The 230,686-nt window shown below is 35.8% G+C and carries 247 protein-coding genes, 6 pseudogenes, 1 riboswitch and 1 other annotated feature (2 of these 255 only partly in view); of the genes and pseudogenes, 49 read left to right on the forward strand and 204 right to left on the reverse strand.

All coding sequences use genetic code 11. The features are described from left to right. The 13 genes from ffh to PSR14_RS19850 form a co-directional block, all read right to left on the reverse strand. Positions 1 to 888, reverse strand: partial view of a signal recognition particle protein gene (gene ffh, locus PSR14_RS19790; protein WP_000863461.1) — the 5' portion only. The gene continues 462 nt to the left of window position 1, outside the view; 888 of the gene's 1,350 nt are visible here — the first part of the coding sequence; its start codon is at positions 886 to 888; the stop codon falls past the left edge of the window. Between the two features lie 12 nt (positions 889 to 900). Further along, positions 901 to 1,233 carry a putative DNA-binding protein gene (locus tag PSR14_RS19795; RefSeq protein WP_000891062.1) on the reverse strand — a complete coding sequence of 111 codons (333 nt, stop codon included), beginning with the start codon at positions 1,231 to 1,233 and terminating at the stop codon, positions 901 to 903. A gap of 133 nt (positions 1,234 to 1,366) precedes the next feature. Continuing rightward, positions 1,367 to 2,356, reverse strand: a complete 990-nt coding sequence (gene ftsY / locus PSR14_RS19800) for a signal recognition particle-docking protein FtsY (RefSeq protein WP_000007646.1) — start codon at positions 2,354 to 2,356, stop codon at positions 1,367 to 1,369. A 15-nt stretch (positions 2,357 to 2,371) separates the two neighbouring features. Beyond that, on the reverse strand, positions 2,372 to 5,941 hold the full coding sequence (gene smc / locus PSR14_RS19805) for a chromosome segregation protein SMC (protein WP_000479000.1): 3,570 nt from the start codon (positions 5,939 to 5,941) through the stop codon (positions 2,372 to 2,374). A gap of 147 nt (positions 5,942 to 6,088) precedes the next feature. Continuing rightward, positions 6,089 to 6,826 (reverse strand): ribonuclease III, encoded by a 738-nt coding sequence (gene rncS / locus PSR14_RS19810; protein WP_001146876.1) that lies wholly within the window; start codon positions 6,824 to 6,826, stop codon positions 6,089 to 6,091. A gap of 58 nt (positions 6,827 to 6,884) precedes the next feature. Beyond that, positions 6,885 to 7,118, reverse strand: coding sequence for an acyl carrier protein (gene acpP / locus PSR14_RS19815; protein WP_000786062.1), 234 nt, complete (start codon positions 7,116 to 7,118; stop codon positions 6,885 to 6,887). A 69-nt stretch (positions 7,119 to 7,187) separates the two neighbouring features. Beyond that, positions 7,188 to 7,928, reverse strand: a complete 741-nt coding sequence (gene fabG, locus PSR14_RS19820) for a 3-oxoacyl-[acyl-carrier-protein] reductase (protein ID WP_000911784.1) — start codon at positions 7,926 to 7,928, stop codon at positions 7,188 to 7,190. Further along, entirely contained in the window at positions 7,928 to 8,872 is a 945-nt protein-coding gene (gene fabD / locus PSR14_RS19825) for an ACP S-malonyltransferase (RefSeq protein ID WP_000516951.1), read from the reverse strand. Before fabD ends, fabG begins: the two co-directional genes overlap by 1 nt. A gap of 14 nt (positions 8,873 to 8,886) precedes the next feature. Continuing rightward, positions 8,887 to 9,879 carry a phosphate acyltransferase PlsX gene (gene plsX, locus PSR14_RS19830; protein WP_098486973.1) on the reverse strand — a complete coding sequence of 331 codons (993 nt, stop codon included), beginning with the start codon at positions 9,877 to 9,879 and terminating at the stop codon, positions 8,887 to 8,889. Next, a complete protein-coding gene (gene fapR / locus PSR14_RS19835; protein ID WP_000747352.1) occupies positions 9,876 to 10,469 on the reverse strand; it encodes a transcription factor FapR in 594 nt (197 codons plus the stop codon). Before fapR ends, plsX begins: the two co-directional genes overlap by 4 nt. 88 nt (positions 10,470 to 10,557) lie before the next feature. Continuing rightward, complete coding sequence (recG, locus tag PSR14_RS19840; RefSeq protein ID WP_001006882.1) at positions 10,558 to 12,606, reverse strand: ATP-dependent DNA helicase RecG; 2,049 nt, start codon at positions 12,604 to 12,606, stop codon at positions 10,558 to 10,560. A 288-nt stretch (positions 12,607 to 12,894) separates the two neighbouring features. Then, positions 12,895 to 14,571 (reverse strand): DAK2 domain-containing protein, encoded by a 1,677-nt coding sequence (locus PSR14_RS19845; RefSeq protein WP_000027110.1) that lies wholly within the window; start codon positions 14,569 to 14,571, stop codon positions 12,895 to 12,897. A 22-nt stretch (positions 14,572 to 14,593) separates the two neighbouring features. Beyond that, on the reverse strand, positions 14,594 to 14,956 hold the full coding sequence (locus PSR14_RS19850; protein ID WP_000021109.1) for an Asp23/Gls24 family envelope stress response protein: 363 nt from the start codon (positions 14,954 to 14,956) through the stop codon (positions 14,594 to 14,596). Positions 14,957 to 15,334: 378 nt separating this feature from the next. Between PSR14_RS19850 and rpmB the strand changes: the two genes are divergently transcribed. Continuing rightward, complete coding sequence (gene rpmB / locus PSR14_RS19855) at positions 15,335 to 15,523, forward strand: 50S ribosomal protein L28 (protein ID WP_000124776.1); 189 nt, start codon at positions 15,335 to 15,337, stop codon at positions 15,521 to 15,523. 73 nt (positions 15,524 to 15,596) lie between these two features. On the opposite strand, the gene spoVM is transcribed toward rpmB, so the two are convergent. The 17 genes from spoVM to PSR14_RS19940 all read right to left on the reverse strand — a co-directional run bounded on the left by spoVM (position 15,597) and on the right by PSR14_RS19940 (position 33,590). Continuing rightward, positions 15,597 to 15,677 carry a stage V sporulation protein SpoVM gene (gene spoVM, locus PSR14_RS19860; protein WP_001213599.1) on the reverse strand — a complete coding sequence of 27 codons (81 nt, stop codon included), beginning with the start codon at positions 15,675 to 15,677 and terminating at the stop codon, positions 15,597 to 15,599. 66 nt (positions 15,678 to 15,743) lie between these two features. Continuing rightward, entirely contained in the window at positions 15,744 to 16,424 is a 681-nt protein-coding gene (locus PSR14_RS19865) for a thiamine diphosphokinase (RefSeq protein WP_001998094.1), read from the reverse strand. Between the two features lie 99 nt (positions 16,425 to 16,523). After that, positions 16,524 to 17,168 (reverse strand): ribulose-phosphate 3-epimerase, encoded by a 645-nt coding sequence (gene rpe, locus PSR14_RS19870; RefSeq protein ID WP_000589966.1) that lies wholly within the window; start codon positions 17,166 to 17,168, stop codon positions 16,524 to 16,526. Positions 17,169 to 17,170: 2 nt separating this feature from the next. Beyond that, on the reverse strand, positions 17,171 to 18,052 hold the full coding sequence (gene rsgA, locus PSR14_RS19875) for a ribosome small subunit-dependent GTPase A (protein WP_001113936.1): 882 nt from the start codon (positions 18,050 to 18,052) through the stop codon (positions 17,171 to 17,173). 268 nt (positions 18,053 to 18,320) lie between these two features. Then, on the reverse strand, positions 18,321 to 20,294 hold the full coding sequence (prkC, locus tag PSR14_RS19880) for a serine/threonine protein kinase PrkC (protein ID WP_098486972.1): 1,974 nt from the start codon (positions 20,292 to 20,294) through the stop codon (positions 18,321 to 18,323). Between the two features lie 8 nt (positions 20,295 to 20,302). Beyond that, positions 20,303 to 21,055 carry a Stp1/IreP family PP2C-type Ser/Thr phosphatase gene (locus PSR14_RS19885; RefSeq protein WP_000648697.1) on the reverse strand — a complete coding sequence of 251 codons (753 nt, stop codon included), beginning with the start codon at positions 21,053 to 21,055 and terminating at the stop codon, positions 20,303 to 20,305. A gap of 4 nt (positions 21,056 to 21,059) precedes the next feature. Next, the gene (rlmN, locus tag PSR14_RS19890) at positions 21,060 to 22,148 is read right to left on the reverse strand and encodes a 23S rRNA (adenine(2503)-C(2))-methyltransferase RlmN (protein ID WP_000450543.1); all 1,089 of its coding nucleotides are present in this window, start codon (positions 22,146 to 22,148) and stop codon (positions 21,060 to 21,062) included. Positions 22,149 to 22,152: 4 nt separating this feature from the next. Then, positions 22,153 to 23,487 (reverse strand): 16S rRNA (cytosine(967)-C(5))-methyltransferase RsmB, encoded by a 1,335-nt coding sequence (rsmB, locus tag PSR14_RS19895; RefSeq protein WP_001249672.1) that lies wholly within the window; start codon positions 23,485 to 23,487, stop codon positions 22,153 to 22,155. After that, positions 23,484 to 24,428, reverse strand: a complete 945-nt coding sequence (fmt, locus tag PSR14_RS19900) for a methionyl-tRNA formyltransferase (protein WP_098486971.1) — start codon at positions 24,426 to 24,428, stop codon at positions 23,484 to 23,486. Before fmt ends, rsmB begins: the two co-directional genes overlap by 4 nt. A 23-nt stretch (positions 24,429 to 24,451) precedes the next feature. Beyond that, positions 24,452 to 24,922 (reverse strand): peptide deformylase, encoded by a 471-nt coding sequence (gene def, locus PSR14_RS19905; protein WP_000279468.1) that lies wholly within the window; start codon positions 24,920 to 24,922, stop codon positions 24,452 to 24,454. Positions 24,923 to 24,933: 11 nt separating this feature from the next. Then, positions 24,934 to 27,339 (reverse strand): primosomal protein N', encoded by a 2,406-nt coding sequence (gene priA, locus PSR14_RS19910; protein ID WP_098486970.1) that lies wholly within the window; start codon positions 27,337 to 27,339, stop codon positions 24,934 to 24,936. Continuing rightward, a complete protein-coding gene (coaBC, locus tag PSR14_RS19915; RefSeq protein WP_000911757.1) occupies positions 27,336 to 28,541 on the reverse strand; it encodes a bifunctional phosphopantothenoylcysteine decarboxylase/phosphopantothenate--cysteine ligase CoaBC in 1,206 nt (401 codons plus the stop codon). Before coaBC ends, priA begins: the two co-directional genes overlap by 4 nt. A 172-nt stretch (positions 28,542 to 28,713) precedes the next feature. Beyond that, positions 28,714 to 28,926, reverse strand: coding sequence for a DNA-directed RNA polymerase subunit omega (gene rpoZ / locus PSR14_RS19920; protein ID WP_000933970.1), 213 nt, complete (start codon positions 28,924 to 28,926; stop codon positions 28,714 to 28,716). Between the two features lie 2 nt (positions 28,927 to 28,928). Next, positions 28,929 to 29,546, reverse strand: a complete 618-nt coding sequence (gene gmk, locus PSR14_RS19925) for a guanylate kinase (protein ID WP_001257738.1) — start codon at positions 29,544 to 29,546, stop codon at positions 28,929 to 28,931. 13 nt (positions 29,547 to 29,559) lie between these two features. Next, positions 29,560 to 29,823, reverse strand: coding sequence for an extracellular matrix/biofilm regulator RemA (gene remA, locus PSR14_RS19930; RefSeq protein WP_001251458.1), 264 nt, complete (start codon positions 29,821 to 29,823; stop codon positions 29,560 to 29,562). Between the two features lie 67 nt (positions 29,824 to 29,890). Then, positions 29,891 to 30,766, reverse strand: a complete 876-nt coding sequence (locus PSR14_RS19935; RefSeq protein ID WP_000564125.1) for a YicC/YloC family endoribonuclease — start codon at positions 30,764 to 30,766, stop codon at positions 29,891 to 29,893. 100 nt (positions 30,767 to 30,866) lie between these two features. Beyond that, positions 30,867 to 33,590 (reverse strand): calcium-translocating P-type ATPase, SERCA-type, encoded by a 2,724-nt coding sequence (locus tag PSR14_RS19940; RefSeq protein WP_001104748.1) that lies wholly within the window; start codon positions 33,588 to 33,590, stop codon positions 30,867 to 30,869. A 105-nt stretch (positions 33,591 to 33,695) separates the two neighbouring features. Between PSR14_RS19940 and PSR14_RS19945 the strand changes: the two genes are divergently transcribed. After that, on the forward strand, positions 33,696 to 35,405 hold the full coding sequence (locus PSR14_RS19945; protein ID WP_000863254.1) for an NFACT family protein: 1,710 nt from the start codon (positions 33,696 to 33,698) through the stop codon (positions 35,403 to 35,405). A gap of 49 nt (positions 35,406 to 35,454) precedes the next feature. On the opposite strand, the gene PSR14_RS19950 is transcribed toward PSR14_RS19945, so the two are convergent. Further along, on the reverse strand, positions 35,455 to 36,636 hold the full coding sequence (locus PSR14_RS19950) for a lysozyme inhibitor LprI family protein (protein WP_098486969.1): 1,182 nt from the start codon (positions 36,634 to 36,636) through the stop codon (positions 35,455 to 35,457). Between the two features lie 282 nt (positions 36,637 to 36,918). Between PSR14_RS19950 and PSR14_RS19955 the strand changes: the two genes are divergently transcribed. Both PSR14_RS19955 and PSR14_RS19960 read left to right on the forward strand, forming a co-directional pair. Then, positions 36,919 to 37,989, forward strand: coding sequence for a Xaa-Pro peptidase family protein (locus tag PSR14_RS19955; protein ID WP_098486968.1), 1,071 nt, complete (start codon positions 36,919 to 36,921; stop codon positions 37,987 to 37,989). An 83-nt stretch (positions 37,990 to 38,072) separates the two neighbouring features. Continuing rightward, positions 38,073 to 38,597 (forward strand): DinB family protein, encoded by a 525-nt coding sequence (locus PSR14_RS19960; RefSeq protein WP_098486967.1) that lies wholly within the window; start codon positions 38,073 to 38,075, stop codon positions 38,595 to 38,597. Between the two features lie 32 nt (positions 38,598 to 38,629). Here PSR14_RS19960 and PSR14_RS19965 read toward each other — a convergent pair whose 3' ends face one another. Both PSR14_RS19965 and PSR14_RS19970 read right to left on the reverse strand, forming a co-directional pair. Beyond that, positions 38,630 to 38,998: a YoqO family protein gene (locus tag PSR14_RS19965; protein ID WP_001208253.1), complete on the reverse strand. Its 369-nt coding sequence runs from the start codon at positions 38,996 to 38,998 to the stop codon at positions 38,630 to 38,632. 15 nt (positions 38,999 to 39,013) lie between these two features. Further along, on the reverse strand, positions 39,014 to 39,379 hold the full coding sequence (locus tag PSR14_RS19970) for a YoqO family protein (RefSeq protein WP_001226107.1): 366 nt from the start codon (positions 39,377 to 39,379) through the stop codon (positions 39,014 to 39,016). Positions 39,380 to 39,544: 165 nt separating this feature from the next. On the opposite strand from PSR14_RS19970, the gene PSR14_RS19975 reads away from it, so the two are divergent. Both PSR14_RS19975 and PSR14_RS19980 read left to right on the forward strand, forming a co-directional pair. Next, positions 39,545 to 40,930 carry a membrane protein gene (locus PSR14_RS19975; RefSeq protein WP_000537898.1) on the forward strand — a complete coding sequence of 462 codons (1,386 nt, stop codon included), beginning with the start codon at positions 39,545 to 39,547 and terminating at the stop codon, positions 40,928 to 40,930. 167 nt (positions 40,931 to 41,097) lie between these two features. Next, positions 41,098 to 41,352 carry a YbeF family protein gene (locus tag PSR14_RS19980; RefSeq protein ID WP_001003915.1) on the forward strand — a complete coding sequence of 85 codons (255 nt, stop codon included), beginning with the start codon at positions 41,098 to 41,100 and terminating at the stop codon, positions 41,350 to 41,352. Positions 41,353 to 41,468: 116 nt separating this feature from the next. Here the strand turns inward: PSR14_RS19980 and pyrE are convergent, their stop codons facing one another. The 39 genes from pyrE to panE form a co-directional block, all read right to left on the reverse strand. Continuing rightward, complete coding sequence (gene pyrE, locus PSR14_RS19985; RefSeq protein ID WP_000711449.1) at positions 41,469 to 42,101, reverse strand: orotate phosphoribosyltransferase; 633 nt, start codon at positions 42,099 to 42,101, stop codon at positions 41,469 to 41,471. Further along, a complete protein-coding gene (gene pyrF / locus PSR14_RS19990) occupies positions 42,098 to 42,814 on the reverse strand; it encodes an orotidine-5'-phosphate decarboxylase (protein ID WP_000083496.1) in 717 nt (238 codons plus the stop codon). Before pyrF ends, pyrE begins: the two co-directional genes overlap by 4 nt. After that, complete coding sequence (gene pyrD / locus PSR14_RS19995; protein WP_001081057.1) at positions 42,799 to 43,728, reverse strand: dihydroorotate oxidase B catalytic subunit; 930 nt, start codon at positions 43,726 to 43,728, stop codon at positions 42,799 to 42,801. The genes pyrF and pyrD overlap by 16 nt, the downstream gene beginning before the upstream one ends. Then, entirely contained in the window at positions 43,725 to 44,504 is a 780-nt protein-coding gene (pyrK, locus tag PSR14_RS20000) for a dihydroorotate oxidase B electron transfer subunit (protein WP_000983352.1), read from the reverse strand. The genes pyrD and pyrK overlap by 4 nt, the downstream gene beginning before the upstream one ends. Continuing rightward, positions 44,501 to 47,719, reverse strand: coding sequence for a carbamoyl-phosphate synthase large subunit (gene carB / locus PSR14_RS20005; protein WP_001126106.1), 3,219 nt, complete (start codon positions 47,717 to 47,719; stop codon positions 44,501 to 44,503). Before carB ends, pyrK begins: the two co-directional genes overlap by 4 nt. After that, complete coding sequence (locus PSR14_RS20010; RefSeq protein ID WP_000828682.1) at positions 47,704 to 48,801, reverse strand: carbamoyl phosphate synthase small subunit; 1,098 nt, start codon at positions 48,799 to 48,801, stop codon at positions 47,704 to 47,706. Before PSR14_RS20010 ends, carB begins: the two co-directional genes overlap by 16 nt. Next, the gene (gene pyrC, locus PSR14_RS20015) at positions 48,798 to 50,084 is read right to left on the reverse strand and encodes a dihydroorotase (RefSeq protein WP_001108374.1); all 1,287 of its coding nucleotides are present in this window, start codon (positions 50,082 to 50,084) and stop codon (positions 48,798 to 48,800) included. Before pyrC ends, PSR14_RS20010 begins: the two co-directional genes overlap by 4 nt. Continuing rightward, positions 50,068 to 50,982 (reverse strand): aspartate carbamoyltransferase, encoded by a 915-nt coding sequence (pyrB, locus tag PSR14_RS20020; protein ID WP_000018849.1) that lies wholly within the window; start codon positions 50,980 to 50,982, stop codon positions 50,068 to 50,070. The genes pyrC and pyrB overlap by 17 nt, the downstream gene beginning before the upstream one ends. Before the next feature lie 148 nt (positions 50,983 to 51,130). Continuing rightward, entirely contained in the window at positions 51,131 to 52,414 is a 1,284-nt protein-coding gene (gene uraA, locus PSR14_RS20025; protein ID WP_000435929.1) for a uracil permease, read from the reverse strand. A gap of 146 nt (positions 52,415 to 52,560) precedes the next feature. Then, the gene (gene pyrR / locus PSR14_RS20030) at positions 52,561 to 53,103 is read right to left on the reverse strand and encodes a bifunctional pyrimidine operon transcriptional regulator/uracil phosphoribosyltransferase (RefSeq protein WP_001156487.1); all 543 of its coding nucleotides are present in this window, start codon (positions 53,101 to 53,103) and stop codon (positions 52,561 to 52,563) included. 202 nt (positions 53,104 to 53,305) lie between these two features. Beyond that, complete coding sequence (locus tag PSR14_RS20035) at positions 53,306 to 54,214, reverse strand: RluA family pseudouridine synthase (RefSeq protein ID WP_098486966.1); 909 nt, start codon at positions 54,212 to 54,214, stop codon at positions 53,306 to 53,308. 4 nt (positions 54,215 to 54,218) lie between these two features. Further along, complete coding sequence (gene lspA / locus PSR14_RS20040; RefSeq protein WP_000642177.1) at positions 54,219 to 54,677, reverse strand: lipoprotein signal peptidase LspA; 459 nt, start codon at positions 54,675 to 54,677, stop codon at positions 54,219 to 54,221. 124 nt (positions 54,678 to 54,801) lie between these two features. Further along, entirely contained in the window at positions 54,802 to 55,131 is a 330-nt protein-coding gene (locus PSR14_RS20045; RefSeq protein WP_001004664.1) for a molecular chaperone DnaK, read from the reverse strand. Positions 55,132 to 55,287: 156 nt separating this feature from the next. Continuing rightward, a complete protein-coding gene (gene ileS2 / locus PSR14_RS20050; protein WP_098486965.1) occupies positions 55,288 to 58,053 on the reverse strand; it encodes an isoleucine--tRNA ligase in 2,766 nt (921 codons plus the stop codon). A 71-nt stretch (positions 58,054 to 58,124) separates the two neighbouring features. Beyond that, positions 58,125 to 58,349 (reverse strand) — a binding site (T-box leader). Positions 58,350 to 58,400: 51 nt separating this feature from the next. Then, complete coding sequence (gene divIVA, locus PSR14_RS20055) at positions 58,401 to 58,907, reverse strand: septum site-determining protein DivIVA (RefSeq protein WP_001131612.1); 507 nt, start codon at positions 58,905 to 58,907, stop codon at positions 58,401 to 58,403. A gap of 89 nt (positions 58,908 to 58,996) precedes the next feature. After that, positions 58,997 to 59,764 (reverse strand): RNA-binding protein, encoded by a 768-nt coding sequence (locus tag PSR14_RS20060; RefSeq protein WP_000029725.1) that lies wholly within the window; start codon positions 59,762 to 59,764, stop codon positions 58,997 to 58,999. 15 nt (positions 59,765 to 59,779) lie between these two features. After that, the gene (locus tag PSR14_RS20065; protein WP_000450920.1) at positions 59,780 to 60,043 is read right to left on the reverse strand and encodes a YggT family protein; all 264 of its coding nucleotides are present in this window, start codon (positions 60,041 to 60,043) and stop codon (positions 59,780 to 59,782) included. A gap of 6 nt (positions 60,044 to 60,049) precedes the next feature. Then, a complete protein-coding gene (locus tag PSR14_RS20070) occupies positions 60,050 to 60,520 on the reverse strand; it encodes a cell division protein SepF (RefSeq protein ID WP_000119138.1) in 471 nt (156 codons plus the stop codon). A gap of 19 nt (positions 60,521 to 60,539) precedes the next feature. Next, entirely contained in the window at positions 60,540 to 61,214 is a 675-nt protein-coding gene (locus tag PSR14_RS20075) for a YggS family pyridoxal phosphate-dependent enzyme (RefSeq protein WP_000218169.1), read from the reverse strand. Then, positions 61,211 to 62,029 (reverse strand): peptidoglycan editing factor PgeF, encoded by an 819-nt coding sequence (gene pgeF, locus PSR14_RS20080; protein WP_001208999.1) that lies wholly within the window; start codon positions 62,027 to 62,029, stop codon positions 61,211 to 61,213. Before pgeF ends, PSR14_RS20075 begins: the two co-directional genes overlap by 4 nt. 118 nt (positions 62,030 to 62,147) lie before the next feature. Then, on the reverse strand, positions 62,148 to 62,432 hold the full coding sequence (locus PSR14_RS20085) for a YlmC/YmxH family sporulation protein (protein ID WP_001998116.1): 285 nt from the start codon (positions 62,430 to 62,432) through the stop codon (positions 62,148 to 62,150). A gap of 167 nt (positions 62,433 to 62,599) precedes the next feature. Then, positions 62,600 to 63,379: an RNA polymerase sporulation sigma factor SigG gene (sigG, locus tag PSR14_RS20090; protein WP_000197753.1), complete on the reverse strand. Its 780-nt coding sequence runs from the start codon at positions 63,377 to 63,379 to the stop codon at positions 62,600 to 62,602. A gap of 157 nt (positions 63,380 to 63,536) precedes the next feature. Next, on the reverse strand, positions 63,537 to 64,256 hold the full coding sequence (gene sigE, locus PSR14_RS20095; protein ID WP_000976948.1) for an RNA polymerase sporulation sigma factor SigE: 720 nt from the start codon (positions 64,254 to 64,256) through the stop codon (positions 63,537 to 63,539). A gap of 19 nt (positions 64,257 to 64,275) precedes the next feature. Next, positions 64,276 to 65,193, reverse strand: a complete 918-nt coding sequence (gene spoIIGA / locus PSR14_RS20100) for a sigma-E processing peptidase SpoIIGA (RefSeq protein ID WP_406644050.1) — start codon at positions 65,191 to 65,193, stop codon at positions 64,276 to 64,278. Between the two features lie 315 nt (positions 65,194 to 65,508). After that, entirely contained in the window at positions 65,509 to 66,663 is a 1,155-nt protein-coding gene (gene ftsZ, locus PSR14_RS20105) for a cell division protein FtsZ (protein WP_000888991.1), read from the reverse strand. Positions 66,664 to 66,702: 39 nt separating this feature from the next. Beyond that, positions 66,703 to 68,010: a cell division protein FtsA gene (gene ftsA, locus PSR14_RS20110; protein WP_001087555.1), complete on the reverse strand. Its 1,308-nt coding sequence runs from the start codon at positions 68,008 to 68,010 to the stop codon at positions 66,703 to 66,705. A 400-nt stretch (positions 68,011 to 68,410) separates the two neighbouring features. Continuing rightward, complete coding sequence (divIB, locus tag PSR14_RS20115) at positions 68,411 to 69,181, reverse strand: cell division protein DivIB (protein ID WP_000798230.1); 771 nt, start codon at positions 69,179 to 69,181, stop codon at positions 68,411 to 68,413. Between the two features lie 98 nt (positions 69,182 to 69,279). Further along, complete coding sequence (gene murB / locus PSR14_RS20120; RefSeq protein ID WP_000437040.1) at positions 69,280 to 70,185, reverse strand: UDP-N-acetylmuramate dehydrogenase; 906 nt, start codon at positions 70,183 to 70,185, stop codon at positions 69,280 to 69,282. Between the two features lie 61 nt (positions 70,186 to 70,246). Continuing rightward, entirely contained in the window at positions 70,247 to 71,341 is a 1,095-nt protein-coding gene (gene murG / locus PSR14_RS20125; RefSeq protein WP_406644052.1) for an undecaprenyldiphospho-muramoylpentapeptide beta-N-acetylglucosaminyltransferase, read from the reverse strand. A 105-nt stretch (positions 71,342 to 71,446) separates the two neighbouring features. Further along, complete coding sequence (gene spoVE / locus PSR14_RS20130) at positions 71,447 to 72,538, reverse strand: stage V sporulation protein E (RefSeq protein ID WP_000753510.1); 1,092 nt, start codon at positions 72,536 to 72,538, stop codon at positions 71,447 to 71,449. A gap of 90 nt (positions 72,539 to 72,628) precedes the next feature. Further along, positions 72,629 to 73,981 carry a UDP-N-acetylmuramoyl-L-alanine--D-glutamate ligase gene (murD, locus tag PSR14_RS20135; RefSeq protein WP_000860124.1) on the reverse strand — a complete coding sequence of 451 codons (1,353 nt, stop codon included), beginning with the start codon at positions 73,979 to 73,981 and terminating at the stop codon, positions 72,629 to 72,631. Further along, positions 73,982 to 74,956, reverse strand: a complete 975-nt coding sequence (gene mraY / locus PSR14_RS20140) for a phospho-N-acetylmuramoyl-pentapeptide-transferase (RefSeq protein ID WP_000893058.1) — start codon at positions 74,954 to 74,956, stop codon at positions 73,982 to 73,984. It abuts the gene before it with no gap. A 22-nt stretch (positions 74,957 to 74,978) separates the two neighbouring features. After that, positions 74,979 to 76,454, reverse strand: coding sequence for a UDP-N-acetylmuramoyl-L-alanyl-D-glutamate--2,6-diaminopimelate ligase (murE, locus tag PSR14_RS20145; protein WP_000766300.1), 1,476 nt, complete (start codon positions 76,452 to 76,454; stop codon positions 74,979 to 74,981). A 208-nt stretch (positions 76,455 to 76,662) separates the two neighbouring features. Beyond that, positions 76,663 to 78,579: a stage V sporulation protein D gene (locus PSR14_RS20150; RefSeq protein WP_001266227.1), complete on the reverse strand. Its 1,917-nt coding sequence runs from the start codon at positions 78,577 to 78,579 to the stop codon at positions 76,663 to 76,665. 81 nt (positions 78,580 to 78,660) lie between these two features. Beyond that, positions 78,661 to 80,760, reverse strand: coding sequence for a penicillin-binding protein (locus PSR14_RS20155; RefSeq protein ID WP_000600106.1), 2,100 nt, complete (start codon positions 80,758 to 80,760; stop codon positions 78,661 to 78,663). Between the two features lie 72 nt (positions 80,761 to 80,832). Further along, positions 80,833 to 81,195 (reverse strand): cell division protein FtsL, encoded by a 363-nt coding sequence (gene ftsL / locus PSR14_RS20160; protein WP_000067081.1) that lies wholly within the window; start codon positions 81,193 to 81,195, stop codon positions 80,833 to 80,835. Between the two features lie 15 nt (positions 81,196 to 81,210). Then, positions 81,211 to 82,143 (reverse strand): 16S rRNA (cytosine(1402)-N(4))-methyltransferase RsmH, encoded by a 933-nt coding sequence (rsmH, locus tag PSR14_RS20165; protein WP_000481790.1) that lies wholly within the window; start codon positions 82,141 to 82,143, stop codon positions 81,211 to 81,213. 368 nt (positions 82,144 to 82,511) lie between these two features. Beyond that, a complete protein-coding gene (gene bshC / locus PSR14_RS20170) occupies positions 82,512 to 84,128 on the reverse strand; it encodes a bacillithiol biosynthesis cysteine-adding enzyme BshC (RefSeq protein WP_073535856.1) in 1,617 nt (538 codons plus the stop codon). Between the two features lie 79 nt (positions 84,129 to 84,207). Beyond that, positions 84,208 to 85,098: a 2-dehydropantoate 2-reductase gene (gene panE, locus PSR14_RS20175; RefSeq protein ID WP_000782392.1), complete on the reverse strand. Its 891-nt coding sequence runs from the start codon at positions 85,096 to 85,098 to the stop codon at positions 84,208 to 84,210. Positions 85,099 to 85,391: 293 nt separating this feature from the next. Between panE and PSR14_RS20180 the strand changes: the two genes are divergently transcribed. Beyond that, complete coding sequence (locus tag PSR14_RS20180) at positions 85,392 to 85,865, forward strand: N-acetyltransferase (protein ID WP_000506707.1); 474 nt, start codon at positions 85,392 to 85,394, stop codon at positions 85,863 to 85,865. A gap of 34 nt (positions 85,866 to 85,899) precedes the next feature. Here the strand turns inward: PSR14_RS20180 and PSR14_RS20185 are convergent, their stop codons facing one another. The 3 genes from PSR14_RS20185 to PSR14_RS20195 form a co-directional block, all read right to left on the reverse strand. Next, positions 85,900 to 86,406: an RsfA family transcriptional regulator gene (locus PSR14_RS20185; RefSeq protein ID WP_000246478.1), complete on the reverse strand. Its 507-nt coding sequence runs from the start codon at positions 86,404 to 86,406 to the stop codon at positions 85,900 to 85,902. A gap of 130 nt (positions 86,407 to 86,536) precedes the next feature. Then, positions 86,537 to 86,710 carry a 50S ribosomal protein L32 gene (gene rpmF / locus PSR14_RS20190; RefSeq protein WP_001984764.1) on the reverse strand — a complete coding sequence of 58 codons (174 nt, stop codon included), beginning with the start codon at positions 86,708 to 86,710 and terminating at the stop codon, positions 86,537 to 86,539. Between the two features lie 61 nt (positions 86,711 to 86,771). Next, on the reverse strand, positions 86,772 to 87,272 hold the full coding sequence (locus PSR14_RS20195) for a DUF177 domain-containing protein (protein WP_000872145.1): 501 nt from the start codon (positions 87,270 to 87,272) through the stop codon (positions 86,772 to 86,774). A 416-nt stretch (positions 87,273 to 87,688) separates the two neighbouring features. On the opposite strand from PSR14_RS20195, the gene PSR14_RS20200 reads away from it, so the two are divergent. Then, positions 87,689 to 88,285 (forward strand): hypothetical protein, encoded by a 597-nt coding sequence (locus tag PSR14_RS20200; protein ID WP_098486962.1) that lies wholly within the window; start codon positions 87,689 to 87,691, stop codon positions 88,283 to 88,285. Between the two features lie 32 nt (positions 88,286 to 88,317). On the opposite strand, the gene PSR14_RS20205 is transcribed toward PSR14_RS20200, so the two are convergent. From PSR14_RS20205 to PSR14_RS20220, 4 genes are all read right to left on the reverse strand, one after another. Further along, positions 88,318 to 88,941: a replication-relaxation family protein gene (locus PSR14_RS20205; RefSeq protein WP_001025814.1), complete on the reverse strand. Its 624-nt coding sequence runs from the start codon at positions 88,939 to 88,941 to the stop codon at positions 88,318 to 88,320. After that, complete coding sequence (locus tag PSR14_RS20210; RefSeq protein WP_098486961.1) at positions 88,883 to 90,064, reverse strand: FtsK/SpoIIIE domain-containing protein; 1,182 nt, start codon at positions 90,062 to 90,064, stop codon at positions 88,883 to 88,885. The genes PSR14_RS20205 and PSR14_RS20210 overlap by 59 nt, the downstream gene beginning before the upstream one ends. 115 nt (positions 90,065 to 90,179) lie before the next feature. Beyond that, the gene (locus PSR14_RS20215; RefSeq protein WP_000170771.1) at positions 90,180 to 90,362 is read right to left on the reverse strand and encodes a hypothetical protein; all 183 of its coding nucleotides are present in this window, start codon (positions 90,360 to 90,362) and stop codon (positions 90,180 to 90,182) included. 2 nt (positions 90,363 to 90,364) lie between these two features. Further along, complete coding sequence (locus PSR14_RS20220) at positions 90,365 to 90,667, reverse strand: hypothetical protein (protein WP_001267635.1); 303 nt, start codon at positions 90,665 to 90,667, stop codon at positions 90,365 to 90,367. 183 nt (positions 90,668 to 90,850) lie between these two features. On the opposite strand from PSR14_RS20220, the gene PSR14_RS20225 reads away from it, so the two are divergent. Genes PSR14_RS20225 through PSR14_RS20235 form a run of 3 tightly spaced genes read left to right on the forward strand, consistent with a single transcriptional unit; the run spans position 90,851 to position 91,830 of the window. Then, on the forward strand, positions 90,851 to 91,057 hold the full coding sequence (locus tag PSR14_RS20225; RefSeq protein ID WP_000394503.1) for a helix-turn-helix transcriptional regulator: 207 nt from the start codon (positions 90,851 to 90,853) through the stop codon (positions 91,055 to 91,057). A 3-nt stretch (positions 91,058 to 91,060) separates the two neighbouring features. Then, on the forward strand, positions 91,061 to 91,243 hold the full coding sequence (locus tag PSR14_RS20230) for a hypothetical protein (RefSeq protein WP_000044279.1): 183 nt from the start codon (positions 91,061 to 91,063) through the stop codon (positions 91,241 to 91,243). A gap of 5 nt (positions 91,244 to 91,248) precedes the next feature. Next, a complete protein-coding gene (locus tag PSR14_RS20235; protein ID WP_000043395.1) occupies positions 91,249 to 91,830 on the forward strand; it encodes a type IV secretory system conjugative DNA transfer family protein in 582 nt (193 codons plus the stop codon). Between the two features lie 67 nt (positions 91,831 to 91,897). On the opposite strand, the gene PSR14_RS20240 is transcribed toward PSR14_RS20235, so the two are convergent. The 17 genes from PSR14_RS20240 to PSR14_RS20320 all read right to left on the reverse strand — a co-directional run bounded on the left by PSR14_RS20240 (position 91,898) and on the right by PSR14_RS20320 (position 109,032). Continuing rightward, positions 91,898 to 92,962, reverse strand: a complete 1,065-nt coding sequence (locus tag PSR14_RS20240) for an N-acetylmuramoyl-L-alanine amidase (protein ID WP_098486960.1) — start codon at positions 92,960 to 92,962, stop codon at positions 91,898 to 91,900. After that, positions 92,959 to 93,198: a holin gene (locus PSR14_RS20245; RefSeq protein WP_098486959.1), complete on the reverse strand. Its 240-nt coding sequence runs from the start codon at positions 93,196 to 93,198 to the stop codon at positions 92,959 to 92,961. The genes PSR14_RS20240 and PSR14_RS20245 overlap by 4 nt, the downstream gene beginning before the upstream one ends. Beyond that, complete coding sequence (locus PSR14_RS20250; protein WP_029440514.1) at positions 93,198 to 93,434, reverse strand: hemolysin XhlA family protein; 237 nt, start codon at positions 93,432 to 93,434, stop codon at positions 93,198 to 93,200. The genes PSR14_RS20245 and PSR14_RS20250 overlap by 1 nt, the downstream gene beginning before the upstream one ends. 64 nt (positions 93,435 to 93,498) lie before the next feature. Then, on the reverse strand, positions 93,499 to 93,723 hold the full coding sequence (locus PSR14_RS20255) for a hemolysin XhlA family protein (protein WP_042512257.1): 225 nt from the start codon (positions 93,721 to 93,723) through the stop codon (positions 93,499 to 93,501). A 124-nt stretch (positions 93,724 to 93,847) separates the two neighbouring features. Further along, positions 93,848 to 97,918: a phage tail spike protein gene (locus tag PSR14_RS20260; RefSeq protein WP_098486958.1), complete on the reverse strand. Its 4,071-nt coding sequence runs from the start codon at positions 97,916 to 97,918 to the stop codon at positions 93,848 to 93,850. Further along, positions 97,915 to 99,405, reverse strand: coding sequence for a distal tail protein Dit (locus PSR14_RS20265; protein WP_262726879.1), 1,491 nt, complete (start codon positions 99,403 to 99,405; stop codon positions 97,915 to 97,917). Before PSR14_RS20265 ends, PSR14_RS20260 begins: the two co-directional genes overlap by 4 nt. 14 nt (positions 99,406 to 99,419) lie before the next feature. Next, entirely contained in the window at positions 99,420 to 103,271 is a 3,852-nt protein-coding gene (locus tag PSR14_RS20270) for a phage tail tape measure protein (protein ID WP_262726880.1), read from the reverse strand. 14 nt (positions 103,272 to 103,285) lie between these two features. Further along, positions 103,286 to 103,462: a hypothetical protein gene (locus PSR14_RS20275; protein ID WP_000344052.1), complete on the reverse strand. Its 177-nt coding sequence runs from the start codon at positions 103,460 to 103,462 to the stop codon at positions 103,286 to 103,288. 29 nt (positions 103,463 to 103,491) lie between these two features. After that, positions 103,492 to 103,809, reverse strand: a complete 318-nt coding sequence (gene gpG / locus PSR14_RS20280) for a phage tail assembly chaperone G (protein WP_000779158.1) — start codon at positions 103,807 to 103,809, stop codon at positions 103,492 to 103,494. Positions 103,810 to 103,857: 48 nt separating this feature from the next. Beyond that, positions 103,858 to 104,466, reverse strand: a complete 609-nt coding sequence (locus tag PSR14_RS20285; protein WP_098486955.1) for a major tail protein — start codon at positions 104,464 to 104,466, stop codon at positions 103,858 to 103,860. After that, positions 104,467 to 104,826: a DUF3168 domain-containing protein gene (locus PSR14_RS20290; RefSeq protein WP_098486954.1), complete on the reverse strand. Its 360-nt coding sequence runs from the start codon at positions 104,824 to 104,826 to the stop codon at positions 104,467 to 104,469. It lies immediately after the preceding gene. Continuing rightward, entirely contained in the window at positions 104,823 to 105,260 is a 438-nt protein-coding gene (locus PSR14_RS20295; RefSeq protein ID WP_098486953.1) for an HK97-gp10 family putative phage morphogenesis protein, read from the reverse strand. The genes PSR14_RS20290 and PSR14_RS20295 overlap by 4 nt, the downstream gene beginning before the upstream one ends. Then, entirely contained in the window at positions 105,253 to 105,576 is a 324-nt protein-coding gene (locus PSR14_RS20300; protein ID WP_001068017.1) for a phage head closure protein, read from the reverse strand. The genes PSR14_RS20295 and PSR14_RS20300 overlap by 8 nt, the downstream gene beginning before the upstream one ends. After that, positions 105,573 to 105,851 carry a head-tail connector protein gene (locus PSR14_RS20305; RefSeq protein WP_000244595.1) on the reverse strand — a complete coding sequence of 93 codons (279 nt, stop codon included), beginning with the start codon at positions 105,849 to 105,851 and terminating at the stop codon, positions 105,573 to 105,575. The genes PSR14_RS20300 and PSR14_RS20305 overlap by 4 nt, the downstream gene beginning before the upstream one ends. Before the next feature lie 20 nt (positions 105,852 to 105,871). After that, on the reverse strand, positions 105,872 to 107,044 hold the full coding sequence (locus tag PSR14_RS20310) for a phage major capsid protein (RefSeq protein ID WP_098486952.1): 1,173 nt from the start codon (positions 107,042 to 107,044) through the stop codon (positions 105,872 to 105,874). Between the two features lie 37 nt (positions 107,045 to 107,081). Further along, the gene (locus tag PSR14_RS20315) at positions 107,082 to 107,792 is read right to left on the reverse strand and encodes a head maturation protease, ClpP-related (RefSeq protein WP_001259166.1); all 711 of its coding nucleotides are present in this window, start codon (positions 107,790 to 107,792) and stop codon (positions 107,082 to 107,084) included. Further along, positions 107,779 to 109,032: a phage portal protein gene (locus PSR14_RS20320; RefSeq protein ID WP_098486951.1), complete on the reverse strand. Its 1,254-nt coding sequence runs from the start codon at positions 109,030 to 109,032 to the stop codon at positions 107,779 to 107,781. Before PSR14_RS20320 ends, PSR14_RS20315 begins: the two co-directional genes overlap by 14 nt. A gap of 371 nt (positions 109,033 to 109,403) precedes the next feature. Between PSR14_RS20320 and PSR14_RS20325 the strand changes: the two genes are divergently transcribed. After that, positions 109,404 to 110,633, forward strand: coding sequence for an IS110 family transposase (locus PSR14_RS20325; protein ID WP_098487274.1), 1,230 nt, complete (start codon positions 109,404 to 109,406; stop codon positions 110,631 to 110,633). Positions 110,634 to 110,953: 320 nt separating this feature from the next. Here the strand turns inward: PSR14_RS20325 and PSR14_RS20330 are convergent, their stop codons facing one another. From PSR14_RS20330 to PSR14_RS20365, 8 genes are all read right to left on the reverse strand, one after another. Continuing rightward, positions 110,954 to 112,648: a terminase large subunit gene (locus tag PSR14_RS20330; RefSeq protein ID WP_098486950.1), complete on the reverse strand. Its 1,695-nt coding sequence runs from the start codon at positions 112,646 to 112,648 to the stop codon at positions 110,954 to 110,956. Then, positions 112,645 to 113,154: a phage terminase small subunit P27 family gene (locus PSR14_RS20335; protein ID WP_169509249.1), complete on the reverse strand. Its 510-nt coding sequence runs from the start codon at positions 113,152 to 113,154 to the stop codon at positions 112,645 to 112,647. The genes PSR14_RS20330 and PSR14_RS20335 overlap by 4 nt, the downstream gene beginning before the upstream one ends. A gap of 296 nt (positions 113,155 to 113,450) precedes the next feature. Beyond that, a complete protein-coding gene (locus PSR14_RS20340) occupies positions 113,451 to 113,828 on the reverse strand; it encodes an HNH endonuclease (protein WP_098486948.1) in 378 nt (125 codons plus the stop codon). Beyond that, on the reverse strand, positions 113,818 to 114,072 hold the full coding sequence (locus PSR14_RS20345) for a hypothetical protein (protein WP_098486947.1): 255 nt from the start codon (positions 114,070 to 114,072) through the stop codon (positions 113,818 to 113,820). The genes PSR14_RS20340 and PSR14_RS20345 overlap by 11 nt, the downstream gene beginning before the upstream one ends. A 131-nt stretch (positions 114,073 to 114,203) precedes the next feature. Further along, positions 114,204 to 114,416 carry a hypothetical protein gene (locus tag PSR14_RS20350; RefSeq protein WP_098486946.1) on the reverse strand — a complete coding sequence of 71 codons (213 nt, stop codon included), beginning with the start codon at positions 114,414 to 114,416 and terminating at the stop codon, positions 114,204 to 114,206. Further along, complete coding sequence (locus PSR14_RS20355) at positions 114,413 to 114,565, reverse strand: hypothetical protein (protein WP_169509247.1); 153 nt, start codon at positions 114,563 to 114,565, stop codon at positions 114,413 to 114,415. The genes PSR14_RS20350 and PSR14_RS20355 overlap by 4 nt, the downstream gene beginning before the upstream one ends. Before the next feature lie 181 nt (positions 114,566 to 114,746). Then, the gene (locus PSR14_RS20360; protein WP_098486945.1) at positions 114,747 to 114,962 is read right to left on the reverse strand and encodes a hypothetical protein; all 216 of its coding nucleotides are present in this window, start codon (positions 114,960 to 114,962) and stop codon (positions 114,747 to 114,749) included. 476 nt (positions 114,963 to 115,438) lie between these two features. Beyond that, entirely contained in the window at positions 115,439 to 115,795 is a 357-nt protein-coding gene (locus tag PSR14_RS20365; RefSeq protein WP_098486944.1) for a hypothetical protein, read from the reverse strand. Positions 115,796 to 116,302: 507 nt separating this feature from the next. Here PSR14_RS20365 and PSR14_RS20370 point away from each other — a divergent pair. Continuing rightward, positions 116,303 to 116,692 (forward strand): hypothetical protein, encoded by a 390-nt coding sequence (locus PSR14_RS20370; protein ID WP_098486943.1) that lies wholly within the window; start codon positions 116,303 to 116,305, stop codon positions 116,690 to 116,692. A gap of 271 nt (positions 116,693 to 116,963) precedes the next feature. Here the strand turns inward: PSR14_RS20370 and PSR14_RS20375 are convergent, their stop codons facing one another. From PSR14_RS20375 to PSR14_RS20410, 8 genes are all read right to left on the reverse strand, one after another. Further along, positions 116,964 to 117,188: a hypothetical protein gene (locus PSR14_RS20375; protein ID WP_098486942.1), complete on the reverse strand. Its 225-nt coding sequence runs from the start codon at positions 117,186 to 117,188 to the stop codon at positions 116,964 to 116,966. A gap of 260 nt (positions 117,189 to 117,448) precedes the next feature. After that, positions 117,449 to 117,673, reverse strand: coding sequence for a hypothetical protein (locus PSR14_RS20380; protein ID WP_098486941.1), 225 nt, complete (start codon positions 117,671 to 117,673; stop codon positions 117,449 to 117,451). A 205-nt stretch (positions 117,674 to 117,878) separates the two neighbouring features. Then, positions 117,879 to 118,421, reverse strand: a complete 543-nt coding sequence (locus PSR14_RS20385) for a site-specific integrase (RefSeq protein WP_001012162.1) — start codon at positions 118,419 to 118,421, stop codon at positions 117,879 to 117,881. Beyond that, positions 118,421 to 118,903: an ArpU family phage packaging/lysis transcriptional regulator gene (locus PSR14_RS20390; RefSeq protein ID WP_000166202.1), complete on the reverse strand. Its 483-nt coding sequence runs from the start codon at positions 118,901 to 118,903 to the stop codon at positions 118,421 to 118,423. Before PSR14_RS20390 ends, PSR14_RS20385 begins: the two co-directional genes overlap by 1 nt. Before the next feature lie 27 nt (positions 118,904 to 118,930). Continuing rightward, on the reverse strand, positions 118,931 to 119,092 hold the full coding sequence (locus PSR14_RS20395) for a hypothetical protein (RefSeq protein ID WP_098486940.1): 162 nt from the start codon (positions 119,090 to 119,092) through the stop codon (positions 118,931 to 118,933). A 102-nt stretch (positions 119,093 to 119,194) separates the two neighbouring features. Beyond that, complete coding sequence (locus tag PSR14_RS20400; protein ID WP_160310373.1) at positions 119,195 to 119,353, reverse strand: hypothetical protein; 159 nt, start codon at positions 119,351 to 119,353, stop codon at positions 119,195 to 119,197. Positions 119,354 to 119,380: 27 nt separating this feature from the next. Beyond that, a complete protein-coding gene (locus PSR14_RS20405; RefSeq protein ID WP_098486939.1) occupies positions 119,381 to 119,503 on the reverse strand; it encodes a DUF3983 domain-containing protein in 123 nt (40 codons plus the stop codon). A 10-nt stretch (positions 119,504 to 119,513) separates the two neighbouring features. Next, positions 119,514 to 119,864 (reverse strand): hypothetical protein, encoded by a 351-nt coding sequence (locus PSR14_RS20410; protein WP_098486938.1) that lies wholly within the window; start codon positions 119,862 to 119,864, stop codon positions 119,514 to 119,516. A gap of 788 nt (positions 119,865 to 120,652) precedes the next feature. Here PSR14_RS20410 and PSR14_RS20415 point away from each other — a divergent pair. Further along, positions 120,653 to 121,051, forward strand: coding sequence for a helix-turn-helix domain-containing protein (locus tag PSR14_RS20415; protein WP_098486937.1), 399 nt, complete (start codon positions 120,653 to 120,655; stop codon positions 121,049 to 121,051). Between the two features lie 839 nt (positions 121,052 to 121,890). Here PSR14_RS20415 and PSR14_RS20420 read toward each other — a convergent pair. From PSR14_RS20420 to PSR14_RS20485, 14 genes and pseudogenes are all read right to left on the reverse strand, one after another. Beyond that, positions 121,891 to 122,262 carry a hypothetical protein gene (locus PSR14_RS20420; protein ID WP_169509245.1) on the reverse strand — a complete coding sequence of 124 codons (372 nt, stop codon included), beginning with the start codon at positions 122,260 to 122,262 and terminating at the stop codon, positions 121,891 to 121,893. 328 nt (positions 122,263 to 122,590) lie between these two features. Further along, a complete protein-coding gene (locus tag PSR14_RS20425) occupies positions 122,591 to 122,839 on the reverse strand; it encodes a hypothetical protein (protein ID WP_098487765.1) in 249 nt (82 codons plus the stop codon). A gap of 37 nt (positions 122,840 to 122,876) precedes the next feature. Then, positions 122,877 to 123,359, reverse strand: coding sequence for a nucleoside triphosphate pyrophosphohydrolase family protein (locus PSR14_RS20430; protein ID WP_073516225.1), 483 nt, complete (start codon positions 123,357 to 123,359; stop codon positions 122,877 to 122,879). A 15-nt stretch (positions 123,360 to 123,374) separates the two neighbouring features. After that, positions 123,375 to 123,794: a hypothetical protein gene (locus tag PSR14_RS20435; RefSeq protein ID WP_000885278.1), complete on the reverse strand. Its 420-nt coding sequence runs from the start codon at positions 123,792 to 123,794 to the stop codon at positions 123,375 to 123,377. Between the two features lie 12 nt (positions 123,795 to 123,806). Continuing rightward, positions 123,807 to 124,061: a hypothetical protein gene (locus PSR14_RS20440; RefSeq protein WP_098487764.1), complete on the reverse strand. Its 255-nt coding sequence runs from the start codon at positions 124,059 to 124,061 to the stop codon at positions 123,807 to 123,809. Between the two features lie 14 nt (positions 124,062 to 124,075). Continuing rightward, positions 124,076 to 124,249, reverse strand: a complete 174-nt coding sequence (locus PSR14_RS20445) for a DUF3954 domain-containing protein (protein ID WP_000805161.1) — start codon at positions 124,247 to 124,249, stop codon at positions 124,076 to 124,078. Between the two features lie 25 nt (positions 124,250 to 124,274). After that, on the reverse strand, positions 124,275 to 124,469 hold the full coding sequence (locus tag PSR14_RS20450) for a hypothetical protein (RefSeq protein WP_098487763.1): 195 nt from the start codon (positions 124,467 to 124,469) through the stop codon (positions 124,275 to 124,277). A 15-nt stretch (positions 124,470 to 124,484) separates the two neighbouring features. Next, on the reverse strand, positions 124,485 to 125,288 hold the full coding sequence (locus PSR14_RS20455; protein WP_098487762.1) for an ATP-binding protein: 804 nt from the start codon (positions 125,286 to 125,288) through the stop codon (positions 124,485 to 124,487). Beyond that, positions 125,257 to 125,901, reverse strand: a pseudogene (locus PSR14_RS20460) (DnaD domain-containing protein); the annotation flags it as partial. The gene PSR14_RS20455 and the pseudogene PSR14_RS20460, both read right to left, overlap by 32 nt. Further along, positions 125,902 to 126,233, reverse strand: a pseudogene (locus tag PSR14_RS20465) (DNA replication protein DnaD); the annotation flags it as partial. After that, the gene (locus tag PSR14_RS20470) at positions 126,230 to 126,415 is read right to left on the reverse strand and encodes a hypothetical protein (protein WP_098487760.1); all 186 of its coding nucleotides are present in this window, start codon (positions 126,413 to 126,415) and stop codon (positions 126,230 to 126,232) included. The pseudogene PSR14_RS20465 and the gene PSR14_RS20470, both read right to left, overlap by 4 nt. Positions 126,416 to 126,444: 29 nt before the next feature. Continuing rightward, positions 126,445 to 126,609 carry a hypothetical protein gene (locus PSR14_RS20475; protein ID WP_044821776.1) on the reverse strand — a complete coding sequence of 55 codons (165 nt, stop codon included), beginning with the start codon at positions 126,607 to 126,609 and terminating at the stop codon, positions 126,445 to 126,447. Between the two features lie 57 nt (positions 126,610 to 126,666). Continuing rightward, positions 126,667 to 126,867, reverse strand: coding sequence for a helix-turn-helix domain-containing protein (locus PSR14_RS20480; protein WP_000284331.1), 201 nt, complete (start codon positions 126,865 to 126,867; stop codon positions 126,667 to 126,669). Between the two features lie 107 nt (positions 126,868 to 126,974). After that, the gene (locus PSR14_RS20485) at positions 126,975 to 127,169 is read right to left on the reverse strand and encodes a helix-turn-helix domain-containing protein (RefSeq protein WP_000935436.1); all 195 of its coding nucleotides are present in this window, start codon (positions 127,167 to 127,169) and stop codon (positions 126,975 to 126,977) included. 168 nt (positions 127,170 to 127,337) lie between these two features. Between PSR14_RS20485 and PSR14_RS20490 the strand changes: the two genes are divergently transcribed. Further along, positions 127,338 to 127,694 (forward strand): helix-turn-helix domain-containing protein, encoded by a 357-nt coding sequence (locus tag PSR14_RS20490; protein ID WP_001021268.1) that lies wholly within the window; start codon positions 127,338 to 127,340, stop codon positions 127,692 to 127,694. Here PSR14_RS20490 and PSR14_RS20495 read toward each other — a convergent pair. The 3 genes from PSR14_RS20495 to PSR14_RS20505 form a co-directional block, all read right to left on the reverse strand. Beyond that, on the reverse strand, positions 127,691 to 127,873 hold the full coding sequence (locus tag PSR14_RS20495; RefSeq protein WP_098487759.1) for a hypothetical protein: 183 nt from the start codon (positions 127,871 to 127,873) through the stop codon (positions 127,691 to 127,693). The two genes, PSR14_RS20490 and PSR14_RS20495, sit on opposite strands and share 4 nt — an antisense overlap. 142 nt (positions 127,874 to 128,015) lie before the next feature. Beyond that, entirely contained in the window at positions 128,016 to 128,150 is a 135-nt protein-coding gene (locus PSR14_RS20500) for a hypothetical protein (RefSeq protein WP_016718377.1), read from the reverse strand. Between the two features lies 1 nt (position 128,151). Next, positions 128,152 to 129,297 (reverse strand): AimR family lysis-lysogeny pheromone receptor, encoded by a 1,146-nt coding sequence (locus tag PSR14_RS20505; RefSeq protein WP_098487758.1) that lies wholly within the window; start codon positions 129,295 to 129,297, stop codon positions 128,152 to 128,154. Between the two features lie 437 nt (positions 129,298 to 129,734). Here PSR14_RS20505 and PSR14_RS20510 point away from each other — a divergent pair, with 437 nt between their 5' ends. Further along, on the forward strand, positions 129,735 to 130,079 hold the full coding sequence (locus PSR14_RS20510) for a helix-turn-helix domain-containing protein (RefSeq protein WP_098487757.1): 345 nt from the start codon (positions 129,735 to 129,737) through the stop codon (positions 130,077 to 130,079). 89 nt (positions 130,080 to 130,168) lie between these two features. Here PSR14_RS20510 and PSR14_RS20515 read toward each other — a convergent pair whose 3' ends face one another. The 3 genes from PSR14_RS20515 to PSR14_RS20525 all read right to left on the reverse strand — a co-directional run bounded on the left by PSR14_RS20515 (position 130,169) and on the right by PSR14_RS20525 (position 131,618). Further along, positions 130,169 to 130,306: a hypothetical protein gene (locus PSR14_RS20515; protein ID WP_169509528.1), complete on the reverse strand. Its 138-nt coding sequence runs from the start codon at positions 130,304 to 130,306 to the stop codon at positions 130,169 to 130,171. 113 nt (positions 130,307 to 130,419) lie between these two features. Beyond that, positions 130,420 to 130,725 (reverse strand): STAS-like domain-containing protein, encoded by a 306-nt coding sequence (locus PSR14_RS20520; protein WP_098487756.1) that lies wholly within the window; start codon positions 130,723 to 130,725, stop codon positions 130,420 to 130,422. Continuing rightward, positions 130,716 to 131,618 (reverse strand): ATP-binding protein, encoded by a 903-nt coding sequence (locus PSR14_RS20525; protein ID WP_098487755.1) that lies wholly within the window; start codon positions 131,616 to 131,618, stop codon positions 130,716 to 130,718. The genes PSR14_RS20520 and PSR14_RS20525 overlap by 10 nt, the downstream gene beginning before the upstream one ends. Before the next feature lie 228 nt (positions 131,619 to 131,846). On the opposite strand from PSR14_RS20525, the gene PSR14_RS20530 reads away from it, so the two are divergent. Together PSR14_RS20530 and PSR14_RS20535 are read left to right on the forward strand one after the other, a co-directional pair. Continuing rightward, positions 131,847 to 132,977: a site-specific integrase gene (locus tag PSR14_RS20530; RefSeq protein ID WP_098487754.1), complete on the forward strand. Its 1,131-nt coding sequence runs from the start codon at positions 131,847 to 131,849 to the stop codon at positions 132,975 to 132,977. Between the two features lie 134 nt (positions 132,978 to 133,111). Beyond that, positions 133,112 to 134,353 carry a nucleotidyltransferase gene (locus tag PSR14_RS20535; RefSeq protein ID WP_162837242.1) on the forward strand — a complete coding sequence of 414 codons (1,242 nt, stop codon included), beginning with the start codon at positions 133,112 to 133,114 and terminating at the stop codon, positions 134,351 to 134,353. A gap of 29 nt (positions 134,354 to 134,382) precedes the next feature. Here PSR14_RS20535 and PSR14_RS20540 read toward each other — a convergent pair whose 3' ends face one another. Together PSR14_RS20540 and PSR14_RS20545 are read right to left on the reverse strand one after the other, a co-directional pair. Then, entirely contained in the window at positions 134,383 to 135,405 is a 1,023-nt protein-coding gene (locus tag PSR14_RS20540; RefSeq protein WP_000476307.1) for a SepM family pheromone-processing serine protease, read from the reverse strand. Then, complete coding sequence (locus PSR14_RS20545) at positions 135,398 to 136,189, reverse strand: patatin-like phospholipase family protein (RefSeq protein ID WP_000662598.1); 792 nt, start codon at positions 136,187 to 136,189, stop codon at positions 135,398 to 135,400. The genes PSR14_RS20540 and PSR14_RS20545 overlap by 8 nt, the downstream gene beginning before the upstream one ends. Before the next feature lie 113 nt (positions 136,190 to 136,302). On the opposite strand from PSR14_RS20545, the gene ylbJ reads away from it, so the two are divergent. Further along, the gene (gene ylbJ, locus PSR14_RS20550) at positions 136,303 to 137,532 is read left to right on the forward strand and encodes a sporulation integral membrane protein YlbJ (RefSeq protein WP_000273104.1); all 1,230 of its coding nucleotides are present in this window, start codon (positions 136,303 to 136,305) and stop codon (positions 137,530 to 137,532) included. Here ylbJ and coaD read toward each other — a convergent pair. Continuing rightward, entirely contained in the window at positions 137,524 to 138,015 is a 492-nt protein-coding gene (gene coaD / locus PSR14_RS20555; RefSeq protein WP_000200598.1) for a pantetheine-phosphate adenylyltransferase, read from the reverse strand. The genes ylbJ and coaD overlap by 9 nt on opposite strands. Next, a complete protein-coding gene (gene rsmD / locus PSR14_RS20560; RefSeq protein WP_001266990.1) occupies positions 138,012 to 138,578 on the reverse strand; it encodes a 16S rRNA (guanine(966)-N(2))-methyltransferase RsmD in 567 nt (188 codons plus the stop codon). The genes coaD and rsmD overlap by 4 nt, the downstream gene beginning before the upstream one ends. Before the next feature lie 503 nt (positions 138,579 to 139,081). Between rsmD and PSR14_RS20565 the strand changes: the two genes are divergently transcribed. After that, positions 139,082 to 139,471, forward strand: a complete 390-nt coding sequence (locus tag PSR14_RS20565) for a hypothetical protein (RefSeq protein ID WP_000616011.1) — start codon at positions 139,082 to 139,084, stop codon at positions 139,469 to 139,471. 54 nt (positions 139,472 to 139,525) lie between these two features. On the opposite strand, the gene PSR14_RS20570 is transcribed toward PSR14_RS20565, so the two are convergent. From PSR14_RS20570 to PSR14_RS20595, 6 genes are all read right to left on the reverse strand, one after another. Further along, complete coding sequence (locus PSR14_RS20570; RefSeq protein WP_002080814.1) at positions 139,526 to 139,792, reverse strand: YlbG family protein; 267 nt, start codon at positions 139,790 to 139,792, stop codon at positions 139,526 to 139,528. A 126-nt stretch (positions 139,793 to 139,918) separates the two neighbouring features. Then, positions 139,919 to 140,371, reverse strand: a complete 453-nt coding sequence (locus tag PSR14_RS20575) for a YlbF family regulator (protein WP_000634351.1) — start codon at positions 140,369 to 140,371, stop codon at positions 139,919 to 139,921. A 115-nt stretch (positions 140,372 to 140,486) separates the two neighbouring features. After that, positions 140,487 to 141,059: a histidine phosphatase family protein gene (locus PSR14_RS20580; RefSeq protein WP_113732836.1), complete on the reverse strand. Its 573-nt coding sequence runs from the start codon at positions 141,057 to 141,059 to the stop codon at positions 140,487 to 140,489. An 82-nt stretch (positions 141,060 to 141,141) separates the two neighbouring features. After that, complete coding sequence (locus tag PSR14_RS20585; RefSeq protein WP_001200990.1) at positions 141,142 to 141,387, reverse strand: YlbE-like family protein; 246 nt, start codon at positions 141,385 to 141,387, stop codon at positions 141,142 to 141,144. An 11-nt stretch (positions 141,388 to 141,398) separates the two neighbouring features. Further along, complete coding sequence (locus PSR14_RS20590; RefSeq protein WP_001143335.1) at positions 141,399 to 141,848, reverse strand: YlbD family protein; 450 nt, start codon at positions 141,846 to 141,848, stop codon at positions 141,399 to 141,401. 141 nt (positions 141,849 to 141,989) lie between these two features. Then, a complete protein-coding gene (locus PSR14_RS20595; RefSeq protein WP_000735391.1) occupies positions 141,990 to 143,024 on the reverse strand; it encodes a CAP domain-containing protein in 1,035 nt (344 codons plus the stop codon). Positions 143,025 to 143,231: 207 nt separating this feature from the next. On the opposite strand from PSR14_RS20595, the gene PSR14_RS20600 reads away from it, so the two are divergent. Then, entirely contained in the window at positions 143,232 to 143,597 is a 366-nt protein-coding gene (locus tag PSR14_RS20600) for a YugN family protein (RefSeq protein ID WP_001160940.1), read from the forward strand. A gap of 46 nt (positions 143,598 to 143,643) precedes the next feature. Here the strand turns inward: PSR14_RS20600 and PSR14_RS20605 are convergent. The 9 genes and pseudogenes from PSR14_RS20605 to ctaB form a co-directional block, all read right to left on the reverse strand. Next, a pseudogene (locus tag PSR14_RS20605) lies at positions 143,644 to 144,267 on the reverse strand (formamidase); the annotation flags it as partial. 116 nt (positions 144,268 to 144,383) lie between these two features. Then, positions 144,384 to 146,216 (reverse strand): group II intron reverse transcriptase/maturase, encoded by a 1,833-nt coding sequence (gene ltrA, locus PSR14_RS20610; protein WP_098487752.1) that lies wholly within the window; start codon positions 146,214 to 146,216, stop codon positions 144,384 to 144,386. Between the two features lie 733 nt (positions 146,217 to 146,949). Beyond that, a pseudogene (locus PSR14_RS20615) lies at positions 146,950 to 147,321 on the reverse strand (nitrilase-related carbon-nitrogen hydrolase); the annotation flags it as partial. Positions 147,322 to 147,548: 227 nt separating this feature from the next. Beyond that, complete coding sequence (gene ctaG / locus PSR14_RS20620) at positions 147,549 to 148,454, reverse strand: cytochrome c oxidase assembly factor CtaG (RefSeq protein WP_000069012.1); 906 nt, start codon at positions 148,452 to 148,454, stop codon at positions 147,549 to 147,551. 85 nt (positions 148,455 to 148,539) lie between these two features. Then, the gene (gene ctaF, locus PSR14_RS20625) at positions 148,540 to 148,872 is read right to left on the reverse strand and encodes a cytochrome c oxidase subunit IVB (protein WP_000985699.1); all 333 of its coding nucleotides are present in this window, start codon (positions 148,870 to 148,872) and stop codon (positions 148,540 to 148,542) included. 3 nt (positions 148,873 to 148,875) lie between these two features. Beyond that, positions 148,876 to 149,499, reverse strand: coding sequence for a cytochrome c oxidase subunit III (ctaE, locus tag PSR14_RS20630; RefSeq protein WP_098487751.1), 624 nt, complete (start codon positions 149,497 to 149,499; stop codon positions 148,876 to 148,878). Continuing rightward, positions 149,499 to 151,334 carry a cytochrome c oxidase subunit I gene (gene ctaD, locus PSR14_RS20635; protein ID WP_169509326.1) on the reverse strand — a complete coding sequence of 612 codons (1,836 nt, stop codon included), beginning with the start codon at positions 151,332 to 151,334 and terminating at the stop codon, positions 149,499 to 149,501. The genes ctaE and ctaD overlap by 1 nt, the downstream gene beginning before the upstream one ends. Positions 151,335 to 151,394: 60 nt before the next feature. After that, complete coding sequence (gene coxB, locus PSR14_RS20640) at positions 151,395 to 152,444, reverse strand: cytochrome c oxidase subunit II (RefSeq protein WP_000745271.1); 1,050 nt, start codon at positions 152,442 to 152,444, stop codon at positions 151,395 to 151,397. 93 nt (positions 152,445 to 152,537) lie between these two features. Next, on the reverse strand, positions 152,538 to 153,461 hold the full coding sequence (gene ctaB / locus PSR14_RS20645; protein ID WP_001015058.1) for a protoheme IX farnesyltransferase: 924 nt from the start codon (positions 153,459 to 153,461) through the stop codon (positions 152,538 to 152,540). A 498-nt stretch (positions 153,462 to 153,959) separates the two neighbouring features. Between ctaB and ctaA the strand changes: the two genes are divergently transcribed. Next, the gene (gene ctaA / locus PSR14_RS20650) at positions 153,960 to 154,895 is read left to right on the forward strand and encodes a heme A synthase (RefSeq protein ID WP_098487750.1); all 936 of its coding nucleotides are present in this window, start codon (positions 153,960 to 153,962) and stop codon (positions 154,893 to 154,895) included. 78 nt (positions 154,896 to 154,973) lie between these two features. On the opposite strand, the gene pyc is transcribed toward ctaA, so the two are convergent. The 3 genes from pyc to PSR14_RS20665 form a co-directional block, all read right to left on the reverse strand. Next, positions 154,974 to 158,420: a pyruvate carboxylase gene (pyc, locus tag PSR14_RS20655; protein WP_098487749.1), complete on the reverse strand. Its 3,447-nt coding sequence runs from the start codon at positions 158,418 to 158,420 to the stop codon at positions 154,974 to 154,976. A gap of 322 nt (positions 158,421 to 158,742) precedes the next feature. Beyond that, on the reverse strand, positions 158,743 to 159,924 hold the full coding sequence (ftsW, locus tag PSR14_RS20660; protein WP_000832781.1) for a putative lipid II flippase FtsW: 1,182 nt from the start codon (positions 159,922 to 159,924) through the stop codon (positions 158,743 to 158,745). 125 nt (positions 159,925 to 160,049) lie between these two features. Further along, positions 160,050 to 160,337, reverse strand: coding sequence for a YlaN family protein (locus PSR14_RS20665; protein WP_000135695.1), 288 nt, complete (start codon positions 160,335 to 160,337; stop codon positions 160,050 to 160,052). A 150-nt stretch (positions 160,338 to 160,487) separates the two neighbouring features. Between PSR14_RS20665 and PSR14_RS20670 the strand changes: the two genes are divergently transcribed. Then, positions 160,488 to 160,985, forward strand: coding sequence for a hypothetical protein (locus PSR14_RS20670; protein ID WP_098487748.1), 498 nt, complete (start codon positions 160,488 to 160,490; stop codon positions 160,983 to 160,985). A 31-nt stretch (positions 160,986 to 161,016) separates the two neighbouring features. Here PSR14_RS20670 and PSR14_RS20675 read toward each other — a convergent pair whose 3' ends face one another. Together PSR14_RS20675 and PSR14_RS20680 are read right to left on the reverse strand one after the other, a co-directional pair. After that, positions 161,017 to 162,345 (reverse strand): PhoH family protein, encoded by a 1,329-nt coding sequence (locus PSR14_RS20675; RefSeq protein WP_000358084.1) that lies wholly within the window; start codon positions 162,343 to 162,345, stop codon positions 161,017 to 161,019. A 246-nt stretch (positions 162,346 to 162,591) separates the two neighbouring features. After that, positions 162,592 to 163,047 (reverse strand): pyridoxamine 5'-phosphate oxidase family protein, encoded by a 456-nt coding sequence (locus PSR14_RS20680; protein ID WP_000024588.1) that lies wholly within the window; start codon positions 163,045 to 163,047, stop codon positions 162,592 to 162,594. A gap of 145 nt (positions 163,048 to 163,192) precedes the next feature. Here PSR14_RS20680 and PSR14_RS20685 point away from each other — a divergent pair, with 145 nt between their 5' ends. Further along, complete coding sequence (locus tag PSR14_RS20685) at positions 163,193 to 163,393, forward strand: YlaI family protein (protein ID WP_001995040.1); 201 nt, start codon at positions 163,193 to 163,195, stop codon at positions 163,391 to 163,393. A gap of 36 nt (positions 163,394 to 163,429) precedes the next feature. On the opposite strand, the gene PSR14_RS20690 is transcribed toward PSR14_RS20685, so the two are convergent. The 3 genes from PSR14_RS20690 to typA all read right to left on the reverse strand — a co-directional run bounded on the left by PSR14_RS20690 (position 163,430) and on the right by typA (position 166,021). Then, positions 163,430 to 163,705 carry a hypothetical protein gene (locus PSR14_RS20690; protein WP_098487747.1) on the reverse strand — a complete coding sequence of 92 codons (276 nt, stop codon included), beginning with the start codon at positions 163,703 to 163,705 and terminating at the stop codon, positions 163,430 to 163,432. 11 nt (positions 163,706 to 163,716) lie between these two features. After that, entirely contained in the window at positions 163,717 to 164,019 is a 303-nt protein-coding gene (locus tag PSR14_RS20695; RefSeq protein WP_000893666.1) for a YlaH-like family protein, read from the reverse strand. A 157-nt stretch (positions 164,020 to 164,176) separates the two neighbouring features. Continuing rightward, complete coding sequence (gene typA, locus PSR14_RS20700) at positions 164,177 to 166,021, reverse strand: translational GTPase TypA (RefSeq protein WP_000914763.1); 1,845 nt, start codon at positions 166,019 to 166,021, stop codon at positions 164,177 to 164,179. 140 nt (positions 166,022 to 166,161) lie between these two features. Between typA and PSR14_RS20705 the strand changes: the two genes are divergently transcribed. After that, positions 166,162 to 166,341 (forward strand): DUF5325 family protein, encoded by a 180-nt coding sequence (locus tag PSR14_RS20705; RefSeq protein WP_000400127.1) that lies wholly within the window; start codon positions 166,162 to 166,164, stop codon positions 166,339 to 166,341. 104 nt (positions 166,342 to 166,445) lie between these two features. Here the strand turns inward: PSR14_RS20705 and PSR14_RS20710 are convergent, their stop codons facing one another. Together PSR14_RS20710 and PSR14_RS20715 are read right to left on the reverse strand one after the other, a co-directional pair. Further along, a complete protein-coding gene (locus tag PSR14_RS20710; RefSeq protein ID WP_001158692.1) occupies positions 166,446 to 167,246 on the reverse strand; it encodes an inositol monophosphatase family protein in 801 nt (266 codons plus the stop codon). Between the two features lie 88 nt (positions 167,247 to 167,334). Then, the gene (locus tag PSR14_RS20715; protein ID WP_001250164.1) at positions 167,335 to 167,523 is read right to left on the reverse strand and encodes a hypothetical protein; all 189 of its coding nucleotides are present in this window, start codon (positions 167,521 to 167,523) and stop codon (positions 167,335 to 167,337) included. Between the two features lie 206 nt (positions 167,524 to 167,729). On the opposite strand from PSR14_RS20715, the gene PSR14_RS20720 reads away from it, so the two are divergent. Then, positions 167,730 to 168,356 carry a YktB family protein gene (locus PSR14_RS20720; protein WP_000175082.1) on the forward strand — a complete coding sequence of 209 codons (627 nt, stop codon included), beginning with the start codon at positions 167,730 to 167,732 and terminating at the stop codon, positions 168,354 to 168,356. Positions 168,357 to 168,437: 81 nt separating this feature from the next. Here PSR14_RS20720 and PSR14_RS20725 read toward each other — a convergent pair whose 3' ends face one another. Next, on the reverse strand, positions 168,438 to 168,707 hold the full coding sequence (locus tag PSR14_RS20725; protein WP_000456556.1) for a UPF0223 family protein: 270 nt from the start codon (positions 168,705 to 168,707) through the stop codon (positions 168,438 to 168,440). 366 nt (positions 168,708 to 169,073) lie between these two features. Here PSR14_RS20725 and speA point away from each other — a divergent pair, with 366 nt between their 5' ends. Together speA and PSR14_RS20735 are read left to right on the forward strand one after the other, a co-directional pair. After that, positions 169,074 to 170,546 (forward strand): arginine decarboxylase, encoded by a 1,473-nt coding sequence (gene speA, locus PSR14_RS20730; protein WP_000084881.1) that lies wholly within the window; start codon positions 169,074 to 169,076, stop codon positions 170,544 to 170,546. Positions 170,547 to 170,621: 75 nt separating this feature from the next. Then, complete coding sequence (locus tag PSR14_RS20735; RefSeq protein WP_000635351.1) at positions 170,622 to 171,452, forward strand: protein-glutamine gamma-glutamyltransferase; 831 nt, start codon at positions 170,622 to 170,624, stop codon at positions 171,450 to 171,452. Between the two features lie 34 nt (positions 171,453 to 171,486). Here the strand turns inward: PSR14_RS20735 and PSR14_RS20740 are convergent, their stop codons facing one another. The 4 genes from PSR14_RS20740 to PSR14_RS20755 form a co-directional block, all read right to left on the reverse strand. Continuing rightward, entirely contained in the window at positions 171,487 to 171,615 is a 129-nt protein-coding gene (locus PSR14_RS20740; protein WP_000536793.1) for a GapA-binding peptide SR1P, read from the reverse strand. Positions 171,616 to 171,664: 49 nt separating this feature from the next. Further along, positions 171,665 to 171,793, reverse strand: coding sequence for a GapA-binding peptide SR1P (locus tag PSR14_RS20745; protein ID WP_000536805.1), 129 nt, complete (start codon positions 171,791 to 171,793; stop codon positions 171,665 to 171,667). Between the two features lie 59 nt (positions 171,794 to 171,852). Further along, positions 171,853 to 171,981 carry a GapA-binding peptide SR1P gene (locus tag PSR14_RS20750; RefSeq protein WP_000536778.1) on the reverse strand — a complete coding sequence of 43 codons (129 nt, stop codon included), beginning with the start codon at positions 171,979 to 171,981 and terminating at the stop codon, positions 171,853 to 171,855. 193 nt (positions 171,982 to 172,174) lie between these two features. Next, positions 172,175 to 172,471 carry a DUF3055 domain-containing protein gene (locus PSR14_RS20755; RefSeq protein ID WP_001993838.1) on the reverse strand — a complete coding sequence of 99 codons (297 nt, stop codon included), beginning with the start codon at positions 172,469 to 172,471 and terminating at the stop codon, positions 172,175 to 172,177. Between the two features lie 127 nt (positions 172,472 to 172,598). On the opposite strand from PSR14_RS20755, the gene PSR14_RS20760 reads away from it, so the two are divergent. Continuing rightward, positions 172,599 to 172,991, forward strand: a complete 393-nt coding sequence (locus PSR14_RS20760) for a DUF1885 family protein (protein WP_001163309.1) — start codon at positions 172,599 to 172,601, stop codon at positions 172,989 to 172,991. 1 nt (position 172,992) lies between these two features. Here the strand turns inward: PSR14_RS20760 and PSR14_RS20765 are convergent, their stop codons facing one another. The 5 genes from PSR14_RS20765 to pdhA form a co-directional block, all read right to left on the reverse strand. Further along, a complete protein-coding gene (locus PSR14_RS20765; protein WP_001221351.1) occupies positions 172,993 to 173,220 on the reverse strand; it encodes a hypothetical protein in 228 nt (75 codons plus the stop codon). A gap of 239 nt (positions 173,221 to 173,459) precedes the next feature. Continuing rightward, positions 173,460 to 174,872 (reverse strand): dihydrolipoyl dehydrogenase, encoded by a 1,413-nt coding sequence (gene lpdA, locus PSR14_RS20770; protein WP_000260111.1) that lies wholly within the window; start codon positions 174,870 to 174,872, stop codon positions 173,460 to 173,462. A gap of 5 nt (positions 174,873 to 174,877) precedes the next feature. Continuing rightward, positions 174,878 to 176,167, reverse strand: coding sequence for a pyruvate dehydrogenase complex dihydrolipoyllysine-residue acetyltransferase (gene pdhC / locus PSR14_RS20775; RefSeq protein ID WP_406644053.1), 1,290 nt, complete (start codon positions 176,165 to 176,167; stop codon positions 174,878 to 174,880). 92 nt (positions 176,168 to 176,259) lie between these two features. Then, positions 176,260 to 177,237: a pyruvate dehydrogenase complex E1 component subunit beta gene (gene pdhB, locus PSR14_RS20780; RefSeq protein ID WP_000068166.1), complete on the reverse strand. Its 978-nt coding sequence runs from the start codon at positions 177,235 to 177,237 to the stop codon at positions 176,260 to 176,262. A 3-nt stretch (positions 177,238 to 177,240) separates the two neighbouring features. Beyond that, complete coding sequence (gene pdhA, locus PSR14_RS20785) at positions 177,241 to 178,356, reverse strand: pyruvate dehydrogenase E1 component subunit alpha (RefSeq protein WP_000536893.1); 1,116 nt, start codon at positions 178,354 to 178,356, stop codon at positions 177,241 to 177,243. Between the two features lie 513 nt (positions 178,357 to 178,869). On the opposite strand from pdhA, the gene PSR14_RS20790 reads away from it, so the two are divergent. Next, complete coding sequence (locus PSR14_RS20790; protein WP_000274562.1) at positions 178,870 to 179,016, forward strand: YjcZ family sporulation protein; 147 nt, start codon at positions 178,870 to 178,872, stop codon at positions 179,014 to 179,016. 146 nt (positions 179,017 to 179,162) lie between these two features. Next, positions 179,163 to 179,717, forward strand: a complete 555-nt coding sequence (def, locus tag PSR14_RS20795; protein ID WP_000957059.1) for a peptide deformylase — start codon at positions 179,163 to 179,165, stop codon at positions 179,715 to 179,717. A 60-nt stretch (positions 179,718 to 179,777) separates the two neighbouring features. Here the strand turns inward: def (PSR14_RS20795) and PSR14_RS20800 are convergent, their stop codons facing one another. Further along, the gene (locus PSR14_RS20800) at positions 179,778 to 180,551 is read right to left on the reverse strand and encodes a Cof-type HAD-IIB family hydrolase (RefSeq protein ID WP_000998288.1); all 774 of its coding nucleotides are present in this window, start codon (positions 180,549 to 180,551) and stop codon (positions 179,778 to 179,780) included. A 547-nt stretch (positions 180,552 to 181,098) separates the two neighbouring features. On the opposite strand from PSR14_RS20800, the gene PSR14_RS20805 reads away from it, so the two are divergent. Both PSR14_RS20805 and rnjA read left to right on the forward strand, forming a co-directional pair. Next, positions 181,099 to 181,311 (forward strand): DNA-dependent RNA polymerase subunit epsilon, encoded by a 213-nt coding sequence (locus tag PSR14_RS20805; RefSeq protein ID WP_000576444.1) that lies wholly within the window; start codon positions 181,099 to 181,101, stop codon positions 181,309 to 181,311. A 4-nt stretch (positions 181,312 to 181,315) separates the two neighbouring features. Then, on the forward strand, positions 181,316 to 182,983 hold the full coding sequence (rnjA, locus tag PSR14_RS20810) for a ribonuclease J1 (RefSeq protein ID WP_000670368.1): 1,668 nt from the start codon (positions 181,316 to 181,318) through the stop codon (positions 182,981 to 182,983). A gap of 38 nt (positions 182,984 to 183,021) precedes the next feature. Here rnjA and PSR14_RS20815 read toward each other — a convergent pair whose 3' ends face one another. The 10 genes from PSR14_RS20815 to PSR14_RS20860 all read right to left on the reverse strand — a co-directional run bounded on the left by PSR14_RS20815 (position 183,022) and on the right by PSR14_RS20860 (position 189,996). Further along, the gene (locus tag PSR14_RS20815) at positions 183,022 to 183,687 is read right to left on the reverse strand and encodes a TrkA family potassium uptake protein (protein ID WP_000504032.1); all 666 of its coding nucleotides are present in this window, start codon (positions 183,685 to 183,687) and stop codon (positions 183,022 to 183,024) included. An 84-nt stretch (positions 183,688 to 183,771) separates the two neighbouring features. Then, positions 183,772 to 184,638 (reverse strand): hypothetical protein, encoded by an 867-nt coding sequence (locus PSR14_RS20820; RefSeq protein ID WP_001167329.1) that lies wholly within the window; start codon positions 184,636 to 184,638, stop codon positions 183,772 to 183,774. A 241-nt stretch (positions 184,639 to 184,879) separates the two neighbouring features. Further along, a complete protein-coding gene (locus PSR14_RS20825; RefSeq protein WP_000301165.1) occupies positions 184,880 to 186,010 on the reverse strand; it encodes an N-acetyldiaminopimelate deacetylase in 1,131 nt (376 codons plus the stop codon). 61 nt (positions 186,011 to 186,071) lie between these two features. Continuing rightward, positions 186,072 to 186,794, reverse strand: a complete 723-nt coding sequence (gene dapD, locus PSR14_RS20830) for a 2,3,4,5-tetrahydropyridine-2,6-dicarboxylate N-acetyltransferase (protein ID WP_000783248.1) — start codon at positions 186,792 to 186,794, stop codon at positions 186,072 to 186,074. A 71-nt stretch (positions 186,795 to 186,865) separates the two neighbouring features. Next, positions 186,866 to 187,750, reverse strand: a complete 885-nt coding sequence (locus PSR14_RS20835; protein ID WP_001984809.1) for a LysR family transcriptional regulator — start codon at positions 187,748 to 187,750, stop codon at positions 186,866 to 186,868. Between the two features lie 142 nt (positions 187,751 to 187,892). After that, a complete protein-coding gene (cbpB, locus tag PSR14_RS20840; protein WP_000623568.1) occupies positions 187,893 to 188,336 on the reverse strand; it encodes a cyclic-di-AMP-binding protein CbpB in 444 nt (147 codons plus the stop codon). A 170-nt stretch (positions 188,337 to 188,506) separates the two neighbouring features. Continuing rightward, complete coding sequence (abbA, locus tag PSR14_RS20845) at positions 188,507 to 188,698, reverse strand: antirepressor AbbA (RefSeq protein ID WP_000817794.1); 192 nt, start codon at positions 188,696 to 188,698, stop codon at positions 188,507 to 188,509. Positions 188,699 to 188,805: 107 nt separating this feature from the next. Next, a complete protein-coding gene (locus tag PSR14_RS20850) occupies positions 188,806 to 189,324 on the reverse strand; it encodes a ribonuclease H-like YkuK family protein (RefSeq protein ID WP_000896651.1) in 519 nt (172 codons plus the stop codon). A gap of 74 nt (positions 189,325 to 189,398) precedes the next feature. Beyond that, the gene (locus tag PSR14_RS20855; RefSeq protein WP_000440537.1) at positions 189,399 to 189,548 is read right to left on the reverse strand and encodes a hypothetical protein; all 150 of its coding nucleotides are present in this window, start codon (positions 189,546 to 189,548) and stop codon (positions 189,399 to 189,401) included. A gap of 211 nt (positions 189,549 to 189,759) precedes the next feature. After that, positions 189,760 to 189,996 carry a YkuJ family protein gene (locus PSR14_RS20860; RefSeq protein WP_000055151.1) on the reverse strand — a complete coding sequence of 79 codons (237 nt, stop codon included), beginning with the start codon at positions 189,994 to 189,996 and terminating at the stop codon, positions 189,760 to 189,762. Positions 189,997 to 190,229: 233 nt separating this feature from the next. On the opposite strand from PSR14_RS20860, the gene PSR14_RS20865 reads away from it, so the two are divergent. Next, a complete protein-coding gene (locus tag PSR14_RS20865; protein WP_000717880.1) occupies positions 190,230 to 190,466 on the forward strand; it encodes a glutaredoxin family protein in 237 nt (78 codons plus the stop codon). Between the two features lie 109 nt (positions 190,467 to 190,575). On the opposite strand, the gene PSR14_RS20870 is transcribed toward PSR14_RS20865, so the two are convergent. The 4 genes from PSR14_RS20870 to PSR14_RS20885 form a co-directional block, all read right to left on the reverse strand. Next, positions 190,576 to 191,064, reverse strand: a complete 489-nt coding sequence (locus tag PSR14_RS20870) for a DUF3993 domain-containing protein (RefSeq protein WP_001233820.1) — start codon at positions 191,062 to 191,064, stop codon at positions 190,576 to 190,578. Positions 191,065 to 191,246: 182 nt separating this feature from the next. Further along, positions 191,247 to 192,464 (reverse strand): EAL-associated domain-containing protein, encoded by a 1,218-nt coding sequence (locus PSR14_RS20875; protein ID WP_000564304.1) that lies wholly within the window; start codon positions 192,462 to 192,464, stop codon positions 191,247 to 191,249. Between the two features lie 225 nt (positions 192,465 to 192,689). After that, positions 192,690 to 193,454, reverse strand: coding sequence for a 2,4-dienoyl-CoA reductase (gene fadH, locus PSR14_RS20880; protein WP_000660909.1), 765 nt, complete (start codon positions 193,452 to 193,454; stop codon positions 192,690 to 192,692). Positions 193,455 to 193,774: 320 nt separating this feature from the next. Continuing rightward, positions 193,775 to 195,004, reverse strand: coding sequence for an IS110 family transposase (locus PSR14_RS20885; RefSeq protein WP_098487274.1), 1,230 nt, complete (start codon positions 195,002 to 195,004; stop codon positions 193,775 to 193,777). 427 nt (positions 195,005 to 195,431) lie between these two features. On the opposite strand from PSR14_RS20885, the gene PSR14_RS20890 reads away from it, so the two are divergent. Beyond that, positions 195,432 to 196,289, forward strand: coding sequence for a metallophosphoesterase (locus PSR14_RS20890; RefSeq protein WP_000724508.1), 858 nt, complete (start codon positions 195,432 to 195,434; stop codon positions 196,287 to 196,289). 97 nt (positions 196,290 to 196,386) lie between these two features. Further along, complete coding sequence (locus tag PSR14_RS20895) at positions 196,387 to 196,623, forward strand: hypothetical protein (RefSeq protein WP_000283743.1); 237 nt, start codon at positions 196,387 to 196,389, stop codon at positions 196,621 to 196,623. A gap of 173 nt (positions 196,624 to 196,796) precedes the next feature. Here PSR14_RS20895 and PSR14_RS20900 read toward each other — a convergent pair. Both PSR14_RS20900 and ppx read right to left on the reverse strand, forming a co-directional pair. Next, positions 196,797 to 198,904: pseudogene (locus tag PSR14_RS20900) on the reverse strand (polyphosphate kinase). A gap of 108 nt (positions 198,905 to 199,012) precedes the next feature. Beyond that, on the reverse strand, positions 199,013 to 200,551 hold the full coding sequence (ppx, locus tag PSR14_RS20905; protein WP_000658870.1) for an exopolyphosphatase: 1,539 nt from the start codon (positions 200,549 to 200,551) through the stop codon (positions 199,013 to 199,015). Between the two features lie 178 nt (positions 200,552 to 200,729). Here ppx and PSR14_RS20910 point away from each other — a divergent pair, with 178 nt between their 5' ends. Then, a complete protein-coding gene (locus PSR14_RS20910) occupies positions 200,730 to 201,188 on the forward strand; it encodes a YkyB family protein (RefSeq protein ID WP_000804868.1) in 459 nt (152 codons plus the stop codon). Positions 201,189 to 201,219: 31 nt separating this feature from the next. On the opposite strand, the gene PSR14_RS20915 is transcribed toward PSR14_RS20910, so the two are convergent. Beyond that, positions 201,220 to 201,882 carry a YkyA family protein gene (locus PSR14_RS20915; protein ID WP_098487746.1) on the reverse strand — a complete coding sequence of 221 codons (663 nt, stop codon included), beginning with the start codon at positions 201,880 to 201,882 and terminating at the stop codon, positions 201,220 to 201,222. Between the two features lie 649 nt (positions 201,883 to 202,531). Beyond that, the gene (locus PSR14_RS20920; RefSeq protein WP_000680835.1) at positions 202,532 to 203,173 is read right to left on the reverse strand and encodes a diguanylate cyclase domain-containing protein; all 642 of its coding nucleotides are present in this window, start codon (positions 203,171 to 203,173) and stop codon (positions 202,532 to 202,534) included. Between the two features lie 369 nt (positions 203,174 to 203,542). On the opposite strand from PSR14_RS20920, the gene PSR14_RS20925 reads away from it, so the two are divergent. Both PSR14_RS20925 and PSR14_RS20930 read left to right on the forward strand, forming a co-directional pair. Beyond that, positions 203,543 to 204,772 carry an IS110 family transposase gene (locus PSR14_RS20925; protein ID WP_098487274.1) on the forward strand — a complete coding sequence of 410 codons (1,230 nt, stop codon included), beginning with the start codon at positions 203,543 to 203,545 and terminating at the stop codon, positions 204,770 to 204,772. Positions 204,773 to 205,070: 298 nt separating this feature from the next. After that, a pseudogene (locus PSR14_RS20930) lies at positions 205,071 to 205,316 on the forward strand (hypothetical protein). Here the strand turns inward: PSR14_RS20930 and PSR14_RS20935 are convergent. Then, positions 205,256 to 205,756, reverse strand: coding sequence for a hypothetical protein (locus PSR14_RS20935; protein ID WP_000708168.1), 501 nt, complete (start codon positions 205,754 to 205,756; stop codon positions 205,256 to 205,258). The pseudogene PSR14_RS20930 and the gene PSR14_RS20935 overlap by 61 nt on opposite strands. A 425-nt stretch (positions 205,757 to 206,181) precedes the next feature. On the opposite strand from PSR14_RS20935, the gene PSR14_RS20940 reads away from it, so the two are divergent. The 4 genes from PSR14_RS20940 (at position 206,182) to metE (ending at position 212,384) form a co-directional block, all read left to right on the forward strand. Then, on the forward strand, positions 206,182 to 207,723 hold the full coding sequence (locus tag PSR14_RS20940; RefSeq protein ID WP_000445753.1) for an MDR family MFS transporter: 1,542 nt from the start codon (positions 206,182 to 206,184) through the stop codon (positions 207,721 to 207,723). A 199-nt stretch (positions 207,724 to 207,922) separates the two neighbouring features. Then, positions 207,923 to 208,711, forward strand: coding sequence for an RNA-guided endonuclease TnpB family protein (locus PSR14_RS20945; RefSeq protein WP_073536030.1), 789 nt, complete (start codon positions 207,923 to 207,925; stop codon positions 208,709 to 208,711). A 159-nt stretch (positions 208,712 to 208,870) separates the two neighbouring features. Continuing rightward, entirely contained in the window at positions 208,871 to 209,428 is a 558-nt protein-coding gene (locus PSR14_RS20950) for a PadR family transcriptional regulator (protein ID WP_000062073.1), read from the forward strand. Between the two features lie 351 nt (positions 209,429 to 209,779). Beyond that, a riboswitch (cobalamin riboswitch) is annotated at positions 209,780 to 209,968 on the forward strand. A gap of 127 nt (positions 209,969 to 210,095) precedes the next feature. Then, positions 210,096 to 212,384, forward strand: coding sequence for a 5-methyltetrahydropteroyltriglutamate--homocysteine S-methyltransferase (metE, locus tag PSR14_RS20955; RefSeq protein ID WP_001007595.1), 2,289 nt, complete (start codon positions 210,096 to 210,098; stop codon positions 212,382 to 212,384). A 37-nt stretch (positions 212,385 to 212,421) separates the two neighbouring features. On the opposite strand, the gene comJ is transcribed toward metE, so the two are convergent. Next, positions 212,422 to 212,811 (reverse strand): competence protein ComJ, encoded by a 390-nt coding sequence (gene comJ / locus PSR14_RS20960; RefSeq protein ID WP_000424017.1) that lies wholly within the window; start codon positions 212,809 to 212,811, stop codon positions 212,422 to 212,424. Positions 212,812 to 212,847: 36 nt separating this feature from the next. Continuing rightward, positions 212,848 to 213,282, reverse strand: coding sequence for a DNA-entry nuclease (gene nucA, locus PSR14_RS20965; RefSeq protein WP_000811499.1), 435 nt, complete (start codon positions 213,280 to 213,282; stop codon positions 212,848 to 212,850). A 236-nt stretch (positions 213,283 to 213,518) separates the two neighbouring features. Here nucA and PSR14_RS20970 point away from each other — a divergent pair, with 236 nt between their 5' ends. After that, positions 213,519 to 214,268, forward strand: coding sequence for a DUF3967 domain-containing protein (locus PSR14_RS20970; RefSeq protein WP_098487380.1), 750 nt, complete (start codon positions 213,519 to 213,521; stop codon positions 214,266 to 214,268). 53 nt (positions 214,269 to 214,321) lie between these two features. On the opposite strand, the gene kinB is transcribed toward PSR14_RS20970, so the two are convergent. After that, the gene (gene kinB / locus PSR14_RS20975; RefSeq protein ID WP_000420384.1) at positions 214,322 to 215,596 is read right to left on the reverse strand and encodes a sporulation sensor histidine kinase KinB; all 1,275 of its coding nucleotides are present in this window, start codon (positions 215,594 to 215,596) and stop codon (positions 214,322 to 214,324) included. 309 nt (positions 215,597 to 215,905) lie between these two features. Between kinB and PSR14_RS20980 the strand changes: the two genes are divergently transcribed. Then, positions 215,906 to 216,106: a hypothetical protein gene (locus tag PSR14_RS20980; RefSeq protein ID WP_000929285.1), complete on the forward strand. Its 201-nt coding sequence runs from the start codon at positions 215,906 to 215,908 to the stop codon at positions 216,104 to 216,106. 123 nt (positions 216,107 to 216,229) lie between these two features. Continuing rightward, positions 216,230 to 217,393: an aminotransferase A gene (locus tag PSR14_RS20985; protein WP_000434564.1), complete on the forward strand. Its 1,164-nt coding sequence runs from the start codon at positions 216,230 to 216,232 to the stop codon at positions 217,391 to 217,393. A gap of 14 nt (positions 217,394 to 217,407) precedes the next feature. On the opposite strand, the gene malR is transcribed toward PSR14_RS20985, so the two are convergent. The 4 genes from malR to PSR14_RS21005 form a co-directional block, all read right to left on the reverse strand. Beyond that, entirely contained in the window at positions 217,408 to 218,430 is a 1,023-nt protein-coding gene (gene malR, locus PSR14_RS20990; protein ID WP_000219043.1) for a maltose operon transcriptional repressor MalR, read from the reverse strand. A gap of 280 nt (positions 218,431 to 218,710) precedes the next feature. Further along, positions 218,711 to 219,553, reverse strand: a complete 843-nt coding sequence (malD, locus tag PSR14_RS20995; protein WP_001022608.1) for a maltosaccharide ABC transporter permease MalD — start codon at positions 219,551 to 219,553, stop codon at positions 218,711 to 218,713. Next, complete coding sequence (gene malC, locus PSR14_RS21000; RefSeq protein WP_001194989.1) at positions 219,554 to 220,855, reverse strand: maltosaccharide ABC transporter permease MalC; 1,302 nt, start codon at positions 220,853 to 220,855, stop codon at positions 219,554 to 219,556. It abuts the gene before it with no gap. Positions 220,856 to 220,920: 65 nt separating this feature from the next. Continuing rightward, positions 220,921 to 222,180 carry an extracellular solute-binding protein gene (locus PSR14_RS21005; protein ID WP_000709918.1) on the reverse strand — a complete coding sequence of 420 codons (1,260 nt, stop codon included), beginning with the start codon at positions 222,178 to 222,180 and terminating at the stop codon, positions 220,921 to 220,923. 324 nt (positions 222,181 to 222,504) lie between these two features. Between PSR14_RS21005 and PSR14_RS21010 the strand changes: the two genes are divergently transcribed. Continuing rightward, positions 222,505 to 224,265: an alpha-glycosidase gene (locus PSR14_RS21010; RefSeq protein WP_000910090.1), complete on the forward strand. Its 1,761-nt coding sequence runs from the start codon at positions 222,505 to 222,507 to the stop codon at positions 224,263 to 224,265. Positions 224,266 to 224,305: 40 nt separating this feature from the next. On the opposite strand, the gene malL is transcribed toward PSR14_RS21010, so the two are convergent. Continuing rightward, on the reverse strand, positions 224,306 to 225,982 hold the full coding sequence (gene malL, locus PSR14_RS21015; protein ID WP_080450174.1) for an oligo-1,6-glucosidase: 1,677 nt from the start codon (positions 225,980 to 225,982) through the stop codon (positions 224,306 to 224,308). Between the two features lie 262 nt (positions 225,983 to 226,244). On the opposite strand from malL, the gene PSR14_RS21020 reads away from it, so the two are divergent. Beyond that, positions 226,245 to 227,345, forward strand: coding sequence for an ABC transporter ATP-binding protein (locus PSR14_RS21020; protein WP_000818923.1), 1,101 nt, complete (start codon positions 226,245 to 226,247; stop codon positions 227,343 to 227,345). Positions 227,346 to 227,400: 55 nt separating this feature from the next. Here PSR14_RS21020 and PSR14_RS21025 read toward each other — a convergent pair whose 3' ends face one another. From PSR14_RS21025 to PSR14_RS21035, 3 genes are all read right to left on the reverse strand, one after another. Then, the gene (locus tag PSR14_RS21025; protein WP_000218426.1) at positions 227,401 to 227,910 is read right to left on the reverse strand and encodes an SDR family NAD(P)-dependent oxidoreductase; all 510 of its coding nucleotides are present in this window, start codon (positions 227,908 to 227,910) and stop codon (positions 227,401 to 227,403) included. A gap of 64 nt (positions 227,911 to 227,974) precedes the next feature. Further along, positions 227,975 to 228,073, reverse strand: coding sequence for a hypothetical protein (locus tag PSR14_RS21030; RefSeq protein ID WP_000145656.1), 99 nt, complete (start codon positions 228,071 to 228,073; stop codon positions 227,975 to 227,977). Between the two features lie 174 nt (positions 228,074 to 228,247). Further along, complete coding sequence (locus PSR14_RS21035) at positions 228,248 to 228,703, reverse strand: RDD family protein (protein WP_000769088.1); 456 nt, start codon at positions 228,701 to 228,703, stop codon at positions 228,248 to 228,250. A gap of 132 nt (positions 228,704 to 228,835) precedes the next feature. Here PSR14_RS21035 and PSR14_RS21040 point away from each other — a divergent pair, with 132 nt between their 5' ends. Continuing rightward, positions 228,836 to 229,267, forward strand: coding sequence for a DUF3997 domain-containing protein (locus PSR14_RS21040; protein WP_000758783.1), 432 nt, complete (start codon positions 228,836 to 228,838; stop codon positions 229,265 to 229,267). Positions 229,268 to 229,313: 46 nt separating this feature from the next. Here PSR14_RS21040 and PSR14_RS21045 read toward each other — a convergent pair whose 3' ends face one another. Together PSR14_RS21045 and PSR14_RS21050 are read right to left on the reverse strand one after the other, a co-directional pair. Continuing rightward, positions 229,314 to 230,078, reverse strand: coding sequence for a hypothetical protein (locus PSR14_RS21045; RefSeq protein ID WP_000973892.1), 765 nt, complete (start codon positions 230,076 to 230,078; stop codon positions 229,314 to 229,316). A 36-nt stretch (positions 230,079 to 230,114) separates the two neighbouring features. Then, positions 230,115 to 230,686 carry the 3' portion of a DUF4184 family protein gene (locus tag PSR14_RS21050; protein ID WP_061535559.1) on the reverse strand. It continues 157 nt past the right edge of the window, so 572 of the gene's 729 nt are visible here — the last part of the coding sequence; the start codon falls outside the window, past its right edge — the gene reads right to left on this strand; it ends in the stop codon at positions 230,115 to 230,117.

Genomic DNA, 230,686 nt, shown 5'->3' on the forward strand with positions numbered 1-230,686 from the left:
TAAAATACGGGATGCCATACGTTCTGGATGGAACGCTTCAAGTGCATCTAGTTTTTCACCCATACCAGCAAATTTAATTGGCGTATTTGTAACAGCTTTAATAGACAATGCCGCACCACCGCGCGTATCACCATCCAGCTTCGTTAATACAACCCCTGTTAAACCTAGCTGTTCATGGAAACTTTGTGCAACATTAACCGCGTCTTGTCCTGTCATCGCATCGACAACAAGGAAAATTTCATCCGGTTTCGCAACTTCTTTCACTTTCGCTAATTCATCCATTAGTTCTTCATCAATATGCAGGCGACCTGCTGTATCAATTAAAACATAATCATGATGATCTTCTTTCGCTTTTGCAATCGCTTGTTTCGCAATTTCAACAGGACTTACTTGATCTCCTAAAGAGAATACAGGCATGTCCAATTGCTTCCCTAATGTTTCAAGCTGTTTAATCGCTGCAGGACGGTAAATATCCGCCGCAACAAGCATTGGTTTACGATTATGCTTTTTACGAAGCAAATTCGCAAGCTTACCTGTCGTCGTTGTTTTACCTGCACCTTGCAGACCAACCATCATAATAACAGTCGGTGGCTTATTAGCAACAGCAATTTTGCTTTGCTCTCCGCCCATAAGTTCTGTAAGTTCTTCCTGTACAACCTTAATTACTTGTTGTCCAGGTGTCAAACTTTTCATTACATCTTGTCCGACAGCACGTTCAGATACACGCTTTACAAAATCTTTTACTACTTTAAAGTTAACGTCCGCTTCTAAAAGAGCTAGACGAACTTCTCTCATCATTTCTTTCACATCGGCTTCAGAAACTTTTCCTTTGCCGCGGATTTTTTGCATCGTCTGTTGAAGTCGGTCGGCTAATCCTTCAAATGCCATATTGCCGCCCTCCTAATCTAATTTTTCGATAGCTTCAACAACTTGTTTCATTTCTTCATTCACATGCTCTTCTTCGCTGATTAGCTGTTTTAGCTTTGCAACAAGTCGCTGTCGCTCTTGAAACTTTTGAAGTAATACTAATTTTTCTTCATATTCTTCAAGCATCGCTTCAGTCCGTTTAATGTTATCATACACGGCTTGGCGACTTACATCAAATTCTTCCGCAATTTCACCAAGAGATAAATCATCTAGATAATAAAGCGACATATAACTTCTTTGTTTTTGCGTTAACAACGATTGATAAAAATCAAATAAATAGTTCATTCTCGTTGTTTTTTCGAGCATGTTGGATCATCCTTTGTTAAGTGATTTCCCTTTACATGAATTAGTTTACATGGAGTACAAAAGAGTGTCAAGTTTTTTTCTTAACATCTCATATTTTTATAGAAAAAGAAGCGGAAAATACCGCTTCTTTCACTTATACTTCTTCTGTTTCTACTAAGTTCGCAAATAAACCATATACATATTGTTCTGGATCGAACTGTTGCAGATCATCCATTTGCTCTCCTAATCCAACGAATTTCACCGGTACATCCATTTCGTTACGAATTGCTAATACAATACCACCTTTAGCAGTTCCATCTAACTTCGTTAAAACAATACCAGTCACATTCGTTGCTTCACGGAATGTTTTCGCTTGACTTAAACCGTTTTGTCCTGTTGTTGCATCAATAACAAGTAATACTTCATGAGGAGCTCCTGGTACTTCACGCTCAATTACACGCTTTACCTTCTCTAACTCTTTCATTAAGTTTACTTTATTTTGTAAACGTCCTGCTGTATCACATAGTAATACATCTACTTTACGTGCTTTTGCAGCTTGTACAGCGTCATACATAACCGCTGCTGGATCAGACCCTGATCCTTGTTTAATCACTTCTACCCCAACGCGATCGCCCCATACTTCTAATTGTTCAATCGCTCCAGCACGGAATGTATCTCCTGCTGCTAATAAAACAGACTTACCTTCTGATTTAAACTTATGAGCCATCTTACCAATTGTTGTCGTTTTACCTACACCATTCACACCAACAAATAAAACAACTGTCAAGCCATCCTTTTGCTCATTAATTTCATTAGTAAAATCACTGTCACCTTTATAAATCTCTATTAATTTTTCCGAAATAACAGCTTGTACTTCTTTTGGATCTTGAATATTACGACGTTGCACTTCTTCTTTCAGCTGGTCGATTAATTCCATCACTGTCGAAACGCCTACATCTGCACCGATTAAAATTTCTTCTAATTCTTCGAAGAAATCTTCATCTACTTTACGGTAACGAAAGACTAAATCATTTACTTTATCTGCAAACGAATTTCTCGTTTTTTCTAATCCTTGTTTAAACTTCTCTGTTACCGTATCTGTTTGTTTTGAAATTTTTTCTTTTAGTTTTTTAAAAAAGCTCATACTGTCCCATCCTTTCTATTTGCTTGCAACTAGTTCTTCTCCATCATCTAAACGAACCGAAACAAGTTTAGATACCCCTGACTCTTGCATTGTTACACCGTACAATACGTCAGACTCTTCCATTGTACCTTTTCTATGTGTAATTACAATAAACTGTGTCTCATCACTAAATTTCTTTAAATACTGAGCAAAACGGGCAACGTTTGCCTCATCAAGAGCAGCCTCTACCTCATCTAATACACAGAATGGGACTGGGCGTACTTTTAAAATACCAAATAGCAGCGCAATTGCCGTTAAAGCACGCTCTCCACCTGAAAGTAAACCTAAGTTTTGCAGTTTCTTCCCTGGCGGTTGCGCTACGATATCAATACCCGTATTTAATAAGTCCTCTGGATTCGTCATAACTAAATCCGCTCTACCGCCTCCAAATAATTCAGAGAACACCGATTGAAACTCCATTCGAATTCCTTCAAACGTAGTAGAAAAGCGTTTTTTCATTTCTTCATCCATTTCAGTAATAAGTTGGTGCAATGTCGTTTTTGCTTCTTCTAGATCATCTTTTTGCTCTAGTAAGAATGTATGACGCTCTGCCACACGCTCATACTCATCAATTGCTCCTAAGTTTACTGTACCTAGTTCTTCGATGGAGAGTTTAATTAGTTTCACCTTTTTACGTGCATCCTCAGCAGGCATCACCATTGTATACTTCAGTTTTGCCGCTTCAAATGAAATCGTATATGTTTCACGTAAATGTTGTAATCTATTTTCTAACTCTACATCAAGTCGGTTTATTTTTACCTCTTGATCTTTCAACATCTCAAGAATGTATTTATGTTTACCTGTTGTTTCTTTCAGGTTACGCTCTAACTGTTCTACTCTCTCTTGTAACGATACACGTTGTTCACGACGAGAGCGAATTAACTCTGAAGTTTGATTACGATCATATGCTTTCTTCTCAATCATATTCGTAATTTGTTCTTCACCACTTGAATTCGATGTCATTTCTTGTTTTAAGAATGCTAAATCCTCTTTCGTTTTGACAAGCGTTGCATCGGTTTCTTCTTTTTCCTTCGTCAATCGTTCTACTTTTTCTTTTTGATTAGATAAGCGTTGTTGCTTTTCAGCTGCTAACACTTTTAACTCAGTCATTTCTTTTTGAACTTTTTCTTTCGAAGAATGTTGCTCACTTTTTTGTTTTGTTAAAGCTGTGATTTTGCTATCTAATTCCGTAATCTCTGCCTGAAGAGTCGCTAAAATCTTTTCTAACTCTTCTTTACGGCCTTGCATTTTCACTTGGTCTTGCAAGAACCCTTCAATCTCTAAATCGTAAATAGATAACCGATCATTAATACGATGTTCTTCTAATTCTAAGCGACTAATTTCTTCTCTTAATTTCTGTTCATCTACACGCTCTGCTTCTACACTTTGCCTTAGTTCGCGTATTTGCACTTCTTTTTCTTGAATCTCTTGTTTTACTGCTTTAACAAAGTTTTCTAACTTCGTTGTTTTTTCTTCCATATCAGTTAACTTACTCGTCCACTCTTCTAGTTCACGTTGACGTCCTAATAAAGATGATTTCGCCTGTTTTACCGCTCCACCCGTCATAGAACCGCCAGGGTTTACTACATCACCTTCGATTGTTACAATGCGATAACGGTATTGCAATTGTTTCGCCAACTCATTCGCTCCGCGTAAATCTTTTGCAACAATAACAGTACCTAATAAATTTGAAACTACATTTTCATATTTATTGTTATATTGCACGAGTTCTGCTGCCACACCTACAAACGATGGGTGCTGATTTACAATACGTAATTGCTCAAATGATAACGATCTACCTTTAATAACAGCTTGCGGTAAAAACGTTGCTCGTCCATGTTTATTTTGTTTTAAAAACGCAATTGCATTACGAGCATGTTCTTCTTTTTGTACAACTATATGCTGCATCGCTGCACCTAGAGCAATTTCCATTGCAATTTCATATTCTTTCGGTACCGTTAGCAGTTCTGCAACAGCACCCTCAATACCTTGCAACCTATTTTCTCTAGCTTTCAATACTTCACGTACCCCTTGATAGAAACCAGAGTAGTCCTCTTGCATCTCTTCTAGCATTTCTTTTCGAGAACGTGCCTGTTGTACAAATTGATATGCTTGATACAGTTTTGTTTCGTTTTCACTATACTGCGCCTTGCATTTCCCAAGTGCCGCTTCTGTCTTTTGTATATTCGAAAGGATTCCAGCTACTTTTTCTTTTACTTGTTCATAACTTTCCACAAGTTTTGTCTTTTTCGCTGTAATTTCCATACGCATTTCTACATATTTCGCATTTTCTTCATCAAGGCGTTCATTTTTTGAGTTTTGTTGTTTAGATTGTTCTTCAATCATAGATAACTCATTACGATGACTAGCTTGTTGATTTAAAAGTTCAATATAGTCACCTTTTAAATTCTCAATTTGCTCTTCTAAATTGTCAGCAAACGTTGCAAGTAATTGCTCATTATCATGCAATTTCGTCTCCAACTCTTTTACATGATTTACAAATTGCATCAATACTTCTGTACTCGATTCAATTTCACCATCATAACTTGTAGCTTTCTCTGTTAATTCAACAATTAACTGTTCGAGTTGTGCACAATGCGTCGTTGCATTTTGCTTTCTCTCTTTTAATAGCTCACGCTGTCCTTCTAACTTTTCTAGTTCTTTACTAGAAAGCAAAAGTACTTCTTGCAGGGAATCTACAGACTCATCTACTGCTTGTAATTGGCCTCGTAATTCCTCTAGCTCTTCTTCACCTTTTTGTAAATGCGTTGACATTTTCGCTTCTTCGTTTTTATTATGCCCAAACTGATTTCGAAGCGCTTCCCATTTCTCATGTAATTCTTCAATTTCATGTACAATAAGCGCCGCTTCTACTTTCTCTAATTCTTCTTTTTTCTCGAGATAATCCTTTGCAATAGAAGCTTGTCTTTCTAAAGGTTCTACTTGACTACTTAATTCGTGAATTATATCTTGTACACGATTTAAGTTTTCTTGTGTGTCTGCTAATTTACCTTCAGCTTTCTTTTTACGAAGTTTGTATTTCAGCACTCCCGCCGCTTCTTCAAATACACCACGACGTTCTTCTGATTTACTACTTAAAATTTCTTCAACTTTCCCCTGGCTAATAATCGAAAAAGCTTCTCTTCCCATACCAGAGTCCATAAATAAATCGATAATATCTTTCAACCTGCATGATTGTTTATTAATATAAAAATCACTATCACCAGAACGAGATACACGACGCGTTACACACACCTCATTATATTCAATCGGTAAACGTTGATCTTCATTATTTAAAGTTAATGTTACTTCAGCAACATTAACCGCTCTTCTCGTATCACTACCTGCAAAAATAATATCTTCCATCTTTGCACCACGTAATGATTTTGCCGATTGTTCACCAAGTACCCAACGAATGGCATCAGTAATATTACTTTTCCCGCTTCCATTAGGTCCTACTACAGACGTTACACCTGGGACAAAATCGACAGATACACGCTCAGCAAAAGACTTAAATCCTGCTATTTCTAATCTTTTTAAAAACACGAAAGGCCTTCCTCCTATTCTCCATTGCTATAAATGTTGTTTATACAAAAACAAACGATTATACGGATTTCATTTCCTTACATTTATAAACGAAAGGAAAGTTTCATTCTATGCACAAGGAATCCCCCTCATTCAAAGGGGGATTCCTTATAGTTGTTCTTTTAACTTTTTCAACGCTTCTGCAGCAGCTTGTTGCTCTGCTTCTTTTTTCGACTTGCCACTACCAAGACCTAAGGCCACGTTATTTAACGTAACACGTGACACAAATTCCCGATTGTGAGCCGGTCCTTTTTCTTGCAAAATTTGATACTCAATATTGCCACTACCATCACGCTGAATCAACTCTTGTAATTGACTCTTATAATCCATCACATGAGAAAAAGCACCTTCATTAATTTTAGGGTATACAATTTCTTTTAAGAAGCCCCATACTGTTTCTAACCCTTGATCAAGATAAAGGGCACCAATAAACGCTTCAAAGACATCCGCTAATAAAGCTGGTCGTTCACGTCCGCCTGTCATTTCCTCACCTTTTCCTAATAAAACTAGGCTACCAAATGACAACTCGTTTGCAAAACGAACAAGAGATGGTTCACATACAATAGCTGCACGTAGTTTTGTTAACTCTCCTTCGCTCATTGTCGGATATTTTTGAAACAGATACTGCGATACAGTAAGTTCCAATACTGCATCTCCAAGAAATTCGAGACGCTCATTGTCTTCATGCGGTTTTTTTCGATGCTCATTCACATACGATGAATGCGTAAATGCTTGAATCAATAATTTTTCATCTGTAAACGTAATACCTATTTTTTCTTGAAATACTTTAAACGCTTCACGATATTTTGTTTCGTATTTTTTTTCTCTATATTTACGGTACGGCATAGGTCCCTCCAGATATAAGCCGAGAAGCCCCGCTAAAAAACGGGACTTCATTCAAGCATTATAGATGACTCTCTATGTAAGTCACAGCATCGCCAACAGTAGCAATCTTTTCAGCATCTTCATCAGAAATTTCCATTTCGAATTCGTCTTCTAATTGCATTACAAGTTCTACTACATCTAGGGAGTCTGCTCCTAAATCTTCCTTGAAGCTTGCAGCTGGTACTACTTCTGTTTCTTCTACTCCTAAACGATCAACGATAATTTTTGTTACACGCTCTAAAACATCTGCCATTCCATTCACCTCCCCTCAAATATTATATTAAATATTGTCCAAAAAAACTAGCTGAAATCGATTCTTTTATTACATTACCATACCGCCATCAACATTTAACGTTTGACCTGTAATATATTTGCTTTGATCAGAAGCAAAAAACGTTACAGCATTTGCGATATCTTGCGCTTCACCAAACTGAGCTGCAGGAATTAATTTTAACATTTCAGCTTTTATATTTTCATCTAATACGTCTGTCATATCTGTCGCAATAAATCCAGGAGCAATTGCATTTACAGTAATATTGCGGCTTGCTAACTCTTTTGCTGATGTTTTTGTTAATCCGATTACACCTGCTTTAGCAGCAACATAGTTTGCTTGTCCTGGGTTTCCCGTTACTCCGACAACAGAAGCGATATTTACAATACGTCCATGACGTTGACGCATCATATATCGAGATACTGCCTTTGTACATAAGAATACACCTTTTAGGTTTGTATTAATAACTGTATCCCATTCTTCTTCTTTCATACGCATTAATAAATTATCTTTTGTTACACCTGCATTATTTACAAGAATATCAACTTGTCCAAATACATCTACAGTTTGTTTCACCATATTTGTAACGTCTTCAGCATTTGCAACATCTGCTCTTACTGCAATTGCATCCGAACCTAATTTCTTTATTTCATCAACTACTTCATTTGCCTTTTGCTCGTTACCAGCATAATTTACTACAACATTTGCCCCTTGTTTTGCTAAATCAATCGCAATTGCGCGACCAATTCCACGTGAAGCACCCGTTACTAATGCTACTTTCCCTTTTAACATCAGTTTTCTCCTCTCAAATTCGAAATGGTATCTTGTAATGTCTCTTCATCGTATATCGCGTATGCTTTCACTGATGAATCAATTGACTTCATAAGTCCAGCAAGTACTTTCCCAGGTCCAATCTCAATAAATGTATCTACCCCTTGACTCACCATATATTCAATGGATGGATACCATAAGACAGGCGAATAGAGCTGCTCGATTAGCTTTTCTTGAATATGTGCACCACTTGTAATAACGTCTGCTGTTACATTTGCGATTACCGGAATATTCGTATCTTGAATTGTAATTTCATTTAAGACACTTTGGAATTTCTCCGCCGCTGGCTTCATAAGCGCAGAGTGGAACGGTCCACTTACTTTAAGCGGAATTGCTCTCTTTGCACCATGTTCTTTCGCTCTTTGAGAAGCAATCTCGACTCCTTGCTTTGTTCCAGAAATCACAATTTGCTTCGTACTATTCATATTAGCAATTTGTACTGCATACCCTTCACTTGTTACTTCTTCTGTAACTTGTTTCAGCATATGTGGATCAGCACCTAAAATAGCCGCCATTGCACCTTCTCCGCCAGGAACAGCTTCTTCCATATATTCCCCACGTTTCCTTACAGCATATACTGCATCCTCAAAAGTTAATGCACCTGCTGCTACAAGAGCGCTATACTCACCTAAACTATGCCCTGCGACAAAGTCTGGTGTAATATCATACTCTTTTAAAGCTGTCAAAATAGCAAAACTCGTTGTTAATAAAGCAGGTTGCGCATTTGTTGTTAACGTAAGCTTTTCCTGCGGCCCTTCAAAAATCACTTCTGAAAGTGAGTCTTGCAACACCTCATCTGCTTTTGCAAATACATTTGCAACCTCTTTATTATTCTCTGCTAACTGTTTACCCATTCCAACTGCCTGTGAACCTTGGCCCGGAAAAAGAAATGCTAGTTTTCCCATTTCAAATCCTCCTCTTATTGGAGTGGCTCTTTCTCCATTACGCTTGAAATAGTAGGAATAACTTCTTTCGCTACCATTTCTCTCGTTTGACGAATCGCACTAAATATTGATTGGTCATTGGAAGAACCGTGAGCCTTAATGACAGGAGCTTTCAATCCAAATAACGCGGCTCCTCCATACTCCGAATAATCCATTTTATCTTTTAATACCATAAGTTTTGGTTTTAATACCGCCGCTGCTAATTTGCTCGTAAACGAACTCATTAACTGCTCTTTTAACATAGAGAATAATGCAAGTGCTGTTCCTTCTAATGATTTCAGTGCTACATTCCCTGTAAAACCGTCACATACAACAACATCTGCTACACCTTGCAATAAATCTCTTGATTCAACGTTCCCAACAAAATTAATTGGCGCATCTTTAAGCATTGCAAAGACTTGTTTTGAAAGCTCGTTACCTTTACCATCTTCTATTCCAACGTTTAAAAGTCCAACGCGAGGATTTTTAATTCCTCTTACTTTCTCAGCGTATACAGATCCCATTACTGCATATTGATATAAATGAATTGGTTTTGCATCAACGTTCGCTCCAACATCTAACATAACAAAACCTTCTCCATCAACAGTTGGCATTGTAGGGGATAAAGCTGGTCGCTCAATTCCTTCCATACGACCTACAACAAACAATCCAGCCGCCATTAAAGCTCCTGTACTACCAGCTGATATACAAGCATCCGCTACACCGTCTTTCACTTGCTGCGCCGCAAGTACCATTGAAGCTTGTTTTTTTCGACGAACCGCTCTTACTGGTTCATCTGTCGATTCGATTTTTTCGTCTGTATGAAGTATAGTAATTCGTTCTTCACTCGTTAAGTATTGACGAATTTCCTCTTCTTTCCCCACTAACGTAATATGTAAATCAGAATATTCCTTAATAGCTTTCATTGCTCCTAGTACGACAGCCTTTGGAGCATGATCGCCGCCCATTGCATCTATTGCGATTTTCATAAGTTGTTACCTTCCTCACTATAATTACTAGATCGATACATTTCAAAAGTGCCTGTAAAAACAAGTTCTTCTCCAACGAAGCTACGCACTTTGACAACCGTCCGCCCTTTATCATTCTCTACATCTTCCACGCGCGCTTTTGCAACAACACGCTCTCCTAATTTTACAGGACGAATGTATCGAATGGTAGACTTTGCAGTTAAAGCTAATTCTTCATCAATAACCGCAACAGCTAGTGAGTTTGCTTGTGCAAACAAATGATGCCCACGGGCAATTTGATTTCTTTTAAATACGTGTTCTACCTTCACTTCAAAAATAGAAATCGCATGTCTATCTAATTCTATATCAATAATTTCTCCGACAACCTCTTCTAACGGTAAAGATTTCACATCTTCTTCATGTTGCTTTGTAGCTACATGTTTAATTCTTTCTCTTAATTCAGGAATAGATAATTCCATACGATCAAGACGTACAGTTTGTATACTCACTTGAAATTTTTCTGCTAAATCTTCATCCGTAATAAAAGGATTCGTTTCTATCGTTTGTTGTAATAATTCTTGTCTTTCTTTTTTACTTCTTCTTTTTTTCATACCGCACCATCCATTTTTATGACTAGGTACTAACAGTAGTATATAATCATTAAAAGTAGAATGCAACAAAAACTTTTGTTGCCTCCCTTTAATCGAGCTTCTCTCCCTGGAACACACCTGTCCCGTCAAGATACGTACGCAACGACGCATATTGATCATTATGCCAAAACGCTTCTGAATCTACTAGTAACGCCGCATCTTGTCTAGCTGTTTCTAGCGCCCGATAATCATGTACCATATCAGCAACCTTGAATTCTGGTAAACCACTTTGCTTACTCCCAAAGAAATCTCCAGGACCTCGTAATTCTAAATCTTTTTCTGACAATACAAATCCATCATTCGTTTCGGTCATAATACGCATTCGTTCTTTTCCCGTTTCCGATTTTGGATCCGCGATTAATAAACAATACGATTGTTCACTACCACGCCCAACACGGCCTCTTAGCTGATGAAGCTGTGATAAACCGAAACGCTCTGCATCATAAATAACCATTACAGTCGCATTCGGTACGTTCACACCCACCTCAACAACTGTTGTCGACACAAGAATTTGCACTTTATTTTCACTAAATTGCCCCATTATCTCTTCTTTTTCTTGAGATGATAATCTTCCATGCATTAATCCGACTTGACATTTCCCCTGATAATGATGAGTCAGCATACTATGTAAGTCGATTGCATTTTGTACATCAAGTTTCTCAGATTCTTCAATTAGAGGACAAATAACATATGCTTGTCTTCCTTTTTTTATCTCTTTCTCTACAAAACCGAGAACACGATCTAACATGTCATGTTTTGCCCAGTATGTTTCAATTACCTTTCTACCAGCCGGCATCTCATCGATTATAGAAACATCCATCTCTCCAAATGCAGTAATTGCTAACGTACGTGGAATTGGTGTTGCTGTCATAAATAATACATCTGGACTTTCACCTTTCTCACGTAAAACTCGTCGCTGCGCTACACCAAATCGATGTTGTTCATCAGTAATCACGAGACCTAACCTATGAAAAATAACTTCATCTTGAATTAAAGCATGCGTTCCAACAAGGATATCTATTTCTCCTTGTTCTAATTTTGCCAAAATCTCTCGGCGTTTCACACCTTTAACTGAACTTGTTAACAATTCAACCTTCATACCAAAGTGCGAGAACGTCTCTGCGAGCGATTGATAATGTTGTTCTGCTAAAATTTCTGTTGGAACCATTAAAGCACCTTGATAATGCGCTAATTTCGCTGCATAAAGACCAATTGCAGCGACCACCGTTTTACCAGAACCTACATCACCTTGCAACAGACGATTCATTCGATAAGGAGATGTCATATCTTTCATAATTTCATCTACAACTCGGCGTTGCGCACCAGTTAATGGAAACGGAAGTGCATCGATAAACTCTTGCAATTCTTCTGAAGGAATTTCTTTTTTCGTCCCTTTCGAATTTTCCCTCTCCATTTTTCGTAACGTTTGCATTTTTAACTGAAATAAGAAAAACTCCTCATATACAAAACGGCGACGCGCTTGCTTCAAATCTTCCTGACCTGTTGGAAAATGCAACGCCCGAAGCGCTTCATAACGCGGCAATAATTTATATCGACTTAGCAATCCATCAGGTAACACTTCAACTATAGAATCTCCATACTCTTTTAACGCTTGTGCAATAAAACGGCGCATCTGTTTTACTGTAAGTTTCCCTTTCACTGAGTACACAGGCTCTACTTCTTGTTGACGTACAACCGGTCCAAAATGAAGTTCTGATACCGCAATCGTTTGACGATGCTGATCCCATTTACCAGTAATCGTTACCGTTTCATCTAAATTTAACTTCTGCTTATAGTACGGCCTATTAAAACATACAGCTGTAATTAAATAACGACCTACGAGGACACGAACCGTAAGACGCGACTTCTTCTTCCCATAATATTGCAGTAAAGGAGCACTATGAACTTTTCCCTCTACTGTTACACGTTCATCATGCTTTACTTCAGCAAGATCTTTCATCGCATAGTCTTCATAACGGTACGGAAAATGTTCTAATAGATGAGAAACTGTATAAATTCCCATCTCGTGTAGTAATTCAGATGTTTCTCCTCCGATTCCCTTTACATCCGTAACAGGAACTTGTACAACTTCATTCAAGGTTCTCACGCTCCGTCACATTATTTTTTGATTCATTATCCATTAACATGATTGACATCTGTAATCGCTCTCTTTCACCCTATATATTCTATCATAGGCATTCTAAGAGAAACTACTCAAATCCCTCATAAACAACACGAAAGAAAAGAGCCTCACTATTAGCAGCAAGGCTCTTTTTTATCTTCAATATGCTAGCCTTTTGAATAAAAACTAGTAATAAACTTCATATTACTACTTATTATCCATTAGCAAGTAAGTAATCCATTTATTTTCAAAACGAATTTTTTCTTATTCTACAGAGAAGATGAAAGAATACACCGGTTGGTTTCCAGCATGTACTTCTACTTCTGCATCTTCAAAATTCTCTTCTACAAATTCAACTAATTCAGCTACCTCTTCATCAGTTGCATCTTCACCTTGTAGAATCGTTACGATTTCAGAATCTTCATCAATTAGTGCTTCTAGTAATTGCTTCGCAGCCCCTACTTTTTCAGCATTTGTTGATACGATTTTTCCATCTGCGATACACATGAAATCATCTTTTTGAATTGCCACACCATCAATTTCCGTATCACGTACAGCATACGTAATTTGACCTGTTTTCACATGAGATAAAGCTTCTTTCATGTTTTCTTCATTTTCCTCTAGCGTTCCAACTGGATTAAATGCTAACATTGCAGCCATACCTTGAGGAACTGTTTTTGAACGAACTACAATCACTTCTTGATCCACAACTGACGCTGCTTGTTCTGCTGCCATTACGATATTCCCGTTGTTCGGTAAAATAATGATTTTTTCAGCGTTTGCTTCTTCAATCGCCTTCACGATATCCTCAGTACTTGGATTCATCGTTTGGCCACCTTCGATAACTTTCGTCGCGCCAATGCTTTCAAATAAAGTTTTAATACCAGATCCCATAGCTACAGTTACGATACCGTACGGTTGTTTCTCTTTAGGCTGGCTAGTTGGCTCAGGCATCATAGCAGGCTCATCTAATAAAGCGGTATGCTGTTCACGCATATTCTCTACTTTAATCTTGATTAAACTACCGTAACGTTGTCCGTAGTTCATAGCGTCTCCAGGATGTTCTGCATGAATATGAACTTTTACAATTTCATCATCAGATACAACTAGTAGTGAATCACCATACACACTAATATCTTCACGGAATTTTTGTTCAGAGAAATTATGTTCTTTCACTTTATCAGCTTCTAATTTCACCATGAACTCCGTACAATATCCATACTTAATATCTTCTGTACTCAATTGGCTTTGTACACTACGGTGATGTTCTGCGCGCACCATTTCATTCATAGATGGTTGGGCAGGTGCATCAGAAGAAATCGTTTCTCCTTTTAAGTCAGCTAAAAACCCTTCGTAAACTACTACAAGACCTTTACCACCGCTATCTACAACGCCAACTTGTTTTAATACAGGTAATAAATCTGGCGTACGATTTAACGATGCATTTGCTTCTTTCACAACGTCTTCCATAAACAAAACAAAGTCGCGCTGTTTTTTCGCAACTGTTACTGCATATTTACCCGTTTCTCTTGCAACCGTTAAAATCGTTCCTTCAATCGGTTTCATAACCGCTTTGTAAGCCGCCTCTACTCCAGCTTCTAAAGCTGCAGCAAAATCAACTGTTGTTAATTCTTCTTTTTGTTCAATGGATTTCGAGAAACCACGGAACAACTGAGATAAAATAACTCCAGAGTTACCACGAGCTCCCATTAATAATCCTTTGGCTAAACTTACGCCGACTTTACCAGCATGTTGTGAAGGATTTGCTTTCACTTCACGTGCGCCTGAAGTCATAGATAAGTTCATGTTTGTACCGGTATCGCCATCTGGAACTGGAAATACGTTTAATGCATCAACAAGCTGAACATTATTCGTTAAATTATTCGCTCCTTGAATGATCATTTGTGATAAACGTTTTCCATCAATTTTTTGAATTGACACAGATTTTCCTCCTTAATGCACATTACAAGTTTATTACTTTAACTCCTTGTACGTAGATGTTTACAGAATCTACTGCTAGTCCTACAGTTTGATCTAATGTATATTTCACTTTCGTCTGCACGTTATGTGCTACTTCTGAAATTTTCGTACCATAGCTCACAATAATATACATATCAATATGTACTTCATCTTCATCTTTACGAACAATAACACCTCTAGTGAAATTTTCTTTTCGTAAAATGTCTGTTAATCCATCTTTTAACTGATTTTTTGATGCCATACCTACGATACCGTAGCAATCTACCGCGGCACCTCCAGCAATTGTTGCAATTACATCTGTACTAATATCAATTTGACCGTACTTCGTTTTAATTTCAATTGACATCTCGTTTTCCCCCTTCATAAATGGTGAAAGTGAGTTAGACTACTTTAGTTACTATCATATAATCTTTTTAAAGAAAATTCCATCGTTCTTTCTTTTTCACTCTCATATTTTATGTTGAAAACTACACTTTTTTATGATGAGCAAAATAGTCCATTGTTATTATACAACATGTATCACTATAATATGTCAAGCAATTTTTCTTGATTTCAACTTTTCTTCATTGACATATAGTGTCAAGTAATTTTTCTTGATTTCTTTTTTCTACAGTGTTGCATTCTCTTTTTAGTTGTGTTAAATTATAGTAGTGTTTTTAGCATCGCATAAAAGACTAACATTGAAAAATTACGTATGGTAAGGTATCAAGGGAGGGAAATATAAATGGCTCGTGTTTGTGCTATTACTGGAAGAAAAGCTCGTTCTGGTAACTCTCGTTCTCACGCAATGAACGCTACAAAACGTAAGTGGGGCGCTAACCTTCAAAAAGTTCGCGTACGCATCGACGGAAAAGTTCAACGTGTTTACGTTTCTGCTAGAGCATTAAAATCTGGCAAAATCGAACGTGTTTAATAATAAAAAAAAGAGCCGCTAGGCTCTTTTTTTACTATACCAATGGAAAAAGCACCGGTAATAGGTGCTTTTTTTAATCTTTTTTGAAGGTATTTAACATGGCACGAACAATTCCACCAAGAAATTTAGGTAACTTAATTGTATAAAATCTCATGGTTTCCCTCCTAATCCCCATTACTCCACTTGGTCACTATATGATGTAAGGAGCAAAATTGTTTCTTTAATCAGTGCTTCTTATCACCATTAATATGCCAGAAGTAAATGAAAAAGTACCTTTTTCCTCAACGAGTTCATTACTAATACAAAGTGTGGATCCCCACTCTATTTTTTTATTCGTTAGAGGATATTTAAAACCAAGTAATGTAATCCCTTCCACTATTTCAGTAACAGGCACAAAAGATACATAAGGGAAATTTTTATTTTCTTCAATTATATGTGTACCTACTCTTTTTACACTTATTTCATTTTGATTGTCTACAATACACATCTCTATTCCTACTTCTAATCCTTTTAAAAGCATTTGTATATTCGCTAAACCGTGATCAAGTCTTCCGCCAGTAGCACCAAAAATACGAATGAGTGCCGGCTTTTGTTCTAACGCCCAGTTAATCGCAATTTCTAAATCAGTTTGATCTTTTTCACGAGGAACAATATGTAAATCATTTGTTTGTTGCCCCATCCATGCTAATTCTTCTTCCGTAACCGAGTCATAATCTCCAAACGCAACAGCAGGAGTAATACCTCTTTTTAATAAACGATATACTCCTCTATCAACTGCCGCCCACACTACTTTCTCATTTTCATATGAAGAAAAATCTGCACAATATTCCGCGGGTCCTCCCGCTAAAATATGAATAATCATGTTTCCTTCCCCTTCTATTGTAAAAAGGCAATCTGCCATTCGGTAGATTGCCTTTTTATATATTTTTTCTCTACCCTTTATAAATAGTGAAAACTTACTACACTAGAAGATTCACTGGGATAAAGACCCGTTCATTCATTATCCACGAATGACACGAATTGCTTCACCGCGGTCTTTTTGATTGTATACTGCTGACCCAGCTACAAGTACATTTGCTCCTGCTTCTACACAAAGTCTTGCTGTTTCAGCGTTTACACCACCATCAACTTCAATTTCTACTTCTAGATTGCGCTCTTTAACCATTTCTGCAACTTGTTTAATTTTCGGTAATACAGAATGGATAAATTTCTGCCCACCAAATCCAGGGTTTACTGTCATAAGTAATACCATATCAATATCTTCTAATACATGCTCAATCACTGAAACTGGCGTATGCGGATTTAATACAACTCCTGCTTTAATGCCATGAGATTTAATTAACTGAATTGTACGATGCAAATGAGGGCACGCCTCTACATGAACAGTAATAATATCCGCTCCCGCTTTTGCGAAAGTCGGGATATAGTTATCAGGATTTTCAATCATTAAATGTACATCTAACGGTAACGATGTGATCGGACGAATTGCTTCTACAATTAATGGTCCAATCGTAATATTTGGTACGAAATGTCCATCCATTACATCGACGTGAATGTAATCCGCCCCGCCTTTTTCTACATCTTTAATCTCTTCCCCTAATTTTGAAAAATCTGCTGATAAGATCGATGGTGCAATTTTAATCATAACTAATACCTCGGCTTTCTCTCTCTAATTTCTTCTACAAATTGTTTGTAATTCTTATAACGATATTCTGTAATCTTCCCCTCTTCAACCGCAGCCTTCACAGCGCATTTCGGTTCAGAAAGATGTGTACACCCTCTAAATTTACAGTATTGGCTCGCTTCTTTCAACTCTGGAAAACAATATGTAAGATCTTCTACCTCTATATCTATGAAATCGAGTGAACTAAAACCAGGTGTATCTGCAACTAGTCCGCTTCCAATCGCAATTAATTCTACGTGTCTTGTCGTATGTTTCCCGCGTCCTAAATGTGAGGAAATATCATTCGTTTTCAGTTCTAATTCTGGACGTAAGACGTTAAGCATAGAAGATTTTCCAACACCAGATTGCCCCGCAACGACGGAAACACAACCTTCTAAGAATGGTTTTAAAATGTCAATACTTTCCGATGTATTTATAGAAGTAAATAATACATCATATCCCATCTCACGATAGTCATTTGCATAAGATTCAACAGTCTCTCTCATTTTTTCATCCACTAAATCCATCTTACTAATGCAAATAATCGGCTTAATGTTATGATATTCAATCAGCACTAAAAATCGATCTAACAGTCCCGGATTAAAATCTGGTTCTACTGCAGAAAATACGAGTATCGCTTGATCAACATTAGCAATAGGAGGCCTAACAAGTTCATTTTTTCGATCAAATACTTCAAGCACGTATCCTTCACTTGGATTATCAGCCTGAAAAACAACTTGGTCTCCTACCAATGGTGTAATTTTATTTTTTCTAAACACACCACGCCCGCGACATTGTGTAATCCCTTCTTCATGCTGCACATAATAAAATCCACTTAGAGCTTTTACAATTTTTCCTTCTGGCATATAATTCTCCTTTATTCTGTATAAAGTGAAGCTGTAATTCCTATTGAATGGATTATCATTCTTTAAATAAAGATTTCAAAACCCGTCATATATACAAGTTAATACGTTTAATCTACCATTAAATTTAAAATATTATTTATAACAGTATCACTTTTATAGCTTTTTGAACCATATATTTTTGCCTGTTATACGGTCCACTATATGTAGACAGCATAACAGGCAGGAGTAATACATTCCATTCCCTCTAAAAAGAAAATGGAATTCATTATTATTGAGTTGGATATGGTACTTCTTTGTCAATAATCGTTACACCATCTCGTACAATTTTATAGTGTCCTTTTGTACCTTCTTGAATTACAAATTCTAATGAAATAGTTGCCGACTCTGAAATTGTTCTAGTTTCAATTGGTCTATCCATTTTTTGTTGCATATCTTCTTTATAAATTTCTATCTTTTGCGGTTTTTTCTCACCTATTATAGAAGACTCATACGGAATAGAAATATTATCCACTTTCACTGTTTTCGTTACTTTCGGCTTAGGACCATCTGAAATAACAATCGTCACTTTATCTCCTTCTTTTAACGGCGTTCCTGGTTTTGGAGATTGCGAAATTACAAGTCCTTTATCAACAGTATCGGAATACTCTCGTTTTATATCTGGAGTTAGTTTCCTCTCATTCAAATAACCATTGACACTATTTTCAGTCCATCCTGAAAAGTCACCTGGTCTAATTTGATAAGGACCTTTACTTACCCAAATTTTCAGGTCTTGTTCCGCCTCTACTACCATTTGATCTGGCGTCGGAATTTGCTCAACGATTTCACCTTTTGGTCTATCATTTTCAATATAATTTATTGTAACTTGTTTATATTTTTCTTCTAATTCAGACCTTATGCTCTCAAAATCTTTCCCTGTAAGATCACTCATCTTACTTTTCTTTTTTCCACCTGATTGATAGATAGTAATTTTAGAGTTTTCTTTCACGACTCTTCCTGCCACAGGGTCTGTTTTTATGACATCACCAGTTTCAACATCATCTGTATATACAATATTAGGTTCCGTAACCTCAAAACCTTTTTCAACTAATGTATTTACTGCTGTCGTATATTTCATACCAGACACATCAGGGACTTTTACATCTTTTGGAATAAAGAATCCTGGAATAACAGTAAGCGCTAACGTTATTCCGATTGCTAAAAGTAAAAATATTGTAATTAAAATTTTGAGCCATTTATTACTTCGTTTTTTCTTCTTATTTAAATCCGTTTCTTCTTTTCTTGTCTGTTCATCCACTTTACTTCCTTTTAAAACAATTGTTTCATCAGTAACGTTTTCAAATAATTGTTCTTGTTGAATAATCGGAATCGCTTTTGTCGCTTCCATATCTTCCGGTATGTAAAATGGCTGCTCATTTATCCTCTCTGGATATAGCGCCGTTTCAATATCTCGTTTCATCGCATTGGCAGATTGATATCGATGAAACGGATCTTTCGCAGTTGCCTTTAATATAATATTTTCGACACTTTGCGGAATATTTTCATTCCATCTTTTTGGAGACGGAATTTCACTTTGTAAATGTTTTAAAGCTATAGCAACAGCAGATTCACCAGAAAACGGTTGTCTTCCTGTTAACAACTCAAACATAACAATCCCTAGGGAATAAATATCTGATTGTTTATTTGCTATCCCGCCACGTGCTTGTTCTGGTGATAAGTAATGCACCGAACCGAGTACTGAATTTGTATGTGTAATTGTTGTTGCACTTGTAGCTGTCGCAATTCCAAAATCTGTTACTTTTATTACTCCATCAGCTCGAATTAAAATATTGTGCGGTTTAATATCACGATGCACAATTTCAAAATGATGGGCGTGTGCCATGGCGGATGTTAACTGCTCCATAATATCAAGAGCTTCTCCTATCGATAACATCCCTCGCTCAATTATGTATTGCTTCAATGTTTGTCCTGGTACATACTCCATTACAAGATAATATATACCATCTTCTTCTCCGACATCATACATATTCACAATATTTGGATGCGACAACGTTGTAACAGACTGCGCTTCTCGATGGAAACGTTTAATAAACTCTTCGTTATTTGAATAGTCGAGTCGTAATATTTTTACCGCTACATCCCGGCCCAGTATATCATCATGAGCTAAATATACATTGGCCATTCCACCGCCACCAATCATTTTCAGCAGCTTATAACGGTCATTTAAGCGTTTTCCAATCAGCACGTTGCACTTCACCTACTTTCGTTTGTCGAACCCGCATAATCAATCAGAACAAGGGTAATATTATCTTCCCCACCACGATCATTCGCCAATTGAATGAGACGTTGCCCCTTAGTTTCTAGCTGTTCATTTAACTGTAAAATTTGTTGCATATCAGCAATAGAAACTTTGTTAGATAATCCATCAGAGCAAAGAAGTAACTGATCATCTTCCTCTAGCACCAACGTTTTAACATCTAATCCGACTTTCTCTTCTGTTCCTAATGCCCTTAATAAAACATTCTTTTTCGGGTGATATTCTGCGTCTTCTTTTGAAATTTCACCATGTCTCACAAGTTCATTTACAAGTGAGTGATCTTCCGTTACAAGCGAGATTTCTCCCTCTGATACCATATAACAACGACTATCCCCTATATGACCTATTGTCACAAAGCTCGGCGTACAAATTGCTATTATAAGTGTTGTTCCCATGCCATTACATTCTACATGTTGCTTAGAGTACTCATATATACGCTCATTAATAATCCCAACACTAGTATGTAACCACTCTTCTACTTTTTTTGGCTCATTCATATTATGCGTTTGCTTCCAATAATCATGGAATAATTGAATGGTCATCGAGCTAGCTACATCACCAGCTCGATGACCTCCCATTCCATCTGCTACTACCGCTAAAATATTTCCATCTAAATTATGAAAAACTCCTGCACTATCTTCATTATGTTGACGAACTTTTCCTTTATCTGATAGAAACACGGCTTTCATCTCGTCACCTCGTCTCTTCTTTGCGCTCCTTCGCACGCAACTGACCGCAGGCTGCATCAATATCATGACCTTGTTCACGGCGAATCGTTACATTTACTCCACGATCTTTTAACGTTTTTTCAAACAAGAAAATTTGTTCACGTGGCGTACGTACATAATCACGTTCAGGTACGTAGTTTACCGGAATTAAGTTCACATGACATTTTACACCTTTTAAGAGCGCAGCAAGTTCTTCAGCGTGCTCAACTTGGTCATTTTCTCCTCCAAATAGTCCATATTCAAAAGTAATACGACGCCCTGTTCTATTTACATAGTATTTAATAGCTTCCATCAAATCTGGTAGCTTATAAGCACGGTTAATCGGCATTAATTTTGAACGTAATTCTGAGTTTGGAGCATGCAGTGAAATCGCAAAATTAATTTGTAAGTCTTCTTCAGCGAACTTATAAATTTTCGGGATAATTCCACTTGTCGAAACTGTCATATGTCTCGCACCAATATGAAGTCCTTTTTCATGGTTAATGATGCGTAAGAATCCCATTAAATTATCGTAGTTATCAAATGGTTCTCCAATTCCCATAACGACAAGAGAACTTACACGTTCTTCTGATTCATCAAGTGCACGTTGCACTTCTACTACTTGCGCTACAATTTCTCCAGCTTCTAAGTTTCGCTTTAAACCGCCAAGCGTTGAAGCACAGAACGTACATCCAATACGACAACCTACTTGCGTTGTTACACAAATGGAATTTCCATATTCATGTCGCATTAATACCGTTTCAATAGAATATCCATCGTATAATTGGAATAAGAATTTAATTGTTCCATCCGAAGACGTTTGTTTTACTAACGTATTTAAAGTAGTAATATCAAAGGAATTCGACAATTTTTCACGCAATCCTTTAGAAAGGTTTGACATATCCTCATAATTTTTTACACGTTTTTTATATAACCAATCAAAAATTTGTCCAGCACGGAACTTTGGTTCTCCTTGCTCCTTTAACCAATCTTGCATTTCATGAAGTTGTAAAGAGTAAATTGATGGTTTTTTCGTTTCTAAATTTTTCTTTTGTTTTCTCACAGTCGTTTCCACGATGCTACACCTTCTTCCTTAAACAAGCAATATAAAAGCCATCTGTTGCAAAATAATGCGGTAAAATTTGTACTTGACCTTCATCAATATACGGACTTAACTTTTCTGGCATACGCTCTTTTATCGTAGTATCCCACTCAAACTCAGGATGCTCTTGTAAAAATCGTTCTATTACTTGTTCATTTTCTATTTTTTCAATTGTGCACGTACTATAAACAAGGCGACCACCTTGTTTTAATAACGGTGCGATTTTTTCTAGTATTGCAAGTTGGATCGTCGATAATCTTTCACTATCGCCTTTATCTTTACCTAACTTAATATCAGGCTTACGTCTAATTACACCAAATCCAGAACATGGGGCATCTACTAATATTTTATCAAACGTTTCATTTGCAAAATGTTCTTGCACTTTTCTAGCATCTAATGCCTTTGTTTCGACATTTCCTAGACCAAGTCGCTCTGCTTGTTGTTTAATTAAACGTACTTTGTGTGCATGTAAATCAAGGGACATGACTTGACCAGTTCCTTTTAATCGCTCTGCGATATGTGTTGTTTTTCCACCTGGAGCAGCACAACTATCAAGAACTACATCTCCCTCATCTGGTTCTAAGGCACGTGCTACCAGCATAGAACTTTCATCTTGAATAGAAAGAAAACCTTTTTTAAACGCATCTGTGTGCGCTACATTCCCTTTTTCAATTTGAATTGCATCATCTGATAAATCGCCACGCTTCGCTTCTATACCTTCACTAGCTAATAATGCAATTGCTTCTTCTACTGTTATTTTATCAACATTTACACGCGCTGTTGGTACAGGCGGTAACATGTTCACTTCACACATTTTCTCAGCAGTTTCTAAACCATATTCTGAAGTCCACTCTTGGACAAGCCAAATTGGATGACTTGTTGCAATTGCCAAACGTTCTACTGGATCTTTGATTTCATCTACAGAAGGTACACCTTCTCTTTGAATCGAACGTAATACACCGTTCACCATACCAGCAATTCCTTTATGCCCGCGACGCTTTGCAATCTCAACGGCTTCATGAATAGCCGCTCTTTCAGGCACTCGGTCTAAATAAATCATTTGATATAAAGATAAGCGAAGTAATACTCTTACCCACGCTTCAACTTTCTTTTTTAAAAAAGGCTGTAAATAATAATCTAATGTATCACGACGTTGGATTGTTCCATATACAATCTCAGTTAATAAACCAATATCTTTTCTATCAATTGTACTTTTTTCAATTAGATTATTTAAAAGTAAGTTACTGTATGCACCACTTTTTTCTACTTGAATTAAACCATCAAGAGCTAATTCACGAACATTTTGTCTCATGCATTTCCTCCTAACTTTGTTCCAATTTCAGGTTTTGTTCCACGTAAAAATTGTGAACAGCTCATACGCTTTTTACCAGAAGGTTGCAATTCTGTAATTTTAACACCCGTTTCATTACCAGTTGCTACAACGAAACCATCTTCTTCGATCGCAACAATCGTACCTGCTTCAGCTGATTTCGTTACAGGGACTTTTTCTCCCCACCATACTTTAACAACTTGTCCTGCTAAAGTTGTATAAGCAACTGGCCATGGATTCAATCCGCGAATGTGATTGTATACTTCTTCACCTGTTTTTGTCCAATCAATTTTCTCTTGCTCACGTTTTATATTATATGCAAACGTTACTTCTTCCTCGTTTTGTTTAATTGGTTCTAACTTACCTTGAATTAGTAAAGGTACTGTTTTAGATAGAAGATGTGCCCCTGCTTCACTTAACTTATCAAATAACGAACCTGTCGTTTCACGCTCTTCAATTTCCACTTCTACTTGCGTTAAAATATCACCAGCATCCAATTTTTCTACCATATACATAATTGTAATACCTGTTTTTTCTTTCCCTTCCATAATTGCATAATGGATTGGTGCACCGCCACGAAGTTCAGGAAGTAAAGAAGCGTGGACGTTAATACATCCATACTTCGGTGCTTCTAAAATTTCATTTGGTACAATTTGACCGAACGCAGCTGTTACAATTAAATCTGGCTCTAATGCCAATACTTTTTCATATTCGTCTTTTTCACGAATTCTTAACGGCTGTAACACCGGAATACCATGCTTTTCTGCTTCCACTTTAACAGGTGTAGGTGTTAATACTTTTTTTCTGCCTACCGGACGATCTGGTTGCGTAACAACACCTATTACATCATAGCCATCTTCAATAAGACGACGAAGCACCGGCACTGAAAAGTCCGGTGTTCCCATAAATACTACTTTTATCATTTAAAAACCGCTCCTTTTAATACCTATTCTAATTCATTTTCCTCATAATATCTTGTCACTTTCGATGTAAATAACACACCGTGTAAATGATCGATTTCATGTTGAATTGCACGCGCTAAAAACCCTTCTGCTTCTAGTAAAAATACTTTGCCTCGACGATTTTGCGCACGCACTTTAATATAATCCGCACGTTCCACTTCACCATAAAGTCCCGGGAAGCTTAAACAGCCTTCGGGACCTACTTGTTCACCACGTTTTTCTAATATCGATGGATTGATTAACTCAATTTTCCCAGTATCATCACCGATATCAACTACCGCCACTTGCAAGCTTACCCCTACTTGAGGCGCAGCTAAACCGACTCCGTCCGCAATTAACATTGTTTCATGCATATCTTTCAACAATTTCACTAACTTTTTATCAAAGTTAATTACTCTTTCACACGGTGTTTCTAACACTTCATTTGGATGCTTTACTATTTCTAAAACTGCCATATTTCCCTCCGCTACATTAACATTGTTGGATTAAAATCAATTGAGATTTGTAGCTCTTTTTGCATTTCTGCTTGATAATGTTCATTTACCATTTTGAGCACGTTCTTTAAGTTTGGTTCCCGTTTGTATTTTATCATGCATTGATAACGATATCTATCTTTTATCCTTGGAATTGCTGAAGCAACCGGTCCTAACACCATCGTTTGCTGCGAACAGTGCGTCCGTAAATGACCGACAATTTTTTCCGTCACTTGTACTGCTTTTAATAATTCCGGATGAGATACCGTCACAAGTACAACATAGTAATAAGGTGGGTATTGTCTCGTTCGCCTCATTTGCATTTCTTGATCAAAAAACACATCATATTGTTGGTTCTTTGCTAACTCTATACTATAATGTTCTGGCGTATACGTTTGAATTATAACTTCCCCTGGCAATTCATGTCGGCCTGCTCTTCCACTTACTTGCGTCAATAACTGATAAGTCTTTTCACTCGCCCGGAAATCAGGTAAATGAAGCATCGTATCAGCAGTTAAAACACCAACAAGCGTTACTTTCGGAAAATCTAACCCTTTCGCAATCATTTGTGTTCCAAGTAATATATCTGCTTTTTCTTCCCCGAACGCCTTTAATAATTTCTCATGCATCCCTTTACGACTCGTCGTATCTACATCCATTCGAATGACTCGTGCCTCTGGAAATAGTTTTGTAATTTCTTCTTCTACCTTTTGCGTACCTGTACCAAAGAAACGAATGTATGTACTTTGACAAGCAGGACACGCAGTCGGCATATTTTCTTCGTAACTGCAATAATGGCATTTTAAACGATGATTCATTTTATGATATGTCAGCGAGATATCACAATGCGGACATTGTACAACGTACCCGCAATCACGGCACATAACAAATGTAGAATGACCTCTTCTATTTAAAAAGAGCACCATTTGTTCTTTCTTTTCTAACCGCTCTGCTATTTTTTCATGCAGTGCCTTTGAAAACATGGAGCGATTCCCGTCACGAAGTTCTTCACGCATATCAACAATCTCTACTGTCGGTAAAGCTTGTTCGTTCATACGTTTTTCCATCGTCAGTAATTCATACACACCTTTTTTCGCTCTTGCAAACGATTCAAGCGTCGGTGTTGCACTACCAAGAACGATAGGGCATTTATGATATTGTCCTCTCCACACAGCTACATCCCTTGCATGATACCTCGGATTATCTTCTTGCTTGTAGCTCGATTCATGTTCCTCATCAATGATAATAATCCCTAAATTTTCAAAAGGAGCAAATACAGCTGAACGTGCACCAACTACGACTTTCACTTCTTTTCTTAAAATCTTACGCCATTCATCATATTTTTCTCCAACAGACAGCGCACTATGAAGAACTGCAACTTGTGAGCCAAATCTACCTTTAAAACGATCTACCATCTGAGGCGTTAGTGCAATTTCAGGAACAAGTACAATAGCTTCTTTTCCTTTCTCGAGCACCGCTGCTATAGATTGTAAATATACTTCTGTTTTTCCGCTTCCTGTAACACCATATAGTAAAAATGGATTGTAAGTTTCATTTGTAATTGATGATAAAATCGGTGTAATAACTTGCTTTTGTTCCTCAGTAAGTGGGAATGGTTTCGTTTGTTCAAAATCGTCATCGTCATACGGATTTCGGTACACTTCCACATACTTTTCTGAGAGTAGTCCCTTTTTAACAAGTGCTTTAATTGGAGCATCTGTTATTTGTAACTCTTCTGTTATTACTTTCAACGGTACACTTTTATAATTTTCCACAAAATAATAGAGGACATCTTGTTGTTTTTTACTTTTCAGTTCAAATGCTGCTAATTCTAATTTATCTTCTGGCAACTCCGGTTGAACGACTCTTTGTTTCTTCTTTTGTACCTTATCTTTTACTTGATAAACGACTTCAATCGTGCCATGTTTAATTTCTTGTTGAATCGTGCGGTATAGCTGTGGCTGCGTCTCAATCGCTTCCCAATCTATCGCTTCTTTGTCCTGAAATAAAAACAGTAGTTCAGGTGCTACTTCTTCTTGTTTACGAAGTTGTAGACGTTTTTTATATGTTGCTTTTATCGCCGTTGGAAGCATAACTTGAAAAGCTGAAATCATATAACATAACGTTTCACTTGTAAGCCAATACCCTAGCTTTAACAACTCTTCATTTAAAACGGGTGTTACATCTAAAATTTCATGAATTGTCTTTAACTTCTTACTTTCTACTTCAACCGAATCTTTAATCCCAATAATAAAACCTTGCAATTTCCTTGGGCCAAACGGAACTACTACACGCATGCCTGTCTGGACAATATCTTCCCATTTTTTAGGGATAATATAATCAAATGGTCGATCTGTCTGACGTGCAGGTACATCAACTATTACACTTGCAAATTTCATAGACGATCATCTTCTAACATTATTTCAATTTGCTTTAATATTTCACGAGCAACCTCTTTCTTCGTTAAAAGTGGCAACTCTATAACTTCTCCATCTTTTCTATACATTGTTACAATGTTCGTATCTGTACCAAATCCAGCTCCTTGCGCCTTTACGTCGTTTGCAACAATCATATTCGCATTTTTCTCACGTAATTTTTTCGTTGCATATTCCTCTACGTTTGTCGTTTCAGCCGCAAAACCGATAAGTAACTGTTTGTCTTTCATCTCACCTAACGTTTTTAAAATATCTACTGTTCTCTCAAGTTCAATTACAGCATCGCCATTTTTCTTTTTCATTTTATTATCATGAACATATTTCGGACGATAATCTGCAACCGCTGCTGTTTTAATGACAACATCTACGTCTTCATAATGTTGAATAACCGCCTCTAACATATCTTGTGCAGATTCCACTTGCACCGTAGTTACATGTAATGGTGGATGTAATGCTGTCGGTCCCGAAACGAGTATAACATCAGCGCCTAAGTTCGCTGCCACTTCCGCAATCGCGTATCCCATTTTTCCAGAAGAAAAATTAGTCATAAAACGGACTGGATCAATCTTTTCACGAGTTGGGCCAGCAGTTATTAATATTCTTTTTCCTTGTAGTGGTTTTTGCTCTGAAAAAGCCTCTTCTAACCGTGCAATAATCGCTTCAGGTTCTTCTAATCTTCCCTTCGCTACATAACCACACGCTAAAAAACCTTCTCCAGGCTCAATAAATGTATATCCTAACGTTTTTAACGTCATCATATTTTTTTGAACAATTTTATTTTCATACATATGCACATTCATAGCAGGTGCAATCCACACTGGGGCTGTAGTAGCTAACAAAGTAGTTGTAATCATATCATCTGCAATACCGTTAGCTAACTTTCCAATACAATTGGCTGTAGCAGGTGCAACAAGTACAACATCTGCCCAATCTGCTAAATCGATATGAGCAATAACAGCTGAGTCTTTCTCATCGAATGTATCCGTATATACATCATGGCGAGAAAGCGCCTGGAATGTAAGAGGTGTAACAAACTTCATTGCCGACTCACTCATCATTACTTTTACAATAGCACCAGATTGTGTCAATTTACTCGTTAACGCAGCCGCTTTAAAGACCGCAATGCCTCCTGTTACACATAAAAGTATCTTTTTCCCTTTTAGCATATGGCTCGTCCTCTTTCTTTTTCAAACTTATAATACTGAAACAAGATTATCAGCTCATCAGTATCAATATTTCTTCCCTACCGTAAAAAAATAACAACCTACTTGTAAATAGGTTGTTACCGTTACATAGAAAATTATAAAGTCTATGTTTTAAATTGTCGAAGACAAAGTCTTATTCAGTTACTTTATCTTCACTTGGTACGTAGCTTAACGCTTCCATATCGATTTCTTCTAATGCTTTACCTACACATTTATGAGAAACTGGTTTTTCTACAACACAGTTATTAGCAAGTTGCATTTCGCGCGCACGTTTTGCAGCCACTGTTACAAGTGTATATTTAGAATCGATTTTTGTTAATAATGAATCAATTGATGGATTTAACATAATTATAGACCCTCCGTCATTTCTTTATAATATTTTGCTACTCTTTCGCGGCGGCAATGTTCGCCAACCACAATTGCTTTAATTCTTTCACAAGCTAGTTCAACTTGGTCGTTTTCTACAACGTAGTCGTAAGCGTCCATCATATCAATTTCTTCTTTCGCTACCGTTAAACGATTTTCAATAACATCTTCAGTTTCTGTACCACGACCGACAATTCGGTTCTTTAGTTCAGATAAACTTGGAGGTGCTAAGAAAATAAATACACCTTCTGGGAAAGCTTTCTTAACTTGAATTGCTCCTTGCACTTCAATTTCTAAGAATACATCTTTTCCTTCTTGTAATGTTTTTTCAACATAGTCAATTGGTGTTCCGTAATAATTACCTACGAACTCAGCCCACTCAAGTAATTTTTCATTACGAATCATTTCCTCAAATTCTTCTCTCTCTTTAAAGAAATAATCCACACCATCCACTTCACCTTCACGTGGCTTACGTGTCGTTACTGAAATGGAGTACTGAAAACGTGTATCCTCATGACTAAACAGCTCTTTTCGAACCGTTCCTTTACCAACCCCAGAAGGTCCTGAAAGAACGATGAGCAATCCTCTTCTACTTCTCATAAATATGTAAAACCTACCCTTCCTCACTTAACTCTTCTTTATTATTCAAACGATGTGCAATCGTCTCTGGCTGAATTGGACTTAATACAACATGCCCATCATCCATAACAATAACCGCCCTTGTTTTTCTCCCATACGTAGCATCAAGCAAAGCATTATGTTCGCGTGCTTCCTGTACTGTTCGTTTAATAGGAGCTGACTCCGGACTTACAATAGCAATAATTCGATGAGCAGATACAATATTTCCGTATCCAATATTTAAAAACCGCATGGCCATAGTTTGCGCCTCCTAGTAAGTCTATCCGATTTCTCCACCACGTATAACTTTATATATTTTTTGAAAGCTACTCAATATTTTGTACTTGTTCACGAATTTTTTCAAGGTTATTTTTCATTTCTACAACATATTTTGAAATTGTTAAGTCATTTGCCTTAGAACCAATCGTATTAATTTCTCTATGCATCTCTTGCACGATGAAATCCATTTTCCTTCCAACAGGCTCTTCAATCTGCAGTGTTTCACGGAATTGTTCTAAATGACTTTGCAAACGAACTAACTCTTCGTGAATATCACAACGCTCAGCAAAAATTGCAACTTCTGTTAGCAATCTTTGTTCATCTAGATCTTGATTATGTAATTCCTTTAAGCGATTTTCTAATCGTTCACGATATTTTTGTGTAACAATTGGTGCATGCGGAATAATAGCATTTACACAATTATGAATCTCTTGTAAGCGATACGCTATATCTTTATGTAATCGTTCTCCTTCGCCATCTCTCATCGTTTTTAACATATGAGCAGCTTGGCGAACAGCCTCATATAAACTGTTCTCAAATTGTTCATTTACGTTTTCTACCTCTTCAATCGCTGTTACTTCTGGCATTGCCATTAATTGCTCGAGTGTAATAGAATCTTGTAATTGAAATTTTCCTTTTATATCTTCCATAATCGATTGGTACTGCTCAAGAAGCGACCAATTCACACTTAATTTTCTTTCAACAAGCCCTTCACCCGCTATACTAATAGACACTTCAATACGTCCACGGCGAACTTGCTGTGCAATTATTTTACGAATTTTGTCTTCAAATACCGTCATTTGCTTCGGTAGTCGAATACTCATCTCTAGAAAACGGTGGTTCACCGATTTCATTTCTACTGTAATTTGAAAAGTATCACTCTCTACTTTCGATCTTCCAAATCCTGTCATACTACAAATCATTTTTTATCACATCCAAGCCATGAAATAACTCAATGAAAAAGGTAATAGAGACAAGGCTCTACTACCTTCTGTAAATTATATCACATTTTCATATCATTGACTATTTCAAGTTTAATCCCTTCTTATATAATATTGGCTTTTCCTTCTTCCCCTTTTTCCCTGTTAATAAAGAGCCTACTAATAAGAAGGTCGGAATTGACGATAAACCTCCAATTAACAACCAATCTCTCGCTTGTATTGGCATCGTGCTAAAAATCGGTTGTAACGGTGGATAATATATAACGACTAGCATGAGTAGTAATGAAATGATAACCGCTCCTACTAAATACACATTTCCAAACGGATTGCGGTGGAAAACAGAATGCTCACTTCGGCAATCAAATACATGAATCAGCTGAGCAAGTACCAATGTTGCAAACGCTACAGTTTGTGCATATTTCAGTTCATTTGGATGTTGATTATACGCAATAATAAATGCTACTAGCGTCACTGCCCCAATTAGAAAGCCACGACTTATAATTTTCCAGGCAAGCCCTCTAGCAAATACCCCTTCTTTCGGATGACGCGGCGTTCTCTTCATCACGTCTCCCTCTGCCTTATCCAAACCTAACGCCATCGCCGGTAAACCGTCAGTAACTAAATTCACCCATAAAATTTGAATTGGAACCATCGGCAGCGGTAGTGCAAGTAACATGGCAAATAACATGACCAAAATTTCTCCAACGTTCGATGCTAATAAATAACGAATAAACTTACGTATGTTCTCGTATATATTTCTACCTTCTTTAATTGCTGATTTTATCGTAGCGAAATTATCGTCCAGCAATACGAGAGATGAAGCTTCTTTTGCAACATCTGTCCCTGTAATTCCCATCGCTATCCCAATATCCGCAGTTTTTATAGCTGGAGCATCGTTTACTCCATCACCTGTCATCGCCACTATATGTCCTTTATTTTGCAACGCCTTAACAATTTTTAATTTATGTTCTGGTGATACACGAGCAAATACATACGTATCTTCTACAACATTTTCTAATTCTTCTACATCCATAGTTGCGAGTTCTACCCCTTCAACAACGCGTCCACCTGGTGGTAAAATGCTTAATTGTTCTGCAATCGCCATTGCAGTCACTTTATGATCCCCTGTAATCATCACTGTTCGAATACCAGCTTCTCTGCACTCTTTTACTGCCTGCTCTACTTCTGGTCTTGGCGGATCAATCATACCTTGTATCCCAACTAACATAAAATCCTTTTCAACGTCTCTTTCATGTTCGGTAGAATCAGTTACTTTTAATGGCTTAAATGCAACTGCAATTGTTCGCAGCGCTTGACTACCTAAACTATGAATAGCCGCCTGTACTTCTTTTCTATACAACTCACTTAATGGTTGCTGCTTATCTCCCCATAAAATCGTTTGACTCATTTGCAGAAGGACATCTGGTGCTCCCTTCGTAACGACAAACTTTTTCCCCTCTCGATCTCGTACAATAACACTCATCATTTTTCGAGTTGAATCAAACGGAAATTCACGAATAATTTCAAATTTCCCTTTCAGCGCCTCACGCGTTATCCCCGCTTTCATTGCTGCAGCTACAAGCGCCCCCTCAGTTGGATCTCCATCTAATACATACGCCTTTTTCTTTTGAATAATATTTGCGTTATTACATAGCGAACCAAATGTAAGTAGTTGATAAAGTGATTTCGTCTTAGCTGGATTAATTTCTTTTTCACCTTTCATAAAAGAGCCATTAGGTTCATACCCTTGGCCTGTCACTTTCCACAATTCTCCACCTGACCACATATGTGTTACCATCATTTTGTTTTGCGTCATCGTTCCTGTTTTATCAGAGCATATGACAGAAGCACAGCCTAACGTTTCTACTGCTGGTAACTTCCTTACAATTGCTCTCTTTTTTATCATACGCTGTACACCAAGCGATAAAGCTACTGTAACGATTGCTGGTAACCCTTCTGGAATAGCAGCAACAGCTAGCGACACGCCAGCTAAAAACATATGATATACTTCATTCCCTTGATACACACCAGCTAACACGACAAGCGCTGTCAAAATAAGAGCCACAATAATTAATATTTTTCCAAGTTGCTCTAATCTTCTTTGCAATGGTGTTTCCATTTGCTCTGCATTTTGCAACATATTTGCAATTTGGCCCATCGCTGTATTCATACCCGTTGCTACAACGACTCCTGTTCCAGACCCTCGTGTAATCATCGTACCCATAAAAGCCATATTTTTTTGATCACCAATTGAAACATCTTGCCCTTGCAACGCTTCTACTTTCTTCTGCACTGGAACTGACTCTCCTGTTAAAGCTGATTCTTCAATATATAAACTCGACGCCTCAACAAGACGTACATCAGCTCCAATACGATCGCCACTAGAAAATTTAATAACATCACCTAAAACGAGTGCTTTAGACGGTGCCTTTACCCACTTTCCATTTCGCAGTACAGTTACTTGCGGGGCGGCTAGCTCTTTTAAAGCTTCCAATGACTTTTCAGCCTTTCTTTCTTGAAAAAATCCGAGAATACCATTGATAATAACAATTGCCACAATCGCAATAGAATCAATGTATTCCCCTAAAAAAGCCGAAACGATTGTTGCACCAAACAAAACAAGCACCATAAAATCTTTAAATTGCGCCAAAAATACCATTAGTGCAGAAGGCCTCTTTGCTTCATCTAGTTCATTTGTACCAAATTTTTTAATTCGCCCTTCTGCTTCTTTCTCTGTAAGTCCAACCTTCACATTCGTATTCGTTCTTTCTTCCACTTCATGTGCACGCATTCCATACCAGTTCATCCTGCTATCGACCTCCTGATTCCAGACATACTCTATTGAAAGCTTATTCAGCCTCGTCCAAAAAAATGCTATAATTAACTTTTAGTTAGAAAGGAGTGTTCATTTATGGCATTCGATGGATTATTTACAAGAGCGATTACACATGAAATTGCAAATTCTCTTTACACGGGAAGAATTTCAAAAATATATCAACCTTCAAAATACGAGATTTTATTACATATTCGAGCAAACGGAAAAAATCAAAAACTGATTCTTTCCGCTCATCCGACATATGCACGTTTACACTTAACAAATCAAAATTATGATTCACCTGCACTTCCGCCAATGTTCTGTATGCTTCTTCGTAAGCATTTAGAAGGTGGATTCATTGAAAAAATTGAACAAATTGATTTAGAGCGTATTATTCAAATTACCGTTCGTAGCAGAAATGAAATTGGTGATGAATCGCTAAAAACATTAGTAATTGAAATTATGGGACGACATAGTAACATCATTTTAGTAGACACAAAAACAAACAATATTTTAGATAGCTTAAAACACGTTTCCTTAGCAGTAAACCGACATCGAACTGTATACGCTGGAGCTGAATATATTGCACCACCAGCACAACATAAAATTAACCCACTTCAGATCGAAACAAATGATGAATTTATTAGACCGCTGGACTTTCTATCTGGAAACATGGATAAACAGCTAGTCGGAACCTTTACCGGAATATCACCGTTATTCGCAAAAGAAGTAGTGAAAAAAGCAGGTATGGTAAATGAAAAAGCATTAGCTGACGCATTTTTCTCCATACAAAAACCATTATTAACTCATACATATTCACCAACAATGACTACTTCAAATGGGAAAGAATTCTTTTATCTTTTCCCTCTTGCGCACTTAGCTGGAGAAGACAAGACATTCTCATCTGTTAGTGAATTGCTAGACCGTTTCTTTTTTGGAAAAGCAGAGCGTGACCGTGTAAAACAACAAGCTCATGATTTAGAGCGCTTTATGCAAAACGAAAAAAATAAAAATGAGAAAAAACTCATTAAACTAGAAAAAACATTACAAGATGCTGGAAAAGCAGATAAATATCAACTATTTGGAGAACTACTTACAGCCAATATGTACGCTTTGAAAAAAGGCGATAAAGATATTGAAGTCGTTAACTATTATGATGAAAATGGCGGAACTGTAAAGATCGCATTAGATCCTTTAAAAACGCCATCTGAAAATGCACAACGCTATTTCCAAAAGTACCAAAAAGCGAAAAATTCCGTTGTTGTTGTAGAAGAACAAATCGAAAAAACAAAGGAAGAAATTCTTTATTTTGATAGCTTACTTCAACAAATGGAAGCTGCTTCTTCAAAAGATATTGAAGAAATTCGTGAGGAATTAGCTGAAGAAGGTTATATGCGCAATCGTAAAACGAAAAACGGAAAGAAAAAGCCTACTAAACCAGTATTAGATAAATATGTAGCAAGTGATGGCACAGAGATTTTCGTCGGTAAAAACAATAAACAAAATGATTATTTAACAACGAAATTTGCCCGTCGTGATGAAATTTGGTTACATACGAAAGATATACCTGGTTCTCACGTTGTCATTCGTTCTTTAGAACCTGCTGAAGAAACTTTACTAGAAGCTGCCAAAATTGCTGCTTATTACAGTAAAGCAAAAGAGTCTAGTTCTGTACCTGTTGATTTCACCAAAATACGCCATGTGAAAAAACCGAGTGGTGCAAAACTTGGTTTTGTTACGTACGACAATCAGCAAACTGTTTATGTAACACCCGATGCTGATACTGTAATGAAATTAAAAGCTTAAATAAAAAAATGCGTTGCTTATAAGCAGCGCATTTTTTTATTCGTTCCAACTAGTTCATATACCCATTCACTAATTCATAACATCTTTCTTTTGTCATCTTGTATTTCTCTTCTGAAGCATCTATACGTCTCATCGTCCCGTTATTTGTATCAGTACCAATTGCTTTAACCTTACTTTCCTTTTCTTTAACCCACGCAATTTGTTTCGTTTTTAATGACTGAAATGCATCAGGGGACATCGTATTTTTTAATGTACTGTAAATTTCATTTAGTTTATTATCCCACAGTTCATAATTTCCTTCTATTTCATTTACTATGTCATTTGTTGACATGACATTTGTATGTTTTTCTTGGTTTTCTAGAGCCGCTAACTCATTTAAAACTTTAGTTTTACCTACTGCTGACGAAGTTTCTTTTTTAGTCTGCTTCTCTTCTTTAGAAATAGCATGCGTACTCATGCTATTTTCCTTAATGTTTTCGTGTTCTTGACTATTATTTTCTTTCGTTTCTTTTTCCTGCTTTTGCTCATCTAAATCATATGTAATAACCGATGTTTTTGCATCTACAGCAATTAATCTAGCATTTTCTTTAAAAATATATTTTTTGTCACCACTGTTCTCCTCTTTAACAAAATCGACATTCTTAAAGCCTCGAATTTTCAGAAACTCACTAACTTCTTCCTTCGTAAGTTTTAAATCTCTCGGTGTATGCGATGACCATTTATCCATTAACCATTTTCCATCTTTATAAACGAAAATAAATTCCCATATCTCTGCTTCATTTCCCATATCATTTGAAGGTATAATCGTTTCAATCGTTAAATTTTTATCTTTCTGTGTATACGTTAATCTCATTTCTGGTTCAATATTAATAGGGAATGGCAACATATCTGTCTCTCTAGATCTATTAAATGTTTCAAGCGAATTAGGAAGCTGGTTCTCTACAAATTTTTCTGTAACCAATCCCTTAACTCCTTTTTTCGCTGTCGCCAAATCTCCTGGATTATTTCGACTCCATCCATTTTCTTTTTCCATCTCACTAAATGCATTTGCTATTGCATCTACACTCTTTCTTACAATCTTTTTCGCTTCTTTTTCTGTCACTTCTGGGGCTTCATCAAGCTGTTCAATCGTTTCATTTGCTTGAACTTTGATTTCACTTTTTTCACACCCTGTTACAACTAGCATACTAGCAGCGAAGCAAAATGACATGACTTTACTTAATTTCTTCATATACTCACATTCCTTATTCCTATTTATTCGTTACGCACCTTTATCTACAAGAAAACATAACGACCTCTTATTATACCAATTATCACCATTTATTTATACAAAAAATATAATATTAGAATTGAAAGATTATAATATGCAAGTTTACATTACTGTATAAATTTTTGACATCCTCATTTTATATTTGTCTAGTTTTTTTGACACAAAACTCCCGCTTCTCTTTTATTGTCAATAAGTATATTGGCACAAGTTTTGCTTTATTAAATATAAAAAGGAGGCATTAAAATGAATATAAGAATAACTAATATCCAAAAACAACTACATAAGTACGGAATTGACGGGTTACTTATTACAAAAAAAGAAAACCGCCAATATGCAACAGGCTTTACAGGTAGTGCTGGCGCCGTCTTAATCTCTGCCGATCAAGCTGTTTTTATAACAGATTTCCGCTATGTAGATCAAGCAAAATCACAAATAAAAGATGCTGAAATTATTATGCATAAAGGAAATTTAGAGGAAGAAGTTGCAAATCAAGTATCAAAATTAAACATTCAAAAACTCGGAATTGAAGAAAACAACATGACATTGCAACAATATAAAAACTTGCAAAAGTACGTACAGGCGGAAATGATTCAAGTGTGCGAAATTATCGAAAATATTCGTATCATTAAAGACACGCCTGAAATAGAAATAATGAAAATTGCAGCTAATATTGCGGACGAAGCATTTCACCACATTCTTACGTTTCTAAAACCAGGAATAAGTGAAAATACTGTACGAGATGAATTAGAGTTTTTCATGCGAAAAAAAGGTGCTGCATCTTCATCATTTCAAATTATTGTAGCTTCTGGTGTTCGTTCTTCCCTTCCACATGGAGTTGCATCAAATAAAATAATTGAACGAGGCGACATCGTTACATTAGATTTCGGTGCACTTTACGACGGATATTGTTCCGATATAACACGTACTGTAGTAATCGGGGAACCATCAGAAGAATTCAAAAAGATATACAATATTGTACTTGAAGCATTAAAACGCGGGACTGAAGCGATTAAACCTGGAGAAACTGCAAAACGTATCGATGATATAACGAGAAACTACATTACTGAACATGGATACGGTCAATATTTTGGACATTCTACTGGTCATGGTCTTGGATTAGAAATTCACGAACCTCTCCGCCTATCCCAAGAAAGTAAGGCTACTTTAGAAGAGGGTATGGTCGTTACAGTTGAACCAGGTATTTACATACCGAACTGGGGCGGTTGTAGAATTGAAGATGATATTGTCATTACAAAAGACGGATATGAAGTTATTACAAAATCAAATAGAGAACTAATTATAATCCCTTGTTAATATTTTGAAATTTTCAACTTGATTTTTTCTCTACACATAGAATTCCCTCTCTGGAGTATTCATTTAAAAAGGGGGAATTGTAATTGAACTTTGTAATCGATAAAATAGACGGTTTACATCCTGAATTTTCCAAATTAGTTTCCATGATGAATTACGCTCGCTATACAACAATGCAAGTAGTGGAAGATTTAACAATGGAAGAACTTGATTATTTATATGATGAGGAAGCAAATTCAATCGGCATGCTATTATATCACATGGCTGCTGTTGAATTTTACTACCAGATTCATACTTTTGAAGACCGCGAACCAACGGAGGCCGAACTAGAAAGATGGTTACCTGGCCTCGAGTTAGAAGCTCTTGGACGTGAGGAAATAAAAGGAAAATCTATAGAATTTTATATTGATACATTACAAGAAGTACGTTCCAAAACAATTGAAACATTCCAATCGTTACCTGATGAATGGCTGTTTAAAACGACAGACTTTTGGTATGACAAACAAGCAAATAACTATTTTAAGTGGTTTCACGTATTTGAAGATGAAATCAATCATCGCGGACAAATTCGTTTAATTAAGAAGATGCAAAAAGCTCATTCAATAAAGTAAGGAAGTGCCACCAGATAAGGTGGCACTTTCTTCTATTCATTAACGAATAGCTTTTCATTTACTGTTTTAGTGACTACCGCTACCAACATTAAAATGCAAATTAAATATAGCAATTTCGCAATAAATAACCACCCTTGAAACATTACAATTCCATCTATTATCTCATTTCCCTTCAGTAACAAAAACGGAATCGTACTAATTATCATGACAAACTCAATACTGAATACAATTTTCTTTTTTCGGCTATATGCTTTCCACTCATCCCAGCGATACATAGGAGCAAAAATCAATACTCCTATACATAATATAACTGGTACCCATTCACTTTTAAAAAATTGCCCTGAAATAACTGATAATAGTAAACAAACGAGCACACCATAATAACCTATTTTCTCTCTCATTCGTACTCCCCCATTCTACTTCTCCTTTAATATGTAACTTGCTATGCTTATAACAATTCTTAGAAAAATAACTACTACAATTACAATATAAAGACTTTTTGCAGACGACATCCATTCTTGAAAAATAGACATTTTCTCCATTTGTTTCTGACCCTCTATTAAAATAACTCCTACGAATAATGAACAAACAACGATGATACCTATCATAATTCCAATACTTTTCTTGCTATATTGTTTCATATCATCCCAGTTATATAAAAGTATAAGTACAAACCCAAAAACAGGTATAATACTGATCCATTCATTGCTTGTAAACAAATTTAAAATGATTAATAGACTACAAGAGAGAATAAAGCCCCAAAACCCAATTATTTTGCGCATAAGCCCTCCTTTAATTCCATTTTTAGGATTAATTGTATTTTAACATCCATTTTTCAACCTTACCACTACGGTACATGAAATTTTGGTTTTTCGGTTTCCTATACTCACATACTTTCCCTACTTTCATACAATAAACTACACGAATGCCTAAAGGATGTGAATGTTATGGGAGTTGAATTAACGCTATTACACGCTCTCTATGTTATTTGTTTACTCACCATTATTACCTTTTTTATTTTCCGAAAGGATACGACGATTATTTGTATCGTTTTCATCTTTTTATTAGCATTAACTGCTACAAGTTCTATCCCTCTTGCCGTTAGCGGCATTTTTCAAAGTTTTATTTACGCTATTACTGAGCTATTACCAACTATATTAATCATTTCCATTATCGTATCCATGAGCAATTTACTCGTTCATACTGGCATAAATGATACAATGATTTCACCATTTACAAAGATGATTCGTACCCCTACCCTCGCCTACTGGATTATCGGTCTTTTGATGATGACAATTTCTTTCTTCTTTTGGCCTTCTCCAGCTGTTGCCTTAATGGGAGCTATTTTATTACCAGTTGCTGTACGCGTCGGTCTTCCTCCAATTGGAGTCGCGATTGCTATGAATTTGTTCGGTCATGGGATTGCTTTATCCGGCGACTTCGTTATACAAGGCGCACCAAAATTAACCGCAGACGCTGCTGGTCTTCCTGTTTCTAGCGTTGTTTCTGCAAGTGTTCCACTCGTTATCGTTATGGGCATTGTGACAACTTCCGTCGCTTTTTTCTTCTTACGAAAAGAATTTCATACAGGCTTATCTATACAAGAGTCTATTTCATCAACTGCGTCTTCTAAAACGCTCACTTCATTATCTACTCGGACAAAAAAATGGCTCGCTATTTGTATTCCGATCGTATATGCCATTGATATCCTTTGCATGATTCAATTTAAACTACAAGGAAGCGACGCAACTGCACTTATCGGCGGAACAACTGTTATTATGATTATCATCATTTCTCTCATCGCCTACAAAGGTAATGGACTGAATAAAACGACCGATTACTTTATAGAAGGGCTCCAATTTGGCTTTAAAATTTTCGGACCAGTTATTCCTATCGCTGCACTCTTTTATTTAGGAGATAGTGGCTTTGTGAAAATTATCGGGGACTATTTACCGAAAGGTTCACACGGAATCATTAACGACTTAGGCATCGCTTTATCTCAAACTGTTCCTTTAAATCAATATGTATCGGCAGGGACATTAACTATCGTTGGTGTCATTACCGGCTTAGATGGATCAGGTTTTTCAGGTATATCACTTGCTGGTTCCATTGCCAATCTTTTCGGAACAGCACTTGGCCATGGAACAGCTACATTAACAGCACTCGGGCAAATTGCAGCTATATGGACCGGGGGCGGGACGTTGATTCCTTGGGCACTTATTCCTGCCGCTGCGATTTGTAAAGTCGATCCATTTGAACTTGCACGTCGAAACTTTTTACCAGTTATGATTGGCTTAATTGTCACCACGATCGTTGCGATGTTTATTCTATAGCGTAAGCAAGTGTTCTCTTGCTTACGTTTTTTGCTTGTAAAATTCATCATGAATTATCAGTTTTTAAAAGGGATTCGTTATTACTTAGCGAAATTATATTAGGAGAGTAATTATTTCAAAACGTTTATAAGAAACAGATTACTGCAATTAGAAAAGGGGACATACCTATGAATGAATTGATTTTCGTCTTATTAATTTGTCCGTTATTTATCTTTATCGTATCTGTTATTGGAACACGCAAAACGAAAACGTATTACGTAATGCCGATTGTAACGTTTGCTAGTTTTTTAATAATAGGTGTTATCGCCTTTACTCCAAAATTTTTCTTTTGGGTTGGCATGTACAGCATCTTCTCATTTATTGTTTCTTATATGACGCTATTGTTTGTGAAAGGATATGAGGTTGCTGAAAACGCTAAATAGTTGTTAGCAAGGAGACAGGAATATGATTTTCTTTGATATTGATGGAACTTCACATGAAGTTTTAACAATAATATAAAAAAAACGACCGCGTTCCCCCGCAGTCGTCTTTTTTCGTGTTACGCTGTGATCCAAGCTTCGTTAGCTGGATTTTTACGCCACTCTTGTAATTTTTTCGTTTCAGCTTGTCCGATCATACCTTTTTCTGCTGCAACTTCAGTTAATGCACTGTAATCACTTAAAGAATATGATGCTACGTTCGCTGCTTCTAACTTTTCTTTTCCTGCTTCTAGCTCGTATGTGAAGATTGATACGATTCCTAATACTTCACAGCCAGCTTCGCGAAGTGCTTCTACACATGTAATTGCACTGCCGCCAGTTGAAATTAAGTCTTCTACTACTACAACTTTTTGACCTTTTTCAGCTTTTCCTTCGATTTGATTCCCTTTACCGTGACCTTTTGCTTTACTACGTACGTAGCACATTGGTAAATCCATACGATCACTTACCCATGCCGCGTGCGCAATACCAGCAGTTGCTGTTCCTGCAATAACTTCTACAGTTGGGAAGTGCTCTTTAATTAACTCTTCTAATCCAGCTGCAATCGCTTGACGTACTTTCGGATAAGATAAAGTTAAACGGTTATCACAATAAATTGGTGATTTCATACCTGAAGACCATGTGAATGGATCATTCGGTTGTAAAAATACTGCTCCAATTTCTAATAAATGCGATGCGATTTCTTTTTTCATACTGTTACACCTTCCCACTGTTGTTTTACTGTTTTATACGCTTCAAGCGGATTTTCTGCTTTTGTAATACTACGTCCAACTACGATATAGCTTGAGCCAAGTTCCCTCGCACGTTTCGGTGTTGCTACGCGCACCTGGTCATTTACATCATCGCTTGCAAGACGAATCCCCGGTGTTACTGTTACAAATTCATTTCCGCATACTTCACGTAATTTTGGAACTTCAAGCGTTGAACAAACAACGCCATCCAGTCCACTTTCTTTCGTTAATTTTGCATAATGAGCAACCGCTTCTTCTAACGTTTTCTCAATGCCGATCTCTTTTTTCATCATAGCTTCCGAAGTGCTTGTTAGTTGTGTAACTGCAATACAAATCGGTCTCTCTTTTCCTTCTTGCTTACCTTCCTCTAATCCCTCAATTGCAGCTTTCATCATGCTGCTTCCCCCAGCAGCATGAACATTTACCATATCAACATCTAGACTAGCTAGGCTACGCATAGCGCTTTTTACCGTATTTGGAATATCATGAAGTTTTAAATCTAGAAAGATCTTATGCCCTTTTTCTTTTAAGTACGTAATAATCGCAGGGCCTTCTTTGTAAAATAACTCCATACCAACTTTGACAAATAACTCTTCCCCTTCAAAGTGGCGCAAGAATTGTTCTACATCTTGTTTCCCCGGAAAATCTAGTGCAACGATTAACGACTGTGACATGTTTGCTTCCAGCTCCTTCCTTGACATTCCGAAATGTGATCAAATCCTAATTCATCTAGTAATGCTGGTAACTCTTCAATAATTGTCGGACATACGAACGGATCGATAAAGTTCGCTGTACCTACTGCAACTGCGCTTGCGCCAGCGTAGAAGAATTCAATTACATCTTCCGCTGTTTCAATACCACCCATTCCGATAATTGGAATGTTAACCGCTTGGCTTACTTCATGTACCATACGAATTGCTACTGGCTTAATCGCAGGACCTGATAATCCGCCTGTACGGTTTGCTAAAATTGGTTTAGCTGTTTTTAAATCTAGACGCATACCAAGCAATGTATTAATCATCGTTAAACCATCTGCACCTGCATTTTCAATCGCTTTTGCAATTTCCACAATGTTTGCCACGTTCGGTGACAACTTCACATATACAGGTACTTCAGAAACCTCTTTTACTCGCTTCGTTAAATCAGCAGCAATTTCAGGATTTGTACCAAAGGCGATACCACCTGTTTTTACGTTTGGACAAGAAATGTTTAATTCTAGCGCATGGACATTAGGCGCTTTAGAAATTTCCTTTGCAACCGCCACGTAATCCTCAGCTTGTGAACCTGCAACGTTTGCAATGATTGGAAGGTCAAATTGTTCTAACCATGGTAATTCAGAATTCATTACTTTTTCTAATCCTGGGTTTTGAAGTCCAATTGCATTTAACATGCCACCCGGTGTTTCAGCAACACGAGGCGTAGGATTTCCATAGCGTGGTTGTTCTGTCGTCGCTTTAATCATGATTGATCCTAGTACACTTAAATCGTAAAACTGTGCATATTCACGACCAAATCCAAAGCATCCAGATGCCGGTATAATTGGATTTTTTAATGATAATCCTGGTAATTCAACTTGCAATCTGTTCATAGTACAACCTCCCCGATTGGAAATACTGGTCCGTCGCTACACACCTTCTTGTAAGAATGTCCACTTGGATCTTCTTGTAAGTGGCATACACATGCGAAACAAGCTCCAATACCACAGCCCATACGTTCTTCTAATGAAATATAGGCTTTTTTCTCTTTGTAACGTCCTTCTAATGCACGAAGCATCGCTAACGGACCACATGAATAAAGAATATCAAAGTCAATTCCGTAATGATCAATTACATCTGTGACAAATCCTTTTGTACCGTGTGTACCGTCTACTGTCGCAACATACGTATCACCAAGTTCTGCAAATTTTTCTTCATAGAAAACAACATCTTTCGTTTGAAAACCTAAGATGTGAATTACGCGTACACCTTTTGCAACGAGGCGCTGTGATAATTCATAAAGTGGTGGTACACCAATCCCCCCACCTACTAGTAAAGCTGTTTGACCAGCTTCTGCTTCTTCTACAGGAAAACCGTGCCCTAATGGTCCTAGTACGTCTACCATTTCACCTTGTTTTTTAGTTGCTAATGTTTTTGTCCCTTGTCCTTCCGCACGATATAGCATTGTAAATTCGTTCTTCTCTTGATCTACATTACAAATACTAATTGGGCGGCGCAGAAGGGGCGCAATGCCCTCTGCTACCTTAATGTGTACAAACTGCCCTGGTTCGTTCATTTGCTGTACTAAAGTTCCTTGAAGCACTAATTCGTAAATGTTCTTTGCGATTTCTTTTTGATTAACGACGATCATATTTTGCTTTTGCATCATGCATGTACCACCTCGTGACGCTTTGTTTGCGTAATTTCTTTCATTGAATGAGCTGAGAATGTCATAGATTCTAATACTCGTAAGATTGCTCTCGTTGTATCAAGTGATGTTAAGCAAGCTACACCATTTTCTACTGATTCACGGCGAATGCGGAAACCATCACGCGCTGGTTGTTTGCCTTTTGTTAATGTATTGATTACAAACTGTGCTTTTCCTTGGCGGATAATATCTAGTAAGTTGTAGTCTTCAGAATCAATTTTGTTTACAACTTGTACTGGGATATTTTGCTCTGTTAACGATTTTGCTGTTCCAGCTGTTGCTAATAAGTTATAGCCGATTTCGTGGAAACGTTTTGCAATTTCCATCGCCTCTTCTTTATCTTTATCCGCTACAGTAATGATTACTGATCCGTGCGTTGGGATGTTAATTCCAGAAGCAACTAAACCTTTGTATAATGCTTTTTCAAGCGTTAAATCTTTACCCATTACTTCCCCTGTTGATTTCATTTCAGGTCCTAATGTTGTATCCACTGAGCGTAATTTCGCGAATGAGAATACCGGAGCTTTTACATACACTTCTTTCTCTTCTGGGTGATAGCCCGTTCCGTATCCTTGCTCTACTAGGTCTTGCCCTAGAATAACTTTCGTTGCAACGTTTGCCATTGGTACACCTGTAATTTTACTTAAGAATGGTACTGTACGGCTCGCACGTGGATTTACTTCAATTACGTACACTTGATCTTCGAATACGACAAACTGGATATTTAGTAATCCAACAATGTTTAATCCTTTTCCAAGTGCAATTGTATGTTCAATAATTTGTTCTTTTAATTTTTCAGATAAGCTTTGTGGTGGATATACTCCAATTGAGTCACCAGAGTGAACTCCAGCGCGTTCAATATGTTCCATAATACCTGGAATGAATACATTCTCACCGTCTGAAATTGCATCTACTTCAATTTCTTTACCGACCATGTAACGGTCGATTAATACTGGGTGATCTGCGTGAACTTTAACTGCATTTTTCATGTAGTGCAGTAGTTCTTCTTGACGATATACGATTTCCATCGCACGTCCACCTAGTACGTAAGATGGTCTTACTAATACTGGGTAACCAATTTCTTCTGCGATTGCTACCGCTTGCTCTACAGTCGTTGCTGTTTTACCAACTGGTTGTGGGATACCAAGTTTTGTTAAAGCAGCTTCGAATTTATCACGATCTTCTGCACGGTCTAAGTCTTCAAGTGATGTTCCTAAAATCTTCACACCATGTTCTTCTAATTTTGCCGCTAAGTTAATTGCTGTTTGTCCACCGAACTGAACGATAACACCTTCTGGTTTTTCTAAATCGATGATGTGCATTACATCTTCAATCGTTAATGGTTCAAAGTATAATTTGTCAGAAATACTGAAGTCTGTTGAAACAGTTTCTGGGTTATTGTTAATGATAATTGCTTCATATCCAGCTTCTTTAATTGCCCATACTGAGTGAACTGTTGCATAGTCAAACTCAACACCTTGACCAATGCGGATTGGACCAGATCCTAGAACTACTACACTCTTACGATCTGTTACAATTGATTCGTTCTCATCAGCGTATGTGCTGTAGTAATACGGTGTTGCAGATTCAAACTCTGCCGCACAAGTATCTACCATTTTGAATACCGGCGTCATATTATTTTCTTTACGCATATCGTAAATTTCGCGCTCCGTTTTGTTCCAAGCTGCTGCAATGTAGTGATCGCTGAAGCCCATTTCTTTTGCAGTTTGTAGTACTTCCATATTTCCTACATTCGCTTTTACTTCGCGTTCCATATTTACGATATTTTCAACTTTTTGTAAGAAGAAGAAGTCCATTTCACACCATTCGTTAATCTCTTCTTTCGTTACACCTTGACGAATTGCTTCTGCTACGATAAACAGTCGCTCATCATCTGCTTTAATAATGCGTTTTTTCATTGTTTCTTTATCAAGTTCTTTTAAGTGGTCTAATTCTAAGTGATAAATACCAAGTTCTAAAGAACGAACCGCTTTTAATAATGATTCTTCTAAGTTACGTCCGATTGACATAACCTCACCAGTTGCTTTCATTTGCGTTCCAAGTGTTCTGTTCGCTGATTCAAACTTATCAAATGGCCAGCGTGGAATTTTTGAAACAACATAGTCTAATGCTGGCTCGAAGCAAGCGTAAGTTTTTTGTGTTACCGGGTTTACGATTTCATCTAACGTTAAGCCGACTGCAATTTTCGCTGCTAATTTCGCAATTGGATATCCAGTTGCTTTAGACGCTAGTGCAGATGAACGACTTACACGTGGATTTACTTCGATTACATAGTATTGGAAGCTATATGGATCTAGTGCAAGCTGAACGTTACATCCACCTTCAATTCCTAGTGCACGAATAATTCGTAATGACGTGTTACGTAACATTTGGTATTCACGGTCGCTTAGCGTTTGGCTCGGTGCTACAACGATAGAATCACCTGTATGAACACCAACTGGATCGATGTTTTCCATGTTACATACTACAATCGCGTTATCATTTGAATCACGCATTACTTCATATTCAATTTCTTTACAGCCAGCAATACTTTTCTCTAATAAACATTGTGTTACTGGGCTATGTTTTAAACCACTTGTTACGATTTCAATTAACTCTTCTTCGTTATGACAAATTCCGCCGCCCGTTCCGCCTAATGTGAATGCTGGACGAACGATTACTGGATAACCAATTTCGTTTACAAAGCCATATGCTTCATCAAGGTTATGAATAATTTCACTTGGTGGTGTTGGTTCATTTAAATCTTGCATTAATGTACGGAATAAATCACGATCTTCCGCTTGCTCGATTGCTGATAATTTTGTTCCTAAAATTTCAACTCCGCACTCTTCAAGTACGCCTGATTTTGCAAGTTCAACAGCCATGTTTAAACCTGTTTGACCGCCTAATGTTGGTAAGATTGCATCTGGACGTTCTTTACGAATGATTCGGCTTACGAATTCTAATGTTAAAGGCTCAATGTATACTTTATCTGCAGTTGCAGTATCTGTCATAATTGTCGCTGGGTTAGAGTTAACAAGGATTACTTTGTAACCTTCCTCTTTAAGAGATTGACAAGCTTGTGTTCCAGAGTAGTCAAACTCCGCTGCTTGCCCAATTACAATTGGTCCTGATCCGATTACTAAAATTGTGTTAATGTCTAGGCGTTTTGGCATAACTCTTCCCCTTCTTTCTTGAAGTTTTCAATCATTGTTAAGAAATCTTCGAATAAATCATTTGCATCTTCTGGTCCTGCTGAAGCTTCTGGATGGTATTGAACTGTAAATGCTGGGAACTTCTTATGACGAAGACCTTCTACTGTTCCATCATTTAAAGCAACATGTGTAATTTCAAGTTCTGTATTTTCAACTGATTCTTCTTCTACTGCGTAACCATGGTTTTGAGATGTAATTGCTACTTTTCCAGTTGCAAGATTTTTTACTGGATGGTTTAAACCACGGTGACCGAATTTTAACTTACTTGTATTCGCACCAGATGCTAAAGCAAATAGTTGGTGTCCTAGGCAAATTCCGAATAAAGGAACTTTACCGATAATGTCTTTTAACATTTCAATTGCTTCTGGTACATCTTTTGGATCCCCAGGTCCGTTACTTAACATAATTCCATCTGGGCTAAGGCGTAAAATTTCTTCAGCTGTCGTGTTGTAAGGAACTACAATTACATCACAATCACGTTTATTTAATTCTCTTAAAATACCATGTTTCATACCGAAGTCTACTAATACAACACGATGTCCGCGGCCTGGGCTTGGGTATGGATCTTTCGTTGATACGCGTTTTACATGGTCTGTAAATACTGTCGCTTTTAATTGGCTTACGATGTATTCTACATCTGCATCCATGTTACAAAGGCGTCCGCGTAATGTACCGTATTGACGAATTTTTCTCGTTAATTTTCTCGTATCAATTCCTGCTAATCCTGGAATGTTTCTTTCTTTTAAGTAGTCATTTAACGAAATTTCATTACGGAAGTTTGATGGGTGATCACAAATTTCGTTTACGATTAAACCATTTACAGATGGGTGAATCGATTCAAAATCGTCACGGTTGATGCCGTAGTTTCCGATTAATGGGTACGTGAATGTTACAATTTGACCGCAATATGATGGATCAGATAATGTTTCTTGATATCCAGTCATTCCTGTTGTAAATACAACCTCACCTGACTTTTCGATTTCTCCTCCGAAACCTGTTCCAATTAATACTGTTCCATCTTCTAAGATAAGTTGTCTTTTCATACTAATGCACTCTCCTTTTGCCATGCGATCTTACCACCAACGATTGTCATTACCGGCCATCCTTGGCATTTCCAACCTGCGAATGGTGTGTTTTTTCCTTTTGATAAGAATGTTGTTGGATCAATCTCTTCTTCTTGTTCTAAATCAATGATTGTAATATCAGCTGTTCTACCTTCTTTCAGGCGACCTGCTTCTAAGCCGAATGTATCAGCTGGCTTTTCTGTTAAGAATTGAATTAACTGTTCTAGTGTAATAATTCCTTTTTTCACAAGGTTTGTGTATAGAAGTGGGAATGCTGTTTCAAAACCAGTAATTCCGAACGGTGCTCTTTCAATTCCTTGCGCTTTCTCTTCCGCTGTATGCGGTGCATGATCAGTTGCAATCATATCGATTGTTCCATCTAATAAACCTTCAATTAATGCTGCATGATCCTCTTTTCCACGAAGCGGTGGGTTCATTTTAAAGTTAGGGTCAGCTGATGGGATATCATCTTCACATAACACTAAGTGATGGGGTGTTACTTCTGCTGTTACTTTAATTCCAGCGCGTTTCGCATCACGTATTACACGTACAGATCCTTTCGTACTTACATGACATACGTGATAGTGACAATCTGCCGCTTCAGCAAGCAGTATATCCCTTGCAATATGTACAGATTCACATACTGATGGGATACCGTTTAATCCGTGTTTCTCAGAAAACTTCCCTTCATGTACACAACCTTTATTAATAAGAGTATTCTCTTCACAGTGCGCAACTACTGCCATATTTAATTTCGCTGCACGTTTCATAGCAGCTAACATCATGCTAGCATCTTGTACGCCTACACCGTCATCAGTGAAAGCAAATGCTCCAAGTTCTTTTAACGTTTCGAAATCTGTCATTTCAGAACCCGCTTGACGTACTGTAATTGCTCCATATGGTAGTACGTTAACATGTGCTTTTTCTTTAATACGATTTTGTAAGTCTTCCATATGTTCTCTGCAATCTGGTACTGGGCGTGTATTTGGCATTGCGCAAATTGTTGTGAATCCACCTTTTGCCGCTGCTAGCGTACCTGTTTCAATTGTTTCTTTATGTTCACCACCTGGTTCACGAAGGTGTACGTGTACATCTACTAATCCAGGTGCGATTAACTTTCCGTTCACATCGATTACTTCAGCATTATCTGCCGTAATATTTTCTGCTACCTTAGCGATTTTACCGTCTTGTACGAGAAGATCCGTTGCTACGATTTTTCCTTCTTCATTCATATAACGACCATTTTTAAACAAATAATTCATGTTTCATTCCTCCTAATACATTTGGTAAGGCGCGTTTTAGTACAGCCATTCTTACGTAAACTCCATTTTCCATTTGTTTAAATATGCGTGAACGCTCACACTCAACAAGTTCACTTGCAATTTCAACATCTCGGTTTACAGGAGCTGGATGCATAATAATGCTTCCTTCTTTCATACGCTTTTCTCTTTCTACTGTTAATCCGTGTTTCTCATGATACTCTTTCATAATGTCTGTTTCATAATGATCATGACGCTCATGTTGTACACGAAGTAGCATCATTACATCCACTTCCGGAACAAGTTCATCTAATGGTTTGTATGTTCCAAATGTGTTGTCTTCATCTTTCCACTCTTCTGGACTTGCAAAGTAAATTGTTGCACCTAGCTTCGTTAATGCTTCTGCATTAGAACGTGCTACTCGGCTATGACGAACATCTCCTACTATCGCAATCTTCAAACCTTCAAATCTTCCAAACTCTTGTTTAATTGTAAGAAGGTCGAGTAGGCACTGCGTTGGGTGGTTTCCACATCCATCTCCAGCGTTTAAGATCGGGATATTCACCTGATCTTTTAGTTCATCGAAGTAGCGATCTTGCTCATGGCGGATGACCACTGCTTTTGTTCCGATTGATTCTAGTGTTCTTATCGTATCGTATAAAGTTTCTCCTTTTTGTACGCTAGATGCATCCGCTGAAAAGTTTAAAACATCAAGTCCTAATCTCTTCTCAGCAACTTCAAAGCTAAATCTCGTTCTCGTACTATTCTCAAAGAACAAGTTTGCAACAAAAGTTTGCTCTGTCGTTTTGCTCTCTTTTCCATTCGCAAAATCTTCTGCGTCTTTTAGGATTTCTGAAATTTCTACTTCCGATAATTCACTCATCGTTAACAAATGGCTCATCGTCATCCCTCATCTTTCTGATTTTTATGTTACCACTTTTGTATTTTTATAACAACCTTTGCATAAAAATACCCTAGTCATGTGAGACTAGGGTGCAAGAAAGAAGCCACCCTTTCCGGTCTCACAGGACTGAATTAAAAGGTTATTATTATGAAGCAATCTGCTTAGATTGTTTTATTTGTTTCGTTTCCGGTAGTAGTAGATTTAACAGTACACCTACAATTGCTGCTAGTGCCATTCCTTCTACTTGGAATGATTCTCCTACGTGAAGTACCGCTCCACCAATACCGATTACTAGTATTACTGATGCAATCATTAAGTTTCGTTTGTCACTTAAATCTGTTTTATCGTCTACCATCATGCGTAATCCGCTTGATGCGATTACACCGAATAGTAAGATTGATACACCACCCATAACTGGTGTGGGGATCGAATGAATCAGTGCAGAAATCTTACCGATAAATCCGAACATGATTGCGAATACCGCTGAACCGATGAATAAGTATACACTGTACGCTCTTGTAATTGCTAGCACACCGATGTTTTCACCATACGTTGTATTCGGTGGTCCACCGATTAGTGATGCGATTAATGTGGCTACTCCATCACCGAAGATTGAACGGTGTAAACCTGGTTTTTTAATTAAATCTCTTTTAATAACATTTCCTAATACAATTTGATGTCCGATATGTTCTGAAATTGTTACTAGTGCAACTGGTACCATCAAGAGTACAATCTTCCATGAAAACTCTGGTGTGTATGTTACAAATGGTACTGTGAAATCTGGTACAACAAACCATTTTGCCTCAGCTACCGGCTTTAAGTCTACTAACCCTTGGAAGTAAGCGAAGATATATCCGCCGATAATGCCAAGTAACACTGGTATGATACTGAAAAATCCTCTTCCGAATATTGAGCATATAATTGTAATTGCTAATGTTACTAATGCTACTGAAAAGTGTGTAAAGCTATATTTGCCATCCGCACCATTCATCGCCATGTTAACTGCTGTATGTGCTAAAGCTAGCCCGATTACCATTACTACTGGACCAACTACGATTGGTGGTAGTAATTTCATAATCCACTCTGATCCTGATTTCTTAATTCCGAGTGAGATTAAGATGTATACAAGTCCTGCTAGCAAACCACCAAGCATTGCTGCTCCAGGCCCCCCTGCCGTTTTTGCTGTTATAATCGGTGCGATAAAGGCGAATGATGATCCTAGATAGGCAGGTACTTGACCTTTCGTTATAAGAAGAAACGCTAACGTTCCTAATCCACTTGATATTAATGCTACTGACGGATTCAATCCTGTTAAAAACGGAACAAGCACTGTTGATCCAAACATCGCGAACAAATGTTGTATACTTAAAAATAACCATTTTCCCGGTTTCGGTACTTCATTAACGTCTAACACTGGCTTTTGTTCCATTGTTACATCCTCCTTCAGTTTAAATCTTTGCAATAAAAAAACTCTTTGTGCCTGTGCACAAAGAGTCCTACACTTTCGTATGCCAAATTTGACATATGAAAGCCAAGACCCTTTGGCAGCCTCACAGGACTACATTTAAAAGGGCTTTACTTATCGTATATGCTTACTCGATCTTGTTGATCTGTCTCTTGCAAATCAACTTCGATACGCTCTTCACTTGATGTTGGAATGTTCTTTCCTACATAATCAGCGCGAATTGGTAGTTCACGATGACCTCTATCAACAAGAACCGCCAGTTGGATTTGTGATGGTCTACCTAAATCCATAAGAGCATCCATTGCTGCTCGAACTGTTCTGCCTGTATATAATACATCATCTACAAGGATAACTTTTTTCTTCGTAATATCTACAGGGATATCAGAACCTTTTACAAGTGGTTCTTTATTTTTCGATTGTAGCGTTAAATCATCACGATATAACGTAATGTCTAGCTCTCCAACCTCTATTTCTTTTCCTTCAATTTGACCAATTCGTTCTGCCAAACGTTGTGCAATAAAAATTCCACGAGTTTTAATTCCGACAAGAACACAATTATCGACACCTTTATTTCGTTCCACGATTTCATGACTAATTCGTGTTAAAGCGCGGCGAATCATTTGGTCATCTAAAACGACAGCTTTCTCTTGCATGCTCTACACCTCCAAGCTTTTTTCTTGCGTGAGAGTAATGGTATAAAAAAAGTCCTCTCAGCGTGTGCGAGAGGACTTTTGAAAAAGGGTATAGCACACCCTATGCATTTCAAACCGTTACCTTCTCAACCTCACGGGGCTGTGTTAAAGGATCATTATTTAACTGTTGTCAGTATCTCAGTTTTCTTATGATTTGTCAATACTATTTTCGCAAAATATTTAATGCGTCTTCAAACACTTTTGAAATCGGTGCCTCAAACTGAATATATTCACCAGTACGAGGATGATCAAAGCCTAAAATACCTGCATGAAGTGCTTGTCCGTTCATATCTAATGTTTTCTTTGGTCCATACTTTGGATCTCCTGCAAGTGGATAGCCAATATATTTCATATGAACACGAATTTGATGTGTACGCCCTGTTTCTAAGCGACATTCTACAAGTGTGAAATCTTTGAATCGCTCTAACACTTGGAAATGCGTAACAGCATGCTTACCATTTTCATCAACCGTCATACTTTGGCGTTCTTTCTTATCACGAGCAATCGGAGCATCAATCGTTCCCTTATCGTGCGGAATAACACCGTGTACAATCGCTTTGTAACGTCTCGTTACTGTTTTTGCTACAAGTTGATTTACAAGTGATTCGTGTGCCATATCATTTTTAGCAACCATTAATAGACCAGACGTATCTTTATCAATACGATGTACGATACCCGGACGCATCACACCATTAATGCCTGATAAGTCTGTACAATGGTGCATAAGACCGTTCACAAGTGTACCACTTGTATGACCTGGTGCTGGATGCACAACCATACCACGCGGCTTATTAACAACAAGTACATCTGCATCTTCATAATAAATTTCTAAATTCATATCTTCTGGCTGAATATCTAACTCTTCTGGCTCAGGAATCGTCACTGTAATTTCATCATTTTCTCTAACTTTATAATTCCCTTTTACAGCTTTTCCATTAACTGTAACAACGTCATCTTTAATCCATTGTTGTACTTGTGTACGTGACCATTCATTATTTATTCCTGCAACGAATTTATCAATTCGCTCATTTTTTTGTTCTTCTGCAACTGTTACTTGTACTACTTCACTCATTCAATTACTCCTTCGTTTTCTTGCCTTCTAATAATGTTTGAATAATAATTAATACAACACCAATACATAATGCTGAATCAGCGATATTGAATACTGGATAGTTGTACGAGAAAATATACACGTGAATGAAATCCACTACTTCTTGTCTAAATACACGATCAATAAAATTACCAATTGCTCCGCCTAAAATTAGACCTAATGAAATTCCTAGAAGCTTGTCTGTTTTTGCATATTTTTTCATATAAAATACGATAAATGCTACAAAAACGACTGTAATAATGTAGAAAAACCACATTTTATTTTCTAAAATGCCCCAAGCAGCTCCTCTATTTCGATGTGATGTTATGTATAATACATTATCGATAATCGGAATACTCGTACCTAATTCCATGTTCTTTACAATTAGCCATTTCGATATTTGATCGATGGCAATGACAAATAACGCTATTACATAATATATCATTTTCATTTCCCCCACAAAGACAGTGTACCTCAAAATTTTAGCATAGCTGCAACCTTTTCACAATGAACCTTTATAGAAGAATAAAATAAATTAAAAAAAGGTAATATAATATCGTTGTGCACATTCATACATTTACTTTTTCATAGAAAAATTCATGAATGGTACGTGCAGTCGGCATCGTTTTCATTTGTTTTACCGACATTACTCTCCCTGTGTCTTCACAAATACCATACATATCTATTTCCATTTTAAATAATGCACGTTCTACATCTTTTAAATCCTCTTTTATATCATGTAATAAAAGTTTTTTCTTTATCTCTTCCTTAATTTCATACCCAAGCTCTTCGCTAAACTCTGTATTATATTTGTACATAACCTCTTTAGCTAGCCTCTCTTGTAACTCTTTTCGCATCAATTGCAATTCTTCTTTGATTTCCATATACATTTCATTCACGTGTACATTCCTCCCAGTTGCAATGTACGATTAGTGTGTCCGAAATTTATATGCTTACCTCTCACACATTTTTCCTTCATAGGAAAGAGAGTGAAAGTTATTTCAATATACTGTTAACCAAAAAAATGACTGCACTTTACGTGCAGTCACCCCTTATTATTTTACATAATTTTCTTTAACAACCGTTGCACAACGCTCACATAATGTTTCATGTTCAGCATCTTTACCAATTGTTTCTGAAACTACCCAACAACGTTCACATGTTTCACCCGTTGCTTGAACAACAACAACCGCTGTATGTTCATACTTCGGTGCATCTGCTGGCGCTTCTTCCATCATACCACCAAGTTTGTACTCAGAAACGATGAATAATTGCTTTAAGTCTTCGTTAATAGACTCTAACATAGCTTTCATTTCTGCAGTTGGATATAGCGTAATGCTTGCATTTAATGACTTACCGATTACCTTTTCATTACGAGCTACTTCTAACGCTTTTAATACGTCATCACGCAATGTCATAAATGCATCCCATTTTGTTTTTAATGCTTCTGCACCATCTAATTGTACAGCTTCTGGCATATCAGTTAATTGTACACTTTCTTCTGTTACACCTGGAATGTATGGCCATACTTCATCAGCTGTATGCGGTAAGATTGGTGTTACAAGTTTCGTCAATGCAACAAGAACATCATATAATACAGTTTGAATTGCACGACGATCTTCATGATTCGCACCTTCAATGTATAAAATGTCTTTTGCAAAGTCTAAGTAGAATGAACTTAAATCAATTGTACAGAAGTTATGAATTGCATGATATACAGCAGCGAAGTCGTATGTCTCATATGCTTCTTTTACTTTTGTAATTAAGTCATTTAATTTCACTAACATGTAACGATCTACTTCACGAAGTTCAGCTACAGCTACTGTATTTTCACTTGGCTTAAAGTCGTCTAAGTTTCCTAATAAGAAACGGAATGTGTTACGGATTTTACGATACACTTCTGCTACTTGTTTTAAAATATCATCCGAAATACGTACATCAGATTGATAGTCAACAGAAGATACCCATAATCGTAAAATATCTCCGCCTAATTGATCCATAATTTTCTTCGGTACGACGATGTTTCCAATCGACTTACTCATTTTACGTCCTTCACCATCTAATACGAAACCGTGGCTTAGTACGCCTTTATATGGCGCTTTTCCTGTTACAGCAACTGCTGTCGATAATGAAGAGTTAAACCAACCACGATATTGGTCAGATCCTTCTAAATATAAATCTGCTGGACGTTGTAAGTCATCGCGCTCTTCTAATACTGCTTGGTGAGAAGAACCTGAGTCGAACCATACATCCATGATGTCTGTTTCTTTACGGAATTCACCATTTGGGCTACCTGGATGTGTAAATCCTTCTGGTAATAGATCTTTCGCTTCACGCTCAAACCATACGTTAGAACCGTGTTCACGGAATAAATCAGCTACATGGTTAATTGTTTCATCCGTAATGATTGGATCACCATTCTCAGCATAGAATACAGGTATTGGCACACCCCATGCACGTTGACGAGAAATACACCAGTCACCACGGTCACGAACCATGTTATGAAGACGAGTTTCGCCCCATGCTGGTACCCATTTTGTTTCCGCAACAGCTTCTAATAACTCTTTACGGAATGCTTCAATAGATGCAAACCACTGTGCTGTCGCACGGAAAATAATAGGTTTTTTCGTTCTCCAATCATGTGGATATGAATGCGTAATGAATGTTAGCTTCAGTAATGCGCCTACTTCTTCTAATTTTTCTGTAATTGGCTTGTTAGCTTTATCATAGAATAAGCCTTCAAATCCAGGTGCTTCCTCTGTTAATACACCTTTATCATCAACTGGACAAAGTACTTCTAAGCCATACTTTTTACCAACAATAAAGTCATCTTCCCCGTGTCCTGGTGCTGTATGAACACAACCTGTACCTGCATCTGTTGTTACGTGATCTCCTAGCATAACTAATGAATCACGATCGTAGAATGGATGCTTTGCAACTGTATACTCAAGCTCGCTACCTTTTACTGTTTTCACAACTTCAGCGTTTTCCCACTCTAACGTTTTTGCAACTGTCTCAAATAGTTCAGAAGCAATAATATATTTTTCACCATTTACTTTTACAATAGCGTATTCAAGTTCTGGGTGAACAGAAATACCTAAGTTTGCAGGCAACGTCCAAGGCGTTGTTGTCCAGATAATGTATTTCTCATCACCTTCTAATACGTTCTTTCCATCTTTTACAGGAAATGCTACGTAAATAGATGCTGATTTCTTATCTTGGTATTCAATTTCAGCTTCTGCTAAAGCTGATTCACTCGTTGGTGACCAGTAAACTGGTTTTTGCCCTTTATAGATATAACCTTTTTTCGCCATATCACCAAACACTTTAATTTGTTGTGCTTCATATGCTGGCTCTAAGGTAATGTATGGGTTATCCCAATCAGCACGTACACCTAAACGCTTAAATTGCTCACGCTGACGTTCTACTTGTTCATATGCATACTCTGCACATAACTTACGGAACTCAGCAACTGTCATTTCTTTACGCTTCACACCTTTATTTGTTAAAGCTTGTTCAATTGGTAAACCGTGTGTATCCCAACCTGGGACATATGGTGCACAGAAACCAGTCATTGATTTATAACGAACGATAAAGTCTTTTAATACTTTATTTAATGCATGTCCCATATGAATGTCACCATTCGCATATGGAGGTCCATCATGCAGTACAAATAAAGGACGACCTTTCGTATGTTCTTGTACCTTTTCATAAATATTCATTTCCGCCCACTTTTCTTGCATTGCAGGCTCACGTTTTGGTAAATTCCCACGCATCGGGAACTCTGTTTTTGGCATTAGTAATGTATTTTTGTACTCCATGCTCAATTCCTCCTTACATGTATAAAAGAAAGACCTAAAAAACGGAATAAAAAAGAGACTTTCTCATCCCAAAAAGGGACGAGAAAGTCTCCCGCGGTACCACCCTAGTAGATTCTATACGTATGTATACAATCCTCTTTATATTCTTAACGCGAATATACGCCTACGCTTACTCTATTTGTTCAGCGCGGAACTCCAGGGTGATATTCCCATTATCTCCTTATCCTGAGCTTACACCATCCTCAGTTCGCTATATAAGGTATGAAAAAGGTACTTATCCCTATCTTCGTTTTTCTTAATAAATATGTTGTATAAAATTATATGTAATAATGAGAAAAACGTCAAGCTTACACTGTTTCTTCTTTTTTCAACAGCTCGTCTACTTCGTCTTCTAACTCAATTAGTTTATCCCAATCATCGTTGTTTAACATTTCAAGCTGTGTTTCTAATAACATACGGAAACGAGTGCGGAATACTTTCGCTTGTTTCTTTAGCTCTTCAATATCAAAAGCAACTTTTCTTGATTTTACTAAAGCTTCGTTAATAATACGGTCTGCATTCTTTTCAGCTTCACGTACAATTAATTTCGCTTCTTTTTGGGCATTACGTTTTACTTCTTCCGCTGCTTCTTGTGCAACAACGATAGATTTGTTTAACGTATCTTCAATATTAGAGAAATGATCTAACTTCCCTTCTAATTGCGCAACTTGTTCTTCTAAAGCTTTTTTCTCACGAATGACTAATTCATAATCTTTGATAATTTGATCAAGAAACTCATTTACTTGATCCTCATCATAGCCACGGAATCCGCGACCAAATTCTTTGTTATGAATATCTAATGGTGTTAACGGCACAACGCCACCTCCAAGTAGTTATCTAAATTTCCTCTTTCAATTATATCTTTTCTTCGACAAAATAGGAGGATTTCCTTCTAAAAAACCAATCATTTTAGTATACCATACAAAATTCTCCATTTGTCGCGCTTTGTTCTACCTTCTACAGAAAACAATTTACTGCGTCCATATCCTCTCACTGAAAAAACATCTCCTGGATAACATTCATAAGAGGTTTGCTCCACTGTTTTCCAATTCACTTTTACTAAACCATTTTTTATGAAAGGTTGTACTTTTTGCCTAGATATATGTAACATTTCAGCTAACATAACATCTAAACGAAGTGAAGAAACCGTTCCGGATTTCTCCCCCCACGTTTCTTGTATCTGTAGAATTTTTTCCCCTTGCACTGGTGATAAGGAGACTTTCACTTTTCCTATAGATTGTAAGTTCATCTCAATATAAGATACAACTTCTTTCGCGACTACAATTTGGGCACGATCTTCTTGAAGCAAAATATCACCACATTTTTCTCTCGTTAAACCGAGAGACATAAATGTACCTAATATTTGCCTATGCTCTAGCGTATAAAACTTGGAAGGATAGTCAATTTCCAATACTTCTACTTGAAATTCCTCTTCATTTATTACTAGATAGTCCGGATAAATGAGTGCTCTTTTGCGCTCTGCTTGAGACGTTGCACCATCAAATTGTACAGCAACATCCCCTTGGCCTATTACCATCGTGACAATTTGTTGTTGCCTTGGATCAAGGAAATCTGTTAATTTCACTTGATGGTACTCCGCTGCTCGCTTCCACTCTAACACTTTATCCACAAAGACCACTTCATCAGGTCTAAAATGCTCGTAGATGCTCATACATATAACCTCTTACTATAAGAAATAGCCGAATAAACTTATTAAACCATTTGTCGCAAGTCTTAAAGCAAAGATCGCAACGAGTGGCGAAATATCAATCATACCAAGCGGCGGAATAAATCTGCGAAATGGTTCTAAATATGGTTCACAAATACGCGCAAGAAACTCTCCGAAAGTTGATTCCTTTGCACCTGGGAACCATGATAGGAGAATGTAAATAATAAGTGCCCACGAGTAAATCTCGATAGCATAAACTAAAAGTCTTAAAACGGTTTCCATGGCGTATTACCACCTCTTTATATTTGTGTCTTCTTCTTCACCGAATAACTCTGAAATTGCACCAACTATATCTACATTTTCAGGCGTACACATAAATGTTTTCGGTCCTATTTTTTGAATGTCCCCGCCTATAGCGTATACAGTACCACTTAAAAAGTCAACGATACGTACAGCTTGATCCGTAGACATTCGTTGTAAATTAATTACAACAGCTCGTCTACCTTTTAAATGGTCCGCAATTCCTTGCGCTTCCGAATATGTGCGTGGTTCTAATAAAACAACTTTTGAGGATTGCTTCGCTGTTTCAATGCTCACAACATTTTGTTTCGTTTGCGCTTTTGGAAACGTAACATCTTGTTGTTCTGGCGGATCTTGCTGCTTCTTCATGTCCGTTTGCTCCTTTTCATAACTATATTGAGCTGCTTCTTTTTCTTCAGGTGTATCAAAAAAGAAGTATTTTACTTTTGACCAACTCATAATAAGATTCTCCTTCCTTTTACGCTTTTCCTACTAAAATCGTCCCCAAACGAATGTATGTAGCACCTTCTTCAATTGCAATCGTGTAATCATTAGACATTCCCATTGATAATTCTTTACATGGCGCATGTAATAATTCTAACTCCTGCACCTCTGTTTGTAGCATACGTAATGTCTTAAAACAGCGTCTGATTTCTTCCTCTTCTTCTGTAAACGGAGCCATTGTCATTAGTCCAACCACTTCAATCTTATCCAATTCTTGCAAACTTTGAATAAAAGAAACGGTTTCTTCTATTGCCAATCCTTGCTTTGATTCTTCAGATGATGTTTTCACTTGAATAAAACATTTCACTTTCTTATCCGCACGTTTTTGAATTTCTTTTGCAAGTGAAAGACGATCTAATGAATGTAAATAATCGATTTCATTAATGATTTCTTTTACTTTTCTCGTTTGTAATGATCCAATAAAATGCCAATTCACTTTTGAACCGAAATGTTCATACTTCTGTAAGAAACCTTCATTTCTATTTTCACCTAAATCGATAATTCCTGCTTCAATTACTTCGTTTGTTTTTTCAATTCCTACCGTTTTTGTAACTGCAACGAGTTTAATATCTTGCAAAGAACGTCCCGCTCGCGCGCAAGATTGTTTAATTGCTTCGTTTACAGTTGTTAAATTTGTTTGTACTGTCACTTGCTTTCATCCTCCTTAAAACCTATGAAACTCAACATTCTCCCTGTCTTACCTTGATCACGACGGTGAGAGAAAAACAGTTGTTCTTCACAGCTTGTACAAAGAGATGACATTACAATATTCTCTTCTTTTATGCCTGCTTGTACACATAATATACGATTAATTTCTTTTAAATCAATTGCGTACTGTCCGTCAGAAACTTTTTTATAAGGAACAGAACCGTTTACTACTTGCTCTGCTGCTGTTAACACTCGATCATCAACAACATAACAACAAGATCCAATTGCTGGTCCAATCGCAACATGAATTTCATCACTCGAAATCCCTTCTGCATTCCATTTTTGAATCATTTCTTTTGCAATCTCTTTTACAGTCCCTTTCCATCCAGCATGCGCAAGTCCTATCATACCATGTGATGGTGCATAAAAATAGAGTGGAACACAATCAGCATAACAAGATGTTAAAAGAACATCATTATTAGTCGTATAAATGCCATCTGTTTTTGAAATGCCGTCTTCATATGAATAAACGCCACTTCCTTTTTCCTGTTGTCCTACTTTTTCAACATGATGATCATGAACTTGTTCAGAGCAAATCCAGTTTTCTAATGGTTTTTGTAACTTATTTGCTAAAATGCGTCTATTTTCATGAACGTTCTCGGCAATATCATTCACATGTAATCCTAAATTCATTGCATGAAAGGAGCCCGTACTTATCCCACCATCTTTTGTCGTAAATCCAGCAGTAATGTTTCCAAGTTCTTTCCACGCTTCTAAATACAGTATACCGTCCACATATTTAAATGGTTCTCTCATAACAGCGGCTCCTTTTAATTAAAATAACATAAAAAAGCATGGTACTTCCTGTCTATTTTACCATACTTTTATTTTTTCATAATCCTAACAGAAAAAAAAGAGGAATTTGTAATATTCTTTATGAAATTGTCGGTGTTTGTATTGATTCAGTTACAGAATTAACAGGATTTACTCTAACAAGTATGACATCTTCCCCAATTTTCACAATTTCTTTCCAAGGAATTACAATTTCTACGTCTTTCCCAAAAATCCCAAACATACGTGCCTGTTTAGAAATAATAATAGAATCGATCTTCCCTGTGTTCATATCAATTTCAATATCACCAATATTACCCAGCCTTTTTCCGTCTGAAACATTTATTATATCTTTCATCTGCAATTCCGAAATTTGTATCACTTTCATCCTCTCCCTTATATATGACGAATCGAAAAAACATTGTTTCTCAAATGAACAGGAAGCAACCTCTTACCCACTTCATATTATTTTCATTATATGAACACAGCTACCCTACTATGAGCGCAAACAAACTATATGACATATAAAAAGGTTTCACCATAAATGGTGAAACCTTATCCTTGAATTGTCTTATTCATTTGTTTAATAGCTGATTTCTCTAAACGTGACACTTGTGCTTGAGAAATCCCAATTTCTTCTGCAACTTCCATTTGTGTTTTCCCTTGGAAGAAACGTTTGCGAATAATCATTTTCTCACGATCATTTAAACGCTTCATTCCTTCTTTTAGTGCTAGCTCTTCAACCCACTGCTCGTCCTTTTGTTTTTCATCACTTAACTGATCCATAACAAAGATAGGATCTCCCCCATCGTTATAAATCGGCTCAAATAATGAAACTGGATCTTGAATTGCATCTAAAGCAAAAACGATTTCTTCATGAGTCACTTCAAGCACTTTTGCAATATCCATTGCTGTTGGTTCTTTTGAATTTTCTGCAATCAACTTTTCTCTTACTTGTAACGCTTTATACGCAATATCTCGTAATGAACGAGATACGCGAATCGGATTGTTATCACGCAAATATCTGCGTATTTCCCCAATAATCATCGGCACAGCATACGTTGAAAATTTTACATTTTGGCCTAAATCAAAATTATCAATGGATTTCATAAGTCCGATACAACCAACTTGAAATAAATCGTCAACATATTCTCCTCTGTTATTAAATCTTTGGATGACGCTCAGTACAAGACGTAAGTTTCCATTCACTAATTTCTCTCTTGCGCTTATCTCTCCACTTTGCATTTCACGAAATAATTTACGCATTTCATCATTTTTTAGTACGGGAAGTTTAGCTGTATCAACACCGCAAATTTCTACTTTGTTTCTCGTCAAAGTGTTCCCTCCTATCGGGAGTTGCTGTACAGTGTAAAGTATTTCCTTTGAAGGAGATTTTATGCATGCGGTTTTCTCTTCATTTTTCATTTTCGTTGTCCTTCCTCATACAACGAAAGAGAATAAGACCAGCCTACATAACGGCTGGTCTTATTCTTTACACCATTTTATTAAATTCTTTTCGTAATCTTTTTATGATTCTTTTTTCTAAACGCGAAATGTATGACTGTGAAATCCCAAGCATATCCGCTACATCTTTTTGCGTCTTTTCCTCTCCTCCTGCAAGCCCAAACCGAAGTTCCATAATTTGTTTTTCACGATCATTTAATTGATGTAATGCTTTCATTAGAAGATGACGATCAACAGTAGCTTCTAAATCTTTTGTAATAATATCATCGTCTGTCCCTAATACATCTGATAATAAAAGTTCATTCCCGTCCCAATCGATGTTAAGCGGTTCATCAAAAGAAACTTCTGAACGATTTTTATTATTCCGGCGCAAATGCATTAAAATTTCATTTTCTATACAACGTGATGCATATGTTGCTAATTTTATTTTCTTTTCTGGATTAAATGTATTTACCGCTTTAATAAGCCCAATTGTTCCAATGCTAATTAAATCTTCAATATTTATCCCTGTATTTTCAAACTTTCTTGCTATATATACAACTAGCCGTAAATTGCGTTCAATCAGTAACGACCTTGCTGCCTGATCTCCTTTTGGCAATTTATTCAAAAGAACTTCCTCTTCTTCTTTCGTTAACGGTGGTGGTAACGCTTCACTTCCACCAATGTAATAAATTTCATCGGTCTTAATTCCTAATTTCAACAATACTTTATACCAAAGGTATACTAAATAAAATTTTAATTTCATCATATTATCCCGCCTCCCATTATTAAGCAATTACCATTTTTTGCGAAATTAACATTTTCGGATGCACAATACATTGATACTCTCCATTGGTTGACAACTGTTGTGTATTTAATCCAATCAATACTTTATTGACGACAATAGAACTACCTTCATGATAAATTTGTACACTTTCTGGCTTAATTGCCCATAAAAATTGATTCTCTACTCCTACTGCTCGGAAAGGAATTAAGCGTAATTTTGTCGCCCACCCAGAATCATTTTCTGGTATTTGAGGAATCTCTGTTTTGGAATAAATTTGTTCTGTTAACCAAGCTGGTAAACAATGTTCTAACGATGAAATATGCATAATCATAACAGGTGTTTTCGTTAACGGGTCGTAAAGTTGATTCCCACTATCAATTAAACCTGCGAGTTCTAGTTCCTCTTCAGCTAATTGAATTTTCAATTTCACAATTTGATCATAGTGTATTTTTGTAACCTCTACGCTTTCAATACGCTTTTTAGAAAAATAATAAATGACTGGAAAACCAAAAATAACGAACAACCAACTAATTGGGTCACCATAAGAAATTGATTGAGATTGAACCAACCCATTTACCATTTCATTCGTTTGCAAAAAGAAATGAGTGCCCATTAATCCTCCGCCAACCATAAAGGTTACAAAGTAAAAAGTAAAAACAGTTTGTGCATAATTTCTAAATGTTGTAAACCCAAATGCTGTATACACAATAAATAACGAGTACAGTAGTTTCATAATCGGATGTGTCATCATAGAAGCAAAAGGAGTAAAGGCAAAAATAACAATGGTTGAACCTATCAATGCCCCTAACACAAGCCTCCATCTTTTGATCTTCTTTTTTAACACGGTAGCCGTTAATAAAAGTAAAAGAAAATCAATGCAGGCGTTTAACAACCAAACAACGTCGGCGTAAACAACCAAACAATTCACCTCTTTTTTTAAGTTGAGACTAGTATAATGCATATCCAATAGGAAAGTGTGTCAATTTGCGGAGGTGTTTTTTTGTTATTTTGTGCTTTCTAGACATAATCTGTCGGTAAAAAATAAAAGTATATGTTTCATAGAATGCTATATACTTTTTACTTACATATAAAGTGAAACTTTAATCACCACGCACCAATCATGTTATCCGGCAAATAGCGAAATAGATTAAAATATATAAAATAAAAAAAGACCTGCTTAGGCAGATCTTTTCCCCGTATAAAACAAAAAAGGAGCATAAATGCTCCTTTTCTTTTATCGTCTACGACGATTACGTAAGAATGCTGGAATATCGATATCATCTGAATCTGAATGACGCTCATGTACAACTGGCTCTTCACGCTTCATTTCACGTTTTACTTCACGTTGTTTTGGTGGTTGAGCTACTGGCTGTTGCTGTTGTTGCGTGTGATTCACATTCGGACGGATAATTGGTTTTGGTGGTTGAGTTGCAATTGTATCATCAAAACCAGTTGCAATTACAGTTACAACGATATCATCTTTTAATCCTTCATTAATAACCGAACCGAAGATCATATTTACTTCTGGATCTGAAGCTGAAGCTACAATATCTGCCGCTTCTTGTACTTCATATAAGCTTAAGTTAGCTCCACCAGTAATATTCATGATAACACCTTGAGCTCCATCAATAGATGTTTCTAATAATGGACTAGAAATCGCTTTTTTCGCAGCTTCAGCAGCACGATTTTCTCCATTACCAGAACCAATACCCATTAAAGCAGAACCTCTATTAGACATAATTGTTTTTACGTCTGCGAAGTCTAAGTTAATTAAACCTGGTGTTGCAATTAAATCAGAAATACCTTGAACACCTTGACGTAATACGTTATCCGCTTCACGGAATGCCTCTAACATTGGCGTGTTTTTATCAACAATCTCTAATAAGCGATCGTTTGGAATTACAATAAGTGTATCTACATTTTCTTTAAATGCTGCAATACCAGATGCCGCTTGTGTTGCACGCTTACGTCCTTCAAATGTAAATGGACGTGTTACAACACCAACTGTTAATGCACCTAATTCTTTTGCCACTTGAGCAACAACTGGCGCTGCACCAGTTCCAGTTCCGCCGCCCATACCAGCAGTTACGAATACCATATCAGCACCACGAAGTGCTTCTTGGATCTGTTCTTTACTTTCTTCTGCAGCTTTTTTCCCTACTTCAGGGTTTGCACCTGCACCAAGTCCACGTGTTAATTTTCCACCAATTTGCATTTTTGTTTCAGCTTTTGATAGATTTAATGCTTGTGCATCAGTATTCACAGCGATAAAGTCTACACCTTGTACACCGTGTTCAATCATACGGTTTACAGCATTGTTTCCGCCACCGCCGACACCGATAACTTTTATATTCGCTAATTGATCTTGAGTAGTATCAAACTCTAACATGTCGAAATCCCCCTAGAACCTCATTTTTCGTGTCCAATTTTAATCCCATAAATAACGGAATACACGTTTTACTTTTGACATCATACGGTCATCATTTTGATTATTATTGTTTTGATTACGAGTTTTTTGTTTCGCAGGTTGCTGTTGTACCGGCGCTGGAGCTTGTGCTGGTACTGGTTCAAAATGCTCTTGCTTTTCCTGTACATTTTTCCCACGTAATTTAGCTTTTTGATAAGAATGTTTAATTAATCCTACTCCACTTGTATATTGTGGCTCACGCACACCAATATAATCAGGAGTTGCTATACGAACATTTTCATGTAAAATATCATATGCAAGATCAAGGACACCTGGCATAGAAGCAATTCCACCAGTTAGTACATAACCAGAAGCTACTTGCTTTACTCCTAACTTACGCACTTCATCTTGAACAAACATTAAAATTTCCTCTACACGAGCCTCTATTATATCCGATAATTCCAACTGAGAATATTGTTCTGTTTGATCGCTTCCCATAATAGGAACCGTAAACATCTCTTCTTCAGATGCTGTATCATAAAAAGCATGTCCATATTTCAACTTAATTTGATCTGCATTTTCTGTTGAAGTTTTCAACCCAATTGCAATATCCTTCGTTATATGGTCTCCACCTAATGGTAATACGCTCGTCGCTTGTAACTCTCCATCTTTAAAAATAGATAAAGTTGTAGATCCTCCGCCCATATCAACAAGGGCTACTCCTCTATTTTTTTCATCCGAAGATATAGCAACTGTTGCAGCCGCTAAAGGTTGAAGACAAATATCAACAATTTCAAGACCTGCTTTTTCTACACAACGAAGTAGGTTATGTAGTAAAGTTCTCGAGCCTGTAATAAGTGTACCTTCCATTTCTAATCTTACACCGATCATCCCGCGTGGATCGTTAATCTCGTCAAGACCGTCTACAATGAACTGTCGAGGTACCACATCAATAAACTCACGTTCTGGAGCAATTGACACAACTTGTGCTGCATCTAGAACGCGTAAGACATCTTCATTCCCGATTTCACGATCTTCATTTGAAACAGCGACTACTCCGTGACAAGGAAGTAGTTGTACCTGGTTTGCATTGACACCTACTACAACTTGCTCAATGTGGATTCCCACCATGCGCTCAGCTTGTTCAATTGCTTTTTTAATTGATCGAACAGTCTCGTCTATATCAACTATCGATCCCTTCTTTAAACCATTTGATTTTACATTTCCAACACCAATAATGTTTAAGCTGTCATTAACCATTTCACCAATGATGACTTTAACATTGGATGTACCGATGTCAAGACTAACATATATTTCATTGCTGTTCATTCTTTGGCACCTCCTTCTTTATTTATACCATACAACTCAATATATGGAACAACAATCGCAACTTTACTATTTATAAGAAAAATATTCAACGTCTTTATACGTTTCCCTTTTTTAACCCTATATTTTTCTTATTTTTATTTAACATTCATTTAAGAATATCGCAGTAAACTGTGAATAACTGCTTATCTTGAAATAATTCCATTTCAAGTGTAAAGATTACCGCCAAGTATAAGTCTACACTAAGATGTACTCATAGAAAAGTGAAACTTGTACCAATCCTAGTATGAATCTAAGAATTTTTACATCTTTTTCATCAAATGAACCATTCTTGTAAATTCAGGCACATCCAATAGAACGTTCGTTTCGTTTTTTCTACAATAACGTAGCGAACACTATCTTTCTATTCTTTTTTTTCTTCCGCCCCTAATTCTTTCGTATATGCCCCTACTTCTAAGTCAATTAATACCTTTTTACCCGGCTCAATTGTTTTTAAGATAAGTGGATAAGCTTCCATACGTTTTGCGAAATTTTGAATCGTAGTGCTCACTTCATACCCTTCATTCATATATAAAGTAAGGTGGTCTTCATTCGCATTCGTCGGTGAATAACGAATTTCAGAAATAGACCTTAAAATAGTTGGGGTTAATTTTTCAAGCTCAGCAATTAACTCCTTCATTTTTTCCTCTTTAAAAGGTTCAAAAATTGGTGCTGCAACAGGAAGTTTTCCGTTCGGGAGTACATCAAGTGTTTTCCCATTCTCTAATAACGGTTGTAATTTCCCTTCTTTGTTTATATAACCAATCGTTAAATATTCTTCAATATGAACGTCAATTTTATTTGGAAAACGTTTCTTTACATTTACTGCTTTAATTTCTTTTCGTTTCGTTAAATTTTCTTCAGCTTTATGTGCTGTCACCCGGAAATAACTTGTATCATACGTCACACCTGATTCCTTCATCACTTGTTCATCTGTCATATAATGATTTCCAAACACACTTATCTTTTTTATATTGCTAAGCGGAGACCGAAAATAAATTAAAAAGAGAACTAATAGAAATAAAATTGATATGTATAAAATCAACCGATGATTAACATTTTTCTTCTTTTTTTTCTGTTGATTTTTTAACTTTGGTACACGATCCTGTAGTTTAATTACTTTACTATTTTTCATGTACGATCCCCCTACGTAACATAAAGAACGGCATGTTCCTCATGCCGTTCTTATCTTCTTATTATAACATAAATGATAATGAGCGGAACGAATAACCGTTATCTTCCAATGATTTCTACTTCTGTATGCATTTCTACGCCAAATCCATCCTTAATTGTTTGTTTTATTAATGCAATTAAAGATAAGACATCTTGCGCGCTGGCTCCCCCAGTATTAATAATAAAATTCCCATGCATTTCAGAAATTTGAGCTCCACCTATTTGATAACCACGAAGCCCCGCCTTTTCTATTAAATCTCCTGCAAAGTATGGAGTTGGATTCCGAAACACACTTCCTGCACAAGGGTGATTCCATGGCTGTGTTTCACGACGGTAATCTTTATTCTTTTGCATAACACTTACAATTCCTTCACGCTCTCCTATCTGCAATTGAAACTCAGCCTCCAAAACAATACCAGGACGTTTCGTTTGCAATACAGATGTACGATAGGAAAACTCCATTTCTCCATGCGTTAACCAGTCAATTGTTCCGTCTTCAAACAAAATAAGAGCTTTTGATAATATGTTTGATATATCCGAATTATGTGCTCCTGCATTCATATACACTGCACCGCCAACACTTCCTGGAATACCACTTGCGAACTCCAGACCGGCTAACCCTTGCCGACTAAGTAAAGTTGATAATTTAATTAGGGGATACCCACCACCAACTCTTACTCTATGTTTTTCGACTTCTAAGTGGTCTAATCCTTCTCCTAAACGAATAACGACACCTTCTATACCTAGATCAGATACAAGAAGGTTCGAACCGCGACCAATTACAGTCCACTTTGTTTTATATTTCTTTACTAACTGCAACGTTTTTTCAATACCGGCAACATGCTTTGGCACAATTAAAATATCAGCTGGTCCACCTATTTTCATAGTTGTATAACGTGCTAACGGTTCATCCACTAACACGCGACCAACATTTGCTTCTATAAGCTCATTTACTAATTGCTCCATAAACAATCTCCCCCATACTAAGCATCCTTATTACAGTAGTATGCAGGGCGTTCACCTAACGTTATTTTTTTACAAGCTTATTCATTACTTCATACAACTTATTTGCTGCATCTGGAATACCTAATTGCCCAGCAGCAAGCTTCATATTTTGTAATGTTTGTGCATCTAATAAAATCTCGTCAATATCACGAATAAGTGTTTCAGCTGTTAAATCTTTTTCAAGCAACATTTTTGCTGCTCCTTTATCGACAACAGAACGTGCATTTTTTTCCTGATGGTTATTTGTTACATAAGGACTCGGAATTAACACACTTGGCTTACCTAACGCTGTTAATTCTGCAAGTGTTGTTGCTCCAGCTCTTGAGACAACAAGGTCTACACCTGTAAGTACTTCTGGCATATTATGAATGAAAGGTTTAATAATAACATTATTCGGGTTCCCTTTTTGCTTCACTGCATCCATCACTTTGTCGTAATGAACTTCACCTGTTACATACAATATTTCGTAACTTTTATTTCCAAACTGTTCAATTGCCTCTACGAAAGCATCGTTAATTGGTCTAGCCCCACGGCTGCCACCAAAAATAAGCACGGATTTTTTAGGAAGAGATAAACCTACTGAACGTTTTCCTTTCATTCCATTTTGATCCATTACTTCTGACGCTCGTGGGTTTCCTGTCATGACCACTTTTGACTGCGGAAAATGTTCTGCAGCCGCTTCAAAACAAACTGCAACTTTATCAACATAGCGGCTTAAAAATTTATTCGTTACACCAGGTACACTATTTTGTTCATGTACAATAGTTGGAATACCTAATTTTGCCGCAGCATATACAACAGGTCCACATACATATCCACCTGTTCCAATTACAATATCTGGATTGAAACGACGAATATATCGTTTACTATCTTGTACACCTTTTAGAAAACACATCACCGTTTTCACGTTATCTAACGATATTTTACGCTTAAATCCACTTATAACAATAGATTGAAACGGTATACCTGCTTTGGGCACGATTGTGCTCTCTAATCCATTCTCCGTACCAATATATAAAAACCTTGCTTCCGGATTTAATTTTTTTATTTCTCTTATTAAAGCAAGAGCCGGATAAATATGACCTCCAGTGCCCCCACCACTTACTAATACACGCACTACTAACTCCTCCGCTTCTCTTTTTCTTATTACAGTCGTATTTATTTCTATATACATATTGTTTCTTCGTACACATACGAAAAACCCTGTCTTATAAAACAGGGTTTAGTAGCGAGAATGGCGACTTATATTTAATAATACACCTACTGCCATTAACATTAATGTCAAACTTGATCCACCATAACTTAAAAACGGCAAAGTAATACCCGTAACAGGCATCAATCCTGTTACAACACCAACATTAATCATTACTTGAATCGCAATCATCGCCACAATACCTACTGCTAAAAACGTACCATATAAATCTGGCGCTCCTAAAGCTATACGAATCCCACGCCATAATAATAGACTAAATAATAATAACACAAATGAACCACCAATAAAACCTAATTCCTCGGATAAGATTGCAAATATAAAGTCTGTTTGCGGTTCAGGTAAATAAAGAAACTTTTGTCTACTTTGTCCAAGTCCAAGCCCGAATAATCCACCTGGTCCAATTGCGAGTAACGATTGAATAATTTGAAATCCACTTCCAAGCGGATCTGACCACGGGTCTAAATATGATGTAATACGTTTCATCCGATACGGTGCTGATGCAATTAGCCCTACAAATCCTGCTACACCAAGCAAACCAAACATTGCAAAGTGAAAGACTCTTGCTCCTGAGATAAATATCATAATGATACATGTCCCAACCATTACCGTCCCTGTACCAAGGTCGGGCTGTAACATAATCATTCCGAAAGCAAGAAATACAAAACCTAAAGCTGGTAGTAAACCACGTTTAAAAGAGGTAATTAATTTTTGTCGTTCCGCTAAAAATTTCGCTAAGAAAATAATCATCGCAAACTTCATAAATTCGGACGGTTGAATGGAAAATGCCCCGATTCCAATCCAACTTCGCGCTCCTCCTCGAACAAGACCTACTCCAGGAATAAGAACGAGAATAAGAAGAATGAAGCAAACTAGCAAAATTACTTTTGAATACGTACGCCACACCCAATAATCAATTTTCATAATAAAAAACATAGCCACTACACCAAGACCTGCGAATAGCAATTGCCTTTTTGCAAAAAAGAATGAGTCCCCCATTTTATAAGAGGCCCAAACCGCACTCGCACTATAAACCATAATCATTCCGATTGTTAACAACGCAAGTGTAACGATGATGAGAATAAAATCAGGCGTTTTCTTCATTACCCATAAACACCACCTCTTTAGGCAGAAACTTTTGCCCTATGTAACAAAACATCAGTAGGTGTTAGCCTACTGATGTTTTGATTTACTTTATATAAGTTTATGCACAGCTTGTATAAAAATGTCTCCTCTTTCTTCAAATGTTTTAAATTGATCCCAGCTTGCACATGCTGGAGAAAGAAGAATTACATCGCCATCTGTAGAATGAGCATAAGCTTTCACTACAGCTTCATCTAAAGTATCGACACTTTCAATTGTATCTAATCCCGCTTTTTCTGCAGCTCTTACTAATTTTGGAGCTGTTTGTCCAAATGTTACAATCGCTTTAACATTTTTGAAATACGGAATTAAATCATCGAATTCATTTCCACGATCTAGCCCACCTGCTAATAACACAGTCGGTTGTGTAAACGCAGATAAAGCTTTCTCTGTCGCTAACATATTCGTTGCTTTTGAGTCATTATAAAACTTACGGTTGTTTATAGTTGTTACGTATTCTAAACGATGTTTTACACCTGTAAAACGTTTTAAAACTGCCGTAATCGCTTCATTAGAAACACCCAATAATTTTGAGATACTCATCGCTGCTAAAATATTTTCTAAATTATGTTGACCAGGTAAAACGATATCGCCTACTTCAACAACTTTTTCACCTTTAAAATAAAGAGCATTATCTTTTATACACGCACCATCTTCAATTTCTTTCGTTGTTGAGAACAGTACTTTTTGACCTTTACTATAAGCAGATAAAGCCATCACATCTGCATCATCTGCATTTATTACACTATAATCATTTTCTGTTTGGTTTTTAAAAATATTCGCTTTTGCTAAACCATATTCTTTCTTCGTCCCATGATAATCTAAGTGGGCCTCAAATAAATTTAAAAACGCAGCAATTTTAGGTTGGAACAATTCTACTCCCATCAATTGGAACGATGAAAGTTCTGTAACTACAACTTCATTTTCTTTCGCATCCTGTGCAACTTCACACGCTACAGTTCCAATATTCCCTGCAATTACGGGATGCTTTTGTCCTTCTTTTAGCATTTCAAATGTAAGCATTGTCGTCGTCGTTTTACCGTTAGACCCCGTAATCCCAACAAATGGTGCTTCTGAAATACGATATGCTAATTCAACTTCCGTAACAATTGGAATTTGCTTTTCTTTCGCAGCAACTAATATTGGATTAGAATACGGGATTCCTGGATTTTTTACTACAAGAGAAATATTTCTCTCTAATAATTCTAAAGGATGACCACCACATACAACATCCATTCCTTTTGCTTGTAATTCTGCAGCAAGTACATTCTCTGCTAAAGGCTTTCCGTCATTTACAATAACATTTGCCCCTAACTTTTGTAACAATGTAGCTGCTGCATAACCACTTTTTGCAATGCCTAATACAAGAATATTTTTATTTTGAAATTCAGTTACAGTTTTCAATTACATCCACACCCCGATATAAATTCCTAACACAGCTAATAAAAATCCTACAGACCAAAACGTCACAACGACACGCCACTCTGACCAACCACATAATTCATAATGATGGTGTAGTGGACTCATTTTAAAGACACGTTTTCCTGTTGTTTTAAATGAAATGACCTGAATAATAACCGATAAAGTTTCCATTACGAATACTCCGCCAATGATTACAAGTAGCAATTCTTGTTTTAATAAAATCGCTACAGCTGCAATGGCTCCACCTAAAGCTAATGAACCTGTATCTCCCATAAACACTTTTGCTGGATTCGCATTGAATACTAAAAATCCAAGTACAGCTCCTACAACTGCCATACAGAATATCGCTACTCCAAATTGCTCTTGTGCCACAGCAATAATACTAAATGCTCCAAATGCAATAGCAGCAGTTCCTGATAATAAACCATCTAAACCGTCAGTTAAGTTAACTGCATTTGATCCACCAATAAGCATAAATAGTACAAGTACAAAATACGCCCAACCTAATTCAAACTTAACATCCGTTCCCGGAATCATGATGTATGTGTGGAACGCTTGCCCTTTTCCAATTAAAAAGAACGCAATAGCAATAACAAGCTGACCTACTAATTTTTGTTTTGATGTTAAACCAAGATTTCTCTTCTTAACTACCTTTATGTAGTCATCTAAAAATCCAATCAATCCGTAACCAAATGTCACTAATAGTAATAACGATACCTCTGCACCTAAATGATTAAACTTAATCGCCATAATAAGTGAAGTTACCATCATAGATACGTATATGACGATACCACCCATTGTCGGTGTCCCTGATTTTTTTTGATGTGATTTTGGTCCCTCATCACGAATACTCTGTCCGAACTTTAATTTTCTTAAAAATGGAATAAACAATGGCGAAAGGGCAACAGAAATTAAGAATGCTACCCCAGCCGTTACTAATAAACCTTGCTCAAGCACATGTAGTCCTCCTCTCACGTTGTTACTCTTCGTTGTTTAAACGCTCTGTAATTGCTTCTTTAGCGATTTCACGATCATCAAAATGATGAACATCTTTACCAATAATTTGATATGTTTCATGACCCTTACCAGCAATAATGATAATATCTTCAGCTTTTGCGTTAGCAATTGCATGGTATATCGCTTCTTTTCTATCAATAATTACTTCATAATTATTTCCATTTGCACCATGTACCATATCATCTAAAATAGCTCCTGGCTCTTCACTTCTTGGATTATCTGAAGTGTAAATGGCGTGAGTTGCATATCGTGTTGCAACACTTGCCATGATTGGTCTCTTCGTTCTATCTCTATCACCGCCACAACCGACGATGCAATATACGTCACCTTTTGCAAACTGTTTTGCTGTTTTTAATACATTTTCTAAGCTATCTGGTGTATGTGCATAATCAACAATAACTGTATAATTTTGTCCACCATCAACTACTTCAAAACGTCCTGGAACTCCAGCTAGTTCCTTTATTACATCAATGATTGTTTCTAAACTTACACCAGAAACAAGTCCTGCCGCTGTCGCAGCTAGTACGTTATATACATTAAATTTCCCAATTAATTTCATCGTAACATTTACACTCTCATACGGTGTTACAAGCGTAAATGTAGTTCCACCACTTGTCATAACGATATCTTTTGCCATAACATCACTTGTTGTATCAATTCCATACGTTACAACAGTTGCTGCAGTACTTCTCATATATTCCGCTGTTACAGCATCATCGTTATTCAATACCGCGTATTTTTCACGATTATGATTATAACTATTGCCAAGTTGCGCAAATAGCAACCCTTTTGCATGTTTATATTCTTCCATCGTTTTATGATAGTCTAAATGATCTTGTGTTAAATTTGTAAACACTGCGACATCGTAATCACATCCGTGTACACGGCCAAGATCTAAAGCATGTGATGAAACTTCCATTACTGTGCTATCCACACCGTGTTCAACCATTTTTGCAAACGTCTGTTGAAGTGTTAGTGCATCTGGTGTTGTATTTTTCACCTCAAATGTTTCATCACCGATTTTCATATTAATCGTTCCAATTAGCCCGGTTTTATGACCATGTGCGCGCATAATCTCATCCATAATATGCGATGTTGTTGTCTTTCCATTTGTACCTGTAATACCGATTAAATGTAACTTGTGTGTTGGTTGACCATAAAAATAATCAGCTAAAACCGCTAACGAACGAAAAGTATTTTTCACAAGTACAACTGGAACGTCAACATCAATTGGTCTTTCCGCAACAATAGCAGCCGCTCCTTGTGCCGCTGCTTGCTTAGCAAAATCATGGCTATCAACCGTATATCCTTTCATACATACAAATAAGCTTCCTTCTTTCACTTTACGTGAATCAGCTTCTATAGATGTGATTTCTGGATTTTCTTTTGGAACAACTGGAAAATCATGCAAACATGATACAAGTGTATGCAACTTCATTTCACTAAACCCTCTCTACATTGTGTATTTATCTCTTTTATTAATAAGCAACACGTTACCTCCTAATTATGTAAAATAGGAGGTAAGTGCTACTGTGTCTAATAAATAGACCTATTTATAACCGAGACTCTTGCGGTCTCAAATTAAGTAACTCTTCTATAAAGAACTCACTTCCACCAATTGTACCATAAAACGTACTAGGTTACCTTTAATTCCCGAAGTAAATTCTAATTTTTGAGCCTTCTTTCACTTTAGCTCCTGCTTCTGGGGACTGTTTAATGACTTTCTCTCCATCTCCGCTTATATCAAGCTTCAAATCAACGAGTTGCGTCTGTAAGTCTTTCTTTTTCATACCAATTAAATTTGGAACTTCCACAGTTGGTGTATCGCCCCATTTATATTCTCTCTCAACTTGTTCTTTTCTCGGTTTCACTCCCATAACAGGAAGTGCATCCCGCAGAATATTTCCAACAATTGGAGCTGCTACTACTCCACCAAATTGCGTTACACCTTTCGGATTATCAACAGCAACATATACAACAATTTCCGGATCATCTGCTGGAGCAAAACCGATAAAAGATACGATATAATTATTCTCTAAATATTTACCATCTTTCACTTTTTGGGCTGTACCTGTTTTTCCGCCTACACGATACCCATCAATAAAAGCACCTTTACCAGATCCCTTTGCTACAACATTCTCTAATGCATACCGAACTTTTTCTGAAGTTTCCTTGGAAATAACTTTTCTTTTTTCCACAGGTGTCTTTTTACTTACAACTTGATTGTTTTTCGGATCAATAAATTCTTTAGCTATATACGGTTGATACAATGTTCCACCATTTACAGCTGCTGCTACCGCCGCCACTTGTTGAATTGGCGTAACAGAAACACCTTGACCGAATGAAGTTGTTGCTTGCTCGACTGGACCGACTTTGTCTAAATTAAATAAAATCCCACTACCTTCACCTTGCAGGTCAATTCCGGTTTTTTGTCCAAAGCCAAAATTACGAATGTATTTAAACAATCGATCTTTACCAAGACGATCACCCAGCTCGATAAATCCTGGGTTACAAGAGTTTTGAACTACTTCTAAAAACGTTTGGCTACCATGACCTCCTGCTTTCCAGCATTTCAATCTTGCTCCACCAACTTCAGCTGCTCCATCATCATAAAACGTATCTTTCTCTAAGTCTACTAAATTTTCATTCAAAGCTGCGGCTAACGTAATGATTTTAAATGTTGAACCAGGTTCATACGTACTCCATACTGGTAAATTTCTATTGTACACTTCTGGAGAAACACTTTGAAAATCTGCCGGATCAAAACTCGGCCGACTCGACATACCTAAAATTTCACCATTTTTCGGATTCATCGCAATCGCAATCATACCATCTGGATTATATGTCGACTCTGCGATATTCATTTCTCTTTCCATAATTCTATTAATACGTGCATCAATTGTTAAGCCTAAATTCAAACCAGCTTCTGGTTTTTTGAAATCATCGCCAACATTAGGCATCCTTTGCCCTTTTGCATCTGCAAAAAAGCGCACATGACCTTCATCACCATTCAGTTCTTTATCATAATATTTTTCTAGTCCCATAAGACCTTGGTTATCACTACCTGCAAACCCTAATACATGTGATAAAAAGTTGCCAAATGGATAGTACCGGATAGAGTCCTCTGCGATATAAACACCTTTCAAACTTAATCCTCTTACCTCTTTCGCCTTATCATGTGATATTTTCCTTCCGCCTTTATCTAACCTTACAATTGATTCTTTTTTTGTAATCCTCTTATAAATCTCATCTTTTTCCACACCTAATACTGCAGCTAACTTCTCTGCAGTCTCTGCTGGTTTTTCAATTTGCCTCGGTACAACAAAGACAGTTGGAGCACTTTTATTCGTGGCAAGTTCCACACCATTTCGGTCTAAAATTTTTCCACGTTCAGGTTCAAAAGTAATATTACGACTCCATGAATCTTTCGCACGATCCGTTAACATATTCCCAAGAAAAAATTGCACATATCCAAGACGAATATCGATGATAGTGAAAATAAGTATACCTGATATGAGTATAAAAATAAGTCGTTTTCTAACTGTTACATTTGATACACGCATATTGGAACAAGCCTCCCTTACGCCTAGCTTGTTCCAATATATGCTTGTACTTATTTAATTAGAACTTCTTCTCTTTTACCATTACGGCTTTTCTGCTTCTTGTTGTGGTTCAAGTGGCGGTACAAGTGTTACACCTAACTCTGTACCAGGTTGCAACAATGTTCCTTCTGGTACACTTTGTTCGGTTACGTATCCTGTACCAGTAGGTTTTAGATTAAGCTTTAATGTTTTTGCTAAATTCATAACATCACGAAGTGCCCAGCCTTGTATATTTGGCATTGTAGGTTTATCTCCCACTAAGAAGACTCGGTCACCCTTTAATGTTTGTTCAGTTGCTTTCGGTACTTGATGCTGTACTTTCCCTTCACCTAATACGATTGGGCGAAGTTTTGCTTTATCAATGGCTTTTTTCGCTTCTTCCATCGTTTTTCCCGTTACATCTGGAACAGCAGTTTGCTGCTCTTTCACATATTTCTTCGGATCTTTCACTTCATTAGGCTTAATCTTTAAATACTCTAAACTATTCTTCGTTACATATTTAAAAATATCAGCTAAAGGTTGTGCGCCGCTCTCATCATCTTTCAATTTCGGCTTTTTAACAGCTACATACACAACAAGTTGCGGATTGTCCATAGGTGCCATACCTAAGAATGAGAATATATAATTCTCTCTTCCCGTCATATAGCCTCCTTTTCCATCCGGAATTTGCGCTGTTCCTGTTTTACCACCAACTGAATAGCCATCGACTTTATAAGCAGTTCCTGTTCCTTTCGGCGATGTAACAACGCGTTCTAATAACTGTCTTACTTGCGCTGCTGTCTCTTTTGTAACAGGTTTTCCCACTTCTTCTGGTTTATGTTCTAATTTTACTTCCTCTGTTATCGGATCTACAATTTTATCAATTGTATAAGGTTTCATCATTTTCCCATCGTTCGCAATAGCAGTTGCAGCCTGTACAAGCTGAATTGGTGTTACAGTAGAACCTTGTCCAAAAGCTGTTGTTACTTGCTGTATTTGCTGATCGAATACAATGGTATTTGAACCTTCACCAGGTAAATCAATATTCGTTTTTTCATCTAATCCGAAAGCATGGATATATTTCCGGAAACGGTCTGGACCAAGTTTTTGATCCCCTAAAATAGCAAACGCTACGTTGGAAGAGCGCTCTACACCTTCATCAAATGTGATAGATCCCCATCCAGCACCGCCATTATGATCTTTTATTTTGCGGTTCCCGACTTGATATGTACCAGACTGATAATAATCTTGTCCCTTATACACACCTTCATTAATAGCTGCTGCTAGCGTAAAAATTTTCATTGTTGATCCAGGTTCAAATGCATTTGCAATTGCGTCATTATAAAAATAATTATTATTCTCTTGGTTCGGATCATAACTAGGCTTACTAGACATCGCTAATATTTTCCCTGTTTTTGGATCCGCAACAATTCCTATTAAGCTTTCTGGCTCATAATGTTTACTCGCTTCTTTCATTGCATCTTCTAAATAACTTTGAATACGCTGGTCGAGTGTTAAATATACATTATCTCCATTTTTAGGTGCCTTCACATTCACTTTTCCACCGTCAAGAGATACGCCTCTACGATCGCCTGTATAAGCTACCTCTCCATTGGAAGCACCTAAATACTTATTCAAACTCTTTTCTAAACCAAATTGACCTACAGCGATTCCCTTTTCATCAGGTCTCGCATGACCTACAACATAAGATGCAAAATCACCGTTCGGATACACTCTTGCATTTTCAGTAATAAAAGATATACCTGGTAATTTCAATGCTTCTATTTGTTCTTTCTGTTCTTTCGTCAAGCCTTTACCTAATTTCCCAAACTCTACTTGACTTCTACCCTCTTTATTTAAAGTAGCTAAAATCTTCTCTTCATCTTTTCCGAGTACGCCCGCAATTTTCTTAGCAGTATCCTCTTTATTCTCAACAGGCTTCGCACCTTTTAATTCCGCTACAAGTTTATAAGAGTTTGCATCTTGTGCTAACACATGGGAATTTTGATCATAAATCGTCCCACGATTCGCTTCCAGAACTCCTGTTTTACTATGTTTTTGCTGAGCGAGTTTATCCAAATCCTGATTATGCACTGTTCCTGTCGCTTGTATGTAAAAAAATCGGGCTAATAACAGCAAAAAGAGCAGGAGGAATAAAATCATAAAATACCCTGCTCCCTTATTGGTATGAAATTTAGTCATATTTCTCTTCATTTTCCCTTCACACCTATTGCCTTATTTGAGGCCTTTCACATTATTCGCATTAATTTCTAGCCCGTGTTTTTTTGCAACTTCAGCGATTCGTTCATAACGACTTAACTTCTCTACTTCAGCCTGTAACTCTTGATTTTCTTTTTGCTGCTGTACAATTTTTTGTTCTATTGTCGCAGCTTCTACATTAACTTGATAAAGGCCTGCTTTATTTCCAATAAACGCTACACAGGCATACAATAAAAAGCCAATAAACGCTACATACAACAGTTTTTCGATTCTTGTAATCTTCGCTTTAGCTTTTGGTTGAACCATCTGCTGTGGGGGCGTTTGAATCTGAACCTCTTCTTGCGCTTGTTGCTTGTACTTTACAGCTAAGTTACTCATACCTCTCTCCCCTTTTTATCGTTTTTCAGCGATTCTCAATTTCGCAGAACGCGCTCGATTATTTTCTTCTAACTCTATATCAGAAGGTAAAATCGGTTTTCTTGTAATAAGCTTTAATTTCGGCTTAAATTCATCAGGAATAATTGGTAATCCTGGTGGCAATTGTGGCGTTGTACTATTTCGCTTAAACGTCGTTTTACAAATACGGTCTTCTAAAGAATGGAATGTTATAACGCTAACTCTTCCGCCTGGCTTAACCATCTCAATTGCAGATTCCAACGCTTCTTCAAATACTTTCAATTCATCATTTACCGCAATACGGATCGCTTGGAACACTCGCTTCGCAGGATGTCCACCCGTTCTACGAGCAGGAGCTGGAATACCCTCTTTAATTAGTTCTACTAATTCCCCTGTCGTTTCAATAGCTTTATTCTCACGATACGCTTCAATTTTTCTTGCTATTTGTTTTGAAAATTTCTCTTCGCCATACTGGAAGAAAATTCTTACAAGTTGTTCATATGACCAACTATTTACAACATCATAGGCTGTTAATGGGGCATCTTGATCCATTCGCATATCTAACGGTGCATCATGATGGTAACTAAAGCCACGCTCTGGTGTATCTAATTGCGGGGATGAAACACCTAAATCAAATAAAATACCGTCTACTTCTGTTATACCTAATTCCTGTAGTTTTTCAGATAGGTAACGGAAATTACTCCTTACTGTTATGAACTGCTCACCGTATGAAGAGAATTTTTCTTTCGCATTTTGAATTGCTATCTCATCTTGATCAAACGCGATTAATCTTCCGCCTTCAGTTAATTGGGATAATAAATAAGAACTATGTCCTCCTCCCCCCAGTGTACAATCTACATATGTACCACCTGGCTTTATATCTAAGCCATCTACTGTTTCCTTCAAAAGCACTGTTACGTGATTAAACATTGTTGCACCTACTCTTTTTCCAATTAATTATGTTGAATGTATCTCCTCCTCTAAACGCATATTTCACGACTAGAGAACGAAATACTATGAAAGAACGACTCATTTAACTTGCCTACAAAGGCAGCATACTATACAAATCGCCATTTTCTTTTATTATATACTAAATTTTATCATCTTTTGCGGGAATTTAAATAAAAAACTGTCGAAAAAGATAATAATACGTTTACATTTTGTGCTATTTTGTCATATATTTAAGTATCCTGCATAATTACGATATTAGCTTTTTTAAAATTAATAATTCAGAAAAATTTCACTTCACAGTAAATTCAACGGAATAAAAATAAAATCCTGCTCCTAAGAGCAAGATTCTATAGTTTTATAACGTGATGTTTTCCATTCCAAGAGAACGGTTTTTCCATTACATGATCAACGAAATCTAAACCGAACTGATTTAAATAGTAACATACATTCCACACACGCTCTTGTGGCGCTCCCAATGGGCGTAGTGCAAATTGTATACGACGGAATTTATTTAGTTCCACTTCATGTTTTTTCTCAACATTTCTTTTCAACATTCTTTCCAACAGTTCAATTTGTTCATTAATTTTGAATTCGTTTTTCCCTGCAAACGAACTTAATCCAGGATCTATTTTCTTCACAAACTGTTGTAATGACTTATGAATATCAATTATTTCTTTTTTCGCCTCTACAAATCGTTCATCTATCGGTTCCTCTATTTGATTAGATAGCCAGTTTTCACGCAACTTATCTACGTTATTCAAAAACGGGTCACTCTCTTGCAATTGTAAATCGTGTAAATCTGTCGCTATATCCCTCTCAATATAAGTAATTGTAATACGAGGAACGACAGGAGGCATTCGGAAGCCGATAGTATGGAAGACTTGTTGTAATTCACTCCAGTAAGCTAATTCCCCTGGACCTCCAATAAACGCCAACGTAGGAAATACATACTCTTGCATAAGAGGGCGCGTTACAACATTATTACTAAAGCGCTCTGGGCTTCTTTCCATCTCTTCAATCAATTCCTCATATGAAAAGGAATACGTCCCATCTTTCCCAACAAACTTCCCTTGATTGTCTTCAAGCAACACTCGCTCATTATCAATTTCCATAAATATATGTACTGCATTAGACTTTGTTTCAATAATTGGCTTATATCCTAATTCTTTAATTACTTCCTGTTGGTTATGAAGCCCCTCTTGCACTTCTTTATACTTACTTACAATTTGTTTAAAAAACGGCACTTCTAATTTTCTTAATTCAGGATGATGCGAATCGACAAGAATTAAACCAGAATTCATGAACATTTTCATAATAAGGTGACCAAAGAAATCTACATACGTATTCGATTTCCGTAAAGAATCATCAATAAATCGCAGTACATCCTTTGTAAAATTCGTTTCAGGGTATGTTTTAAAAATTTCTTCAATCCACTTTCTACAGTCTTCCAAAGAAAGCTCAGACTCTGAAGCACTCGCCTTTTTCGGATTACGATCATGAAAAATGGTCTTTTTTATTTTTTTATTCTTCGTTACAAAAGTATGATTAATTTCATCCATATCATGGTCTTCACCAGCAATCCAGAAAACAGGAACAACTTTAACGCCTAAACTTTCTTCCTTTTCCTTCGCAAGCTGTAAAACTGAAATAATTTTATGAATCGTATAAAGTGGCCCAGTTAATAACCCAGCTTGTTGTCCAGCTATAACAACATATGTATCTTCATCTTCAAGCGCTTTTACATTTTGAATTGTAGCTTCTCCCGCTTGTAATTTTGTATTATATTCTAATAAATGCGCTACTAAATCTTGGCGGAAAAACTCCCTCTCACGCAAATCTTGTACACGCTGTTTAAAAGCATCTTCTGTTAACATATAATCAAAACACGACTGTATCTCTTTTTTACCGTTCATATAGTCCGCTACAACACCTTGTTGCGGAACAGAGATTTCTTTTATCTCCATATAATTCTTCCTTTCGTATCCTGTTCTCTCACCAATCCACATTGTAGTCAATGTTTCACGTAAAAGCAAAGAATTACACTTATACTTTTACTTCTAACCCTTTTATTGCATCGAACAAAAATTGAAGTGTCGGAACGGATCGTTGCTGTTTCTTAGCTTCTTCTAATACATATCCAACAATCGCACCAATCTCTGTTTGTCTATTCGCCCTTACATCTGCCAGCATAGATGATGTATTATGAGATGTTCTTTCACATACATGACGTACCATTTCCCATACCATTTCTTTTTCTTCTTTAACGAGAAAAACGACTTCCTTGAATACTTGCTCCATCATCTGATAAAAAAACGGGTTCGTGATCAATTCTCCGTTCTTGACCTGTAATAATGCCGTCAATGGATTGATACATACATTCACTACTAATTTTTTGTGCATAACATCCTTCCAATTATCTTCTATTCGAATTGGAAAATGCGGAAAAGGAAAGCAATTAAATATTTTTTCAAAATGTATAGACCGACCGCGCACGATTCCAAACTTCGTTACACCTATCCCTGTATGATAAACGGTATGTCTTTCTTCTTTTTTCGCACCATGCTCTACAATTCCAACTGCAATATTTTCATTCTCTATTTTCTGCATAGCATGAAGGTGTGACATTCCGTTTTGCAAAAAGACTACTGAGGATTTCCCTCGCACAAAAGGTAGTATGTCAGTTATATGATATTGCTTAACAGCAATAAATATATAATCTAGCTGCTGGTCTAGCATGCTTTCTATTGGTAATACTGGCGGGAATACCGTTTCACGTTTCCCCTCCCTAATACAAGTTACACCCGTTATATTTAATTCGTCAGCCTGCTTAGCTGTCCTTGTAAACAACGTAACATCTTGATTACTTTTTTGTAAATAAAATGTATACAATAGACCAATAGCTCCTGGTCCCACAACTCCAATTTTCATTTTCACACAAGGAACTCATTTGAACACGATACATAAGTCCCTTTTTCCCCTCCTCTTTTATTCCGCGAACCCCCGATTCATACGGAATCATAATTAACTAAAGATGATCAAATGCCACCTCTTCTTTCAATATGTATATACTACTTATTACTATACTTCTACTCTTAGTTTAGCAAATCCTCAAAAAAATAATAAAAGAAATACACTATCATCTTCATAAAAATAAAAAAATGAGTTATAATATTATTATAAATATTTTCACTTTTCTGCATTCAATGAGACAAAAAGGATGTGATGTTATGGGATTCCCAAAAGTTGAGCGCTTGCTCATCAATTATAAAACATTAGACGAGTTTAAAAAATTTAAAGGCTGCGGAGCTCAAGAACTATCCATGTTAGAAGAATTACAAGCAAACATTATTGAAAACAATAGTGAATCTCCATTTTACGGTATTTATTACGGTGGATCACTCATTGCACGTATGAGTCTATACATGAAAAGGAACGGCGGGGAACCATTCGAAATTACAGGTACTTACCTAGAACTTTATAAACTTGAAGTATTACCAACTTTCCAAAAACAAGGATTCGGAGAAATGCTTGTAAATTATGCGAAGGGACTGCAGTTCCCAATTAAAACGATCGCACGTATCCATTCAGCTGGTTTTTGGGATAAATTAAATTTCCAACCTGTGTCAGTACCTGATGGTGATTTTTACGTTTGGCACCCAGAAACAAATTTGAATGCGGTTACAAATGAAGAGTCTGCATAAGAAATAAAAAAACAGCTACATAGCAGCTGTTTTTTTATTTCTTTAACTTCTCTAATTTCCCATTCGAACGAGCGCTATTTCTTTCCGCTACCATTACACTTCTTTTTTGATCGATATAATCAAGCAATGTTCTATATTCTTCCTCATATACTGATAATCGCTCCAACAGGCTCTCTTTCTCTGTTTGTAACGATTCAATTTGCTGTTGCAACACCACTAAAGAGTTTTCATCTTTATAATTTTGCAAGAAATCAATAACATCATTCAATGTAATTGACGTAGGTTCTAATACCTTCGTCTCTTTCACTTCATAATTTTCCACTTTACGCAGTTGCTTCGCTTCTTCAATACGTTCTTTGTATTGCTTTCTAACGTAAGAATTCCATCTAAAGCCACATGCTGCTGGTGTACGAGATAAATGTCTTCCCACTTCTTTAAAGGCAGATAATTGCGTTCCACCTTCTCGAATATGCCGGAGTACTACTTCTGCCAGAAGCAAATCTTCATCATCAGTCCAAGCATCTTGTCTTGTTGTCGCCATCTCTCTAGTCCTCCCTATGCATTTTTTATTAAACATATGCAGTTACTAGAAAAGATAGAATACAACAAATGAAGAATAAGACAAAAAAAAATAAACGTAGAAGATATCTTCTACGTTTATTTTCCCGCAATTACTTGCTGATTACTTCTTTACCTTTGTAAGTACCGCATGCTTTACATACACGGTGAGCTAATTTCGCTTCACCACAGCTTGGGCACTCTACCATACCAGGTACTGATAATTTGAAATGCGTACGACGCTTTCTTTTTACTGTTTTAGAAGTTCTTCTAAAAGGTACAGCCATTCTTCCCACCTCCTTAAAAGAAATAGTTATTTTCATATGAAGGCCTGAACCAGTCTTCCGATTATTTGTCAAAAAACTTTGCAAGTCCTGCCAATCTTGGATCAACAGGCTTTTCTTTGTCTTCTTCCGAAATCACTTGCCAGTCTTGACCTTGCGTCGGTGCTCCACCAGAAACATCATCACTGAAAATTTGCATTGGAATCTCCAAAAGTATATTTTCCTTGATTACGGGCAGTAAGTCAAGTACTTCTCCTTCTAAACAATGAATTTCAGCTTCAGTTTCAAATTCTTCTTGTGAAGTTTGGAACACCTCAGTTGTTTTAATGTCAAATGGTAATGTCACATCTACTAAAGAGCGAGAACATGGTAAAACCATGCTTCCAGTTATATGTAGATGGAACGTAAACTTACCGGAGCCAAAATCAACTCTTCCTGTTACGTGAACAGGATTAATTTCACGAATATCTTTCTCGACCTCTTTTAGCTCACTTACATCTACCATCTCATCCAATGTCAATCCTTTATTTCTCAATTTATTCAATTGATGGATGGACCATTTCATATCATATCACCTCAAGGCAACAAACAAAATTATAGCTAGCCATTTTATATTTGTCAATGTTTTTTCTTTACACCTCTAAAGATGCATTGTGTCCATTATGTGATAAAACGTGTATTCTTGTCCAGCTATATTTTCTATTTTAGACAAAATGGACATAAAGTAAATAATAAATGTGGTACAAGTTGTGGTCAGCGTGGTCAACGTGGTCAAAAGAGAGTGGTCGTTTTATTCGCCACTCTCTTCTTATATATATGATTATTAACTTTTCTTGATCTATTTTCCCGACCAACCCACACTTCTTTTAATATCCACTCTTTTTTCTATTTTATTTATCCCCGACAAAATACGACACCTCTAATTTATTAACATCTGTTATTTTTGATTTAGTAATTGTACATTTTAACAGGAGGAAAAATATGTTTAAAAAAATTCTAATACTCATCTTTACCGCCTTATGCACCCTTACTTTATCAGCCTGTTCTTCCGATAGTTCTTCAGCATCAAAAAACACTACTAAGAATGAAGCGAAAGAAATCCCGACAGAAGTAAGAAGTTTCGTTACAAATTTTAATGGTATTTTAGATGAAAACGGTAGCTCTACAAACACAGAAAAACTCTCTAAAGATTTAAAGGTTGTAAAAGAAAAAGGATATCAAGATAAGACTTTACATGTTGTTTCATTAATTGAAAACCAAAATATAAAAGATGATGGAACTGTTGAATTAGGTAATATGAAAAATTTCCGAGTTATTTTAGACGACAAACAAAAGGTAATACAAAAAATCACTTATTTAGGTGACGACCCAAATGTATTTTTATTTTCACTTGAATCGTTAAAAATTGATGCAACTAAAGAAGTAAAAGACATGTTAGAGGACATTCGTATTAAAATTAATCGAAAGGACCCAAAAGTAGAATCTGTGGCATATACCTCAAGCTATAAAATCTCTTTCACTTATGATCCTAATAGTCCAACAGCATTATTAAATTTCTCGTTTGAGAAAAATAATTAAACAAAAAAGAGCTGAGTACATATTCAGCTCTTTTATTGAAATTCTGGTACAACATAGACTTTTATAAATACATCATGATTCATTGCGAATTTTTCTAATGTTTTTTGCCTGTGTTCTGTCACTGTAAAAAAATGAATGATGGGTACTTTCCCATTGTATTTATTTTTGTAATACGTTGTAAATTCACCATATCTCTTCATTTTCTCACTGTTAATATTCATCATTTGAGTCCGATCTATTTCAACTGCATTTAATATTCCTTCTTCATCTCGGAATTTTACATCTGGAATAATCGTCTTCTTTTTATCATCTATTTTATAACGTATAGGTGTTTCTATCTGCCAGTCATCCGGACAAAACAGATAGAGCCACGCTTCATTTCTCATAAGGCTGTGTGCTAATCGAATTGTTGGTACTATTTTTTCTGTATCATCGAATAGCGCGCGCCCTTTTTTATTTAAGTAATATACATATTCTTTTTTATAAACTGTACTGTTAACAAACGTGCTTAAATCCTTTAATATACGGTTTGCATTTCTTATACCACCTAAATCATGGATAGCCATTAAATGCCTACGTGTAGCAAATTTAAGCTTTCTAATCGAGGTCAGAATCATCATCTGACGATTCAATTTGATGTGTGTTTGTATGTTCATGTTTCTCCACCTCGTATTGTTTTAGTACATTCCACATCGTTTCATTAGAAATATAAGGTACTTGAATTTCTGTTAACCGATCCGTTTTAAACAAAGCGCGTCCAGGTATACTTTTAATCGATTCCAAACCACATTCATCTATAACCACTTGAGAAGCCGTTTGTGTTGGTAATCTAAACCCAAGCTTTGCATCTGAATTTTGCTTAACTTGTCGCGGCAATGTATCTCCTGTTGGATACTGCGTACAAAAAATTAGTCTGAACCCAAGCGCCCCGCCAATCCTAGCTATATAAGAAAGCATTCTTTGACAAGCAACTAATAACTTTTGCTGCTCTTTACCCATGCTTTTATCAGGACAAAGTTCAGCCCCTTCATCAACTATAATGAAATGACGCTCTTTTATATTTGTTTCTACAACGTTTGTATAATGTCTTTCCTTCATATAGAACATTTTCTCTTCCATTTTCTCAAGAATGGTATTTAAAACTTGAAATGCTTGAATTGGCTTTTCTGCTATCGACTCAACTTGTTTTAAATTTTGATACGGTCCAAATTCTAAACCGCCTTTTAAATCGACGATATATAAATACGTATGATCTGGTTGTGCTGTAATAAGAGATGTCATTACATTCTTTAAAAATACGGTTTTCCCCATACGTGTTAAACCACCTAAAGTCATGTGTGGTGTTTTATCAAAATTATGATAAATTGTTTCTTCTAGGCTTTTCCCTATAGGTACAAGCCATTTTTCTTGTTCAACTAATGTTTTTGACCATCCCCACTTGTTAGGTATGTCTTTATGAAATACTCGAATACTTAATTTATAGTTATCATAATGAATCCGAACAGGTTTATTTAACCCCTCACTTACAACATCCTCGACCTTCTGAATAATTTTACTCGGCATACCTACAGGTAATGTGTATACATATGTTGTGCTACGATCATCATCAACTTGATTTTGAAACTTGGGATAATGTAGCTTATCTTCTCTTTTAATTGCGATTCCACTCACCTCAAAAAAGACTTGAATTTTCTTTTTATCATCATCTTTTCGTTTGAACTTATCACTTACTAATGCGTATGTTAATGCTGCTGTAGGAACTATTAGTAACTCTAACATAAACATTTCCCCCTTAAATATCCTATAAGGATATCATTGCACTCTTTTAGAATATAACGGGACGGGCCTTTTCTTATCCCCTTCCTGTTGTCCTGACCTTCCACATTGTATTCCTTTATAGAAATGCAACTAGAACATAACGTAGAAGGTATAGAAACGAGCCTGTAATTGTTGTGTACAAGGTTACACGTGGAAGCCAATATGGAACACTTCTCCCCATTTTTTCTGCTGCCTTCATAGCAATTACTGACAACCCTGTTGCTGTCCAAATAATTACCGCTTCCCCTGCAAGTGTCATAATTACTCCTCCTCTTCCTTTTCACGAAAGGCAATACCTTTTCTTGTAAGGACCACATCATAACAATCCATTAAAATTTCCCAGTTTAAAACATCTTCTTCCTCACCATATAAATCTTCTTCTAACACCTGCGACAAACTGAAATATCCCTTATATTCTTTTCGGTCATAAACTTCATGGTTTTTCATGTGATTTAAAATTGATTCCGTCTCTGCTCTTGATCTTGATTCATTGTACATTGACCGTAATTCCTTTGATGGGTGAAGATATGAAGTTGTGTTCAGGTGATTATACTGCCAACGCATATAAACCTCTCCCCTCTTGATGTCCTTAGTTCCACTTGGTATTCCTCGTGGTCTTGATATAGGTATATGAACTAGAAGGAAGCGTTTTGCCTGTCCTGTTAAATTTTTTTTCTAAATAAACTTAAATTGAACAGGAATGAAAAATTTTGTGTGGAAAGATATATATTTTAAGGAGGAGGTAATATGGAGTTTAAATGTAGGTTACGGATTATTTTTGCCGAAAAAGAAATAAGACAAAAAGATTTTTCAAAGACAACCGGAATCAGCCAATCAACATTAAGTGCACTTGTAAACAATACAAAACTCCCAACTTTCCCTACTGCATATAAAATTGCTAAAGCATTAAATATGTACATGGAGGAGATTTGGATTAAAGAGGAGGTGGAATGAGTTGTGTCTAAAAGAAAGAAAACCAACCTAAGAATTGTAAAAGAAATTTATGGTGATCGAAAAATAGAAGAGGTGTTTGAAGAACTTTACGAAAAGATTTATGGTTTAAAAGTTAAGGTTCGAAGGAAAACATCTGTAGAATTAGTCGCTGAAAAACAACAAGAGAAAAAATATACTCAGGAGTAATTACAATGTCAAAACAACCACCATTCAAAACATTGAATCGCATTATCGAAAACTATTATGATCCTAAAAATGGATTAATTGAAGTAGAGCAATTTATCATAGGATGCGAAGAGGAATCACTATTTGTATTAGATTACAAGGGAATTATGTATCAAAAAACATCTGCTCAAAAATATGACCAGGGTTATGAAATCTTATTACTTCCTTATACAGAACTACATTCAAATTCTAAACAAGATTTATTGCAACTATTAAAGCGTAAAATAATTGTTTATTTCACGTATACAGAAAATGATCAACAACAAGAAGATTTCGTCCCAGATATGGGAAAACAAATCTTTTCATTTATGAGTCATATGTTAAAAGGAGCACAGCAAAATAAAAGAGCAATTCCAGTACGATTTATTTTGATGGATATTGAAGCGGTTGGATTTATTCCTAAACTTCCAAAATTTATGTCTGGATGTAGAGGGTTTAATGTGGGTACCTGCTTATTTGTAGATGATAAATTAACACTTACATATGGTTATAATAAAGAACAAGTAGACAAAATGTATAATAATAGCGTGATTGTATCCATTCCATAATGAAATAAAAAAGGGTCTGCTCAAGTATGAGTAGACCCTTTTTTACAAAACTATTCTTTTATAAAAATCACTTCACGTACACGTAGGCTTCACTTGCAGTAATATAGTACGTTTTACCTTTACTATTGTGTACTTTATATTGCGGGAATCCATTTACGTTTATTTTTGCGTCAATTGTAAAACCTAAACCTGCATCTACAGAACCAGCAACATCTTTATCATGCCAAGATGGAGCATCATAGAATCGTAGATTATTAACTTTAGAAACAACGCGTTTACCTACAATAGAGGAATCCACTGTACTTTTCTTGCTAAATTTCACATAAGATGAATCATTTTTAACCCATTGTTCACCGCCAAGGTTTAACCAACCATCTTTTTCAGCCCATACAACATAAGCTTCTGGTTTGTTTAACTGTCGAATCTTAGAATAGCTTGTACCAGGTCCTTTACGTAAGTTAACGTTGTAACCTTCAATATAAGCAATACCATCTGTTACAGCTGTTGGAACTTCCGCTGGTTTAGATGGTTTCTCCGGTACAGAAACATCCACACTAGAATTATTGTATGTTCGTTGTACATCAGCACGGAATTGAGCTTCTGAAACACCATGAGACTTTAAGTAATCAAGTGGGTCTTCATGATCTGTACCACCAAGATATTTCGTTACATCGTAGTGAGTCCATAATCCTTTTTCTACTGATAATCCACGGTCACGTAAGATTTTAGCTAGTAACTTAACATATTTATCATAGCTACGTTTGAATTTCTCATAATCTCTTGTTTCGCATAATTCTATGTGAACAAATCGTTTATTTGCGCCTGGTCCTGCACCATAAGCAATGTATTTCGTATCAGCAATTTGAATTGTTTCATTCCAATCAACTGCGTAATGTACGAATGCCGAACGCCACGTACGAGACTCATACTTTTGAATATTAATAGCTGGCGCTTCAGGAGTTGCTGTAGAATGCGCTACTACGCCCTCATAAGCACCTACACCATTACGGTATGGTTGTTTAGGTAAATCAGGAATAATAAGTGTTCTATCAGCAAAAGCACTTGTTGTGACAGATAAAACTAAGATAACGGCGAAGACTACAGAAGAAATATGTTTTAATGTCTTTTTCATTTTACATCAGCATCCTTTTTCATAATTTTTGTGTGGTCAAACAGTCCACTTGCTGACAGTCCGATGATGATTCCTTGAAATACATTTGTTTTGGTGTCTCCGTCCAAAAATAAAACGCCTAGCACAATGCCAAGCGTTAAATTCAATAACGGAACATATTTTGTTTGTAATCCAATTGTTTTTACGATTTGCGAAAGACCAACTACAATTCCAATCATTACAGCTAAACTCACCATTACATACCACCTCCTTTCATTAAGAAAGTGAGAATGCCACCAACAATTCCACCTACTATAAGTCGTAAAATCCATGTAGTATTAGCGCTGATTTTATCTAACTGTTTGTTGATATTAATAATGTCCTTTTCGTTACCTGTTGTTCGTATTTCTAAGCTTTTCACTTCTAATCTTATTTCTTTAATTTCTTGCTTGATTTCTTGAACATCACTTCTTACTTCTTGTAATCCTTCCACTTTGACCACCTCATTTCAAAATAAAAAGAGAGACTTTCGTCCCTCTTTCATAAATGCATATAAATTAAAGACCACCCTTTAATATTAGCCGTATAACTGCCATCACCATTGCGCCAAGAACAATCCTTAAAATCCAGGTTGTATTGGTACTGATTTTTTCTAATTGCTTATTAATCGTTGAAATGTCTTTTTCATTAATAGTTGTACGCGTTTCTAAGTTACGAATATCTCGCATAATTTCTTTTTGTTCCGCTTTGAGTCTGTCAATCTTCGCATATACGTCTTCCATATGTTCACACTCCTCTAGAATCCTAATAGAGCAATCTTTACATACTATGAGACAACCTTTTTTACTGTGCATGCAAACATTTTCAAACAAAAGCCATATTTTGTGCAAAATAAAAAAGACCAGCTTATGGCTGCTCTGATTTCTTATTTATTAATTGTTGTAGTAATAATTCTTCTAATCGGGCTATCCGATCTTCTTGACTAGCTACTTGTGATTTTAGATTTGCTATTTCTACCTTCTGTTCCTGTACTGTTGCATCAACTTCCTGTAAACCTTTAATTCCAATGGATGCGTATGAGTACAAATGAATTCCTTTCCCACTTTCATCCACAAACATTTCATCACATTCATCTACGATTAAACCGTAGTATGTTTTAATATCTTCTGTTGTCAATGGTGGATCATTGGGACTTTTCTCTTCTCTCATCCGGTATAGTTCGTTTACAGCATTCTTATAATTAAATTGTCTAATTTTAAGACTTCTAATTTTTTCTAAGGCGGAAAAAGGAATATCACGGATATTAGATTTATACTCCCGTAATGAAGGAGTCATAAAATTCCCTTGAACAGCACCCCAGCCATTTTGAGTAACAGATGATTTCAGTTGGATAACTCCTGTATATCCTGCTGCACGGCTATTACGTATAGTTACATTAGGTAATCTTAAATCAGACTCTGTACTATTATCTTCAACAACTAACGAAGTTTGATACAACCCCGGTTTTCCTCTTCTAAAATACCACCTTCCACTCCCAGCATAAAAAACATGGTAATCGTTAGCATATAGAACACTTAATCCGATTCTTTGTAACTCCCAATACACAGATTTTTGGACTGTACCATCAACTATGCCATCGCTAATACCAATGCTTGCATAAGCCCCTGACCATCCTGCGCCTGCTTGTGACATAAATAAAGCGCCTGCTGGAGCACTAGTCTTTTCATCTGTCCCTAAAATAAAAGTTGGTTGTACGGAACCATCTGTTCTTCTGTAATGTCCTAGAAATGATCTAGCAACCCCTTTTTCATAGAGACGTATAAATTGGTCATCTAAGCTTACGTAGTTATCTGTATTTGATGTTCGAATTTGGCAACCACTTAGCATTCCCGCTTTAATCCACTCAGCATTAACTTTACCAACTAAATCTATTCGTGCGGCATTTAACTTAATGTTTTCTTTACTCATGTTAATGGCTGCTATTACATCATTTTCTTTTACAGATATGCTAACGCCCTTTTCAGTTAACTGAAGACGAGTTTCCATATCTCTTACATAAGAGTCTTTTGCAAACTGTCCATCAGCTTGCGTTCTCGTATATACTTCTGTCTTTTTTGCTGCAGCATTGATACCCTGTTCATTAATAGTGAAACGGTTATCAATCATAGTCATCTTCTGGTTAAATTGTTCAGTTGCAAGCTTGTTAGCTAATTCATCTAATAAATCTTGTTTATTTTGATTAACTGTTTGCTTCAACTCTGGAATCTTAAACCCTGCAACATAATCCTCTACTTGTTTAAGCTCAACTTTACCTTCAAGTGCTTTTGCAGTATTTTCCCATCCAGCTTTTGCCTCTTGCAATTGTCTTCCTTGTTCTGTCTGCGTATTTTGTATTAAAGAGACATTTTGTTTAATGGTAGTTGCATCTTTTTCTACAGTAGCAACACGCTTATCAAATCCACTTTGATTGTTTTCTACTGTTGTTATTGTTTCTTTGATACCATCTACACTTTTTTCAATATCGATTGTTTTCTTAGTGAATTCATTTAACGACACTTTATCAGCGTTTGAAGTGTCCCAGTCAGTAGCTATGGTACCTTTTTCTATTTTAAGGGCGTTAACTCTAATCCATGCATAACCGTTTGTTCCTGTTAACTCACGCTTTGTTCTACCACCAATAAGAATAAACACTTTGTCATCGTCCTTAGTGGCTGTAAATGTGAATTTAACTCTATAGTAATTGTTGTTCTCTCTATCGCTTATTTTAGCAACGAACGGGAATGACAGTATGTCTATATCTGGTATCCTTTGATTTGTTTTATCGGTATACATAATATAAGTGTAATCAAGTTTATGACCTAATTCACTAGTTGCAACATTCATCGAAACTGTGTATTTTTGATCCTTTCTAACAGAAAAAGTTCTTCCGTTACCTTGCACACCAAACGGCGTGTTATTCGGCACGGCTAGCTGTTTGCCACCTTCTTGTGATTCCACTAATAAACAGCGCGGATAAGGTAATGCGTCTTTTAACCCACTTTGATCTAATACGCGTACAGAACCAATTGTACTCCATCGACTCCAACCACTAGCATCAATGAATTCCGTCCCATCAATTAAGTTAGTGGCACCGACTTCTAAACCGTCAACTTTACTATTAATTTGTTCCATTCGTTCTTTTGTACGTCCAGCTTCTTCTTTAATTTCAGTTGTTGTTTTAGTTAATTCACTTGTTGTTTGCTGCACATCAGAAATTATCTTTGTTGTGCCTTCCACATTGGATTCAACTGTATTTAATTTATTAGTAATCTCACCATCTTTTTTCGTTAACGTTTCGATAGAAGTTTTAAATCCACTAGAATCTTGTTCAAACTTAGTTACTTTCTTATCGATTTCACCTTGTTTATTTTCGATATTGGAAATTGTACGGCTGACACCTTGTAAACCTTCCTGTACTTCGTTGAATTGTCCTGTAGCTTGATTTTGCGCTTCTTGAACCTTTTGATTTAACTCTGTTTTTGTGGTTTCGATATCTTTATTAACCTGATCTAATGTTTCTTTTTTTACAGATTCAACATCGGGTACAACCGATTCCCACGCTGTACCTGTCCATATTTTTAAAATACCGGGCTTTCCATTACTTATATCACGCCAAAGCGTTTTAAAAGGTTTCAGTCCTGTTGTCGGTGGATTCTTGGATTCTATAATTTCAACGGTATTATTTTTAATATTCTCTTGTACTTTTTCAGCTAGTGCTTTTGCTGCTTCTGATTCTTTCTTTGCATTACTAGCTGTTTCGTTAGCTTCTTGAACCAATTTATCTAGCTGATCTATCATTTCTTGTTTATTGCCTAGCGAACTAAGAATACGATTGTAAATCTTTCTGAATTCTTCATTTTGATTAACTATCTCACGATAATCGCCGAATTCATATTTATCTTGCGTTGGATCTGTAAAAGATTCATCTCCAGCTATTACTCGCGCTTCAAGATATAATGCCGGTGTAAACCCTGTATCTTTAATTTTGATTGTGTCGCCTTCGTTAATTAATTCGTGTTCTAGGCCGAAAATACGACCAATCGATTGTGCTTCCACTTCATAAGAGATTGAGGAATTGACACGCTTTTTCAATTCTATTTCCATAAGTGTCAGTAGACGTTTTGGAGTCATGTCTAATTCTTCTGTTTCTGGTGTATAAAAACCGAATTTATGTTGTCCGTGTTCATTCCATCTTTGAAACGCATCTGCATCTACGATATAGGGTAGACCTTTATTAATGCTTTCAATAGTGATTACTTTGTCACCTTCACCTTTTACAAATCCAACTAAAGCAGTGCAAATATTACGTGTATGTTCAATACGCGTAACACCGACTAAATCTTTTCCTAATTCTATTTCTTTGCCTGTATCATGCCCGCGTTTTTGAATCATATCTACATACCAACCGATGATTCTTGAACCTTTAATCTCAACACGATATCGAATTTCCAGTTTAAATAAAGATGCAATCTTCTTTAAAAAAGTGAGTGGGTCAATATATTCATCGATGGTCATTGTATGAAATCCAGCATATTCAGTAATTCCACGTTGCCACTTCATACCTAAAAGCGCTAAATCAATAAACTCATTAACCGTCTTACTCTCTATCCGCTGTGGTTTTATAATCCCAGATTTAGCAATTTGAATCCAAGCTCCTGAAGCATATGTGGTAATAGATCGTTTATCGGAATTTTTTTCAGTCTCTGTAATAATATATGGTACGATTCTTCCATCGCGAACTTCTTTTAAAACAAGATTCTGTTGTTGTAACGTAACTGCATGGTCTGTTCCATCAAAAGCGGTGAAATCCAACATGTCAACATTATTTTTTAGTTCCCAATGCCGTTTGTCATCCCAATAGTCCTCTGGCTGGATAGCTGCGACTATTTGATCCGTTTTAAAATCTACAACATGCAAAATCCCACTTGGCGTTCTCATCTATATCTCTCCCTATAACTGATTGTTGCATTTACATCAGGCGGCATTATATCGATACGATTTTCACCACGTATTACGACAGGGAAATTACTAAAGATTTCTTTTATATTGATTGCATTCTTCCCGTTGATTGTGACAAGACTTTTCTCAGTATCGATAACAATTTTATCTCCAGTATCAAAGATATATGGTTGTGCATTAGATGGAACTTTGTTTACCTTCCAAATTTTCAAATCATCAATTTGTATTTCCTTAACAGGCTCGTGATTATCCCACTTGCAAATCGCAATCATTACTTGTGCAATTTTACGTTCTGTCATCGGATTTCCTGTTTCATCAATCCAACGTTCTACAAGCGAAGCACCATCTTTTTCTGTACCATCTATAAACTTAGCCACATATACAGACCACACCTTCCCCCGCCTAGCGATACGCAAACGCCCTCGGAATTGGTTAAATGTAGTCGAATAATATCCACTTGTATCAACTAATTTTCGAAAACTATTTGGTGTTCCACTATTTCCAATTTTCATATGTGCCCTTGTAATTTCAGCAGTCGCATATAGATCATTCATATTGATGCGGGCTACCACATTACTAGCCTCATCTAGAAGAAGAACTTCAACTCGACCCATTTCGCCTATATTTTTGGATTTTAAAGTCATCCATGCCTCCATTTCAAAGTCTTGTAATGGGCCACCCGGAATGTTTTTCTTGGCTATAGCACCGTAGAATCCTACCTCTTTTCCGTAATCTTCACAATACAGCGCATAACCACCCCGCGATTTAAAACTCCCTGTTCCTTTCATATCATCGAATTGTCCAGTAACGGGTGTCCATCCTATAGGAGTGGCCATTTCATCCCACATGACTCTTTCTCGTTCTTGTACCGTGGTTTCTTCCACAGTCAGAGGGTAGCCTATTCTGAAATAATCACGATTATTCGGATACTCTCCAAACCATACATCTAAAAAGGTACTTGGTTTTTTCACCGTCATTTCAATTAACGCTGGAGCTTCTACACTTCCTTTATTAGTAAAATAAGAAGTTGTTTCTGTAGACCACTCTTGCGTAAATTTGTGAGTATTTGTTTTCCCTAATTTATACGGCATTGGACAAACAAAAGTAATAACACCTCTACCTCTATTGACTATTTCGTCCAAATCGACAGAACCATCAATTAATGCTAAATAAGTCCTGTCTAACTCATCATCAAAAATAAGTTCAGCGGGTTGCTCTGTATATAACCAATCTGCTAAATCTTCTTTTAACTTTTGTAAATCCGCCATATCTTTTTTCGCTTTCATAACAAGAGGAACGTCAATACGACGTTCCTCCGTTTCTGTATTAAGTAAAAGAGCCCCTGCGCGATGAGGGACTCTTACTAATCTTCTTTTTACTGGAGCCCATGAAGGACGTTTTCTTCCAACTAGCATTTGAATATAATCTTTTCTAATATTATTAAAAGTAAAACTAAGTTTCCCCAACGTGTTCACCACCCTTAAAATTCCGCTCTTCTTTTTTGTTCACGATCTTGAAGCTTTGTAGTATAGGTGTAACTTCCGTTCGCAAGCTCTTTTCCATCTAAAACATTAGTCATGTTTACGGTTAAATTCAGTTCTTGTTCTCCAACTGGTCTATTTGGGAATATTGTTTTTGCGATAGATGGATTGCTATTAGATAATTGCGGTTGCGCATATCCGTTGAAGTCGCTAAATGTATTACGTGGGATACTATATTGATTCGTTTGAAATCCAAAATCAAAAACAGACGGCATGTTCCCCATTTGTTTCTTAACGGTTCCAACTACATTTTTGGCTGCATCGACAACAAACCGTTTCCCTTTATCCATACCAACTCCAACACCTTCTGGAACCGCGCTACCAACTGGAATCATCACTTTAGATGGACTGTTAATCTCTAGTGCTCCAGAAATAGTCTTTTTAATATCACTTGCAATTCCAGCAGCCTTGCTAAATAGACCTCCTGAAGCGTCATCTATTCCTTTTCCAAGACCTTCTATGATTGATTTACCAATGGAACGTAAATTTATAGAACTGAAAAATTTTTCAACTGTATTCCATTTTTCTTCGATACCGCTTTTCATTTCGTTCATCTTATCTTTTACCGCTTGGACTTTTTCGCCAAATTTTCTCGAAACTGTATTTTTTATTTCCTCAACCTTGTTGCTTGCAGAGTTTTTCATATCTTCATATTTATTGGTAACATCCGACCACATTTCTTTCATTTTTCGAATAACATCATCTTTCATAACTTGATATTTCGATTTTACTTGGCCAGTTTCCCAATCTACCTGATTTGCATGTTCACCAGCTTGCGCTTTTGCTTCACTCACAATTTCTTTATGCTTATCTCGAGCTGTAGAAACTGTACTATCATACTGACGTTTTGCCTCTGCAATAATTGCGTTCGCTTCATCAGCAGTGATTGTTTTATTTTCATCACGTTGGCGAATTGCCTCTGCAATTTTTTCATCACGGGTCTTTTTCGCATCTTCAATAACTTTATCTCTTGCTTTGGCGCTATTCTCTACAACTTCCGCTGCCTGTCTAGCTGAAATTTCACTAGCCTGCACACGCATATTTTCAAGAATAACCTTTTGCTCCATTTGATTTTTAGACATATGTTCGACAGCAACTCTGTCCATTTCATCCTGTAATGCTTGTAACGAGATCCGCTCGGATGCTGTTAATTCTCTATTTTCCCTAGCGGCTGTTTGTAGAATTTCTTTAATTTTATTTTCTTTTTCTTGTGTTTTTAGCTTTTCTTGTTCATAGTGCTGATTTAACTGTTCGATTCGTTTGTTCTCTTCTTCAGCGGTTAATACATACGAATCCGTAAAGAACTTTTTAAGCCCTTCAATTTCTTTTTGCTGCCTTGCGTTGGTTTTTTCAATGATTGTATTAGCTAATTTGTCATATTGACCAATCAACTTTTGCGACTGTTCCTCTGTTATTACTTCATGGTTCAATCTAATTTCAGTTAACTTTTGTCTAATACCATCGGACAGCTTGAAATACTCGCCTAGAACCTTCTTTGTTGAGGAGCTTACTTTTCCTTCTGTATTTGTAGCAAAGCGATCTACTGAAGCGATACTGTCTTCTGTTGCTTTTTGATATGCTTTATATGCAACAACTCCAGTCCCGATAAGAGCGGCTGCTACTAGACCAATTGGTCCTGTTAAAACCGCAAGCGCACTTCCTAAGAATCCAACTGCTCCAGCCGCAATTCCAGCAATCCCCCCGACTGATGCTAATGCAAGAGATAAAGAACCAATTCCTGAAGCAATCATTCCAAACGCTGCTAAAACCACACCTATTGCTGTAGCCACAGCTGTTAAAGCAAGGACAATACCACCTGTAATTGCTATTGCCTTTTGTACTGGTCCAGGTAAAGAATTGAATCCATCAACAAGTTTTTGTAAACCAGCAACAAAAACACTAACTACTGGAGCTAGTGCATCACCAATTGTTTTTTTCATTGTAGAAAATGCTGAATCTAGTAATGTAAGACGTCCCTTTAACGTATCAATTTTGGTCGCTGCAACATCAGCTGCCGTAACTTTAGACATGGAATCCCACATCTCATTAACACCTTTTGCTCCTTCTTTAAAGAGAATAGTCGCACCACGTACGGCATCCGAACCAAATAATGTTTCTAAAGCCATGCTTCGTTGCTGGTCTGTCAAATCTTTCATCGATTCATGAAGTGTCCCTGAAATATTTTCTAGACTTTGAATATGCCCTTGTTGATCGTAGAATTTTGATGATAAGAAAGCTGAACTTGTTGCTAATTCACGAAATGTTGTATCACATTTATCATTCCATTTCGTTACACCTTCTGTTTTCATTACATATTGTTCTAAAGCTACTTCTATATCCCCTACATTTCTGGAAGCTGGTTGAATACCGTTTTTAACTAAGAAATCAAAACCAGCCTGCGCATTATAAGTAATAAGTCCTAAATCTCTCATTTTGTTATATGCTTCTTTTGTTGAAGGGTTTAAACGCATTAGCATTGTTTTTAAAGATGTCCCTGCATCTGATCCCTTAAGACCATTTTGTGCGAATACCGCTAAAGTTGTAGCTGTATCCTTAAACGTCATTCCGGCTCCCGCTGCTACTGCTGATGAAGCTGAAAGTCCATATTTTAACTCTCTTACATCAGTTGCGGAAGCATTGGCTGCACCAGATAAAATATTGGCTGCATCCGCAACTGAAAGATGGTCTGCTTTAAATGCATTCAGAGCTGTGGAAGCAATTTCGGCTGCTTCACCTAACTCTAATTCCCCTGCCGTCGCTAAGTTAAGGGCGCCTGCCAATCCGCCGTTAATAATATCTTGTAAGCTAACACCAGCCTTTATTAATTCCTCAATACCTTGACCTGCTTGAACACTGGAGTATTTTGTTGTTTCTCCCATATTAACAGCCAATTCACTTAACTTTTTCATTTCTGCTCCAGTAGATCCAGAAACAGCTTTTACATTGGCCATCTGTTGCTCAAAATTCATTGATTCAGTGATTGCTGATTTTAAGCCCCGACCTATTGCGTAAGTCATACCACCAAATACCATGCCGATCTGCATTCCGGCATTTTGCAAATGATTACCCAATGTCTCCATGCGATTACCGAAGTTCAATAGGCGATTCCCTTGCTGTTCTAATTCACGATTTGACTGCTGTAATCCAGTTTCAAATCGATTCAGTTCAGCTGTTGCCCGATGAATTTGTTCAGCGTATCTTTGTGCTGATTGACTCGCTTCGCCTTCTTCTGTTTTAGCACGATTATAGGCTTGTTGAAGTTCCCTAATCTTCTCTTTTTGTTTATCTACCATACGGGATAAAATATCTATTTTAGCTCGTGTTTGTTCTGTCGCATTAGAAAAACCGCCCATACCTGTTGTAATAGACTGAAATTCAGCCTGTAAGGATTTTAAAGAGTTGTTTAACTTATCCATCCCTTTTTGTTCAGCTTGACGGTTTACTTGCTTTAATTCATTTTCAAATCTATTTAAATCAGCAACTGCCTTATTAACTTGCGAAGCATATCGCTGGGTTGCTGCATCATTTTCACCTAATTTAGCCTTATTTTGATCATAGGCTTGTCGTAATGCTTTAACTTTCTCTTTTTGCGCATCAATGAGCCTACTGAGTGTATTCATTTTCGCTTGCGTTTGTTGACTAGCGTTAGCAAAACCACCCATACCTGTACTTACAGATTTTAATTCGTTCTGTAATGTTCTGACTGCACGCCCTGAATTCGCTATACCTTGACGAAAATTCACATTATCAAGGGACAGTCTAACGACTAAGTTATTCATTTCATTCGCCATCATCTTCCCCCTCGTTAGATAATGCTTTCTGCTGGAACTTCAATTTCATTTGAATTCTGATTTTCACTATTTGACTGATCTTGTTCACGATACTTTTGGTTCAGCCGTAAATAATGCCAAATATCCATTTCGTTATCGATATGATGATGTTTATATCCCTGACGTAATAAAGAGAGGTAGAGCTCGTCCATAAACTCACTGAACGTTAGCCCTCCTCCCTCTACGCGTTTGGGTTTTCTTCTTCTCCAGATACAGGATTACCACCAGCTGCTTCCACAGTTTCATTTATAATCGCATTAATTACGTCTGAAGTTGTTGATAAAAATTTACGAGCATCAATTCCATCCCAATATTGATCTAATGTAAATTGACCATCATACACTTTAACCACGAATTGAACCATTTTATCCATATCTTCTGGACCAGGATTGTTTGGGATTTCAGCAAGCTCCGGCGCTTGACGGATTAAACGAGCTGGAATGAAGGCTGGTAAGTTAAAAGTTTTTTCTTCTTTGTTGATTCGTAAAGTTAATTTCATAATGTACTCCTCCTTAATTAATAAAAAAGAGAGAGCTTTTGCTCCCTCCTACTTTCCTGCTGGTAGTTGTGCCACTGGTTTCTCGTATACCATTTTAAACCAATTGTCTCCAATAGCTTTTGTAAACGTAGGTTCATCTTCATCGGCTGTAAACTTAGTTCTATCATCAAAATCACGTTCAATAAACGAACCTTTCAGTTTGGTTGTTTGGAAGTTTGGCTTATCTTTTTTAGTTTCAGCTTCTTCCTCTTCTTGTGAAAGTTTCCCTTTTAATAACCAAACATATCGATATTTTCCATTAGCCTTTAAAAAGCGCCATCCAATTGCTAAATATGGCTTTTCACCCTCACGTTTTTCGTCTAATACACCATCTGTAACTTCTGGAAATCCTTCAATGTCTGCCTTTGTTGATAATGACAGGCCTCGAACTTCAATTTCAACCTCAACCTCACCATCAGACTCAGCAATTTCCGATTTTTTATTGTCGCTCCACATAATCTCGGTAGCTACTTTTTTAGATGTTTTAACCTTTACTGCACCTTCCATTTTTTTAACCGTACTGTAATCAACACCTGTTGCATCATCTTTCAATGACTTTGCATAAACAAGACTATCTACACCGACAGTCGAACTAATTTTAATAACTTCTCCAGCCATCTATAACTCCACTCCTTTCGCGAATCGCATCGCGTAATGAAAAATTTTTGTATCCTCTTCATATAAATCAGCAACCTTATAACGTGAGAAACCAATACTTTTCATAACCTCATTCACTTTTTGGTGGATTGCTGTTGTACTACCTTTTGACCAAATATCGATTTGGAATGTGATTTCACTTTCGCTTTCATCATTATCTGCAAATCCATCTGGCCTATTGTCTAATTCAAAAAACGTAATACGTGGAAACTCTTCAGCATTTTTGGCTTTACGATAATACACACGTTTTCCACCTAATAAAGAAACAAGCTCCTGATTATTTTCAAGAGCTTGTACAATTTCAGGGCTTAAATTTATCATAAATTCAGCCCCATTTCATTCTTCAAGATATCTGTCATAGCACGTACCGCATCCACTTTAGAAGCGTTAAAACCTGGTTCTATAAATGGATGTGCTGGCATTTTAGAAGTACCCCACTCTAAAAACTTTCCATAGAAATATGGAGAACGGTCTGCTTTGTCTATTCCAATCTTGATCGTTTTTACACCATTTTCCATTCGCGCCTTCGTAACTCGTATATTATCAAGCAAATGTTGGCCTGTACGCCAAGGTTCACTTTTGGATGGTTTCTTAGAGCTTGAACTCCTTGGTTCACTTCTTTCCGCAATGGCTTTTCGAATTTGCTCACCACCAGCTGCAAGGGCTTTATCTTCAATCTTTTCCCCACGTAGACCCATTTGTTCTAATTCGGAAATCAAACGATCAAACCCTAATAAATCCACACCATCAGCCATTCATTCCACCACGCTTCCACATGATTGATAATGTATGTTTTTCAGTTGGAATAGCTGAAATAATGTCATAAATTACGTTCTTGTACTTAATCTTCATATCAGCGTTCACATCAGCACGATATCGGATTTCTGTTTCGCCTTGGATTTCGCTATTAGCTGCCGCTGCTTCAAAGTATTTTCGTCCCTTTAAGAAAGTAAAAGAGCCCCATACAGTAAAAGAATCCTTATAACCTTCTATCGGATCACCGTCTGGGCCCCTTGCATCATCGTCTTTTATTTGGAATGTAAGACGTTTATCTAATTTACCTGGATTCATATGGAATCACCTACACAATATTGCAATTGGACTAATATTGACTGCAAACTAAATGCTAGTTGTTCAGCTTTTCCAACCGCTTCTCGATTTTCATGCCAATGAGCAATTAAAATACGAGCTGCTAATTTAGCAAGCTCGCTTTTTAAATTTACATTTTTACTTGTGGCATTCTTAATATACATTTCAGCTGCTATTACGAAAGATGTAATGAGATCGTCCTCCTCATCACCATCCACACGAAGATACTTTTTCGCTTCCTCTAATGTTAGTACCAAGAAGGACACCTCCTACTTTATTAAGCTCCTGTTTTAGGTGCAACCGTAATTTGTCCATACACAACTGCTTCTGTATCCCATGATGTAACGTCCTCACGCTCAATCGCTCGGAACTCAGAAGTATTTGTTCTCCAAGCATTTCCGCCTTCTTTGGTCATATCAATAGATAACTGTTTTCTATCCCAAAGAATAATAGCTTCTTTTAAATTACCAACAATGAAAGGCGCTTTCCCATCTTTATCTGTAGCGATTGTTTTATTTGATAAAGTAATTACCGGTTTTCCTGACAATAAACTACGTGTTGGATTTGTTGGGTCTGGTTGAAGAAGCGGACGACCATTTTTATCTTCTAATTGATCCAAGTAATTGAATCCATCTTGGTTAGTGAAAATATTAGCTCCGGCTGCAAAAGCTGGGTCCAATGTAACATTTAATGCTGTTTTAATGCCTTTGTAATCCACAAAATCTACCTTTGTCAATTTGTTAAGTTCTTGTAAAATTAGGTAGTTACGAGTAGCAATAGATTTTTTAGCGATCCATTGACGTAAATATTCTTCTAAAGCTTGATCTGTATCATCTAATAAATCATTTGGCACCGGTAAGAAGCCTGCGTAATCTTCAATAGCATAAGATAAACGATCAAATTCAGGAGAAGCAATTTCTTGCATTGCATTTGGTTTACCATACTCAGATAATGGCGCAAAAGGTGTAGATGCTGCACGTTTTTCTAGTGTACGAGCCCCCTTTTTTGTTGATACAGGTTGTACATTTACATATTGTTCTAAGCTATCAACCGTTTGTTTTAATTGATTAATAGTTGTCGTAATATCTTCTGGAACAATATAGCCGCCATCTTTACCTGAATTCTCAGATAAGGCCGCTTTGTATTCCTGCATAACGCTTGCTTCTTCATGACTTAAATTTTGACCACGGATAGCTTTCATAAATACTTCTTTGTACGATGGGTCTTCATTTTTAACTGATGATGGAGGTAAAACTCCTGCTTGTGAATTTACAGGGTCAGAAACTTGAATTTGCATCATTGCTAAATAATTATCTAATTCATTTTTTGCGCTTTTTGCTTCCTCGATTTTTGCCTTTGCCTCTTCATATTTACCGCTATTATTAAACTCTTCTGCTTTCGCTTTTAAGTCAGCAACTTTTTGACGTAATTCTTGTTCACGTTTATCCATTCGGTATTTCCTCCTTATATTGGCACAAAAAATAGACCTATAGTTCTAACAGGTCTAGTGCATTTTGGATTTTTAATTGTTCATTATTGTCCTTCTTTGGAATAGAAGGAGCTTTTGCTACAATCTTATTTGGTGTTTTTTGATATTTATCAAAGTAATCACTGCTGCATGCTGCAACATCTTTCGCTTCCACAACTTCAATATTGAAATATTTTTCAGCTTCTTCACCACTTAGCCAAGTCTCAGCATCTACTAATTGTTGAATTTCTTCAATTTCAACGCCCTCTTTTAAGTTCTCTTTGTATACATTCATGATTCCTGATTCGATGTTATCAAGGTCCTCTGCTGCTTTTCGGAAATCAATTGCATTTCCAGCTGCATATGTCCAAGGCTTATGAATCATTAAGAATGCATTAGAAGGAACAACAACACGATCACCAGCTAGGGCGATTACAGAAGCAATAGAAGCTGCAACACCATCCACATAAACAGTTTTTTGTGCTTTATTGCGCTTTAACATGTTATAAATGGCTAAACCAGCAAATACAGAACCACCACCACTATTTACATAGATATTAAGGTTACTTTTATCATCCAATTGCCCTAAGATATTTTTCACATCATCAGGCATAATGTCAGAATCATCCCATTTCCAACCTGTATTATTTATGATGTCACCATAAATAAATAAGTCTGCTGATGATTCCGTTTGATTTTTAATAGTAAATACGTCTTTAATCGTCCTCACTTCCCTTCTGTAGTGCCCCTCCATTTGCTTTCGCTAATTGATATTCATCCGCAATTTCAATAGATACATGATTTAAATCAACACGATGTTTATCACCGTATTCCCCAATCCCATCCATATCTTCCAGTTCTAGCACTTTATTGATTGAGAAAGCACCAGCATCTAACATAATTTTGTAGAATTCTGCTCTTGATTTAGAATCAGCACGTAATAAACTTGTTAGATTAAACTTTAAGTAATATCGTTTTTGCTCATTAAATGAAAATGCTTTATAAGAAAACTCTTCCTCATATTGAATAAGAATTGGACTCAATGTATTTTGAATAAAATCCAGCGCTTGTTGCTCAATATTAGAGAAAGTAGCACGATCTAACTCATTAATCATGTGCAAAGGAATATTAAAGATGTTCGCAATCTCACCTTTATCAAATTTCATACCTTCAATAAATTGAGCATCTTTCAAAGGCATTCCAACCTTTTCAAATTCTAAACCAGCATCTAAAATGGCAATCCTTTGAGCATTATTTAATCCTGTATTTGCCTCTTCCCATGCATCACGAAGTACATCTTTCGCCTCTTTGCCAAGTGCTTGTTGCGTTTTTAATATCCCACTATGCGCTGCACCGTTTGTAAAGAACTTACCTTTAAATTTTTGTGCCGCCTGTGAGCTACCTATTGATTCTCTTGCAATTTGGATAGGTGGTTTCCCCTTTAAACCATCTGTAGACAATGTAGTAAGATGAATAATGTCATCATCAGGTATTTTTATAGGTGTACCGTCTGGCAAACTAGTAAAATACCATAGTTTATTGGTTTTTAGATCCACAGAGGGCGTTGTAACAGCCGGATTTAATACCCATAATTCTTTTGGTCTACCATCCATACCCCAATGGATATTGATATAGGCGTTACCCCATGTATTGCGATGTGTTTCAATTAAATGCTTAAATTTAAATGGACTTTGATATGGGTTAGGGCGTCTTTCTAATACAAAAGAAACTTGATGCGCCTTATCCCGTTCCCTTCCCTTCGCTGTCTTTTTAAATGTTTGAAAAGGAAGCATAGCTACACTATTCGCAAGGATGTTAATGCATCGGTAAACTGTTGGAACACTTAAAGATGATTCAACAGTTACCTTCTCACCGCTCGCGGCTTGATAGCCAAATAAACTTTTAAACCAGGGAGATGGATTTTTTAAATCCGTTGTATCCTGATTTCTAAATAAATGCCGAAAAATCAAAAGTTTCACCTCCTTCGTATATTAATATTTAAGCCCTATTACAGGCTTAGATTTTCTTCTTAATAAGAGCCCTATAAATAAAAATACTTGGACGTCCCAAGATATTTCTAGATAATGATTTTAGGATCATTTGGGACAATTCTTTCACCTCCTGTGGATTTACCACATTTGAAGAGTGTTTCTCAGTGAACGTGCGGGACTCCCTACTCGCAGGCTGAGCAGCCTGACCCTCGAACCTAGATGATAGTAGCTCTAGGGCGGCTTTCGATTCAGGACTAGCTCTCATACACGAGGTTGTTGGTCGGCGTACACACTAGAGATATCTCGAGACGTCCAAGAAATGATTCTAATATAGAAGGGAGGTCTCTTACATGAGATTATTTGTTGGTTTAGATGTAAGTTCGTTTGATATGAAAGTTTGCTTTTTAAATGGTGATGGAGAAAAACTGGATTCTTTTTCGGTCAGTAATGACCTACCGGGAGCTACTACACTCAAAGAAAAATTATTACAGTGTGTTGCAGGTAAAGAGGTCGACATCCTTAAGATTGGTCTAGAATCCACCTCTGTTTACAGCTTTCATCCTTCTATGTTTCTTCACCATGATATAGATTTACAGCGTTTTGGAGCAAAAGTATTTCTCCTAAACCCAAAGCAAGTCGCAAATTTTAAGAAAAGTTATTCTGACATGAATAAAACCGATGAGATTGATGCCTTTGTCATTGCTGATTACTTACGATTTGGCCGTAATCAAATGTCTATCGTAAAAGAAAGCCAGTACGTGGCACTGCAGCAATTAACTCGATCACGATACCAACTTGTCAAAATGTTAACGAAAGAAAAACAACACTTTCTTCAACACCTAAGTTTTAAATGTAATACATTTTCACAAGAGGTGGATACTTCCGTATTCGGTAGCGCCATGACAGAACTATTTCTTGAAAAATTCAGCTTAGAGGAACTCGCTAATATGCCTTTAGAAGAACTCGCTGAGTTCCTACAGAAAAAAAGTCGAAACCGTTTTGGTGATCCAAAATGCGTAGCAGCATCCATTCACAAAGCTGTGAAAGTTTCTTATCGCTTGGATAAGGTTGTAGAAGATTCAATAGATGTCATCTTAGGTACATCCATCGCAGTCATTCGTACGTTTCAACAGCAAATCAAGGAATTAGAAAAGTCTATTAAAAAAATCATGGCTGGTTTGACCCAAACACTTGAATCTATTCCTGGAGTAGGCCCTGTTTTCGCTGCCGGTATCATTGCTGAAATTGGCCAAATCGAAAGATTTGACGATGAAACAAAAATAGCCAAATACGCTGGATTATACTGGCGAAAGCACCAATCCGGTCGTTTTACAGCCGAAGATACTTCATTATCCCGTACAGGTAATCATTACTTGCGTTATTACTTAGTTGAAGCCGCCAATTCAGTAAGAAAGCATGTATCAGATTATCAAGAGTATTACGTGAAAAAATATAATGAAGTACCAAAACATCAACACAAACGTGCACTCGTTCTAACCGCAAGAAAATTTGTGCGATTGGTGGATGCGCTACTACGTAGCCACCAACTTTTTACGCCTGGAAGGTGTGTGAAAGAATGACATAAAATTTTGTCATCGCTACCTTTCATTATTTTCCAGTAAATTACATTCGTTACTGGTTTAGTTTTGTGATGCCTTTTTTAAACAAATTGACCTTTGACAACTTTAAACTTTGTTATTTCTAAGTTGACATACTACCGCAGGTCTTCTATCTTCTAATCATTATCACCCCCAAATTTGTGAGGATAATACCCAACAGATACCATCCGTAAATTGGATTAATAAAAAAAGTCGTCCCTATAATAATGGACAACCCTGAAATAAATAAAATATCATCTAAAATATTGATAAAAAACATTAAAAACCGCATGTAATTCCTCCTAGAATGAGAAATCTTGACTTAAAATATATGAGTTTAAATCCATCTCACCTGAATTGAGCATGCATCGAACATGCGAGTTAATAACAGCCGCTATCGGATCAATTCTCTCCGTCGCTTTTGATTTGTCCAACATGATGTTTTCATTGGCATCTTGCTTAGTAACAGCATTTCCAATTGCCCAATTCAGAACCGGATTGTTATTATGAATAATTTTCTTTTGGTACACTTGCTCACGAAAGTCTTTTGTTGGTCCTGATAAAGTAGCCATACCTTGTCTAATTTCTACAACAACATATCCTTCAGCTTCCATGTCTTGCATAAATTGAGTTGCATTCCAAGGATCCGCACATATTTCTTTTATTTTAAACTCATTATCAGCTTCCATCTTCTTTATATATTCTTTAACAAAATTATAGTCTACTACTGAACCAGGTGTTACAGTAATCCAACCTTGCTTCGCCCAAATGTCATATGGTACTTTATCTGTTTTCATTTTCTCGACTAAAGTATCCTCTGGTATAAAACTATGACTAATTACAATATATTTTTCATCTTTCTTGAATTCGAAATCCACACTAGTTAAATCGATTTTTGCTGATAAATCGGCTCCTACTGTGCATTCCATACCTTTCAATTCAGATAACTCGATTACTTCATCACACTTATTCCATCTGGACATATCCATATAACCATTTTCTTTCCGATTAACCCATATATTCATACGTTTTGTTAAAAAAGAGCGCATTTTTTCAGGGTTATCAAGAGCAACTTTTAAATCACTTCGAAGCTTTTTCATTCCAGCTTCATAAGTTGCTACAATCGGATTGGCTTTTATCCAATTAGTTTCATCCTTAATATCATCATCTTTATCAAGTTCACAAATAACAACAAAATACTCATCATTCTCCACTCCTAAATCGTTTGGATCTAATATCCTTGAACAGTATTTATACTCCTTGTAACAAGGTCCATTGATGTTAAATCCGGCTGTGGTGATAATAAACATCAATGTATTCTCACGTGCACCCATTCCTGAATCAATTACATCGTAAATCTCACTAGTATCATGAGCATGATATTCATCAACGATACCGAGAGATGGGTTTGTGCCATCACCAGTCTTTTTTGCTTCTTTAGAAAGTGGTGTTATTGTTGAACCACTCTTTATATGCGTGATTTTCCCATAAGAGTCCTTATATTTTTTGGATAACATATCACATGCACCAAGTTGTTTTAAAATATCATTGTAAACAAGGCTTGATTGTTGTCTATCCCAACCAGCTATATAGCACTCTTCTTGTTGATCAGATAAGAACGTTATATAAGAAGCGATAAGGGCCAAAAATTGTGATTTTGCATTTTTCCTTGCAAGTTCAATAAATACACGTAGGAAACGTCTATTATTTGTATCTTTAATAAGAAAACAAAATATATTAGCTGCTACGAATAACTGAAAATCGGTTAATTCAATATATTGCCCTGCTAATACACCTTTAAAATGTTTAAATTGCTTGCACCACTCATAAAAATCATACAACTGTTCAATATCAAAATAGAATGGACATTCATCATCTTGTGTACGTTCTAAATCTCTTAAAAAACGCTCACAAGCCCATTTGTGTTTTTTGCAAGCCAATATGTTACCATCCGAAATGTCATAAACATATTGCATTAGTCTTTCTTCTAATCTCATACCCTATCACCAAACCGCTTTTCTGCATTGGTTTTGGGTTTATCATCACCCTTAGGTTTTGCCAAAGATGCTCTAGAACTTGGTGTTAATCCAAATTCAATTGCCAACGACTTCATTTGTTCATGCAATTGTTTCTTTTTAGTTAATAAGGGATGTGGAACTTTATTTGTTTCAGCTGCTTTATTTGTATACTCTACCATTAACCCTTCTTCACTGATAATCTTTGTGCATTCAACGTAATCAGAGTAGGCATCACAATAAGCCGCCAAAGCATTAATATCTACATTCGTAATAAGATCTAATTCTATTAATTCTTTAGAGATACGATTGAATTCTTTTTTAGCTACTGAATTTAACCAAGTTGGAGCTTTTATTCTATTCGTTTTTGGTTGAATACTTTGTTCAGCCTTCACTCGTTGTTCTATTTCTTGTTTAGTTAATCGATTTTTATTCCCTTCAAGTATTTGCAAATGGATTGGCTTCGCTTTTCGTCCCATGTGAACCACCTCCTTTGGTTGAACCCCCTTTTATGACATAAAACGAATTTTTTGTACGGAAAGCTAGGCGGCGGTCTCCAAGGAACTGCCTTTTACTTTTTTTACACCGGGGGTGTTTTTTGTCCGTTTTCAAGACAAATTTATCCGTGTTTTTATATAGATTCAATGTTATCCTTATATTTGTAACTTGTAAGTTACATGCAGTTTCCCTAAACAAGTATCCTGGAGGCCCTAGACTCATTCTAGGGCCTCTTCCCGTTTATCTAGCGTGATATACTGGTAGGCTTGCTTCCCTTCCTTTTTAGTTATCTTCTGTATTTCTTCTCGTCTTCTTTTGTTTTCTTGTTATGACAAGCATGACAAAGTGTTTGTAAATTAGATGGTTCTAATCGTTTTAACCAATCCACTCGAATAGGTATGATGTGATCGACTACATCACCTATCTTAATGATGCCATTACTTCTACATTGAACACATAGACCATGATCTCTACGATAAATAAACTCACGCATAACTCTCCATGGCTTTGAGTTATAGAATGAACGTGAGCTTTTGTTTCGAATATGCTTGTCATAATATCTTACTGTTTCTTTTTCCTTTTCGATATGTTTAGCGCAATACTTATCCCGTGTCAGTTCATTGCAACCTAACGACTTACACGGCTTGAATGGTTTACTTGGCACCTTCCATCCTCTTCCTCAACCGTTTCATTTCACCTTCGATGTCTAGGTTCCTCTTGTTAATACGCTCATGACACTTTGCAATGTCAGCTTGATGTTTACGAATCTTATCGTTCACATATGCAGCAACATGCTCATGGCCACAATGAGGACAGGTAAAGTAACACTTCTCAATACGGTTAGGAAGCTGTGCTACTTTCGGTTGCATATTGTAATCTTTACTACAGTTGAAACAGTAGACTTGCATCTGTCTCACTCCTTTAGAAAGAATATTCCGATTATATATTTACAAATAAATACAAATTGCTATAATAAAATTAACATTGCCATCAGGAAAAGTGATTCGCCCCCATGCGAGTTGCTTTTCCTTTTTTATGGCTATTGCTTTAAGAATTCATCCATTGTCTTATCAAGCAAACTGATCATCGCTTCTCTCTTTTCCTTTGGTGTAGTGTTATCTTCCAACTCGTTAAAGATAGGAATTGCACTTTCTAATTTCTGTTTATCGATATGTTCATTTACAAGGTCTTGTCCTAACATTGAAATGAATGTACCAATAGCAACCGCTTGTTCTTGTTTATTTAATTTCATTCTCTCTCCGCCTTCTTTCTAATTAACGCTCTAGATAATCTCCTCGTTTCTTCTACATCTACAGATTTGCATTTTGGACAAGCTACATAAATGCCATCATCACCCGGAATACAAATATTAGTCCACTCGTGCTCGCATTGATTATCCATCCTTCCTCCCTCCAAAATAAAGCACCCGAATGGATGCTTTTTGTTTTACTACCAATCTCCTCTACATGAACTTCCTGAATCATACGCTGAATGTGACGAACAGGAAGTTGAATAACCACCACTGCCATTGAACTTACGCTTCTATTATTTGGTTCTGTACTTTTTCACTGATATATAACCATCAACTTTCTTCTAATAACTCCTGAATCATTTTATTCATTCCACTTCTTCCAGCCGCCATTATCTGTTTGAGTGTACAATCGTCCAATATTTCTTCCAGTTCTAGCTCTAAATGTTCTAATGAAAATTCATCTGTACAGAAATCAAGTTCTTCCTTACCTAGCGCCGTTATAAATGCACCAATAATTACCGCATTTTCAAGCTTTGTTAGTTTCATCTTCTCCCCCCTTTTCTTTCCGCATTAAAAACAGACAATTTGCTACACAAAAACTCAACCTTGTGAAACACTTCTTTTTTCGTTTGTTCGTTCCATCCTTTAGTGGATAGACAAATTAGAATTCTAATAAAAAAATCAAACAATAGAGATATACGTTACCAAATACAGAATGTAATACCATATCCGATATTCCCTGACTTTTTGTATAACTGTACAAAGGAGACGTTTATATACGTCTCTTTTTTTTCAGCTATTTATTGGTATATAAAACCAATAAATAGCCGATATTAAGAATGGAAGAAGAACAGACGATATTATTTTCGTATGAACCCCCTTTGGTTCATGTACTACCTACCGATTAGATAGCCAAATACGTTTGTTCTTCTCCTTAGTCATTTTATTTCTCCCTGAAGGATGGAGAACATACTGTATAATTCCTCGTAAAAAATACGCCACTTGTTTCTTTTGTTATTCCATCACTCTCCATCCTTTGATTGTTTCCATCCCCACTTTGCTAATTCTCCTAACAATTTCAGTTTTCCCTTCAATATCCATACATCCATCCTTCCCTTTAATCGAGTAAAAAAAGGGTAATTGTATTGTTTATATTTTTCGTTATCCCTTTTTAATAGCTCTTTCATTGTTGAACTGAGTAAATAATCTTTTGAATATGGAACGAAACATTTTCCATACCACTTATAATATGTAAGGTGCGTTACATCGATCCCAACTTGCTCATATGCTTTAAGATGCTCGTTATAAACTACATCATCCACAACATGAAGACCGAGCGCATCGACCTTTTTTTGTAAATCTATATCAACGTTACTCATCCCTCTCCCCCTTATCTTTTCCCTATCAAAAAACACCCAAATGGGTGTTTACTAATTTATATTCACCACTTTGGTATTAAAAACCAAAAATCAGTAAATAGTAAGAGTGGATGAAAAAAATATGATTTGCACATGCTCCTTCCATTAACTATATCTCACTGTTTAAACAATGTGACAAATATATTTCATCCTAGACATATTATTTCTTCATGAAGGGTGAAGAATGCATACTCTCAAGTCATCAAAATTACCTACCACACATTGTACCGTATTCGCATTCTCCATTCCTTCATCCATAATATGTGTTTTCTCGATTCATTGCATACATACCGTTTTACATCTCCTAATAATAAATCATGCGTTAGCGTATTAACATTTTTTCACTCTCTCTTTGTTAAAGAACATTTTTCAAAGCCATGTCCTTTATGCTACATTTTTTGTTTTTTGAAACGATTATATTTTGCGAAAACAAAACAATTTCTTACGAACATAAGTAGGTGATTTATAATGAAGTCTTACGTATATATTTGCAACTTGATTGGAAATCTTATGGGATTAATATATACTCTTTATAGATGGTTTAGCGGGACTTCTGCAGCTTCACCTACTAACTGGAACTTAGCTAAAAATTTGTATGTATTAATTCCAATTGGAATATCTGCAGCAGCAATCCTGCTCGGATTCTTATTTTTTCAAAGATTTTTCAAACTTTTTAGCATTACCTTAATTCTTTCGGCTATGAACGCTGGTTTTCTTACGGTTGAATTTTTATTTTATATTCTACCAAACGCAAGCTTTGCGTTTGATTCTTTTATGAACCCTATAGTAATGTTCCTATTACTATACCTCATTTTTACAATTATCTCCATCACAGGCGCCACCAGTAACAAAACATAACAAGCTGAATTGTTATGTTTTGTTACTGGTGTTCGGTTTTATATTCTTTCACTACGCTTTTCTCTTCATCTTACTTTTATCAAAGGACATATTTTAAATCATCTTATGTTACTCATTATGTTATAGTATAAATATCCTGATGGTGTTCTTGTCTATAGTGGCAAAGCATATTGTGTTTATAACAACAACTTACAAACAAAGCTGGTTACCTTTTAGGTTAACTGGCTTTGTTTTATTATTCCTTCAAAATAAAACAAAGCCATTCGGCTACTTAACCAAAACTTGACGAACAATCAAATGAACTTCCTAAATCATGTGAAGTACAAGAAGATGAACGACTATCATTGTCATAGCTTCCATAATCTGAATTCGAACTAATTATATTTGATATCAATGTATGATGAAACAACATATCGTTTGTCGTACGATCGCTATTTCTTTTTACATGTCCTCGCTTCACTTTCTGTCCCTTCCTTTTCTTTCTTTTGAAAAACATATTTCTTCGCCTCCTCATAAAATAGGAAAAGCATCCGTTATGGATGCTTTTTCACTTCAACGGCTACATTCAATCTTGTACCATCGAAAGCTGGTTTCGGATTTTAGATGCCCGCCTGATGAACCGTTTAGAAAAAATATAATATAAAGAAATTTTATGAGTCGTGTTTTCCGCCACTTCTCACCATACAAATATAACACGTTTCTTCCAAAACAACCGACACTTTTCCTGCCAAAAAACGGTTACGACTCTGCCACCTTTTATTCTCTTATTTCAAACGTTTTAATTTCATTTGTTAATTCTACTGAAACTCCTAAAAATGTTTGTTCCAAATTCATGATTTTCTTTTGCATTAACCATTCTGGATATGCCAGTTGTTCAAGTATCATTCTATAATAATCTGGGTTTAACCTTAATGTGTTAGGTCGTCCTCTCTGCTGCATTTGAAATTGAACTAATGCTTGTAACAGTTCTTCACACACCATTCGCTTCACCTCTCCTTTATTATATATAACTTGTATACGTAAGAGGACAATTTTATGTGTTTGAATTACCCCTATCTTATATTGTGTGTAACTGACCCATTCGCCAAATCCCTTGATATCATTGACTTAATTAAACCTTCCCTTTTGAGTTACACAGTATGGAATTTATGAGTAACTGTATAGATTCAAAAAGAAAAAGCAATGCTTAGATTTTAAATCTAGTCATTGCTTTATCCATTGCATCTTGATTTACCCCTATATAACGTAATGTGACCTTCTCTGACGAGTGATTGAATATCTCCATGAGTAATGCTATGTTTTTTGTTTGCATGTACATATGATACCCGTATGTCTTTCTCAGCGTATGTGTCCCTATTTCATCTAAACCAAACTCTGCCGCTGCTCCACTTAATATCTTATATGCCATGCTGCGCCCAATAGGACGATTCTTCCCCTGTCTACTTTGTAATAAATACTCATGATCTTCTCTTTCTTCAATAAACCATTTAAGCTCCCTTTTAAGAGATGCAGTAATTTGTATTCGTTTCTGCTTCCCCGTTTTCTTTTCCCTCATGGATATATGGCTGCCTTTAACATCTCCTACCTTCAGTTTCAAAATATCCGAGATTCTCAGGCCTGTATTGATTCCCATAATAAAGAGAATGTAATTACGTAAACTCTTTTCCTTAAAATATTCTTTTAACTGCTGTATTTGCTCTGGATCACGTATCGGCTGAACAAAATTCATTATTCATTACCTCCAGTTTCTTCAGTCTCATACACTTCTAATCTAAGAGCAAAAGCAAGTTTATAAAACACTCTAGCCTTAACTCGTCGATAAGTACGCTCACTCATGCCAAGTTCGTTATACACCATATAATCGCATACATCTTCATCTTCTAAATAACGCTTAATAATAATGTTTCTTTGGTCCTTTCCAGCACGCCCATTTCCTAAACGACTAAGAAACTGGTCAATGCGAAATGATGTTTGCTTAATCCACTCTTCTCGTTTACTTTGCTGTATATTAGCCATCGCTACATCTTCTAATGGCTTTCCCACATCATTTGTAGGTCCGTGATATCTAATTTCATAAGAAGGAGTGACTTTCATTTCTTCACGCATCATTCCAAATTGTCTATATAAACGTACGCTTTCCAGAACACCTTCTAATTTTTTCTGCGTTGCTACTCTATCGATTTTGGGCAAGAAAGATAATTGTTTAGTCATGTAAGACCACTCCTTTTTATTTTTAAATTACTTTTGTCTTAATGCTCCACGTCTGCGTTCATATCGCGGTCCACGAATCCCCATTAAATCTTCAATATCACGAGTACTTAATTTCTCTTTTCGTTTTTTCTTCTTTGCTTGTTTGGATTGCTTTTCCCACTCACGTAACTGATCTCTTAGCACCTTCATTTCCCCATCTCCCTTTTCAAAATAAAAGGACACCTATTCCTAAAACAGCTGTAATTGCTGCTTTAAAGAATTGGTGTCCTCTAGTTTTCTAGCCGGACTAAATTATTTAGATAAGAATCCCCATTGCTTATTTAAATTATTTACTTCGTCTTGTGTCAAACTTGTTATTGTTAGTTCTTTTCGTTCTTTCTTCTTTACATTAATTTGTTCCTTAGGATAACCTTGGGCTGTCATAATTGCTTTCCATCTTTGCTTCCTCATAAAACAATTCATCTCCTCAAATCTCTTTTATTTCACTATACCAGCTTGTACAAAAATATTCCTCCAAGCTTTTTCTACTCGATACTTTTCTACTGATTTTGTACGACGAGCGATAGCTTTTCTTACTTTTCTTTTCTTCAAAGGTTTCATTCTGCTAACCTCACTTTCTATTTTGGATCGTATCTACATTCGGAAACATCGATAACACCGGCACCCTATAACCGCGTAGTTTAAATTCATATTTCTCTCCAGTATTAACTTTCGCTTGGACATCTGCTGAATCGAATTTCAACATAAACACACTATCTTTATTTACAATTACCTTTTCTGAACTATCTTCTTGTTTTACAACAATATAAAATTTATCTTGATCGTTACTTCTCTTTGTATATTTATCGATTACTTCACCTTTAACTGTTGTTACATGCGTATAATTAATCACTTCAAAAACAATTGAAAGCAATATTATTACAACAATTGCTATAAGACCAAACCGTTCTTTACTCTTCATCTTGTAACCTCACATTCTATTAAAAGGATTATTTTGTTCGGATTTTAAATTATAAAATCACTGTGCTGTGCCGTACATTAATTCACACAACCACCTATCTCTACTGGATTCGATACAGTCACACCTAACAATTCATAATTTCCAACTCATTCAGTAGTTCGCCAATACCTTCTTAAATAGGTTTGTTTTTCATTTTTGACCTCTTAATTTCTATCCATCTATCTTTTTTAAAACCAACTCGCTTTATTTGGTTTTAAAAACCATTTTTCACGGTTTCCTTGTATAAAAAACGGATTCATGCGCATACTGTAAATACCTCCTTAAATTGATTTTGTCATTTCAGTCATCCTTTTGTTTAAGCAGTTAGCTTTTGCTACCTGCTCTTTTTTGGTTTAACGAACCATTTTATTGAACGTACATATACTATCTTGAATCCTTACTTGCCCAACTATTCTATGTTCATGGCTCACACACATAAACATGGATAAATGGTTTAAGGTTTCATAAGCGGGCACTCTGGCACAAGTGCTCGTTTTATTTTTGCGATTTCCTACCAAGTTATTTTTTTATGGTTAATATATAGTTCCAATTTCCATAATCGTTATATGGAATATTTATAAGGTTATTCCTCTTAAATATAATTCCAACGCTCTTTTATTACCCTATGATTTAATCAAATTAGCTTTCACTTTATGGTTTTTAAAGCTTGCTCAACTTTGATTGGAATAAACCACATTTATTTAGCAAACATAAGAAATACAATCCCTTTGAAAAAGGAGTTATCGGTAATGTCCGACTTTAAACAACAAAAGATTTTCACTAACAATACTGATTTTTACATGTTGGTTGGAAATTATACTTCTATACTCAGTTATCATAAAACATTAGAAACTGCCACATTAGCTTTAAAGTCTATTTCTGGCTCTGATAATACATGGCCTTCCGTTTGGATTATGGCACCTGGTGAAATTTTTTTAGAACCTTATATAAATACAATCCCTGAGGAAAATAGTAATACTTCATACGATTCTTTTACTTCACTTAAAAACATTATAGGTGTGGAGGAAACTGCTAAATTTTTAGGACGTTCCTCTCAAACAATACGAAATATGTGCGTTGCCGGCAAATTACCTGCTAAAAAAATTGAAGGAAAGTGGATTCTCGATAAAACTATGCTCAAGTTCTGAAAATGAAATTTTTATACAACCCACACACAATTAAACAAACATAACTTCATATGATATATTGCATCCTTTCTTTTTGGAGTGCATAGCTGTTACAAAAGGGCACTTTCCGAAATTCCCTTCCATTTACACGCTAAATAGCGTTTTTATAAAAATCTTTTCACCTTTTAATGAGACAAACGTATATTATTGTGTAGGGCATTCCAGTCCATACGTTCACACCTTTTAGGCTAAAAGCACACTTATATGTGTGCTCTTTTTTATTTACTTTCAAATAACGATTTTATATATCTTCACAATCACATTCGTGTAGATCGTCACCGCATTCGTTACAAACACATTTTCAAAAGCTAATTTCTTTTTAATATTGAACACAATATTCGATTGATGAACATTATATATTGTTGAATTTAAATATCGAGTTATAAATTAAATTAACTTAGTGCTATAATTCGAGAGATCGATAGTTACCTTCACTTATCAACCTCATGTAATTTTAATAAAAGTTCTCAAGATTCAGCTCCTAGCAGCGCACCGTTAGGGGCTGAATTCTTTTAAATAAAGATTTGATTTAAACTTGCACATAAATTGAAAACTTACATATGATTTAATTGCTGATACTTTTCAATTTTAATCTTGGTCAAAGAGCGCTTTCCTGTGCGCTCTTTATTTTTTTTAGTGACAGGCTCCATAGATCACAACAAAACATACAATATTAAAAATTTACTCATAAAAATCTGATTACAATTTTTTTGAGTTATTTTTATTTCATGATACATTCACTTATCTTTCTAAGAGTGCATTTATATATGCACTCTTTTATTATTAAATAAGAATTTTGTTTAAATTTCATCTTCGTTTTCTAGCTGCACAAAATCAACCGATTCAGAATAATATCCGTTTGATTCACCTAACCAACGTAATGTTACATATCCCTTGATTGTTGCTAATTTATAAAACGTCCATGCACTACTTCCCCAATCGTTATCTGGTCCATCTTGATTAACTTCTTCCGCCATAGTTATAGGTGAACCGATAAGATCATCTAAATCTCCAATAATTTCTTCAATTCCAACTCCCTCACAGCACTCTTGCTCGTGGTACATTTTGTAAACTTCACCATCGGAAGTATAGAATGTTAGCTCATCCGGAACATCTTTCTTAATTTCTGTTAATACTTTTCCTAACAAAACATCAAATGCTACATAATTCATTTTTCATCCGCCCTTTCTCCCAAATAACTATTTTGTTTGATTTCCCAAGATTTTCTAACATTAAATCCTTAAATTGCGATATAATAAAATGCATAGTTACAACATTTTATTATTAGGAGGTCTAATTATGTCTTTTGCAGTATGGAGTATACTCTTACCAACTTTAATCGGTGCAATGTCTGGTGCTATTTTCGGTATAATTTCTTCTCGAAATAAGAGCAAAAATCCAAATTAAAAGCTTAATAATAAGATTTAATAACTACTTTATTGGCAGCTGATTTATCCTTGAATTTTCAGCTGCCATTTTCTATTCAAATAACGCTTTTGTTTAGTTTTTACGCACCTTATCAGCAATCATCATCATGAAATTGGCAACATCTGAACATTCTTTAATAATTTCTTCTTCATTCAAACCTAAGTCTCTATAAGCATCCAATTCACACAATAATTCCAGACACTCTTCTCTTGCTCTTTTTAGAAGCCAATAGCAATCACAATCTTGCCAACCGCCTTTATGGTCATTTTCTTGTAATTTACTTTCCATCTGTTCAGCGAACCATTTAACTTCTTCTCGCATGATATCCCCCATTTCTTAATAAAATTCAAATTTGGTCTTACTTCACATCGACACGTGCTTGACTTGCTTCTCGACTAAATCCGTCCGGATATCTCTTAGCCAATTTTGCGATATTCATTTCAGCAATATCTTGTAACGTATATCCTAATTCGTGCGCCATAATTGCTACATAATACATAATGTCCCCTAGCTCTAAGGCTAACTTATGAGTATTTCCATCCTCTTCTCCTGGGCCATGCGATGGTTGAAATCCATGACCATGATAAATTGCTTTTTTTACAATATCGGCAACTTCACCAGCTTCTCCTGTAAGTCCTAAAGCTGCATTTGAAACACGTCCTCCAAAATCAGTTTTGTTATTCCAAGTACGTAATGTCGCTTCTTGATAATCGTTTAATTCCCCGATTGATAAAATACTTGCAATCTGTAAAACCGTAGCTTCTTTTATAACCTGTTCACCTTTTCTTGCTTCATTAATTAATTTAGTTGCTTCCAATACACCATTTTCAATAACTTTCATTTTCATCTACTCCTCTTAACTAATATTTTTATTTTTAGACTTAGCTGGTGTTGTCGCTGCTTTTATCGGGTCCCATCCATAACTCAATCTAGACCTGAAAGTACTAGCGCTTATGCCGTTTGATTCAGCAATCTTAACAAGCTCCTTCCTATCAGTTTGTTTGCGGGTTGGAATACTTGCAGCATCTTTAGGATCCCAACCGTTATTTACCCTACTGTAAAAGGTGCTTGAATTAATTCCGTTTTCCGTCGCTAATTTTAACCATTTATTGTATTTACCTTCGTTCATATGCCAATATGTTCTCGGTGGTGTAGTCAAAGCTTCTTGTAAGTCCCAACCGTACCTGTACATTCTCATGTAAAGAACCCTTCTACTAATACCATTTGCTTCTGCTTGCTGATATTCCTCATCAGTTAACCATCGATTGAAAGCCATCAATTTCCCCTCCTAATCTAGTTCCAGAAATTCGGCTCTAGTACGTTTTGAATTAGTTATCCTAATCTTCTGAATACCTTTCCCGTGCTCTTCTATAGCTGCATTCCAAGCTTCAACTTCAGTTTTAGCATCAAAACAATCCATCTTTTTCCGTTCCTCTTTATCGTAAAAATGCACTTCGTAGCTTGGATTCAAAAACTTTTCACTGGTACTTATTGCGTCATAGTTGAAACTACCCATAACATCATCAATAGTTAATTGCTTCATAATCGCATCCCCAGTTATTTTATTTTTTCTGTGATGGTAGTTGATACACGATCAACTTTCCCACCTTGCCAAGTGATTACTTGTTCCCCAAACCCTGTTACTGGAGGATTCAGTGGAGTAACCTCACCATTTTTAACCACATAAATTTTATTATCAGTAACATCGATTTCAATTTTCGTAGGCTTCATACGACTGAAATCCTCCTTTTTCTTGTTAGCTAACTTTTTGTTGATGATTACGTTGTAAGTCTTGTTTCATTGACTCAAATTTTATTAACCACGCTTGCCAACGCTTATCATTTTCTACTTGTTGCTGAATTGCTACTTCACAATTACAACCGTTCGTTTCAATTACACCCGGATAAGTTTCTTTACGAATAATCCCTGTATCATGACATAATGCGCACATCTTTATTTCCTCCTTTTATACTTCAATAAACCTTTGTAAACGTTGTTTCGCTATCTCTCTTCTATAACTAGCCGCTTCATTTTTTACAGTTAGACTTGTTTCAACCATTCGGTCATATGAACGTTTGCCAACTTGATTTTTTAATTCTTTGGGTTCTAAATTACTCGTATACAGAGTAGGAAGTTCTTTTCTATACCGACCATCAATGATATTGAACAATTTTTCTTCTACCCATTCCGTAGTTTTTTCCGCTCCAATATCATCTAATATAAGTAAGTCGCATTCTAAAAGTGCTCTCATAATTTGTGTTTCATTTTCTTTGTTTTCGCTGTTAAACGTACTTCGAATACGTTGTAATAATTCTGGAACACTTTGAAATACTACGATGTATCCTTTTTTAGAAAGTTCATTTACAATCGCGGCTGCTAGGTGTGTTTTACCATTACCAGGTTCTCCCCAAAGCATTAACGATTCCCCGTTCCATTCTTTAAACGTCTTTACGTATTTCACTGCAACTTTATAAGCTGTCTCTGATCCGTTTCTATCTAGAAACGATTCAAATGTACTTTTGGAGAACCTTTCTCCTAAGTTACTAATGCTAAACAACTTTTCTATTTCTCTCTTCTTAGCAAAGTTTTGAGCTTCACGTATTTTTGCTTCTTCACGTTCTACAATACACTCACATGTAGGAAGTATTTTGTTTTTAATACGTAATTGCGGAACTTCTACAGTGATTGCTGCGATATATTTATTACAATATTCGCATGTATACCCTTCCGTTTCTTTACTACAAGCCGATGTATTCACTATCCGAGTCATCACTCTTCCGATTGATTCCGACACGTTTTTTCACTCCTTTATTTCGTTGATATTCCGTTTCTAAAGCATCCACATCCTTTAAAGTCTTCACATTATTGTTAACCCACTGTTTTAAAATGCCCTCAGCATAATTCCATTTCTTCTGCTGTTTCAAAGCACGCTCCATAGCTGCTTGTACAAGTTCTTCGCTTGTATCGTTTACCCATTGTGAAATATTTTCGGCTATGAACGAATTTAAAATCCCGAAATTATTTTCGTAGAAAGAGAAGATGCTACTACTACTTACATTCTCTGTAGTATTCTTTGTAGTAATCTCTGTATTTGTCTTACGTTTAAATGTAGGAGGCTCTTCCGTTTTATCGTAAGAGGGTGATACATTTGGTTGTAATACCCTCTTACGTTCTAATGTAGGAGGGGTGCCATTCTCCCAATATAAAATTGATATTTTTTGTATTTCTTCAGGAATGGGCTCTATAAACATTACATTGTTACATCTAGTTCCATTTACAAATACCGTACGAAACTCGATACGGACTAACCTTCTGTCCTTCAAGTAATCACATGCATCTTTTACTTGTCTTTTTGTAAAACCAAATGAATCTGCAAATTGCTGAATACCGTACGAAACTCGATACGGACTAACCTTCTGTCCTTCAAGTAATCACATGCATCTTTTACTTGTCTTTTTGTAAAACCAAATGAATCTGCAAATTGCTGATAACTCTTTTGAAGCGTATCCGCTTTAAACTTTTGTTTATATCTCACATTATTTGAATGCTCATCTCTTACTTCTGTAGGTTTGTACCAATAAACAACCTCTCCTAATATGGAAATCGCAACCATATTTGGTTTTCCATTATCTAGTGTGAGTGTTTTAAACCAACCATGATCTATGACATTTCCACGGAAGTTCATCTGTCCTATTTGTAAAACTACGTTGTTCAAATCAGCCACTTCCTTTCACAAATCGCTATGTGCGATTCGCCACTTCTAATAATTTTCTTTATTTTGTAATGCGGATAACCATTTTTAAAATACTGTTCGATCATCTTCTTTAATTCATCGTTGCTCTCTGCTAAGTCCCAAAATTTATTAGGTAATAGCACTTGATATTCGATTAAATCCATGTACTATTTCCCTACTTTCCGTGATATACTTATAACAATTGTTTTTTCTTAAAGGACCCACTGCCATGGGTCTTTTTATTTTGTTCTACGTCACTCCAAGCCCATCGTTTTATTGGTTCGTAAGTAATGTAAAGCAACAATACACTGCATGCGATAAACATTGCGAATACTACTAACGATGTTGTATCTTCCACTAAATCACCTCCCTTATTTATCAAACGATAATTTTGTTACAAATCTGAAATTCTGTTTTAACTAGCATTTGTCCCCACCTTTTGTGCTTCTACCCATTTAAGAAAATCTTCCGCTTTAACGCGTTTGCTTTTTCCAATTACGATTGTTGGGAAATCCTCTCTCTTCATGAGTGCGTATGCGGCTGATCGAGAAATATTTAAGAACTCCTGTACATCATCTGCTTTCAGTGAAAATGGTAGTTGTTTAATTTGGTACATGTTTTTTCACTCCAATCATTTTTTAGTTTAAATATGGATACACTATCTTATAGCGTCGCCCTCATTTGTAGTCTATAGGGCGACTTGGGTTGTAAAAAAAATCTCTCTCACTTTATTAGATCACTAATCGATACACCATAAAGTTCCGAAAGTTTTTTTAATTTCTCTACCGATAATCCTGATTCTCCTTTTTCAACGTTATGATAAGAACGTTTGAATTTCAGACCTAAAGCCTTTGAAACGTATTCTAAAGAATAACCATTTTTTTGTCTTAGAGATTTAATTCGTTGTGTATTTAGCATTTTAAGTCACCACCTTCAACTTCTAAACTTAGTATAACCAAAAGTAGCCCTAAAGGCAACTTTTTATTTTAAAAAATTTATTTTTTATTTTTACGTTGCCATTAGGGCTACTCATTGTTACATTTAAACTAGATACTTTTTTACAAGTAGCGCGAAAGGATGTTATAGATGAATATCATAGGGGAGAGAATATTCGAGTTAAGAAAAGAACGAAGACTAACACAAGAAAAAATAGGCGAAAATATCGGTGTCAGCAAGCAAACTATTTCCAAATATGAAAAAGGGACAAAAATCCCCTCACGCGAGAACATTGAAAAATTAGCTGATTTCTTCAATGTTCCCATTGATTACTTATTCGGGAAAAGCGATAATTCCATTAAAAGTAGCAATAACATAAAAGAAATATTTGAAAGTGATGAATTGCATTGGGATGGAAGAAAGCTGTCTCCTGAGGAGATCGAAAGCGTCAAAGCGCTTTTAGAAGTAGCTATCCAAAGAATGTTAAAACAAGAAAAAAAGGATTAGCATGAGGCTAGTCCTTTTTTTGGTTCCATTTGCTGCATGACTTCCCTTAATTCATTATCAGTAATGAATCCTTGTTTATGTATTTCTTTCAAAGCATGAAGAGTGTCATTTTCTGAGACTTTATCCCCTAATAAATATTTAATCATGGATTTTATTTTTTCTTCACTACTTACTAACAATACGAACTCCTCCATCCCAATAATTATGTGATTTTTTTAACAAACTGTGCATTTTTGTAACGTTTTTCAAAAATGCATACCCCTTAAAAAGCACTCAAGACGCTACTTAATAGTAGCGTCTTGAAAAATAATTTATAAATTTTTAATGAGTTCCTGGATCAACCATTAGATATGTAGTTTCCGCTTTACTTGAATGTGCTTGTGAAGTATCTTTGTTTTGTTCAACTGCTCCTAGTAGTCCTAAAACACATACCATTGTAAGAATAATTTTTTTCAACCTACTTCACTCCCTCTTTAATTAAAAGACGTGTTACCAAATTCGAATAGAATACATTCCCATTATTAGCGAATTTTTCTAAAGCCTCTTTGAGAACCATTATATCATTTCTATCTACAAAAAATAAATAATATAATTTAAATGCAGACAAAGTTTTTCCTTGTCTTTTTAAGTCTTCAAAATAAGCTCTAGCTTTAACTCCTGAACCAAATTTAGCATCAAAGAAAGCTTTTTCCGCTTCTCCTACAAAATCCCAATCTATTTTATCTACATTTATTCCATACTCAATTCGCAAAAAAGCTAATGTGCTATGAACTGCACGATACATTTTACTATAAGTAGTAATACCTAATTTTTTTATTAACTTTAGGCTTTCCAAAAAGTACGTTTCTGCCTGAAAAGGATTTTCAAATATAAATGACTCCCCTAAGCAACTCAACGCTTTAGCCTTTATAACTGAATCTTCTGGGGCAGATTTTATTATACTATTACAAATGTCCCTGCATTCTTTTGTTTTATTACTAAACAAATTAATATGAGACTTACGATCATTATGTTGCAAATCCAAATGTTTTTTTATAAATGCATTCTCTACTAATGGTAAGTTTTGATCGATCTTTTTAGAATACGGGACCATAGCCATGAAATTACTACTATCATACAGCGCAAACCCATGTAACATGTCTACTATTATTTGATAGTCAACATTTTTAGAGTATGGTAATTCATCTAATTTCCTTTTTAATTCTTCTCCTTCTAACTTGTTCAAATTTCTTTGATTGTATAAATCATACAAATGTAGATATTTGTTTATTTTCCCTTTTTTATCGCTGCTAATATGTTTTTTTATTAATTTTTTCATTAGTTGATACTCACCGGCTGTTTGGCAGTAAGACAGTGCCTTTTTTATGTTTAAATCACTCTCGCAAAGCAATATAAATTCTCTAATTTTCTTTCTACGTTCTGTCCAATTTGGATACAAGTCGGGAGCAATTAATAAGAATGACTCTAACTTCATTTCTTTAATTTTCCCATTTAAAATCCTATTAAGATTAGTTCTATCAATCTCTGCTTTTTTTGCTAATGTACCAATATCCAACTTAAGATAATTGATATGCTCCTGTAAGTTCTTAATAAAGCTCTTCATTCTAAAATTCCCTCCCAAATCAGAACCCAAAACATATCCCTTTTTTCTCAATAGGAAAATGAATCATAATTTTCTTTATACTTATGAAGTATGCTATACTATGTACTGACTCATGGAAACTTTCCCTATCTAGGCTAGGGTTAAATGTTATAGTTGTGTGGCCTCACATCTATAACACCGTGGGTCTTTTTTTATTCATTCTTTCACTAAATTCAGTTTATCATAAGATTTAGAATGTTCGTTCTGATTGTGGTCAAATCATGTTGAGAAAGTTTTTTTCAAAAATTCTATTTTTCACTAAGAATATTTTACCATCACAAGAACATTTGTTCTAGTTGTTTTTTTAATATAAACCAAATAATTAAGCTTTCTTATTAATTACGCCAAATTATTTGGTTTGTATAGTCTAAAAATTATGCCTTATTTATAATAAAGGCATGAATACATTTGGAGAAAATTTAAAAAAGTTTAGAAATAATCGTTCTTTAACACAAGCCGAATTTGGCGATAAAGTTCAATTGAGCCGAAGTCAAATCAGTAATCTAGAAACAAATTTCAATGAGCCCGATTTAGATTCACTAGATCGTATCGCGTCATTCTTTGATATCTCTGTCGATGCACTCATGGGCCGAAAATTCACGACAAGTGAAAAGCAATTAGAAGATGTTCTCGATGAAATTCAAACGGTTTTCGCAGGCCTGGATGAACCCCAACGAGAACAGTTCTGTAAACAACTCAAATTTTACACGCAGTTCTTAAACGAAAAAAAAGAGTTGTTATGATTTGATTTTAGAAGAAATCTTTTCCAATCGCAACGGTAAAAATTAACATATTTTTACCAAATAAAAAAGAGAGCATTATGCTCTCTTTTTTATTTTCCTGTTCCTGGATCATAAGATAAAGGACTTCCACCTCCGCCACCTGGATCAGAAATTACTTTCCATCCTATGCCCGGCTCTTGATTATGTCTCCAGCCACCACCGCCTGGATCTTTTGTGAATTCTCCCATTCTTTTTCCCTCCTTCATTTTATATATGGATATTGTAGCTTACCTTTTTTGCAACTGTAAATTGGACAAAATAAAAAGAGCCGAAGTTGGCTCCTTTTATTATTCGAATAAGCTTAAACGCTTAATAAATTTTTTCTTTCATTTACCTCAAAATTAAATCTACTTTTTATCATTTTATTAATTTGGGCTGTTGAGTTAGAAAAACCTAAGTGCGCCTTTATGAAAGAAAATTCATAATCATTTAACAATTCGATAAACGCAGTATTAACAAAAGATGAATTTAATGCTGTTACTCCTTTGAATGACACAACCACTTTCTCATTTTGTTTAAAACTGTGTCTGATTAAATCTTGAATGATTTGTCCGTCGTCATTTGAATAGCATCGTTCTACATGATCTAAAACATTAATTAATCCCATTCGCCGAAGTCCTCCTCATCTGATATTATATTTTCTATATTATCGGCCTTTAATTTTATTTGAATTAAAGTACCTGGATAATATGATGGTGATACATTATATTCTACATCACTGTCATTGTTTCCTGCTTTACAAGTTAGTATACCATGGTTAGAGTGGATATACACTTCACCACCAAGATCTTTAACAACATTATCAACTAATGTAGCTAAACCAACCCCTCTGTTTCTTGGGGTACTTCTTGTAGAAAATCCCGCTGTAATCGCCATATTTAGAGCTTCTCCATCATCCATTGAAGGATATTCCTTTTGTATATTATGTGGAATACCGACACCGAAGTCAGAAATAGTGATATGTACTGTGTTTTCGCCATCTTTATTCGGGTAGTGTTGCGCGAAAATACACCCTGTATTTTCTTGCGCATGATCCCTAATATTATTGAAAATTTCTTCCATGGAAACCGTTATATTTTTAACAGATTCAACAGTTACATCTAATCTATTTGCAAGCCAAAAAGCGAACCTACCGCGTAAGAATTGATAACTGTTTGCATATGACACCAAGTTTAACGGGATGGTTGTAGGCCTCAAACCTGCTTGTTCTCTTAATTTTTCTCCAAAGTATTGCTCAAAAAATAAAGAATCATCCAAATACCTAACGGCATCCCTACCATCTATACTTCTTGGCAATATTTTGTCGCATGTAACACCATTTTTATTTAACCACTCAAATAAATTTCCCAGTATAGTTACACCAGCAGGCTCAATAAATTTTAGTTTTCGGAAATTAAATGTAATTTCTTCAGCTTTAGGTTTTAAATCTTCATCAATTATTGCTTCTAACAATTCATACATTGTACTGCGATTAAAGCGCTGTGGAACCATTACTTCCATACCTCGTAACCCACCCATCTTCTATATCTTATACATAGTAATATGTATTTTATGTCTTTCTCTATTATAGCTTTTTTGTCGAATATTGGAACAAATAAATGAAATATATGGCTTAATAAACATCAAATTATACCTTTTACAAAAAATACGCTAACATGCTATCATTTTTATACCACTACCACATATCACAGCTTGTATCTAGAAAACGATTATGACGAGGTGAAAATCATGGCATACTTTCGTAAACGCGGTGAGAAGTGGTCTTTTACTATGGATGTCGGCAAAGACCCACTCACAGGGAAACGAAAACAAATCACTAAAGGTGGTTTTAAAACAAAGAAAGCTGCTCAAGAAGAAGTGGCTAGGGTAACAAATGATTTAGCAAATGGAGATTATGAGAATAGTGATATTCGCTTTTCTCAGCTCGTAGAAATCTGGATGCAAGAGAAAGAATCATCATGTAGACCATCAACATTGTATCAATACAAACGCATTCTACGCTCACGTGTAATGCCTGAATTCGGCGAGAAGAGGTTATCAGATATAAAACCTCTGACCGTGCATAATTTTCATCAGAAGCTACTTAAAGAGGGTCTAACAACGAAATACATTTCATCGGTTGATGTTATGTTAAAACAAATCCTCGATAAAGGCGTAGAGTTAGAAATGATTAACTCTAATCCCGCTAAGAAAGCAAAGCGGCCTAAAGTTAAAAAGAAGTCGCAAGCTAGTTGGACAGTTGAACAAGCCATGAAGTTTATGGAGTATGCAAAAATACAAGGAAGCTACTATATTGCGTTTGTTTTAGCTTTGCATACAGGCATGCGGATCGGAGAAGTATTAGCTTTACAGTGGGACGATATTAATTTCAAAAACAAGACAATTCATGTACAAAGAACATTAACGCTTGTTGATGGTAAGTATGAATTAGGTGAGACAAAAACTGAAGCATCTAATCGTATAATTCCCATGACGGAAGAATTAATGGAAGAGTTGTTAGAATATCAAAGTCATAAGAAGGAGAATTCTTTCGACTTATTAATTTGCACAAGAAATAAAAAAATCGTGCATCCATATACGATACGCTACCAAATGAAAGCTTTGTGCGAAGCAATTGACGTACCGTATATTAGATTCCACGATATCCGAAGAACGTTTACAACTATTTTAATCGATTCTGGCGCAAATGCAAAGGTTGTTTCAAAATTGCTTGGTCATACAAATGTTTCTACAACTTTAAATATTTATACTGATGTTTATGAAGAGCGTCAAATTGAAGTAACTGAAATGCTAGGAAATGTACTGAAAAGTGGTCATAGTGGTCAAAAAGTGGTCAATGAGGAAAAACAAGATGGTTAAACCCTGCGGTATAAGTGATATAATGCATTTATAGTGTAAGTTTTTTCTTTACACTATAATGAAGTCATCATAGTAAATAATATATAGAGTATCACGTTTTTCAAAAAGATGCTACATCGAAAGGAGAGATTACCATAAAAGCCAGTGGTATTGTTGTTGAATATAACCCTTTTCATAACGGTCATGCTTATCATGTGCAACAAACAAAAAAGTTAACACACTCTGATATTACAATCGCTGTTATGAGTGGCCCTTTTTTACAACGTGGTGAGCCAGCACTCGTATCCAAATGGTATCGTACCAAAATGGCCTTAACATGCGGTGTAGACCTCGTTGTAGAGCTTCCTTATGCCTTTTCAACGCAAAAGGCCGAAACCTTTGCAAATGGCGCTATTTCTATTTTAAACGCCCTACACGTTTCTGAAATTTGTTTCGGCAGTGAAGATGGACAAATCGAAAATTTTTATAACACCATCTCTGTGCAGAAAAATGAAGAAGAGACTTTTAATCGTCTTGTAAAGCAATTTATGAACGCAGGTAATAGTTACGCAAAAGCTACATCTGAAGCTTTCCTACACATTTTATCTTCTGAAAAAAATATAGACATGTCACAACCAAATAACATTTTAGGCTTCCAATACATAAAAGCAATTCTAATGCAAAATAGTTCTATGCAAGCACAAACGATAAAAAGATTCGCATCTCATTATCATGATGAAACATTTAACGACCAACATATTGCAAGCGCAACAAGTATTCGCAAACAACTTTTTAGTGAAAATAGTTCCTTTACAGAAATTGAGCCTTTCATCCCAAAAGCGACTGCTTCTCTTTTAGCGAGTTATAAACAAAACTACGGGACATTACATAATTGGGAACAATACTTTTCATTTTTTAAATACAAACTTATGACGATGTCTCCAGAAGACTTACGACATATATATGAAATTGAGGAAGGTTTAGAGCATCGTATTTTATCAAAAATACAAACCAGTTCCTCCTTCCATTCATTCATGGAAGCGTTAAAAACGAAACGTTATACATGGACTAGATTACAAAGAGCTTGTACACATATTTTAACAAATACAACAAAAGAAGAAATACATTGCGCAAATATAGAGCAACATGCACCATACATTCGTCTATTAGGCATGTCACAAAAAGGACAAACGTACCTTTCAAAAAACAAGAAAAAAATAGAGCTTCCAATCCTTACCCATACAAAAACATTTGACCATCCTACTTTACACATAGATCGAAAAGCCAATTCTGTATATTTCTCCATCATACAAGAACCATTACGAACACAACTACTAAAACAAGATGCAACACATCACCCAATTCGTTACGATGAAACAACTGCAAAATTCCTATAAAAAAATCTCTCTGAAAAAGAGAGATTTTTTTATTTATTGCCCATTTTTTCCAAATACATTAATGCATCATCCAACGTATCAACTGGCACAACTTTCATTTTCGTTTTAATATCTTTCGCAGCCTCAAGTGCATCTTTATAATTCGATTTCTCTGCACCTTTTTCATTTGGTGCAAAGAACACTTCAGCACCAGCATCACTTGCAGCAACCACTTTTTGCTGAATACCGCCAATCGGGCCAACTTCTCCCTTTTCATTGATCGTCCCTGTTCCAGCTATTTCATGCCCTCTTGTTAAATCATCTTCCACCAGTTGATTATATATTTCTAATGTAAACATTAGGCCTGCCGATGGTCCGCCTATTTCATGAGAGTCAATTTTCACTTTCGGATCTACCACTAATTCTCTTTCCGTAACGATAGAAACACCTATACCAACACGTCCATTTCCATTCGGAATAGTCTTTACATTTAAATTTTCTTTTAACTGTTTCCCATCCCTCTTGTACTCAATATTTACTGTATCTCCTTCTTTTTTCCCTGTCATATATTCAATAAATTGTTCTGTCTTTTCAAATGTTTTTCCGTCGACGGCAATGATAACATCTCCAAGTTTAAGCTTTCCTTCTGAAGGCATCCCTTTCGCTACACCAGCAACCAACACACCTTTATTTTCAAAAGAAACAGTACGATTTGCACGTTTATAAGCATTATAAATCGCTGCATTTTGCGAATCTTTCATCGCATAATTTTGGCGAAATTGATATTCTTCATCACTTTCACCTTTTTGCAATATTTCTTCCGCTTTTGAAATATGTGTATATTTATTAAACTGTGCCGCTATTAAATTCACTACATTTGCCGGTCCCATTGAAACCGTAACAAGCATAAAATCACCTGATTCTTTTGTTCCCCCTTCAACTTGAACGTAAGGCTCTAATTTGGCAGCCATTCCTGGTTTCGTTACATAATACGGCAGACGTACATAAACAAGTAACATTGCCAATATAACCCCTATTAAAATTGCATATATAAACCGAAAACGCTTAAACATTATGTTTCTCCTTCCACTGCTCAATTAATAAATGAATATTTGCAACATGCTTTTCCGCTTCTACCTCTCCAACTCGAATAATGTCTTCAATGTTTGTAAAAGCCCGGGAACTAAATTGTTCTACAGCTGGTCGCATCATTAAATCAGATGCAATTTGCCGATTTATCACAAGCTCATGTTGCATAATTTCAATACTCTGCATAATTACATCATAAATAGACGTAACCTCTCCATTTACTTTAATCGGGGATACATCAACAGCAATGACAATATCGGCACCTAACTCTTTCACAACCGATACTGGGATGCGATCAATTACTCCGCCATCTACCAATAATCGTCCATCTATTTTCTCTGGCACAAACACTCCAGGTACAGAAATACTTGCTCTCACCGCCTCTGCAACTGGACCACTTGTAAAAACTACTTTTTCCCCCTTTAAGATATCAGTAGCCACAACAGCCGTCGGGATATCTAATTCTTCTAAATTTTTATTATATGTAAACATTTTAATCATATCTTTGACACGTTTTCCAGAAATAAATCCCATTTTCGGAACCGTAAAATCTAAATAATATTTCCTCTTAAAAACATTTGCCAGTTTATACAGTCTTTCAACGTTTGAACTAGCCGCATAAAATGTACCTACTAAAGCCCCCATACTACTTCCTGCAATCATATGAATCGGTATATCATTTTCCCTTAAAACCTTTATAACACCAATATGAGCAAAACCTTTTGCGCCCCCAGATCCAAGAGCTAAGCCAATTTTCGGTTCTTTCACTTTTCTCACCCTTTAATTTTTTTCGTTCCTTTTTCATACTTATGGTCTAAATTCACTACGTATCCACGTATACTGAAATGAACGTTTTTTGGGACAAAGGGGGATTTACTTACATGTATGAAAAATGGAAAACGGCTTTCCTTACCATATCAACACTTTTTTTAACCTTTTCTCTTGTACTCCACCCCCAAGCTGCTTTACAAGCTTCCATTCGAGGGTTAAATATATGGTGGGAAGTTGTATTCCCTTCACTTTTACCGTTTTTCATCATTGCCGAACTTCTCATTAGTATTGGTGTCGTAAAATTTATAGGCGTTATATTAGAACCACTTATGCGACCACTTTTCCGCGTTCCAGGAATAGGCGGATTTGTTTGGGCAATGGGAATGGCTTCAGGCTTTCCCGCTGGCGCCAAATTAAGCGCTAGACTGCGCAAAAGCAATCAGCTAACACAAATTGAAGCAGAGCGCCTCGTATCTTTTACAAACTCATCCAATCCACTTTTTATTTTTGGCGCTGTTTCTATCGGTTTTTTCAATAATCCGAAATTAGGAATCGTATTAGCTGCTGCACATTATGTAAGTAATTTTGCCGTCGGGTTACTGATGCGTTTTTATGGCAATAACAACAGTTCCACGCATGATAAACATGTTACTAAAAAACACCCTTTTCAAAACCCTTTTTCAATTCTACACGAGACACGTATGCAAGAAAAAAGACCAATAGGAAAATTACTTGGGGACGCTATCGTTTCTTCTATTCAAACGCTACTTATGATTGGTGGATTTATTATTTTATTCTCTGTTTTAAATAAAATGATTACTGTATTTCATATTACAGCAGCCCTTTCTTTTATTATGCAACATATTTTATCATTCTTCCAACTAACTACTGAATTTAGTATCCCAATATTATCTGGCATGTTTGAAATGACACTTGGAAGCCAAATGATTAGTCAAATAACTGAAACACCCCTCCTGCAGCAAGCTATGGTAACAAGCTTTATTTTAGCATTTAGCGGCCTTTCTATTCAGGCACAAGTCGCTAGCATATTAGCTGAAACAGACATTCGATTTAAGCCCTATTTTTTCGCAAGAATTATCCAAAGTATTCTTGCTCCTATTTTTACTTTTATATTTTGGAAACCGTTTTATGAAAAAGTAAGCTCTTTCTCACCTATGCAAAAAGATATCCCTGTCTTTTTATCGAATCATTCTTCTATTCTGCATGAATTTTGGACATCTTTTATACACTACGGACCGATATTTACATTATTTTGCTTATATGTATATGTCATCTTATTATTTTTTCGGAGCAACAAAGAAAAACCCCGTTCACTTTAACGGGGTTTGAAACTTTTCTTTTAAAGCACGTTCTACAACAGGAGGTACAAGATCTACTACACTTCCTCCATATCTCGCAACTTCTTTCACAATGCTCGAGCTTAAAAATGAGTATTGATTGTTTGTCATAATAAAAAAGGTTTCAATGTTTTCATCTAACTTTCGATTCATAGAAGTAATTTGCATCTCATATTCAAAATCAGAAACTGCGCGTAATCCACGTAAAATCGCGTTCGCATTACGCATTTTTGCATACTCAACTAATAGTCCACTATGTGAATCTACTTTGACATTAGGAATATCCTTTGTTGCTTCTCGAATTAAATCTAAACGCTCTTCCACTGAAAAGAACGGTTTTTTTGACGAGTTGTTTAAAACTACTACGTATACCTCGTCAAATACTTTTGCTCCCCTTTTAATAATATCCAGATGCCCAAGGGTAATTGGATCAAAACTTCCCGAAGAAATAGCTATACTTGTCATTCCGTCCCCTCACCTTCATACTTATAAATCGATATCGCTGTAATGCCATAATTTTCAGCTCGCACTTTTACAAGTCTTCCTATAGCCTCAGGTAAAACTACATCATTACCATGCTCCGCCATAATTAAACCATCGTTATGTAGCAATCCATGTTGATCCATTACACTAATTAAAGATACAATTTTTTGATCTTTATATGGAGGATCAATTAATATAAGATCAAATGATATTTCACGTTTTATAAGTGCTTTTATCGCACGTTCTGCATCATTCCGATATACTTCAGCTTGTTCCTGTATTCTACAACTTTCTAAATTTTGATGGATTACCTTTATCGCTTTATTGTCTCGATCAACAAAAATCGCTTTATTAATCCCTCTACTTATAGCTTCGATTCCAAGACCACCGCTACCACCAAATAAATCAAGAGCGACACCCCCATCAAAATAAGGGCCTATCATATTAAAAATGGATTCTTTTACTTTATCAGTCGTTGGACGTGTTGTATTACCTGGCACCGCTTTAAGTGGGTGTCCTTTACATTTTCCTGAAACTACTCTCATCTGTTGTCACTACCTTTATTTCAATCTATAGAGCAATTATAGAAAGCCCTTCTCCATTCGGTAACCGCTACCAAACTTTACGATTCCATTCATCTTCCAACGAAGACTAGAAGAACTTAGCTTAAAATAACCGCTCTGCATTTTTATGTATTCATCTCACCATTCGCTAACACGAACTATTCGTTTCACTTTATCTTTTTTATCCTATCATAAAATAAAAAAAAGAAAAATAAAAAGCCCAACATAAAATTTAATTTCATCATGTATATCTTCATTTAGATTGGACATAAATAACTATAACAACATCACCTTCGATGTTGTTGCCAACCGCGGAGAAGACTTACGTTTCCCCATAAGTTCTTCCTCCGGTTTCTCCTCTCCCTTTGCCTTCTTACTAGTACATGCTAGTATAAGAAGGGCCCTGCTTTGCAGGGTTTTTTTTCTTTGTCTACTTTTCATTTAAAAAGTGAGATGGTACAGTAAAAGAAAGAGGAGGAAAAGATATGATTCAACGCTTTATAGAACTCGGAGAGGGCTACTCTGATTTATATGAATTACTTGAAATTGCCAAAGCAAATCAAGAACGTATAACACATATGTTACAATTTGAAACAATTAAAAATGAAAAAAAAGTGTGCTCACTTGTTGTAATATTAAAACCAACTACTACTGGTGATTTCCAACCATTATACATATGTCGTGAAGGCATTCCTGTACTTGAAAATAAAAAAAGTAAACGCGTCATTTTATTTGAAGAAACGGCAGAACAACTTGGAAAAAAAGTGACTACCTTTACGGTAAAACCATCCACAACTTTCCCAGAAAAAGAACTGTTTTTCAATCATTTAATTGGTATTTTACGAATGAATAATTTTATTCCTCCAATGAAATAATGTGTTATTTCAAATAAAAAATCCCCTGTTAAAATTAGCAGGGGATTTTTTCTATTAGCTATAATCGTATTCTTTTGCCCGATCAGGACGTGAATTTTCAAATTCCGTTTTTAAATACGGGCGGTACGACTGTTCTATCTTTTTCACAAAAGGAAGTTTGTTCAACTTTTGCATCATATGCTCAATTTGTTCCATATCACAATATACTACTGCATATTTTAAACGTTTTGATATGTAATGTATGTTACCATATTTTCTTAAAATCTTGGCATGTTTCAATGAATGTAAATAAACAATCATACTTTGTCGTTGCCCGAACATAATCTTCTCCATCTTCTCCTTTTAAAAACATATATTTTATATTTTATGAAAACCAATCAGAAATTTATGACATTACAGGACAAACTCTGTATACGTTTTCTTCTACCTTCTAAAAAACGGGGTGATTTACCCCGTTTTTTTACAACCGCAACCTCCGCCGGTACCACAACCGCCACCACAGCCACCAGCATCAAAAAATGGATTTCCTGTTGGAACTTTGATGGAAGAGGACACCTCAGAACCGATTGCTACACTAACTTCATCTAACAACTTTTGTAAAGCCGTTTCTACTCGTTTAAAAGCTGCAATCTTATCATGTAAATCTACAGAACGCTTCAATTCCCTCATTTTCGTCGAAACGAAAGTATAGTCAGGATGATATTTACCGAAACGTTGCACTTCCTCATATCGTTCTTTCATCGCTGTAAATTGCTGAATTAACGTCTGAACTTCCATATCTTCATGCAAGTCTTTATAACATTTACGGTAATCTTCTGCTATATCTGAACAGATGATCGCTTTTGCAAGCTGCTCTGCCTTATCTAATATTAATACGCTTTCTAGCGTCGCTACAATCATGAGAGACACCTCCGAGTATTTATCATACCACATTTAGAATAGAACTACTAATTGAAGTGTCTCACTAAACAGAAAGATATCATTCTAACTATTTTTTAATAATTTCAGTACACATTTATACATTAATATGTTCCGCGATGTTGTATTTAACAACATCCCACTTCCCACTATTTTCATTCACATAACTAATACATGCGTTTTTTAACGGTGTTTTAAACGAAATATCTTCCGGAGCAATTGCATGTAAAATTGCTTTTATCGCATGAGAATGGGCTACAATAATAATACGTTTGCCAGAATGAGTTTCTGCAACATCTTTTACCGCGGCAAAACAACGAGCTACAATTTCTTCATCTTGCTCCATACCTTCTACTTTACCTTCTGCAATTAATTCCCTAACAGTCGCAACTGGCTTCCCAGAAGCTTCACCAAAATTACGTTCAACAAATCGCTCATCTAATAAAATTGATTGTAATCCAGTTGCCTCTGCAATTTCCTTAGCTGTTTCTTGCGCTCTAATTAATGGGCTACTTATAATTATATCCCATGCCTCCGCTTGCAAAGCAACTGCACTTTGACTCGCTTGCTTCTTCCCCACTTCATTAAGCGGAATATCTTCACGTCCCTGAATAATCTCTTGAAAATTCCAATCAGTTTGTCCATGTCGTACTAAACAAATTTCCGTCATGCTCATGCTGCAACTCCTTTTTAAATAATCCGCTTCTATTGTATCAAAAGTTCTGCATGACGGACATAGTTTTCCCTTCCAATTATGTTGCATTTTGCTGCTTCATATACTGAAACATATCAATCATAATGGAAGCAACTGCCAATTGATTTTGAAATTTCTCAACTTTATCTGGTATCGTTTTTTTGAAATGTTGCATAGCTGCTAACTCAAATGCCTCTTTTTCTTCAGGGTTTCGCGTTAGTTTTCTATACCAGTAAGGTTGCTCCCTAATATAGCGAGATAAATCCTCATCAGCCTTTATAAACTCCATAATTTCTGCTCTCATCCGCTTTCCTCCTAATCCTTCTGAAAGAAAAATGGATTATTTTCGGAAGTACTCTCTTCTTGCTGCGTGCGTTTTCCTTGAAATTGTTGAAAAACTTGTTGCACACTCCCAATAGCACTCGTCACATTGGCTAAATGATGTTGCATTTGTTCCACGTCTAACTTTTTAAAGAAAGAAAGCATTTGTCCCATCACATCAGCAGTTTTTTCTTCTTCAGTTCGAGTATCCTTTTCTTTTCCATTTTCTTTTTTCTTTTCTTTTACCGAAGAAAAAGCAGGCGCTCCATCCGGTCTAAAAGTTGCCCATATTGGATCTTCTTCACCAAGTAAGTACCATTCCTCATAAAACTGTTGCCAAGTTTTATGACCACTTCGAACTTCATGAACCATTTTAGGGTGATGGTTTACAAACTCTTTAAACTGTTGAACCGATGGATGTAACGGTCCTTTTGTTGTCGGCATAATCCTCACCTCTTCATGTATATCTACTATATAATAAGAAAAAAAAGGCGCATGGTTCGCCTATTTTTAGACGATTCATGCACCTTTTTATCCTACTATTTGCATAGGGGAAGATTCCCATCCACAATTTACAGTTTCATTTTATTTCCGAATAAAGTTTTGTGTATAAAACTTATCGTATACGCCAACACCTAATCCTGTAAATTGTTCATTCAATAAATTTTTTCGATGTCCCTCACTATTTAACCAACCTTGCAATGCCGCAACCCCATCACTATGTTGCGCCGCTATGTTCTCACCGGCAAGTTGAAACCCTACTTTCCCGCGCTGTAAACGATCTCCTAACGTACCTAATGTAGGTGAATCGTGTGAAAAATAATTATTATCCTTCATATCTTTACTATGACCGATTGCCACCTCTGCCGTTTGTTGGTCCCACGCTAATAACGGTAAATTATGACGACTTCGAATAATATTTGTTAAATCAAAAATTTGTTGCATATTCCCATTCTCTATTTGTTTCATTTTATCTGGAGTTAATGGTTGTTCTGCTAATAATTCACCCGAATAAACGAGCTGATACGGTCTTTGACGCAATAACGTTTCGTCATCCATATAACGAACACCGACAAGCTCATGCGTAAAATGATCAAAATATAATTGTGCCCAACCATCTTCTACTGGTACTAATGGTTGTTCCATCACTTCGGTATCAGATAACTCAAATTGATAACTATTCTTTCCTCTTTTTAACGAAATCTCATGAGAAAGTGGATTCTTTTTATACACATCTTCATACTTTTCATTTATATAATAAGGTGGCACCTTAACTTGCTCACCAGCGACATACGCCGTTACAATTTTACGTTCAGCAACCCCAAATTGAACATACTGAGCTAAATCTTGATTGTATACCCACCATTCATATCCGTAAGCAGATGGTTCTATTCGAGAAGGTTCGCCCCATTTTGCTAATAAATTTTCAGAGTCCCCACCAATCATATTTAAAACCGTATCAGAAGAGTCTTCATTTACTTGTTTTTTCTTTTTCACAATTTTATTTTCTTGCTTTGATTGAGATGGGGTTAATATATATTGTGAAACGAGTAATTTCCCGTATAAATCAACAGCTAAAATTAAAATTGTAATCATTACGATACGCAATAATTTCTTCAATCGATATACCTCCTGCAAAAAACATAAAATTGAGATATACACAAATCCTTTTCTTTCCTTTTTTTGTGTGTACCGTACTCTTTTCACTATATCATATTTTCGCAAAAAAAGTCTGGATTATCCCTTTTCTCTCAATATGAATTGCACTTTCTTATTATTCATACTATTATAAAAATAATGGTGTAACATTAAAAAAGGAGGTATTTTATGCAATTTACAAATACGAAATTTAATGGGGCAGTCGTTGATTTAACACTATTAACAGAGATTATGGAAAAGAACCATTTTGTACTTGCTGGACAGTGGGATTATGAACGAGTTACATACGATTATAAATTCGAAATATTAAACGATGTTTATTATTTACGTGTACAAGGTTTAGCTGTTGAAGGTGACATTGGCAGCAGACACGCTGAAATAAAGCTACTCCCTCCCTTATTAGGTAAACATTATTATCCTCACGGCGTTGAATATGGTGATGGTGAAACTTTCCCAACGAATGTAATTCAAAAAAGCGAACAACTCCTACAAAATATCGAAAAAGAGTTAAAAGAATTCCAAATCATTGAGTAAATAGAACAAGCGCATCAATATGATGCGCTTGTTCTATTTATCTTACTTAAGAATGAATCGTCTTTTTGACTGGATACCCATAAATAGTTCCATCCTTTACTTTAATCTCATCTTCCCAAGGAACCTTATATTTACCTTCAGCTAAATCTTTTACAAACGTATATGGGTTTTCTTTCACCCCACCAGGAGTCGCTACATATCCCCTTGAACCTAGATTATATATATTATTTTCGAGACCCCATCCTAATCTAGCTTGATCTGCTAGCTCTGGATATACTTCAGCAGTAACAATCTCCCAAGGATTTCGGTGTCCCTGCACTAAAGTAGTCCCATCAAAATTACATACTTGTCCTTCACCAAAATAATAAAATACACCATCATAACCGGCTAAGTTCACCGACAATGTATACATTAAATTTTGCCATGCATTCGAACGATTAGTTAACATCCATTGTTCACTAACTTGTGTGCTATATCCAGAAATACGAATCAAGACATTTGCACCTTTATAAGCTGCTTCACGAGCTACTTCAGGAAACATACCATCATGACAAATACAAACAGCTAATTTACTTCCTCCTGGCCCATCACAAACAGGTAAACCTAAATCTCCAGCCTTCCAAGGTTCAACTGGCACCCAAGGATTTAGCTTACGATACTTCAAAATCATTTATGATGATAGGTAAGGCTTTGATGTAATCTCCACCTTTTCCCCCACCTCACACCGTACGTGCTAGTTTCCTAGCATACGGCGTTCCATCGTTTCCAACTGACTTTAAAATCAAATTATGTTACTATCGGTTCATTTCCAGCTTTAGTTCTTAGCACATTCAGTTTATCCATTTGTTTCTTGTTAAGTTTAAAAGACCGAAGGTAATGTGTAATCTTATTAAGATTCGTCATGTGAATCAGTTTGTGTATAAACCAATCTACAATTACCAAGTTGTTGTACTTGTCATCCCCACCTTGTTTAATGGGAACAATGTGATGACAATGAACACGTTCAATACCAATTTCCTCACCAGTTACATAACGCTTACCATATTGAGCAACGTATTTTGATATCCTATTATCGTTGTACTCAATACTTTTATTCTTCGAATAAGTCCTCATAACTTGGTTGAGAACATCCTTAGGTATTGCCTTAAGATTACTATGTACTTTATTACGCCCCGTTTCCGTATAGTTACAGATAACCTGCGAAAAATTCCACGGGTTTTTATGATGTATTCCTGTAACTGGTAAGAGTGGAGTGTTCTGTACAACGTAAATCTTAGTGTTAGGTTGTATTCCTTTGGTCTTCCTTTTAAAATTCACAGATGTTTCACAGAACTTCATGTGCTTCATATTGTTTCTAAGTCTGGTTCTTATGACTCTTCGCAGAGAGTAATTTACCTCCGTTAAATCCATGTAAATTGTAACCGCATATTTAAAGTAATTTTGTATACCAAGAAGGGTTGAATTAAATTGAGTAACTTTCTCTGAAGTGGGCTCCTTTTGAATTCCTTTGATTCGTTCTTTTAGTTGTCTTTTAGCTTTTGTAATAGCTTTGTCGGACATACTGGTTTTTGCAATATATCCAAATTTAGCTTTACCTTGTTTAACCACTTTGATTTTGAATCCAAGGAAAACTGACGAGTTTTTCTTGAGATTAACCACTTTGGACTTTTTGGGGTTAATTTCAAATCCCAAGCGGGATTTGAGAAAATCAACTGTCGCATGATAAAAGCGTTGTGCTTCATCATAAGTCCGACACATTATTTTGAAGTCATCCGCGTATCTCACTACATAACCACATTTTAGATTCGTGTACTTCCTAGCATATTGTCGAAACCCTAAATGCCGAGTAGAGATTCTGTGAGGTTTGTAGGTTTCCCATTGGCTACTTATCCACCAATCAAGTTCATTTAGAACAATGTTGGAAAGTAAAGGAGAAATAATTCCTCCTTGCGGAGTACCCTTATTGGGAATACCCTCTCCTTCTATCTCAGATTTAAGGATTTTTGAAATAACACATAGAAGTGATTTGTCTCTTATTCCCAGAGTCCACATTTGCCTTAATAGCTTTTTGTGGCATACATTATCAAAGAACCCTTTAATGTCAATATCAACACAGTAGTGTTGGTGACCTATGTTAATAAGACTTACAACTCTACTTAGTGCATGGTGTGTACTTCTGTTCGGTCTAAATCCATAACTATGGTTATGAAACTTAGCTTCACAAATAGGTTCCAATACTTGGAGGATAGATTGTTGTACTAATCTGTCCCAAATTGTTGGAATCCCCAGGGGTCGCTTCTTATCACTGCCCTCTTTTGGGATAAGGACTCTTTTAACTGCTTGTGGTTGATAGTTATTTAATCGTTTCCTAACTTCATGAATAATCTTTGTATCGTTTAGGTGCCAAATATCTTTAATGGTTAAATTGTCAACTCCAGCCGTGTTACTCCCCTTATTAGTTTTGATGTTGCGGTATGCTAATCTAATATTTTCTTCCGAACCGATAATATCAATTAATTTATAGAAATTGTTACCATTAAGGCTATTAGAATATAACTCATCATACTTTCTTTGCATGTCGTAATATTCACTGTGCCTTAGTTTAGTTTTCTTTAACATGGGCTGTAACCTCCCCTTATTTACTGGAGGTTTACATCTCTTTAGTCTTACTCGAAACCATGTCAACCATAAGTAACAGTCAGTTTTCAATCGACTAGTGGCTATCCCTCCACGTTCATTACACGTTTCATAGGTACTGTGCCACCACTTTCACTGTCATAAACCTAGGTTATACAATTTACAATTGTTTTCCCTAGAACCACTTCATCGGAAGCAAGCCCTCAGTGTTGACAGCTTACCACGTTCCGTCATTCCTATCTGTGCATATACCGTTAGGTTTCTCCTATGAGTCTGCTACCTTGATATTGCCTGTAACAATATATGGACTTTCATAAAGGCGAGTTTTACTCATCCACAGTAGCGACACTAATTGTGTCAGTAAGCCTTTCGACTTACTTCCGATATAGACCCGTACCATCAGAGATTCGTCCGCACATACCATACTCTATTGGTTCATAGTGCATACTAACCATAGGTAATTTATAGACTTCCGGTTTATAGGTTACACCACCCACCTCTGAGTGACTTTCGTATCCTATAGGATTACGGTAACTCTCAACCGACTTCACCGAGCTTCATACAGTTCAGTTCTTGCTAACTTCACTGCATGTCGGAGTATTAAAGGAAGCCCTTCAAGGCGTTACCCTATCATTTGACTTCTTGGAATGACAGTTCACTGTTGAACTGTAAGTTCGACAATGCCTAAGCTTTTCACTTAGGAACGTGTCGCACCACCTTGTGGATCAATAATTATTGCTGTATTATACGGTTCTCCACCATCAGGATTTCTTTCCATTATAGAAAAAACACCATATACTTCAGACTCTTTACATGCCTCAGCAAACAAGTCTGTTTCTGGCCCAGGGACCGTACATAAAAACTCTTCTGTAGTCCATTTTTTTGTATTAAGCCCTTGCGTACTATATTCTGGAAATACTATCAATTCCAATCCAGGATACCCTGCTTTAGTTGAATGAATTGTTTTTATGATCTGTTTAATTTGTTTATCAATGTCTGCACGTGACTCTACTACCGGTACTGGATATTGTATTAATGCTGCTAAAAAACCACTAATTGGCTTTACCATACTTCCACTACTACCCATTTAAATTCCCCCTTAAAATAGTCCTTGTTTTATTAAAGATAACAATATAAATTTGTAACTCTCTAAAAAACTTGTACTACACATGGAATTATTATGCATTAAAGCTAGTAGTAAATCTTATATCCACTTTAGTACATGCCTACACTAACTTAACATAAATAATTAGAAAATTCAATCTATTAAAGTTTAGTAAAACTAAAAAAGTGTATGGAAACCCATACACTTTTTTACTTCGTTTGTAAATACGGCGGCAATTGTTGTAACTGCTCTTTATCCTTTTCACGCTCTCGACGCGCCCATCGAAAGAACACATAACCAATAATTGTACCGTACACTATTTCCTGGACAATTTTCATAATGATGCCGCCTGTTTGTTGGTCTTGTACGATCGGCATCCAGTGTAAAAATTCTGGTCCAGTTATATTTAAATCAGATAAAGTTCCCGCCGGTACACATAGTTCCATCGCCTTCATCCAAGCAGCCGGATCCGTATACGTTGCAAACAACGGCGCCGTTGCAAAAATAATTAACGCGCAAGCTGGCGTTAATAATATACCGTTAGCAAACATATAACCAAGTTTCTTTATATCACTTAACGTTTGATATTCTGGTAATGGATTTAGCATCGGCCACCACATCATGATTGCCGTAAAGAACAATATAGCGAGACAGATAGGATGAGCAATTTGACTTTGTTTTACTGCATCAAAAACAACTGGTAAATGATAAAAAGAAAACAGGCCATTAAATACAAACAATGCAATAAGTGGCTTAGCAAATATCTTTAATATAATTTGAACGAACTTAAAAGAAGTAATATAACGATATAACCAAACTGGTATACCAAGCAACAACAAAGGCGGAACGGCAATATACATAACTGCCATTTCAAACATATGTGCACTAAATATAATATGACCAATTAAATCAATAGGCCCTCCCTTTACAAAATACAAAAGAACAATTCCAGTCGTAAAATAAAAAACTTGCTTCTTACTTACCTTTGTCGCATGTTCAAATCGCATTCTATACGGCCCAATAATTAAAAAATATCCAATGAGGATCGAAAGCATAAATAATAAAAAGATTGGACTCCATAGCGCTTGAAAACCAAATATCCACAAGTTACTCATTTTCACACCTACCTTCTTAAGGTTATCCGTTCACATAACATGAAGAGGGAGCTGTGTCAACACAAGCTCCCTTATTCTTCACTTTTCAAATCCACACAATTGTCATAAAAGCTAAAATTGTAATTAATCCGATCAACAGACCAGAATAAAGAAAGAAACTTGCCGCTTCATGTCCTTTATGACTCATATGCATAAAATAATACAATTGAAAAATTACTTGTACCACCGCTAATAGTAAAATAAATGGTACTGAAAAAGTCGGACTAAAAGTTTTCGGATATGCTACCGCTGCAAATGCAACTAATGTTAAAAAAATCATTAATGCAAATGTAATAACTTGATGCTTCATTTCCTCCGCACTTTTTCTTTTCCGATAAACAAGATCAACTTTAGGATTATTCGTTTGCTTTATCGCCATTGTTTATCCCACCATTCCCATTAAATATACTACAGTGAAAATAAACACCCAAACTACGTCAATAAAGTGCCAATAAATCGATGCAACATAAAACTTCGGTGCATTGTATAAATTTAGACCTCTCTTCGCATTCCTAAAGATTAATGTTAAAATCCAACACAATCCAAACAATACGTGGAGTCCATGTGTACCAACAAGAGCATAAAACGCGGAACCAAATGCGCTACTTCTCATAGTATGCTTAAATTCATGCGTATAATGATAAAACTCATATATCTCAAATCCTAAAAAGCCTAAACCTAGCAGCACTGTTACTAGTAGCCAAAGTTGCATTTTCTTAAAATTAAAGTTTTTCATATGATACATCGCATATACGCTCGTTAAGCTACTCGTTAATAAAAGCATCGTCATAATGAAAACGAGTGGCATTTGAAACATCTCTTGAGATGTTGGTCCGCCATTTGTAGAATTCTTTAACGCTAAATATGTGCCAAATAAGGAAGCGAACAATACTGTTTCGCCTCCAAGAAATAACCAAAAACCGACAAACTTATTTTTCCCCTCAAGGGTTGCTTTTTCAGGCTCTGCTGGAAATGTTTCATTCATTAATTTTTCATCTACATGCATTACGCCTTGCCCCCCTTATCCTCTAAATCTTCTTTATGAATATGATACCCATGATCATCAATTACTGAACGTAGGAACATTGCGCCAAATGTAATGATTAAACCAATAATTGCTACTAATAACCAGAACTTATCTTTTCCGCCCTGCATATACATCGCACCAAATGCCGCTATAAACAATCCGAAAGAAATGACAAATGGTGAAAACGAAGGATTTGGCATATGAATATCACCAACTGGTTCCGCTGCTGTCATCTCTTTATTCCCTTCACGTTTTTCAATCCAAAACGGATCTAATCCGCGAACAAATGGTAATTGTTTAAAGTTATATTCTGGTGTCGGTGCTGGCATTGTCCATTCTAATGTACGTGCATCCCACGGATCACGACCAGCTTTTTCTTTTGATACTGTCGTTTTAATTACATTGAATAGAAGAACAATCGTTCCAAGAGCCATAAACACCGCTCCGATGGAACTAATCATATTCCCCATTTCCAACCCTTGCCCTTCAAGATATGTGTAGTAACGGCGTGGCATACCAATCAAGCCAAGGAAATGCTGAATAAAGAACGTTAAATGGAAGCCGATAAAGAATAGCCAGAACGTTATCTTTCCTAATGTTTCATTTAATACTTTATTAAACATCAGTGGCCAATAATAATGAGCTCCTGCAAGTAAACCAAATACAACACCACCGACAATTACATAATGAAAGTGAGCTACTACGAAATAGTTATCATGAAATTGATAATCAGCTGGTGCAGATGCTAGCATAACACCTGTAACTCCTCCCATTACGAATGATGGAATGAAGGCTACTGCCCACATCATCGGTGTCGTAAAACGAATACTTCCGCCCCACATTGTGAAGAGCCAGTTGAATATTTTAATACCGGTCGGAACGGCAATCGCCATTGTTGCAACTGAGAAAATAGCATTTGCAACTGGACCAAGCCCAACAGTAAACATATGATGCGCCCATACCATAAACCCTAAAAATCCAATTAATACTGTCGCAAACACCATCGACGAATAACCAAATAATCGTTTTTTCGAAAACGTCGCGAAGATTTCTGAGAATATTCCGAAAGCTGGGAGTATAAGAATGTATACTTCTGGATGACCGAAAATCCAGAATAAGTGCTCCCATATAATTGTATTCCCGCCCAGTGCTGGATTAAAGAAACTTGTTCCAAATAAGCGGTCTAACATTAAAAGTCCTAATCCTACAGTTAACGGCGGAAAAGCAAATAATATTAATGAAGATGTTACAAATGTCGTCCACGTAAACATCGGCATACGCATATACGTCATCCCTGGCGCACGCATATTAATAATGGTTACAAGGAAATTAATACCTCCAATTAATGTACCTATACCGGAGATTTGCAAGCCAAGCACATAAAAATCAACACCATGGCCTTTAGAGGCTAAAGCTAAAGATGCATAAGATGTCCATCCTGCATCAGGTGCTCCACCTAAAAACCAACTTAAATTTAAAAATACTCCACCAAAGAAAAATAACCAAAATCCGAGTGAATTCAAAAACGGGAACGCTACATCACGTGCACCAATTTGAAGTGGTACAGCGGCGTTCATAAATGCAAACACGAGTGGCATAGCTGCGAGGAAAATCATTGTTGTACCGTGCATAGTTAATACTTGATTATAAGCATCCCCAACAAGAAAAGCGTTGTTAGGAATCGCTAATTGAAGGCGAATAAATAGAGCTTCTATTCCGCCTATTATAAAAAACAATCCACCTGCAATTAAATAGAGAATGGCAATCTTTTTATGGTCTACTGTCGTTAAATAATCCCATATGACAGCACCCATCCCCTGTTTTTTTGCTACAGAACTCACGTTTTCAACCTCCCCTTCGCGAATAATCCCTCTTTACTTTTCAACTTTTAACGTTTGTAAGTATGCATTTAATGCATCAATTTGATCGTCTGTTAAGTTGCCATATTTACCAGTCATTTTATTTCCTGGTTTCATATTTTCAGGATCTTTCAGCCATTTTTTTAAGTTTTCTTCATTGTTTTCAGCAATGCCGGCAACTGTATCGCGATCCGCAAAGTTTGCTAAGTTTGGTGCGATACGAGCGGAAGGTGGTCTACTATCATTAGATCCAACTGCGTGACAACCAATACAGCTTTTATTAAATATTTCTTGGCCTTCTTGCGCCTTTGTTGAAGCTACTTCTTTCTTCCCATCAATTTTCTTCATATCAGCAAGCCACTTTTTGTACTCGCTTTCATCTAAAGCTTTCACTTTGAATTGCATTAAAGAATGTGATGGGCCGCAAAATTCTGTACAAAAACCATTATAAGTGCCCGATTTATCTGCCTTTAACCACATTTTGTTCACATTATCTGTATTTGTATCCATTTTCCCAGCTAAAGATGGAACCCAAAACGAATGTTTAATATCGGCACCCTTCAAATTCAAATACACTTTCTTACCTGTGGGGATGACTAAATCTTGAGAAGTTACTATCTTTTCTGATTTATAAGAAAATTCCCACCAATAAAGATTCGCTGTTACATCAACAACGATAGTATCTTTATCAATATTCTTTTTCTCCATCGCACTTACATCAGCAAGTTTGAATGTATATGTAACCGTCGGAACAGCTAAGATTAGCAAAAGAATAATCGGAATAACTGTCCATATAATTTCTAGTTTGTGATTCCCTTCAACTTGCTCCGGAATATAATCTTCCTGACCTTTCTTTTGTCGGAAACGCACAATTACATATAAGAAAATAATAGTAACTACTAGTACTACTCCTACCATGATCGCACTTGCTAGTAAGAGCAGATCATATTGCATTTTTGCTACTTCTCCTTGCGGAATTAAAGTAGATTGAAAGGCTTTACCGCATCCCCCTAACAGTAAAGCCAGCAGTGAAACGAACGAAAGCAGTCGCCACTGTTTCTTCATACAAACAACCCCCACTTTCCTTGTGAATTAGATTGTACTTTATAGTTAAGTAAAGTAAATCTCAACGTAAAGAAATCCAATTATGTCGTTGTCTTAGAAGAATGTAACTACAATCATTGATACAAATAAGATTGTTAAATAATTTAGGGAATAAACAAACATTTGCACAGACCATTTGATGTCATCTTTCTTACGGAAGCCATAAAAACCTAAAACGATCCATCCGATGTTAAGCAGTGTTGCAATTACCATAAATGTTATCCCTAGTCCACTCATATAAAATGGTAGTGGTAATAAACATACTGTCCAAATCATAATTTGGCGTTTCGTAATTTCAAATCCATGAACTACAGGAAGCATTGGAATTCCTGCGTTTCGATATTCATCAACACGTTTCATTGCTAATGCAAGGAAATGTGGGATTTGCCAAATAAACATAATTAAAAATAACATCCAAGCAATTGGATGGCCTAAAGATGGATCGATTGCTGCCCATCCAATTAAAGGTGGAACTGCACCAGATATACTACCTACAACAGTATTTAGTGTATACTTTCTCTTTGTCCATAAACTATATAGAACAACATATGTGAAAGCACCAATAAATCCCATTAAGACTGCCATTGGTGTTGTTAATAATAAAAATACAAAACCAAGAAGTAATATAACTAGTCCAAATGTAAGTGCAAATCCTGGTTTATACTTTCCAGTAACCGTTGGACGGGTCTTTGTTCTTTCCATTAATGGATCGATGTCTCGATCAATGTAGTTGTTTAAACAACATACCCCTGCCATAACTAATCCAGAACCAACGATTGTAAAGAATAACTTATCCAGATTGTCCATTACACTTAATCCATTAAAGTGTAATGCCAACCAAAATCCTGTAAATACAGTAAGTGTATTTGAGTTTACAATCCCCATTTTAACGAGCGCTTTTAAATCTTGTAACCGAGTTGTTTCCGGTACGCTTGTAACAGCAGACTCATCATGCAGCTCACTTGTTGCATGGTTCATCACTTTAACCCCCTCTTAAAACTTTCGTCTTTCTTTTTGCGCCTATTTCAAATTGAAATATTTCGCTTCTATATAGCAATATTATTACAGTAGAAACATTGTTAACCCATTCTACTACTAATCTACGCCCATACTCCAATATATTAAATCATATTTCCCGAACATTTTGTGAAGAAAACATGAACTTTTTGTGTCGAACATAAAAAACTTAATTGTTACTTATCCATATCATAACATGATGTTACCTTCTATAATAAACTTTTTTGTCATATTTAACACGTATTCTTCCCATTTCTTTTCAAAATAGCCTATTTTTCACCTAAAAATTTCCTTATAAACCTTATTTCCACACCCGTTTTCTCTTCCCTGTCTTCCCCCTCCATTTCTTTGCTATTTTATTATTTTTTATATATCATAGGAACTAGCGCGTTTTATTCTATACATAATGGAATGAAAATATTTCGCAATAACTTCATAGCAGAAAGATGGTGAAAGAGATTGCAACGCTTTATTAAATGGTTAGCAGTCATTACGAGTCTTGATTTATTAATAGTTTTATTAGGAGGCGCCTTAGTTACAAAAACAGGCTCTGGCCAAGGATGCGGTAAATCATGGCCACTTTGTAACGGTGAATTTGTTCCATCTAATTTATCAGTGGAAACTATTATTGAACTAAGTCATCGCCTTACATCAGGATCAGCAGGAATTCTTGTCACTCTCCTTTGTATTTTGTCCTGGAAATATTATAAACATGTGCGCGAAACAAAAACGTTAGCAATTTTATCCTTCGTATTTTTAGTTGCACAAGCATTAATGGGAGCCGCAGCGGTTGTTTGGGGGCAAATGCCAGCTGTACTTGCTATCCATTTCGGTATTTCCTTAATTTCATTTGCTTCTGTCATTTTATTAACGTGTCTTATCTTTGAAATTGACCAAAAATTCGATGCACGTTCACTTATTATGGACAAAAAAATGAAATTTCATATTTATGGTGTAACAATTTACAGTTATATTGTCGTCTACACAGGGGCTTTAGTACGTCACGAACGAGCTAGCTTAGCCTGTCCAGACTTTCCTTTATGCAGCAAAAATAGACCTATGCCAACTCAATTACATGAATGGGTTCAAATGGGACATAGAGTTGCAGCGATGTTAATTTTCGCTTGGATACTATACGCGATGATTCTCGCTATCCGCCATTACAAACAGCAGCCTGTCGTATACTGGGGATGGATCATCTCATTTATCCTTGTTACACTTCAAGCTATCGTAGGAATTTTAGTCGTATTTACAAATGCTAGTTTATCAATGGCATTATTACATTCCCTATTCATTTCTTGCTTGTTTGCTGTACTATGCTATTTAGTTATGTTAGGTACAAGAAGTAAAGTGAATGCAAAAGAAGCTGCATCAATTTCTAAACAAACAAAATAAATGAAAATACCTTGCCCGAATTGGCAAGGTATTTTTTCGTAATAAAAAAGAGTTGCGTTTCCGCAACTCTTTTTTGTTTTAGTGATCTAATTCAATGAGTAAGTCACCCGTTTGAATTGCATCTCCATCGTTAACATATACTTTTTTCACTTTACCATTAAACGGCGCTTGAACTGTCGTTTCCATTTTCATCGCTTCTGTAATTGCCATAGAATCGCCTTTTTTCACTTCATCGCCTTCTTTTACAACTACTTTAATAACCGTTCCTGGCATTGTTGCGCTAATGTGGTTTGGATTTTCACGGTTTCCTTTCACACGTTGTGCAACTGTCGCTTTCACACTTTCGTCTTTCACAACAATCTCACGTGGTTGACCATTAAACTCCAAGTAAAGCACACGATTTCCATCCGGCTGAGGCTCTCCAATTGATACTAGTTTAACCATCAATGTTTTACCTTGTTCAATTTCCACATCGATTTCTTCACCAAGTCTCATACCATAGAAGAATGTCGGTGTATCAAGCACAGATACATTTCCATAAATCTCAGCAACTTTTTCGTAATCCATAAATACTTTTGGATATAATGCATATGCAACTACATCAAACATCGTCACTTCGCGTCCAAGTTTATGGAATAGCTCTTCTTTTAACGCGTCGAAATCTACTGGTTCTAATAATTCACCTGGTCTTACTGTTAATGGTTCTTTCCCTTTTAAAATAATTTCTTGTAACTTTTTCGGGAAACCACCATATGGTTGTCCTAAATCTCCAGAGAACATTTCAACAACAGATCCTGGGAAGTCCATAGAATGTCCACGCTCTAAAACATCTTGTTCTGTTAAGTGATTTTGAACCATGAATAATGCCATATCACCAACAACTTTAGATGATGGTGTTACTTTAACAATATCACCAAACATGTCATTCACACGGCGGTACATTACTTTCACTTCATCGAAACGATCGCCTAAGCCAACCGCTTTCGCTTGTTGTTGTAAATTACTATACTGTCCGCCTGGCATTTCGTGCATATATACCTCTGTATGAGGAGCATTCATACCACTTTCAAACGGTGCGTAGTATTTACGTACATCTTCCCAGTAATGAGATAATTTTTCTAATGAATCTATATTAACATCTGGCTGTCTTTCGTTTCCACCTAACGCATAGTATAGCGTGTTCGCACTTGGTTGTGACGTTTGACCAGCCATAGAACTTACTGCTACATCGACAATGTCAACACCTGCTTCAATTGCCTTCGTATACGTTAATACACCATTTCCACTCGTATCGTGTGTGTGCAGGTGAATCGGAATCGATACCGTCTCTTTTAATGCTGAAACTAAATCATATGCTGCATTTGGTTTTAGTAAGCCCGCCATATCTTTAATACCTAAAATGTGAGCTCCTGATGCTTCTAATTCTTTTGCTAAATTTTTATAGTAATTTAAATCATATTTACTACGCAGTGGATCATGAATATCCCCTGTGTAACACATCGTTGCTTCTGCAATTTTACCAGTATCTCGTACAGCATCAATCGCAACTCTCATACCTTCTACCCAGTTTAAGCTATCAAAAATACGGAACACATCAATTCCAGCTTGGGCAGAACACTCCACAAACTTTTGAATTAAATTATCCGGATAGTTTTTGTAACCAACCGCGTTTGAAGAACGAAGTAACATTTGGAATAAAACATTTGGCATTTTTTCACGAAGATCTAGTAATCGTTCCCACGGATCTTCTTTTAAGAAACGATATGCAACATCAAACGTTGCACCGCCCCACATTTCTGCTGAGAATAAGTTCGGTAACATTCTCGCTGTCGGCTCTGCAATTTGGTGTAAATCTTTTGTGCGAATACGCGTTGCAAGTAATGATTGATGCGCATCACGGAATGTTGTATCCGTTAAAAGTACACGTTTTTGATCTTGTACCCATTTTACTAATCCGTCTGCTCCACGCTCATCCAAAATTTGTTTCGTTCCATTTTGGATTGGCTCTGAGTGTAATACATTCGGTATACGAGCATCTGGGAAAATTGGTTTCTCTTTTTTCCCTACCCCCGGGAAGCCATTTACTGTTACTGTCCCAATGTAATTTAACATTTTCGTTCCGCGGTCTTTACGTTTCGGGAACAAGAATAGTTCAGGTGACGCATCAATAAATGAAGTGTCATATTCCCCTGATAAGAAGTTTTTATGTTTTACTACATTCTCTAGGAATGGAATATTCGTTTTAATACCACGGATACGGAATTCTTTTAAGTTACGTTCCATTTTTGCAGCAGCTTGTTCAAAAGTAAGCGCCCATGTTGTAACTTTTACGAGTAAAGAATCATAGTACGGTGTAATAACAGCACCTTGGAAACTATTACCTGTATCAAGACGAACCCCAAATCCACCACCTGATCGATATGCCATAATTTTTCCTGTATCCGGCATGAAATTATTTAGTGGATCCTCAGTCGTTACACGAGATTGTATTGCAAATCCATGTACAACAACTTCCTCTTGCTTTGGAACACCTACCATTTTACTATGTAATGCATGTCCATCAGCTATTAAAATTTGTGATTGAACGATATCGACTCCTGTAATCATTTCTGTAATTGTATGTTCTACTTGAACACGCGGATTCACTTCAATGAAATAGAAATTATCATCTTTTACAAGAAATTCAACTGTTCCTGCGTTTAAATAATTTACATTTTTCGTTAACTTTACAGCAGCATCACAAATACGCTGACGCAAATCATCTGAAAGCGACACACTAGGTGCAATTTCTACTACTTTTTGATGACGACGTTGTACAGAACAGTCTCGCTCGTATAAATGAACAACATTGCCCTCTTCATCTGCTAAAATTTGAACTTCTATATGTTTAGGTTTTTCAACGAATTTTTCTACGTATACTTCATCATTACCAAAGGCTGCTTTTGCTTCTGACTTTGCTCGATTATACGATTCTCTTAATTCTTCACTAGTACGTACAATACGCATACCACGACCGCCCCCGCCAAGGGAAGCTTTAATAATAATCGGGTAATCATACTTTTCAGCAAATTTTTCGACTTCTTCTAATGAATCTACTGGCCCATCACTACCAGGAATAACTGGAATTTGTGCTAGCTGCGCTTGTGTTCTTGCTTTTACTTTATCTCCAAACATATCTAAATGCTTACTTTTTGGACCGATAAAGATAATCCCTTCTTCTTCACAACGTTTTGCGAATTGAATATTTTCTGACAAGAAACCATATCCAGGGTGAATTGCATCTACATGATTACTTTTCGCAATCTCAATAATGCCCTCAATATCTAGATAAGCATCAATTGGCTTTTTTCCTTCCCCAACTAAATAGGATTCATCGGCTTTATAACGATGATAAGAACCACTATCCTCTTTAGAATAGATTGCAACTGTTTTTAATCCCAGTTCCGAACAAGCTCGAAACACACGAATTGCAATCTCTCCACGGTTAGCTACCAATACTTTTTGAATACGTTGCAGCTTTGTCATGATTTTCCCCCTCTACTTTCCTACCACTCTAGAGATAAAATATATACACACCATAAAGAGCGTGAAGTTCTTCACTTTCCACATTATATTATACTTAGAAAGCTTCACTTTATTTTTATCCATCATACCTTATTTTTTAACAAATGATAAGTTTTCTGAGCAATTTGTCTCACAAAAATAGTATAGCATACCTCTTCCTTATGTAACAACCTAATTGTATATCACATTAATTTAAATGTGATATATTTTTTCGTTAAAAAACAAAATGGTATATCCTATTTAAAAACAAAAAACACATCGCGCTCTAAAGCACAATGTGTTTTTATTTTACAACTACAAGACGTGGTCCATCTTGTTCTCTTTCTTTCATTATCGTATTTTGCTCTTTCTCTTGTCGTTTTACATTGCTGGCTACATTTAACAATATACCCATCGCAATTAAATTAGCCAATAAAGAACTACCACCATAACTAATAAACGGTAAAGGTACCCCTGTAAGCGGTATTAATCCAGACATACCACCGACATTAACAAAAGTTTGTATTCCAATTAAACTTGCAATTCCGATTGCAATTAAACTTCCAAATGGATCTTTACATTTTTGTGCTACTCTAAACGAACGAATAATAATAAGTAATAAACAGATTAAAATAATAGCTACCCCTATAAAACCTAGTTCTTCAGATATAATTGCCATAATAAAATCTGTTTGCGGCTCTGGTAAGTAGCCATACTTTTGTATACTATTCCCTAATCCTCTACCATTTAACCCACCTGAGGCAATTCCAATAAAAGAATTAACTAATTGGAATCCATCATTTTGAGGATCGTTAAACGGGTCAAGAAAAACTGAAAATCGGGCTTTTTGGTAATTATTCAATTTATAATTCCCAATAAAATACAATGCAGGAACCCATACGATAGATGTTAATATAAACCTTTTTATCCACAGGTTAACATTAACTCCTGAACAGAAGAACATAATTAACACTGTTCCACCTATTAATATGTCAGTCCCTAAGTCATTTTGTAATAAAATTAATACCATCGATCCACCCACCACAAATAAGGGGGGGATTATCCCTTGTAAAAAAGGGGTTTGCCTCTCTTGTTTCTTAGCAAAAAAACTTGCTAACGTAATAATTACTGCTATTTTTACAAACTCAGCTGGTTGTATACCTAGTATCCATCCTTTTGCACCATTGATTACCTTACCGAAAAGGAAGGCTGCTGTTAGTAAGCCAATCCCCCCTAACCCCATAGCTGCAAGAACTATTTTCTTCCTCCAAAATTTGTAAGGTACTACAGCGACAATCACTAGCATTACCGTTCCAATAGCAAGAGAAACTAATTGTTTTTTAAAAAAGTGATCTGCCGGCCAGTTATATTTCGATGAAATCGCAACAATGGAACTAGAACTATATACCATTATAACTCCCAGCACACATAAGATAACAAGAGGAAGTAATAATGAATAATCCATTGATTTCCATACTCTTTTCATTTCATTTCCTCTCTCTGTTTCAATTTAATTATTGTTGTATTCCATATGTACATTGATTCTTCCTGCTTTATTATACAAATAAAAAGCTCAAACTTTTTCAGTTTGAGCCCCCTTATTTGAACCCGTTATTGTTGTTTGTTTGTAAATGCTTCATGAAGTGCAGATAACTCACGTTCAAGCTCTCCTAACATTGCTTTCCCTTGTTCTTCTGCAATAAGACCAAGGCGAACTGCAAAATCGACTTCGCGGGATAGTCCAAACATTTGTGTGTCTAACACTTCTTCATATAATGGACATTGCGGCATTGTAAGATGGTCCATTTGCACCTTAATAAGTCTTAAAATCTTCTCCGCATCCGCTTGTAGAAGGGCTAGTGCCTTTTCCTGATGATTTGATACTGTCTCAGACGCCAAATTGATTCCCTCCGTTTCCGTCCTACTCTCTCCTATCTATTAATATTAGCGATAGTTTTAATAAATTGCAATAGAAACATTTTTTGTGACAATAGTGTCTAATACTATTATACTGAAAAGTGGGAGTATAACACAAATGGGGGAACAACAATGAGCGAAATTTTATTTATTAATGGAAAAGTTCGTTTTCCAATCACTATCGATCCAACCGTTTGGATCTTTGATGATCGAAAAGTAGATTTGACAACTTACTTTGATGAAACGAGAGAAAACACTTCAGAACTAGAAGCTTATTTAAAAAACACTTCGGAACATTGGGATCGCGAAATCCGTGATGGTGCTGCTTTCCCGCCGATACAACAAAGTGTAAAGAAATTTAAAAAAGAACAGCTAATTACTGGAACGTTCGGTATACCATTTCAACCTTTTCTTGCTAATGCCGAAATTTCAGATGACGCTACGCAAGTCGAGATCGAAACAGTAGATAATACAATAACGCTTCCATTAGAAACTGTCAAACATGCTATTCTTGGTTTTTCAAAAGAAGGAAAACCATTAAAAGAAGATGGACCTGTTCATTTATATTACAATGATGGATCTAATAGACAAAATCCAATCCGTAACATCCGCAAATTTACAATTATTTAAAGAAAAGGAGTGAGCTTTTGCTCACTCCTTTTTATAGTAAATCTGCGGCTAGTTGAGCTAAATTAGATCGCTCCCCTTTAACAAACTTTACATGACCACTAATACGTTGCTCTTTAAACTTCTCTACAACGTATGTTAAACCGTTATTATATTCATCCAAATACGGATGATCAATTTGCTGAGGATCTCCCATTAATACGATTTTACTTTTTTCTCCTACTCTCGTTAGTATCGTTTTCACTTCATGCTTCGTTAAATTTTGTGCTTCGTCAATTATAATGAATTGATCTGGAATACTTCTCCCGCGTATATACGTAAGAGCTTCTACTTCTATCGAACCCATTCCAGCTAAAATAGCATCTAACTCTCCTGGTTTTTTCGTATTAAATAAATACTCTAGATTATCAAAAATCGGTTGCATCCACGGTCTTAACTTTTCTTCTTTTTCTCCCGGTAAATAACCGATATCTTTCCCAACTGGAACAATTGGCCGTGCAACGAGTAGTTTTTTATATAACCCTAAATCTTCCGTTTGCATGAGCCCCGAAGCTAAAGCTAGTAATGTCTTTCCTGTACCAGCTTTCCCTGTTAGCGTAACTAGTGGAATATCTTCACGAAGCAACAATTCTAATCCCATAATTTGCTGCACATTTCGTGGTCGTATTCCCCATACTTGTTCATTTGGAAAAATAAGTTTCTTTACCTTCTTACCTAAATGATCCACAATGCCTAGTGCTGAACTAGATCCACCTAACGCATCTTTCATTACTACAAACTGATTTGGATAAAAAGGATGATTTGCAATTTCGGATAAAGGCAATTCGCCTTTTTCATAAAAATAATCCAATTGTTCTTTTGATATATATCCTTCTAAAAATCCTGAATATATATTTTCCACTTCAATAACCCGATCACTTAAATAATCTTCCGCCTTTAAACCTATTGCATCTGCTTTTACCCTTACGAGCACGTCTTTACTTACTAAAATAACAGACTTCCCGTCCTCTTTTTCTTGTTCTTCTAAAGATAGATTTTTTGCTACAGCTAAAATTCGATTATCATTTGTTTTTTCTACAAAAATATCTTGTAGTTGGACAAACGAACGATGATTTAATTCAATACGAAATGTACCGCCGTTTTCTAGCGGAATACTTTCATGCAGTTTTCCTATTTCACGAAATTTGTCTATTAACTTAGATACATAACGAGCGTTTCGTCCTACTTCATCCATATAACGTTTTTTCGAATCAACCTCTTCTAATACAACTGCTGGAATCACTACTTCATTGGTTTCAAATGAAAAAATAGATAAAGGATCCTGCAAAAGTACATTCGTATCTAACACATAAATTTTATCCAACCTGTTACCCCCTGACTCCACTTTTAAATTTGTAGAACAAGGGTTTCATCCATAAAATATGGACGAACCATTGTTATAATTATATGTACCGTATAAACGAGGTAGAATCGAAATTTATAGCCATTAAACCTTTTATTTATTTTTTATTCATTTCTATTCAATATATTACTTTTAATTATAATTATTAACATAAAATCACAATAAGTGATTACAAAAGTTAATAACTGACTTTCTTATTTATCACATTTATAATTCTTTCATTCCTGCTAGTACTTGGTTATCGAGCTTTTTAGCTGCACGAAGATCATACGTTTTTTCATATGTTGGCTCAATTGCAAGTTTTGCACCATAAAACATAACATCACGTACTTCTTGTACATTTACTTCTATTACAGTTAATTTTAGAGGAATGCCTTCCATTCTATCAGTCAAAATTTCACCTGCACCACTTATGGAAAATACGGATTCATTCGCCATTATAGTCAATACCACTCCAGTACTATGTCTTATATTTTCCACAATACGTGAACGTTGATCTACTGCAAATCGAATACTAGTTTTACTCACTGCATACACCCAAGAAATAGCACTTACGTTAGGAACTTGTTTTTCAAAATCTGTTGTTGCTACCATAACAATACACTCTTTACGTAACGTTTGTACTAAATCATCTGTTAATGTGGGCTCTACTACATTCGCCATATTTCCACCTCCAAATATACTTCATATATCCTTATCATAACCTATTTTTTGAATTGCGAAAATATTATTTTTTCCCACTATTATTCAAAAACATTACACTTCCATGATATACTTATACTGATAGAATTCGTATTGAGGTGACGAAATGAGAGTCAAATGTATGATTTGTGATAAAAAAGATATGTTAGATGATGAAAATCCTATGGCAAAAAAGCTGCGTAATCGCCCTATTCATACATATATGTGCATGGAATGTTCGGAACGAATTGCTGAACGTACGATGGAACGTCATGCAAGTGGTAATTTCCGATTATATCGTGATAAAAAAGTCGAAGACGATTGGTAAAATATAAATAAGTCCTTTATCAATATGATAAAGGACTTATTTATATCTTTCAGGTTCGCGATTCATTTGATCCAAAAAACAATCAATAGCTTCTAATGGAAACCTTGCAGATTTTCTTTCTCCATTTATTTCATATGTAACTAAATACATTTCCTCGTTCTTCTTAACTTCCACATTTCTCAATTTATGTTCTTCATATATCATATTTTGAAATAACAAATACGTTTCTTTTGCAGCACTATCATCCGGACGTGCTTCGGCAACTGTTTTAATTGTTAACCAATTATATAACGCATCTTGTACGGAACGCATAAAACTCCCCCTCATCCTGCTTTTTGTTGTCTTGCTTGACGTAATCGCAACCTATAAATCCCAAGTACAATTGCTGCTACAACAAGCCCCTCTCCAACAGGTAAAAAAACTGCAAAGAAAGTTAACACTGTACACCCAATCGCTAACGATATATATATCACTATATTTTTTATTATAGATAGTTTTCTTGCAAAACCTAAATTATACACAAGTGCACTTAATATAATAATGACGCCATACAGTAACCACATCCCTAGCTCTGGATTTTCATCGACTTTACATAACTTCGCAAAAAACGACATTCTTTCTAACACCATTTATCCCCCTTCCTCATAAATCAAACCATTTTTCTTTATGTACTTAATACAAGAGTAACCTGTGAAAAAAATACTGTCCACAAAAAGAGTAAATATTCTAAAAAATAAACATAAAAAAACAGCTACCTTAATTAAAGGTAGCTGTTTTACTATTTTACGCTTCTACAGATTTCTTTTTCTTAGCAGCTCTTTCACGTTCGCTCTTATCAAGAATCTTTTTACGTAAACGAATTGATTCTGGAGTTACTTCACAGAACTCGTCATCGTTTAAGTACTCTAATGATTCTTCTAAAGTCATTAAGCGTGGTTTTTTCATTGTTGAAGTTTGATCTTTCGTCGCAGAACGAATGTTAGTTTGTTGTTTCATTTTCACAACGTTAACTGTTAAGTCATTCTCACGAGTGTGTTCTCCGACAATCATACCAGCATATACTTCTGTACCTGGTTCAACGAAGATTACACCACGATCTTCAACTTGCATAATACCGTATTGTGATGCTTTTCCTGTTTCAAGTGAAACTAGAACACCTTGACGACGTCCACCAACTTGTCCAGCGTGTACTGGTTGGTAGCAATCGAATGTATGGTTTAAAATACCGTAACCACGAGTTAATGTTAAGAATTCTGTTGTGTAACCAATTAAACCACGTGCTGGAACCATGAAAGTAAGGCGAACTTGACCGTTTCCGTTATTCACCATATCTAACATTTCACCTTTACGAGCACCCATAGATTCCATAATAGAACCAGTGTATTCTTCAGGTACATCGATTTGTACACGCTCTACAGGCTCACATCTTACGCCATCAACTTCTTTAATAATTACTTCTGGCTTAGATACTTGTAGTTCATAACCTTCACGACGCATGTTTTCAATTAAGATAGATAAATGTAGTTCCCCACGTCCAGATACGATCCATGCATCAGGAGACTCTGTATTATCTACACGTAAACTTACATCTGTTTCTAATTGTGAACGAAGACGCTCTTCGATTTTACGAGATGTAATGTATTTACCTTCACGACCTGCAAATGGACTGTTATTTACAAGGAACGTCATTTGTAGTGTTGGCTCATCAATACGTAATAATGGTAACGCATCTTGATGTTCAACTGGACATACTGTTTCACCAACGTTAATGTCTTCCATACCAGAAACAGCTACTAAGTCTCCAGCTTTTGCTTCTTCAATTTCTTGACGTTTTAATCCCATGTAACCAAATAATTTTGTTACGCGGAATTGTTTTACGCTTCCGTCTACTTTCATTAAAGCAACTTGTTGTCCAACCTTCATTGTACCGCGGAATACGCGTCCAACTCCAATACGTCCAACATAGTCGTTGTAATCAAGAAGTGCTACTTGGAATTGAAGTGGCTCTTCGCTGTTATCAATTGGTGCAGGAATATGTTCAATAATTGTATCAAATAATGATTTCATATTCTCTTCTTGATTTGCTGGGTTTGAATCTAAGCTTGCTGTTCCGTTCATTGCTGATGCAAATACAACTGGGAACTCTAATTGATCTTCGTTTGCACCAAGTTCGATGAATAAGTCGATTACTTCATCAACTACTTCATCAGGGCGAGCGAAGTCACGGTCAATTTTATTTACTACTACGATTGGAGTTAAGTTTTGCTCAAGAGCTTTCTTTAAAACAAATCGTGTTTGTGGCATACAACCTTCATATGCATCAACAACAAGTAAAACACCATCAACCATTTTCATAATACGTTCTACTTCTCCACCGAAGTCAGCGTGACCTGGTGTATCTAAAATGTTAATTCTTTTATCTTCATAGTGAATCGCAGTATTTTTCGCTAAAATTGTAATACCGCGCTCTCTTTCTAGATCATTTGAATCCATTGCGCGCTCTTCAACGTGTTCGTTCGCACGGAAAGTCCCCGCTTGACGTAATAACTGGTCAACAAGTGTTGTTTTACCATGGTCAACGTGGGCAATAATTGCTATATTACGTAAATCTTGTCGTTTTTTCAACATGTCCAACTCCTAATGTCTTTTTAATCCTTCTCTATTATAAGAGCGAAGGGGATACAATAGCAATTAAAATAAAATCAAGAATGAAAATATAGTTGTATTCTTACTTTTGTGAAAGTAAAATGAGATTGGAGGGTGAAGAAATGGAACACATTCAATATCGCTTTTTATTAACTGCAATTATCGGTGTTATTTTCTTAATTGGTATCGGCATTATGATTGCTGAAAATAGTCCAATCGGTATTATTATTTGCATTATCGGCACATTTGTTACAGTTGGATACGGTTTTGTAACAAAAAGAAAAATGCGTAAATCGCAATAACGTCAAAAAGTAAGAAGCCTGTATACAGCCTCTTACTTTTTTTGTTACTTGGATATAAAGTGAAACTTTAATCAGTGGTTTTTTTCTTCATCTCCCACTGATTATCAGCCCTCACCAATCGGGATAAACGATAACACTTCTTCATACACCCCTGGCTTCGCAACTAATACGCTACTCTTCTCTACGATAGAAAGTGGCGCTCCGGAGAATGTTGTTACCTTGCCTCCAACTTCCTCTACAATTATCTGTCCCCCACCAAAGTCCCATGGTGATAATCTAGGTGTTACATATGCATCGATTCTTCCAGTTGCAACGTATACCATCTCTAATGCTGCACAGCCATATGATCTCGTGCCTCTTGCTTTCTTAACAAGTGCCATCATACTTTCCATATTAAGCAATGGATTGTCGGTAAGCCATATCGCATTTAAAGCTACAATACCTTGCTCTACAGTACCTTTTTCTAATAAAGGTATCGGTACTTCATTACAAAATGCTCCAGCCCCTTTTAACGCATGATATAATTCATCATGAACTGGATCATAAATAAGTCCAATCTTTCCGATACCGTTCTCATAAATTCCAATTGAAATTGCAAAATTTCTTTTTTGGTGAACAAAGTTCATCGTGCCGTCAATTGGATCAATTAACCAAACAACCCCGTCAGAAGAAGTTACCTCGTCTCCATAGCCCTCTTCACCTAAAATATGATGATGTGGGAATGTTTCTTTAATTTTCCCAATTAAAAACTGTTCTATTTCTCGGTCCATATTTGTTACTAAATCAGCTGCATTTGATTTTGTTTCTATAATAAGTGCTTTTTTCATTGATGCCATTAAATGCTCTCCCGCATCCCGAATCCACTGTTTGGCGTGTGCATCGATGTCTTTCCATACTTCTTGCATGTTTAAACACTCCGATCTATACTGTTCACAGAAAAAACGAACCCTTTATAAGGTTCGCACCAACTAATTTTTTATACATATACTATTATTACGCTTCTAAACGAATCATTTCAAGTCTTAACACTTCTAACTTTTGTACACACTCTTCTTTTTTCTGTTTATCATCTTCCATCATCGCATCATATAAAGTTGCTAATTCATAATCTAGCTCCAAACGTAGCACCGGTATTCTCTTTTCAGCATCTGTTCTCTTTAACGCATTAATCACCTGTCTCATATTATTTGCCTCCTCCCAATATTCGTCTGCCCTCGGACTAGAATTAATTCAATTTTCTGATTTTTTGTTTTATACTATACTATGTTGGATAAATCATCTATGCAACAAAATTATATTTTTTTATTTAAATTTTTTTGTGCTGTTTTTTTTATGAATAGTACAAGCTATGCTAAAATAAAAGCAAAATAGGAGTTGGAGGAACAATCATGACACTACAAACATTCAAATCAACTGATTTTGAGGTCTTTACAGTTGATGGTCTCGAAGAACGAATGAGTGCAATTAAAACGAACATTCATCCTAAGCTAGAAGCTTTAGGGGAACAGTTTGCAGCGTATTTATCCAAACAAACTGATGAGAACTTTTTTTATCATGTAGCAAAACACGCACGTCGCAAAGTCAATCCACCAAACGATACTTGGGTTGCTTTTTCAACAAATAAACGCGGATATAAAATGCTACCACATTTCCAAATTGGATTATGGGGTACTCATGCCTTCATATACTTTGGTTTAATCTATGAGTGTCCACAAAAAGTGGAGACGGCTCACGCCTTCTTAGAACATATAAATGATTTAAAAACAAATATTCCAAATGACTTCGTTTGGTCCATTGACCATACTAAACCAAGTGTAAAATTACATAAAACACTTGAAACAAATGATTTACAAAAGATGATTGAACGTCTAGCTACTGTAAAAAAAGCAGAATTATTAGTTGGTATTCATATATCACCAGAGGAGTTTTCAGCAATGACCAACGAACAATTCCTTGCTAAGATTGAATCTACGATGCAATCACTCCTTCCTTTATATGCACTTTGTAATCGATAGTAGAAAACGGACAATTTATATTGTCCGTTTTTAGTTGTTATCACATTATATCACTTCAGTTTTTATTTTTCAAAATATTTTTTACATTTTCACAAGCTTTTCTTCTTCAATTTCTTTAGCCTTCTGAATCGCACGGTATATAGAATATCCACTTACTTCTTGAAACTCTTTATCAATTTTCTTTTCTTCTGCTTTCGATGGAACAATCTCTTTAAAACGACGATATAAACCCATTAATTCTTCTCTTACAATTCCTTTTTCATATGCTTTCTCAATCGCTTCATAAAACTTCACAATTGTAACCATTTCCTCATTTGACCAATCATAATCTAACGGATATTGATATTCCATTTCGCACCTCATTTATCATTTCTTCTTATTTCAATACGCTATCTTAAAGTGATTTTTTCTACTTCACTATAGTCACTTTGCATTATACACTATTTATTCATTTTAATGGAATTGCCTTCCACTAGAAGTTAGTAGGCAGCTACTATTTAACATACTCACCGTAAAAATATTTTTTGCTATACATCTATAATTATTGGTGATATAATGCTTTTGTTTTATAGGAAATAAAGTGAAGCTCCCATCTCAAAAAAGCTTTTGTGAATGGCAGAAAAACAAGTCTCATTCTAAAAAAGAACTTAACTTTTTTAGAACAAGATTATATAAAACAAACTCTAATAAATATAAAAAAAAGAAGGGGTGTATAGATTGTCCCAATACGAAACACCATTGTTTACCGCTTTAGTTGAGCACAGTAAGCGAAATCCAATTCAATTCCATATTCCAGGTCATAAAAAAGGGCAAGGCATGGATCCTGAATTTCGCGAATTTATTGGGCATAATGCATTAGCAATTGATTTAATTAACATTGCGCCGCTCGATGATTTACATCATCCAAAAGGTATGATTAAAGAAGCACAAGATTTAGCAGCCGCTGCATTTGGTGCGGATCATACTTTCTTTTCTATTCAAGGTACAAGTGGCGCAATAATGACAATGGTGATGAGCGTTTGCGGTCCTGGTGACAAAATACTAGTGCCACGAAACGTGCATAAATCAGTAATGTCAGCTATTATTTTCTCAGGTGCAAAACCTATTTTCATGCATCCTGAAATCGATCCAAAACTTGGTATTTCACATGGAATCACAATCCAATCTGTCAAAAAAGCACTTGAAGAGCACTCAGATGCGAAAGGCTTACTTGTTATTAATCCAACATACTTTGGCTTTGCTGCGGACTTAGAACAGATTGTACAATTAGCACATTCTTACGATATCCCTGTACTCGTTGATGAGGCTCATGGTGTTCATATTCATTTTCACGATGAACTGCCGATGTCAGCGATGCAAGCCGGTGCAGATATGGCAGCAACGAGTGTTCACAAATTAGGTGGATCTTTAACGCAAAGTTCTATTCTTAATGTAAAAGAAGGCCTTGTGAACGTAAAACATGTTCAATCTATTATTAGCATGCTTACGACTACATCAACGTCTTACATCTTGTTAGCCTCCCTAGATGTTGCTAGAAAACGTCTTGCTACAGAAGGAAAGGCGCTCATAGAACAAACAATACAATTAGCGGAACAAGTTCGTAATGCTATAAATGATATTGAACATCTTTACTGTCCAGGGAAAGAAATGCTAGGTACGGATGCTACTTTTAACTATGATCCTACAAAGATAATTGTATCTGTAAAAGATTTAGGTATTACAGGCCATCAGGCTGAAGTATGGCTTAGAGAGCAATATAACATTGAAGTAGAACTCTCAGATTTATACAACATACTATGTCTTGTCACTTTTGGGGATACAGAAAGTGAAACGAATACACTTATTGCGGCATTACAAGATTTATCAGCAACATTTAAAAATAAAGCTGATAAAGGTGTTCAAGTGCAAGTAGAAATTCCAGAAATACCTGTGTTAGCACTTTCTCCTCGAGATGCTTTTTATTCGGAAACAGAAGTCATCCCATTTGAAAATGCAGCAGGTCGTATTATAGCTGATTTCGTTATGGTTTATCCGCCAGGGATTCCAATCTTTACTCCGGGGGAAATTATTACACAAGATAACTTAGATTATATTCGTAAAAACTTAGAAGCAGGTTTACCTGTACAAGGTCCTGAAGATATGACATTACAAACATTACGCGTGATTAAAGAGTACAAGCCTATCAGTTGATAGGCTTTTCTTTCACCCTTTTGGCCTTTTCTCATACGATATTATGTAATGTAACGTATAGGTGGGGATACTATTATGATTGTAATAGGCCGTTCTATTGTACATCCTTATATCACAAATGAATATGAGCCATTTGCAAATGAGAAACAACAAATTTTATCTATAATGGCAGGAAATCAAGAAATCTATTCCTTCCGAACATCTGGTGAACTCAGCTTTGATCTAAATTTGCGTGTTAATATTATTACTTCTGCATTAGAACTTTTTCAAAGTGGTTTTCAGTTTCGTACATTTCAACAATCTTTTTGTAACCCTCAGTATTGGAAAAGAACATCTCTTGGAGGATTCGAGCTCCTTCCAAACATACCCCCTTCCATTGCCATACAAGATATTTTCAAAAACGGAAAACTATATGGAACTGAATGTGCCACCGCTATGATCATTATTTTTTACAAAGCTTTACTAGCATTATATGAGGAAGAAACTTTCAACCGTCTCTTTGCAAACCTTTTACTTTATACGTGGGACTACGATCAAGATTTAAAGCTCATAACAAAGACAGGTGGTGATCTTGTCCCAGGTGATCTCGTTTACTTTAAAAATCCACAAGTGAATCCAGCTACAATCGAGTGGCAAGGAGAAAATACTATCTATCTAGGAAATTTCTTTTTTTATGGGCATGGCGTAGGTGTAAAAACAAAAGAAGAAATTATATACGCATTAAATGAGCGACGAGTCCCTTACGCTTTCATTTCCGCTTTCTTAACCGATACTATTACCCGTATTGATAGCCGTCTCATGAGCTACCATGCTTCTCCTAGCACACCACAGACATCCATAGGATTTATTCCGATTAGAGATGATGCAATTGTTGCAACAGTTGGCAACACAACTACAGTTTATTAAAAAAAGCACCTACATATGTAGGCGCTTTTTTTATTTAAGCTTTTGAATGTTCTTTATGGTCACAGTCGCAATGAGATCCACATTTCCCGTATAGTACTGTTGATTTTTCATCTTCAAAATGTCCGATTGTTCCTTCACATACTTGGCATACGATTGTTCCCATTTTTCATTTCCCCCTGAGTTTTAATAGTAATCTATTTATTTATTTATCATTAAGCTTTCGCATTATCTCTACTAGCACAGTCACAATTTGTTCCGCATTTTCCGTAAAGCACTGTCGTTTTTTCATCTTCAAAATGTCCGATTGTTCCTTCACATACTTGGCATACGATTGTTCCCATTTTTCATTTCCCCCTAAGTTTATGGTCCTAAAAACTTTCAGCTGTCCATTTCCTATCAATTATTGGGCTTTTGTATGCTCTGTGTGATCACATCCGCAAGATCCACATTTCCCGTAAAGTACTGTTACTTTCTCATCCTCGAAGTGTGCAATTGTACCTTCACAATCTTGACATACGATTGTTCCCATTTTTCATTTCCCCCTAAGTTTATAATCCCAAAAACTTTTGTAACCGCTTAACTTTCTGTCTTTATTTTAATATGTTATACTTTTTACGTCAATAGGTTTTTAGTATAACACATTAAATATTTTAAATTTAAATTAGTATGCGATATTCAAATAAAAAACAGCCATATTTATACGTACGACTGTTTTACATTATTTATTCTTCGTATTCCGCATGCAAAGATGTAGATGGAACTAGAAATGAGAAAAACTGAGATAACTCAGCTGCTTCCTCTTCTGAGCCTAATTTGAAAACTTCCTGTAAATGTTGAACATTCTCTACATCATCTCGTCCAAGTAAAGTAGACCTTCCTGTTTGCATGCAAACAATAAGTGGCTTTCCAAAGAACATATTTGTATAAATAACACCAAAATCATAACGATTATCATGTGTCATAAACCCCAAAAATCGTACCTTCACACTTTCATGCTCATCATACAATTTTTCAAACATCGGTTTCCACCTTTCTACATCACCTTTCATTAGTATATTAAACAAAAAAAGGAATACTCCTTTTAATTGTCAAAAAATTCAGTAGGATGTAGAATGAGAGTATTCTACTAAGTTAGGGGGAACTTATATGCAACATGCCTTTATTACGCTTGTACCTAAATCCAATCAACAATCTGTTTCAATAGATGATATAAAACAACTTTTTCATTATTATAAAACAGTTACTTCCAAAACCGGTGTTCAAATTAATTACGCTTATACAAATACCGCTTTTCCGTATGAAATTTTAGATACATCAGCAACAACATTCAAACTACAATCTACTCACGATCGATATGACTCCATTTATGTTGGTGTCGGTATAGAAAAGGAACAAACTTATATTCAAGTTTCTTTACCACCTAATGCAACATTTGGTGATAAAGGAAAAGCAAATGAATTTTGCCGTTTTCTAGCGAAGAAATTAGAAGGAGAGTTAAAATTATTTAATGGAAGAACAATGTATTTCTATAAACGTTAATTTAAAAAATAGAAAATATAATTAAGAAAAGTATGCAATTTGAACACGTAAGGAATAATGCCTGCTTTCTAATTTGCAATACAAAATATGCGATCACATATGCTAAATAAAGAAATACAAAAAATAGAATAACTTTATAATGCAACTTATCACCATTTGACAATGATAATACAACGGAAAAACCACTCCATAATAAAAAATGATAAAATATAACATGTAATATTCTCATGGAACCTTCTCCTTTGACATGCTCTATTTTATTAATATATGGTATTAAGTTTGAATCAATTACATATTACACGAAAGCATATATATGGCTTTTGGATTTATATATGTTTTAACAATTCAATTAAATTATTATATATTCATTCGACAAGTACGTATAAAGACCTTGCAAGCCACTTTTATTATAAAATAAAAAATAGCCCATCTCTTTAAATAAGAGATGGGCTATTTTCATTACTTAAATTATTTTACAATGTGAATTGGCATTCCAAGAGCAACTTCAGCTGCTTCCATTGTGATTTCACCTAATGTTGGGTGAGCGTGGATTGTTTGAGCGATATCTTCTGCTGTCATTCCAGCTTCGATAGCTAAACCAATCTCAGAAATAATATCAGAAGCGCCTGCACCTGCAACTTGAGCACCTACAAGAAGACCATCTTCTTTACGTGTTACAAGTTGTAAGAAACCGTCAGTGCTGTTTAATGATAATGCACGACCGTTAGCAGCGAATGGGAACTTAGATACAGTTACAGTCATTCCAGCTTCTTCAGCTTGTTTCTTAGTGTAACCAACAGATGCTAATTCTGGATCAGTGAAGCATACTGCAGGAATTCCGATGTAATCGATAGCTGACGCATGGCCACTAATTGCTTCTACAGCTACTTTACCTTCGTAAGAAGCTTTGTGAGCTAATGGTGGTCCAGGAACGATATCACCGATTGCATAGATGTTTGGTACATTTGTACGACATTGCTCATCGATTTCGATGATGCCGCGGTCAGTCATTTTAACTCCAACTTGCTCAAGACCGATTTCTTGAGTGTTTGGACGACGACCTACAGTTACTAATACGTAATCTGCTTCTACAGTTTGGATTTCACCTTTAACTTCGAAGCTAACTTTTACGCCAGTTTCTGTTTCTTCAACGCCTTTAGCCATAGCTTTTGTATGGATTGTTACGTTACCTTTTTTCTGTAGAGCACGTTTAACAACAGAGCTCATAGCTTTTTCGAAACCAGCTAAGATTTCGTCGCCAGCTTCTACTACAGTAACTTCTGTACCGAAGTTAGCATATGCAGTACCTAATTCCATACCGATGTAACCGCCGCCGATTACAACAAGTTTTTTAGGAATTTCAGGTAAGCTTAAAGCACCTGTAGAGTTGATAACACGTTTAGAGTATTTGAATCCTGGAATTTCGATTGGTGTAGAACCAGTTGCAAGAACAGCATTTTTAAACGTATAAGTTTGAGCTGCATCTTCAGTCATTACGCGTAATGTGTTAGCATCTACGAAGTAAGCTTCACCGCGAATGATTTCAACTTTGTTACCTTTAAGAAGGCCTTCAACACCGCCAGTTAATTTCTTAACTACGCCGTTTTTCCATTCTTGAACTTTTGTAAAGTCAACTTTTACGTTCTCTGCAGTGATACCCATGTCATCAGAATGCATTGCATTCTCATAACGATGACCTGCATTGATTAACGCTTTTGAAGGAATACATCCAACGTTTAAGCATACGCCACCAAGGTTAGCTTTTTCAATAATCGCTACCTTTTGACCTAATTGTGCTGCACGAATTGCCGCAACGTATCCACCAGGACCTGCACCAACAACGACTGTATCTAATTCAATTGGGAAATCTCCTACTACCATTGTTATTACGCCTCCATTACTAATAATTGTGGGTCATTCAATAGACGTTTAATTTGGTTTAATGCTTTTTGAGCAGTTGCGCCGTCAATTAAACGATGGTCAAAGCTTAGAGATAATGCTAATACTGGAGCTGCAACGATCTCACCGTTTTTCACAACTGGTTTCTCAGCGATACGGCCGATACCAAGGATTGCTACTTCTGGGTGGTTGATAACTGGAGTGAACCATTGTCCACCTGCAGAACCAATGTTTGTAATTGTGCAAGAAGCGCCTTTCATTTCAGCAGGAGCTAAACGACCTTTACGTGCTTTACCAGCAAGATCATTGATCTCGTTAGAAATTGTGAAGATAGACTTGCGATCTGTATCTTTAACAACTGGTACTAATAGACCTTTGTCTGTATCAGCTGCGATACCGATGTTGAAGTAATGTTTATGAACTACTTCTTGAGAAGCATCATCTAAAGAAGTGTTTAACATTGGGTATTCACGTAATGCAGATGTTAAAGCTTTAACAACGTATGGAAGGTAAGTTAATTTAATACCTTTGTCAGCTGCCACAGCTTTGAACTTCTTACGATGAGCAACAAGTTCAGTTACATCTACTTCATCCATTAATGTTACGTGAGGAGCTGTATGTTTAGAGTTAACCATTGCTTTCGCAATTGCTTTACGGATACCACTCATTTTCTCACGAGTTTCTGGATATTCACCAGCTGGGATTGGTTGTGCTTTTGGTGCTTCTTCTTTCGCTGCTGCTGGAGTAGCTTCTACTGCTGCTGGAGCCTCAGTTGCTGCTACTGCTTGTCCACCATTTGCAAATGCATCGATGTCAGCTTTTACGATACGACCGTTCTTACCAGAACCAGCTACTTTATGAATGTCTACGCCGTTTTCACGAGCATATTTACGAACAGATGGCATAGCGATTACGCGCTCATTTACTACTTCTGCAGTTGCTGCTGGAGTAGCTTCAGCTTTAGGAGCTTCTTCTTTTGCTTCTTCAGCTTTAGGAGCTTCGTCATGATCGTCGCCTTTAAATTTAAGGTTTTCGTATCCAGGAGCATCAAATTTAATTAATGTATCTCCAACTACTGCAACCGTACCTTCTTCTACAAGTACTTCAAGTACTTTACCTTTAACAGGAGAAGGAATTTCTACTACTGCTTTATCATTTTGTACTTCAAGAAGTACGTCGTCTTCGTTTACTTCGTCGCCTGGTTTAATAAACCATTTTACGATTTCACCTTCGTGGATACCTTCACCGATATCTGGTAGTTTAAATTCAAATGCCACGGAATTCAGCCCCCTGATTCATTTCTTTATTATGGAATATGGCAAAAGAAATCAGCATGTGCTGATTTCTTTTGCACATGAATAAGTAAAAATTAGAAGTTCATTACTTTGTTAACAGCTTCAACAATATCTTTATGGTTTGGTAACCATACGCTCTCAGCTTGAGAGAATGGGAATACTGTATCAGCAGCTGCAACACGTACAACTGGAGCTTCTAAGTTTAAAATTGCACGGTCGTTAATTTCCGCTACAACGTTAGCTGCAATACCAGCTTGTTTTTGAGCTTCTTGAACTACAACTACGCGGCCTGTTTTTTCAACAGAAGCGATGATTGTTTCGATATCTAATGGTTGAACTGTACGTAAGTCAACAACTTCTAAAGAGATACCTTCTTTTTCAAGTTCTTCAGCAGCTTTTAATGCAGCGTGAACCATAGCACCGTAAGCGATAACAGATACATCTGTACCTTCACGTTTGATGTCAGCTTTGCCTAAATCAATTGTGTATTCACCTTCTGGTACATCTTGACGGAATGAACGGTACAATTTCATATGCTCTAAGTAGATAACTGGATCGTTGTCACGAATCGCAGAGATTAAAAGACCTTTTGCATCGTATGGAGTAGATGGAATAACAACTTTTAGACCAGGTTGTTGAGCCACTAAACCTTCTAAGCTATCAGCATGTAGTTCAGGAGTATGAACACCACCACCGAATGGAGAACGAACTGTTACTGGAGCAGTCCAACGTCCACCAGAACGGTAACGCATACGAGCTAATTGACCAGAAATTGAATCCATTACTTCATAAACGAAACCGAAGAATTGGATTTCTGGAACTGGACGGAATCCTTCAAGTGCAAGTCCAACTGCAAGTCCACCAATACCAGACTCTGCAAGTGGAGTATCCATTACACGGTCTTCACCGAATTCAGCTTGTAAACCTTCAGTAGCACGGAATACACCGCCGTTTACACCAACGTCTTCACCAAACACAAGTACGTTAGGGTCATTTTTCATTTCAACGCGTAAAGCATCAGTGATTGCTTGAATCATTGTCATTTGAGCCATGGCTTACTTCGACTCCTTTTCTTTGTAAATTTCATATTGTTCAGCTAAGTTGTAAGGCATTTTTTCGTACATGATTTCCATTAAATCAGTAACTTTTTGTTTTGGAGCTTGGTCAGCCTTAGCAATTGCTTGTTTGATATCTTCTTTTGCTTCTTCGATTACTTTCTCTTCAACTTCTTGAGACCATAGGCCTTTGTTTTCTAAGAATGCACGGAAGCGTACGATTGGATCTTTTTGTTCCCATTCGTTCTCGATATCTTTTGTACGGTAACGAGTTGGGTCATCACCAGCCATTGTATGTGGACCGTAACGGAATGTTAAAGTCTCGATTAAAGTAGGACCTTCACCATTTACTGCACGCTCACGAGCGAAAGCAGTTGCTGCGTATACAGCTAATGGATCCATACCGTCTACTTGAATTCCGTAAATACCTGCTGCTACTGCTTTTTGTGCTACAGTTTTAGCTGCAGATTGCTTTTCTACTGGAGTAGAGATTGCATAACGGTTGTTTTGTACAACGAAGATTGCTGGAGCTTTGAATGCACCCGCAAAGTTCATACCTTCGTAGAAGTCACCTTGTGAAGCACCACCGTCACCAGTGTAAGTAATTGCAACAGATTTTTTACCACGTAATTTCATACCTAACGCAACACCAGCAGTTTGGATGATTTGCGCACCGATGATGATTTGTGGAGCAAGTGCATTTACGTTCTCAGGCATTTGGTTACCCATGAAATGTCCACGAGAGAATAAGAATGCTTGGTATAATGGTAAACCGTGCCATACTAATTGTGGCACATCACGATATCCTGGTAAGATGAAATCTTCTGCTTCAAGTGCGAAATGACTTGCTAATTGAGAAGCCTCTTGTCCAGCTGTTGGTGCGTAGAAACCTAAACGTCCTTGACGGTTTAAAGAAATAGAACGTTGATCTAGTACGCGAGTATACACCATACGGCGCATTAATTCTTTTAATTGATCATCAGATAATTCAGGCATAGCTGCTTCATTCACAACTTCGCCTTTTTCATTTAAAATTTGTAATGTTTCAAATTGAGCTGCGATAGCTTTCATTTGCTCATCAACATTAAATAGGGTCTTTTTTGTTTTAGTACCCATTCCGTTCACCTCTTCCTCTCTTGAACCATATTCTGAAACGCTTTCACTATCTATTAGCTAGATGGAAACCGCAACAATGTAAACCAACAAATTTATTTGTCGGTTGAGAATAATTTTGTGTACCTAACAATCTGTACTAATGTTTTTTCAGAAACATATTAATACAATCTTGATCACGTTTTTTAGTTTACAACTATTCTAATTACGATGTCAATTACTTTGAATACGTTTTTTTATAAATAATCTGCAGGTTTCTCCTACACAAACGTGTTTTTATTTTTCACATCTGTATTAGTAAGCATTAACCTACTGTTATATTATTCCCTTTTTAACTTGTTTTTTCTCTTAGAATAATATGTAAACGATTTAATTCCCTTTAGTTTTTCTCTCTTCTTAGCAAAAATATACAAACTCTTCTTCCTTTTATAGGTAATTACCCATACATTTCTACTCTTCCCTCCATACATTATAGTAACCGCAGTATTAGCGGGAAATGATAAAGGAGGTCATCTCATGTACGGATATTCATATTGCTATCCAACTTGTTCATATCCTTCCTACGGTTATGGCGGTTCTTGTGGTGGGTCTGGACGCGGCTTCGCCTTAATCGTTGTGTTGTTTATTCTTTTAATTATCGTTGGTGCTGCTTGCATTCGCTAATGTAAAATGAAACAACTATGGAAAGAAAGAGACGGCTCTGCCGTCTCTTTCTTTTTATTCCTACATAACCGATCTATCTTCCCCTTACTTGCCGATGACTTTTTCCATCTCCTTTGGTAGACTAAAAAGGAAAGGAGAGATTACATATGCTTACAATGAAAGATGTAATTCGCGAAGGAGATCCTATTTTGCGAAACGTTGCAGAAGAGGTAGTACTACCAGCGAGCGAAGAAGATACAAATACTCTTAAGGAAATGATTGAATTTGTAATAAATAGCCAAGATCCTGAAATGGCTGAAAAATATAGTTTACGCCCTGGAATCGGATTAGCGGCTCCGCAAATCGGTATTTCAAAAAGAATGATTGCGGTTCATGTAACAGATACGGACGGTACGTTATATAGTCATGCATTATTTAATCCAAAAATCATTAGCCATTCTGTTGAACGTACATATTTACAAAGTGGTGAAGGCTGTCTATCAGTAGACCGTGAAGTACCTGGTTATGTCCCTCGTTATACAAGAATTACAGTGAAAGCAACTTCTATTAACGGCGAAGAAGTAAAGTTACGTTTAAAAGGGTTACCAGCAATTGTATTTCAACATGAAATTGACCATTTAAATGGTGTTATGTTCTATGATCACATTAATAAAGAAAATCCATTTGCCGCTCCTGACGATTCAAAACCTCTAGAGCGATAGTAAAAAAGGCGGAATATACTCCTCCGCCTTTTTACTATATGAAATAGATTCCATATTCACTTATAGCAATCCAGCCCATTTTAAACCATGATATATACCGTCTTCACTAACATCCTTTGTCACATGATTTGCAAGTTTTTTCAAGTCTTCATGACCATTCCCCATCACAATACCTGTCCCAACTGCTTCAATCATTTCTAAATCATTTAAGCCATCCCCAAATGCATACACTTGTTCACGGTTAAATCCTAGCTTTTCAATGAATTTCTCAATCCCTTTTGCCTTAGAACCACCATTTGGAATAATATCCATTGAATACGCATGCCAGCGAATAAAATGAAAGTCTGGGTACTGATTTATAAACTTTTCTTCTTCATTTACTTCACAGAAAAGAAGTGTTTGATAAATATTACGCTTCTCATAAAAATCAGGTTCATATGCCGGATGCTCAAAATGTAAACTGCCAAACCCTTCTTTCACATAATCATGATATTCCACTGATGCTCTCATTTCTTGATGATCAAGATATACAAGTGGATATCCTTCTTGTTTTGCAAACTGAGTAAACTTATGTAGAGCAGCTGGATGTAATGGGTTATTAAATACTACCTCATCTTCAAATACAACGTACTGTCCATTAAAGCTAACATAATTGTGGATATTAAGTTCCTTACGAATATCTTCGAACATAAATGGCGCACGTCCTGTCGCAATTGCTACATGCACGCCTTTTTCTTGTAACTGCCTTACTGCGTCTCGCGTAGATTGCGGAATCTTCTTATCATGATCTAATAATGTTCCATCAATATCAAAAAAGACAATTTTATCATTCATTTGTCAAAATCCTTTCTGTTACTCTATATTCCTATTTTGATTATCGCTTTTCAAATACTAAAAAAAAGTATAACATATTAAACATCTGTGAAGAAAGCGTTCACTTTCTGACCTTATTTATGAAACCTGCATATATATATTAGTAAAAAATGTGGATACTTGTTCGTATGAATTTTCTTTTCTATTCTTTCTCATACTATAGCTATAACTAACGGCTACTAATCGTTACTATAGAATAACTTTCTCTGTATGAGAAAAGACAAGATTCAACATTCACTTTTGTCCTCTTTCTTATATCAGAGACGGCGTTTTCACTAGTAATATGCATGTTTAAAATAAGGAAAGGAAGGAGTAATCATGCTGAAGAAGCTGAAGAAAAAGCTGAAGCGTTATTTAAAAGATCTAGTCCGTAAAAAGACGATCGCTTAAATTATGCCCATTTCGGGCTTTTTCTTCATTCTCATTCGAAAAAACATGAAAATCGTGACTGTTTGCTTTATAATAAGTAACAGATAATGCAAAACATAGACAAGGAGAGGTTTTCCAAATGATTTTTAAAGTATTTTATCAAGAAAAAATGACTGAGGTTCCAGTACGTGAAAATACAAAAGTTTTATATTTAGAGGCTACGTCTGAGAAGGATGTTCGTACAAAATTAAATAAGTTCGCATATAATATCGAATTCGTTCAGTCTGTGACTGGCAATCATCTTGAATATGAAAAAGAAAACGCTGATTTAACATTAGCGGAAATCGTATAGTCATATGAAATTTCTAAAGAATGATCAAGCAGCCGTTTTTGCTTTAGGTGGTCTTGGTGAAATCGGTAAAAATACATATGCTGTTCAATTTCAAGATGAAATTATTATAATTGACGCTGGAATTAAGTTTCCAGAAGACGAACTCCTCGGAATCGATTATGTAATACCAGATTACACTTATTTTGTGCGAAACGAAGATAAAATTAAAGGGCTATTCATTACACATGGTCACGAAGATCATATCGGTGGAATTCCTTACTTATTACGTCAAGTGAACATTCCGATTTATGGCGGAAAATTAGCAATTGCACTAATCAAAAACAAATTAGAAGAGCACGGATTACTTCGTAAAGCAAAGCTTTATGAAATTCAAGAAGATGATGTTATTAAATTTAAAAAGACATCTGTTTCCTTCTTCCGTACAACTCACAGTATCCCAGATTCATACGGAGTTGTTGTGAAAACACCTCAAGGACAAGTGGTTCATACTGGAGATTTCAAATTTGACTTCACACCGGTTGGTGAACCAGCGGACTTAACAAAAATGGCTGAAATCGGAAAAGACGGTGTACTTTGTCTCTTATCTGACAGTACAAACAGTGAAGTTCCAAACTTTACAATGTCTGAGCGCCGTGTTGGTGATAGTATTCAAGATATTTTCCGCAAAGTAGAAGGTCGTATTATCTTCGCAACCTTTGCATCAAATATCCATCGCTTGCAACAAGTCGTTGAAGCGGCTGTTGAAAACAATCGTAAAGTGGCTGTATTTGGCCGAAGTATGGAGGCAGCGATTGAAATCGGACAAAACCTCGGTTATATTCGCTGTCCGAAAGATACATTCATAGATGCATCTCAATTAAATCGTCTACCGGCTAATAAAGTTGTTATTTTATGTACAGGTAGTCAAGGGGAGCCAATGGCAGCACTTTCACGTATTGCTAATGGTACCCATCGTCAAATTCAAATTATTCCTGGCGACACAGTTGTGTTCTCTTCTTCACCAATCCCTGGTAATACAATTAGTGTAAGCCGTACAATTAATATGTTGTACCGTGCTGGTGCTGATGTAATCCACGGAAAACTGTCAAACATTCACACGAGTGGACACGGTGGACAAGAAGAACAAAAACTAATGCTTCGTCTAATTAAACCGAAGTATTTCATGCCAATTCATGGTGAATATCGTATGCAACGTATGCATATGAAATTAGCAAATGATTGTGGTATTCCAGAAGAAAACTGTTTCATTATGGATAATGGTGATGTTCTTGCCTTACGTTCAGATGAAGCAAGTGTAGCTGGTAAAATACCATCTGGATCTGTTTATATTGACGGAAATGGTATTGGAGATATCGGTAATATCGTATTACGCGATCGTCGTATCCTTTCTGAAGAAGGACTTGTTATTGTCGTTGTAAGCATTGATATGAAAGAATTTAAAGTTGCAGCAGGGCCTGATATTATCTCACGTGGTTTCGTTTATATGCGCGAAAGTAGTGATTTAATTAATGATGCTCAAACATTAATTACAACTCATTTAGAAAAAGTAATGGAACGTAAAACAACGCAATGGTCTGAAATTAAAAATGAAATTACAGATACATTAGCACCATTCCTATATGAGAAAACGAAACGTCGCCCAATGATTTTACCAATCATTATGGAGATATAAGAAAAAGGACAATACCTTTATGGTATTGTCCTTTTCTCTTATCTTAAAAAGTGCTTGAAACGATCTACTTCATCGTCATGACCAATTACAATTAATATATCTCCCGCTTGAATGTTTTCCGTAGCTCGAGGAGATACAATAACTTCTTTACCACGTTTAATCGCTACAATATTCAATCCAAACTTCGCACGAATATCTAATTCGATTAAAGAATGACCATCGATTTTTTTATTTGCAATAATCTCTACAATACTATGCTCATCTGAAAGCTCAAGATAGTCTAATACATTACTTGATGCAATATTATTAGCAATCCTTTTTCCCATATCACGCTCTGGGTGCACAATGTGATCTGCTCCTATTTTACTTAATACTTTTTCATGGTAATCATTTTGAGCTTTTACAGTAATATTTTTTACACCTAACTCTTTCAGAATTAACGTTGTTAAAATACTTGAATTCAAATTGTCCCCAATCGCAACGACTACATGATCAAAATTACGAATACCAAGACTTTTTAATACCATCTCATCTGTTGAATCTGCAATTACAGCATGTGAAGCTATATTTGCAAACTCATTAATTTTATCCTCATCTGAGTCAATTGCCATTACTTCCATACCTAATTGAGCAAGTTCTCGACAAATACTTCCACCAAAACGCCCAAGCCCAATGACAGCAAATTCTTTCTCTTTTTCACCCACAGGAATTCCTCCAATAACATCGAATACTATGTATTTTTATTGTAACATACTTTAGATTTGCTACAAAAACCTGTATATCATTCTTTATTTTTGTTTTTGCATATAAAAATACTGTTGTAAATAAAATGCGATACTGAAAATTAACATACCAAATACAAATATGTTTCCAAATGAACTAAACGTTTCAAAAACGAATAATAACGTTTCTTGTCCGAAGAAAGCAAATAATAGTTGTGTGAATGCGAATAGCAATGCCAATATATAATGGTGTTGATGAAATAAATAATGCGTTGCACCTAAAAAAGCGATAAACGAAAGAATAAAAATCCACCAATTTTCTAAAAACAGTTGCCAATTCGTAAATTGATACCCATTTACTAATATCGCAATAATTGCTATAACCGCCATCGTTGGCACACTCCATAACAATGCACGCCCTCTAAAGAAATGCGTACCTTTTACATCTCCCTTTTCATTTGCAATGTATGTTAGCACGACAGTACTTATATACAACACAGAGAGAATTGTTAAAACAATTATGAGCCAAAAATGCAACTGATAATATTCATGTTCTATATTCGTCACGATAGCAGCTAGCATACACGGTATTAGCATTCCCGTCCAACCATCTACTTTTCTCTCATTCCAAAATACCGTATTACCAATACGAATTCCTAATAGCATAAAAATAATGATACCTAGTACAAATAATGTAGTCTTATTTCCTACTAAGCTCGTTGAAAAAGCAATTAATCCAATAAATAAAAAAAGAACGAACCCATTCATAATTTCTAGTACAGGTGATAAATACCTTTTCACCCAGTTGTATGTCTCTTCATATTCATTATTATTCGCTAAACGGTAGGCATAAAAACTTATCCCAAAATAAACCGCCGCAATAATAACATATGTATATAAAACAAAACATAAAATCGCACTGCTAATCTGCACGTAATTCCCCACCCTTTTTTCTACGTTTCACCTTGATTTTACACACTTTCCACACGAATTGTAAACATATATAAGCTAGTTAACTAATCATCTTCTCAATAAGCGATAATGAATAATGAGCAGCGGCTCAAAACCACTGCTCATTATTTTATCCATTTGTATGCCGATGTGTACTCAAAACAAATATGAAAGATGTTTTCACCTTGGAACTAACGAATACCCACCAAGTTGGCGAGCAAATTTACTTTCTAGTTCCCTTCCATTTTACATATTGATCTAAAAATACGATAGCTTTCTCAATAGCCTCTTCATCTGGCTTTAATTTTGCGTGATGTAAACCATATTCTGAATTTACCCCAAGCCAAAACATAAATCCAGGAATCTCTTGAAGCATATAACCAAAATCTTCACCTGTCATTGCCTCAGTACATGTAATTACTTTCATATCAGTTTGTTCACTTACAAATTGCATAAACTCTCTCGTTAATGCTTCATGATTGTATACTTGATGATACATCGCTCCGTAGTCAATAACGGCTTCACATTGGAAGGAAGCTTCTATACCTGCAACAATTGCCTCAATCCTACTTTTAACACGGCTCATCGATTCCACTGATAACGTTCGGATCGTTCCCTCTAATCGAGACTTTTCTGCTATGATATTTTGAACTGTACCGCCTGTTATTTTTCCGATTGTAATTACTGCACTATCAAGTGGGTTTACATTACGACTAATAACAGACTGAAGCTGTGTAACAAGGTGACTAGCTGCGACAATCATATCATTTGCAGTATGAGGATAAGCTGCATGTCCACCTTTCCCCTTTAAATCAACATATAACTCTGATGTATTTGCAAATAATAGCCCCTCTTTTGTAGCAATTGTCCCTACAGGGTATTCAGGTGCAATATGAAGGCCGAGAATAATATTTGGCTTCCATTCTTTTAACTCTTCACTCTCTAACATAGGAAGAGCCCCTCCAGGCCCTTCTTCAGCTGGTTGGAATAGAAATACAAGGTCATCATCTATTCTTTCTGTTACAGCTGCTGTTAGAAGGCCTAAACCGATTGTCGTATGTAAGTCATGTCCACATGCATGCATCATTCCTTCATGAACAGAAGCGAACTCATATCCAGTTTCCTCTGTAATTGGTAAACCGTCTATATCTGCGCGATAACCTATAACTTTTTCTGGATTTTTTCCCTTTACTTTAACAATGACACCCGTTCTCCATACTTTCACTTCCACATGTTCATTCGAAAGCGTTCCTATGTAATCTAAAATATACTGTTGTGTTTTCCACTCTTTAAATCCAATTTCCGGTATTTTGTGTAAGTCTCTACGAATTTGAACGAATTTGCTTACTGCCATTTTTGCACCTCTATCTATAAAAAGCGTAAGAGCCTGTTTATGCTCTTACGCTTTTTTGTTTTTATTTCTCTGGGTTTAATTGACGAAGTTCTTGTTTAATTTCAGTTTTTGCTTTTGTCTTCTCATCAATCTCTTTAATTACACGTGCTGGAGTACCTGCTACAACTGTATATGGAGGTACATCTTCTGTTACAACAGCTCCTGCTGCTACAACTGCACCTTTACCTACTGTAACTCCCTCTAACACAACTACGTTAGCACCAATAACAACATCGTCTTCAACGATAACTGGTTTTGCTGAAGGTGGCTCAATAACACCTGCAAGTACTGCGCCTGCACCTACGTGACAGTTCTTACCAACAGTTGCACGTCCACCAAGTACCGCGTTCATGTCGATCATAGACCCTTCACCAATTACAGCACCGATATTAATTGTTGCATTCATCATAATAACAGCGTTGTCGCCGATTTCAACGTGGTCACGAATAATCGCACCTGGCTCAATACGAGCTTTAATACCTTTTAAATCAAGCATTGGAATTGCAGAATTACGACGGTCATTTTCAACAACGTAATCAACAATGTACTTGCTATTTTCATCTAGAATTGTCTTAATTTCAGACCATTCTCCAAATAATACACCAGACTTTTTATTTACAAATGCTTGTACCGTTTCAGGGAATGTTACTTCTTTTAAATCCCCTTTTATGTATACCTTTACAGGAGTTTTCTTTTCACTTTTTTGAATAAACGAAATAATTTCGTTAGCGTCCATCATTTTCATTCTTGTTGCCTCCTAAATCCATTTATAATGTTACTCTACCAAACGATAGGGCGAGTAGCAAGATAATAATCCTATTTTTCCATTTGAATTTCTTCTATAATTTCTAAAAATGCTTGTACTTGCTTCAATTGTCTAGCTGATTCACTCGTCAACAACCATGTTTCTCTCGTTAATTGGACAGGTGTTTTATACATATTTTCCTGTACTTCTTTTAGAACAGTAGAAGGTAAAAGAGCATAACCTATACCATTTAAAACGAGTTGTTTGCAAGTCTCAATTTGATCAACGACAATCGTTCTCTTAGGTGGATTAGAAAATAAACCATACCACCAATTTTGTATTTGTCCATAATAAGTCGAATCACTTTTAAATTGAATAAATGGTCTATTTGTTTCTTTTAACATCGAAATATCTTTTATTTCTTTATCCACTAAATAAAGTTCATCTTCAAATAATTGTTGCTTCTGGCCTTTATATTCTTGTGTTCCTCTCAATATAGCAACATGCACGTCTCCTTCATAAAATTGCTTTTGCACTTCACTACTCCAGCCAGTAAACAGCGATATTTTTACAGAAGGATATTTATGTACAAACTTCTTCAAAACAGGAGGAAGCCAATATTGACCAATAACTGATGCGACAGCAATTTTTAACGTCCCGTGAGTTTCTGTTCTAAAAACAGCTAGTTCACTTTTAATATCCTCTTCCCTTTGTAGCATTTCTTTTGCGTAATTTGCAACTTTTTCCCCTTCAGGTGTAATTGTCAATCCTTTTTGCGAGCGAATAAAAAACTTCATTCCCCATTGTTTCTCCATAGATTGTAATCGTTGACTAAGCGCAGGTTGTGAAACAAATAAACGTTCCGCCGCTTTTCTCATATTTGATTCCTGTGCTAACACAACCATCATTTGAAAATCATCAATTTGCAACTTTCTCCCTCTTTCCTTAGCTTCCATACACCTTATCTCAATAAGCTTTTCATCCGTAATTTAACTACATACGCTTATATTTTTTATCTTTTTAAATATAATACATACACAACTGATATGCACGAAAAAAAAGTGACTTCTTCGGTTCTATGAAGTCACTTTTCTCACATTATCGATTATGTTGCCTTACTTTTTTATTCAACAATTTTAAAATCGCTCGACGTGTTAAAATCCCCTCAAAATACCCATCTTCATTGACAGCGCAAATAAATGGATGATCAATAGTCATTTCTAATGCTTTTGCAAACGAATCTTCTAACTTAAGAACCGGAATATCTTTCTTCATTACTTGCTCTACTTTCATCTCTTCAAGTCTTTCAAACTCAATGCGTTCTAGCCCTAACATACCGTCTAAAATCATAGCAGTACTAATTAACCCGTGCAATTTGTACATCGGGTCCAAAACAGGTATCGCCGAATATCCAGATTTCACAAGTACGAGTAAAGCATGCTCTAAACCATTCCCTATTTGAACGTGTGCTACTTTTTCTGATGAAATCATTAAATCTTTTACAAAAATTTGTTGAAACTCGTCTTTTGGAATACTAATCATATTACATCCCCCATTTTCCCTTTTTCCTGCTTATAATCACCGGCTCTATTCACATTTTATGACAGCGTTTTCATATTATTATTTTGTCCTTACATTCTTTCAGTAAAAAACAAAATTACACAGCTATTTTAGCATATAACACAAAAAAAAGACTACCATTCCGGTAGCGCTTAATACCCTTTATTTTTTAATCTGTAAAATAACCTTGTGATTTTTTTATATTGCATCACGTCTGTCTTTTTTAAACCATTCTCGATATCTGTAAGTTCCACAGCTAAAATTTCACTCGCATAATTTTGCTGAAATAAAATATCTAGTAACAAACTTTCCTCTTCTTCCGTTAAAACAAATTCCCTTTTCATATACCCCTCTCCTTATACTCGCATCGTTACCATTATTATATAAAATTTTCAGCCTATTTAATAGATGTAATATTCAGTTTTTAGTGAAAGAAATATATAAATTGTTTTTATTTCGTATATCGATTCGCATAACTAAACGCCGCATAAGCATCTGGCTTAATTTTTGCAGTTAATCCCATCGCTTGAATTTTCGCTGTCATATCTAGAATAAATTCTTTTGTTAAACCATCATTTCCGATATCTAAGTGAATCTCCATTATAAAACCAGCCCCATCTTGAGCATATGGATGCAATAAATCCCATATTGTTTGTATATGATTTGGAGTAAATAGGCATGCAATTTCTTGACTAAACTGCGTCTCTAAATATATTTTCTCACGTAAAGTTTCTGGCTTATCTTTTACTGATTGATGGTGTAAACACCCCCAGGCTCCTTTTCCAACGCGATGAATATGAATTGCCGTAATAAACCTCGTATCCTTTTGATGTGCTTGTGAGTCTGTCCCAATGGATAAACGATATAAATTTCGCGGATCCTTTTCAATAAAGTTACAAATACGGGTAAAGACCATATCAAAATTTAAATGTCTCTCTGAAACATTATAAAATTTATGTTCACCGGCCACATAGTCACGTCCTTTCAATTAGACAGACTTTTCGTATTCTCATTGTATGGGACAAAAACAAAAATTATAACTCCCTACCCTTTATTCGTTTCAATATTCCGAATTACATAATGGCAAACTTGGCACGTATAAATTACGTTTTGATTCGATTGAGCCGTTAGTACATGAATAATCTCAGCAGAATTGTGACAATTAGGACAAATCACAACTGGTAAACGTTCCATATAACACACCTCCTCACTATTTTCATCCCGCTATTTACTATCCGTCCTCAATTGGTGATGGATAATAAGCTGTATAGGACGAAGAAACCCTACTAATTACACTTTCACTTTATTACCATTGTAGGAAAAATGAAAAATCCTTATACATATATACTAAAAGTAATAGAACTAAAAAAGGTGTTGCCCCATGGCAACACCTTTTTTATATGTATCAAGAAATGATATCGTAAATCTCAATTGCAACCATGTCGATATTATCGAATTGATACACTTGAGGTTTTTCACCTTGTTGATACACTTCTAACTCATACATTTCACTTTTATCGAAAAATTTCACGCTACATTTGCGCTCACCGTTCACTTCAAAATAGCGTTGTGCTACTTCACCGCTTTCAGCTTGTTCTTGTAGACTAACAAGTCGAGTTAAAATTCCTTGGAGTAGAGACATGAAATCTCTCCTTTCTCTGATCTTCCTACCAATAGGTTTTACAGCTATACTCATTCTATCCGTCATAACAGAAAAAATGTTCCACACTCTAGGATAAAGGTTATTGGCCAGAAACTCAACTAAAAATTTGTCGAAATACGAAGGAAAAAACAGAAAGAACATCTTTTCCCTTCTTTATTGCGATTTTTATACTGGAAGAATATAATAAAAAACAGTAAAAAGGAGGAATTGCAATGAAAAAAATTGAGGTTTACACACAACCTGATTGTCCGCCATGTGTTATTGTGAAAGAATTTTTAAAGCATAATAACGTTGTATACGAAGAGTTTGACGTAAAAAAAGACGCCGCTGCTCGCAATCGTCTTTTATATGACTATGATTCTTATTCAACTCCGACGGTTGTAATTGATGGAGAAGTTGTTGCTGGTTTTCAAATTGAAAAATTACAACAACTTCTTAATATAGAATAGGAATAGGTAAAGACCTATTCCTATTTTTATCCTGATATATTTTGGAAGTATGCATCTGATTGTGGCAAGTTCATATTAAACGGGATATGCCCCTGATTAAAGTTTCACTTTATAATTGTTGTAACCTTTTTATTTCAGTTAAAAGTTCTTGACTTTCATGATATCCAGCCAATTTCCACTTCCCTTGATCTCTTTGCAATGTTACAATTTGATATTGTCCACTTTTCGCCCGCTCATAAACATATAAAATTTTATGCTCTTCATCATATGACATTTTCGTTTCTGAATTAAAAGAAAATGGCGCTTCTTTTGCTGGAAGTAAATATTCACCACTTTGTTTATCACTTCTACTATTTTCATCTGTAAATACTTGAAGGAAATTCTCTGTAAAATATGGTGATAACGTTTCTATCATCTTATTCATCGGCAAACGCTTCCCACGAATTGAAAATTGGCTTTCATAGCCTTTTTGTATCGTTACAAACACTTCTTTCCGATCGACTTTCACTTCCTCTTTTCCTAAAACAGTTGTAACACTATAACCAACTAGAAAGGCAACGCATACAAATAGAACTAACCATATTCCATATTTTCTCATTTTTTCACCTTCCTTTTAAGAAAACTTGTCTTTGTAGTATTCATTGTAACAATGATTATGCAAAGAAAGGGCTGGTTTCGTTCGTAAAATCTTTACAACGATAGACAGCATTTTCGGCACCATTTTCACTATTACCAATTTATGATAAAAACAAACAAAAAATGCACGAATCTCTTCGTGCATTAAAATAAAACATCTTCTTCATATAAATATTCATACGATAAATCTATAAATAAAAAGTTTTCATCATCAATCGGGAAAGAAAATGTTCGTACCATCTCACCGGTTTCAATATCAGCATATAAATCTGAAAGTCTTGCCTTATTCTCAAAACGCATTTTCATAATATTCTCTAGAAAATACGGGCGCCAACTCCAGTTCTTCATATAATACTCAGGCATCACAATCCATTCCCCATCTTTTTTCATAACGTTTCCTGATTGTTGGAAACCATCTTCGTTACAAATAAATATACGAAAACTACATTGTGATACACTTTGGCTAAATTGTAATAACCAATCATTTATATCTTCATTCTTTTTCTGTTTGGCTAAAACATCGCCAATTCGATCACGTAACATTTCTGTTAAATTATAAATCTTTTGTAGTTTTTTCTTCTCATGTTGAATAAATTGATGACACTCATTACCAAGTCGTTCTTTCAAAACGTTCGTTTCAATAAAATCAGGTAAGCATTCTTTCAAATAATTCCCTTGATAGTACCTACCACCGTTTTTCCATGCATATTGTAATTGATAAAAAGCATCTATTTCTTCATATAACAATGTCGCACCAATTCTTCTAGCAAGTAATGATAAAGAATATAAAATATCTTGATAAGATTGTAAAAGTGCAGTTTGCCTTAAATTTGTTAAATCTACTTTTAAAATATCAGGTGCTAACACGCTAATACGTTCTAAATTACTTGTACCTGTTCCGACTTTATTAATCGAAATTTGAATACCATATGTACGATAATACATAAGCAAATGATTAAATTGCTCTATATCTTCTTTACATTCATGTTCTGTAATCTCTAAAACAATGTTTTTCAAATTTAAACCTTGTTTTTCATACATCAATAAAAGTTGAAGCAAACTTTCATCATCATCGTTCATTAATACGTTAGCATTTCGATGTATAAATAATAATAGTTTTTGATCACTTTCTAAATAACGATTTAAAGCTTTTTCTACTATAATGTTATCCGCTTCTAGTTGAAACTCACTTGGAATAGAGTCATCATGAAAGAAAGAAGCTAAACTTTGTATGCCCTCTTCTGTTTGAATACGCCCTACTACTTCATATCCAATTACAGTATGTTCATCAGCACTAAAAATTGCTTGATAATAAGGAAGGACTTTATCCAAGTTACTCATTACATCTAATGCATCTATCAACGTGCTTCCCTCCCTTTACTTTTCAAAAATTATAACATGATATTTACGGAAAAATAATAAAAAATCCCTTCAGTTTTCCTGAAGGGATTAGAGGGGTAAAATGCTAAGGGGAATTAGCAATTCTACTATGAAGAAAAAAGAGGTCTTAAATATAACGTATATATGACCTCTTGTAAACACTTTTCTTTCATATGTCACAATTCCGTCACATTTTTCTTATCCCTTTTAAAATGGATATTGATGTAAATGTTGTCCTCCATCCATTGTCATGCACGTTCCATTTATGTACGCAGCTTCATCTGAACATAAATAATAAGCTAGACCTGCAATTTCTTCTGGCGTACCCAGTCTTCCAAGCGGAACACTTTGTATCGTACGCTTAGCCATTTCTTCTGAAATCCATAATTTATCAGCACCGCCCGTACGTTCAATTGGTCCTGGCGCAATAGCGTTAACTCGGATTCCATATTTACGTCCCCACTCAACAGCGAGTGTTTTCGTCATTGCTAATACTCCAGCCTTCGCTGCAGCCGAATGAATAACTCCCGGACCTGCATCCCACGCATATGTTGCTACCATGTTAATGATATTTCCTTTTATACCTTTTTCAATCCAATATTTTCCGACAGCCTGGCTACAGTAAAATGTACCGTTTAACACAATATTAATAACCGAATTCCAGCCGTTCACGGATAAATCTTCTGCTGGACAAATAAAGTTTCCAGCTGCATTATTTATTAAAATATCAATTCGTCCAAACTTCTCATCAATCTGTTCAATCATTTTCTGAATATCATCCGTATTTCTTACATCCATTTGTACCGGTAATATTTGTCCTGGAAATTGTTCAATTTCCAATTTTGTTTCCTCTAGTTTTTCCTTTGTACGTCCTGTAATAACAACTCGTGCCCCTTCTTTTGCAAAACGAGTCGCCATTCCTTTTCCCATTCCACTCGATCCACCTGTTATAATAACTACTTTTTCTTTCATATATATCCCCTCCAAAAAATGAATACACATTCATTTTATCATTTTATTTAATAGAAATCTTTATATTTTTAAACTTTTCTGATATTTTAACGTAAAGAGATTTCTTTTCATTCGTTTTTTCGTAATCAATACTACTTTTTTATTATTTAAAATATATTTCAAATAAACTGAAAAGACCTGCGGTAGTATGTCAACTTAGAAATAACAAAGTTTAAAGTTGTCAAAGGTCAATTTGTTTAAAAAAGGCATCACAAAACTAAACCAGTAACGAATGTAATTTACTGGAAAATAATGAAAGGTAGCGATGACAAAATTTTATGTCATTCTTTCACACACCTTCCAGGCGTAAAAAGTTGGTGGCTACGTAGTAGCGCATCCACCAATCGCACAAATTTTCTTGCGGTTAGAACGAGTGCACGTTTGTGTTGATGTTTTGGTACTTCATTATATTTTTTCACGTAATACTCTTGATAATCTGATACATGCTTTCTTACTGAATTGGCGGCTTCAACTAAGTAATAACGCAAGTAATGATTACCTGTACGGGATAATGAAGTATCTTCGGCTGTAAAACGACCGGATTGGTGCTTTCGCCAGTATAATCCAGCGTATTTGGCTATTTTTGTTTCATCGTCAAATCTTTCGATTTGGCCAATTTCAGCAATGATACCGGCAGCGAAAACAGGGCCTACTCCAGGAATAGATTCAAGTGTTTGGGTCAAACCAGCCATGATTTTTTTAATAGACTTTTCTAATTCCTTGATTTGCTGTTGAAACGTACGAATGACTGCGATGGATGTACCTAAGATGACATCTATTGAATCTTCTACAACCTTATCCAAGCGATAAGAAACTTTCACAGCTTTGTGAATGGATGCTGCTACGCATTTTGGATCACCAAAACGGTTTCGACTTTTTTTCTGTAGGAACTCAGCGAGTTCTTCTAAAGGCATATTAGCGAGTTCCTCTAAGCTGAATTTTTCAAGAAATAGTTCTGTCATGGCGCTACCGAATACGGAAGTATCCACCTCTTGTGAAAATGTATTACATTTAAAACTTAGGTGTTGAAGAAAGTGTTGTTTTTCTTTCGTTAACATTTTGACAAGTTGGTATCGTGATCGAGTTAATTGCTGCAGTGCCACGTACTGGCTTTCTTTTACGATAGACATTTGATTACGGCCAAATCGTAAGTAATCAGCAATGACAAAGGCATCAATCTCATCGGTTTTATTCATGTCAGAATAACTTTTCTTAAAATTTGCGACTTGCTTTGGGTTTAGGAGAAATACTTTTGCTCCAAAACGCTGTAAATCTATATCATGGTGAAGAAACATAGAAGGATGAAAGCTGTAAACAGAGGTGGATTCTAGACCAATCTTAAGGATGTCGACCTCTTTACCTGCAACACACTGTAATAATTTTTCTTTGAGTGTAGTAGCTCCCGGTAGGTCATTACTGACCGAAAAAGAATCCAGTTTTTCTCCATCACCATTTAAAAAGCAAACTTTCATATCAAACGAACTTACATCTAAACCAACAAATAATCTCATGTAAGAGACCTCCCTTCTATATTAGAATCATTTCTTGGACGTCTCGAGATATCTCTAGTGTGTACGCCGACCAACAACCTCGTGTATGAGAGCTAGTCCTGAATCGAAAGCCGCCCTAGAGCTACTATCATCTAGGTTCGAGGGTCAGGCTGCTCAGCCTGCGAGTAGGGAGTCCCGCACGTTCACTGAGAAACACTCTTCAAATGTGGTAAATCCACAGGAGGTGAAAGAATTGTCCCAAATGATCCTAAAATCATTATCTAGAAATATCTTGGGACGTCCAAGTATTTTTATTTATAGGGCTCTTATTAAGAAGAAAATCTAAGCCTGTAATAGGGCTTAAATATTAATATACGAGGAGGTTTGAGTAACCTGTAAATAGAGCGAACATATATGATATAAGTCAAATAGGTATACTCATATTTTTATGAAGAAAATTACAAGAAGAGATTTTTTAAAAACTGGAATGCGAACTTGTCTATATTCATTTATAACGACTAGCATCGGATACTATTACGCTAAATATATTGAGCCTCATCTACTCTCTTTTACAGAACATACACTGAAATCACAACTCATACCAAAAAGTTTTCATGGTATGAAGATTCTTCAATTCAGCGATTTACATCTCGGATACTATTTCTCTCTCCACCATTTATCTAAAATCGTTTCTAAAATTAATGCTGTAAAACCCGACATTGTTCTTTTTACTGGCGATCTCATTGATAATTATCAAACATATACTGACACTCCTTTCGTTGCATCCATTTTAAAAAATATACAAGCTCCCTTCGGTAAATTTTCTATTTATGGTAACCATGATCACGGCGGATATGGAACGGAGTACTACGAACACATCATGCGTGAATCTGGATTTGAACTATTACTAAATAGCGAAAAGAAAATCCGTCTGCTGGATAATAGTGAGATTTCCATTTTCGGTCTTGATGATATACTATTAGGCAAACCAAAAATAAAGGAGACACTACAGCGCGCTCGGAAAAACACTTATAACATTGTTCTTGTTCACGAACCAGATATTGCACCGCAAATCGCTAACTATCCAGTTAACTTACAGCTTTCTGGTCATAGTCATGGCGGACAAGTACAAATTCCTTTTTTGGGCGCTATTATTACCCCAGCACTTGCTAAAAACTATGTAGAAGGTTTCTATACGATCCAAGATTTAGCTCTCTATGTCAACCGAGGCCTCGGAAGAACTCGTGTCCCCTTCCGATTTATGTCAAAACCTGAAATTACGATTTTCACGCTCCAACATTCGTAATCATTCGCCTATTTTCTTACATATCCTTTCTTGTACGCGCTCATCCACGTTTCATTTACCATATGATAAAAGTGAGTCCAATAAAGGAGGTTTGTTCATGTATCCATATTATCAACCAATCCCAGTCCGTTCAGCACCTATTGGTCCAGTAGGCGACTCACGCTTCTTTCCATTTTTTGGAGTTCCATTTCTAGCTGGTATTGCTGGTGGACTGCTTGGCGGGGCATTAGCTTTCGGTCCTAGACCATATTACCCACCATATCCACCACCTTTTCCACCGCCAGCACCTTACCCTTGTTATGGTGGACCTTGTCAACAGCCATACTATTATTAATGTACCGCAACAATTCTACCAATGTTATTCCCTCTCTTAACCGATTCATAATCCATTAACATGCTTACAATAAAAACTATTCTCTCTACGCATGCTTCTATTTTGAGAACATACAATAAGTAGAGAACAAAGTAAAAACCTCTTTTTAAAAAGAGGTTTTTACTTTGTTCTCATTATTCGGCATCTGTGTTTTGATACGCCATCTTAAATAACTTCACTTGGCTATCAATCTCTTCTGCCCCATTATTAATAACATAATAATAGTCACCGTCTTTATTTTGTTCACGTGTTTTCACATTATCAGCTAAAGTAAGCTGTAAAATCGCCTTAATTCGTGCCTTCATTTCAATATCTAATATCGGGAAAGATATTTCTACACGTTTCTCCATATTTCTTGTCATCCAGTCAGCTGAAGATAAATATATTTTCTCTTCTCCATTATGATGGAAATAATAAATACGGCTATGTTCTAAATATCTCCCGACAACACTAACTACCCGAATATTTTCACTTACATTTGGAATACCAGGTCGTAGGCAGCATGTTCCTCGAACGATGAGCTCTACCTTTACTCCAGCTTGTGATGCTTCATACATTTTTTTAATAAGTGGTTTATCAGTTAATGAATTCATTTTAGCAATGATATATCCATTTCCATATTGTCTATGATAACGAATTTCTTCATCTATTAAATCGATAAATTGCTCTCTTATATCAAATGGTGCAACCGATAAATGATGAAAATGCGGCTTTGTTGTATAACCACTCAAATAATTAAAGAAATTTGTTGCATCGACCCCAAAGTCTTTTCGTGATGTAATATAGCCAAAATCAGTATATAGCTTTGCGGTTGCATCATTGTAATTTCCGGTTCCAAGATGTACGAACCTTTCAATTTTTCCGTTTTTTCTTCTTACAACTAGCGTAATTTTACTATGTGTTTTCAAATGACTTACACCGTAAATAACATGACAACCCGCCTGTTCTAATTCTTTAGCCCAATGCACATTATTTTCTTCATCAAACCTTGCCTTTAACTCAACTAATACCGTCACTTGTTTCCCTTTTCAGCCGCTACCTTTAGCGCCTGAATAATTGGAGAATCACCACTTACTCGATATAATGTTTGTTTGATCGCAAGTACATTCGGGTCGTCTGCTGCATCACGAACAAAATCAACTACTGGCTGAAACGATTCAAACGGATGATGTAATAAAATATCATGCTCAATTGCTTTTTCAAATACATCTTCCGCATCCCCTAAATCTTGAGGTCGTTGTGGAATAAGAGCCGGATATACTAAATGTTCATATAAAGGCGCTAGTTTTTTATATAAAGAAAATAGACATGTTAAATCTAACGGTCCATCCATTATATACACATCTTCATCTTTTACTTCCAACACTTCATATAATAACGCTAATACTCTTTCATCAATGTGTTCTTTGCCAACTTCTAAACGTACAGCAGCTCCCCACTTACGCTTTTTTAATTCTTTTTCAATTACTTTTAATAAATCTCTCGCACCTTCTTCGTGAATTGTTAAATCCGCATTGCGTGTAATACGGAAACGAGTAACAGATGATACTTTATATCCTGTAAATAATTTATGAGTAAAACTACTAATTACGTCTTCTAATAAAATAAATTTATGCTTTTGTCCTTCACTCGGTAAAAATATGAAACGTTCCAGTAGTGAAGGAACTTGTACAATTCCTAACTTCGTGCGGTTTTCTTCTTCCACTTGTTTCTCATCATATAAAAGAGTAGCTAAATTTAAACTTTTATTTAATAACATCGGAAATGGACGATATGCATCGATAGCCACAGGTGTTAAGACTGGGAAAATTTGTTCATCAAAATACTCTTCTATAAATTCTCTCTGTTCTTTCGTCAAATCATGGAATGTTAAACGCTCAATCCCCTCTAACTCCAGCGCTGGCAACACATAATTTTTAAACGTACCATACTGTACGGTCATTAATTCATGTGCTTTTATCGCAATTTTATTTAGTTGCTTTTTTGGTGTTAAGCCGGCCTTATTTTCTGGTTGGTTAAAACCAGCACTCACTTGATCCTTCAATCCTGCCACGCGTACCATAAAGAATTCATCTAAATTTGAGCTAAAAATGCTAATAAACTTTAATCTTTCTAAGAGTGGATTCGTTTCATCTTGTGCTTCTTGTAGTACACGTTCATTAAATGCTAACCAACTTAACTCTCGATTGTTGTAATAAGCTGTATCATTTAAATTTACTATATTCCCCTTCGATAATTCCATTCTCTTCACACTTCCCCTTGAAACTTTTTTACTATAATTTAGTTACTTTCATTTTAGCAAATTACAATATTATAAAGTGTAAATTTTTTGTAAAGACATCCGTACAACTCAATGCTTTAATTTAAATAATAAGTTAATATTTGTTTTCAATACTCTTTCTAGCTGTTTCTTCTGCTTTTCAGCTTGCACTTTTTCCGCTAACGCCGATTGTTCACATACAATTTCAAATGTTAATCCTTCTTTACTTTCTGTTATAGATATTGATTCAACAAGCGATCTTTGTCTTATATTTAAAGCTGCTGAAAATTGTAAAACAGCCCCTAAAAGGCGAATTTTCTTTTGTTCATTTTTATCAAACCATCCTTCAAATGGTGACAAATGTTGTTTGAATAACATTTTTGATTTATAAGACGCAATAAGCGCTAATCTTACTCGCTCTTTGTGCATCATACCATCAATTGTTTTATTCGCTAATAAATAAAACGTATGTAAGCGGCTCGCTTCTTCGTCTATATATTTGCCTATATTAAATACTTTCGCTGCTTGATGGAATACTTCCCAGTCTTTTACTGACATAGAAATCAGCCCTGTTTGTTCAAGTTGTTGACAAATCAATCTTCCATGTTTAATAAGCTGTATTACAAATTCCATGTCCATTTCATATTCATGTGATAATAAATACAAACTTTCTTCGACCACGTTCGGATAATATGAAATCCCCAAATCTTTTGTCAACTCTTCATAGAAAACACCTTCTCTTAATCCTTTTCTACTTAATACAAATGCTGGTGCCTCTATAACATTAACAAGCGTATGAAATACTTCGACTGCGGGAACAATTGTATCCGCTCGATCTTTTGCCAATCCTTCCAATTTTTGAAGTTCTATGAACGACAAGCCTTCCAATTCTTCTTTCACATTTTTAATATCTTCTTCTTTCATCTTGTATAAATGTACTCCTGCTATAGGATAACAAATTAAATTTTGATGAATTTTCACTAAGTTCCTCGCACTACCACCAATTGCAATAAGGGGTAATTTCTTATCAATTAACCATGGTAATGTTCGAAATTGATATTCTAAGTACGTTTGAAGCTTTTCCAACTCTTCTTCAGTAGGTATGTCCCCTTTAATAAATTGTTGCTTTAAAGAAAGTGCTCCAAAAGGAAAGCTATGATACTCTAAAATCTCTCTATTTCGAAAGTATGTAACTTCCGTACTTCCTCCACCAATATCTACTGTAATTCCTTCAGAGAACGAAGTTGAATTCATAACTGCTAAATAGCCGTAACGTGCTTCTTCATATTCTGATAATACTCTAAGAGTAAAGTCTGTTTGTCCTTCAACAAGTTTTTTAATTTCCTCTTGATTCTCAGCCTGCCTAATTGTTGCTGTTGCAACACAAAGTACATGGCGCAACTGATGGAATCGTGTACTTTCTTGAAATTGAAATAATGTTTGTAACAATACCTCTATTCCTTCTTCAATCAACACACCATCGACTAAGTAATTCCTTAACCTTGCAACCACTTTCGTATTTTCAATCTCTTTATAAAAACCTCCGTTTTGCTTTTCATAAATAACTAAACGCATTGTATTAGATCCAATATCTATAATGGCATATTGCTGTTTTAATATTTCTTTCAAACTTCTCACTCTTTCATTATCAAATTTCTAAAACACATTCTATTACTATTATACAAAATAGTTGTTTTTTGTAACAATATTGCTTTAATATTGAAAATATATACAATCACTTTTTGCATATAATAAAAATCGCTTTTTACTTATGGTATAATAATGAAAAATTGAAAGGAGATTTAATATGAAACCTTCACAACCACAATCTCAATTACAAAACCAACATTCTATTAATCGACTAGCTCAATCTATTTTCGTTGTGAATCGTCATGCTAAAGCTGCAACTAATCCGAAGTATTTATACTGGTTAAAAAAGACAGCTTTAGAACGCTTAATTACTGAAAAAAAAGCTATTAAAGAAGGATTACATTTCTCTAGAAATCCACGTTTTAGCCAACAACAATCTGATGTTCTTATACGTTTAGGTGATTACTTTTTCCATATTCCTCCTACAAAAGAAGATTTTCGAATCCTACCACATCTCGGTCATCTTGAATCCTCCTATCGAAATCCGAAAACAACCTTATCTTTAACAGTAGCAAAAAAAACACTTCAAGATTATATTGGTCCTGAAGCGCTAAAACAAGAAAAGAAATTAAGTGAACCTGTCCCATGGTATAGTCGTACCTATACAAAAAAATAAAACAGTTTGGCCAATTGTAGGCCAAACTGTTTTATTTTTTCTCTTCTTTAATTTTAATATTTGCTTGTTTATAAAAAGCAATTTTTCCTGTATTATAAGACTTCGTAAATTCATTAAACTTGTCTTTTTCTGATTCAATATCTTTATAAGACTGATTTACTACTTTTACTTTTTCACTAATATCTTTTAATTTCGTACCTTTATCTTGTAACATTGTATATAATTCTTTTTCTTGTTTTAACGATTTATTATAGCTATCATACATTTTGTTAAATGAATCATGTCGTTTCTCATATGTGCTTTTCACTTTATCCGCTTGATCTTTCAATTTCTTATCTTCAATTTTCTTCACATATTTATCTGCCGATTTCACTTCTTCTTGTGCCTTATTTAAAGATTCTTTTTCTTTTTTAAGCACTTTTTCTCGTTCATCTGTATTTTTCACTGCTTGGTTTAGTTTTTCCTTAACAGTTTGATTATTATCTTTTCCTTCTTGAACAATCTGGTTATATAATTCTTGTCCCTCTTTCTCTAAAGTTTCAAGTTTTTTTGCATCTTCAAACATTGTTTTTTCTTGCTTTGCAGCATTTTCAAATGCAACATATAATTCCTCTTCTGGTTTCGGCCCGAAACAACCCGCTAGTAAAGTCATTGATAATGCAGTTACAATTGCTAATTTACTATATTTCAACATCTTTTTCCTCCTACTTATATACGATCATCGTGTAAAAAGCTATGAAATTATATAACCTTCTATAAACTCCACACTCGCACCTTTTTCACGAAAATCATTCATATTGTTTATAATGCTTGTACAAATTGTATTACTTGAAATTACATTTTCCGTTTTTGAACTAAATAGCAGTTCCATATCCATCTTTTACTTGGCACTTTTTAAAACCTATTGATATTATGTATTACACAAAAGTACAACGGAATTCATCACAACCATAATAATTTGAAGAACAACAGTAATCATTCACCTGATAAAAGATGTTCGTTGTTCTCACACGTCTATCATTCTATCATTCCCTTTCCCGCTTTCTATCAAATAATCTCTTCGTTCATTTTACACAGTATAAATGCTATCTTGCAACAACTTACAATTATTCTTGCCATTCCCTAAAAAGGAAAAGTGTAGAGTATACTTTCCTCTACACTTTTAAAATGAAACACATTGTGCAAAATGCATTGACACATCCATCATAATTATATGCCTATTTCATATATTTTTAAAGACTTTTATTACAAAAAAAGTTCTTTTTGTAATAAAAGTCAAAAAAATGTTACAATAAAAACTTCTTCATATCATATTTCTTCAAATCAAAATTTCACTTATTTTTTTACAAATTTCTATGCTGGTACAATTGATTTTGTGCCTTTCTTAACAATTCTTCAAACGTTTTTCCTTCTATAGGATAACTAGCAGCCCCAAATAATAGAGTCATACTTAACAAACCATTTTCTATTTCACTTTCAATATTTTTCATTAATCGGTTTGTTATTGTCGACTTTTCATGTCCGTTATCAATTGCCACAATCACATACTTATTTTCATCCCACTTCGTAACGACATCGCCTTTACGAATTGTCTTTACAATCGTGCCCTCCAATTTTTGTACTAACACCTCCAATTTTTTTTCTTGCACTGTTTCTTTTAGTCCTTTCCATTCTTTCACAGAAAGAATGTACACTGTAATATTATGAGAATCTCGTTCTGATAAAGCAGCTACTTTCTCAAAAAAATCAACTACAAAATCATTACTTGCCATTCCTCCTACTTCCGTATCCATACGCCCACTCGCTTTTTTATCATACCAATGTCCAAAATAATAGCTGAGTATCATTTGCAATATATAAATAATAAAGACGGTATAAAATGATCGCGAATCCAGTTTTGTAATTACATCCTGAAGCGCAATCCATTCTGTAACTGCCACTGTATTCCCAAGTAATAATCCACTAATTTTCCCTTTATGTTTCATACTTCACCTCCCTCGTATATTAATATTTAAGCCCTATTACAGGCTTAGATTTTCTTCTTAATAAGAGCCCTATAAATAAAAATACTTGGACGTCCCAAGATATTTCTAGATAATGATTTTAGGATCATTTGGGACAATTCTTTCACCTCCTGTGGATTTACCACATTTGAAGAGTGTTTCTCAGTGAACGTGCGGGACTCCCTACTCGCAGGCTGAGCAGCCTGACCCTCGAACCTAGATGATAGTAGCTCTAGGGCGGCTTTCGATTCAGGACTAGCTCTCATACACGAGGTTGTTGGTCGGCGTACACACTAGAGATATCTCGAGACGTCCAAGAAATGATTCTAATATAGAAGGGAGGTCTCTTACATGAGATTATTTGTTGGTTTAGATGTAAGTTCGTTTGATATGAAAGTTTGCTTTTTAAATGGTGATGGAGAAAAACTGGATTCTTTTTCGGTCAGTAATGACCTACCGGGAGCTACTACACTCAAAGAAAAATTATTACAGTGTGTTGCAGGTAAAGAGGTCGACATCCTTAAGATTGGTCTAGAATCCACCTCTGTTTACAGCTTTCATCCTTCTATGTTTCTTCACCATGATATAGATTTACAGCGTTTTGGAGCAAAAGTATTTCTCCTAAACCCAAAGCAAGTCGCAAATTTTAAGAAAAGTTATTCTGACATGAATAAAACCGATGAGATTGATGCCTTTGTCATTGCTGATTACTTACGATTTGGCCGTAATCAAATGTCTATCGTAAAAGAAAGCCAGTACGTGGCACTGCAGCAATTAACTCGATCACGATACCAACTTGTCAAAATGTTAACGAAAGAAAAACAACACTTTCTTCAACACCTAAGTTTTAAATGTAATACATTTTCACAAGAGGTGGATACTTCCGTATTCGGTAGCGCCATGACAGAACTATTTCTTGAAAAATTCAGCTTAGAGGAACTCGCTAATATGCCTTTAGAAGAACTCGCTGAGTTCCTACAGAAAAAAAGTCGAAACCGTTTTGGTGATCCAAAATGCGTAGCAGCATCCATTCACAAAGCTGTGAAAGTTTCTTATCGCTTGGATAAGGTTGTAGAAGATTCAATAGATGTCATCTTAGGTACATCCATCGCAGTCATTCGTACGTTTCAACAGCAAATCAAGGAATTAGAAAAGTCTATTAAAAAAATCATGGCTGGTTTGACCCAAACACTTGAATCTATTCCTGGAGTAGGCCCTGTTTTCGCTGCCGGTATCATTGCTGAAATTGGCCAAATCGAAAGATTTGACGATGAAACAAAAATAGCCAAATACGCTGGATTATACTGGCGAAAGCACCAATCCGGTCGTTTTACAGCCGAAGATACTTCATTATCCCGTACAGGTAATCATTACTTGCGTTATTACTTAGTTGAAGCCGCCAATTCAGTAAGAAAGCATGTATCAGATTATCAAGAGTATTACGTGAAAAAATATAATGAAGTACCAAAACATCAACACAAACGTGCACTCGTTCTAACCGCAAGAAAATTTGTGCGATTGGTGGATGCGCTACTACGTAGCCACCAACTTTTTACGCCTGGAAGGTGTGTGAAAGAATGACATAAAATTTTGTCATCGCTACCTTTCATTATTTTCCAGTAAATTACATTCGTTACTGGTTTAGTTTTGTGATGCCTTTTTTAAACAAATTGACCTTTGACAACTTTAAACTTTGTTATTTCTAAGTTGACATACTACCGCAGGTCTTCTATACCAATATATGTTTCTATAACAATTATGTTTTTCTACAAAATAAAAAATGTACATATTGAGTGTACATTTCCGCTTAAGCTTGTCTACCATTTCTATTCTATTTCATATATATGCCATGCATCATTTTAGAAATATGGTGACCTACATGCTACAAAAGAAAAATCTATCAGATATTATACGTTTACTATCGGGGTTTCTGTAGTCGCTAAAATTACTATTTAATTCTTTCGGAGTAAACTTCATTACATACAATCAAATCGACGCTATTGTAAATATGGATCGAACAAAAAAGGGAATCAAAAAGGAACCTTTCATACAGGTTCCTTTTTATCATTGCCGTACAACAACTTCATTTGTTTGCAACGGACCATATGATACTCCGTTATATTGAAATGTATATGTAGCCTGAAATAGTGTGTTTTTGAGTTCTTTATCTTTATTTGCTTTTATTTTACAAATTAACTCTACCTTCTCATTTGGTAATAAATTATCGATTCTCCACCTTACAAGCTGGAACAGAAACTCGCTCATCCCCTTATCAACCTTTAATGAATTTGGAATATAGGCAAAATAATCTCGAATCATATGACTTACTACAACTCGTGAAATCATTTCCATTCCTTTATTTTCAACTTCAATTCGAATAATAAGTATGTCGTTTACATCATAGGTCAGTTCATATGAAAATTTTTCTTTATACATACTACGGATTTGTAATGTAACTGCTACGTTAGGACATTCATTTTCCTTTTTTGAGCCATCAATCCATAATACCGGTTGTAGCGGTATTGAACGCCTTCCTTGATCCGGAATTCGTTTCCATATTTTCATAATAATATTCACCCCATTTCAGATGCATCATATCCATACGACCTTATTCTGCCTCTCTACACAATATTAATAAAGCTCGTTACAAACGATATATAGTTATTACTCTTCCTTTTATCCTATTCGACAAAGTAAAGAAAAAACCATTTTTCATCTGTTAACAGCAGGTATTCTTACTGAAATATTTTTTTACAATTTCCTTCATTGACTTTTTACCAATACTAAGTATTACTCACTCTTTCGCTGTCCATACAACAGAATATTTTGACGGAAGAAAAAGTTTGCCTTTTAGTCAAACTTGACTATAATATTCTTTATGGCTTTGTCAGTGCACTTGTGTAAATTGATTTTTAAAAATATATTTATAATTTTTATGCGCTGCACTCAAAACTTAATATAGTTTACTTATTATTAAAGGAGGGTTATCTTTGGAATCTCAATTATCAAAAAAAGACTCCAGCAAGACAAAATTTGTTGTTGCGGGTTTACTACTTGGTATTTTAATGGCGGCAATGGATAATACAATCGTTGCAACAGCAATGGCAACAATCGTTGGAGACCTAGGAGGATTTGACAAGTTCGTTTGGGTCACGTCTGCATATATGGTAGCAACAATGGCAGGAATGCCTATCTTCGGAAAACTTTCTGATATGTACGGACGGAAACGCTTTTATATTGGTGGCCTTATTCTTTTCTTGTTCGGTTCTGCACTTTGTGGAACAGCATCTAGTATTGAGCAATTAAGTATTTATAGAGCAATTCAAGGAATTGGTGGCGGAGCTCTTATGCCTATCGCCTTCACTATTATGTACGACATATTCCCACCAGAAAAGCGCGGAAAAATGACAGGGCTATTCGGTGCTGTTTTCGGAACATCTAGTGTATTCGGCCCTTTATTAGGTGCTTATATTACAGACTATATAAGTTGGCACTGGGTCTTCTATATTAATATTCCATTAGGACTTATCTCCTTCTTCTTCATTACGAAATATTATAGTGAATCTCTAGAATTTAGAAAACAAAAAATTGATTGGGCTGGCGCTATTACACTTGTTATTAGTATCGTTTGCTTAATGTTCGCATTAGAACTTGGTGGTAAAGAATACGCATGGAATTCCACTGTGATTATCGGCTTATTTACAACAGTTGTTATTATGCTTATTATTTTCTTCTTCGTAGAACGAAAAGCAACCGAGCCTATCATTTCTTTCCATCTATTTAAAAAACCTTTATTCGCAGCTAGCCAAGGTGTTGCCTTTTTCTATGGTGCCGCTTTTATCATCTGTACAGTTTATATCCCAATCTTCGTTCAAGGTGTTCTCGGTGGTTCAGCCTCAAATGCTGGATTAATTTTAACACCTATGATGATTGGCTCTGTAATTGGAAGTCAAACGGGTGGACAGTTAGCTTCTCGAACAAGTTATCGTAACATTATGATGGCATCTGGAGTTTTCTTCGTTCTTGGCATTTATTTACTAAGCACTTTAACAATGGACACACCTCGCCTACTCGTAACACTATTTATGGTTCTCGCTGGACTTGGTGTTGGTTTCTCATTCTCAGTTTTAAGTATGTCTTCGATTCACAAATTAGAAATGAGAGACCGTGGTTCTGCTACATCAACAAACTCATTTTTCCGTTCACTCGGTATGACTCTTGGTGTAACGATTTTCGGTACAATTCAAAATCATATTTTTACAGATAAACTAAACACTCTCTTCCCACCTGAACTAGCAAAATTAGCTCCAAAGGGTGGAGACACAAGTTTCTTATTATCACCAGGTGCTACCGATAAAATACCAACTGAAATATTAACTGGTATTAAAGAAGCTCTAGCTACATCTATTGCCAGTACATTCTTCTGGGCACTGATCCCGGCTGTACTAAGTATTATTTGCATTTTACTTATGGGAAATGAGCGTCTTTTTACAGGACCAAAAACGAAACAAAAACAAAAGCAGGTAAGTTAGTATAGAAAAAAGAAACGGCATACCCTTTATGAAAAAGGGTATGCCGTTTATAATATATAAAGTAAATCTTTGATCAGTAAGGAACCATTCCTACTGGTTATTATCCCTCACCAATCGGGATCAAGTTTCTATATACAGGAGAAAGAAACAGTAAACAAAAACATAGACAAAAGTGTGCATATATAGCAAAAAAGTAATTATGAAACAATATAAACCAAAAGAATTTTCAGAAATGCTTAATGTCTCTGTTAAGACATTGCAAAGGTGGGACAATCAAGGTGTTTTAACTGCTTACCGAAACCCAAAAGGAAGATATTTTGTATCTGTACTTTGCGAATTGGAAGAAATGGCAACAAAGTTAGCACTCAATAAAATAGGTCTAGGGATTGATTTAGGAGTGAAGGATTTTGCTACACGTAGCGATGGTATCGTTCATGAAAACATCAACAAAACAATAAAAGTAAAAAAGATAGAAAGACGGTTAAAACGTGAACAACGCTCTTTAGCACGTAAATTTGAAAATCTAAAAAAAAGAGGTGAAAAATCTGTTACTAATAAAAGAGTGAATATAGATAAAAATGTTCTTAGAGTGCAAAAGTTGCATGCTCGATTAGCGAATATTCGAATAGAGTATGTAAAGTCTATTGTAACGAGTGTGGTGAAAACCAAACCAACGTTTATTACAGTGGAAGATTTGAATGTGAAAGGTATGATGAAGAATAAACATTTATCTAAAACAATTGCCAAGCAGTCTTTTTTTACTTTTAAAACGTGGCTTTTGACGAAATGTGAGGAATATGGAATTGAATTACGTCAAGTAGACCGGTTTTATCCATCGTCAAAGTTATGCTCATGTTGCAGTCAAAAGAAAGCGGATTTAAAGCTATCTGACCGAGTATATACATGTGAATGTGGCAATGTAATGGATAGAGATTTGAACGCAGCGATCAACCTTTTACAAGCAAAAGAATATACAATACTAACGTAAATAGTTTGTATATATGTACGGTGGGCTACATCGGAATTTACGCCTGTGGAGTGTCACAGCAAACTGTAGTAGCAAGTGATTAGCGAGGCAGGGCACGTAGAAGCAGGAATACTCTAAGAATATACATTTGTCTATATTTTTAGTAGCAGTTGAGACAGAATGAGCATGAAATTAGTCATTCTCGGCTTACTACTCGAAGGAGATAAACATCCATATGAAGTGCAACACATCATGAAAGAAAGACAAATGGATTGTTATATTAAATATGCAAAAGGATCACTTTATTACGCCTTCGAGCAATTAGAAAAGCAAGGTGCAATTCGTGTTACAACTATTGTTCGAGATACAAATAGACCAGATAAAACAATTTTTCATATAACAGACGAAGGTAAACGGTTATTTCACACGTTACTATTAAAACAATTCGAGGCAAAAAATCAAATATATAAACCAATTTATTCGGCACTCTCTTTCGCTCATTTTGGTGATGACCAAGAGTTAGTTCCGATTTTAGAAAAAAAGAAAAATGATACCATTCAATATTTACATAACATGCAAACTATTTATGACTGTAGCAACGGACAAATTCCACGTGCACAACTATATATTTTGCAAAGCGTTATTGAACATATTACAGTCGAATTGCAATGGTTAAACACCCTTCTTGCAGATGCTGTTGCCGGTCGACTTTCAGAAATTGATATTGATACGGATTAAACTTTTAAAATAGAAACTGTAAAATGACAATATAGTTATTTTATTTCAAAGTCTAAAACAAGTATAACCCCATTCTAATTTAGGTTGAGGTTATGCTTGTTTAATTTTCTATATAAGATAAACCAATTATTTAATAACATAACTGGCATCTTATGTATGTATAGGTACCCATTTCTTTATAAATTTAATTGCACTTTATTTCAATTCTCCTCATGTTTCTTCACTCTAAAAAATCAGAAAAATACAAATAATTAAAATAAAAAACTTTAGAATTTTCTTATTTCAAAACAGTAGACAAAATTCCAAAAATTGTGTTAGAATTTGTTTCAATATCATATCGCTTGTTAAATTCCTTTCAAAAGGAAAATGGGTACACGAACAGTTTGTTTCGTGTTTAAAAGGGAAGCTTGGTGAAACTCCAACACGGTCCCGCCACTGTAAATGCTGAGATTTCTTTTTAATGCCACTGTGAAAACGGGAAGGTGAAAGAAATCATATGAAGCATAAGTCAGGAGACCTGCCTGTTTTAACAACACTGATAGATTCACGGATGATGATGAGGTGTTAAAACAAAAAGGAAGGCTTATTTTCTATGCCTATATGCTTTTTGTTATAGGTATTTCCTAGTAAACGGAAATGCTTACTTTCAATTAGGGAGGAATTTGAAATGGCAATTCAAACAAGTAACTTAGGTTATCCACGTATCGGACTACAACGAGAGTGGAAAAAAACATTGGAAGCTTTTTGGTCTAATAAAATCGATGAAGAACAATTTTTAACAACAATGAAAGAAATTCGTCTTCAACACGTTAAAGCACAGCAAGAAAAAGGGATTGAACTTATTCCAATTGGCGACTTTACATATTACGATCACGTTTTGGATACTGCTTATATGCTAGGATTTATCCCATCACGTTTTTCTGAGTTTACATCTTACCTTGATGTATATTTCGCAATGGCGCGTGGCTCTAAAGATCACGTAGCTTCCGAAATGACAAAATGGTTTAATACAAACTATCATTATATCGTTCCAGAATATGAAGAGGGATTACAAATCTCTTTAAAAGATAATCGTCCACTTCGCTTATACGAAGAGGCAAAACAAGAATTAGGAGTAGATGGAAAACCTGTTATTTTAGGACCATATACTTTCTTGAAATTAGCTAAAGGCTATACACAAGAGCAATTTGCTACTATTTTAAAACAGTTAGTTGCACCTTACGTACAACTGCTTTCAGAACTACATGCAGCTGGTGCACAAATCATTCAAGTTGATGAACCGATTTTCGCTTCTTTAACGAAAGAAGAAGTTCAACAAGCAAAAGAAATTTATGAAGCTATTCGTAGAGAAGTTCCAAATGCGAATCTTCTTTTACAAACATATTTTGATAGTGTAGAAGAAAACTATGAAGAAATCATTACATTCCCAGTATCAAGTATTGGATTAGATTTCATTCATGGTAAAGAAGGTAATCTACATGCTATTTCAAAATATGGATTCCCAGCTGATAAAACTTTAGCTGTTGGTTGTATAGATGGCCGTAACATTTGGAGAGCCGATCTTGATGAAGTTCTTACGTTATTTACAACGTTACAAAAACAAGTCCAAACGAAAAACTTCATCGTTCAGCCTTCTTGTAGCTTATTGCATACGCCAATCGATAAAACAGAAGAAACTCACTTATCGACTGAGCTATTTGACGCGTTGGCATTTGCAAATCAAAAATTAGAAGAGTTAGTTCTTATTCATTCCGCTCTAACTCAAGGTACAGAAAGTATTCGTAATGAGCTGGAAACATATCGAAATGTACATCATACAATTCGTTCATCTGCTGCACGTAACCGAGAAGATGTCAAAGCAGCACGAACAGCACTAAAAGAAGAAGATTTTTCACGACCTCTTCCATTTGAAAAACGATATGAATTACAACAAGTTGCTTTGAAGTTACCGTTGTTACCAACAACAACTATCGGTAGCTTCCCGCAAACAACTGAAGTTCGCCAAACGCGAAAAGAATGGCGTAACGGTGTTATTTCAAATGAACAATATGAACAATTTATTGAAAAAGAGACAGAAAAATGGATTCGTTACCAAGAAGAAATTGGTCTTGATGTTCTTGTACATGGTGAGTTTGAAAGAACTGACATGGTCGAATATTTTGGTGAACGCCTTGCTGGTTTCTCATTCACTAAAAACGGTTGGGTGCAATCATACGGTTCCCGCTGCGTAAAACCACCTGTTATTTATGGTGATGTAGCCTTTATTAACGGAATGACTATTAAGGAAACTGTTTATGCACAAAGCTTAACAGAGAAAGTTGTAAAAGGCATGTTAACTGGACCTGTTACGATTTTAAATTGGTCCTTCGTTCGAAATGACATTCCAAGAAAAGAAGTTTCATATCAAATTGCATTAGCTCTTCGTCATGAAATTGAACTACTTGAATCTTCCGGAATTCGAGTAATTCAAGTCGATGAGCCAGCACTTCGTGAAGGAATGCCACTAAAAGAAAAAGATTGGGACGCTTATATTACATGGGCAGTACAATCCTTCCTTTTAGCCACTTCATCTGTAGCAAATGAAACACAAATTCATACTCATATGTGTTACAGTAACTTCGAAGATATCGTTGATGCGATTCGCGCATTAGATGCAGATGTGATTTCTATCGAAACATCAAGAAGTCACGGTGAATTTATTGATACATTAAAACATACAACATATGAAAAAGGCATCGGTCTAGGTGTATATGATATTCATAGCCCACGTGTACCAAGTAAAGATGAAATGTATAAAATCGTAGAACAATCTTTAAAAGTATGCGATCCTAAATATTTCTGGATTAATCCTGATTGTGGTTTAAAAACGAGAAGAACAGAAGAAGTTATTCCAGCTTTAGAGCACATGGTGCAAGCGGCAAAAGACGCTCGTTCCTTGCTAAAAACAAACGCATAATAAAAATGGGGTATCCTTTTTGAGGATACCCCATTCTTTATTCTTTACTTTCAAAAAAGAATTCATATTGTATTTTATATAATTCATCATCCGTTGGTTCTTCAAGGGGTGTTGCCTGTAATACAACCGTATACTCACCATTTGGAATAGGAATTTGAAATTTATTTGAAAGAATACTTGTTACAACGATACATTCATTTTCAACTGTAAAAGGAACTGTAACCGTTCTAATTACTTCTTCTTTCTCAATATGTTTCCCTGGGGTCACTTTTACTTCACAAGTATAATCAGAAAGTGCTTCAAAAATAACAGTTCCATCCGTCTTCGCATAACCTCTCTCAAAATCTTCATCCGTCCAGTCAACGTAAGGCTGATCACCGTCATAGTTCATCAACATTAATTGCGAATACGAAATTGTTAACTCCATCGTTTCCCTCCTCCTTCATTATGAAATATACAACTACTACTTTACGTCAAATTTTACACGCGTACCATCTGGGTATTTATCTAACTTATTTCCTACCCAAGAGCCTGCTCCGCGATTATCTGCTGGACTTATATATTCGATGTGCGCTCCTTTTCCGCCTTCTTTACACATCGCCATTGGCCATTCATCACGATCATACCCTTTTTTTGATGGGTATGGAGCTAACGATAATTTTCTTCTATCCGCAGCGCCACCACGGTCGATTGTACACACTTCTGAATGCCCTTCTTTTATAGCATCCGTAATATGTTTCCCTGTCTCTGGGTATCGATCTTTCGGAAATTCTAGAACTTGATCATACGCATTTGTTTTTTTAATACTTGTTTCCTCTGGAACAAGCACTTCATACACCGCTACTACAATAGAAAGAATTGCAATAATTGAAATGATAATACCTTTTAATTGCTTCATGTATACCTCCATGATTCTACCAGTTTCTTTTCCTCAGTTATTATAACAAACTTCTCCTGTATATGTTTTCAGACATTATTTTAGCTCTTCTTCGCCATTCCGCCAAAAACTCTCATTTTTCTTCATCTTTTCACTAATGCTGTAGAAAACTAATAACCTTCCGACATTCTTTTTCAAAGGAAGTCCTCATAAAAGATTGAAATGATATATACGATACTTTTTGGGGAGGAAATATTATGGAAGCTACCTATAAAACGAAAGATGTGACGAATAAAACAGGCATCCCAAAACATATAGTCCGCAAATATAGTCAACTGTTAGAAGAACATGGTTATATAATTTCCAAAACAGCTGATGCTCGTATTTATAAACTTGATGATTTAAAACTATTGAAATCTATACATGAAAGAGCTGCTACATTGCAGGAAGATATTTCAGAAACGATACCAATTATTTTAAAAGAAAAAGAGGCCCCACCTGTACCAGTTATACAAAATACGCAAGAAATACAACCGAAAGAAAAAGAAGATGGGCGCAACTTCGAGGAATTCATGTTAAAACTTGAAATGCTCGCTCAACTAAATGAAGCCATTATTCATCAAAATTCTACCCTTATTACCCAAAATCGTTTAAAAGATGAAAAGCTAGATGAGTTGATGCAACAAGTTTATGTAAAAGAAGGATCTCAGGAAAAAATGCTACAAGAGTTAGTGGATCATGCCGCTCAAACAGATGCTCTGCAAAAAGAAAAGATGGACTTATTAATGAATCATATGTATAAACGAGAATCTAAACAAGAAGAAAAAATGAATAAACTCGTAAATCAAATTTATAATAAAGATAGCAACCGTGATGCACAACTTATGCAAGTCATTCGCGAAATTCAAGAAACAAAAAGATTAGTCTCCGCTTCAAAAGAACAAAGCTTTTTCCAATCATTTAGAAGTTTATTTAGCCGAACAAAACAAGAAAAAACAACTGAATAGCATAATATATTTTTTCTAATATAAAATAAAAAGTTACCTTCTATCGGTAACTTTTATTCCTTATTTCTTACAGCTGGCAATATAATAATCGCTTCAGTTCCTTTCCCACTTTCACTTTTATATTCCAGCGTACCATTATGCGCTTGTAAAATACTAAATGTTACCATTAGTCCTAATCCTGTCCCTTTTTCTTTTAAAGAATAATACGGTTGTCCGAGCCTTGCTAATTGTTCTTTCGTCATTCCAACACCACTATCTTTAACTCTTATTACAATCGTTTCATCTTTTTGTATAGCCGTTACTTTTAAATATCCTTTATTTCCTTGAATTGCTTCAATACCATTTTTAACAACATTCATAATAGCTTGCTTCAATTTCGTTTTATCACCGATCGTATAAAGACTTTCAGAAATCTCAACTTGCAAATATACACCTTGCATCGCTGCAAATGATGACATAAGAGTCGTCATTTCTATTAATTGAGCTGATAAGCAAATATGTTCTTTTTTCTCAATTTGTGGCCTTGCTAAATTTAAATAATCTGAAATAATTTGTTCTGCCCGGTCCAATTCAGCTAATACGAGACGCATATAATCCTTGTTCTTCACATCTTCCGTACTTTCTAGCAATTGAATAAAACCACGAACAACAGTGAGCGGATTTCGAACCTCATGTGCAACACTTGCTGCTAACTCACTTACAATATTAAGTTTCTCTGACTTTTGCATCTCTGTACGTAGTATTGCATTTTCATTTAAATATTCTGTTAAGTACACCTGAAATACCATTGTCATAACCATAATAAGCGAAGCAAATATATATCCGCTATATAAGTGCGAAACATATGGTGTAAACCCCGTTTCTAACAGAACGTTAATCATACCAATCACTAAAGAAACAAGTACGTACAATGATGAAATCATAAATGCTAAAATTAGCTTCTTATCCCTTGAAAATAGAGACCATTTCTTTGATAAAAATAATGGAACTATCAATAGAAATATTACTTCTATGACTGGAAGAAGGTTTATGCCCTTTAGCGCCCATTCATAGATAACAAAAATAACGGCCGGGATTAAACCAACAATCCCACCATATAAAAAACCACTAACAATTGGGATTGGGTGAAAGTTATACCCGCAAACGTCCCCAAAACAAATAGAATATGTCATAGAGAGAACGAGTGTAATGCTAGATAAAAACATAATAAAGTAGCGGTTCGGCTTCGGAGGCATTTCTTGATAACGATTTAAACGAATCGCTTCGTATAAAAATAGTGGCAAAATAATGATTGCAATTTGGATCATTAAATCACGGATAAGCTCCATAACCTCTCATCCCCTATATGTATTTTGATATGATTATATCATTTTACAGGTTTGTTTGTTTTAAAATTTTGATTTTTCTTAACATATTTGTTAATTCTTTGTTAACAACACATAATAATTGTTACAGATTTTCGAAATGAATGTAAACCCTGTACCAAATTTCTGCCCGACAGTATACAATGAATACGGATTACAAAGAAAATAAAAAATACTTCATAAGACGGACAACTATAGCAAAATACAGCATATAATCCATACTATCTATGTTTACAAATAAGTGATCATTATTTTAGTAGGAGGAAGATAAATATGGCGGGTACTACGCTTGTTTTAAAAGAAGAAAATTTGGTCGTTCTAGAAAACGTTGAAAAATCAGTGTATGAAGAGTTACAGCATAAAACAGGAGAAGAAAATTGCACATGCGCTGTGAATGAATCAGTTGTTCACCTTGGCAAAGTATCCTCTGTACTTTGGAATGAAGATGAAATAGATTGGGAATACGGATATTAAAAAGTCGCTTACAGCGGCTTTTTTTCTATTATTCCTCTCTTTCTACATACCATATACGCAAGCGAAATGATAGAAAATATGTTAAAATGAACTTAATTTTCAAACGGAAGAAAGGGAGATACAATGGAACAATTCATTAACCCTAGAGTAAAGGACATCCAAATTTCTGGAATCCGTCAATTCTCTAACATGATTCAAAACTATGATAATCTTATCTCTTTAACAATTGGACAACCTGATTTTCCTACACCTTCTCTCGTAAAAGAAGCGGCAAAACGGGCTATTACAGAAAATTATACAAGCTATACACATAACGCTGGTTTACTAGAGTTACGCAAGGCAGCTTGTAACTTTGTAAAAGATAACTATGATTTACATTATTCACCTGAAAACGAAACCATCGTTACAATCGGTGCTAGTGAAGCAATTGATGTTGCATTTCGAACGATTTTAGAGCCAGGAACAGAAGTCATTTTACCTGCCCCTATTTATCCAGGGTACGAACCGATTATTCGATTATGCGGCGCAACACCTATTTTTATCGATGTTCGTGAAACTGGCTTCCGTTTAACAGCCGAAGCACTGGAAAAGGCCATTACAGAAAAAACAAGATGCGTCGTACTGCCGTATCCTTCTAATCCAACTGGTGTAACTTTATCAAAAGAAGAACTACAGGATATTGTAGATGTTTTAAAAGATAAAAATATTTTCGTTCTTTCTGATGAAATTTATAGCGAACTTGTATATGAACAGACACATACATCGATCGCTCATTTCCCAGAAATGCGTGAAAAGACTATCGTCATTAACGGTTTATCAAAATCGCATTCTATGACTGGCTGGCGTATCGGTCTATTATTCGCACCAAACTATTTAGCTGGGCATATATTAAAAGTTCATCAATACAACGTAACGTGCGCTACTTCAATCGCTCAATATGCTGCAATTGAAGCTTTAACAGCTGCTAAAGATGCACCAAAAATGATGCGTCATCAATACAAAAAACGACGTGATTACGTATATAATAGACTTATTCAAATGGGCTTAACAGTTGAAAAGCCAACAGGTGCATTTTACTTATTCCCATATGTTGGCCATTTAACATCTTCATCATTTGATTTTGCACTTGATCTTGTGAAAGAAGCTGGACTTGCCGTCGTTCCTGGAACAGCATTCTCTGAATATGGTGAAGGCTACCTTCGCTTATCCTATGCATATAGTATTGAAACTTTAAAAGAAGGCTGTGACCGTTTAGAAGCCTTTCTACAACAAAAAGCTAAGAGTTAAACTCTTAGCTTTTTTTATGCATAATGATCGCAAGTTTGACGCTTCAGTAATTTATGCGGAATAATGATACACTTTGCAGTAGACTCCGCATTCTCTACTTTATCAACTAAAGCTTTTGCTGCCTCATATCCTAGCTGATATATATTCACGTCAACTGTTGAAAGCGGAGGACTCGCAATTTCTGATAATAAAGCATTATTAAAGCTTACAATTGAAACATCCTTCGGTACAACGAATCCTTTTTTAGAAAGTGCACTTAGCACACCAAGTCCAATCAAGTCATCCGTTGCCATAATTGCTGTCGGTGGTTGCTTTAGCCCCATTAATTCCTCCACGGCTTGTTGACCACTTTCTCTTGAAAAATCAAAATGTAAAATATACTCTTTCGGCAATACAATGTCTGCTAATTTTAAAGCATCACTCATACCAGCCAAACGATCTCTCGTCACAAGTAAATCTGATCCACCGCCGATGAACGCGATTTGTTTATGACCTAATGAAATCAAATATTCTGCTACTTCTCTTGCAGCTGTATAATTGTCATTATCTACATATGTAATTTCTTCTTTACGATCATATGGTTTCCCGATTAATACGAACGGGAAATTTTGTTTATGTAAATATTGAATAATCCGATCATTCTCTCTTGAATATAAAAGAATAATGCCACCAATTTGGCGCCCCTGCACCATCTTTACAACACCATTAAAAATTTCATCTTCCGTTTCACCTGTCGACATATAAAGCGCATACCCTTCCACATGTGCAAACGAACTAATCCCTCTTATAACTTCTGGGAAAAACGGATTTTGAAAAGCTTTACTTGCAGAACTTGGCATAACAAGGCCAAGTGTTTTTGTTGTTTGGTTAGCTAGGTTTCTTGCGTTTAAATTAGGATGATACCCTAGTTCACTCATTACTTTCCGAACACGACGCTTTGTTTTTTCACTTATACTTGGATTATCAGCAATTACACGAGAAACGGTAGATGGTGCTACATTCGCCTTCTTCGCCACATCTTTAATTGTAACTGTCATAAAAATCCCCCTCCTTTCACTTCTCTGCCATTTTATATATTTTCATCTTGCACCCGTTGCAAGTAATAGGGGAAGTCATAAACTTTCATTGATTCTATCTTGTAAAACCTATCATATTCTCCCTCTCCATGTATTGTAAGGGATAGAGCTCTTTTTTCCTATACTATAATATACTATTTATTTCACTTCTTTTCATATGGGATGTCAAATCTCTTTTCATCTCCCTATAAAATGTTTTATAGGAAGATGAAAAGAAAAATGGGACATACTGTCCCATTTTTCATCCTTTCGTACCTCCAGCAGTTAAACCAGAGATAAAGTATTTTTGTAGTGATAGGAATAAAATTGAAATTGGGATTGCAATCAATACGGAACCCGCTGCGAACGTTGTAAATTCATTCCCAAATTTCTTCGCCACCATTTCATATAATCCAACTGCTAACGTATAATTTTCTGGTGTGCGCAAAATAATACTCGCTAAAATAAAATCTGTAAATGGGCCGATGAAAGTAAATAACGCTACAACCGCTACGATTGGCTTTGCAAGTGGCATAATGATTTGCCAAAAAATACGGAAATGCCCTGCTCCATCCATACGAGCTGACTCATCCAATTCTTTCGGAATCGTATCAAAATACCCTTTCATAAGCCATGTGTTCATTGGAATTGCCCCGCCTACATAAATTAAAATTAATGCAAGGTGCGTATCAATTAATCCTGTTAACTGTGCTAATACGTATAAAGCGATTAACGCTGCAAAGTTTGGAATCATTTGCAAAATTAAAAATGTTAATAAACCATTTTTTCTTCCAACAAAACGGTATCTCGAAAATGCATAAGCAGTAAAACTAATTGCTAACACTGAAAAAATCATCGTTAAAACACTTACTTTTAATGTGTTTTTATACCATAGTAAATAATTACTATTCTCTAAATCTAATAACTTACGATAATGATCTAGTGTTGCATTTTGCGGAATAATACTTGATCCAGATAAACTATCACCCGGATTAAACGATGAGCCAATAATCCATAATAATGGATAGAAAATGATGGCACACATTACGAAAATAACGAGATAACTTAATGAGAGACGTAACATCTTTTGTCTTTTAATATTCATTTACATCATATCCTCTTCTTGGAATGATTTTGTTCTCTTAAATTGCCATAACGCAACTGTAATAACGATTAACGATAAGATCATTGTAAGAGCTGCTGCTTTTCCGTACTGCGCGGAAGTCATCGTTAACTTATAAATCCATGAAATTAAAATATCTGTTCCACCTGCGTCTTGTCCAGCTACAGCAGGACCTCCGCCGTTAAATAGATAGATGATACTAAAGTTATTAAAGTTAAACGTATATTGCGTAATTAATATTGGTGCTGTTGCATATAGAACAAGTGGCAATGTAATTTTACGAAACTGTTGCCAAGCTGTAGCTCCATCTACTGTAGCCGCTTCGTATAATTCTCCTGGAATCGATTGCAGTATACCTGTTGTCATTGCAAAGACGAACGGGAATCCAAGCCACGTTTGAATCATAATTAAAGCAATCTTCGCCCAAAATGGATCTGTCATCCAAGCAATCTTTTCAATTCCGAATAAAGCTAATACTTGATTGTTAATCGCTCCAAATGTTTCATTAAACATACCAGAGAAAACAAGAATAGATACGAATGCTGGGACCGCCCACGGTAAAATGAAGATTGTTCGAATAATCGCCTTCCCTTTAATACCAGGCTGATTTACGATAATCGCTAAGAAAATACCAAGTGCAACTTGTAATGTCGTTGCAACGAATGTCCAGATGACAGTCCAAGAAAATACACTTAAAAACGTTTCTCTCCACATCGGTAATGTAAAGATATCAATAAAGTTTTTAAATCCTACCCAATCTACTAATTTAGCTGGAGGAGAATGATATAAATCATAGTTCGTAAATCCAATTAAAATTACGAAAATGATTGGAAATACAACGACAAAGATAAGTAATAAAAACCCTGGTGAAACCATTAAATACGGAAAACCTTGGTCTAGTAAATTACGGTATTGCTCTTTTACAGAGTTTAACGGTGTTCCTATATCCCGTTTCTTTCCGTTTTGGTATGCATCATATAAATTAAATGCATATATTCCGAGTCCAAACACGATGACAATGAGTGCCAAGATTCCTTCTACTAATAGAAAGACAGAATGGTCACGTGGAACTTCTGTACCAAGCGTTACAATTCCCCATAATCCCATATTTAATAAATCAGCAAAGGCTACAATAAATGAACCTGTTAATACTAGAAAAATAAGACCTTTTACAAATTGTTTATTATACATTTGGCCCACGCCTGGAATGATTGATAACATGGTTGCCATTTTCCTATGTTTTGAACCGTTTAAGCCGTTTGCTGGTTCCATAGATGTTTGCATGTTCCTTCCCCCTTTTTTCTTGGGAGAGAATTCGTGCCCCTCATATTAGAGGCACGAATTTCACCTTATTTTTTCTTACTATGATTTGCCTCAATATTACCTTTAATTTGCTTCACTGCATTATCAAGTGCTGCTTTTGGTGCCTCTTTATCCGTAACAACTAATTGAAGCGCATCTCCAGCTGGTTTCCATACTTCTTGCATTTCTGGAATGTTTGGCATTGGAATTCCATTTTCAGATTGTGTTGCAACTGCTTTTGCAGCTTCGTTATCTTTAATAATTGGATCTTCCATTACTGCTTTTACTGGAGGAATTTCTTTCGTCTTCTCAAATCGAATTTTTGCGTTTTCTTCATTCGTTACCCATTCAGTGAACTTTGTAGCTAAATCATTTTGTTTAGAGAAACTTGTTACATGCCATCCTTTAACCCCAACAAACGTTTTCATTGGTTGACCATTTGGTAATTTCGGCATTGGAGCAACGCCATAATCAATTCCGTTCTTTTCCATTGCTTGGAACGCCCAAGGGCCGTTCATGATAGATGCTGCTTTTCCTTCATTAAATAGCCCATCAGCAGCAGGTCCACCAGATTCACCGATAATACCTTTCGGGAATAACTTTTCTTTGTACCATTTTTGAAGATACTCAGCACCTTGTACTGCTCCGCTATTATTTAATCCAACATCACTTGCATTTGGCTTTCCATCTTTTTCACCAAACACATAACCACCCATACCTGCCATGAATGCATTAGCAAAGTAGAAGTTATCTCCTAATGCTAAAAATCCGTACTTGCCATCTTTCGTAAATTCTTTTGAGAAGTTAAACAGCTCGTCCATCGTTTCTGGCGCTTTTGGCATTAGTTTTTTATTGTAAATAAAGACTGGTGTCTCAATTGCTTTTGGTAAACCATATAATTTTCCGTTATATGTCTGTGCTTCTATTGATGAATCAGTAAATTTACTCTTTACAGCATCATCAGCTTTCACTTCAGAAAGTAAACCTTCTGTTACTGCATTTCCGATTTGATCATGTGGCAATGTTACAACATCTGGTCCCGTCCCCGCTGGTCCATCAAGGCGTAACTTCTTCACTTGATCTGTCATTTGCATTTCAACAACTTTTACTTTTACTTTATATTTTTCCTCAAAGCTTTTCACTGCTGGTTCTAAACCAACACCTTTTTTATCATCTTCCCAAACGAGTAGATCGTAATCTTTCTTTGCTTTACTTTCTTCTTTTTTCCCTGAATCTTTCGGTCCACATGCAGATAACATACCAATTGATAATGCTGAAACCGTTAATAATGATAATGCTTTCTTCATCCCAAAAACCTCCCTGAATTGTATATGTACCTTACTAATTGAAAACGTTTGCATTAAATAGTTTAATAGAAGCGCAAACGATATCTCAATCTATGAAAACGTTTGCGCTATTTGTCTATCATTATACATTCTTTTATTCATTTTGCAAATATTAATTTTTAAAATATTATTACTACACTCTTTATAGATTGACTTTATATGAAATGAATACTACTCTTATAAGCAATATTAAAGCTATGCAAAAAGCAATCGTTTGCAACATATGCTTTATTATTATACTTAAGGGAACAATATGCATAGAGATAGTAAAGGGGGATTTTTTATATGCTTAAAGACGCCATCTATCATAGGCCAAAAGATAATTACGCATACGCTTACGATGAAAAAACGATTCATATCCGAATACGTACGAAAAGAGACGATGTTCAAAGCACCAATCTTATTTATGGTGATCCTTATGAATGGACAGACGGGAAGTGGATTTCTTCAAGTGCACCGATGAAAAAAACTGGTTCTACTGCATTATTTGATTATTGGTCCATTTCCATCGAGCCAAAATTTAAGCGCTTACGTTATGGATTTGAATTAAAAGCAGAGACAGAAACGCTTATTTATGCAGAACGCGGATTTTTTTCTAGCATTCCAAATGATGACGTTGGTAACTTTTTCTGTTTTCCATTTATTCATGCAAATGATGTATTCAAAGCACCTTCCTGGATTAAAGATACTGTTTGGTATCAAATTTTCCCAGAACGGTTCGCTAATGGAGATCATACGTTGAATCCAGAAAACACCCTTCCTTGGGGAAGCGCTGAACCAACTCCAACTAATTTTTTCGGCGGAGATTTTGCTGGTATTATGCAAAACCTCGATTACCTTGTTAAGCTTGGAATTTCAGGAATATATTTCACACCTATTTTCAAAGCACATTCAAACCATAAATATGACACAATTGACTACATGGAAATCGATCCTCAATTTGGCACAAAAGAAACATTCAAAGAACTCGTTGAGGCATGTCATACACACGGTATAAAAGTAATGCTCGATGCCGTATTCAATCACAGTGGATACTTTTTCGATAAATTTCAAGACGTACTAGAAAATGGTGAACAGTCAGCATATAAAGAATGGTTTCATATTCATGAGTTCCCAATTAGAACTGAGCCACTTCCGAATTATGATACTTTCGCGTTTACACCGTATATGCCGAAATTAAACACTGCACACCCGGATGTAAAAGAATACTTACTTGAAGTAGGGCGTTATTGGGTAAAAGAATTCAATATAGACGGTTGGCGCCTTGATGTAGCAAATGAAGTCGACCATAAATTTTGGAGAGAGTTCCGAAGTGAGATAAAAGCATTAAATTCTGAAGTATATATTTTAGGAGAAATTTGGCACGATGCACTTCCTTGGCTACAAGGAGATCAATTTGATGCTGTAATGAGCTACCCTGTTACAAACGCTCTACTGTCTTACTTTGCTAACAATTCCATTAAGGCAAATGAATTTATGAAACAAATTATAGAATCTCTACATTCCTACTCTATGAATGTAAATGAAGCAGCATTTCATTTATTAGACAGCCATGATACACCAAGAATATTGACAACATGTAACGGAGATAAAAATAAGTTAAAGTTACTTTATGTATTCCACCTTTCTTTCATCGGCTCTCCTTGTATTTATTATGGAGACGAAATTGGTATGGATGGCGGTATGGACCCTGATTGCCGCAAATGTATGGTTTGGGATACGAAAGAACAAGATCATCTATTATTTACACATGTACAAACATTAATTTCGTTACGAAAGCAATATAAAGCATTTGGAGGACATGGTACTTTCCAATTCATTGAAGCAAATGATGAACATAATTATATTTCTTATACAAAAACATATGAAGATGAAACTATCTTTTTCGTTTTAAATCCGACTAATAGTGATATTACAGCTTCACTGCCTCTCCATGTTACCGGAAAGAAAATCATTAATATTTATACAAACGAAGAATTTTCAGCGGAAGCAAGTGTATTACAAGTTACACTTCCTCCATATGGATTCTCCATATTAAAATGGTAACCAAAAAAATCCTTATACCAAAGTGGTATAAGGATTTTTCTTATTTCAATTTGAACACGATTGCTTCATACGGACGTAATGTCATGTTATCTATCGGTCCATTCTCTACGTCGTAATTGTGTATAAATAACTCTGCTTCACTATAACTAATGTCCTCAGGCAATTCAAATACACATTCTTCCGCAGTAAAGTTTGCAATAACAAGAAGTTTTTCTTCTCCATACGTTCTTACATATGCAAAAATAGATGGATTATTCTCCAATATTAAATCATATGATCCATACACAACTATTTCGTTATTTTTGCGTAACTCAATTAACTTTTTATAATAATAAAAAATTGAATCTTTATTTTGGATCGCTTGTTTCACATTGATTTCTTTATAGTTAGGGTTTACCGTAATCCAGGGCTCACCTGTTGTGAATCCAGCATGATCTTTATCATCCCACTGCATCGGTGTTCTAGCATTATCTCTGCCTTTTATATAAATAGACTGCATCACTTTATCTATATTTTCACCGCGCTCTATCACTTTTTCCTTATACATATTTAATGTTTCAATATCTCGATATTCATCAATCGATTCAAATCGAACATTTGTCATTCCGATTTCTTCGCCTTGATAAATATAAGGTGTTCCTTTCATCATATGAAGCACCGTCGCTAACATTTTCGCAGATTCAATGCGATACATTCCATCATTACCAAAACGAGATACAACACGAGGCTGATCATGGTTATTCCAATACAGACTATTCCAGCCTGTATGTTCTAATGCTTTTTGCCACTTCGTTAAATTCTCTTTTAAAGTAAGAAGTGAACATGGTTTTACATCCCATTTTCCGCCTTCTCCTGAGTCTAAATCCATATGTTCAAATTGGAATACCATCTGCAGTTCTTTTCGTTCTTCCCCGGTATACAATTTCGCTTCTTCTGTCGTTACACCAGGCATTTCACCAACCGTCATAATATCATAATGAGACAATACTTCTTCATTCATTTCATGTAAATATTTATGAATGTTTGGACCGTTCATAAAATACTTATGACCTGAAACATACCCCTCTTCTTCTGTTTCAACAGCTGGTAATCCCTCTTCTTTAGAAATAAAATTAATAACATCCATACGGAAGCCATCAATTCCTTTTTCTAACCAAAACTTCATCATTTCATAAACATCTTGTCTTACCTTTTCATTATCCCAATTTAAATCTGGCTGTTTTTTAGAAAACAGATGTAAATAATATTCATCTGTCATTTCATCATACTGCCATGCAGATCCGCTAAACGCTGCTCCCCAGTTATTCGGCTCTTTTCCTTCTTTTCCAGGGCGCCATATATAGTAATCTCTATATTTATTATCTTTTGATTTACGTGATTCAATAAACCAATTATGTTCATCAGAAGTATGATTAACAACTAAGTCCATCATAAGTTTCATATTACGTTCATGCATTTCATGTAATAGCTCATCCCAATCTTCCATTGTTCCGAACTCATTCATAATTTTACAATAATCACTTATATCATAACCATTATCATCATTTGGAGATTCATAGACTGGTGATAACCAAATTACATCAATCCCTAATTCTTTTAAGTAATCTAACTTTGAAATAATACCGCGAAGATCCCCGAGGCCATCACCGTTGCTATCCATAAAGCTACGAGGATAAATTTGATATACTACGCTTTCTTTCCACCACTGTTTTTCCATTATGCTACCCCATTTCATTCATAATTCGATTTTCTCTTTTTCAAGGCGCAAACGTTTTCATTAATGAATGATAACAGATTCTATCTTAATTTAAAATAGCGCTTACAACTTTTATTCTTATTTTTCTAAGAAAACATACGAAATTTACTAATATTCTTCCAATTCATGAAAACGTTTTATTTTTTTGTTTATTTTTTGAATCTATTCGTTTATAATGAACTCAAAGAAAACGTTTGCATAATTATTTCTAGGGGGAAATACCATGGCAGAACTGAAATTAGAAAACATTTATAAAATATATGATAATAATGTAACAGCTGTAACAGACTTCAATTTACACATTCAAGATAAAGAATTTATCGTATTTGTCGGTCCTTCTGGATGCGGAAAATCTACAACATTACGAATGGTTGCTGGACTAGAAGATATTTCAAAAGGAGAGTTTTCAATTGATGGTAAGCTAATGAATGATGTCCCTCCAAAAGATCGCGATATCGCAATGGTCTTCCAAAACTATGCCCTATATCCACATATGAGTGTATATGATAATATGGCATTTGGATTAAAACTTAGAAAAATACCAAAAGATGAAATTGATCGTCGTGTAAAAGATGCAGCAAAAATTTTAGGACTGGAACAATATTTAGATAGAAAACCGAAAGCATTATCTGGTGGACAACGTCAACGTGTTGCGTTAGGGAGAGCAATCGTTCGAGACGCGAAAGTGTTCTTAATGGATGAGCCATTATCTAACTTAGACGCTAAATTACGTGTTGCAATGCGCTCAGAAATTTCTAAGTTACACCACCGCCTTGGTACGACAACAATTTATGTAACGCATGATCAAACTGAAGCGATGACAATGGCTTCTCGTCTTGTTGTTATGAAAGACGGAAAAATTCAACAAATCGGTACTCCAAAAGAAGTATATGAAACACCTGAAAACATTTTTGTTGGTGGATTTATCGGCTCTCCAGCGATGAATTTCTTCCGTGGTAAATTAACTGAAACCGATTTCGTTATAGACAATGCTGCAAAAATTAAAGTAACTGAAGGAAAAATGAAGATATTACGTGAACAAGGCTATGTAAATAAAGACATTGTTTTAGGTATTCGTCCTGAGGACATTCATGATGAACTATTATTTTTAGAAGCTTCACAATCTACTGCCTTCACAACAAAAATTGAAGTTGCTGAGTTATTAGGTGCTGAATCTATTTTATATATGAAACTTGGAAATCAAGATTTTGCAGCACGTGTTGATGCAAGACATACATTTTCACCTGGTGACCAAATTAAACTAGCATTTGATATGAATAAAGCGCATTTCTTTGATAGTCAAAACGAACAACGCATTCGTTAAAAAATAATTTTCATACAAAAAAACCGTCCACATATATTGAGGGCGGTTTTCACTATTATACGAGGGCTTCTACTGTATGAAATGATTGTCCTTTCGTGCTAATAATACCGAAAATCGGTAAGTCACTTAGCACCACTTCTTCTTGCTGTTTCATAAAAGATGACGTTAATTGTTTTATCTCTATCCATACGTCATTAATACAAAGTACATTGGAATCGTTCTCTTGTTGGCGTGAAAATATAGAATCTATTTTATATAAACCAGCATTTTGAAAAAGCATATCAATGCGACTGAATGCATTCAAAGTAATGCTGATTACGCGTTGCCAATCTCCTTGTTTTTCCATATTATAGGATACAAAAAGTGCTTCTCCGCCTAGATTCGTAATTTCCTCCACTGTTGCTTGTCCACTTTCTTGATCAATGTCCGTCACAATTACTTTTGCGCCTTGTTTAGCCAACAAAAGAGCTGTATTACGTCCAATACCGATGCCACCGCCAGTTACGATAGCAACTTTTCCTGCAAGCTTCATTTTCATTACCCCTTCTATAAGTCTTACCGTCATTCAGTATACTCCTTTATGAGATTAGTCTGCAAGCAAGAAAAGTTGCTTATTCATTTGTAAACGGTTACTTTTTTATTCCTTCTTTTTTCTTACTATTACGCTGATCGAAAACTAAACCGATGAAAATTAAAATCCCCCAAAAGATTACGCTACCTCCAGTCATTTCAATTTCCCCCTTATTATATAAACATATTATTTTAATCATTATAACATTTTCTTAATTTTCAATCTATTAAATCCGAAAATGATATAGATTAACTTTTTCCCTATTATATATCCATTAAAATATATTTGTATAACAAAAAGAGACCTTTGTATATACAAAGGTCTCTTTTTGTTATACAAGACTTATCACTTTCGTTTTTGTAATTAAATCCTGAAAACCACAATTATCTTTGCGGAATAACATCATATATACGTTACATAATATCGGAATTCCAAGCAGTAATATGTTCGGTAATAACAATACAAAAAAACGAATCGTTAATGTTTGTAATGTTAACTTTTCACTCTTCAATGAAATTAATTTTATTCTCGTTACCTTTTTACCAAGTGTTACACCGTTCCAAATAAAGGGTAGCAAAATAAAATATATCGCCATTAATATAAAAACTACTGCAAGATCATATCTATAATCGCCAAAACTAATATTAAAGCGATTAAAAATAGCACTATAATTTCCAGTCATAACAGCTACTACTGCACCATACATAACCGAGATTAAAAACATGTCAATTAGGGAAGCACCTATGCGGTTCATTACAAGCGCTGGACGATGCATCTTTAACTTCATTTTTATGTCGACTCCTTCATATCCTTCTTTACCCGTCTCATCGTACCACTTCTAAAAAACATTGTAAACTAGCGTTTCTCTTACTTTTCTTGTACAATGTGTTACAACAGCATTGTAAAGGAGGTTCCCATATTGAAAAAATGGATAATCCTATTCGTCGCATTCCTATTAGCCGGTTGTGCTGGAAATACAAATCATATAACATATACGATTAACGATGAATACGAACTCATACGTACTTCTGGAAATGCATTTGAACTTTTCCCCACGCAAGATGCTGTATATGCCACACAATACATTCCTGCAAAAATTACAGACATAGCCTGGGATGATAAATACATTATTGCAAAACAAACTGAGGAAAAGTCAGATCCTAATAATCCTGACGCAGCAATTGCAAATAAAAAAAGCGAGCATTATTGGATTATTGACGTAAAGCATAATAAACGTTTTGGCCCCTATAATGAAAAACAATTTCATGAACAAAAAGATGCGTTTAAAATTAAGGTACCTTTTCAAAGTGTAGATTCATACATAGAAGAACAGAAAAAACAGTCAGCATAATAGTTTGAGCACTGACTGTTTTTTCTTGCATATATTTAAAAACAACTTACTCAGAAAGTGAGATATTAAAAGTTTGTGGCTCTTTTACAACATCTTGCGTTTCTGTATTTGCTGCGATTACATTATCTGTTGTAAATTTAATATCCTTTACCTTTTCTTTTCCATCATCAAGTATTAGGCCGATAATACCATCTCTTGTTTCACCTGGCTTATAGTCTTCCCTTGATACATTTTTTGTACCAACGAGCGTATCTTCATCATATAAAAAGTTTTGCGTTGCTACTTTAAAATGTTGTTTATCATTAATCGCAACATCATTCATAGAGAAAAATTGTATATTTTTATTCCCGCTATTTTCCACCTTATATGTAATTTCAACGTAACGAATCGTATCACTAATCTCTGTACCACTTAGCGATGCATATAACTCCGCATCTTCTTGACTGACTTTATCTCCTAATCTACGCTTTACTTCTTCAGGAGTTAATGCCGTATATACTTTTAATGTATTTTTTGCATCTTTACTCATCTGCGATAAAGAGATTACTTTCACATCTTGTACGTGAATTTTCATTGGTGCTACTTCAAATGTTTGATTCACAGAATGAATTTGTTCTAATTTAAAAGTACCCCATCCTGTTTCTTTCACTTTTTGTCCTACTTTTTTCAGCTCACGCCCACCATATTCTTTTGTTTCAGGAATAGATTCTTTCTTCTTCGGTTCAGCTTTCTTTTCTTCTTGATGGAAGCAACCACTTAACATAAGAAGAAAACTACATAAAACAAAAATACTTTTCCATGCTTTCATCATATAATTTCTCCTAACACTATCATTCATTAATATTAATTAGTCCTTTGCTTTGTAAACTATAGAAACAATGAGAAGTCCACAAAACGAACTTGTCAGTCCAGATACTATTATACCCCCTATTTGGAAAATATGAAAATAGGGATCTACGAACGCGTGCACGATAAATATAATAGTTGCCACAACAATTACCGAAATCCAATATTTTATTTTTTCCAAAGCTAAAATAAGGTCTTTACCCATTGCATTTCTACACTTCCATAAAACGTATACTAATAACAGAAAACCAATACATGTACTTCCATGTTGCATATATTTATAAACAGAGATACCGTACCATTCTCTTTGCAATAATGGTATTTTCATAACAAAATAGCCTGTCTTATGAGTGAATGCATCCCAAACAACATGCGTTAACATACCGAATAATGCTGAATAACAAAATACAAAGAAATCTTTCCTTGTGTAAAGCCCCCACCTCTCATCTACTGCATATGTATAGTAGCCAGCAAATGGTTTAGGTAAATGTGTTATAAACGGCTTTTTTAAAATGTAGTGATATATGTATGCTAATAAAAATACGAGTGGTAAATTAAAATATAAGAATCCAA

Origin of the sequence: Bacillus sp. A01H (assembly GCF_045277205.1) — a bacterium.
GTDB classification, from domain to species: domain Bacteria; phylum Bacillota; class Bacilli; order Bacillales; family Bacillaceae_G; genus Bacillus_A; species Bacillus_A paranthracis.

What these genes read in the sequence shown, in the direction of transcription:
- lspA (WP_000642177.1), bottom strand. Translation starts at nt 54,677, where the DNA reads ATGATATATTATGTAATAGCGTTATTTGTCATTGCCATCGATCAAATA.
- PSR14_RS20735 (WP_000635351.1), top strand. Translation starts at nt 170,622, where the DNA reads ATGATTGTAATAGGCCGTTCTATTGTACATCCTTATATCACAAATGAA.
- PSR14_RS20510 (WP_098487757.1), top strand. Translation starts at nt 129,735, where the DNA reads ATGAATACATTTGGAGAAAATTTAAAAAAGTTTAGAAATAATCGTTCT.
- pgeF (WP_001208999.1), bottom strand. Translation starts at nt 62,029, where the DNA reads ATGAGAGAACCATTTAAATATGTGGACGGTATACTGTATTTAGAAGCG.
- ltrA (WP_098487752.1), bottom strand. Translation starts at nt 146,216, where the DNA reads ATGTTAAAGAAAACTAAACTAAGGCACAGTGAATATTACGACATGCAA.
- PSR14_RS20420 (WP_169509245.1), bottom strand. Translation starts at nt 122,262, where the DNA reads ATGAATTATGTAGCATTTGATGTTTTGTTAGGAAAAGTATTAACAGAA.
- PSR14_RS20035 (WP_098486966.1), bottom strand. Translation starts at nt 54,214, where the DNA reads ATGAGTGAAGTAGTACAAGTAACAGTTGCAGAAGAACAAAAAAATGAG.
- malC (WP_001194989.1), bottom strand. Translation starts at nt 220,855, where the DNA reads ATGCAAACATCTATGGAACCAGCAAACGGCTTAAACGGTTCAAAACAT.
- PSR14_RS20410 (WP_098486938.1), bottom strand. Translation starts at nt 119,864, where the DNA reads ATGAAGAGTAAAGAACGGTTTGGTCTTATAGCAATTGTTGTAATAATA.
- PSR14_RS21020 (WP_000818923.1), top strand. Translation starts at nt 226,245, where the DNA reads ATGGCAGAACTGAAATTAGAAAACATTTATAAAATATATGATAATAAT.
- PSR14_RS20860 (WP_000055151.1), bottom strand. Translation starts at nt 189,996, where the DNA reads ATGTCTCTACTCCAAGGAATTTTAACTCGACTTGTTAGTCTACAAGAA.
- ctaD (WP_169509326.1), bottom strand. Translation starts at nt 151,334, where the DNA reads ATGGGTGCTGTCATATGGGATTATTTAACGACAGTAGACCATAAAAAG.
- PSR14_RS20765 (WP_001221351.1), bottom strand. Translation starts at nt 173,220, where the DNA reads ATGAGAATATTACATGTTATATTTTATCATTTTTTATTATGGAGTGGT.
- PSR14_RS20530 (WP_098487754.1), top strand. Translation starts at nt 131,847, where the DNA reads ATGGCATACTTTCGTAAACGCGGTGAGAAGTGGTCTTTTACTATGGAT.
- PSR14_RS19970 (WP_001226107.1), bottom strand. Translation starts at nt 39,379, where the DNA reads ATGCGCAAAATAATTGGGTTTTGGGGCTTTATTCTCTCTTGTAGTCTA.
- PSR14_RS20670 (WP_098487748.1), top strand. Translation starts at nt 160,488, where the DNA reads ATGAGCGAAATTTTATTTATTAATGGAAAAGTTCGTTTTCCAATCACT.
- acpP (WP_000786062.1), bottom strand. Translation starts at nt 7,118, where the DNA reads ATGGCAGATGTTTTAGAGCGTGTAACAAAAATTATCGTTGATCGTTTA.
- PSR14_RS20360 (WP_098486945.1), bottom strand. Translation starts at nt 114,962, where the DNA reads ATGAAACTAACAAAGCTTGAAAATGCGGTAATTATTGGTGCATTTATA.
- PSR14_RS20205 (WP_001025814.1), bottom strand. Translation starts at nt 88,941, where the DNA reads ATGAACATACAAACACACATCAAATTGAATCGTCAGATGATGATTCTG.
- PSR14_RS20155 (WP_000600106.1), bottom strand. Translation starts at nt 80,760, where the DNA reads ATGATTTTATTCCTCCTGCTCTTTTTGCTGTTATTAGCCCGATTTTTT.
- PSR14_RS20195 (WP_000872145.1), bottom strand. Translation starts at nt 87,272, where the DNA reads ATGAAATGGTCCATCCATCAATTGAATAAATTGAGAAATAAAGGATTG.
- PSR14_RS20180 (WP_000506707.1), top strand. Translation starts at nt 85,392, where the DNA reads ATGGGATTCCCAAAAGTTGAGCGCTTGCTCATCAATTATAAAACATTA.
- PSR14_RS20060 (WP_000029725.1), bottom strand. Translation starts at nt 59,764, where the DNA reads ATGAGCATCTACGAGCATTTTAGACCTGATGAAGTGGTCTTTGTGGAT.
- coxB (WP_000745271.1), bottom strand. Translation starts at nt 152,444, where the DNA reads ATGAAGAAACAGTGGCGACTGCTTTCGTTCGTTTCACTGCTGGCTTTA.
- PSR14_RS19945 (WP_000863254.1), top strand. Translation starts at nt 33,696, where the DNA reads ATGGCATTCGATGGATTATTTACAAGAGCGATTACACATGAAATTGCA.
- PSR14_RS20895 (WP_000283743.1), top strand. Translation starts at nt 196,387, where the DNA reads ATGTATCCATATTATCAACCAATCCCAGTCCGTTCAGCACCTATTGGT.
- ctaF (WP_000985699.1), bottom strand. Translation starts at nt 148,872, where the DNA reads ATGGCGATAAAGCAAACGAATAATCCTAAAGTTGATCTTGTTTATCGG.
- PSR14_RS21045 (WP_000973892.1), bottom strand. Translation starts at nt 230,078, where the DNA reads ATGATGAAAGCATGGAAAAGTATTTTTGTTTTATGTAGTTTTCTTCTT.
- PSR14_RS20425 (WP_098487765.1), bottom strand. Translation starts at nt 122,839, where the DNA reads ATGCGAGAAGAAGTTAAATGGTTCGCTGAACAGATGGAAAGTAAATTA.
- fapR (WP_000747352.1), bottom strand. Translation starts at nt 10,469, where the DNA reads ATGAAAAAAAGAAGAAGTAAAAAAGAAAGACAAGAATTATTACAACAA.
- PSR14_RS20085 (WP_001998116.1), bottom strand. Translation starts at nt 62,432, where the DNA reads ATGAAAGTGATACAAATTTCGGAATTGCAGATGAAAGATATAATAAAT.
- PSR14_RS20725 (WP_000456556.1), bottom strand. Translation starts at nt 168,707, where the DNA reads ATGGAATATCAATATCCGTTAGATTATGATTGGTCAAATGAGGAAATG.
- rncS (WP_001146876.1), bottom strand. Translation starts at nt 6,826, where the DNA reads ATGCCGTACCGTAAATATAGAGAAAAAAAATACGAAACAAAATATCGT.
- PSR14_RS20600 (WP_001160940.1), top strand. Translation starts at nt 143,232, where the DNA reads ATGCAATTTACAAATACGAAATTTAATGGGGCAGTCGTTGATTTAACA.
- PSR14_RS20580 (WP_113732836.1), bottom strand. Translation starts at nt 141,059, where the DNA reads ATGACGGAAATTTGTTTAGTACGACATGGACAAACTGATTGGAATTTT.
- PSR14_RS20585 (WP_001200990.1), bottom strand. Translation starts at nt 141,387, where the DNA reads ATGAGAGCAGAAATTATGGAGTTTATAAAGGCTGATGAGGATTTATCT.
- PSR14_RS19885 (WP_000648697.1), bottom strand. Translation starts at nt 21,055, where the DNA reads ATGAAAGCCGTGTTTCTATCAGATAAAGGAAAAGTTCGTCAACATAAT.
- PSR14_RS20755 (WP_001993838.1), bottom strand. Translation starts at nt 172,471, where the DNA reads ATGTTTGAAAAATTGTATGATGAGCATGAAAGTGTGAAGGTACGATTT.
- PSR14_RS20800 (WP_000998288.1), bottom strand. Translation starts at nt 180,551, where the DNA reads ATGAATGATAAAATTGTCTTTTTTGATATTGATGGAACATTATTAGAT.
- pyrF (WP_000083496.1), bottom strand. Translation starts at nt 42,814, where the DNA reads ATGTCACAGTCGTTAATCGTTGCACTAGATTTTCCGGGGAAACAAGAT.
- PSR14_RS20350 (WP_098486946.1), bottom strand. Translation starts at nt 114,416, where the DNA reads ATGAAATTAAATAAACAAGAACAAGCGGTTGCTATTGGTACATTCATT.
- PSR14_RS20925 (WP_098487274.1), top strand. Translation starts at nt 203,543, where the DNA reads ATGAGATTATTTGTTGGTTTAGATGTAAGTTCGTTTGATATGAAAGTT.
- PSR14_RS20760 (WP_001163309.1), top strand. Translation starts at nt 172,599, where the DNA reads ATGCAACATGCCTTTATTACGCTTGTACCTAAATCCAATCAACAATCT.
- PSR14_RS20910 (WP_000804868.1), top strand. Translation starts at nt 200,730, where the DNA reads ATGAAACCTTCACAACCACAATCTCAATTACAAAACCAACATTCTATT.
- PSR14_RS20505 (WP_098487758.1), bottom strand. Translation starts at nt 129,297, where the DNA reads ATGAAGAGCTTTATTAAGAACTTACAGGAGCATATCAATTATCTTAAG.
- PSR14_RS20405 (WP_098486939.1), bottom strand. Translation starts at nt 119,503, where the DNA reads ATGAAACCTTTGAAGAAAAGAAAAGTAAGAAAAGCTATCGCTCGTCGT.
- PSR14_RS20490 (WP_001021268.1), top strand. Translation starts at nt 127,338, where the DNA reads ATGAATATCATAGGGGAGAGAATATTCGAGTTAAGAAAAGAACGAAGA.
- pyrB (WP_000018849.1), bottom strand. Translation starts at nt 50,982, where the DNA reads ATGAGCCATTTGTTAACGATGAGTGAATTATCGGAAGTAGAAATTTCA.
- abbA (WP_000817794.1), bottom strand. Translation starts at nt 188,698, where the DNA reads ATGAAAAGGGAATTTGTTTTAACGGAAGAAGAGGAAAGTTTGTTACTA.
- PSR14_RS20745 (WP_000536805.1), bottom strand. Translation starts at nt 171,793, where the DNA reads ATGGGAACAATCGTATGCCAAGTATGTGAAGGAACAATCGGACATTTT.
- PSR14_RS20455 (WP_098487762.1), bottom strand. Translation starts at nt 125,288, where the DNA reads ATGACTCGGATAGTGAATACATCGGCTTGTAGTAAAGAAACGGAAGGG.
- nucA (WP_000811499.1), bottom strand. Translation starts at nt 213,282, where the DNA reads ATGAAGCAATTAAAAGGTATTATCATTTCAATTATTGCAATTCTTTCT.
- PSR14_RS20970 (WP_098487380.1), top strand. Translation starts at nt 213,519, where the DNA reads ATGGAAGCTACCTATAAAACGAAAGATGTGACGAATAAAACAGGCATC.
- PSR14_RS20255 (WP_042512257.1), bottom strand. Translation starts at nt 93,723, where the DNA reads ATGGAAGACGTATATGCGAAGATTGACAGACTCAAAGCGGAACAAAAA.
- ftsL (WP_000067081.1), bottom strand. Translation starts at nt 81,195, where the DNA reads ATGAGTAACTTAGCTGTAAAGTACAAGCAACAAGCGCAAGAAGAGGTT.
- PSR14_RS20365 (WP_098486944.1), bottom strand. Translation starts at nt 115,795, where the DNA reads ATGAGTAACGTTGATATAGATTTACAAAAAAAGGTCGATGCGCTCGGT.
- PSR14_RS20310 (WP_098486952.1), bottom strand. Translation starts at nt 107,044, where the DNA reads ATGGATAAACGTGAACAAGAATTACGTCAAAAAGTTGCTGACTTAAAA.
- ftsZ (WP_000888991.1), bottom strand. Translation starts at nt 66,663, where the DNA reads ATGTTAGAGTTTGATACTACTCAAGATCAATTAGCGAATATAAAAGTT.
- pyc (WP_098487749.1), bottom strand. Translation starts at nt 158,420, where the DNA reads ATGACAAAGCTGCAACGTATTCAAAAAGTATTGGTAGCTAACCGTGGA.
- PSR14_RS20430 (WP_073516225.1), bottom strand. Translation starts at nt 123,359, where the DNA reads ATGAAAGTTATTGAAAATGGTGTATTGGAAGCAACTAAATTAATTAAT.
- PSR14_RS20945 (WP_073536030.1), top strand. Translation starts at nt 207,923, where the DNA reads ATGAAACAATATAAACCAAAAGAATTTTCAGAAATGCTTAATGTCTCT.
- PSR14_RS20435 (WP_000885278.1), bottom strand. Translation starts at nt 123,794, where the DNA reads ATGGCTTTCAATCGATGGTTAACTGATGAGGAATATCAGCAAGCAGAA.
- murB (WP_000437040.1), bottom strand. Translation starts at nt 70,185, where the DNA reads ATGGAGCAATTAGTAAATGAGCTTATAGAAGCAAATGTTGGTCGCGTG.
- PSR14_RS20485 (WP_000935436.1), bottom strand. Translation starts at nt 127,169, where the DNA reads ATGCTAAATACACAACGAATTAAATCTCTAAGACAAAAAAATGGTTAT.
- malD (WP_001022608.1), bottom strand. Translation starts at nt 219,553, where the DNA reads ATGAATATTAAAAGACAAAAGATGTTACGTCTCTCATTAAGTTATCTC.
- pyrE (WP_000711449.1), bottom strand. Translation starts at nt 42,101, where the DNA reads ATGAAAAAAGAAATCGCATCGCATTTATTAGAAATTGGAGCAGTATTT.
- spoVE (WP_000753510.1), bottom strand. Translation starts at nt 72,538, where the DNA reads ATGAAGAAAACGCCTGATTTTATTCTCATCATCGTTACACTTGCGTTG.
- PSR14_RS20150 (WP_001266227.1), bottom strand. Translation starts at nt 78,579, where the DNA reads ATGCGTGTATCAAATGTAACAGTTAGAAAACGACTTATTTTTATACTC.
- PSR14_RS20370 (WP_098486943.1), top strand. Translation starts at nt 116,303, where the DNA reads ATGAAGTCTTACGTATATATTTGCAACTTGATTGGAAATCTTATGGGA.
- PSR14_RS20240 (WP_098486960.1), bottom strand. Translation starts at nt 92,962, where the DNA reads ATGAAAAAGACATTAAAACATATTTCTTCTGTAGTCTTCGCCGTTATC.
- PSR14_RS20245 (WP_098486959.1), bottom strand. Translation starts at nt 93,198, where the DNA reads ATGGTGAGTTTAGCTGTAATGATTGGAATTGTAGTTGGTCTTTCGCAA.
- PSR14_RS19795 (WP_000891062.1), bottom strand. Translation starts at nt 1,233, where the DNA reads ATGCTCGAAAAAACAACGAGAATGAACTATTTATTTGATTTTTATCAA.
- PSR14_RS20260 (WP_098486958.1), bottom strand. Translation starts at nt 97,918, where the DNA reads ATGAGAACGCCAAGTGGGATTTTGCATGTTGTAGATTTTAAAACGGAT.
- PSR14_RS20885 (WP_098487274.1), bottom strand. Translation starts at nt 195,004, where the DNA reads ATGAGATTATTTGTTGGTTTAGATGTAAGTTCGTTTGATATGAAAGTT.
- PSR14_RS20445 (WP_000805161.1), bottom strand. Translation starts at nt 124,249, where the DNA reads ATGAAGCCTACGAAAATTGAAATCGATGTTACTGATAATAAAATTTAT.
- pyrK (WP_000983352.1), bottom strand. Translation starts at nt 44,504, where the DNA reads ATGATGCAAAAGCAAAATATGATCGTCGTTAATCAAAAAGAAATCGCA.
- ftsA (WP_001087555.1), bottom strand. Translation starts at nt 68,010, where the DNA reads ATGAACAGCAATGAAATATATGTTAGTCTTGACATCGGTACATCCAAT.
- PSR14_RS19965 (WP_001208253.1), bottom strand. Translation starts at nt 38,998, where the DNA reads ATGAGAGAGAAAATAGGTTATTATGGTGTGCTCGTTTGTTTACTATTA.
- PSR14_RS20470 (WP_098487760.1), bottom strand. Translation starts at nt 126,415, where the DNA reads ATGGATTTAATCGAATATCAAGTGCTATTACCTAATAAATTTTGGGAC.
- spoVM (WP_001213599.1), bottom strand. Translation starts at nt 15,677, where the DNA reads ATGAGATTTTATACAATTAAGTTACCTAAATTTCTTGGTGGAATTGTT.
- rnjA (WP_000670368.1), top strand. Translation starts at nt 181,316, where the DNA reads ATGAAATTTCTAAAGAATGATCAAGCAGCCGTTTTTGCTTTAGGTGGT.
- PSR14_RS20200 (WP_098486962.1), top strand. Translation starts at nt 87,689, where the DNA reads ATGTTTAAAAAAATTCTAATACTCATCTTTACCGCCTTATGCACCCTT.
- PSR14_RS20565 (WP_000616011.1), top strand. Translation starts at nt 139,082, where the DNA reads ATGATTCAACGCTTTATAGAACTCGGAGAGGGCTACTCTGATTTATAT.
- PSR14_RS19850 (WP_000021109.1), bottom strand. Translation starts at nt 14,956, where the DNA reads ATGTCAATTGAAATTAAAACGAAGTACGGTCAAATTGATATTAGTACA.
- PSR14_RS19950 (WP_098486969.1), bottom strand. Translation starts at nt 36,636, where the DNA reads ATGAAGAAATTAAGTAAAGTCATGTCATTTTGCTTCGCTGCTAGTATG.
- PSR14_RS19980 (WP_001003915.1), top strand. Translation starts at nt 41,098, where the DNA reads ATGAATGAATTGATTTTCGTCTTATTAATTTGTCCGTTATTTATCTTT.
- PSR14_RS20740 (WP_000536793.1), bottom strand. Translation starts at nt 171,615, where the DNA reads ATGGGAACAATCGTATGCCAAGTATGTGAAGGAACAATCGGACATTTT.
- ileS2 (WP_098486965.1), bottom strand. Translation starts at nt 58,053, where the DNA reads ATGGAGTACAAAAATACATTACTAATGCCAAAAACAGAGTTCCCGATG.
- PSR14_RS20915 (WP_098487746.1), bottom strand. Translation starts at nt 201,882, where the DNA reads ATGTTGAAATATAGTAAATTAGCAATTGTAACTGCATTATCAATGACT.
- PSR14_RS20520 (WP_098487756.1), bottom strand. Translation starts at nt 130,725, where the DNA reads ATGGGATTAATTAATGTTTTAGATCATGTAGAACGATGCTATTCAAAT.
- ctaB (WP_001015058.1), bottom strand. Translation starts at nt 153,461, where the DNA reads ATGAACCATGCAACAAGTGAGCTGCATGATGAGTCTGCTGTTACAAGC.
- PSR14_RS20185 (WP_000246478.1), bottom strand. Translation starts at nt 86,406, where the DNA reads ATGGCGACAACAAGACAAGATGCTTGGACTGATGATGAAGATTTGCTT.
- PSR14_RS20715 (WP_001250164.1), bottom strand. Translation starts at nt 167,523, where the DNA reads ATGAGACAGGTGATTAATGCGTTAAAGAGAACAGATGCTGAAAAGAGA.
- PSR14_RS20515 (WP_169509528.1), bottom strand. Translation starts at nt 130,306, where the DNA reads ATGGGAGAATTCACAAAAGATCCAGGCGGTGGTGGCTGGAGACATAAT.
- divIB (WP_000798230.1), bottom strand. Translation starts at nt 69,181, where the DNA reads ATGAAAAATAGTAAAGTAATTAAACTACAGGATCGTGTACCAAAGTTA.
- PSR14_RS20705 (WP_000400127.1), top strand. Translation starts at nt 166,162, where the DNA reads ATGGAACACATTCAATATCGCTTTTTATTAACTGCAATTATCGGTGTT.
- PSR14_RS20330 (WP_098486950.1), bottom strand. Translation starts at nt 112,648, where the DNA reads ATGAGATTAGAAGAAAGACTAATGCAATATGTTTATGACATTTCGGAT.
- PSR14_RS20790 (WP_000274562.1), top strand. Translation starts at nt 178,870, where the DNA reads ATGTACGGATATTCATATTGCTATCCAACTTGTTCATATCCTTCCTAC.
- PSR14_RS19975 (WP_000537898.1), top strand. Translation starts at nt 39,545, where the DNA reads ATGGGAGTTGAATTAACGCTATTACACGCTCTCTATGTTATTTGTTTA.
- cbpB (WP_000623568.1), bottom strand. Translation starts at nt 188,336, where the DNA reads ATGATTAGTATTCCAAAAGACGAGTTTCAACAAATTTTTGTAAAAGAT.
- PSR14_RS20540 (WP_000476307.1), bottom strand. Translation starts at nt 135,405, where the DNA reads ATGTTTAAGCGTTTTCGGTTTATATATGCAATTTTAATAGGGGTTATA.
- PSR14_RS20950 (WP_000062073.1), top strand. Translation starts at nt 208,871, where the DNA reads ATGAGCATGAAATTAGTCATTCTCGGCTTACTACTCGAAGGAGATAAA.
- malL (WP_080450174.1), bottom strand. Translation starts at nt 225,982, where the DNA reads ATGGAAAAACAGTGGTGGAAAGAAAGCGTAGTATATCAAATTTATCCT.
- typA (WP_000914763.1), bottom strand. Translation starts at nt 166,021, where the DNA reads ATGTTGAAAAAACGACAAGATTTACGTAATATAGCAATTATTGCCCAC.
- PSR14_RS20980 (WP_000929285.1), top strand. Translation starts at nt 215,906, where the DNA reads ATGGCGGGTACTACGCTTGTTTTAAAAGAAGAAAATTTGGTCGTTCTA.
- PSR14_RS20825 (WP_000301165.1), bottom strand. Translation starts at nt 186,010, where the DNA reads ATGGCAGTAAGCAAATTCGTTCAAATTCGTAGAGACTTACACAAAATA.
- rsmD (WP_001266990.1), bottom strand. Translation starts at nt 138,578, where the DNA reads ATGAGAGTAGTTTCAGGAAAATGTAAAGGACACCCACTTAAAGCGGTG.
- def (WP_000279468.1), bottom strand. Translation starts at nt 24,922, where the DNA reads ATGGCAGTTTTAGAAATAGTAAAGCATCCAAATGAAGTGTTAGAAACA.
- PSR14_RS20395 (WP_098486940.1), bottom strand. Translation starts at nt 119,092, where the DNA reads ATGAAGGTGCTAAGAGATCAGTTACGTGAGTGGGAAAAGCAATCCAAA.
- PSR14_RS20590 (WP_001143335.1), bottom strand. Translation starts at nt 141,848, where the DNA reads ATGCCGACAACAAAAGGACCGTTACATCCATCGGTTCAACAGTTTAAA.
- PSR14_RS20575 (WP_000634351.1), bottom strand. Translation starts at nt 140,371, where the DNA reads ATGATTGTAGCGACGCTAGAAAGCGTATTAATATTAGATAAGGCAGAG.
- PSR14_RS20870 (WP_001233820.1), bottom strand. Translation starts at nt 191,064, where the DNA reads ATGAGAAAATATGGAATATGGTTAGTTCTATTTGTATGCGTTGCCTTT.
- PSR14_RS20345 (WP_098486947.1), bottom strand. Translation starts at nt 114,072, where the DNA reads ATGCAAGTCTACTGTTTCAACTGTAGTAAAGATTACAATATGCAACCG.
- PSR14_RS20285 (WP_098486955.1), bottom strand. Translation starts at nt 104,466, where the DNA reads ATGGCTGGAGAAGTTATTAAAATTAGTTCGACTGTCGGTGTAGATAGT.
- def (WP_000957059.1), top strand. Translation starts at nt 179,163, where the DNA reads ATGCTTACAATGAAAGATGTAATTCGCGAAGGAGATCCTATTTTGCGA.
- pyrC (WP_001108374.1), bottom strand. Translation starts at nt 50,084, where the DNA reads ATGAATTATTTGTTTAAAAATGGTCGTTATATGAATGAAGAAGGAAAA.
- PSR14_RS20225 (WP_000394503.1), top strand. Translation starts at nt 90,851, where the DNA reads ATGGAGTTTAAATGTAGGTTACGGATTATTTTTGCCGAAAAAGAAATA.
- uraA (WP_000435929.1), bottom strand. Translation starts at nt 52,414, where the DNA reads ATGGAACAAAAGCCAGTGTTAGACGTTAATGAAGTACCGAAACCGGGA.
- PSR14_RS20300 (WP_001068017.1), bottom strand. Translation starts at nt 105,576, where the DNA reads ATGAATCCAGGTAAATTAGATAAACGTCTTACATTCCAAATAAAAGAC.
- ftsW (WP_000832781.1), bottom strand. Translation starts at nt 159,924, where the DNA reads ATGAAAAGAGTATGGAAATCAATGGATTATTCATTATTACTTCCTCTT.
- PSR14_RS20270 (WP_262726880.1), bottom strand. Translation starts at nt 103,271, where the DNA reads ATGGCGAATGAAATGAATAACTTAGTCGTTAGACTGTCCCTTGATAAT.
- fabD (WP_000516951.1), bottom strand. Translation starts at nt 8,872, where the DNA reads ATGGGAAAACTAGCATTTCTTTTTCCGGGCCAAGGTTCACAGGCAGTT.
- gmk (WP_001257738.1), bottom strand. Translation starts at nt 29,546, where the DNA reads ATGAGAAGTAGAAGAGGATTGCTCATCGTTCTTTCAGGACCTTCTGGG.
- metE (WP_001007595.1), top strand. Translation starts at nt 210,096, where the DNA reads ATGGCAATTCAAACAAGTAACTTAGGTTATCCACGTATCGGACTACAA.
- ylbJ (WP_000273104.1), top strand. Translation starts at nt 136,303, where the DNA reads ATGTATGAAAAATGGAAAACGGCTTTCCTTACCATATCAACACTTTTT.
- PSR14_RS20525 (WP_098487755.1), bottom strand. Translation starts at nt 131,618, where the DNA reads ATGGAAGTAATGGTTCCACAGCGCTTTAATCGCAGTACAATGTATGAA.
- rsmH (WP_000481790.1), bottom strand. Translation starts at nt 82,143, where the DNA reads ATGTTTAATCACGTAACAGTGCTTTTGAAGGAAACAGTAGATGGCTTA.
- rsgA (WP_001113936.1), bottom strand. Translation starts at nt 18,052, where the DNA reads ATGCCAGAAGGAAAAATTGTAAAAGCTCTAAGTGGATTTTATTATGTG.
- ctaE (WP_098487751.1), bottom strand. Translation starts at nt 149,499, where the DNA reads ATGCATGTAGATGAAAAATTAATGAATGAAACATTTCCAGCAGAGCCT.
- PSR14_RS20380 (WP_098486941.1), bottom strand. Translation starts at nt 117,673, where the DNA reads ATGGTGTGTGAAGAACTGTTACAAGCATTAGTTCAATTTCAAATGCAG.
- PSR14_RS20935 (WP_000708168.1), bottom strand. Translation starts at nt 205,756, where the DNA reads ATGAAAATATGGAAACGAATTCCGGATCAAGGAAGGCGTTCAATACCG.
- rpe (WP_000589966.1), bottom strand. Translation starts at nt 17,168, where the DNA reads ATGATTAAAATTGCACCATCGATCTTATCAGCAGATTTTTCAAAATTA.
- fmt (WP_098486971.1), bottom strand. Translation starts at nt 24,428, where the DNA reads ATGATAAAAGTAGTATTTATGGGAACACCGGACTTTTCAGTGCCGGTG.
- PSR14_RS20570 (WP_002080814.1), bottom strand. Translation starts at nt 139,792, where the DNA reads ATGTTCGGGCAACGACAAAGTATGATTGTTTATTTACATTCATTGAAA.
- coaD (WP_000200598.1), bottom strand. Translation starts at nt 138,015, where the DNA reads ATGACAAGTATAGCTATTTCTTCGGGAAGTTTTGATCCAATTACCCTT.
- PSR14_RS21010 (WP_000910090.1), top strand. Translation starts at nt 222,505, where the DNA reads ATGCTTAAAGACGCCATCTATCATAGGCCAAAAGATAATTACGCATAC.
- PSR14_RS20275 (WP_000344052.1), bottom strand. Translation starts at nt 103,462, where the DNA reads ATGGACGAGCTCTACCTCTCTTTATTACGTCAGGGATATAAACATCAT.
- PSR14_RS21035 (WP_000769088.1), bottom strand. Translation starts at nt 228,703, where the DNA reads ATGAAGTTAAAGATGCATCGTCCAGCGCTTGTAATGAACCGCATAGGT.
- dapD (WP_000783248.1), bottom strand. Translation starts at nt 186,794, where the DNA reads ATGAAAATGATGGACGCTAACGAAATTATTTCGTTTATTCAAAAAAGT.
- PSR14_RS20390 (WP_000166202.1), bottom strand. Translation starts at nt 118,903, where the DNA reads ATGACTAAACAATTATCTTTCTTGCCCAAAATCGATAGAGTAGCAACG.
- PSR14_RS20710 (WP_001158692.1), bottom strand. Translation starts at nt 167,246, where the DNA reads ATGCAAGAAGTATGGAAAGACATCGATGCACACGCCAAACAGTGGATT.
- PSR14_RS20355 (WP_169509247.1), bottom strand. Translation starts at nt 114,565, where the DNA reads ATGGATAATCAATGCGAGCACGAGTGGACTAATATTTGTATTCCGGGT.
- PSR14_RS21025 (WP_000218426.1), bottom strand. Translation starts at nt 227,910, where the DNA reads ATGACGGTAAGACTTATAGAAGGGGTAATGAAAATGAAGCTTGCAGGA.
- rpoZ (WP_000933970.1), bottom strand. Translation starts at nt 28,926, where the DNA reads ATGTTAAATCCATCAATTGATTCATTATTAACAAAAATCGATTCTAAA.
- pyrR (WP_001156487.1), bottom strand. Translation starts at nt 53,103, where the DNA reads ATGCAAGAGAAAGCTGTCGTTTTAGATGACCAAATGATTCGCCGCGCT.
- pyrD (WP_001081057.1), bottom strand. Translation starts at nt 43,728, where the DNA reads ATGAACAGATTGCAAGTTGAATTACCAGGATTATCATTAAAAAATCCA.
- PSR14_RS20010 (WP_000828682.1), bottom strand. Translation starts at nt 48,801, where the DNA reads ATGAAAAGACAACTTATCTTAGAAGATGGAACAGTATTAATTGGAACA.
- PSR14_RS20215 (WP_000170771.1), bottom strand. Translation starts at nt 90,362, where the DNA reads ATGACACTTGCAGGGGAAGCGGTAATTATTTGGACAGCAACAGGGTTG.
- PSR14_RS20835 (WP_001984809.1), bottom strand. Translation starts at nt 187,750, where the DNA reads ATGGAAGCTAAGGAAAGAGGGAGAAAGTTGCAAATTGATGATTTTCAA.
- PSR14_RS19940 (WP_001104748.1), bottom strand. Translation starts at nt 33,590, where the DNA reads ATGAACTGGTATGGAATGCGTGCACATGAAGTGGAAGAAAGAACGAAT.
- ftsY (WP_000007646.1), bottom strand. Translation starts at nt 2,356, where the DNA reads ATGAGCTTTTTTAAAAAACTAAAAGAAAAAATTTCAAAACAAACAGAT.
- rpmF (WP_001984764.1), bottom strand. Translation starts at nt 86,710, where the DNA reads ATGGCTGTACCTTTTAGAAGAACTTCTAAAACAGTAAAAAGAAAGCGT.
- ctaG (WP_000069012.1), bottom strand. Translation starts at nt 148,454, where the DNA reads ATGAGTAACTTGTGGATATTTGGTTTTCAAGCGCTATGGAGTCCAATC.
- PSR14_RS20295 (WP_098486953.1), bottom strand. Translation starts at nt 105,260, where the DNA reads ATGGCTGATGGTGTGGATTTATTAGGGTTTGATCGTTTGATTTCCGAA.
- PSR14_RS20985 (WP_000434564.1), top strand. Translation starts at nt 216,230, where the DNA reads ATGGAACAATTCATTAACCCTAGAGTAAAGGACATCCAAATTTCTGGA.
- rsmB (WP_001249672.1), bottom strand. Translation starts at nt 23,487, where the DNA reads ATGAGACAAAATGTTCGTGAATTAGCTCTTGATGGTTTAATTCAAGTA.
- plsX (WP_098486973.1), bottom strand. Translation starts at nt 9,879, where the DNA reads ATGAAAATCGCAATAGATGCAATGGGCGGCGATCATGCTCCAAAGGCT.
- PSR14_RS20680 (WP_000024588.1), bottom strand. Translation starts at nt 163,047, where the DNA reads ATGGCGAATGTAGTAGAGCCCACATTAACAGATGATTTAGTACAAACG.
- PSR14_RS20290 (WP_098486954.1), bottom strand. Translation starts at nt 104,826, where the DNA reads ATGATAAATTTAAGCCCTGAAATTGTACAAGCTCTTGAAAATAATCAG.
- fadH (WP_000660909.1), bottom strand. Translation starts at nt 193,454, where the DNA reads ATGAAAGAAAAAGTAGTTATTATAACAGGTGGATCGAGTGGAATGGGA.
- kinB (WP_000420384.1), bottom strand. Translation starts at nt 215,596, where the DNA reads ATGGAGCTTATCCGTGATTTAATGATCCAAATTGCAATCATTATTTTG.
- PSR14_RS20375 (WP_098486942.1), bottom strand. Translation starts at nt 117,188, where the DNA reads ATGTTTTTCAAAAGAAAGAAAAGGAAGGGACAGAAAGTGAAGCGAGGA.
- fabG (WP_000911784.1), bottom strand. Translation starts at nt 7,928, where the DNA reads ATGTTAAAAGGGAAAGTAGCATTAGTAACGGGTGCTTCACGTGGAATT.
- PSR14_RS20065 (WP_000450920.1), bottom strand. Translation starts at nt 60,043, where the DNA reads ATGGAAACCGTTTTAAGACTTTTAGTTTATGCTATCGAGATTTACTCG.
- PSR14_RS20855 (WP_000440537.1), bottom strand. Translation starts at nt 189,548, where the DNA reads ATGGAACGTTTACCAGTTGTGATTTGTCCTAATTGTCACAATTCTGCT.
- pdhA (WP_000536893.1), bottom strand. Translation starts at nt 178,356, where the DNA reads ATGGGTACTAAAACAAAAAAGACCCTATTTAATGTTGATGAGCAAATG.
- bshC (WP_073535856.1), bottom strand. Translation starts at nt 84,128, where the DNA reads ATGGAGATAAAAGAAATCTCTGTTCCGCAACAAGGTGTTGTAGCGGAC.
- PSR14_RS20720 (WP_000175082.1), top strand. Translation starts at nt 167,730, where the DNA reads ATGACACTACAAACATTCAAATCAACTGATTTTGAGGTCTTTACAGTT.
- remA (WP_001251458.1), bottom strand. Translation starts at nt 29,823, where the DNA reads ATGGCCATGCGGTTTTTAAATATTGGATACGGAAATATTGTATCTGCT.
- comJ (WP_000424017.1), bottom strand. Translation starts at nt 212,811, where the DNA reads ATGGAGTTAACAATTTCGTATTCGCAATTAATGTTGATGAACTATGAC.
- PSR14_RS20385 (WP_001012162.1), bottom strand. Translation starts at nt 118,421, where the DNA reads ATGAATTTTGTTCAGCCGATACGTGATCCAGAGCAAATACAGCAGTTA.
- sigE (WP_000976948.1), bottom strand. Translation starts at nt 64,256, where the DNA reads ATGATGAAATTAAAATTTTATTTAGTATACCTTTGGTATAAAGTATTG.
- gpG (WP_000779158.1), bottom strand. Translation starts at nt 103,809, where the DNA reads ATGAAATTAACTTTACGAATCAACAAAGAAGAAAAAACTTTTAACTTA.
- PSR14_RS19935 (WP_000564125.1), bottom strand. Translation starts at nt 30,766, where the DNA reads ATGATTTGTAGTATGACAGGATTTGGAAGATCGAAAGTAGAGAGTGAT.
- PSR14_RS20805 (WP_000576444.1), top strand. Translation starts at nt 181,099, where the DNA reads ATGATTTTTAAAGTATTTTATCAAGAAAAAATGACTGAGGTTCCAGTA.
- PSR14_RS20325 (WP_098487274.1), top strand. Translation starts at nt 109,404, where the DNA reads ATGAGATTATTTGTTGGTTTAGATGTAAGTTCGTTTGATATGAAAGTT.
- pdhB (WP_000068166.1), bottom strand. Translation starts at nt 177,237, where the DNA reads ATGGCTCAAATGACAATGATTCAAGCAATCACTGATGCTTTACGCGTT.
- PSR14_RS20415 (WP_098486937.1), top strand. Translation starts at nt 120,653, where the DNA reads ATGTCCGACTTTAAACAACAAAAGATTTTCACTAACAATACTGATTTT.
- coaBC (WP_000911757.1), bottom strand. Translation starts at nt 28,541, where the DNA reads ATGCTAAAAGGGAAAAAGATACTTTTATGTGTAACAGGAGGCATTGCG.
- PSR14_RS20220 (WP_001267635.1), bottom strand. Translation starts at nt 90,667, where the DNA reads ATGCGTTGGCAGTATAATCACCTGAACACAACTTCATATCTTCACCCA.
- PSR14_RS21005 (WP_000709918.1), bottom strand. Translation starts at nt 222,180, where the DNA reads ATGAAGAAAGCATTATCATTATTAACGGTTTCAGCATTATCAATTGGT.
- PSR14_RS19865 (WP_001998094.1), bottom strand. Translation starts at nt 16,424, where the DNA reads ATGGCAGATTGCCTTTTTACAATAGAAGGGGAAGGAAACATGATTATT.
- PSR14_RS20440 (WP_098487764.1), bottom strand. Translation starts at nt 124,061, where the DNA reads ATGAAGCAATTAACTATTGATGATGTTATGGGTAGTTTCAACTATGAC.
- lpdA (WP_000260111.1), bottom strand. Translation starts at nt 174,872, where the DNA reads ATGGTAGTAGGAGATTTCCCAATTGAATTAGATACAGTCGTTGTTGGT.
- PSR14_RS21030 (WP_000145656.1), bottom strand. Translation starts at nt 228,073, where the DNA reads ATGACTGGAGGTAGCGTAATCTTTTGGGGGATTTTAATTTTCATCGGT.
- PSR14_RS20070 (WP_000119138.1), bottom strand. Translation starts at nt 60,520, where the DNA reads ATGAGTTGGTCAAAAGTAAAATACTTCTTTTTTGATACACCTGAAGAA.
- PSR14_RS20235 (WP_000043395.1), top strand. Translation starts at nt 91,249, where the DNA reads ATGTCAAAACAACCACCATTCAAAACATTGAATCGCATTATCGAAAAC.
- malR (WP_000219043.1), bottom strand. Translation starts at nt 218,430, where the DNA reads ATGACAGTTACAATTAAAGATGTGGCGAAGAAGGCGAATGTAGCACCA.
- priA (WP_098486970.1), bottom strand. Translation starts at nt 27,339, where the DNA reads ATGAAATTTGCAAGTGTAATAGTTGATGTACCTGCACGTCAGACAGAT.
- PSR14_RS20480 (WP_000284331.1), bottom strand. Translation starts at nt 126,867, where the DNA reads ATGTACCAAATTAAACAACTACCATTTTCACTGAAAGCAGATGATGTA.
- PSR14_RS20750 (WP_000536778.1), bottom strand. Translation starts at nt 171,981, where the DNA reads ATGGGAACAATCGTATGTCAAGATTGTGAAGGTACAATTGCACACTTC.
- PSR14_RS20920 (WP_000680835.1), bottom strand. Translation starts at nt 203,173, where the DNA reads ATGAAACATAAAGGGAAAATTAGTGGATTATTACTTGGGAATACAGTG.
- PSR14_RS20685 (WP_001995040.1), top strand. Translation starts at nt 163,193, where the DNA reads ATGAGAGTCAAATGTATGATTTGTGATAAAAAAGATATGTTAGATGAT.
- PSR14_RS20865 (WP_000717880.1), top strand. Translation starts at nt 190,230, where the DNA reads ATGAAAAAAATTGAGGTTTACACACAACCTGATTGTCCGCCATGTGTT.
- PSR14_RS20690 (WP_098487747.1), bottom strand. Translation starts at nt 163,705, where the DNA reads ATGCGTTCCGTACAAGATGCGTTATATAATTGGTTAACAATTAAAACA.
- PSR14_RS20400 (WP_160310373.1), bottom strand. Translation starts at nt 119,353, where the DNA reads ATGAGGAAGCAAAGATGGAAAGCAATTATGACAGCCCAAGGTTATCCT.
- PSR14_RS20450 (WP_098487763.1), bottom strand. Translation starts at nt 124,469, where the DNA reads ATGTGCGCATTATGTCATGATACAGGGATTATTCGTAAAGAAACTTAT.
- rpmB (WP_000124776.1), top strand. Translation starts at nt 15,335, where the DNA reads ATGGCTCGTGTTTGTGCTATTACTGGAAGAAAAGCTCGTTCTGGTAAC.
- PSR14_RS19955 (WP_098486968.1), top strand. Translation starts at nt 36,919, where the DNA reads ATGAATATAAGAATAACTAATATCCAAAAACAACTACATAAGTACGGA.
- murE (WP_000766300.1), bottom strand. Translation starts at nt 76,454, where the DNA reads ATGAAGTTGCATACACTTGTATCATGTTTGCATGATTTTCCAGTTGTT.
- PSR14_RS20890 (WP_000724508.1), top strand. Translation starts at nt 195,432, where the DNA reads ATGAAGAAAATTACAAGAAGAGATTTTTTAAAAACTGGAATGCGAACT.
- PSR14_RS20210 (WP_098486961.1), bottom strand. Translation starts at nt 90,064, where the DNA reads ATGTTAGAGTTACTAATAGTTCCTACAGCAGCATTAACATACGCATTA.
- carB (WP_001126106.1), bottom strand. Translation starts at nt 47,719, where the DNA reads ATGCCAAAACGCCTAGACATTAACACAATTTTAGTAATCGGATCAGGA.